Source organism: Tabrizicola fusiformis, from assembly GCF_013328815.1.
Taxonomy (GTDB): domain Bacteria; phylum Pseudomonadota; class Alphaproteobacteria; order Rhodobacterales; family Rhodobacteraceae; genus Fuscibacter.
The window spans coordinates 109,882-321,703 of sequence record NZ_JABUHN010000005.1; the positions used below are offsets into that span (position 1 = coordinate 109,882).

The 211,822-nt window shown below is 65.7% G+C and carries 210 protein-coding genes, 3 tRNA genes, 1 pseudogene and 2 riboswitches (1 of these 216 cut by a window edge); of the genes and pseudogenes, 100 read left to right on the forward strand and 114 right to left on the reverse strand.

Annotated elements, in window-relative coordinates:
- Window positions 1-432 carry the 3' portion of a metal ABC transporter permease gene (locus tag HS053_RS09485; protein ID WP_174211199.1) on the forward strand. It extends 360 nt beyond the left edge of the window, so the window shows 432 of its 792 coding nt (coding positions 361-792); the start codon falls outside the window, past its left edge; it ends in the stop codon at window positions 430-432.
- A gap of 18 nt (window positions 433-450) precedes the next feature.
- Here HS053_RS09485 and HS053_RS09490 read toward each other — a convergent pair whose 3' ends face one another.
- Both HS053_RS09490 and HS053_RS09495 read right to left on the reverse strand, forming a co-directional pair.
- Complete coding sequence (locus HS053_RS09490; protein ID WP_174210999.1) at window positions 451-1,839, reverse strand: PepSY-associated TM helix domain-containing protein; 1,389 nt, start codon at window positions 1,837-1,839, stop codon at window positions 451-453.
- Window positions 1,840-1,879: 40 nt separating this feature from the next.
- Entirely contained in the window at window positions 1,880-2,311 is a 432-nt protein-coding gene (locus HS053_RS09495; protein ID WP_174211000.1) for a DUF2946 family protein, read from the reverse strand.
- 136 nt (window positions 2,312-2,447) lie between these two features.
- Here HS053_RS09495 and HS053_RS09500 point away from each other — a divergent pair, with 136 nt between their 5' ends.
- Window positions 2,448-4,943 carry a GcvT family protein gene (locus HS053_RS09500; protein ID WP_174211001.1) on the forward strand — a complete coding sequence of 832 codons (2,496 nt, stop codon included), beginning with the start codon at window positions 2,448-2,450 and terminating at the stop codon, window positions 4,941-4,943.
- Between the two features lie 53 nt (window positions 4,944-4,996).
- Here the strand turns inward: HS053_RS09500 and HS053_RS09505 are convergent, their stop codons facing one another.
- The 13 genes from HS053_RS09505 to xdhA form a co-directional block, all read right to left on the reverse strand.
- Complete coding sequence (locus HS053_RS09505) at window positions 4,997-5,782, reverse strand: glycoside hydrolase family 25 protein (RefSeq protein ID WP_174211002.1); 786 nt, start codon at window positions 5,780-5,782, stop codon at window positions 4,997-4,999.
- Between the two features lie 96 nt (window positions 5,783-5,878).
- Window positions 5,879-6,361 (reverse strand): EF-hand domain-containing protein, encoded by a 483-nt coding sequence (locus HS053_RS09510; RefSeq protein ID WP_174211003.1) that lies wholly within the window; start codon window positions 6,359-6,361, stop codon window positions 5,879-5,881.
- A 63-nt stretch (window positions 6,362-6,424) separates the two neighbouring features.
- The gene (locus HS053_RS09515; RefSeq protein WP_174211004.1) at window positions 6,425-6,772 is read right to left on the reverse strand and encodes a carboxymuconolactone decarboxylase family protein; all 348 of its coding nucleotides are present in this window, start codon (window positions 6,770-6,772) and stop codon (window positions 6,425-6,427) included.
- Between the two features lie 84 nt (window positions 6,773-6,856).
- Window positions 6,857-7,492 carry a DUF938 domain-containing protein gene (locus HS053_RS09520; RefSeq protein ID WP_174211005.1) on the reverse strand — a complete coding sequence of 212 codons (636 nt, stop codon included), beginning with the start codon at window positions 7,490-7,492 and terminating at the stop codon, window positions 6,857-6,859.
- A complete protein-coding gene (locus HS053_RS09525; protein WP_174211006.1) occupies window positions 7,489-8,562 on the reverse strand; it encodes an NAD(P)/FAD-dependent oxidoreductase in 1,074 nt (357 codons plus the stop codon). Before HS053_RS09525 ends, HS053_RS09520 begins: the two co-directional genes overlap by 4 nt.
- Before the next feature lie 127 nt (window positions 8,563-8,689).
- Complete coding sequence (locus HS053_RS09530) at window positions 8,690-9,976, reverse strand: NAD(P)/FAD-dependent oxidoreductase (protein WP_174211007.1); 1,287 nt, start codon at window positions 9,974-9,976, stop codon at window positions 8,690-8,692.
- A 146-nt stretch (window positions 9,977-10,122) separates the two neighbouring features.
- Complete coding sequence (locus HS053_RS09535) at window positions 10,123-11,211, reverse strand: BMP family ABC transporter substrate-binding protein (protein WP_174211008.1); 1,089 nt, start codon at window positions 11,209-11,211, stop codon at window positions 10,123-10,125.
- Between the two features lie 54 nt (window positions 11,212-11,265).
- Window positions 11,266-12,198 (reverse strand): ABC transporter permease, encoded by a 933-nt coding sequence (locus HS053_RS09540; RefSeq protein WP_174211009.1) that lies wholly within the window; start codon window positions 12,196-12,198, stop codon window positions 11,266-11,268.
- Window positions 12,198-13,292, reverse strand: a complete 1,095-nt coding sequence (locus tag HS053_RS09545; protein WP_174211010.1) for an ABC transporter permease — start codon at window positions 13,290-13,292, stop codon at window positions 12,198-12,200. Before HS053_RS09545 ends, HS053_RS09540 begins: the two co-directional genes overlap by 1 nt.
- 24 nt (window positions 13,293-13,316) lie before the next feature.
- Window positions 13,317-14,843 carry an ABC transporter ATP-binding protein gene (locus HS053_RS09550; RefSeq protein ID WP_174211011.1) on the reverse strand — a complete coding sequence of 509 codons (1,527 nt, stop codon included), beginning with the start codon at window positions 14,841-14,843 and terminating at the stop codon, window positions 13,317-13,319.
- The gene (gene xdhC, locus HS053_RS09555; RefSeq protein WP_174211012.1) at window positions 14,840-15,796 is read right to left on the reverse strand and encodes a xanthine dehydrogenase accessory protein XdhC; all 957 of its coding nucleotides are present in this window, start codon (window positions 15,794-15,796) and stop codon (window positions 14,840-14,842) included. Before xdhC ends, HS053_RS09550 begins: the two co-directional genes overlap by 4 nt.
- On the reverse strand, window positions 15,780-18,167 hold the full coding sequence (gene xdhB, locus HS053_RS09560) for a xanthine dehydrogenase molybdopterin binding subunit (RefSeq protein ID WP_174211013.1): 2,388 nt from the start codon (window positions 18,165-18,167) through the stop codon (window positions 15,780-15,782). The genes xdhC and xdhB overlap by 17 nt, the downstream gene beginning before the upstream one ends.
- Entirely contained in the window at window positions 18,164-19,597 is a 1,434-nt protein-coding gene (gene xdhA / locus HS053_RS09565; RefSeq protein WP_174211014.1) for a xanthine dehydrogenase small subunit, read from the reverse strand. The genes xdhB and xdhA overlap by 4 nt, the downstream gene beginning before the upstream one ends.
- A 229-nt stretch (window positions 19,598-19,826) precedes the next feature.
- Here xdhA and dnaE point away from each other — a divergent pair, with 229 nt between their 5' ends.
- The 3 genes from dnaE (at window position 19,827) to HS053_RS09580 (ending at window position 23,932) form a co-directional block, all read left to right on the forward strand.
- Window positions 19,827-23,258 (forward strand): DNA polymerase III subunit alpha, encoded by a 3,432-nt coding sequence (gene dnaE / locus HS053_RS09570; RefSeq protein WP_174211015.1) that lies wholly within the window; start codon window positions 19,827-19,829, stop codon window positions 23,256-23,258.
- Between the two features lie 63 nt (window positions 23,259-23,321).
- A complete protein-coding gene (locus HS053_RS09575) occupies window positions 23,322-23,690 on the forward strand; it encodes a hypothetical protein (protein WP_174211016.1) in 369 nt (122 codons plus the stop codon).
- 53 nt (window positions 23,691-23,743) lie between these two features.
- Window positions 23,744-23,932: a hypothetical protein gene (locus tag HS053_RS09580; RefSeq protein ID WP_174211017.1), complete on the forward strand. Its 189-nt coding sequence runs from the start codon at window positions 23,744-23,746 to the stop codon at window positions 23,930-23,932.
- 119 nt (window positions 23,933-24,051) lie between these two features.
- Here HS053_RS09580 and HS053_RS09585 read toward each other — a convergent pair whose 3' ends face one another.
- The 3 genes from HS053_RS09585 to HS053_RS09595 are packed head-to-tail and all read right to left on the reverse strand — an operon-like array spanning window position 24,052 to window position 25,639.
- Entirely contained in the window at window positions 24,052-25,104 is a 1,053-nt protein-coding gene (locus HS053_RS09585) for an AbrB family transcriptional regulator (RefSeq protein WP_174211018.1), read from the reverse strand.
- Complete coding sequence (locus HS053_RS09590; RefSeq protein WP_174211019.1) at window positions 25,098-25,442, reverse strand: hypothetical protein; 345 nt, start codon at window positions 25,440-25,442, stop codon at window positions 25,098-25,100. Before HS053_RS09590 ends, HS053_RS09585 begins: the two co-directional genes overlap by 7 nt.
- Window positions 25,439-25,639, reverse strand: coding sequence for a SlyX family protein (locus HS053_RS09595; protein ID WP_174211020.1), 201 nt, complete (start codon window positions 25,637-25,639; stop codon window positions 25,439-25,441). The genes HS053_RS09590 and HS053_RS09595 overlap by 4 nt, the downstream gene beginning before the upstream one ends.
- 135 nt (window positions 25,640-25,774) lie before the next feature.
- Between HS053_RS09595 and hisS the strand changes: the two genes are divergently transcribed.
- From hisS to hisG, 3 genes are read left to right on the forward strand one after another with little or no spacing between them, the layout of a single operon-like run.
- Window positions 25,775-27,247, forward strand: coding sequence for a histidine--tRNA ligase (gene hisS / locus HS053_RS09600; protein WP_174211021.1), 1,473 nt, complete (start codon window positions 25,775-25,777; stop codon window positions 27,245-27,247).
- Complete coding sequence (locus HS053_RS09605) at window positions 27,244-28,344, forward strand: ATP phosphoribosyltransferase regulatory subunit (protein WP_174211022.1); 1,101 nt, start codon at window positions 27,244-27,246, stop codon at window positions 28,342-28,344. Before hisS ends, HS053_RS09605 begins: the two co-directional genes overlap by 4 nt.
- Window positions 28,341-29,051 carry an ATP phosphoribosyltransferase gene (hisG, locus tag HS053_RS09610; RefSeq protein ID WP_174211200.1) on the forward strand — a complete coding sequence of 237 codons (711 nt, stop codon included), beginning with the start codon at window positions 28,341-28,343 and terminating at the stop codon, window positions 29,049-29,051. The genes HS053_RS09605 and hisG overlap by 4 nt, the downstream gene beginning before the upstream one ends.
- 56 nt (window positions 29,052-29,107) lie before the next feature.
- Here hisG and HS053_RS09615 read toward each other — a convergent pair whose 3' ends face one another.
- The 3 genes from HS053_RS09615 to HS053_RS09625 all read right to left on the reverse strand — a co-directional run bounded on the left by HS053_RS09615 (window position 29,108) and on the right by HS053_RS09625 (window position 31,527).
- Window positions 29,108-29,977 (reverse strand): DMT family transporter, encoded by an 870-nt coding sequence (locus HS053_RS09615; protein ID WP_174211023.1) that lies wholly within the window; start codon window positions 29,975-29,977, stop codon window positions 29,108-29,110.
- 74 nt (window positions 29,978-30,051) lie between these two features.
- Window positions 30,052-30,477 (reverse strand): DUF1489 family protein, encoded by a 426-nt coding sequence (locus HS053_RS09620; protein ID WP_174211024.1) that lies wholly within the window; start codon window positions 30,475-30,477, stop codon window positions 30,052-30,054.
- Window positions 30,478-30,546: 69 nt separating this feature from the next.
- Window positions 30,547-31,527: a Hint domain-containing protein gene (locus HS053_RS09625; RefSeq protein WP_174211025.1), complete on the reverse strand. Its 981-nt coding sequence runs from the start codon at window positions 31,525-31,527 to the stop codon at window positions 30,547-30,549.
- Between the two features lie 251 nt (window positions 31,528-31,778).
- On the opposite strand from HS053_RS09625, the gene HS053_RS09630 reads away from it, so the two are divergent.
- Window positions 31,779-34,055, forward strand: a complete 2,277-nt coding sequence (locus HS053_RS09630; protein WP_174211026.1) for an adenosylcobalamin-dependent ribonucleoside-diphosphate reductase — start codon at window positions 31,779-31,781, stop codon at window positions 34,053-34,055.
- Window positions 34,056-34,059: 4 nt separating this feature from the next.
- Window positions 34,060-34,602: an exonuclease domain-containing protein gene (locus HS053_RS09635; protein ID WP_174211027.1), complete on the forward strand. Its 543-nt coding sequence runs from the start codon at window positions 34,060-34,062 to the stop codon at window positions 34,600-34,602.
- On the opposite strand, the gene modC is transcribed toward HS053_RS09635, so the two are convergent.
- The 26 genes from modC to HS053_RS09765 form a co-directional block, all read right to left on the reverse strand.
- Window positions 34,603-35,691 (reverse strand): molybdenum ABC transporter ATP-binding protein, encoded by a 1,089-nt coding sequence (gene modC, locus HS053_RS09640; RefSeq protein WP_174211028.1) that lies wholly within the window; start codon window positions 35,689-35,691, stop codon window positions 34,603-34,605.
- Window positions 35,688-36,386, reverse strand: a complete 699-nt coding sequence (gene modB / locus HS053_RS09645; RefSeq protein WP_174211029.1) for a molybdate ABC transporter permease subunit — start codon at window positions 36,384-36,386, stop codon at window positions 35,688-35,690. The genes modC and modB overlap by 4 nt, the downstream gene beginning before the upstream one ends.
- A gap of 16 nt (window positions 36,387-36,402) precedes the next feature.
- Entirely contained in the window at window positions 36,403-37,158 is a 756-nt protein-coding gene (modA, locus tag HS053_RS09650) for a molybdate ABC transporter substrate-binding protein (RefSeq protein ID WP_174211030.1), read from the reverse strand.
- 101 nt (window positions 37,159-37,259) lie between these two features.
- A complete protein-coding gene (locus HS053_RS09655) occupies window positions 37,260-37,979 on the reverse strand; it encodes a sulfate/molybdate ABC transporter ATP-binding protein (protein WP_174211031.1) in 720 nt (239 codons plus the stop codon).
- A 9-nt stretch (window positions 37,980-37,988) separates the two neighbouring features.
- Window positions 37,989-38,849, reverse strand: coding sequence for a sulfate ABC transporter permease subunit CysW (cysW, locus tag HS053_RS09660; RefSeq protein ID WP_174211032.1), 861 nt, complete (start codon window positions 38,847-38,849; stop codon window positions 37,989-37,991).
- Window positions 38,842-39,678: a sulfate ABC transporter permease subunit CysT gene (gene cysT / locus HS053_RS09665; RefSeq protein WP_174211033.1), complete on the reverse strand. Its 837-nt coding sequence runs from the start codon at window positions 39,676-39,678 to the stop codon at window positions 38,842-38,844. Before cysT ends, cysW begins: the two co-directional genes overlap by 8 nt.
- A 9-nt stretch (window positions 39,679-39,687) precedes the next feature.
- A complete protein-coding gene (locus HS053_RS09670) occupies window positions 39,688-40,806 on the reverse strand; it encodes a sulfate ABC transporter substrate-binding protein (protein WP_241699808.1) in 1,119 nt (372 codons plus the stop codon).
- 29 nt (window positions 40,807-40,835) lie between these two features.
- Window positions 40,836-41,090 carry a hypothetical protein gene (locus tag HS053_RS09675; RefSeq protein ID WP_241699809.1) on the reverse strand — a complete coding sequence of 85 codons (255 nt, stop codon included), beginning with the start codon at window positions 41,088-41,090 and terminating at the stop codon, window positions 40,836-40,838.
- 184 nt (window positions 41,091-41,274) lie between these two features.
- On the reverse strand, window positions 41,275-41,736 hold the full coding sequence (locus HS053_RS09680; RefSeq protein WP_174211034.1) for an RrF2 family transcriptional regulator: 462 nt from the start codon (window positions 41,734-41,736) through the stop codon (window positions 41,275-41,277).
- A gap of 80 nt (window positions 41,737-41,816) precedes the next feature.
- Window positions 41,817-42,938 (reverse strand): TFIIB-type zinc ribbon-containing protein, encoded by a 1,122-nt coding sequence (locus HS053_RS09685; RefSeq protein WP_174211035.1) that lies wholly within the window; start codon window positions 42,936-42,938, stop codon window positions 41,817-41,819.
- A gap of 3 nt (window positions 42,939-42,941) precedes the next feature.
- A complete protein-coding gene (locus HS053_RS09690; RefSeq protein WP_174211036.1) occupies window positions 42,942-44,045 on the reverse strand; it encodes an SPFH domain-containing protein in 1,104 nt (367 codons plus the stop codon).
- Window positions 44,046-44,069: 24 nt separating this feature from the next.
- Window positions 44,070-45,002, reverse strand: coding sequence for a DUF2927 domain-containing protein (locus HS053_RS09695; protein ID WP_174211037.1), 933 nt, complete (start codon window positions 45,000-45,002; stop codon window positions 44,070-44,072).
- Complete coding sequence (locus HS053_RS09700) at window positions 44,999-46,189, reverse strand: toxic anion resistance protein (RefSeq protein ID WP_174211038.1); 1,191 nt, start codon at window positions 46,187-46,189, stop codon at window positions 44,999-45,001. The genes HS053_RS09695 and HS053_RS09700 overlap by 4 nt, the downstream gene beginning before the upstream one ends.
- A 35-nt stretch (window positions 46,190-46,224) precedes the next feature.
- The gene (locus HS053_RS09705) at window positions 46,225-47,103 is read right to left on the reverse strand and encodes a 5-bromo-4-chloroindolyl phosphate hydrolysis family protein (RefSeq protein WP_174211039.1); all 879 of its coding nucleotides are present in this window, start codon (window positions 47,101-47,103) and stop codon (window positions 46,225-46,227) included.
- Between the two features lie 281 nt (window positions 47,104-47,384).
- Complete coding sequence (locus HS053_RS09710; RefSeq protein ID WP_174211040.1) at window positions 47,385-48,164, reverse strand: heme ABC transporter ATP-binding protein; 780 nt, start codon at window positions 48,162-48,164, stop codon at window positions 47,385-47,387.
- Window positions 48,165-48,167: 3 nt separating this feature from the next.
- A complete protein-coding gene (locus HS053_RS09715; protein WP_174211041.1) occupies window positions 48,168-49,229 on the reverse strand; it encodes a FecCD family ABC transporter permease in 1,062 nt (353 codons plus the stop codon).
- 2 nt (window positions 49,230-49,231) lie between these two features.
- A complete protein-coding gene (locus HS053_RS09720) occupies window positions 49,232-50,074 on the reverse strand; it encodes an ABC transporter substrate-binding protein (protein ID WP_174211042.1) in 843 nt (280 codons plus the stop codon).
- The gene (locus HS053_RS09725; RefSeq protein ID WP_174211043.1) at window positions 50,071-51,117 is read right to left on the reverse strand and encodes a hemin-degrading factor; all 1,047 of its coding nucleotides are present in this window, start codon (window positions 51,115-51,117) and stop codon (window positions 50,071-50,073) included. Before HS053_RS09725 ends, HS053_RS09720 begins: the two co-directional genes overlap by 4 nt.
- Window positions 51,118-51,176: 59 nt before the next feature.
- The gene (locus HS053_RS09730; protein ID WP_174211044.1) at window positions 51,177-53,204 is read right to left on the reverse strand and encodes a TonB-dependent receptor domain-containing protein; all 2,028 of its coding nucleotides are present in this window, start codon (window positions 53,202-53,204) and stop codon (window positions 51,177-51,179) included.
- Between the two features lie 122 nt (window positions 53,205-53,326).
- A complete protein-coding gene (locus HS053_RS09735) occupies window positions 53,327-55,114 on the reverse strand; it encodes a S9 family peptidase (protein ID WP_174211045.1) in 1,788 nt (595 codons plus the stop codon).
- A 3-nt stretch (window positions 55,115-55,117) separates the two neighbouring features.
- The gene (locus HS053_RS09740; RefSeq protein ID WP_174211046.1) at window positions 55,118-56,092 is read right to left on the reverse strand and encodes an ABC transporter ATP-binding protein; all 975 of its coding nucleotides are present in this window, start codon (window positions 56,090-56,092) and stop codon (window positions 55,118-55,120) included.
- Window positions 56,089-57,060 carry an ABC transporter ATP-binding protein gene (locus HS053_RS09745; RefSeq protein WP_174211047.1) on the reverse strand — a complete coding sequence of 324 codons (972 nt, stop codon included), beginning with the start codon at window positions 57,058-57,060 and terminating at the stop codon, window positions 56,089-56,091. Before HS053_RS09745 ends, HS053_RS09740 begins: the two co-directional genes overlap by 4 nt.
- A complete protein-coding gene (locus HS053_RS09750) occupies window positions 57,050-57,910 on the reverse strand; it encodes an ABC transporter permease (RefSeq protein ID WP_174211048.1) in 861 nt (286 codons plus the stop codon). Before HS053_RS09750 ends, HS053_RS09745 begins: the two co-directional genes overlap by 11 nt.
- Complete coding sequence (locus HS053_RS09755) at window positions 57,900-58,823, reverse strand: ABC transporter permease (RefSeq protein ID WP_174211049.1); 924 nt, start codon at window positions 58,821-58,823, stop codon at window positions 57,900-57,902. Before HS053_RS09755 ends, HS053_RS09750 begins: the two co-directional genes overlap by 11 nt.
- Before the next feature lie 13 nt (window positions 58,824-58,836).
- Complete coding sequence (locus HS053_RS09760; RefSeq protein ID WP_174211050.1) at window positions 58,837-60,444, reverse strand: peptide ABC transporter substrate-binding protein; 1,608 nt, start codon at window positions 60,442-60,444, stop codon at window positions 58,837-58,839.
- Between the two features lie 31 nt (window positions 60,445-60,475).
- Window positions 60,476-61,675, reverse strand: a complete 1,200-nt coding sequence (locus tag HS053_RS09765) for a succinylglutamate desuccinylase/aspartoacylase family protein (protein WP_174211051.1) — start codon at window positions 61,673-61,675, stop codon at window positions 60,476-60,478.
- Between the two features lie 191 nt (window positions 61,676-61,866).
- Here HS053_RS09765 and HS053_RS09770 point away from each other — a divergent pair, with 191 nt between their 5' ends.
- From HS053_RS09770 to HS053_RS09790, 5 genes are all read left to right on the forward strand, one after another.
- Window positions 61,867-62,790, forward strand: a complete 924-nt coding sequence (locus HS053_RS09770) for a lipid A-modifier LpxR family protein (protein ID WP_174211052.1) — start codon at window positions 61,867-61,869, stop codon at window positions 62,788-62,790.
- Between the two features lie 206 nt (window positions 62,791-62,996).
- Window positions 62,997-63,989 carry a Hint domain-containing protein gene (locus HS053_RS09775; RefSeq protein WP_347233315.1) on the forward strand — a complete coding sequence of 331 codons (993 nt, stop codon included), beginning with the start codon at window positions 62,997-62,999 and terminating at the stop codon, window positions 63,987-63,989.
- A 167-nt stretch (window positions 63,990-64,156) separates the two neighbouring features.
- Window positions 64,157-64,777 (forward strand): 30S ribosomal protein S4, encoded by a 621-nt coding sequence (rpsD, locus tag HS053_RS09780; RefSeq protein WP_174211054.1) that lies wholly within the window; start codon window positions 64,157-64,159, stop codon window positions 64,775-64,777.
- Window positions 64,778-64,850: 73 nt separating this feature from the next.
- Complete coding sequence (locus HS053_RS09785) at window positions 64,851-65,387, forward strand: TIGR00645 family protein (protein WP_174211055.1); 537 nt, start codon at window positions 64,851-64,853, stop codon at window positions 65,385-65,387.
- 10 nt (window positions 65,388-65,397) lie between these two features.
- Window positions 65,398-66,813, forward strand: coding sequence for a homospermidine synthase (locus HS053_RS09790; RefSeq protein WP_174211056.1), 1,416 nt, complete (start codon window positions 65,398-65,400; stop codon window positions 66,811-66,813).
- Window positions 66,814-67,005: 192 nt separating this feature from the next.
- Here the strand turns inward: HS053_RS09790 and HS053_RS09795 are convergent, their stop codons facing one another.
- The 3 genes from HS053_RS09795 to HS053_RS09805 form a co-directional block, all read right to left on the reverse strand.
- A complete protein-coding gene (locus HS053_RS09795; RefSeq protein WP_174211057.1) occupies window positions 67,006-67,794 on the reverse strand; it encodes an inositol monophosphatase family protein in 789 nt (262 codons plus the stop codon).
- Between the two features lie 67 nt (window positions 67,795-67,861).
- Window positions 67,862-69,367, reverse strand: coding sequence for an ATP-binding cassette domain-containing protein (locus tag HS053_RS09800; protein ID WP_174211058.1), 1,506 nt, complete (start codon window positions 69,365-69,367; stop codon window positions 67,862-67,864).
- Window positions 69,368-69,559: 192 nt separating this feature from the next.
- Window positions 69,560-70,471, reverse strand: a complete 912-nt coding sequence (locus tag HS053_RS09805) for a LysR family transcriptional regulator (RefSeq protein WP_174211059.1) — start codon at window positions 70,469-70,471, stop codon at window positions 69,560-69,562.
- Between the two features lie 88 nt (window positions 70,472-70,559).
- On the opposite strand from HS053_RS09805, the gene metF reads away from it, so the two are divergent.
- From metF to HS053_RS09825, 4 genes are all read left to right on the forward strand, one after another.
- Complete coding sequence (gene metF, locus HS053_RS09810) at window positions 70,560-71,429, forward strand: methylenetetrahydrofolate reductase [NAD(P)H] (protein WP_174211060.1); 870 nt, start codon at window positions 70,560-70,562, stop codon at window positions 71,427-71,429.
- A gap of 173 nt (window positions 71,430-71,602) precedes the next feature.
- Window positions 71,603-72,046 carry a type II 3-dehydroquinate dehydratase gene (gene aroQ, locus HS053_RS09815; RefSeq protein WP_174211061.1) on the forward strand — a complete coding sequence of 148 codons (444 nt, stop codon included), beginning with the start codon at window positions 71,603-71,605 and terminating at the stop codon, window positions 72,044-72,046.
- 58 nt (window positions 72,047-72,104) lie between these two features.
- The gene (locus HS053_RS09820) at window positions 72,105-73,277 is read left to right on the forward strand and encodes an AMP-binding protein (RefSeq protein ID WP_174211062.1); all 1,173 of its coding nucleotides are present in this window, start codon (window positions 72,105-72,107) and stop codon (window positions 73,275-73,277) included.
- Entirely contained in the window at window positions 73,268-74,350 is a 1,083-nt protein-coding gene (locus HS053_RS09825) for a thiolase family protein (protein WP_174211063.1), read from the forward strand. Before HS053_RS09820 ends, HS053_RS09825 begins: the two co-directional genes overlap by 10 nt.
- Before the next feature lie 26 nt (window positions 74,351-74,376).
- On the opposite strand, the gene HS053_RS09830 is transcribed toward HS053_RS09825, so the two are convergent.
- The 4 genes from HS053_RS09830 to dprA form a co-directional block, all read right to left on the reverse strand.
- Entirely contained in the window at window positions 74,377-74,961 is a 585-nt protein-coding gene (locus HS053_RS09830) for a biotin transporter BioY (RefSeq protein WP_174211064.1), read from the reverse strand.
- 28 nt (window positions 74,962-74,989) lie between these two features.
- Window positions 74,990-75,586 (reverse strand): energy-coupling factor transporter transmembrane component T family protein, encoded by a 597-nt coding sequence (locus tag HS053_RS09835; protein ID WP_174211065.1) that lies wholly within the window; start codon window positions 75,584-75,586, stop codon window positions 74,990-74,992.
- Window positions 75,561-76,292, reverse strand: coding sequence for an energy-coupling factor ABC transporter ATP-binding protein (locus HS053_RS09840; protein ID WP_174211066.1), 732 nt, complete (start codon window positions 76,290-76,292; stop codon window positions 75,561-75,563). Before HS053_RS09840 ends, HS053_RS09835 begins: the two co-directional genes overlap by 26 nt.
- A 97-nt stretch (window positions 76,293-76,389) precedes the next feature.
- Window positions 76,390-77,526 (reverse strand): DNA-processing protein DprA, encoded by a 1,137-nt coding sequence (dprA, locus tag HS053_RS09845; RefSeq protein ID WP_174211067.1) that lies wholly within the window; start codon window positions 77,524-77,526, stop codon window positions 76,390-76,392.
- Between the two features lie 243 nt (window positions 77,527-77,769).
- Between dprA and HS053_RS09850 the strand changes: the two genes are divergently transcribed.
- Window positions 77,770-79,047, forward strand: a complete 1,278-nt coding sequence (locus HS053_RS09850) for a 4-aminobutyrate--2-oxoglutarate transaminase (RefSeq protein WP_174211068.1) — start codon at window positions 77,770-77,772, stop codon at window positions 79,045-79,047.
- 17 nt (window positions 79,048-79,064) lie between these two features.
- On the opposite strand, the gene HS053_RS09855 is transcribed toward HS053_RS09850, so the two are convergent.
- Window positions 79,065-79,538, reverse strand: a complete 474-nt coding sequence (locus tag HS053_RS09855; RefSeq protein WP_174211069.1) for a GNAT family N-acetyltransferase — start codon at window positions 79,536-79,538, stop codon at window positions 79,065-79,067.
- Window positions 79,539-79,695: 157 nt separating this feature from the next.
- Between HS053_RS09855 and HS053_RS09860 the strand changes: the two genes are divergently transcribed.
- The 4 genes from HS053_RS09860 (at window position 79,696) to HS053_RS09875 (ending at window position 85,598) form a co-directional block, all read left to right on the forward strand.
- Window positions 79,696-81,084, forward strand: coding sequence for an amidase (locus HS053_RS09860; RefSeq protein WP_174211070.1), 1,389 nt, complete (start codon window positions 79,696-79,698; stop codon window positions 81,082-81,084).
- Between the two features lie 19 nt (window positions 81,085-81,103).
- Complete coding sequence (locus HS053_RS09865; RefSeq protein ID WP_174211071.1) at window positions 81,104-82,252, forward strand: sugar-transfer associated ATP-grasp domain-containing protein; 1,149 nt, start codon at window positions 81,104-81,106, stop codon at window positions 82,250-82,252.
- Between the two features lie 75 nt (window positions 82,253-82,327).
- Window positions 82,328-84,964, forward strand: coding sequence for a type I DNA topoisomerase (gene topA / locus HS053_RS09870; RefSeq protein ID WP_174211072.1), 2,637 nt, complete (start codon window positions 82,328-82,330; stop codon window positions 84,962-84,964).
- 4 nt (window positions 84,965-84,968) lie between these two features.
- Window positions 84,969-85,598: a hypothetical protein gene (locus HS053_RS09875; protein ID WP_174211073.1), complete on the forward strand. Its 630-nt coding sequence runs from the start codon at window positions 84,969-84,971 to the stop codon at window positions 85,596-85,598.
- Window positions 85,599-85,651: 53 nt separating this feature from the next.
- Here HS053_RS09875 and choV read toward each other — a convergent pair whose 3' ends face one another.
- The 3 genes from choV to choX form a co-directional block, all read right to left on the reverse strand.
- Window positions 85,652-86,689 (reverse strand): choline ABC transporter ATP-binding protein, encoded by a 1,038-nt coding sequence (gene choV, locus HS053_RS09880; RefSeq protein WP_174211074.1) that lies wholly within the window; start codon window positions 86,687-86,689, stop codon window positions 85,652-85,654.
- A complete protein-coding gene (gene choW, locus HS053_RS09885) occupies window positions 86,686-87,519 on the reverse strand; it encodes a choline ABC transporter permease subunit (protein WP_174211075.1) in 834 nt (277 codons plus the stop codon). Before choW ends, choV begins: the two co-directional genes overlap by 4 nt.
- A gap of 86 nt (window positions 87,520-87,605) precedes the next feature.
- Entirely contained in the window at window positions 87,606-88,535 is a 930-nt protein-coding gene (gene choX / locus HS053_RS09890) for a choline ABC transporter substrate-binding protein (RefSeq protein ID WP_174211076.1), read from the reverse strand.
- Between the two features lie 88 nt (window positions 88,536-88,623).
- Here choX and betI point away from each other — a divergent pair, with 88 nt between their 5' ends.
- The 3 genes from betI (at window position 88,624) to betA (ending at window position 92,395) form a co-directional block, all read left to right on the forward strand.
- Window positions 88,624-89,208: a transcriptional regulator BetI gene (gene betI, locus HS053_RS09895; RefSeq protein WP_174211077.1), complete on the forward strand. Its 585-nt coding sequence runs from the start codon at window positions 88,624-88,626 to the stop codon at window positions 89,206-89,208.
- Window positions 89,205-90,659 carry a betaine-aldehyde dehydrogenase gene (betB, locus tag HS053_RS09900; RefSeq protein WP_174211078.1) on the forward strand — a complete coding sequence of 485 codons (1,455 nt, stop codon included), beginning with the start codon at window positions 89,205-89,207 and terminating at the stop codon, window positions 90,657-90,659. The genes betI and betB overlap by 4 nt, the downstream gene beginning before the upstream one ends.
- Window positions 90,660-90,733: 74 nt before the next feature.
- Window positions 90,734-92,395, forward strand: coding sequence for a choline dehydrogenase (gene betA, locus HS053_RS09905; RefSeq protein ID WP_174211079.1), 1,662 nt, complete (start codon window positions 90,734-90,736; stop codon window positions 92,393-92,395).
- A 54-nt stretch (window positions 92,396-92,449) separates the two neighbouring features.
- Here the strand turns inward: betA and HS053_RS09910 are convergent, their stop codons facing one another.
- Window positions 92,450-93,043, reverse strand: coding sequence for an NAD(P)H-dependent oxidoreductase (locus tag HS053_RS09910; RefSeq protein ID WP_174211080.1), 594 nt, complete (start codon window positions 93,041-93,043; stop codon window positions 92,450-92,452).
- A gap of 128 nt (window positions 93,044-93,171) precedes the next feature.
- Between HS053_RS09910 and HS053_RS09915 the strand changes: the two genes are divergently transcribed.
- Window positions 93,172-93,408, forward strand: coding sequence for a YdcH family protein (locus HS053_RS09915; protein ID WP_174211081.1), 237 nt, complete (start codon window positions 93,172-93,174; stop codon window positions 93,406-93,408).
- Window positions 93,409-93,444: 36 nt separating this feature from the next.
- Here the strand turns inward: HS053_RS09915 and HS053_RS09920 are convergent, their stop codons facing one another.
- From HS053_RS09920 to HS053_RS09930, 3 genes are read right to left on the reverse strand one after another with little or no spacing between them, the layout of a single operon-like run.
- Complete coding sequence (locus HS053_RS09920; protein ID WP_174211082.1) at window positions 93,445-94,842, reverse strand: helix-turn-helix domain-containing protein; 1,398 nt, start codon at window positions 94,840-94,842, stop codon at window positions 93,445-93,447.
- A 49-nt stretch (window positions 94,843-94,891) separates the two neighbouring features.
- Complete coding sequence (locus HS053_RS09925) at window positions 94,892-96,112, reverse strand: Bcr/CflA family efflux MFS transporter (protein WP_174211083.1); 1,221 nt, start codon at window positions 96,110-96,112, stop codon at window positions 94,892-94,894.
- 40 nt (window positions 96,113-96,152) lie between these two features.
- Window positions 96,153-96,503, reverse strand: coding sequence for a DMT family protein (locus tag HS053_RS09930; protein ID WP_174211084.1), 351 nt, complete (start codon window positions 96,501-96,503; stop codon window positions 96,153-96,155).
- 177 nt (window positions 96,504-96,680) lie between these two features.
- On the opposite strand from HS053_RS09930, the gene HS053_RS09935 reads away from it, so the two are divergent.
- From HS053_RS09935 to HS053_RS09965, 8 genes are all read left to right on the forward strand, one after another.
- Window positions 96,681-98,213 (forward strand): acyl-CoA carboxylase subunit beta, encoded by a 1,533-nt coding sequence (locus HS053_RS09935; RefSeq protein WP_174211085.1) that lies wholly within the window; start codon window positions 96,681-96,683, stop codon window positions 98,211-98,213.
- A gap of 53 nt (window positions 98,214-98,266) precedes the next feature.
- Complete coding sequence (locus HS053_RS09940) at window positions 98,267-98,662, forward strand: DUF6497 family protein (protein ID WP_194245539.1); 396 nt, start codon at window positions 98,267-98,269, stop codon at window positions 98,660-98,662.
- 196 nt (window positions 98,663-98,858) lie between these two features.
- Complete coding sequence (locus HS053_RS09945) at window positions 98,859-98,996, forward strand: hypothetical protein (protein WP_174211086.1); 138 nt, start codon at window positions 98,859-98,861, stop codon at window positions 98,994-98,996.
- Between the two features lie 174 nt (window positions 98,997-99,170).
- Window positions 99,171-99,296: a hypothetical protein gene (locus tag HS053_RS22510; protein ID WP_277817055.1), complete on the forward strand. Its 126-nt coding sequence runs from the start codon at window positions 99,171-99,173 to the stop codon at window positions 99,294-99,296.
- A gap of 72 nt (window positions 99,297-99,368) precedes the next feature.
- On the forward strand, window positions 99,369-99,767 hold the full coding sequence (locus tag HS053_RS09950; RefSeq protein WP_174211087.1) for a hypothetical protein: 399 nt from the start codon (window positions 99,369-99,371) through the stop codon (window positions 99,765-99,767).
- Between the two features lie 373 nt (window positions 99,768-100,140).
- On the forward strand, window positions 100,141-100,302 hold the full coding sequence (locus HS053_RS09955) for a complement resistance protein TraT (RefSeq protein WP_241699810.1): 162 nt from the start codon (window positions 100,141-100,143) through the stop codon (window positions 100,300-100,302).
- 119 nt (window positions 100,303-100,421) lie between these two features.
- The gene (locus HS053_RS09960; protein ID WP_174211089.1) at window positions 100,422-102,425 is read left to right on the forward strand and encodes an acetyl-CoA carboxylase biotin carboxylase subunit; all 2,004 of its coding nucleotides are present in this window, start codon (window positions 100,422-100,424) and stop codon (window positions 102,423-102,425) included.
- A 30-nt stretch (window positions 102,426-102,455) separates the two neighbouring features.
- A complete protein-coding gene (locus HS053_RS09965; RefSeq protein ID WP_174211090.1) occupies window positions 102,456-103,007 on the forward strand; it encodes a hypothetical protein in 552 nt (183 codons plus the stop codon).
- Between the two features lie 43 nt (window positions 103,008-103,050).
- Here the strand turns inward: HS053_RS09965 and HS053_RS09970 are convergent, their stop codons facing one another.
- Window positions 103,051-103,494, reverse strand: coding sequence for a DUF4174 domain-containing protein (locus HS053_RS09970; RefSeq protein ID WP_174211091.1), 444 nt, complete (start codon window positions 103,492-103,494; stop codon window positions 103,051-103,053).
- Window positions 103,495-103,565: 71 nt separating this feature from the next.
- Here HS053_RS09970 and scpA point away from each other — a divergent pair, with 71 nt between their 5' ends.
- Window positions 103,566-105,692, forward strand: a complete 2,127-nt coding sequence (scpA, locus tag HS053_RS09975) for a methylmalonyl-CoA mutase (protein WP_174211092.1) — start codon at window positions 103,566-103,568, stop codon at window positions 105,690-105,692.
- A gap of 61 nt (window positions 105,693-105,753) precedes the next feature.
- Here scpA and HS053_RS09980 read toward each other — a convergent pair whose 3' ends face one another.
- From HS053_RS09980 to HS053_RS10025, 10 genes are all read right to left on the reverse strand, one after another.
- Complete coding sequence (locus tag HS053_RS09980; RefSeq protein ID WP_174211093.1) at window positions 105,754-106,119, reverse strand: hypothetical protein; 366 nt, start codon at window positions 106,117-106,119, stop codon at window positions 105,754-105,756.
- Between the two features lie 31 nt (window positions 106,120-106,150).
- Window positions 106,151-107,221: an endonuclease/exonuclease/phosphatase family protein gene (locus HS053_RS09985; protein WP_174211094.1), complete on the reverse strand. Its 1,071-nt coding sequence runs from the start codon at window positions 107,219-107,221 to the stop codon at window positions 106,151-106,153.
- Complete coding sequence (locus HS053_RS09990) at window positions 107,218-107,922, reverse strand: TerB family tellurite resistance protein (protein ID WP_174211095.1); 705 nt, start codon at window positions 107,920-107,922, stop codon at window positions 107,218-107,220. Before HS053_RS09990 ends, HS053_RS09985 begins: the two co-directional genes overlap by 4 nt.
- Before the next feature lie 32 nt (window positions 107,923-107,954).
- Window positions 107,955-108,431, reverse strand: coding sequence for a GNAT family N-acetyltransferase (locus tag HS053_RS09995; RefSeq protein ID WP_174211096.1), 477 nt, complete (start codon window positions 108,429-108,431; stop codon window positions 107,955-107,957).
- A complete protein-coding gene (locus tag HS053_RS10000) occupies window positions 108,428-109,042 on the reverse strand; it encodes a VOC family protein (protein ID WP_174211097.1) in 615 nt (204 codons plus the stop codon). Before HS053_RS10000 ends, HS053_RS09995 begins: the two co-directional genes overlap by 4 nt.
- The gene (locus tag HS053_RS10005; protein ID WP_174211098.1) at window positions 109,042-110,580 is read right to left on the reverse strand and encodes a Ppx/GppA family phosphatase; all 1,539 of its coding nucleotides are present in this window, start codon (window positions 110,578-110,580) and stop codon (window positions 109,042-109,044) included. Before HS053_RS10005 ends, HS053_RS10000 begins: the two co-directional genes overlap by 1 nt.
- A 22-nt stretch (window positions 110,581-110,602) precedes the next feature.
- On the reverse strand, window positions 110,603-112,765 hold the full coding sequence (locus HS053_RS10010; protein ID WP_174211099.1) for an RNA degradosome polyphosphate kinase: 2,163 nt from the start codon (window positions 112,763-112,765) through the stop codon (window positions 110,603-110,605).
- Between the two features lie 56 nt (window positions 112,766-112,821).
- Complete coding sequence (locus HS053_RS10015; RefSeq protein ID WP_174211100.1) at window positions 112,822-113,496, reverse strand: P-loop NTPase family protein; 675 nt, start codon at window positions 113,494-113,496, stop codon at window positions 112,822-112,824.
- A complete protein-coding gene (locus HS053_RS10020; RefSeq protein ID WP_174211101.1) occupies window positions 113,493-114,575 on the reverse strand; it encodes an AI-2E family transporter in 1,083 nt (360 codons plus the stop codon). Before HS053_RS10020 ends, HS053_RS10015 begins: the two co-directional genes overlap by 4 nt.
- Window positions 114,576-114,653: 78 nt before the next feature.
- Complete coding sequence (locus HS053_RS10025; protein WP_174211102.1) at window positions 114,654-115,568, reverse strand: hypothetical protein; 915 nt, start codon at window positions 115,566-115,568, stop codon at window positions 114,654-114,656.
- A 123-nt stretch (window positions 115,569-115,691) separates the two neighbouring features.
- On the opposite strand from HS053_RS10025, the gene proS reads away from it, so the two are divergent.
- Window positions 115,692-117,029, forward strand: a complete 1,338-nt coding sequence (proS, locus tag HS053_RS10030; RefSeq protein WP_174211103.1) for a proline--tRNA ligase — start codon at window positions 115,692-115,694, stop codon at window positions 117,027-117,029.
- Window positions 117,030-117,068: 39 nt separating this feature from the next.
- Here the strand turns inward: proS and HS053_RS10035 are convergent, their stop codons facing one another.
- Together HS053_RS10035 and HS053_RS10040 are read right to left on the reverse strand one after the other, a co-directional pair.
- Window positions 117,069-117,995, reverse strand: coding sequence for a quinone oxidoreductase family protein (locus HS053_RS10035; protein WP_174211104.1), 927 nt, complete (start codon window positions 117,993-117,995; stop codon window positions 117,069-117,071).
- 76 nt (window positions 117,996-118,071) lie between these two features.
- Window positions 118,072-118,830, reverse strand: a complete 759-nt coding sequence (locus tag HS053_RS10040) for a hypothetical protein (protein WP_174211105.1) — start codon at window positions 118,828-118,830, stop codon at window positions 118,072-118,074.
- 139 nt (window positions 118,831-118,969) lie between these two features.
- Here HS053_RS10040 and HS053_RS10045 point away from each other — a divergent pair, with 139 nt between their 5' ends.
- The 4 genes from HS053_RS10045 (at window position 118,970) to HS053_RS10060 (ending at window position 121,978) form a co-directional block, all read left to right on the forward strand.
- The gene (locus HS053_RS10045) at window positions 118,970-119,461 is read left to right on the forward strand and encodes a DUF2937 family protein (RefSeq protein WP_174211106.1); all 492 of its coding nucleotides are present in this window, start codon (window positions 118,970-118,972) and stop codon (window positions 119,459-119,461) included.
- Between the two features lie 131 nt (window positions 119,462-119,592).
- Complete coding sequence (locus tag HS053_RS10050; protein ID WP_174211107.1) at window positions 119,593-120,876, forward strand: lipoprotein-releasing ABC transporter permease subunit; 1,284 nt, start codon at window positions 119,593-119,595, stop codon at window positions 120,874-120,876.
- Window positions 120,869-121,546 (forward strand): ABC transporter ATP-binding protein, encoded by a 678-nt coding sequence (locus HS053_RS10055; protein ID WP_174211108.1) that lies wholly within the window; start codon window positions 120,869-120,871, stop codon window positions 121,544-121,546. The genes HS053_RS10050 and HS053_RS10055 overlap by 8 nt, the downstream gene beginning before the upstream one ends.
- Window positions 121,547-121,585: 39 nt before the next feature.
- The gene (locus HS053_RS10060; RefSeq protein WP_174211109.1) at window positions 121,586-121,978 is read left to right on the forward strand and encodes a c-type cytochrome; all 393 of its coding nucleotides are present in this window, start codon (window positions 121,586-121,588) and stop codon (window positions 121,976-121,978) included.
- On the opposite strand, the gene HS053_RS10065 is transcribed toward HS053_RS10060, so the two are convergent.
- The 5 genes from HS053_RS10065 to HS053_RS10085 form a co-directional block, all read right to left on the reverse strand.
- Entirely contained in the window at window positions 121,979-122,590 is a 612-nt protein-coding gene (locus tag HS053_RS10065) for a hypothetical protein (RefSeq protein WP_174211110.1), read from the reverse strand.
- Window positions 122,591-122,659: 69 nt separating this feature from the next.
- Window positions 122,660-123,058, reverse strand: a complete 399-nt coding sequence (locus tag HS053_RS10070; protein ID WP_174211111.1) for a hypothetical protein — start codon at window positions 123,056-123,058, stop codon at window positions 122,660-122,662.
- A complete protein-coding gene (gene parE / locus HS053_RS10075) occupies window positions 123,051-125,006 on the reverse strand; it encodes a DNA topoisomerase IV subunit B (RefSeq protein ID WP_174211112.1) in 1,956 nt (651 codons plus the stop codon). The genes HS053_RS10070 and parE overlap by 8 nt, the downstream gene beginning before the upstream one ends.
- A 100-nt stretch (window positions 125,007-125,106) precedes the next feature.
- Window positions 125,107-125,457 (reverse strand): DUF1127 domain-containing protein, encoded by a 351-nt coding sequence (locus HS053_RS10080; RefSeq protein ID WP_174211113.1) that lies wholly within the window; start codon window positions 125,455-125,457, stop codon window positions 125,107-125,109.
- Window positions 125,458-125,525: 68 nt separating this feature from the next.
- The gene (locus tag HS053_RS10085; RefSeq protein WP_174211114.1) at window positions 125,526-127,490 is read right to left on the reverse strand and encodes a protein meaA; all 1,965 of its coding nucleotides are present in this window, start codon (window positions 127,488-127,490) and stop codon (window positions 125,526-125,528) included.
- A 165-nt stretch (window positions 127,491-127,655) separates the two neighbouring features.
- On the opposite strand from HS053_RS10085, the gene HS053_RS10090 reads away from it, so the two are divergent.
- From HS053_RS10090 to HS053_RS10120, 7 genes are all read left to right on the forward strand, one after another.
- Complete coding sequence (locus tag HS053_RS10090; RefSeq protein ID WP_174211115.1) at window positions 127,656-129,032, forward strand: 1-acyl-sn-glycerol-3-phosphate acyltransferase; 1,377 nt, start codon at window positions 127,656-127,658, stop codon at window positions 129,030-129,032.
- A 107-nt stretch (window positions 129,033-129,139) separates the two neighbouring features.
- On the forward strand, window positions 129,140-130,432 hold the full coding sequence (gene ccrA / locus HS053_RS10095; RefSeq protein WP_174211116.1) for a crotonyl-CoA carboxylase/reductase: 1,293 nt from the start codon (window positions 129,140-129,142) through the stop codon (window positions 130,430-130,432).
- Between the two features lie 120 nt (window positions 130,433-130,552).
- Entirely contained in the window at window positions 130,553-130,771 is a 219-nt protein-coding gene (locus HS053_RS10100) for a hypothetical protein (protein WP_241699811.1), read from the forward strand.
- Window positions 130,772-130,812: 41 nt separating this feature from the next.
- Window positions 130,813-132,348 (forward strand): ATP-dependent DNA helicase, encoded by a 1,536-nt coding sequence (locus HS053_RS10105; RefSeq protein WP_174211117.1) that lies wholly within the window; start codon window positions 130,813-130,815, stop codon window positions 132,346-132,348.
- A gap of 62 nt (window positions 132,349-132,410) precedes the next feature.
- Window positions 132,411-132,749: an ArsR/SmtB family transcription factor gene (locus tag HS053_RS10110; protein WP_174211118.1), complete on the forward strand. Its 339-nt coding sequence runs from the start codon at window positions 132,411-132,413 to the stop codon at window positions 132,747-132,749.
- Complete coding sequence (locus HS053_RS10115; RefSeq protein ID WP_174211119.1) at window positions 132,746-133,207, forward strand: SRPBCC domain-containing protein; 462 nt, start codon at window positions 132,746-132,748, stop codon at window positions 133,205-133,207. Before HS053_RS10110 ends, HS053_RS10115 begins: the two co-directional genes overlap by 4 nt.
- Before the next feature lie 65 nt (window positions 133,208-133,272).
- Complete coding sequence (locus HS053_RS10120; RefSeq protein ID WP_174211120.1) at window positions 133,273-133,509, forward strand: Lrp/AsnC family transcriptional regulator; 237 nt, start codon at window positions 133,273-133,275, stop codon at window positions 133,507-133,509.
- A gap of 28 nt (window positions 133,510-133,537) precedes the next feature.
- On the opposite strand, the gene HS053_RS10125 is transcribed toward HS053_RS10120, so the two are convergent.
- From HS053_RS10125 to HS053_RS10145, 5 genes and pseudogenes are all read right to left on the reverse strand, one after another.
- Window positions 133,538-134,200, reverse strand: a complete 663-nt coding sequence (locus HS053_RS10125) for a phosphoribosylanthranilate isomerase (RefSeq protein WP_174211121.1) — start codon at window positions 134,198-134,200, stop codon at window positions 133,538-133,540.
- A 1-nt stretch (window position 134,201) separates the two neighbouring features.
- Window positions 134,202-134,564, reverse strand: coding sequence for a lipopolysaccharide assembly protein LapA domain-containing protein (locus HS053_RS10130; protein ID WP_174211122.1), 363 nt, complete (start codon window positions 134,562-134,564; stop codon window positions 134,202-134,204).
- A gap of 67 nt (window positions 134,565-134,631) precedes the next feature.
- Window positions 134,632-134,913, reverse strand: coding sequence for an integration host factor subunit beta (gene ihfB, locus HS053_RS10135; protein WP_174211123.1), 282 nt, complete (start codon window positions 134,911-134,913; stop codon window positions 134,632-134,634).
- A 188-nt stretch (window positions 134,914-135,101) separates the two neighbouring features.
- Entirely contained in the window at window positions 135,102-136,784 is a 1,683-nt protein-coding gene (rpsA, locus tag HS053_RS10140) for a 30S ribosomal protein S1 (RefSeq protein WP_174211124.1), read from the reverse strand.
- Window positions 136,785-137,945: 1,161 nt separating this feature from the next.
- Window positions 137,946-138,512 (reverse strand): annotated as a pseudogene (locus HS053_RS10145) ((d)CMP kinase); the annotation flags it as partial.
- 125 nt (window positions 138,513-138,637) lie between these two features.
- Between HS053_RS10145 and bchE the strand changes: the two are divergent.
- Window positions 138,638-140,152, forward strand: coding sequence for a magnesium-protoporphyrin IX monomethyl ester anaerobic oxidative cyclase (bchE, locus tag HS053_RS10150; protein WP_174211125.1), 1,515 nt, complete (start codon window positions 138,638-138,640; stop codon window positions 140,150-140,152).
- On the opposite strand, the gene HS053_RS10155 is transcribed toward bchE, so the two are convergent.
- The 3 genes from HS053_RS10155 to irrA form a co-directional block, all read right to left on the reverse strand.
- A complete protein-coding gene (locus HS053_RS10155; protein WP_174211126.1) occupies window positions 140,118-140,630 on the reverse strand; it encodes a hypothetical protein in 513 nt (170 codons plus the stop codon). The genes bchE and HS053_RS10155 overlap by 35 nt on opposite strands.
- A gap of 2 nt (window positions 140,631-140,632) precedes the next feature.
- Complete coding sequence (gene aroA, locus HS053_RS10160; protein ID WP_174211127.1) at window positions 140,633-141,979, reverse strand: 3-phosphoshikimate 1-carboxyvinyltransferase; 1,347 nt, start codon at window positions 141,977-141,979, stop codon at window positions 140,633-140,635.
- Window positions 141,980-142,272: 293 nt separating this feature from the next.
- A complete protein-coding gene (irrA, locus tag HS053_RS10165) occupies window positions 142,273-142,701 on the reverse strand; it encodes an iron response transcriptional regulator IrrA (RefSeq protein WP_174211128.1) in 429 nt (142 codons plus the stop codon).
- Window positions 142,702-142,861: 160 nt separating this feature from the next.
- Here irrA and fabA point away from each other — a divergent pair, with 160 nt between their 5' ends.
- The 4 genes from fabA (at window position 142,862) to HS053_RS10185 (ending at window position 146,056) form a co-directional block, all read left to right on the forward strand.
- Window positions 142,862-143,371 carry a bifunctional 3-hydroxydecanoyl-ACP dehydratase/trans-2-decenoyl-ACP isomerase gene (fabA, locus tag HS053_RS10170; RefSeq protein ID WP_174211129.1) on the forward strand — a complete coding sequence of 170 codons (510 nt, stop codon included), beginning with the start codon at window positions 142,862-142,864 and terminating at the stop codon, window positions 143,369-143,371.
- A 19-nt stretch (window positions 143,372-143,390) separates the two neighbouring features.
- Window positions 143,391-144,620 carry a beta-ketoacyl-ACP synthase I gene (gene fabB / locus HS053_RS10175; RefSeq protein ID WP_174211130.1) on the forward strand — a complete coding sequence of 410 codons (1,230 nt, stop codon included), beginning with the start codon at window positions 143,391-143,393 and terminating at the stop codon, window positions 144,618-144,620.
- A gap of 30 nt (window positions 144,621-144,650) precedes the next feature.
- Complete coding sequence (locus HS053_RS10180; protein WP_174211131.1) at window positions 144,651-145,439, forward strand: enoyl-ACP reductase FabI; 789 nt, start codon at window positions 144,651-144,653, stop codon at window positions 145,437-145,439.
- Between the two features lie 212 nt (window positions 145,440-145,651).
- Window positions 145,652-146,056 carry a VOC family protein gene (locus HS053_RS10185; protein WP_174211132.1) on the forward strand — a complete coding sequence of 135 codons (405 nt, stop codon included), beginning with the start codon at window positions 145,652-145,654 and terminating at the stop codon, window positions 146,054-146,056.
- A 5-nt stretch (window positions 146,057-146,061) separates the two neighbouring features.
- Here HS053_RS10185 and HS053_RS10190 read toward each other — a convergent pair.
- Window positions 146,062-146,135: transfer RNA gene (locus HS053_RS10190), tRNA-Gly, on the reverse strand.
- 64 nt (window positions 146,136-146,199) lie between these two features.
- Window positions 146,200-147,705, reverse strand: coding sequence for a bifunctional metallophosphatase/5'-nucleotidase (locus HS053_RS10195; protein WP_174211133.1), 1,506 nt, complete (start codon window positions 147,703-147,705; stop codon window positions 146,200-146,202).
- A gap of 169 nt (window positions 147,706-147,874) precedes the next feature.
- Between HS053_RS10195 and HS053_RS10200 the strand changes: the two genes are divergently transcribed.
- From HS053_RS10200 to trmB, 9 genes are all read left to right on the forward strand, one after another.
- Window positions 147,875-148,213, forward strand: a complete 339-nt coding sequence (locus tag HS053_RS10200; protein WP_174211134.1) for a DUF952 domain-containing protein — start codon at window positions 147,875-147,877, stop codon at window positions 148,211-148,213.
- Window positions 148,210-149,271, forward strand: a complete 1,062-nt coding sequence (locus HS053_RS10205) for a quinone-dependent dihydroorotate dehydrogenase (RefSeq protein ID WP_174211135.1) — start codon at window positions 148,210-148,212, stop codon at window positions 149,269-149,271. The genes HS053_RS10200 and HS053_RS10205 overlap by 4 nt, the downstream gene beginning before the upstream one ends.
- Window positions 149,262-149,708, forward strand: coding sequence for a GNAT family N-acetyltransferase (locus HS053_RS10210; RefSeq protein WP_174211136.1), 447 nt, complete (start codon window positions 149,262-149,264; stop codon window positions 149,706-149,708). Before HS053_RS10205 ends, HS053_RS10210 begins: the two co-directional genes overlap by 10 nt.
- Window positions 149,709-149,767: 59 nt before the next feature.
- The gene (gene ybeY, locus HS053_RS10215; RefSeq protein WP_174211137.1) at window positions 149,768-150,274 is read left to right on the forward strand and encodes an rRNA maturation RNase YbeY; all 507 of its coding nucleotides are present in this window, start codon (window positions 149,768-149,770) and stop codon (window positions 150,272-150,274) included.
- A 37-nt stretch (window positions 150,275-150,311) separates the two neighbouring features.
- A complete protein-coding gene (locus HS053_RS10220) occupies window positions 150,312-151,217 on the forward strand; it encodes a hemolysin family protein (protein ID WP_174211138.1) in 906 nt (301 codons plus the stop codon).
- Between the two features lies 1 nt (window position 151,218).
- Window positions 151,219-152,700, forward strand: coding sequence for an apolipoprotein N-acyltransferase (gene lnt / locus HS053_RS10225; protein WP_174211139.1), 1,482 nt, complete (start codon window positions 151,219-151,221; stop codon window positions 152,698-152,700).
- A 31-nt stretch (window positions 152,701-152,731) separates the two neighbouring features.
- Window positions 152,732-152,780: riboswitch (SAM-SAH riboswitch) on the forward strand.
- Between the two features lie 6 nt (window positions 152,781-152,786).
- Window positions 152,787-153,953, forward strand: coding sequence for a methionine adenosyltransferase (gene metK / locus HS053_RS10230; protein ID WP_174211140.1), 1,167 nt, complete (start codon window positions 152,787-152,789; stop codon window positions 153,951-153,953).
- A gap of 87 nt (window positions 153,954-154,040) precedes the next feature.
- Complete coding sequence (locus HS053_RS10235; protein ID WP_174211141.1) at window positions 154,041-154,841, forward strand: DUF1353 domain-containing protein; 801 nt, start codon at window positions 154,041-154,043, stop codon at window positions 154,839-154,841.
- Window positions 154,842-154,909: 68 nt separating this feature from the next.
- Entirely contained in the window at window positions 154,910-155,611 is a 702-nt protein-coding gene (trmB, locus tag HS053_RS10240; RefSeq protein ID WP_174211142.1) for a tRNA (guanine(46)-N(7))-methyltransferase TrmB, read from the forward strand.
- 22 nt (window positions 155,612-155,633) lie between these two features.
- On the opposite strand, the gene HS053_RS10245 is transcribed toward trmB, so the two are convergent.
- Window positions 155,634-156,503 (reverse strand): glycosyltransferase family protein, encoded by an 870-nt coding sequence (locus HS053_RS10245; protein ID WP_174211143.1) that lies wholly within the window; start codon window positions 156,501-156,503, stop codon window positions 155,634-155,636.
- Window positions 156,504-156,627: 124 nt separating this feature from the next.
- Here HS053_RS10245 and miaB point away from each other — a divergent pair, with 124 nt between their 5' ends.
- From miaB to HS053_RS10285, 8 genes are all read left to right on the forward strand, one after another.
- On the forward strand, window positions 156,628-157,938 hold the full coding sequence (gene miaB, locus HS053_RS10250; protein ID WP_174211144.1) for a tRNA (N6-isopentenyl adenosine(37)-C2)-methylthiotransferase MiaB: 1,311 nt from the start codon (window positions 156,628-156,630) through the stop codon (window positions 157,936-157,938).
- A 213-nt stretch (window positions 157,939-158,151) separates the two neighbouring features.
- Window positions 158,152-158,676: an OmpA family protein gene (locus tag HS053_RS10255; protein WP_347233316.1), complete on the forward strand. Its 525-nt coding sequence runs from the start codon at window positions 158,152-158,154 to the stop codon at window positions 158,674-158,676.
- Between the two features lie 5 nt (window positions 158,677-158,681).
- A complete protein-coding gene (locus tag HS053_RS10260; RefSeq protein WP_174211146.1) occupies window positions 158,682-159,035 on the forward strand; it encodes a hypothetical protein in 354 nt (117 codons plus the stop codon).
- A gap of 205 nt (window positions 159,036-159,240) precedes the next feature.
- Window positions 159,241-160,260, forward strand: a complete 1,020-nt coding sequence (locus HS053_RS10265; protein ID WP_174211147.1) for a PhoH family protein — start codon at window positions 159,241-159,243, stop codon at window positions 160,258-160,260.
- A gap of 252 nt (window positions 160,261-160,512) precedes the next feature.
- On the forward strand, window positions 160,513-161,745 hold the full coding sequence (trpB, locus tag HS053_RS10270) for a tryptophan synthase subunit beta (protein WP_174211148.1): 1,233 nt from the start codon (window positions 160,513-160,515) through the stop codon (window positions 161,743-161,745).
- Window positions 161,746-161,952: 207 nt separating this feature from the next.
- Window positions 161,953-162,426: a PepSY domain-containing protein gene (locus HS053_RS10275; protein ID WP_174211149.1), complete on the forward strand. Its 474-nt coding sequence runs from the start codon at window positions 161,953-161,955 to the stop codon at window positions 162,424-162,426.
- A 104-nt stretch (window positions 162,427-162,530) separates the two neighbouring features.
- Entirely contained in the window at window positions 162,531-162,929 is a 399-nt protein-coding gene (locus HS053_RS10280; protein ID WP_174211150.1) for a hypothetical protein, read from the forward strand.
- Between the two features lie 12 nt (window positions 162,930-162,941).
- Window positions 162,942-163,463, forward strand: coding sequence for a helix-turn-helix transcriptional regulator (locus HS053_RS10285; RefSeq protein WP_174211151.1), 522 nt, complete (start codon window positions 162,942-162,944; stop codon window positions 163,461-163,463).
- A gap of 1 nt (window position 163,464) precedes the next feature.
- Here HS053_RS10285 and HS053_RS10290 read toward each other — a convergent pair whose 3' ends face one another.
- Both HS053_RS10290 and HS053_RS10295 read right to left on the reverse strand, forming a co-directional pair.
- A complete protein-coding gene (locus HS053_RS10290; RefSeq protein WP_174211152.1) occupies window positions 163,465-163,833 on the reverse strand; it encodes a DUF2237 family protein in 369 nt (122 codons plus the stop codon).
- Between the two features lie 52 nt (window positions 163,834-163,885).
- The gene (locus HS053_RS10295; protein WP_174211153.1) at window positions 163,886-165,058 is read right to left on the reverse strand and encodes an FAD-dependent oxidoreductase; all 1,173 of its coding nucleotides are present in this window, start codon (window positions 165,056-165,058) and stop codon (window positions 163,886-163,888) included.
- 126 nt (window positions 165,059-165,184) lie between these two features.
- Here HS053_RS10295 and HS053_RS10300 point away from each other — a divergent pair, with 126 nt between their 5' ends.
- A complete protein-coding gene (locus HS053_RS10300) occupies window positions 165,185-167,944 on the forward strand; it encodes a DUF2339 domain-containing protein (protein ID WP_174211154.1) in 2,760 nt (919 codons plus the stop codon).
- Between the two features lie 90 nt (window positions 167,945-168,034).
- Here the strand turns inward: HS053_RS10300 and HS053_RS10305 are convergent, their stop codons facing one another.
- Window positions 168,035-168,817 (reverse strand): crotonase/enoyl-CoA hydratase family protein, encoded by a 783-nt coding sequence (locus HS053_RS10305; protein WP_174211155.1) that lies wholly within the window; start codon window positions 168,815-168,817, stop codon window positions 168,035-168,037.
- 70 nt (window positions 168,818-168,887) lie between these two features.
- Between HS053_RS10305 and HS053_RS10310 the strand changes: the two genes are divergently transcribed.
- Window positions 168,888-169,514 (forward strand): TetR/AcrR family transcriptional regulator, encoded by a 627-nt coding sequence (locus HS053_RS10310; RefSeq protein WP_174211156.1) that lies wholly within the window; start codon window positions 168,888-168,890, stop codon window positions 169,512-169,514.
- On the opposite strand, the gene HS053_RS10315 is transcribed toward HS053_RS10310, so the two are convergent.
- On the reverse strand, window positions 169,460-169,870 hold the full coding sequence (locus HS053_RS10315; RefSeq protein ID WP_174211157.1) for a group III truncated hemoglobin: 411 nt from the start codon (window positions 169,868-169,870) through the stop codon (window positions 169,460-169,462). The genes HS053_RS10310 and HS053_RS10315 overlap by 55 nt on opposite strands.
- A 217-nt stretch (window positions 169,871-170,087) precedes the next feature.
- Here HS053_RS10315 and ileS point away from each other — a divergent pair, with 217 nt between their 5' ends.
- Window positions 170,088-172,976: an isoleucine--tRNA ligase gene (gene ileS, locus HS053_RS10320; protein WP_174211158.1), complete on the forward strand. Its 2,889-nt coding sequence runs from the start codon at window positions 170,088-170,090 to the stop codon at window positions 172,974-172,976.
- Between the two features lie 49 nt (window positions 172,977-173,025).
- Window positions 173,026-174,003, forward strand: a complete 978-nt coding sequence (locus tag HS053_RS10325; protein WP_174211159.1) for a P1 family peptidase — start codon at window positions 173,026-173,028, stop codon at window positions 174,001-174,003.
- Between the two features lie 42 nt (window positions 174,004-174,045).
- Here the strand turns inward: HS053_RS10325 and HS053_RS10330 are convergent, their stop codons facing one another.
- A complete protein-coding gene (locus tag HS053_RS10330; RefSeq protein WP_174211160.1) occupies window positions 174,046-174,252 on the reverse strand; it encodes a hypothetical protein in 207 nt (68 codons plus the stop codon).
- A gap of 67 nt (window positions 174,253-174,319) precedes the next feature.
- On the opposite strand from HS053_RS10330, the gene HS053_RS10335 reads away from it, so the two are divergent.
- From HS053_RS10335 to HS053_RS10350, 4 genes are all read left to right on the forward strand, one after another.
- A complete protein-coding gene (locus HS053_RS10335) occupies window positions 174,320-175,228 on the forward strand; it encodes a LysR family transcriptional regulator (protein WP_241699812.1) in 909 nt (302 codons plus the stop codon).
- 40 nt (window positions 175,229-175,268) lie between these two features.
- Window positions 175,269-175,856 carry a DUF1176 domain-containing protein gene (locus HS053_RS10340; protein ID WP_174211161.1) on the forward strand — a complete coding sequence of 196 codons (588 nt, stop codon included), beginning with the start codon at window positions 175,269-175,271 and terminating at the stop codon, window positions 175,854-175,856.
- A 2-nt stretch (window positions 175,857-175,858) separates the two neighbouring features.
- Window positions 175,859-176,302 carry a methylated-DNA--[protein]-cysteine S-methyltransferase gene (locus HS053_RS10345; RefSeq protein ID WP_174211206.1) on the forward strand — a complete coding sequence of 148 codons (444 nt, stop codon included), beginning with the start codon at window positions 175,859-175,861 and terminating at the stop codon, window positions 176,300-176,302.
- A 133-nt stretch (window positions 176,303-176,435) separates the two neighbouring features.
- Complete coding sequence (locus HS053_RS10350; RefSeq protein ID WP_174211162.1) at window positions 176,436-177,272, forward strand: EamA family transporter; 837 nt, start codon at window positions 176,436-176,438, stop codon at window positions 177,270-177,272.
- A gap of 9 nt (window positions 177,273-177,281) precedes the next feature.
- On the opposite strand, the gene HS053_RS10355 is transcribed toward HS053_RS10350, so the two are convergent.
- The 4 genes from HS053_RS10355 to fsa form a co-directional block, all read right to left on the reverse strand.
- A complete protein-coding gene (locus tag HS053_RS10355) occupies window positions 177,282-177,986 on the reverse strand; it encodes a CDP-alcohol phosphatidyltransferase family protein (RefSeq protein ID WP_174211163.1) in 705 nt (234 codons plus the stop codon).
- Between the two features lie 50 nt (window positions 177,987-178,036).
- A complete protein-coding gene (locus HS053_RS10360; RefSeq protein ID WP_174211164.1) occupies window positions 178,037-178,969 on the reverse strand; it encodes a tyrosine-type recombinase/integrase in 933 nt (310 codons plus the stop codon).
- A complete protein-coding gene (locus HS053_RS10365; RefSeq protein WP_174211165.1) occupies window positions 178,966-179,658 on the reverse strand; it encodes a DUF484 family protein in 693 nt (230 codons plus the stop codon). Before HS053_RS10365 ends, HS053_RS10360 begins: the two co-directional genes overlap by 4 nt.
- Window positions 179,659-179,855: 197 nt before the next feature.
- Window positions 179,856-180,509 carry a fructose-6-phosphate aldolase gene (gene fsa, locus HS053_RS10370; RefSeq protein ID WP_174211166.1) on the reverse strand — a complete coding sequence of 218 codons (654 nt, stop codon included), beginning with the start codon at window positions 180,507-180,509 and terminating at the stop codon, window positions 179,856-179,858.
- A 140-nt stretch (window positions 180,510-180,649) separates the two neighbouring features.
- On the opposite strand from fsa, the gene HS053_RS10375 reads away from it, so the two are divergent.
- A complete protein-coding gene (locus HS053_RS10375; protein ID WP_174211207.1) occupies window positions 180,650-182,806 on the forward strand; it encodes a primosomal protein N' in 2,157 nt (718 codons plus the stop codon).
- Between the two features lie 96 nt (window positions 182,807-182,902).
- Here HS053_RS10375 and HS053_RS10380 read toward each other — a convergent pair whose 3' ends face one another.
- Window positions 182,903-183,199 carry a DUF6958 family protein gene (locus HS053_RS10380; protein ID WP_174211167.1) on the reverse strand — a complete coding sequence of 99 codons (297 nt, stop codon included), beginning with the start codon at window positions 183,197-183,199 and terminating at the stop codon, window positions 182,903-182,905.
- Between the two features lie 96 nt (window positions 183,200-183,295).
- Here HS053_RS10380 and msrA point away from each other — a divergent pair, with 96 nt between their 5' ends.
- From msrA to HS053_RS10395, 3 genes are all read left to right on the forward strand, one after another.
- Window positions 183,296-183,955, forward strand: a complete 660-nt coding sequence (msrA, locus tag HS053_RS10385; RefSeq protein ID WP_174211168.1) for a peptide-methionine (S)-S-oxide reductase MsrA — start codon at window positions 183,296-183,298, stop codon at window positions 183,953-183,955.
- Between the two features lie 253 nt (window positions 183,956-184,208).
- Window positions 184,209-185,138 (forward strand): 50S ribosomal protein L11 methyltransferase, encoded by a 930-nt coding sequence (locus HS053_RS10390; protein WP_458358890.1) that lies wholly within the window; start codon window positions 184,209-184,211, stop codon window positions 185,136-185,138.
- A gap of 106 nt (window positions 185,139-185,244) precedes the next feature.
- Window positions 185,245-185,595 carry a hypothetical protein gene (locus HS053_RS10395; RefSeq protein ID WP_174211169.1) on the forward strand — a complete coding sequence of 117 codons (351 nt, stop codon included), beginning with the start codon at window positions 185,245-185,247 and terminating at the stop codon, window positions 185,593-185,595.
- A gap of 81 nt (window positions 185,596-185,676) precedes the next feature.
- Here HS053_RS10395 and HS053_RS10400 read toward each other — a convergent pair whose 3' ends face one another.
- Window positions 185,677-185,880 (reverse strand): DUF1127 domain-containing protein, encoded by a 204-nt coding sequence (locus tag HS053_RS10400; RefSeq protein WP_174211170.1) that lies wholly within the window; start codon window positions 185,878-185,880, stop codon window positions 185,677-185,679.
- Between the two features lie 322 nt (window positions 185,881-186,202).
- On the opposite strand from HS053_RS10400, the gene ruvC reads away from it, so the two are divergent.
- From ruvC to ruvB, 3 genes are read left to right on the forward strand one after another with little or no spacing between them, the layout of a single operon-like run.
- Window positions 186,203-186,715 (forward strand): crossover junction endodeoxyribonuclease RuvC, encoded by a 513-nt coding sequence (ruvC, locus tag HS053_RS10405; protein ID WP_174211171.1) that lies wholly within the window; start codon window positions 186,203-186,205, stop codon window positions 186,713-186,715.
- Window positions 186,712-187,383: a Holliday junction branch migration protein RuvA gene (gene ruvA, locus HS053_RS10410; protein WP_174211172.1), complete on the forward strand. Its 672-nt coding sequence runs from the start codon at window positions 186,712-186,714 to the stop codon at window positions 187,381-187,383. The genes ruvC and ruvA overlap by 4 nt, the downstream gene beginning before the upstream one ends.
- Window positions 187,384-187,386: 3 nt before the next feature.
- On the forward strand, window positions 187,387-188,412 hold the full coding sequence (gene ruvB, locus HS053_RS10415) for a Holliday junction branch migration DNA helicase RuvB (RefSeq protein WP_174211173.1): 1,026 nt from the start codon (window positions 187,387-187,389) through the stop codon (window positions 188,410-188,412).
- A gap of 40 nt (window positions 188,413-188,452) precedes the next feature.
- Here the strand turns inward: ruvB and HS053_RS10420 are convergent, their stop codons facing one another.
- Window positions 188,453-188,884: an Lrp/AsnC family transcriptional regulator gene (locus HS053_RS10420; RefSeq protein WP_174211174.1), complete on the reverse strand. Its 432-nt coding sequence runs from the start codon at window positions 188,882-188,884 to the stop codon at window positions 188,453-188,455.
- Window positions 188,885-189,098: 214 nt separating this feature from the next.
- Between HS053_RS10420 and HS053_RS10425 the strand changes: the two genes are divergently transcribed.
- The 3 genes from HS053_RS10425 to aguB all read left to right on the forward strand — a co-directional run bounded on the left by HS053_RS10425 (window position 189,099) and on the right by aguB (window position 192,432).
- Complete coding sequence (locus HS053_RS10425) at window positions 189,099-190,244, forward strand: type III PLP-dependent enzyme (protein WP_174211175.1); 1,146 nt, start codon at window positions 189,099-189,101, stop codon at window positions 190,242-190,244.
- Between the two features lie 94 nt (window positions 190,245-190,338).
- Window positions 190,339-191,418 carry a DUF2235 domain-containing protein gene (locus HS053_RS10430; RefSeq protein WP_174211176.1) on the forward strand — a complete coding sequence of 360 codons (1,080 nt, stop codon included), beginning with the start codon at window positions 190,339-190,341 and terminating at the stop codon, window positions 191,416-191,418.
- A 141-nt stretch (window positions 191,419-191,559) separates the two neighbouring features.
- On the forward strand, window positions 191,560-192,432 hold the full coding sequence (gene aguB, locus HS053_RS10435; protein WP_174211177.1) for an N-carbamoylputrescine amidase: 873 nt from the start codon (window positions 191,560-191,562) through the stop codon (window positions 192,430-192,432).
- Here aguB and HS053_RS10440 read toward each other — a convergent pair.
- The 3 genes from HS053_RS10440 to HS053_RS22595 form a co-directional block, all read right to left on the reverse strand.
- Window positions 192,429-194,741, reverse strand: a complete 2,313-nt coding sequence (locus HS053_RS10440; RefSeq protein WP_174211178.1) for a Tex family protein — start codon at window positions 194,739-194,741, stop codon at window positions 192,429-192,431. The two genes, aguB and HS053_RS10440, sit on opposite strands and share 4 nt — an antisense overlap.
- Window positions 194,742-194,827: 86 nt before the next feature.
- Window positions 194,828-194,904, reverse strand: a tRNA-His gene (locus HS053_RS10445).
- A gap of 55 nt (window positions 194,905-194,959) precedes the next feature.
- A complete protein-coding gene (locus tag HS053_RS22595; RefSeq protein WP_174211179.1) occupies window positions 194,960-195,874 on the reverse strand; it encodes a GNAT family N-acetyltransferase in 915 nt (304 codons plus the stop codon).
- A gap of 100 nt (window positions 195,875-195,974) precedes the next feature.
- Here HS053_RS22595 and HS053_RS10455 point away from each other — a divergent pair, with 100 nt between their 5' ends.
- Window positions 195,975-196,199: a DUF6324 family protein gene (locus HS053_RS10455; RefSeq protein WP_174211180.1), complete on the forward strand. Its 225-nt coding sequence runs from the start codon at window positions 195,975-195,977 to the stop codon at window positions 196,197-196,199.
- Between the two features lie 13 nt (window positions 196,200-196,212).
- Here the strand turns inward: HS053_RS10455 and HS053_RS10460 are convergent, their stop codons facing one another.
- The 8 genes from HS053_RS10460 to HS053_RS10495 all read right to left on the reverse strand — a co-directional run bounded on the left by HS053_RS10460 (window position 196,213) and on the right by HS053_RS10495 (window position 201,540).
- On the reverse strand, window positions 196,213-196,692 hold the full coding sequence (locus tag HS053_RS10460) for an MmcB family DNA repair protein (RefSeq protein WP_174211181.1): 480 nt from the start codon (window positions 196,690-196,692) through the stop codon (window positions 196,213-196,215).
- A gap of 280 nt (window positions 196,693-196,972) precedes the next feature.
- Window positions 196,973-197,809 carry a DUF481 domain-containing protein gene (locus HS053_RS10465; RefSeq protein ID WP_174211182.1) on the reverse strand — a complete coding sequence of 279 codons (837 nt, stop codon included), beginning with the start codon at window positions 197,807-197,809 and terminating at the stop codon, window positions 196,973-196,975.
- A 244-nt stretch (window positions 197,810-198,053) separates the two neighbouring features.
- Window positions 198,054-198,359 carry a hypothetical protein gene (locus HS053_RS10470; RefSeq protein ID WP_174211183.1) on the reverse strand — a complete coding sequence of 102 codons (306 nt, stop codon included), beginning with the start codon at window positions 198,357-198,359 and terminating at the stop codon, window positions 198,054-198,056.
- Between the two features lie 66 nt (window positions 198,360-198,425).
- On the reverse strand, window positions 198,426-198,815 hold the full coding sequence (locus tag HS053_RS10475) for an META domain-containing protein (RefSeq protein ID WP_174211184.1): 390 nt from the start codon (window positions 198,813-198,815) through the stop codon (window positions 198,426-198,428).
- A gap of 75 nt (window positions 198,816-198,890) precedes the next feature.
- Window positions 198,891-199,370 (reverse strand): transcription antitermination factor NusB, encoded by a 480-nt coding sequence (gene nusB / locus HS053_RS10480; protein ID WP_241699813.1) that lies wholly within the window; start codon window positions 199,368-199,370, stop codon window positions 198,891-198,893.
- Window positions 199,367-199,867, reverse strand: coding sequence for a 6,7-dimethyl-8-ribityllumazine synthase (locus HS053_RS10485; protein WP_174211185.1), 501 nt, complete (start codon window positions 199,865-199,867; stop codon window positions 199,367-199,369). Before HS053_RS10485 ends, nusB begins: the two co-directional genes overlap by 4 nt.
- 4 nt (window positions 199,868-199,871) lie before the next feature.
- On the reverse strand, window positions 199,872-200,972 hold the full coding sequence (gene ribB / locus HS053_RS10490) for a 3,4-dihydroxy-2-butanone-4-phosphate synthase (protein WP_174211186.1): 1,101 nt from the start codon (window positions 200,970-200,972) through the stop codon (window positions 199,872-199,874).
- A 157-nt stretch (window positions 200,973-201,129) separates the two neighbouring features.
- Window positions 201,130-201,540: a metallopeptidase family protein gene (locus HS053_RS10495; protein WP_174211187.1), complete on the reverse strand. Its 411-nt coding sequence runs from the start codon at window positions 201,538-201,540 to the stop codon at window positions 201,130-201,132.
- A gap of 263 nt (window positions 201,541-201,803) precedes the next feature.
- Here HS053_RS10495 and gltX point away from each other — a divergent pair, with 263 nt between their 5' ends.
- From gltX to HS053_RS10545, 10 genes are all read left to right on the forward strand, one after another.
- A complete protein-coding gene (gene gltX / locus HS053_RS10500; protein WP_174211210.1) occupies window positions 201,804-203,129 on the forward strand; it encodes a glutamate--tRNA ligase in 1,326 nt (441 codons plus the stop codon).
- An 85-nt stretch (window positions 203,130-203,214) separates the two neighbouring features.
- A complete protein-coding gene (locus tag HS053_RS10505; protein ID WP_174211188.1) occupies window positions 203,215-204,555 on the forward strand; it encodes an MATE family efflux transporter in 1,341 nt (446 codons plus the stop codon).
- A 59-nt stretch (window positions 204,556-204,614) separates the two neighbouring features.
- Window positions 204,615-204,704: riboswitch (glycine riboswitch) on the forward strand.
- A gap of 150 nt (window positions 204,705-204,854) precedes the next feature.
- Window positions 204,855-205,973, forward strand: coding sequence for a glycine cleavage system aminomethyltransferase GcvT (gene gcvT / locus HS053_RS10510; RefSeq protein WP_174211189.1), 1,119 nt, complete (start codon window positions 204,855-204,857; stop codon window positions 205,971-205,973).
- 10 nt (window positions 205,974-205,983) lie between these two features.
- Window positions 205,984-206,343 carry a glycine cleavage system protein GcvH gene (gene gcvH / locus HS053_RS10515; protein ID WP_174211190.1) on the forward strand — a complete coding sequence of 120 codons (360 nt, stop codon included), beginning with the start codon at window positions 205,984-205,986 and terminating at the stop codon, window positions 206,341-206,343.
- A gap of 124 nt (window positions 206,344-206,467) precedes the next feature.
- The gene (gcvP, locus tag HS053_RS10520) at window positions 206,468-209,308 is read left to right on the forward strand and encodes an aminomethyl-transferring glycine dehydrogenase (protein WP_174211191.1); all 2,841 of its coding nucleotides are present in this window, start codon (window positions 206,468-206,470) and stop codon (window positions 209,306-209,308) included.
- 123 nt (window positions 209,309-209,431) lie between these two features.
- Window positions 209,432-210,142: an AzlC family ABC transporter permease gene (locus HS053_RS10525; RefSeq protein WP_174211192.1), complete on the forward strand. Its 711-nt coding sequence runs from the start codon at window positions 209,432-209,434 to the stop codon at window positions 210,140-210,142.
- On the forward strand, window positions 210,132-210,458 hold the full coding sequence (locus HS053_RS10530; protein WP_174211193.1) for an AzlD domain-containing protein: 327 nt from the start codon (window positions 210,132-210,134) through the stop codon (window positions 210,456-210,458). The genes HS053_RS10525 and HS053_RS10530 overlap by 11 nt, the downstream gene beginning before the upstream one ends.
- A gap of 34 nt (window positions 210,459-210,492) precedes the next feature.
- The gene (locus tag HS053_RS10535; protein WP_174211194.1) at window positions 210,493-210,810 is read left to right on the forward strand and encodes a DUF3775 domain-containing protein; all 318 of its coding nucleotides are present in this window, start codon (window positions 210,493-210,495) and stop codon (window positions 210,808-210,810) included.
- A 59-nt stretch (window positions 210,811-210,869) separates the two neighbouring features.
- Entirely contained in the window at window positions 210,870-211,313 is a 444-nt protein-coding gene (trxC, locus tag HS053_RS10540; protein ID WP_174211195.1) for a thioredoxin TrxC, read from the forward strand.
- Between the two features lie 85 nt (window positions 211,314-211,398).
- Window positions 211,399-211,474: transfer RNA gene (locus HS053_RS10545), tRNA-Ala, on the forward strand.
- The last annotated feature ends 348 nt before the right edge of the window (window positions 211,475-211,822 follow it).

Genomic DNA, 211,822 nt, shown 5'->3' on the forward strand with positions numbered 1-211,822 from the left:
GCGGTGACGCGGGGCGATCTGGCCTTCATCTGGGGGGGCGCGGCACTGGTTCTGGCGCTGCTTGCGTGGCGCTGGCAGGCGCTGGTGACGGCGACGGTGAACGAGGAACTGGCCTGGGCCAGCGGCCTGAACCCGGATCGGGAGCGGCTGGTTCTGACGCTGGCCTTGGCGGTGGTGGTGGCGGTCGCGCTCAAGGTGGTGGGGGCGCTGCTGATTGCGGCCATGCTGATCATTCCGGCGGCGGCGGCGCGGGCCCTGTCGCGCACGCCCGAGGCGATGGCAGCGGCGGCGGCGGCCATCGGTGCGGTGGCGGCGCTGGGGGGGCTGGCGCTGTCGCTGTGGCAGGATACGCCAGCGGGGCCGTCGATCGTGACCGCCGCCGCGGTTCTGTTCGCGGCGGCGGCCCTGTTCGGGCGGGCGCGGCGGGGCTGAACCCGCCGCGCCCCGGCTTCACGACACCAGCCGTTTCAGCGGCGGGATGTTCGACAGGATCAGCACATCCAGCGCCAGCACCGCCAGAATCGTCAGCCCCAGCACGGGGAAGGCCAGCGACATAAGCCCGGCGATCAGCACCACGCCCTTGAGCTGCGGCAGATCGGCTGGCGCAGGCGGCGCTGCCAGACGCGGCGCGCCTGCCGGGCGGCGCTTCCACCACAGCACCACGCCCGAGACCGGCAGGAAGATCATCGACAGGCAGAACAGCGTGTTCAGCGCGATGTTCCAAAGCCCCATGTCGCCTTCATGAAAGGCGATGCCCCAGGCCATGAATTTCGCATAGGGCGAATAGTCGGAATATTGCACATCGGCCAGAACATTGCCGGTATACTGGTCGATATGCAGCGTGCGGTCCGCAGCCGGGTTCGGCCCGTCATTCGACATGCTGTCATGGCTGATGGTCCAGACGCCTTCGGCCCCGTCCGGCAGGTTCACCTGATAGCGGCGGTCAAAGCCCAGCCCGTCGGCAAAGGCCGCCACGCTGTCGATGGTCACCGGCCCCTGAATGGCCGTCGCCCCGGCCAGCGAACCGGATTCCGGCATCGGCACCTTTTCAAGGTTCCATGGCACCTCTTTGGAGCCATTGTGGTTCATGCTGGCATGGGTCTTGTCCGACAAGGGAACGTTGTTCCACTTCTCGGCTGGGAAAGAGTTCCAGCCCTGAATCATCTTGTCGCCCCAGATGCCGGTCCAACTCAGCCCGGACACGAGGAAGGCCACCATCACCAGCGACATCCAGAAACCCAGAACGCCATGCAGCGATTTCCACAAGGCGCGGCCGCGCTTGGCCAGATCGGGAACCAGCGTGGATTTCAGCGTTCCGCCACTCCGCGGCCAATGCAGGTAAACCCCCGTCACCACCAGCAAGAGCGCAAGGCTCGCCGCAATCTCGATCAGCCGGTCGCCGGTATCGCCCAGCATCAGCGTGCCGTGGATCGTGTTGGCGAAATCATACCAGCCATCCCGCCATGGGAAGCTGTGCAGCACTTCGCCGGTGTAGGGGTTCAGGGTGACCCCCGCCTTGCCGGCATCGGTGGTAATGGCGAAGACCGCAACATGGTCGGGGCCGAGCGGGGCAACATATTGCGTCGCCCAGCCCCCCGGAACCGCCTGTTCCGCTGCCGCCTGCAGCGCGCTGACGGGCAGGGGGCTGCCTTGGGGGGGGACGGTCATCTTCTCATCCCCGAGGCCCGCCAGAACGCTGATCCACAGCATGATCAGCCCGGTCACCGCCAGCATGAGAAGGAAGGGAACCACATAGAATCCGGCATAGAAATGCCAGCGCCATGCGGCGAAATACAGCTTTTGCCCACGCGCGGGGGCATTGGTCTCGATGCTTGCCATCGAAAGACTCCTTGATTGATTTCGAAAAAGGGTTCGGAAATCAGGTCAGGGACGGCGGACCGCGGGCATAAAGCCCGCGCGGGTCATGCGCGGGCCACCAGACCACCGAGGCGGTGGCAGGTGTCACCGCGCGGGCCAGCTGGGTGGGGGCCGAGAGGGTGAAGGGCTGCACCAGATCGGGCACAGCCTGCGCCATGGCCCAGCCGCAGGCGGCGCGTTCGGCATCGGGGGCCTTGGGCCGCATCTCGCCGGTTTCAGGGTCCAGCACCATCTGCACCGTGCCCTGGCCCGCGCAGATCACCATGACCAGCCCGCCGTCATCGTTCTGGCGCGGCATGACCCCCGGCGGCAACACTGCCAGAACCACCAGCGCCAGAAGCACCGGCAGCCGCCACATGGCCGCGCGCAGGCGGCAAAGGGTTGGCCCTTGGGTCATGGCGCCGTTCTGCGCCCGGGCACCGCTGCCGGTCAAGTCCCCGTGATCGCCGCCGATGCCGCTTTCGGACAGCCATGTCGTTTTTCGCCGTCAGATGTCGGCCAGCCTTGCCCGTTTCCGCTGGCATCGGGCATGTATGATGGCAAATTTGCCCCTTGCGGAGTCGTCCCCCATGAAAACCCACGTCAAAGCTCTGGTCGTCGGCGGCGGTGCCGTTGGCAACGGCATTGCCTATCATCTGGCCAAGGCGGGTTGGGAGACCATGCTGGTCGAGCGGGATGAGCTGACTTCCGGCTCGACCTGGCACGCGGCGGGTCTGCTGCCCCTGTTCAACATGAGCTTTGCAACCACCCATATCCACAAATACTCGGTCGATTTCTACAAATCGCTGGAGGCTGAAACCGGCCTGAACGCCGGTTTTGCGGTGGTCGGCAACCTGCGGATGGCGCAGCGGCAAGAGCGCATGGATGAATACATGCTCTATTCCTCGGTGGCCGAAACCGCCGGGGTTTACCATGAGTTTCTGACGCCGAAAGAGATGAAGGACCGTTGGCCGCTTCTGCGCACCGATGATCTGGTCGGCGCGCTTTATCACCCGCAGGATGGTTACATCAATCCGGCCGACGTGACCCAAGCCATGGCCAAGGGCGCCCGGCAGCGTGGCGTGACGATCGAGCGCAAGGTGCAGGTTGACGGCTATAAGTGGACCGGCAGCGAGTGGATCGTGTCCTGCACCCGGATGGTCGAGCAGGGCGGCAATCTGGTGCCTTCGGACGAAAAGTTCGAGATTCGTGCCGAGCATGTGGTGACGGCCACCGGCAACCACGCGCAGCGCACCGCGCGTCTGCTGGGGGTGAAGATTCCGGCCATTCCGGTGGAACATCAGTTCATCGTGACCGAGCCCGATCCGATGCTGGTGGAATACCGCAAGAACAACCCGGAACATCCGGTGCTGCGTGATGCCGACGCGAAATGGTATGTCCGCGAAGAGCGCGGCGGCTGGATCCTTGGGCCGTATGAAAAGGGCGCCCCGGCGCGGTTCGAATATTCGGTGCCCGACAGCTTCCGCGCCGACCTGTTCCCGCTGGATCTGGAGCGGATCGAGGCGGAATACATGTCGATGATCCACCGCCTGCCCTCTTCGGAAGTAGTTGGTCTGAAAGACGATTTCAACGGCCCGATCTGCTATACCCCCGATGGCAACCCGCTGGTCGGCCCGGTGCCGGGCCTGCGCAACATGTGGATCGCGGAAGGCTTCTCGTTCGGGATCACCGCGGCGGGCGGCACGGGCTATTATCTGGCGCAGATGATGGTGAACGGCGAAGCCGAGATCGACATGGCCAGCCTTGACCCGCGCCGTTACGGCAACTGGATGACCACCGAATATGCCGCGCGCAAGAACGAGGAGTGCTATGACCACGTCTTCATCCTGCACCACCCGGATGAAGAGCGTGAAGCCGCCCGCCCGCTGCGCACCGCCCCGGTCTATGACCGCCAGAAGGCGCTGGGCGCGCAGTTTGGCCAAGTGAACGGCTGGGAACGTCCGATCTACTACGGCCCGCTGAACGCACCGGAAGATTTCGACCATCACACCCGCAGTTTCCGCCGCGGCGGCTGGTGGCAATATGCGGTGGAAGAGGCCAAGGCGATCCGCGAGACGGCTGGCCTGATCGACGCCACCGCCTTCACCAAACACGTTGTCAAAGGCCCCGGTGCGACCGCGTTCCTCGACTGGTTCACCTGCAACGCGCTGCCGAAAGTGGGCCGGATCAACCTGACCTATGCGCTGACCCCCGCTGGCACCACGCGCACCGAATATACCATCGTCCGCAATGGCGAGAATGATTACTACCTTGTCTCGGCAGGCGCCTGGACGGCTTACGATGCCGATTATCTGCGCAAATGCGCGGAAGATAAGGCGCCGGAGTTCGGCTATATCGAAATCCATGATGTGACCACGCAGTGGGGTGTGTTTGCCCTTGCCGGGCCGAATGCCCGCAAGATTCTGGCCGAGGTGATCAAGGACGAATTCCCGGAAACGGCGCTGTCGAACAAGCGCTTCCCCTGGCTGTCGGCGCGGCGGATTGAACTGGGTATGTGCCCGGTCAATGCGATCCGTGTGGCCTATACCGGCGAATTGGGCTGGGAATTGCACCATCCGATCGAGATGCAGCGCTATCTTTGGGACTTGCTGTTGAAGGCGGGCGAAAAGCACGGGCTGAAGCTGGTCGGCGCGCGGGCGCAGAACTGGCTGCGGCAAGAGAAGTCATATCGGGCGTTCGGCAACGAACTCGGCCGCGATGCGACGCCGTTGGAGGCTGCGCTGGATCGCTTCGTTGATCTGAAGAAGGATTTTCAGGGCAAAGAGGCGATGCTGGCCACCGGAATACGCTCGAAATGCTGCACGCTGCTGATCGACGGGCCGGCAGACACCGATCCGTGGGGCAAGGAAGCGCTGCTGCTGGATGGCGTCAAGATCGGACGCCTGACCTCGGGCGGTTATTCGGTGGCCTTCGGCAAGCAGATCGGCATGGGCTATGTGCGGCCCGATCTGGCGGAAGTTGGCACCAAGCTGAAGGTGCGCATGAACCGCGAGCTTTGGGACGCCGTGGTGGTGGAAGACAGCCCGTTCGACCCGTCCAACGCGCGCATCCGCGTGGATGGTTGAGCGGTAGATCTTTCGCCGAAAAATCCAGGGCGGCCCCGCAGGGGGCCGCCTTTTCAATTCTGCGCCGCCAGCCAGGCGGCAAAGGCGCGGCGGTCGCCGGCAAAGGCGTTCAGATCGACCTTGCCCTTGATCCCCGGCACCAGCCCGGTGCCGGAATATTGCCAGATCAGCCAATGCTGCCCCGGATAGCGGTCTGACGGGTGGGCGGCGGTGGAGCGCAGCCAGAAATCGACGCCCTCCATCTCCCACAGCCGGTTTTCCTCATAGAAATCGACCGTGGTGTAGAGGATCGGGCGCTGGCCATAATGCGCCTCTACCGCGTTCAGAAAAATCCGCGCCTCGGCATGAACCTCGGCCACGGGGCGTTTGCCGGAACAGGTGGGGGAATGCGGGTTCCATTCCATATCCAGCACCGGGGGCAGGGCGCCCGAGCGGCGCGGCACATGGGCGATGAACCAGCGCGCCTGCTCGATCGCGGGGCGGCAATGGTAGAAGAAATGATAGGCGCCGCGCGGGACGCCCGCCGCCGCCGCTTCGGCCCAGTTGCGGGCAAAGGCAGGGTCCACCCGGTCGCCGCCCTCGGTCGCCTTGAGGAAGGCGAAGTTTACGCCATGGGCGCGGGCGGTGGGCCAGTCGATCTCGCCCTGCCAGACCGAGGTGTCGATGCCGTGAACGCTGTGGCTGCGCGGGCTTTCGGCGCCCCAATCCACCGGGTGGGCATCGCCGAAATCCGGCGCGGTGACGTGAAAGGCGGGTGCGGCGCCTTTTGGCGCAGGCGGCCTAGGGGCACATGCGGCAAGGGTAAGCGCCAGAGACAGAAGGAGAATCGTACGGATCATGCCCCATGGTGGCAGGCGACGCCGGGCCTGTCAGCCCTGCGCCGCCGTGCCGGGGGGCTTTCCGCCGAAGGGGGCGGTTCGGCGGTGCCGCTGCCCTCAGCGGCCAAAGTCCGCGGCGGTCACCTGACCGTCACCGTCGCGGTCCATGATCGCCAGCCAGTCCGCCGTGCGGCTGGTGAACTCCTCGCGGCTGACCATGCCGTCGCCATCGGCATCGTTGAAGCCGCGCATCATGCCTCCTTCTTCGGGCATTCCCTTGCCGTGACCCATGCCCATACCGTGGCCCTTGCCCCCGCCCTGACCCATGCCGGCACCCATCTCTTCGCGCATCATCTCCTGATCGGCGCTGCGCATCTCGTCAAAGGCGCTGTATTCCTCGGCAGACAGTTTGCCATCCTCGTCGGCATCAAAGGCGGTGAACAGGTCGTTGCGTTTGGTCATCGCCTCGTCCAGTGTCACGATCCCGTCGCCATCCTGATCCCAGTTTTGCAGGAAATGCGCACCGGGCGTCATGGTTTGGGCCGACGCGGCAGTTCCCAGCAGCAGGGTCAGCGCGAGAAGCGGAACAGTGGTTTTCATGGTTTCCTCACATTCTTTAATTTGCATGTGAGTTAAACGCAGCCCCCGACCGCTTCCGTCGCGTCATCCTGCCGCAGCCGTGAATTCGTCCCAGGCGGCCAGCGCATGGGCGGCATACATCAGCGCGGGCCCGCCCCCCATCTGCACGCACATCGCCAGAACCGAGCCCAGTTCGGCGCGGCTGGCGCCGGCCTTCATGAGCGCCTCGACATGCAGGTTCACGCAGGGCTCGCAGCGCTGGGTCACGGCGATGGCAAGGGCGACATATTCGCGCTGCTTCTTGTCCAGCGGACCATCGGCCATGGCCCCCGCAGACAATGCGCCAAAACCCTTGGCGGTTTCGGGGTTCAGCTTGTGCAGGCTGCGCAGTTCATTGCGGATTTCCCGGGTCTTTTCCTGATAGCTGGTCATGGCACACTCCTTCTGCGCCGCCGGAATGGCAGGCGCGGGGCGCAGGGGCGTTGACGCAGATCAAATATATTCAGTTATTTGAATTTATTTGCGGCAGACCAACATCAGATTGTTGGCCGGCATCTCGCGCGGCTGCATCGACAGACCTGCCGCCTGCAATTGCGCGGTCACCCAGCCCAGATCCTTGTAGCCGATGGTGCTGTCCTGCGCGCGCAGGCTGGCATCGAAAGCGGCATCGCCCGGGCTGGTGGCCTGCCCATCGCGCAGGAAAGGGCCGTAGAGAAAGGCAACGCCTTGCGGGGCAAGGGCGCGGGAAATCTCGTGCAGCACAACGGCCGCAGCGGCCTGCGGGATCAGGTGCAGCAGATTGACCAGTAGCACCGCCGCACAGCCGGGCCAGTCCGCCGCCCAACCCGGCGATGTGGCGTCAAGCGGCCTTGGCGCAGCGATCCGGCCGGTCGAGGTTGCGGCCCAGGCCCGGATCGAGGCGAAGGTGCCGGGGTCGGCATCGGTCGGCTGCCAGTCCAATCCGGGCAGCGCCGCCGCAAACAGCGCGGCATGCAGCCCCGAACCCGAAGCGATTTCCAGCATAACACCGCGGGCGGGCGCTTCTTCCTGCAAGACTTGCAAGATCGGCGCGGCATTGCGGGCCGCCGAGGGCACCATGCGCCGCCCGTCTGACAGCACCTCGGCGCCGGTATCGGGCAGCCGCAAGCTCATCCAAAACGCGCGGGCGAGAGGGCGGCGATCAGATCAGCCGAGAGCGCCGGGGCCCGCCCGCCGATCAGGTCCGCGGCCAACTGGCTGGCCGCGGGCGAGGATTGGAAGCCGTAGCCACCTTGCCCTGCCAGCCAGAAGAACGACGGCACCTGCGGGTCCGGCCCGATCACCAGCACGCGGTCGGGCGAGAAGGTGCGCAGGCCGGCCCAGTTCGACAAAAGCTTGGTCACCGGCTCGGTCACCATTTCCTCATACCGCGCCAGACCTTCGGCCAGCACCATGTCATCGGCCCATGCATCTTGCGGCGGCATCGGATGTTCTTCGGCGGGCGAGACGATCAGCGCCCCGGCATCCGGCTTGGCATACCAGGTTTCGCCCACGCCAAAGAGCATGGGCCAGCCCGAAACGTCATGCCCGCCCGGTGCGGGTATCCGCGCCATGGAACGGCGGTTGGGCGTGAACCCCTTGGGCGCCACCCCGGCCAGCGCCGCAATCTCATCCACCCAAGCCCCGGCAGCATTGACGATCTGGCGGGCGGCAAACTCCCCCGCCGCCGAAGTCACCCGCCAACCGGCCCCATCACGGGCAATCGCGCTGACACGGGCGCTGGTCAGGATCTGCGCGCCATTGGCCTTGGCTTCACGCGCAAATCCCTGGATAAGCAGATCGGTGTCGATGTCCCATGCGTGCATCGCCATGGCGGCATGGGCGACCTGATCGTTCAGGATCGGCACGATGGACCGCGCCTCATCCACCGAAATCACATCCAGCGCCATCAGGCGGCTTTCGGCGGCATGGGCCTCGGCCTCATCCGCCTTGCCAAGGATCATCATGCCCCGCGGCGCAAGCAGGTCGGGGATTGCGCGAAAGTAGTCACCCGAGGCCAGCGACAGTTCCACCACGGGTTTCAGCCCGTAATGCGGTTCATAAAGCGCGGCAGAGCGGCCCGAGGCGTGATAGGCCAGATGCGGCTCGGCTTCGAGCAGCACCACGCTGCCCAGATGCGACAGCCGTGCCGCCGCCGAAACCCCGGCGATCCCGCCGCCGATGATCAGAAAATCCGCCGTCATATGCCGTCCAACCCCGTGCCATTCCGGGCGTCAAGCTGCCACGGCGCGCGGCGAATGGAAACCCCGGCAGCGACGCGGGCGGTCGCCTTCGGCCCCCCACAACGGGAAACCGAAGGCGCCGGATGGGTCAGCCCTGTTTGGTTGCCTTCAGTTTGTCGATGCCAAGGGTCTTGAGCGCCAGCGTTTCATAGAAGGGTTCCGAAGTGCCCTTGCGCAGCTTGCGGATGAAGTATTTCTCGAAGCCGATCTTGGCCAGATGCACCCATTTGCCCGAGGACGACCAGTTGACGTTGCGCGGTGGAATCTGCGGCTGGGCGACAAAGGCCACACCCCCGTCGCCGAAATCGGCAAGGCAGACCGCGTTCCAGCTTCCGACCTGATCGGGCGCCTTGCCGCGCACGATGTTGCCGATGTTATGGGCGGTGGCCGTCACCATGCTTTCGATCATGAAGCCGGTTTTCGGCACGCCGCAGGGCACCGGGGTCGGCCCCATCGGCGGGATGGCGACGCAAACGCCGACGGCGAAGATGTTGGGATACTTCGGGTTCTGCTGGTGGTTGTCCACGATGGTAAAGCCGCGCGGGTTCGACAGCCCCTCGATGCCCGACACCGCTTTGATGCCACGGAAGGCGGGCAGCATCATGGAAAAGGCGAAGGGCAGCTCGCGCGTGGCCTTGAGGCTGCCATCCTCGGCCATTTCTTCGACCGTCATCTTGCCGTCTTCGACCTTCTTCACCCGGGCCGAGGTGATCCATTTGATATGCTTGGCGCGCATTTCGCTTTCCAGAAGGCCCTTGGTGTCGCCCACACCGTCAAGGCCGAGATGGCCGATATAGGGTTCGGGGGTGACGAAGATCATCGGCACCTTGTCGCGGATCTTTGCCCGGCGCAGCGCGGTTTCAAGAATGAAGAGGAATTCATAGGCCGGGCCAAAGCAGCTTGCGCCCTGTGCCGCGCCGATGATCACCGGGCCGGGGTTCTTCAGTAACTGCTCGAACACCTCGCGGGCTTTCAGCGCGTGGTCGATATGGCAGACCGACTGGGTAAAACCGCCATGCGGGCCGAACCCCTCGATCTCGTCAAAGGCCAGTTCCGGCCCGGTGGCGATGACCAGATGGTCATAGGTCAGCGTGCTGCCATCGACCAGCGTGATGCGGTTCTCCTCCGGGTGCAGTTTTTCGGCCGCCACCGCTTTGAAAGCGATGCCCTTCTTCGCCATAACCGGAGCCAGATCGACGGTGATATCCTCGCGCTCGCGCCAGCCGACGGCGATCCACGGGTTCGAGGGGACAAAGTGATAGGTCGGTTCTTTCGTGACCACGGTTATCGTGTCTTCCGCCCGCAACTGATCCCGCAATTCATAGGCCATGATCGACCCACCCAGACCTGCCCCCATCACGACCACATGTGCCATCACTGTTCCTCCCTCGGATGCCGATGGGGAATATACATTCGTATATGTGAATTTGAAATCACCCATTGCCCCTGCGACATGCTGCCGCAGGGGCAATGAAAAAGGCCCGCCGAAGCGGGCCTTTGACCGGATGCCTTGTGGTCAGGTCACTTCGGAATCTCGGCGGTGATGCCTTCGACGTAGAAGCCCATGCCCAACAGATCGCCGTCCGGCGCGGTGGCGCCTTCGGCCAGCCAGGGCGAACCGTCCTGCTTGTTGATCGGGCCGGTGAACGGATGCAGCGTGCCGGCGGCGATGTCGTCGCGCACCTTTTCGGCCGCGGCCTTCACTTCGGCCGGAACCGCTTCGGTGATGTCGCCGATCAGCACTTCGCCATCGGCGATACCGGCCCAAGTGTCCGACTGCGCATAGGTGCCGTCCAGCAATTCGCCGACACGCTTGACATAGTAGGGCGCCCAGTTGTCGATGATCGACGAAACGCGCGGGCTGGGCTTGTAGGCTTCCATGTCAGATGCCTGACCAAAGCCGATCACGCCGGGGGTCTTGGCCGCCTCGGCCAGGGGCGCGGTCGAATCGGTATGCGCCGCGATCACGTCAACACCCTGGTCAATCAGGGCCTTGGCCGAGTCGGCCTCTTTCGCCGGATCGAACCAGGTAAAGGCCCAGACCACCGACAACTCGACATTCGGGTTCACCTTCTTGGCGGCAAGGTAATAGGCGTTGATGCCGTTCATCACCTCGGGGATCGGGAACGAGCCGATGTAACCGATCTTGTTCGATTTGGTCATCATCCCCGCGATGGTGCCCTGCACCGCACGGCCTTCATAGAAGCGCGCGTTATAGGTGCTGACATTGGCCGAGTCGCGCTTGAAGCCGGTGGCATGCTCGAACTTCACATCCGGGAATTTGGCGGCGACCGCATTGGTCTGGTCCATATACCCGAACGAGGTGGTGAAGATGATGTTGCAGCCGCCCAGTGCCATCTGGGTCAGCACCCGCTCGGCGTCGGCGCCTTCGGGCACGCTTTCCTGCCATTGCAGTTCGACCTTGTCGCCATAGGCTTCCTGCACGGCCAGCGCACCCTGATGGTGCTGATAGGTCCAGCCGCCATCGCCGATCGGGCCGACATAGACGAAGCAGGCCTTGACCTTGTCCATGCCCGCCGCCAGTGCGCCGCCCGTCGTCATCAGGCCCAGTCCCAGAGCCGCAGTGGCCAGAAGGGTTCTTCTCAGCATCGGTAGTCTCCCGTTGGTGGGGCATGATCTGCCCCGGTTGGTGTTGGCCGCGCCTCAGCGCGCGGCGTGGAAGTTCTGCCCAAGGGCGGCGGGCGCGTTCAGCGCCGCCCGGCCCCGGCCCGAGGACATGATGACCAGCACAAGAATGGTTATCAGATACGGCGACATCGACAAGTATTCCACCGGGATGGCGCTTCCGGCTGCCTGCAGATTAAGCTGAAGCACCGAAATGCCGCCGAAAAGATAGGCGCCGATCAGCGCCCGCCACGGCTTCCAACTGGCAAAGACCACGATGGCCAGCGCGATCCAGCCCGCCCCCGCGGTGATCCCGTCCACCCATTGCGGCACGCGCACAAGGCTCACATAGGCGCCGCCCATCCCGGCCATCGCCCCGCCAAAGGCGATGGCGCCCAGCCGGATGCGGTTGACCTTGTAACCCAGCGCATGGGCCGCCTCATGGCTTTCGCCCACCGCGCGGATGATCAGGCCCAGCCGCGTCGCCTTCAGCACCCACCACAGCAGCACGACCATGGCGACCGAGAAATAAACCACCCAGTCATGGCTGAACACGATCCGGCCCAGCACCGGAATGTCGCGCAAGGGGCCAAAGGGCACGGCCCCCGTCAGCGGCGGCTTGATGCCGTTGTAGTTCTGCCCCATCAGCGACGACAGCCCCAGCCCGAACAGCGTCAGCGCCAGTCCCGTTGCCACCTGATTGGCCAGAAGAACCTGCGTCAGGAAGGCAAAGACCAGACTAAGCACCATCCCCCCCAGCGCCCCGCCCAGAAAACCGAGGAGCGGGCTGCCGGTGCCCACTGCGGTGATAAAGCCGCAGATGGCGCCCATGATCATCATGCCCTCGACGCCGAGGTTCAGCACGCCCGCCTTTTCCACCACCAGCTCGCCCAGCGCCGCCAGCAGGATCGGCACCGCCGCCACCATGAGCGAGGCGACCAGAACCACCAGATTGATACCGCCGATGTCCATTAACGGGCCCCCGTGGTGCTGCGCCCGATCAGGCTGCGAATGCGGAAGTTGGTCAGCACATCCACCCCCAGAAGGAAGAACAGAAGCATCCCCTGAAAGGCCTGAATGGCCGATGACGGCAGGCCCAGATTGGTCGAAGCCATCTCGCCCCCGATATAGGTCAGCGCCATCAGAAGGCCCCCCAGCAGAATGCCGACCGGGTTCAGCCGGCCCAGAAAGGCCACGATGATGGCGGTAAAGCCATAGCCCGAGTTGAAGTCGATGCTGATCTGCCCGGCCGGACCCGTCACCTCGAACATGCCCGCCAGCCCCGCCAGCGCGCCGGAAATCCCCATGCACAGCACCACCAGCGTCGCCGGGTTCACCCCATGGAACCGCGCGGCACGCGGCGCCTGTCCTGCCAGTTTGATCTGAAAGCCAAGGATGTGTTTTTGCAGCAGGACATAGGCCAGCACCACCACCGCCAGCGCCGCCACCCCGCCCCAATGCAGCCCGCTGCCCGCGATGAGTTCGGGGTTCTGCGCCGCAGGATAGCTGGAAAAGTTGCGGCTGCCGGGAAAGCCCGCCCCCTCGGGGTTGCGCAGGAACCCGGTCGAGGCCATGGCAAGGATGGTCTGCGCCACATAGACCAGCATCAGCGAGACCAGAATTTCATTGGTGTTGAACCGGGTCTTCAGGATTGCCGGGATCATCGCCCAGACCCAGCCGCCGAAAGCTCCGGCAAGGATCATCAGCGGAAAGATCAGCCGGCTTTCCGTCGGGTAGAAGGCCAGCCCCACCCCGGCGCCGCAAATGGCGCCCATGATGTATTGCCCTTCGGCCCCGATGTTCCAGATGCCCGCACGAAAGCCCAGCGACAGCCCCACCGCGATCAGCACCAGCGGCCCCGCCTTCACCAGCAACTGTCCCCGCAGATACCAAGCGAATTCTCCGAACAGCGGATCCCAGAAGATGGTGCGGATCACCTCGAACGGGTTCTTGCCAAGGGCCGCGAACATCAGCCCGCCCGCGATCATGGTCAACGCCACCGCCACGACCGGCGTGGCATAAAGCCAGAAGCGCGAGGGGTTGGGCCGTTTCTCAAGCCGGATCATGTGCTTGCCCCCATGGTTGCCAGATCAGACATGATGCGCCACCTCCATCCCGTGGGCGCCGCCCATCATCAGCCCGATCTCGTCCACCGTCAGCCCCTGCACCGGGCGCGGGGGCGTCAGCCGCCCGCCGTTCAGCACCGCAAAACGGTCCGAGATTTCCAGCAATTCATCGAGATCTTGCGAAATCACCACCACCGCCGCGCCTTCGGCGGCGCGGTCCAGAATTGCCTGCCGGATCGCGGCGGCGGCGGCGGCATCGACGCCCCAGGTCGGCTGGTTGATCACGATGACCAGCGGTTCCTGGCTCAATTCCCGCCCGATGACGAATTTCTGCAGATTGCCCCCCGACAGCGCCCGCGCCGCCACATGAGAGCCCGGCGTGCGCACGTCATAGGCTTTGATCACCCGCTCGGCATAGTCGCGGGTCGCGGCCCAGTCGATGAAGCCGTTCTTGGTCAGTCCCTTGCGGATTGCCCCGGTCAGAAAGGCATTCTCGACAAGGCTCATGTCCGGGGCTGCCGCATGGCCCAGCCGGTCTTCGGGCGCGGCGACCAGCCCGGCACGGCGCCGCTCGCCCGGCCCCTTGTCGCCCATCGGCGCGGAATCGATCCGCACCCGGTCTGATGGCGCCGCAATCTCACCCGAGAGTGCCAGCAAAAGCTCGTCCTGCCCGTTGCCGGCCACCCCGGCGATGCCCAGAACCTCGCCCGCCGAAACGGTAAAGCTGACCTCTTTGAGCGAGGTGCCGAACGGAATGGGCGAAGCCACCGACAGATCCGATACGCCCAAGAGGACGCGCCCCTTTTCCCGCCCATGACGTTCGGGCGGGGTCAGGGTGGCGCCCACCATCGCCTCGGCCAGTTCGCGCGCGGATGAGGTCTTGGGGTCGGCGGTGCCCACCACCTTGCCCCGCCGCAGGATCGTGGCCGCATCGCACAGGCTGCGGATTTCTTCGAGCTTGTGGCTGATATAGAGGATCGCGGTGCCTTCGGCCGACAATTGCCGCAGGGTGCGGAACAGAATCTCCACCTCTTGCGGCGTCAGAACCGAGGTCGGCTCGTCCATGATCAAAAGCTTGGGGTCTTGCAGCAGGCAGCGGATGATCTCGACCCGCTGACGCTCCCCGGCAGAAAGGTCGCCCACCATCCGCGACGGGTCCAGCGGCAGGCCATATTCCTCGCTGACGGCGCGAATCTTGGCGGCCAGTTCCTTCATCGGCGGCGGGTTTTCCATGCCGAGGGCGACGTTTTCGGCCACGTTCAGCGCCTCGAACAGGCTGAAATGCTGAAACACCATCGCCACGCCGGTTGCCCGGGCCGCACGCGGCGCCGCCGGGGCATAATCCGCACCCTTCCAGACCATGCGCCCCTGATCCGGCTTGACCAGCCCGTAGATCATCTTGACCAGAGTCGATTTGCCCGCGCCGTTTTCGCCCAGAAGCGCGTGAACCTCGCCCTCGCCGATGGAAAAGGACACATCCGCATTGGCCACCACGCCCGGATAGGCTTTGGTGATACCTTCGACCGCCAGAAGAACAGGCCGTTCGCTCATCCGATGCGCTCCTTCAGGGTTCGGGCCGGGCTGCGGCCCAGGATTTCGGCGGCGACCGATATTGCGATGGCCTGCGGATGCTTGCCTAGCGCGGGATTGCCGATCGGGCAAAGGATGGTTGCGATAATTTCGGGCGAATGCCCCAAAGCGTGCAACCGGCTGCGAAACCGTGCCCATTTCGTGGCCGAACCGATCAAGCCGCAGGCAGCAAAGCCATGGGCCAGCAGCCGGTGGCACAGCTCAAGGTCCAGCGCATGGCTGAAGGTCAGAACCAGATGCTCCGCGTCCTGCGGCGCAAGGGCTACCGCCGCCGCCATATCGGGCGCGGGCAGGGCGCGCACCCCGGGCGGGACGCTGTCGGGAAACCGCTCTGGCGCCACGTCAACCCAGGTGATTGCGAGATCGGGCAGGGGCGCCAGCACCGAAACCAGCGCCCGCCCGACATGGCCCGCCCCCCAGATCCACAGCGCGCGGGCAGGCTGTGCCACAGGCTCGACCAGCCAGCCCTGAACCAGCGTGGTTGCAGGCCGCGCACCCTGCGCCCGTGCCCGGTCCAGAAGCCGTGCCACGGCGAGCGGGGGAGGTGAGCCGTCCAGCGCCCGCGCCACCAGCCCCGATTTCGCTTCGGGCAGGGTGGTGGCATCGTAAACCTCGCTCACCAGCGTCACCGCGCCGCCGCAGCATTGGCCGATGTTCGGACCCAGCGCGACGCGCTCAACCACCGTTCCGCCGGTGGCCAGCATCGCCCGCGCCCGCGTTGCCGCCTGATGTTCCAGCGCGCCGCCGCCGATCGTGCCCGATTGCCCCCCGTTCTGGCCCCCGGCCCAGACCAGCATCGCTGCCCCCGCCTCGCGCGGTGAGGAACCTTCGTGCGCCGCAATCACCACGCGGGCCACGCGGCCGTGCAGGGCAATCGCCGCACGCAGGGCCTCAAGATCAAACATCGGGGCCACCCGCCGAAGAATTTTCGTCCGAAAATTCTTCGCGCCCCTCCTGACGCCGCACGGCCATCAGCACCCGTTCCGCCGTGGCCGGGGCGTCCAGCGCGACATAGCGCGAGCCGTCGCCACAGGCCGCCACCGCGTTCGACAGCGCATAAAGCGCCGAAATGCCCAGCATGAAGGGCGGCTCACCCACCGCCTTGGACTTGCCCACACTATCCTCGCGGTTGGGGCGGTCCCAGAGGGCGACATTGAACACCCGCGGCCGGTCCGAGCAGGCCGGAATCTTGTAGGTGCTGGGGGCGTGGGTGGTCAGCCGCCCCTTGCCGTCCCAGACCAGCTCTTCGGTGGTCAGCCAGCCCGCGCCCTGCACATAGGCGCCTTCGATCTGCCCGATGTCGATGGCGGGGTTCAGCGAGGTGCCGGTGTCATGCAGGATATCGGTGCGCAGGATGCGGTTCTCGCCGGTCAGCCGGTCAATCACCACCTCGGTCACCGCCGCGCCATAGGCGAAGTAGAAGAACGGACGCCCCCGGCCCTTGACCCGGTCCCAGGTGATCTTGGGGGTGGCATAAAAGCCGGTGGAGGACAGCGACACCCGCGCCTGATAGGCCCAGGCAGCAACGCGGGCAAAGTCATGCGCCTCACCCGCCACATGCACCAGCCCGCCCTCGAACCGCACCGAGGCGGCGGGCACGCCATGCTTGTCGGCGATGAAATCCGCCAGCCGCCCGCGCAGCGTCTCGCAGGCCGTCCTGACCGCCATGCCGTTCAGGTCCGACCCGGAAGAGGCGGCGGTGGCGCTGGTATTGGGCACTTTCGCGGTATCGGTGGCGGTGATCTTGACCGCGCCGGTATCGACCCCGAACACCCCCGCCGCGACTTGGGCGACCTTCTGGAACAGGCCCTGTCCCATCTCGGTCCCGCCATGGTTCACGATGATCGAGCCATCCTGATAGACATGCACCAAGGCGCCCGCCTGATTGAGCCAGGTGAGCGTGAAGGAAATCCCGAACTTCACCGGGGTCAGGGCGATGCCGCGCTTCAGGATCGGGTTTTTAGTATTCCACGCCGCGATCTCGGCCCGACGGGCCTGATAATTGCTGGATTTCTCCAACTCGGCGACCAGTTCATGGCCGATGAAGTCCTCGACCTCCATATGGTAGGGCGTGGTTTGCGGTGCCGAATTGACCGGCGAATGCGCCCCGCCAAAGCGGTGCCCGGTGCCCGGGCCGGTCGGTCCGGCGGCGCGGTAGAAGTTGGCCCGGCGCACCTCAAGCGGGTCGCGGCCCACGGCAAAGGCCACATGGTCCAGCACCCGCTCGATCCCGACCATGCCCTGCGGGCCGCCGAAACCGCGATAGGCGGTGGCGCTTTGGGTATTGGTCTTGAGCCGGTGGCTTTCGATACGGATATCGGGCAGGTGATAGCAGTTGTCGGCATGCAGCATGGCCCGGTCGGCCACCGGCAGCGACAGATCCTGGCTCCAGCCGCAGCGGAAAAGGTGGGTGAACTCCACCCCCAGAATCTTGCCGGTGGCATCATGGCCCACCCGGTAGCGGATGCGCAGGTCATGCCGCTTGCCGGTGATCATCATGTCGTCGTCGCGGTCATAGCGCATCTTGGCGGCGCGGCCCGTGCGGCTGGCCACCACCGCACAGGCGATGGCCAGCGCATTGCCCTGACTTTCCTTGCCGCCAAAGCCGCCGCCCATCCGCCGCACCTCGACGCGCACCGCGCTCATCGGCAGGTGCAGCGCATGGGCGACCTTGTGCTGAATCTCGCTGGGGTGCTGGGTGGAGGAATAGACATGCACCCCGTCTTCCAGCGGCAGGGCGGCGGCGACCTGACCTTCCAGATAGAAATGCTCCTGCCCGCCGACCTCGAACGTGCCTTCGACCAGATGGGGGGCTGCGGCAATCGCCGCGGCGGCATCGCCCTTGGTCCAGATCACCGGCCCCTGTTCAAAGCGGCTGTTCGCCGCAAGGGCGTCGTCCACTGTCAGGAGTGCAGGCAGGGGGGCGATGTCGAATTTCGCCAGCCGGGCGGCCTTGCGGGCGGCCAGATGGCTTTCGGCGGCCACCAGAAACACCGGCTGGCCAAGGTAATGCACCCGGCCCACCGCCAGCAGCGGCTCGTCATGGATCGAGGGGGAGCAATCGGGCATCTCGGCGAAATCTTCGGCCGACAGCACGGCGACCACACCCGGCGCCGCGCGCACCGCCGACAGGTCCAGCCCCCGGATATCGCCATGGGCGACGGGCGAAGTGCCAAAGGCCAGATGCAGCGCGCCCGCCGGCAGCGGGATATCGTCGGTGTAACGGGCGGCGCCGCTGACCTGCAACGGCGCCGAGTCATGGGGCAGGGGAAGGCCGGCGCTCATGCCTCCACCTCCAGAACGCTGACAGTTTCGCCTGCCAGATCATGCAGATAGCGGCGCAGCATGTTCTGCGCCGTCTGCATCCGGTAGCCGGCAGAGGCGCGCATGTCGCTGAGGGGGGAAAAGTCGCCTGCCATCGCCGCCGCTGCCGCTTCGATTGTGGCCGCGCTCCAGCTTTGGCCCAGCAGCGCCGCCTCGGTGGCTGCCGCACGTTTGGGAATGCCCGCCATACCGCCAAAGGCGATGCGGGCGCCGGTCACAAGGCCGCCCTCAACCGTCACGTTGAAGGCGCCGCAGACGGCTGAGATATCCTGATCGAAGCGTTTGGACAGCTTGTAGACCCGCAGCGCCGGGGCGGTGGCGGGGATCGTCAGCGCCTCGACAAACTCGCCCGGGCGGCGGTCCTGCTTGCGGTAGTCGAGGAAGAATGCCTCCATCGGCATCTCGCGGCGGCTGTCGCCCTGCCGCAGATGCAACGTTGCCCCTAGGGCGATCAGCGGCGGCGGCCCGTCGCCGATGGGCGAACCATTGGCGATATTGCCGCCGATGGTGGCGGCATTGCGGATTTGCAGGCTGGCATAGCGGCGCAGCATGGCCGCGAAAGAGGGGTGCAGCGGTGCAATCGCCTGCCGCAGCGCCTCGACCGTGACGCCAGCGCCGATGCGCAGGCTGTCACCCTGACGGGTGATTACCTGCATCTCGGCAATGCCGTTCAGGAAGGCGACCGGGGCAAGGTCGCGCAACTGCTTGGTCACCCAGAGGCCGACATCGGTGGCCCCGGCAATCAGCGTGGCATCGGGGTTGGCCTGATACCATGCCGCCAGTTCGTCGGCGGTGGTGGGGCGGAAAGCGCCGGGGGCGCTGCCCCCCGCGCCGATCGGTGCTTGAACCGATGGCGCACCAATCGGCGCGCCCTGGGGTAATTGGGCCAAGATGAAATTGCGGTCGGCTTTCAGGGCTTCGGGCACCGGCGCGCTTTCGGCGGCCTCGGCCGCGCGGATGATCGGGGCATAGCCGGTGCAGCGGCAGAGGTTGCCCGCCAGCACATCGTCATGGTCGCGCCGCCCGTTCAGATGGCCGACGGCCATCGAGACCACGAAACCGGGTGTGCAAAAGCCGCATTGGCTGCCGTGATGGGCGACCATGGCTGCCTGCACCGGATGCGGCGTGCCATCGGGGGCAGCCAGCCCTTCGACCGTGCGGACAGCCTTGCCGTGAAGTTGCGGCAGAAACAGGATGCAGGCGTTCAGCGCCCGCGCGCCCGCCTCATCGGTGACCATGGCGGTGCAGGCCCCGCAATCGCCCTCGTTGCAGCCTTCCTTGGTGCCGGTCAGCCCGCGGCTTTCGCGCAGCCAGTCGAGAAGCGTGCGCGTCGCAGGTTCCCCCGCGATGCGCACCGGCGTTCCGTTCAGAAGAAACGCGACCTCGGTCATGCCTTTTCCTGCCGCGGTCTCCCCGTTCCCGGCCTTTTGCGTGCCCGCCCGATGCGGCGTAAAGCGGGCGCGCGGCCTGCCCGGCTTTTGCCGGGTCTTTATCCGATCAAGCCTGCCGCATCGGATTCTGGCAAGCATTACCTTTCGGGAAAAGCGGGAAGCAGTTTCGCGCGATGCCGAACAATCATGCGCCCTTTCGTCCGGGCTGCCGCTTGGCTAGGCTGGGACCATGCCGAATCCGCCCCGTTTCATCCATCTGCGCACCCATACCGAGCATTCCCTGTTGGAGGGTGCGATCCCGGTCAAGAAGCTGGTCAAGCTGTGCGCTGCCGCCGAGATGCCCGCCGTTGCGGTCACCGACAGCAACAACATGTTCTGCGCGCTGGAATTTTCCAGCCATGCCAAGGATGCCGGGCTGCAACCGATCATCGGGTGCCAGATCACGCTGGCCTATGACCCGGCCCAGCCGGGCGAAAAGCCGCGGCTTCCGGCGCCGCTGGTCCTGCTCGCACAGTCCGAAGCGGGTTACATGAACCTGATGAAGCTGAACTCCTGCCTTTACATCGACAAGGGCGGGCAGTTGCCGCAGGTCACGGTTGAGGAACTGGCGGCCCATTCCGCCGGGCTGATCTGTCTTTCGGGCGGGCCGGACGGGCCTTTGGGGCGGCTGCTGGCGGCGGGGCAGGCGGCCAAGGCCCGTGCGCTGGTGGAACGGCTGGCGGCGATCTATCCCGACCGGCTTTATGTCGAGTTGCAGCGCCACCCCGGTGAGGGCGGCAAGCTGTCTGAACCCGAAGCCAATTCCGAACGCGGCCATCTGGACCTGGCCTATGAGCTGGGCTTGCCGATCGTCGCCACCAATGACGTCTATTTCCCCAAGCCGGACATGTATGAGGCGCATGACGCGCTGATCTGCATTGCCGAAGGCGCCTATGTCGATCAGCAGGAGCCGCGGCGCCGCCTGACGCCGCAGCACTACCTGAAATCCGAAGCCGAGATGGTGGCACTGTTCGCCGATCTGCCCGAGGCGATTGAAAACACCGTCGAAATTGCCCGCCGCTGTGCCTTCATGGCCTACAAGCGCAAGCCGATCCTGCCGGTCTTTGCCGAGGATGAGGTGGAGGAGTTGCGCCGACAGGCGTGGGAAGGCCTTGAAAAGCGGCTGGCCGTTATTCCCCTTGCCGCCGAGCGCGCGGTTTATGAGGAACGCCTGCGGTTCGAACTGGGCATCATCGAAAAGATGGGGTTTCCCGGCTATTTCCTGATCGTGTCCGATTTCATCAAATGGGCCAAGGATCACGATATTCCGGTCGGTCCGGGCCGGGGGTCGGGCGCGGGCAGCCTTGTGGCCTATGTCCTTTTGATCACCGATCTTGACCCTTTGCGCTATGCCTTGCTGTTCGAGCGGTTCCTGAACCCCGAACGGGTCTCGATGCCCGACTTCGACATCGACTTCTGCATGGACCGCCGCGAAGAAGTGATCCGCTATGTGCAGGGCAAATATGGCCGCGAGAAGGTGGCGCAGATCATCACCTTCGGCGCGCTGCTGTCCAAGGCGGCGGTGCGCGACGTGGGCCGGGTGTTGCAGATGTCCTATGGGCAGGTGGACCGGCTCTCCAAGATGATCCCGGTCGAAGGGGTCAAGCCGGTGTCGATCACCAAGGCGCTGGCCGACGAACCCCGCCTGCGCGAAGCGGCCAAGGAAGAGGTGGTGGGCCGCCTTCTGACCTATGCCGAACAGATTGAGGGGCTTTACCGCAACGCCAGCACCCACGCCGCCGGTGTGGTGATCGGCGACCGGCCGCTGGACGAGCTGGTGCCGCTCTATCAGGATCCCCGCTCGGACATGCCGGCGACTCAGTTCAACATGAAATGGGTCGAGGCGGCGGGGCTGGTGAAGTTCGACTTTCTGGGTCTGAAAACCCTGACGGTGATCCAGAACGCGCTGGACCTTCTGAAGCTGCGGGGCGTGACGCTGGATATCAGCCTGATCCCCTTGGACGACAAGCCGACCTATGAGCTTTACGCGGCGGCGAAAACCGTTGCGGTGTTTCAGGTGGAAAGCTCGGGCATGATGGATGCGCTGCGGCGGATGAAGCCCACCTGCATCGAGGATATCGTGGCGCTGGTGGCCCTCTACCGCCCCGGCCCGATGGAGAACATCCCGACCTATTGCGAGGTGAAGAACGGGCTGCGCGACCTTGAGTCGATCCACCCGACCATCGACCATATCCTGAAGGAAACCCAAGGCATCATCGTCTATCAGGAACAGGTGATGCAGATTGCGCAGGTCATGGCGGGCTATAGCCTTGGCGGCGCCGACCTCTTGCGCCGCGCGATGGGCAAGAAGATTGCCGAGGAAATGGCCAAGGAACGGCCGAAATTCATCGAAGGCTGCAAGGCAACCCACGGTATCGACGCGAAAAAGTCGGGTGAAGTCTTTGACCTGCTGGAGAAGTTCGCCAACTACGGCTTCAACAAGTCGCACGCCGCCGCCTATGCCGTGGTCAGCTATCAGACCGGCTATCTGAAAGCGAATTACCCGGTAGAGTTCATGGCTGCGGTGATGAACTGCGATATCCACCTGACCGACAAGCTTGCCGTCTACAAGCGCGAGGTGGACAAGCTGGGCATCACCACGGTTGCGCCTTGCGTTAACGCCAGCCTTGCCACCTTTACGGTGCGCGATGGGCAGGTGGTTTATGCGCTGGGCGCGCTGAAGAATGTCGGTGTCGATGCGATGGGTCTGATCGTGTCGGCGCGGGGGCAAAAACCCTTTGCCACGCTTTTCGATTTTGCCCGGCGGGTGGACCTGAAACGGGTGGGCAAGCGCCCCTTGGAAATGCTGGCGCGCGCCGGGGCCTTTGATCAGCTTGACCCCAACCGCGCCCGGGTGTTCGAGGCGCTGGATGCGCTGGTGGCCTATTCGGCGGCGATCCATGAGGCGAAAACCTCAAGCCAGGTCAGCCTGTTCGGTGAGGCGGGGGCCGATCTGCCGGAGCCCAGGCTTCCCTACCGCGACGACTGGCTGCCGGTTGAGCGGCTGGCGCAGGAACATCAGGCGGTGGGCTTCTATCTGTCGGGCCATCCGCTGGACGATTATATGGGGCCACTGAAACGCAAGGATGTGAAAACCCTGGCCGAGATCATCCGCCTGTCCGAACGCGGCCCGCTGATTGCCAAGATCGCTGGTTCCGTCTCGGTCAAGCAGGAGCGGAAATCGGCCAAGGGCAACCGTTTTGCCTTTGTGTCGCTGTCGGACCCGACCGGGCTTTATGAGGTGACGGTGTTTTCGGACGTGCTGGAGGCAGCGCGCGACCATCTGGAGCCGGGCAAGAATGTGGTGCTGACGGTCAAGGTCGATCCCGACGGCGAGAATGTGAAGATGCTGGCCAATGCGGTGCAGCCGATTGATCAGGTCGCGGCAGAGGCCGGGGCAAGCGCCTTGCGCATCCACCTGAACCGGGCCGAAGCCATCCCCTCGCTGGCCGGTCTGTTTGCCAAGGTCGAAGGGCGCAACCGGGCGCAGATCACCCTCTGCCTGCCCGACGATCAGGGACGCGAAATCGACGTGACCTTGCCGCAGCCCTATCCGGTAACACCGCAGATCAAGGGCGCGATCAAGGCAATGCAGGGCGTGGTGCTGGTCGAGGAGATGTAGCGCACCGCCTTGTGACGCTGGGGTGGTTGTCTGGCGCTGCTGCTGTGGCTAGATTGCGCCGTGATGTCCGCGCTCCGTTGCCATTTGCCTGCCCTGTCCCGCTTTGGCGGGGTGTGTCTGGCCATGCTCGTGGCGCTGGCGCTGCTTATTCTGCCGCCGCCCGCGCTGCGGCTGGGCGAGGCTGAACAGGCGGCGGTTCTGGTGCAGAGTGCCGCTGCCGCCGCGCCGACCCGGCTCGCCGCCGTCAAAGCCCCCAAGGCAGAGCCCGAGGCCCTGCCGCCCCTGACCCCGGCCGAAGCGGCAGCGGGGCCGATGCGGCCTTGGGCGTTCAGCCGTCTTGTCAGCCTTCCCCCTCTGTCCAACGCGCCGCAGCGCCGTGCGCCGGGGCAGGGTGCCCGCGCACCGCCCGCGTTTTCTGACCGCTCAGTCTGATCTGCCGCGGGCCTTTGCCTTGCGGCATTCCTCTGATATCGCAAGGAAAACCCATGTCCAATCCTGATCTGATCCGGGGCGCCGAAGGCGTGCCCGTCCGCAAACGCAGCACCGCCCCGCGCCCGACGCATGACATGTCGCGCGGCCAGCTTCTGCTCAACTGGTTCATCTTTGTGGGCGGCGGAGGGTTGATCCTCCTCGGTGGCGCCCTGTTGCCCAGCCTGCTGGGAGGGGCGCCATGAAAAGCCCCGCTGTGAAACTGGCCATCGGGCTGCTCCTGGCCGGGGCGATCCTTGGTGGGGATCTGATTGCCCTGATGGGGCATTAAAGCGGCGGGACGCGCGCTCAGGGCCATCAAATTTCAGGCCAGCCAGCGCGCCCCGATCCGCGCCACGGTCACCGACAGGATGATCCGGGCGACGTGATGCAAGGTGACGAAGATCACGCTCATCTTCAGGCTGAGGGCGATCAGCCCCATTTCGGCCAGCCCGCCCGGCGCGAAGGCCAGAAAGACCGCTGCCACCGGCTCTCCCACCGCCCAATGCAGGGCGGTGGCAAAGCCAAGGGCCAGACCCAGCGCCACCACGCCGTTGAGCGCGGCCAGACGCCCGGCGCGGATCAGCATGGCATGGTCGATCCCGGCAAAGCGCGCGCCCAGACCGCAGCCCAAGACCACCTGCGTTGCCGCCACGAGCCAACCTGGCGTTCCCCCCTCGACAAACCCTAAGCCATGCAGCGCCGCCGAGGCCGCCAGCGGCCCCGTCATGATCCACGCCGGAAAGCGCAGCGCACGGCCGATGCCCACCCCGGCCAACCCGGCCGCAATCAGGATCACCGCCTCGCCCGGCGTCAGCGCCACCCGCGACAGCGTGGCACCCGAGGCAGAGCCGACAGCATGGCCGGTCAGCCCCCAGAACAGCATCGGGATGGCCACGATGGTGCCGATCAGCCGCAGGAAATGCAGCACGGTCAGCAGCCGCACATCTGCCCCCGCCTCTTCGCCCAACTGGATGCTTTCCAGCAAGCCGCCCGGCACCGAGCCGAAAAACGCCTCGGTCTTCGGCAGGCCGCCCCAGCGGAACAGGGCGTAACCCGCCAGATGCGCCAGCGGCACGAAAACGCAAAGTGCCGCCAGCGTCGGCCCCCAGCCCAGTGCCGCCTGCGCCACCTCGGGCGTGAAGGCGCCGCCGATCGACACACCGATCACCGGCACGAAAGAAAAACGCAGCCGGGGCGGCAGGGTCACCGGCTTGCCAAAGGGCCGCGCCCCCGACACCGCCAGCACTGCCGTCATCACCAGCGCGCCCAGCAGAAACCCCAGCGGCAGATGCAGCGCCCACGCCACCGCCCCACCCGCCGCCGCAATGGCCAGCGTCAGCGCCAGCGCCAACGGATCAACACCCCGGATCAGCATAGCGCCAGCCCGGCAAAGACCGCCGACACACCCAAAAGCAGCGGCACCGTGCCCGCAGCGTCCCCCGGGTCGGCCCATCCGGCCCATAGCGCCAGCCCCGCCCCCAAAGCGGCTAGACCCGCGGCAACCCGGCGCGGCCCCCGTCCGCCGCCACGCCAAAGCCGCCACACCACCCAGCCCATTGCCAACGCGCCCGCCAGTATCGCGGCGGAGCCGGGCAGCAGGCTTGCCACCGGCTGGTCATAGCCGCGTCCGAAGGCAAAAATCCCGACCGCCAGCCAAGCCAGCCCCAGCGCGCAAAGCGCCCCGGCCAGCAGCAGTATGGCACGCAGGATCACCAATGCGGCGGCCTGACATTGGCAGCAGGGGCCTCACCCTCGCTCGCCTCGCGCTCGGCTTCGCGCTGCATCAGCATGGCCACGCGGCGGGTCAGCAGGTCAATCTCGCGGCCCTGCCGGGCGACCATTTCTGACAGGTCGTCATTGGCGCGGATCAGGTGGCTGAGGCGTTCTTCAAGGGCGTCGATCCGGTCCATCGCGGGCGGTCCTTTAGAAAGGGGGCCTGCCCCCGTCCTAAAGCCAAGCGGCGGCGAACGGAAGGCCCCCCGCCCGCTTGCCGCCCGTGCCCCCATCCGCTAAGGCAGGCACGAATGCTCAAAGGGGTGCCGCCGATGTCCGAAGGCAAGATCCGCCGTCCGAAAGCCGAAACCCCCAAAGGGTTCCGCGATTACTTTGGCGCCGAAGTGACCGAGCGCAAGGCGATGCTGGACAAGATCGCCGAGGTTTATCACCGCTACGGCTTTGACCCCTTGGAAACCAGCGCCGTGGAAACGGTTGAGGCGCTGGGCAAGTTCCTGCCCGACGTGGACCGCCCGAACGAAGGCGTCTTTGCCTGGCAGGATGAGGACAAGGACTGGCTCGCACTGCGCTATGACCTGACCGCACCCTTGGCCCGGGTGGCGGCGCAGTATCGCAACGATCTGCCCACGCCCTACCGGCGCTATGCCATGGGTCCGGTCTGGCGCAACGAAAAGCCCGGCCCGGGCCGCTTCCGCCAGTTCTATCAATGCGATGCCGACACCGTGGGGTCGGGGTCCGTTGCGGCGGATGCCGAGATTTGCGCCATGCTGTCGGATGCCTTGGAAACCGTCGGCATCCCGCGCGGCGACTATGTGGTGAAGGTGAACAACCGCAAGGTGCTGAACGGGGTGATGGAGGTCGCGGGCCTGTCGGGTGACGACAAGGAAGCCGAACGCGGCATCGTCCTGCGCGCCATCGACAAGATTGACCGTCTGGGCGAGGACGGCGTGCGCGCCCTGCTGGGCGCGGGCCGCAAGGACGAAAGCGGCGACTTCACCAAGGGCGCGGGGCTGTCGGATGCGCAGGCCGAGGTGGTGATGGGCTTCACCAGTGCCAAGCGTGACACAGGCGCCGAAACGATTGCGCGGCTGCGCGAACTGGTCGGGGCCTCTGTCATTGGCGCCGAAGGGGTGGATGAGTTGGAATCCATCGCCGCGCTGCTGGATGCGCAAGGCTATGGCGCGGACCGGATCGTTCTGGACCCCGGCGTGGTCCGGGGCCTTGGCTATTACACCGGCCCGGTCTACGAAGCCGAACTGACCTTTGAAATCCTTGACGAAAAGGGCCGTAAACGGTCGTTCGGCTCGGTCGCCGGCGGGGGGCGCTATGACGGGCTGGTAAAACGCTTCACCGGGCAGGATGTGCCGGCGACGGGCGTTTCCATCGGGGTGGACCGGCTTTTGGCCGCCTTGCGGGCCAAGGGCCGCAGCACGGGCGACACGGCGGGGCCGGTGGTGGTGACCGTGATGGACCGCGACCGGATGGCGGATTACATGGCCATGGTGGGCGAGTTGCGCAGCGCGGGCATCCGGGCCGAGGTTTATCTGGGCAACCCCAAGAACTTCGGCAACCAATTGAAATATGCCGACAAACGCCAGTCGCCGATTGCCGTGATTCAGGGCGGGAACGAGGCGGCCGCCGGAACCGTGATCCTCAAAGACCTGATCCTTGGCGCGCAGATCGCGCAGAATGCCACGCTGGAGGAATGGAAAGACCGCCCGGCGCAGGTCGAGGTGCCGCGCGAGGGTCTCGTCGCCGCCGTGCGCAAGATGCTGGCGCCATGATCGCCAAACCCGCCATCCGCGCCGAGGCCGAGCGGCTGTTCGCAGCCTTCAAGGCGGCGGGCGCGCTGCCGGTGGATGCCGATATCCTGCAACCGGCGGGCACCCTTCTGGACCTTTACGGCGAGGATATCCGCGCCCGCGCCTATGTGACGGCTGACCCGCTGGTGGGCGAGATGATGCTGCGTCCCGATTTCACCGTGCCGGTGGTGCAGGCGCATATGGCCAGCCTTGCCGAGGAACCGGCGCGCTATTGCTATATGGGCGAGGTGTTCCGCAAACAGGAACACCTTGACGCCCGGGCCCGCGAATACCTTCAGGTCGGGTTCGAGATTTTCGACGGTGCCGCGCCGCCGCAGGCGGATGCCGAAGTTTTCGCGCTGTTTTCCGATCTGTTGCAAGGGCTTGGCCTGCGGGCGGTGACCGGCGACATCGGCATTCTGATGGCCGCCGTGCGCGGGCTTGACACCACGCCGCGCCGCAAGGCCGCCCTCTTGCGCCACATCTGGCGCCCGGCGCGGTTCCGCGCGCTGCTGGACCGCTTTGCAGGTCGCGCCCCGGTGCCGCCTGCGCGGGCGCAACTGCTGGAGACGCTGGCCGGGGGGGCGCCGCAGGCGCTGATCGCCGCCGCCGGGCCGCTGATCGGGCTGCGCAGCGAAGAGGATATCGCCGCCCGCGCCGCCGCTTTGCTGGAGGACGCTGCGGCAAAGCCCATCGCGGCGCCGGAAGCCGCGATGCTTTATGACCTTCTGGGCTTGCAGGCCCCGGCGCGGGCCGCGCTGGACCATCTGCGCGGCATCACGCCGCTTCTGCCCGCCATCGCCCCGGCGGTGGACCGCTTTGCCGCGCGGCTGGACGCGCTGGCCGCCCACGGGATTGACCCGGTGACGCTGCCCTTCGAGGCGAGCCTTGGACGCACCTCGATGGAATATTACGACGGCTTCACCTTTGCCTTCCTGACCGACGGCAACCGGCCCGCCGTTGCTTCGGGCGGGCGCTATGATGCGCTGACGGCGGTCCTGGGGCAGGGGCGGCAGATTCCGGCGATGGGCGGCGTGATCCGGCCCGCGATGGTGGCGGCTTTGCGGGGGGCGGTCTGATGCTCAAGATCGGGGTGCCCTCGAAAGGGCGGCTGATGGAGAAGACCTTCGACTGGTTCGGCGCGCGTGGCGTAACCATGCGCCAGACCGGCAACGAACGCGAATATTCCGGCGCGGTCGAAGGCGTGGCAGGGGTGGAACTGGTCCTGCTCTCGGCCGGAGAAATCCCGCGTGAGTTGTCGGCGGGGCGCATCCACCTTGGCGTCACCGGCAGCGACCTTGTGCGCGACAAGCTGGCCGACTGGGCCGCACAGGTGGCCGAAGTGGCGCCGCTGGGCTTTGGCCATGCCGATCTGATCCTTGCGGTGCCCGCCTGCTGGATCGACGTGGATACGTTGGACGATCTGGACGCGGCGGCGGCGGCCTTTCGCGCGGCGCATGGCTTTCGGCTGCGCATCGCCACCAAATATCACCGCCTTGTGCGCGAATTCCTGACGGCGCAGGGCGTGGCGGATTATCAGTTGGTGGACAGTCAGGGCGCCACCGAAGGCACGGTCAAGAACCTGACCGCCGAGGCGATTGCCGACATCACCTCGACCGGCGAAACGCTGCGGGCCAACCACCTGAAAATCCTGTCGGACGGGCTGATCCACCAAAGTCAGGCCACGCTCTATGCGGCGCGGGGGGCGGATTGGGCGCAGGCGGCTGCGCCCTTGGCGGCGCTGGCGGCGCGGCTGGGCGTTGCGGTGCCGCAGGGCATCGGCTGATCGCGGGGCGCCAAGTTCCTTCCAAGGAACTTGCAAATTTCTTCGAAGAAATTTGGTCAGCGCCGGCTGGCCAGCGCCACGCCCAGACCCGCCAGCGCCATCCCGCCCCATGCCAGCGGTGGCATCGCCTCGCCCAGAAGCGGCCATGCGAAGAGGGCCGAAAGTGCCGGAACCAGATAGAACAGCGCCGAGACCCGGGCCACCTCGCCCATGCGGATCATGGCGAAGAGCAGGCTCATCGCCAGCAGCGAATTGGCGGCGACCAGATAGACCAGCACCCAGATCAGCTCGCCATCCCAGTTGACCGACGTCACATCCTCGGTGATGAGCGCCAGCGGGATCGTGAAAACCGCCCCCACCGCATATTGGATCAGGTTGGCGGCAACGGGATGGTGGCTCACCCCATGGCGTTTTTCCCATAAAGTGCCGCCGGAGATGCCGAAGAGCGCGCCAAAGGCCAGCGCCACGCCCAGCCCGCTTTCCGCCGCCACCGCCGAGCGCCCGAAGATCACCAGTGCCGCCCCGGCAAGGCCGAGGGCAAGTCCGGCCCAGACCCGCGGCCCGACCTCTTCGCCGACAAAGCGCGGTGCGGCCAGTGCCACGAGGATCGGTTGCAGGCAGACGATGATCGCCACGCCCCCCGCCGAAACCCCCAGTTTGAACGCCTGATAGCAGAGCGCGAAATAGACCACCTGCACCAGAAACCCCACCAGCGCGACATGGCCCCAGGCCCGAAGGCCCTGCGGCATCGGCACCCGCAAGATCAGCGCCAGAGGCAGCAACACCAGCACCAGAATGCCATAGCGCAGCGCCAGAAGCGTCATCGGCGGGGCATGGTCCAGCCCCAGCTTTGCCACGCCGAACCCGGCAGACCACAGGACCAGAAAGACGACGGGGGCAGCGCGCAGCCAGAACGGAGGTGTCATGCCGTCCTTGTCGCGCGCGAAGGCCGCCGGTGACCGCCCGGGCGCGACGCCCGGAGTCGCAATCAGCGTCGCAATCAGCGCAGGCCGATCTCGGCCAGCGCCTGCGCCAGCGCGGGCGGAAGGGCATCATCCAGCGCCCGGCCCTTCGGCAAGTCCCGCGGGCTTTCCTCGGGCGCCAGATAGCGCCAGCCCTGAAACGGGCGGCGCGGGGCGGCTTCGGTGCGGATCACTTCGGCATCCATCACCAGCGCACAGCGCGCAATGCCGTCGCTGCCGCGCCGCTCTTCCAGCGCCAGAATGCGCTGGCGGCACAGGATCGCGCCCTTCACAACCCAGTAAAGCGAACCGCCGTCCAGCACCTCATCGGCGCGCTTGGGCCACATGCGGGTGACATGTTCTGCGGTGCCGGGCGCCCAGCGGTCGCGGTTCTGCGACTGCCAGTCCAGCAGATCCTCGACGCTTTCGGCACCGACGCACAGCTTGATGATGTTCAGCGCCACCGGCTTCCCCCACAGGGCAAGGCCGCCCTGCGCCGGAAATTAACCCTTGCAGCGGCGACGGCAAGCCCGTCAGGCCAGACTTTGTGCCAGAAGCCGCCCTTCGCGTGGCCGCAGCATGGGATAATCCGCCCGCATCCGCTTCATCCGGCGATGCAGCTCGGGGAAGGCCTGCATCGCCTGCGTGACCGAGGAATGCTCTGGCGAACTGGGGGTGATGTCGCCCAGAAACAGGCTTTCGGCGGGCAGGCCATTGGCCAGAAGGATCACATGGCTGCGGCAGAGAACGTGGTAATATTGCACCCGGCGCAGGTGCCGTTCAAATGTCACGGTCATGCCCACCATGGCCCGGGCCGGCACCAGCACGTCATGCGCGCCGAAAAGCGTTTCGGCCCAATGCGAGGCCATCAGAAGCCGGTGCTGCTGTGAGAGGAGCAGATCGCGGCTTGGCAGGCCCTTGCCGAAAGCATCCTTCACCACCCGCACCGGCAGCCATTTGCTGAACCCTGAAATCAGCCCGATGGGCAGGTCCGTCTTGCCACCGCCGACCCAGAGAATCTCATGCTCGATGCCTTTCCAGTCGATCACGGTATCGCCGGGCAGCAGGCTTTCGACCGGGCGTTCGCCGATCGGAGTGGCGATGCGGGTGCCGGCGTGAAAGCAGACCGGGTCGGCCACCCGATAGGCCGCCGGGGTCAGGTTCAGGACCAGCGCCGTCGCGGACGTGGTTTTGGGCGGACCTTCGGGGAAATGGAAATAGATCGTGCCGCCAGCGCGAAAGACGGCGGTCGGCACCGCAGCCCCGACCGGCGTCACGCCCCCGGTCAGCTTGCTGGCCGGCCGCACCGTGCCGCTGCCGATATGGCTGATGGGCAGGCAGCGAAAGCTGCTGCTTGCGATGTCATCCGAACCGAACAGCCCGTCGCTGTCGTTCAGAATGCCGCTGACCGGCGCGCCGAACAGGTCGCAAGGCAGGCTGAGATGCCGCGTCAGCAATTCTGCGGCCGACAGCGTGCCAAGGTAAGGTGTGGCCGCGATTGTCGATTCTGCCATTGTGTCACTCCGGCCTTTGGGGTCTGGGATCGTTCACGCAGGGCGAAACACCCAGAGGTTGTTTTTCAAATGCGGCGAAAGCGTGCAATTTGAGTGAAACTTTCCGGGCGCCCGGTTTGGCGCAGTTTGCGGCCTACTACAGCCAGACCTTGCCGCCCGGGCCGTGCGGACATATTGTGTTCGCCTGCCCGCACCGAAGACAGCGACTTTGTGGCGATTTCGCGCGGGCCTTTGCAATGACAGGACGCGCCATGACCCGATTCTCCGCCCCCATCGCCGAACAGATCTGGGACATGAAATACCGCTTCAAGCACGCCGATGGCACGCCTATCGACGGCACGATCGAGGATACCTGGCGCCGGATCGCCCGCGCGCTGGCCGAGGTCGAGGCGGACCCGGCACTGTGGGAAGAGCGATTCTATGCCGCGCTGGAGGGGTTCAAATATCTGCCCGCCGGGCGCATCACGGCGGGGGCGGGCACCGGGCGGGCGGTCACGCTGTTCAACTGCTTTGTCATGGGCACGATTCCCGACAGCATGGGCGGCATCTTCGAGGCGCTGAAAGAGGCGGCGCTGACCATGCAGCAGGGCGGCGGCATCGGCTATGATTTCAGCCCGATCCGCCCGCGCGGCGCCGAGGTGAAGGGGGTCGCGGCCGATGCCAGCGGTCCCCTCAGTTTCATGGACGTGTGGGATGCGATGTGCCGCACGATCATGTCTGCGGGCAGCCGCCGCGGCGCGATGATGGCCACCATGCGCTGCGACCATCCCGATGTGGAAGCATTCATCGAGGCCAAGAAAGACCCGGCCCGGTTGCGCATGTTCAACCTGTCGGTGCTGATCACCGATGCCTTCATGGAGGCGGTCAAGGCCGATGGCATGTGGGAACTGGTCCACGGTGGCAAGGTCTATAAAACCCTTCCGGCACGCGATCTGTGGAACCGGATCATGCGCAACACCTATGATTTCGCCGAGCCGGGGGTGATCTTCATCGACCGGATCAACAAGGCCAACAACCTTAACTATGTCGAGACGATTGCCGCCACCAACCCCTGTGGGGAGCAGCCGCTGCCGCCCTATGGTGCCTGCCTGCTGGGTTCGGTCAATCTTGCGGTGCTGGTGAAGGATGCCTTCACGCCGCAGGCGGTACTGGACCCGGCGGCGCTGGATGATCTGGTGCGCCTGTCGGTGCGGATGATGGACAATGTGGTGGATGCCAGCCGCTTCCCGCTGCCCGAACAGGCCGCCGAGGCGCAGGCCAAGCGGCGGATCGGGCTGGGCGTGACCGGGCTGGCCGATGCGCTGCTGATGCTGGGTCTGCGCTATGGCAGCGCCGAGGCGGCGGCCCAGACCGAAATCTGGATGAAGGCCATCGCGCGGGCGGCCTATCTCGCCTCGGTCGATCTGGCGAAAGAGAAGGGGCCGTTCCCGCTGTTTGACGCCGAGGGCTATCTGGCCTCGGGCAACATGCGGGCGATGGACGCCGATGTCCGCGAGGCGGTCCGCAAACATGGCATCCGCAACGCGCTCCTCACCTCGATTGCGCCGACCGGCACCATCAGCCTGTTTGCGGGCAACGTCAGTTCCGGGATCGAGCCGGTCTTTGCCTATGCCTATACCCGCAAGGTGCTGCAAAAGGACGGCTCCCGCACCGAGGAAGAGGTGGTGGATTACGCCGTGCGCCTGTGGCGGGAGACCCACGGCGATACCCCGCTGCCCGATTACTTCGTGAATGCCCAGACCCTGCCGCCGCTGGACCATGTGCGGATGCAGGCGGCGGCGCAGAAATGGATCGACAGCAGCATTTCCAAGACCATCAACTGCCCCGAAGACATCAGCTTTGACGATTTCGCGGGCGTCTACATGGCGGCCTGGGATCAGGGCTGCAAAGGCTGCACCACCTACCGGCCGAATGACGTGACAGGCTCTGTCCTGACCGTCAGCGAGGGGGCCGCCAGCCCGCCTTCGGAGGCGCCCGCGCAGATGCAGGGCGGCGAGGTGATTTACCTTTCTGAACCGCTGGACCGTCCGGCGGCGCTGGAAGGCCAGACCTACAAGGTCAAATGGCCGGGCAGCGAACATGCACTTTACATCACCGTCAATGACATCGTGATCGCGGGCCATCGTCGCCCGTTCGAGGTCTTCATCAACTCCAAGAACATGGAGCATTTCGCCTGGACCGTGGCGCTGACCCGGATGATCTCGGCGGTGTTCCGGCGCGGCGGCGATATTTCCTTTGTAGTGGAGGAACTTAAGGCCGTGTTCGATCCGCGCGGCGGCGCATGGATGGAAGGGCGCTATATCCCCTCGATCCTCGCCGCCATCGGCGGGGTGATCGAGCGCCACCTTATCGCCATCGGCTTCATCGAGGGTGAGGGGCTGGGCCTGAAATCCGACCCCAAGGCCGAGGTGATGGTGGTGGGCGACAAGCCGCGTGGCAAATCCTGCCCCTCTTGCGGCAGTTTCGATCTGCGGATGGTCGAAGGCTGCATGACCTGCGCCTCCTGCGGCCATTCGAAATGCGGCTGAGGGGATGAACGTTCCGCCCTTTCCGCGCGGGCCGTTCCGCTTTTTCGCGCTGGACGTGGAAACGGCGAACGGCCAACGCGGCAGCATCTGCCAGATTGGCGTCGCCTGCGTTGCGCCGGACAATGCGGTGACGACCTGGGCCACCCATGTCGATCCGCAGACCGGCGACTGGTCCTGTTCCTGGGTGCATGGCATCACGGCGCAGGATGTGCGGGGCGCGCCGGTCTTTGCGCAGGTGATGCCCGTTCTGGCGCGGGCGCTGGCGGGGCGGCTGGTTTATCAGCATTCCGGCTTTGATCAGCGGGCCATGGCGGCGGCCTGCGCCCTTGCCGGGCTTGAGGCGCCGGATTGGCAATGGTCCAACAGCGTGATCGTCGCGCGCAAGGCTTGGCCCGAGCTGAAGGGCAAGGGCGGCCATGGGCTGGCCTCGCTGAAATCGCATCTGGGTCTGCAATTCCGGCACCATGACGCGGGCGAAGATGCCCGGGCGGCGGCAGAGGTTGTGCTGCACGCGGAACGGGCGGCGCTGGCCGCTTCGGCGGGCTGATCAGGCCCCGCTTCCCACATTCTCCTGCGCGACCGACACCGCCTTCAGCACGGCAAAGACCGGGCTGCCGGGCGCAAGGTTCAGCGCGGCGGCAGAGCGGCGGGTGATGCGGGCCAGTATCCTTTCGCCCCCGGCATCCAGTTGCACCAAGGCGCCGGGGCCATCGCCCAGCCGCAACTCCTGCACGACGGCGGGCAGGATGTTCAGGGCCGAAATCCCCTCGGGCCGGGTGGTGGCCAGCATCACATCCTGCGCCAGAATGCGCAGCCGCAGCGTGGTTCCCGGTGCCGCTGCGACACGGGGCAGCCAGAGCGGCCCCGCCGCCGTTTCAAGCCGGGTCAGGCCGTCCGGCTCTTGCGCGGCGACCCGCGCCGTCAGGATCGCCCCCGCCTCGCGCAGACCCAGTGCCGGGGCGGCGGCCGGATCGGCCAACAGGGTGGCTGCGGGGCCGGCGGCGGTCACTTGGCCCGCCTCGATCAGCACCAGCGTCGTCGCCAGCCGCGCCACTTCGGCCATCGAATGGCTGACATACAGGATCGGCAGCGCCACCTCGTCGCGCAGCCGTTCCAGATAGGGCAGGATTTCGGCCTTGCGCGCCTCGTCCAGCGCGGCAAGGGGCTCATCCATCAGCAAAATCCGCGGGTTCGACAGGATCGCGCGGCCCAGTGCCACGCGGCTGCGCTCTCCGCCCGACAATGCCCCGGGCTGGCGTGACAGAAGCGCGCCCAGCCCCAGAAGGTCAACGATCCGCTCCAGCGCCGGGCCGGGGCCGCGCGGGGCGAACCACCGGCCGTAAAGCAGGTTCTGCCCCACCGTCAGATGCGGGAAAAGCCGTGCGTCCTGAAAGACATAACCAACCCGGCGCCGATGCGGCGGCAGGTTGATCCGCGCCGCGGTGTCCAGAAGGACCACATCCCCCGCCACGATCCGCCCCGCTTCGGGCCGCAACAGTCCGGCCACCGCATTGACCACCGTTGTCTTGCCTGCGCCCGACCGGCCAAACAGCGCCGTCACCCCCGGCGGCGCCTGAAACGCCACATCCAGCGTCAGCCCGGCAAAGCGGTGCCGCAGGGTGACCGAAAGCGTCATGGCCCGGCGATCCGGCGGGCCACGGCGCGGCTGATCCACTCCGACAGCAAGAGCGCCGCCATGGCGATGGCGATGGCCACGGCCACCAGCCGCGCCGCCTGCGCCTCCCCTCCCGGCACCTGCATGAAGCTGTAGATGGCCGAAGGCAGCGTTTGCGTCTGGCCGGGGATGTTGGAGACAAAGGTGATGGTTGCCCCGAACTCTCCCATCGCCTTGGCGAAGGCGAGGATCACCCCAGCGATGATCCCCGGCAGGATCAGCGGCAACGTTACCGTTGCCAGAACCCACAGACGCGGTGCGCCCAAGGTGCCCGCCGCCTCTTCCAGCCTTGGGTCCACCGCCTCGATCGCCAGCCGGATTGCCCGCACCATCAGCGGAAAGGCCATCACCGCCGCCGCCAGCGCCGCCCCGGTCCAGCGGAAGGCAAAGACGATGCCGAACCATTCATCCAGCACCTGCCCGGCCCACCCCCGGCGCCCGAAGGTCAAGAGCAGCAGATACCCCGTCACCACCGGCGGCAGGATCAGCGGCAGATGCACCAGCCCGTTCAGCACTTGCTTGCCCGGAAACCGCCATCGGGCCAGTGCATAGGCCACGAATATCCCGAACGGCAGGCTGGCCAGCACCGCCCAGAACGACACGCGCAGCGACAGGGCCACTGCGCGCCATTCTTCGGGGGAAAGCCAGTCTGTCATGCCCTGCGGTTGCGCCCTATTTCAGGATGGCAAAGCCCTGTCCGGTGAACTTCGCATCCGCCGCGTCCGAGGACAATGCCTCATAAAACGCGGTGTCGGCAGCATCCGCCGCCCCGGTCAGCAGGGCCGCAGGATAGATGATCGGCTTGTGGCTGTCGGCGGGGAAGGTGGCAACCACCGTCACATTGTCATCGGCCACCGCATCCGAGGCATAGACGATGCCATAGGGCGCCTCGCCCGAGGAGACCAGTGCCAGCGCGGCGCGGACGTTTTCCGCCTGTGCCACATGGGCCTCGACGCCGGCCCAGAGGCCAAGGCTTTCCAGCGACGCCTTGCCATATTGCCCGGCAGGCACGGAATCGACCAGCGCCATCGACAGTTTGCCATCGCCCAAAAGACCCGCAAGATCGGTGCCCGGTCCGATTTCCACCGGCGCGGCGCCTTTGCCATGGGCGATCAGAACCAGCGTATTGCCCAAAAGGTCTTCGCGGCTGCCCGGCACCACCAGCCCGGCCTTTTCCACCTCGTCCATCCAGTTGACGGCGGCGGAAACGAAGATGTCGGCAGGCGCGCCTTCGATGATCTGCTTGGCCAGCGCGTTTGAACCGGCATAGCTGATGGTCACGGTATGGCCGGTTGCCGCCTGAAAATCCGCCGCCACCGCATCCAGCGCGGTTTTCAGCGAGGCGGCGGCAAAAACCACCACCTCGTCGGCATGGGCCGCAGGGGCCGCGAGGGCAAGGGCAAGGCCAAGGAAAAGCGGGCGCGACATGGAACCTCCATTATGTTTTGAGGAACATATCGCCCAGCAAGAATAGCAAGGCAAGCAATATTTTCCGCAGGAAATATCGCTTGCCTTGCCCCCGGCCGCGCTTAGGCCGAGATGAAGGACTGCACAAAGGCGCTGGCGGGCCGGGCGCGGATGTCCTGCGGCTTGCCGATCTGCTCGATCCGGCCCATCGACATCACCACCACCAGATCGGCCAGTTCCATTGCCTCTTCCTGATCATGGGTCACGAAAACCGTGGTCAGGCCGGTTTCGTCATGGATGTCGCGCAGGCCCTGCCGCAACTCCTTGCGGACCTTGGCATCCAGCGCGCCAAAGGGTTCGTCCAGCAAGAGCATCCGCGGCTCGATCGCCAGCGCCCGGGCCAGTGCCACGCGCTGCCGCTGGCCGCCCGAAAGCTGGCTGGGAAAGCGGCTGCCGATGTCGGGCAACTGGATCAGCTCCAGCAGCTTGGTCACCCGGCGGGTGATTTCGGCCTTGGGCGGGCGGCTGGCGCGGGGGCGGGCGGCAAGGCCATAGGCGATGTTGTCGAACACCGTCATATGGCGGAACAGGGCATAGCTCTGGAACACAAACCCCGCCCGGCGGTCCTGCACCGTCAGCCCCGTCGCATCCTGTCCGTCGAACAGCACCCGGCCCGAGGTCGGAAACTCAAGGCCCCCCAGAATGCGCAAAAGCGTGGTCTTGCCCGAACCCGAAGGCCCCAGCAGCGCCACCAGCGCGCCCGAGGGGATGGCCAGCGATACCGGATGCAGCGCCGCGGTGACGCCAAACTGCTTGGAAATCTCGTCGATCTCGATTCTCATGGCTTTCTCCTAGTGGCGGTGGTTGGCGGCAAGTGCGTCGGCGTGGCGGACTTCCAGCGCGGTCTTCAGCAACAGGGTAACGAGGGCCAGCAGGGTCAGAACCGCCGCCATGCTGAAGGCCGCAACCGACAGGTATTCGTTATACAGCATCTCGATGGTGATCGGCATGGTCGCGGTCTGGCCCCGGATCTTGCCGGAAACCACGGCTACTGCGCCGAACTCGCCCATAGCGCGGGCGTTGCAGAGCAGCACGCCATAAAGCAGCGCCCAGCGGATGTTGGGCAGGGTCACGGTCCAGAACACCCGCCAGCCGCTGGCGCCCAGCGTCAGTGCCGCCTCTTCCTCGGCCCGGCCCTGTTCGATCATCACCGGGATCAGCTCGCGCGCAACGAAGGGGAAGGTTACGAACATCGTGGCAATCACGATGCCGGGCAGGGCAAAGACGATGGGATAGCCCTGCGCCACCAGCCAGCCGCCGGCCAGCGAATTGGCCCCGAACATCAGCACGATGCAGAGCCCCGCCACCACCGGCGAGACCGAGAAGGGCAGGTCGATCAGCGTGATCAGGAAGGCTTTGCCGCGAAAGTCGAACTTGGTGATGAACCATGCGGCGGCAATGCCGAAGGCGGCATTCAGCGGCACCGAAATTGCCGCAATCAGCAGCGTCAGCTTGATCGCCGACAGCGCATCGCGGTTGCCAAGGCTTGCCACGGCGGCGCCGATGCCCTTGGCCAGCGCCTCGGCAAAGACGGCAATCAGCGGGGCGGCCACCAGAACGGCGATGCCCGCCACCGCAAGCCCCGTCAGCACCCAGCGGGCGACGGGGGTTTCGGTGGTGACGGGGCGGAAGGTGGGGGCGATGTCAAACATATCCGATCCTCCGGCGGCTCCAGACCTGAATGAGGTTGATGGCCAGCAACATGCCAAAGCTGATCAGAAGCATGGCAATGCCGATGGCGGCGGCGCCGTCATAGTTGAACTCTTCCAACTGGATCACGATCAGCAGCGGGGCGATTTCGGTCTTGAGCGGGATATTCCCGGCAATGAAGATGACCGAACCGTATTCCCCAACCGCCCGCGCCAGCGCCAGCGCAAAGCCGGTCAGCGCGGCAGGCATCAGCATCGGCAGAACCACCCGCCGCAGCGTGTAAAGGCGGCTGGCGCCCAGGGTGGCCGAAGCCTCTTCCACCTCGCGCTCGATCTCTTCCACTACGGGCTGCACGGTGCGGGTGACGAAGGGCAGGCCGACAAAGATCAGCGCAATGAAGATGCCCCATTGGGTATAGGCGATCTTCAGGCCCAACTCTTTGGCGATGGCGCCAAAGGCGCCGTTCGGCGCGTAAAGGGCTGTCAGCGCGATCCCGGCCACCGCCGTCGGCAGGGCGAAGGGCAGGTCAACGGCGGCATCCAGCAGCCTGCGGCCCGGAAAGCGGTAGCGCACCAGAACCCAGGCCAGGATCACCCCGAACACCAGATTGAACAGCGCCGCAAAGAACGACAGCCGGAACGACAGGAAAAGCGCCGCCCAGACGCGCTCGCGGTTCACGGTGTCCCAGATGTTGCCAATGCCAAAAGTGGCGCCCTTCAAGAGAAGGGCGCCGATGGGCAGAAGCACGACAAGGGAAAGCATCGTGAGGGTGATCCCCATGGACAAGCCAAGGCCGGGCATGGGGGATCGGTGGATCAGGGGTCTGCCCATCAGGTCACCTTATTTGGGAACGTAGATCTGGTCGAAGATGCCGCCGTCGCCGAAGTGTTCGGGTTGAACCTTGGCCCAGCCGCCGAAGTGGGCGATGTCCACCAGTTCGATCTGCGGGAAGCGGGCCACATCCTCGGGGTTGGCCGCCGAAGCATCCCAGGCGCGGTAGAAGTTCTTGAAGGCGATGGCCTGACCTTCGGGGCTGTAGAGATAGTCCAGATAAGCGGTCGCAAGGGCGCGCTGCTCATCCGACTTGATGTTGCTTTCCACCAGAGCGACCGGCGGTTCGGCCAGAACCGAGACCGAGGGCACCACGATGTCGAACTGATCTTCGCCCAGTTCGGCCAGCGCCAGATAGGCTTCGTTTTCCCAGGCCAGCAGCACATCGCCGATGCCACGCTGGGCAAAGGTGGTGGTCGAACCGCGGGCACCGCTGTCCAGCACCGGCACATGCTTGAAGAGGTCGCCGACGAAGGTCTTGGGGTCTTGACCATTCTTTTCGGCCCAGGCCCAGGCGCCCAGATAGTTCCAGCGCGCCCCGCCCGAGGTTTTGGGGTTCGGCGTGATCACCTCAACCCCGTCGCCGATCAGGTCGCCCCAATCCTTGATGCCCTTCGGATTGCCCTCCCGCACCAGAAACACGATGGTCGAGGTGTAGGGCGACGAGTTGTGCGGCAGCTTGCTCTGCCAGTCGGCGGGCAGTTTGCCCTCTTTGGCAATCTTGTCGATGTCCGAGGCAAGGGCCAGCGTGACCACCTGCGCCTCAAGCCCGTCGATCACCGCCCGCGCCTGGGCGCCGGAACCGCCGTGGCTGGCTTCGATGGTGGGGGCGGCATTTCCGAGCGATTCCCAATGTTTGGCGAAGGCTTCGTTGAATTCACGATAGAGTTCGCGGGTCGGGTCATAGCTGACATTCAGCAGGGTTTCGGCATGGGCCACCGGGGCCGCGCCGAAGGTGACCGCCGCCAGCGCCGAGAAGAGCCCGCGCAGGCTGCGGCGGCGCTGTTGCACGGGCCAGCCGGTCAGGTTGTGGCGGCCCGAGGCGATGGTGACGCGGCCATCGGGCAGTTGGTTCAGCTCAATGCCGATTTCGGTGCTGCCGTTCGGAAGGGTGATGGTGCGGATCATGGGTGTCTCCGTTTGCAATGGGGCGTGGGTCAGGCGGCCTGCGGGCCAAGACGTTCGATGCGGGCCTCCCAGACCAGAGGGTCGCGGCCGTTGAGCAGATCGGCGGCGGCCTCTTCGGGGCGACGGGTGAAGATGACCAGCGGCGTGCCGTTGATGCGGTGGGCCGAACCCGTCCGCCGGTCGATCAGATGCACGGCACAGGTGCCCTGCAGACCCGTCTCGGTGCCGGCCATCCGGTTTGCGGCGCGGGCCTGTTGGATTTCGAAACCAGTTGCTGCGATCATCGTGATCTCCTTCGTCTTCATATCCTTAATAACGACAGGGATTGTCGAGTATTTCAACGGAATAATCTCGGCGATTTTTGTCGCCATTGGAGGAGATTATTCTACCGACTGGCGCAGCAGGCCGGCACGGCAGCACCGCCCGGTGGGGCCGGGGGAGCCAGAAGTCCGTTGATTTTATTGAATTTTACGCCTGCGCCGTTCCGAGCACCTGCTCTGCGACGGCGCCGGAGCGGAGCATGTCTTCGAGCGTGAGCGAGTCGATGATGACGAGGTAGGACCAGAACACCTCGGCAAAGACCTTGCGGATGCGGCAGCTTGCCTCGTCCACGCAGTCCTCGCAGCGTTGGTAGGCGCGGCGCGACAGGCAGGGCAGCGGCGCAATCGGCCCGTCGATGGTGCGCAGGAGTTCGGAAATTGACACTTCGCCGGGCGCCTTGATCAGGCTGTAACCGCCCGAGCGGCCGCGGATCGAGGCGATGATCCCGGCATTGCGCACTTCCAGCAGGATATGCTCGAGAAACCGCTTCGGCGTGCCGGAGCGCCGGGCGATCTCTTCGATCGTCAGCGGCTCGGGCCGCGGCTTGGCGGCCTCGTCGGCAAGGGTCAGCAGCGCCTTCAGCGCATATTTCATCTTCTGCGTGATCATTCCCGAACGCTAGGCGGTTAACAGCGCGGAATCAACGGAGGGAATAGAAAAAACCGCGCCCCCACGGTGGTTTGACCGCGTTACCGGCCGTCGAACACGCCTTGCTCATTCAGGTAGAACGCAACCCCGGCAACGACCAGCACCGCCAGCACCGCGAAGGTGATCTTCCACACGCTCCACGGGCGTTCGCCGCGGACCTCGCCCGTCTGGCCGTTGACCAGAAACTGATAGCTTTTGCCGCCATATTTATAGGCCGCCATCCAGACCGGCAGCAGGATATGCTTGAAGGTTTCGTCCTGCCAATCGGTGTCGATGCTGTCCACCCGCTGCTCGTCGCCGCCGATGTCCTGGCGCACATCCCCGTCGATCACCCGTTCCATGTGGTCGCGGGCGCGGTCATGGCCATCGGCCAGCGCCAGCGTATAGCCCTCGGCCTGAAACCCGGCGAGGTAATCGGGGGAGTAGGGGGCAAGCCCCGCCAGATCCCAGTTCGACAGCGCATTGCCCAGATGCTGCGGCACCCCGGTCGAGGCCATGACCAGCACATCGTCGAACCGCCGCGACACCCGGCCCGAGGCGCTGGACCAACGGGTATGGCGGACCTGTTCCTGCCTTTGCTGGCGCTTGCCGTTGACCGTCACGGTGACGGTGCGGGTTTCGTAATAGTAATCGCCGCGCTGGCCGCGATAGCGGCTGTCGGTATCGGCATCGAAGGTCCAGTAGGGCACATAAATGCCGTTCAGCGCCCGGCCCTTGCGGGTGAACTCCAGCAGGCGGTTGGGCGCGAACCACAGGCTGCCCAGCCATGCCGTCAGCCGGTCGCGCGCCTCTTCCTCTTTCAGCACGAAAGGCACCAGCGCTTGCGGTTTCAGCCGGCGGTGGCTGCCGGTGTCGATCACCACCGGCGTGGCGCAGAACGGGCATTCCGTGGCATGGGCGGCGCCCTTGAACTCTACCACCGCGCCGCAAGACGGGCAGGAGGTGGAGCGCACATCCTCTTGCGCCGCTTCGGGCAGATCGTCGTCCAGCCCGCGCTCCAGCGGGATTTCCCCCAGCGCACGGGTCTTTTTCGGGGCCGAAGCCGCCGGAATGGCCTGAACAAAGCCGCAATGATCACAGGTCAACTCGGTCTGACCGGGCGTAAAGCGCAGGTCGGCACCGCACTGGGCACAGGGCCAGCGGTGTTCCTCGGTGACCGGCATCTGTCAGACTCCTGGCGGCGGGGGCGGCGGCACCATGGCGAAAAGCCGCGCCAGTTCGGTTTCCCCGGCGGGTTTCCAGCCATCCTGCCCGGCGGCCCAGACCATGCTGGCCCGGGTCAGCGCGCCCGAAGCGGCCTGCGCGGCAAGATCGGCCTCGGTGAAGGGGCCCTTGGTGGCGCCATTCTCGGCCAGATGCCACGCTTTGGCGGCGGCGGGCGGCGGCGGGGGTGGAGGCGCCGCGGCGGCGGCTGCCGGTGCGGCCCCCCATGGGCCGATGTTCTGCGCCATGCCCGCGCCGATGCCCGCCGCCATGCCCGCACCCATCATGCCACCCGCGCCCGTGGCGGGATTGCCCAGCGCCTCGGCCGCATTGAACTGCATGTATTTGCCCAGATCGCCCGCCACGCCCATCGAGGTGCGCTTGTCGAGAACCTTTTCGACCTCTTCGGGCAGGCTGATGTTTTCAATATAGAATTCCGGGATTCCCAGACCATATTCGGCCACTTTGGGCGCAATCGCCTGCACGATGATGCGGCCCAGATCGGCGGTGTTGCCCGCCATGTCCAGCACCGGAATGCCCGATTTGGCAAGAACCTGCGACGCTTCCTGCACGATCACGTTGCGGATCTGGTTCGACACTTCATCCGAGGTGAACTCGCCATCGGTGCCGACGATTTCCTTGAGGAATTTGCCCGGATCGGCGACGCGCATGGAATAGTTGCCAAAGGCCCGCAGCCGCACTGGCCCGAATTCCGGGTCGCGGCACATGATCGGGTTCTTGGTGCCCCATTTCTGATCGTTGAAGCGGGTGGTATTGACGAAATAGATCTCGGACTGGAAGGGCGACTGAAAGCCGTGGTCCCAGTGCTGCAAGGTGGTCAGGATCGGCATGTTGTTGGTTTCAAGCATGTAAAGCCCGGGGCCGAACACATCGGCCAACTGCCCCTCATGCACGAAAACCGCCGCCTGCCCTTCGCGCACGGTCAGCTTGGCGCCGTATTTGATGGCATTCCCACGCCGCTCGAACCGCCAGACCATCGTGTCGCGCGTGTCATCCAGCCACGAGATGACGTCGATGAATTCGCCTTTGAGAAAATCGAAGACCATGGGTTGCTCCTTCCCCGGATGGGGTCATGTTTCGCCGTCAACCAGCCGCGTTGCAAGCTCGGTGACGATGGGGCGGGCCTCTGCCTCGGTCATGCCGGGGCGCAGGGCGGGGTTGTAGAGGATGCGCAGCATCAGCTCGTCCATGCGGGTGAGCAGGGCAAACTCTTCGTCGTCGTTGAAGATCGAGGGGCGGGCCGAGGGGCTGTCATTCGGCAGGCCCAGACCTTGGGCGATTTCCTCATGCAGGCAGGACAGGCGCAAAAGGTCGGGATGTTCGGCCCGGATCACCGCAAAGGCGCGCTGATAGATGCCGGAGGTGCCCCGCGACTGCGCCAGCACGATGCAATAGGTCGAGCGGGGCAGATCGGTGATGCCCGCCACATCCTGCGGCGCAAGATCGGGCATCGCCGCGCGCAGCACCGGGCCAAGCGCGCGCCGCTCATCTTCGGACACGACATGGATCAGGAAATTCGGATTGGCATCGTCCAGCCGGATCGGATGGCCGCTGGCTCGCGCCAGCCGCGCCAGATAGGAGGAGATGCGCGCGGTATCGGTCGCCCGCCGTTCCGCCGGAACCGAGGCGCCAAAGCGCAGGCCCACCCGCACCGGCCCGTCCCAGCGGCGCAACTCGCCACTGGCAGACCCGGCGCCGCCGCGGTCGTATTCATCATAAAGCGCGATCCGCAGGAAATTCTCGGTCAGCATCCGCGCGGTGAACGGCGTGTCCGGCCCGCCGCCATCGGTGCGCAACAGCCCCTGCGACAGCAGCGCCTGTTGCACCTGCGCGTAATAGCCCCGGGCTGCGGCGCTGGCGGGGGTGTCTTCCGTCACCGGCGCCGGGGCTTCGGGCCGTGGCGGCGGTGTGGGGCTGCGCCCGGGCGTGGTCGCCACGCAGGCCGAAAGGGCCAGCGCGGCAACCGGCAGGGCAGAAAACAGGCGCAGCACGGCGGAAATCATGCCTCGGTCGCGCCTCCGACGGCCTCGCCAAAGCCGGTCTTGCGGGCGCGGGCGGCCGACAGCGTGTCGCGCAGCTCATGCTCCATCTTGATCAGGCTTTCCTCGGCGGCGGCGCGGCGGGCCTTGCCCTCATCCGCGATGGCAAGGCTTTCCTCGATCGTGTCGATCAGGCTGCTGTTGGCTTTCTGCACCGCCTCGATGTCGAACACGCCGCGCTCCATTTCCGTGCGCACGATGCGGTTGGCCTCTTGCAGGTTTTCCGCATTGGCCGTCAGCAATTCGTTGGTCAGATCGTTGGCATCCTTGATCGCCTCTGCCGCTTCCTTGCTGCGTTGGATGGTCACCGCCTGCGCAAGCTGGGTTTCCCACAGCGGCACCGTGTTCACGAGGGTCGAGTTGATCTTGCCGACCAGCGACTTGTCATTTTCCTGCACCAGCCGGATCGAGGGCAGCGACTGCATCGTCACCTGCCGCGTCAGCTTGAGGTCATGCACCCGGCGTTCCAGATCGTCACGCGCCGAACGCAGGTCGCGCAGTTCCTGCGCCTTCTTCACCTGATCGGCCTCGGGGGCGGCCTGCACCTCGGCCTCTTTGGCCGGGATCACCGTGGCGTCGAGGTCTTTCAGCTTGGCCTCGCCCGCCGCGATGTAAAGCGCCAGCTCGTCATAGAAGCGCAGGGTCTTTTCATAGAGCAGGTCCAGCGACTTGATGTCTTTCAAGAGCGTATGTTCGTGCGTCAGCAGGTTTTCGGTGATCTTGTCGATCTGGCCCTGCACCTCTTCATACCGCGCCATGAACTGCGCCAGCGGGGCTGCGGCGCCCGTCAGACGCTCCCACCAGCTCCGCTCGCGGTTCACGTCCAGCTCTTCGCCGGAAAAGCCCCGGATGGTGGAAACGATGTCGCGCAGACTGTCGCCCGCCGGGCCGACATCCTTGTTCTTCACGCCCGACAGCATTTCCTGGCTGATCACCTGCAATTCGGCCTGCGCACCGGCACCGAAAGAGATGATCGACTGGGTGTTGGTCATGTCGATCTCGGCCATCCGCTTGCGGATTTCCTCGGCCTGCGGGGCGCTGGCCTCTTCCAGCGGAACAAGGGCGGTGCCGGGTTCGGGCAGGATGACGGCGGTCACCTTTTCCACTTCGGCAAGGGCGGTGGCGGCTTGGTCGCGGATGGTATCGGTCATGGTCACTCTCACTATGGGTTTGCCCGCAGAGGGGATCAGGCTTCCAGTTTAAGGCGGTCGCGCAACACCTGAATTTCAACATCCAGATCACTGTGGCTGTTGGCCAGAAGCGCTGTCGAGCGTTCGGCGAAGGTGGTTTCAAGATCGGTCAGCAGCGCCTCGTAATCGGCGCGCACCTTGGCATCGCGGGTCTGGGCGTAATGGTCGGCGAATTTCACCGTCGCGTCACGGGCGCCCATCAGATAGACCGACAGATACTTGCGGGCCGCCGTCAGATCGCCCGGATCGCCCTCGATCGTGCGGAACAACTGGCGGGCGGCCGTGGCAAAGCGGTCAACCCGGGCGTCGAGTGCGCGGTCACCCGCACGCAGGATGGCGTCCTTCATGGCCGACAGATATTTCTCGGCCTCGTCCACCGCACGCGCAACGCGGTCGGTCTGGAACTGGTCCACTCCTTCCAGCCCCTTGTCGCGCAGGGGATCGGGTCCGAAGGCCAAGAGATGCAGCCCGATGCCCAAAATTGCGAAGAGCAGCGGGTAAAGCGGCCCGTTCTGCGACACCAGCCCCCCCAGCGCCAGCGCCACGCCGATCAGCACGGCGCCGAACAGCTTGCGCGGGATCGCCGGGCGGCGGGCGACGCGGCGGGCGTCATAGGCGTCATGGGCCTTGACCCCCTCTTGCGTCAGCCATGCCGCCAGCAGGATCAGCCCGCCCGCGACAAGCGACAGCACCATCTCGCGCGGGGTGCCGCGAAAGGCCGGGATCAGAAAGGCGAAGGCCGGAAAGAACAGGATGCGCGCCCGGCGTGCCGCACGGCTGGCAGGCACCGGGGGCGGTGCCGGGTGCGTCGCCGCCGAACCCGCAGGGGTATCCGGGGCGCCGGGGCTGTATTTGCCGCCAAAACGTTGTGCCATCATGCGCCTCCGCTGGCCGCGACATAAAGGATCAGCGCCAGCAGCAGAAAGAACGAGACCGTGCGAAACCCGTTGGACGACATGGCACCTCCGCGCAAGACCGGCCGGACGGTTTGACTATAGGCAAGGGGCCACGGCCTTGCCAGAGCCACGGGGGGGAAATCGGCGGGAATATTCCCCCTGCCGGTTTCGATGCCCGGACCGGGGCGCCCTTGGCCGATGGTGCTGCCTCCGGCGGGAGTATTTGGAAAGGTGCAAATGCGGGGAGTGCAGGGGGCCTGTCAGGCCAGCGCGGCCGCCTGCGGCAAGAGCCAGATGCCCTTGGGCGGCGCGGTGTTCACGCAAAGCCGGCAGCGGTAGGCCGACGACAGCAGGGGGTCTGTCATCACCTCGGTCGGGCGGCCCGCCGCCACGATCCGCCCGCCGTCCATCAGCACCATGCGGTCGGCGTGCATCGCCGTCAGGTTCAGGTCATGCATCACCGCCACCACGCCGCCCCCCGCATCGGCAAAGCGGCGCAGCAGTGTCATCACCTGCAACTGATGGCCGATGTCCAGCGCCGCCACCGGCTCGTCCACGAAGAGCCACGAGGGGCGACCGTCGCGCATCGGCTCCCAGACCTGTGCGCGGACGCGGGCGAGGTGGCCGCGCGCCTGCTCGCCGCCCGACATGTCGTGAAAGAAGCCGTCGATCTTGCGCGAAAGACCCACTTCGGCCACGGCCTCGTCCACGATGCCGGGGCGGTGGGCGGCATGGCCTGCCTCATGCCCCATCCGCACGATCTCGCGTAGCGTGAAGGGAAAGCCCACCGCCGTCGCCTGCGGCAGCACCGCCCGGCGCTGTGCCAAGGCGCGGGGCGCCATGGTGGCGGGCGTGTCGCCGTCAAGGCTGATCGCGCCTTGCCCCGCCAGATCGCCGGTCAGCATCCGCAAGAGCGTGGTCTTGCCAGAGCCATTCGGTCCGACGATGGCGGTGATCTGGCCGGGCTGCGCCTCGAAAGCGACATCCGACAGCACCGGACGGCGGCCCAGCGATACGCTCAATCCGCTTGCCAGAAGCATGGCCTAAATCTCCATCGTTGCGCGGCGCGCCAGCAGAATCCACAGGAAGACCGGCGCCCCGATCAGCGCCATGATGATGCCGATGGGCAGTTCGGCGGGCGAGACCACCAGCCGCGACACCGTATCGGCGGCAATCAGCAGGGCCGCGCCGAACAGGGCGGCGGTGGGCAACAGGCTGCGGTGGTCCGGCCCGATCGCCAGCCGCAGGATATGCGGCACCACGATGCCGACAAAGCCGATGCCGCCCGAGACCGCGACCGAAGCCCCGGTCATCGCCGCCACGATCAGGATGGCGCCGCGTTTCACCCCTTCGACCGGCACGCCCAGATGACGGGCCACGCCTTCGCCCAATGCCATCGCATTCAGCCCCCGCGCCAAGAGCGGCGACAGCGCCAGCCCGGCGATCAGGATGGGCGCCGCCGCTGCCAGTTTGGTCCAGTTCGCCCCGGCAAGCGAGCCGAGGCCCCAGAAGGTCAGGTCGCGCAACTGGTTGTCATCGGCCAGATAGACCAGCACCCCGGTCGCGGCCCCGGCCAGCGCGCCCAGCACGATCCCGGCCAAGAGCATGGTGGCAATTGAGGTCTGGCCCCGCAGGCTGGCGACGCGGTAGAGGATCAGCGTTGTCGCCCAGCCGCCGAAAAAGGCGAAAAGCGGCACCAGATACATGCCCGTTGCGGCATGGATCGCGGCGGGCATAAGGCCACCCAGCACGATGGCCACCACCGCGCCCAGACCGGCGCCGGCACCCACCCCCACCAGCCCCGGATCGGCCAGCGGGTTGCGGAACAGCCCCTGCATCAGCGCCCCCGACACCGCAAGGCTTGCCCCCACCAGCGCGCCCAAAAGCAGCCGGGGCAGGCGGATGTCCAAGAGGATCGCGCGTTCCGCGGGCGAAAGGTCGCGGCTGAACAGCTCCCACGGCAAAAGGCCCGAGGCGCCAAGGCTCAGGCTGGCCGCCGCCGTTGTCAGCAGGATCAGCGCAAGACCCGCCGTCACCGCACCCACCTTGAGGCGTGGGGCGGTGACAGCGGTTGCCGGGGCCGCGGCGATTGCTGCGGTGGCCATGCTCAGTTGCCCTTGGCGTAAAGGGCGGCGTTCAGGGCAAGGATCGCTTCGGGCGTGCGCGGGCCAAAGCCCAAAAGGAACATCCCCGGCATCCGCACCACCCGTTTCGCCTGTCCGGCGGGCGTGGCCGCCAGCGCGGCATGGGCATAAAGCGGGTCGTCGCCCGGCATACCCGGGCCTTCGCTGCTTTCCATGGCCAGAATGATATCGGGGGCGGCGGCGGCCACCGCCTCATCCGTCAGGGCCTTGTAGCCGGCAAAGCCTTCGATGGCATTCACGCCCCCCGCAAGGGCGATCATCGCGGCGGCAGAGGTATCGCTGCCCGCGCCGGTCAGCCGCCCGCCCGAATTGCCAAGGACGAAAAGGACGCGCGGCTTCGGCCCCGGCTGCGCAGCAACCGTGGCCAGCGCCGCAGCGGTTTCGGCCTCGATCCGGGCGGCCAGTTCGGCGCCTCTGGCCTCTTGGCCCAGCGCCGCAGCCACCGCCTGCACCTTGGCCTCCACGCCTTCGGGGCTGTCGGCGCCCGGGATGGTGACGATCTTCACACCGGCGCCTTCCAGCGTGGCCAGCGTTTCGGCAGGCCCTGCGCCCGCCTCCATCAGGATCAGGTCGGGCGAGACCGACAGAACCCCTTCGGGAGAAAGGGCGCGCATATAGCCCACATCCGGCAGCGCCTCGACCGCGGCGGGATAGGTCGAGGTGGTGTCGCGCCCGACAAGCCGCCCCTCCTGTCCCAGCGCATAGACGATCTCGCTGACCGAACCGCCGATCGACAGCACCCGGTCCTGCGCGGCGGCGGTCAGCGGCAAGAGGGCCAGCGCCGTGGCAAGGAGCAGGCGGCTCACAATGCCACCTCTTCTTCCAGCGCGGGCAGGTCGGCCACCAGCGCGTTCCACGCCGCAGCCGCCTTTTCCCCGGCGCGCAAAACGCCGAAAATCTGCGCGATCAGCGCGCCGCGCCCGTCAAAGAACTCGACGGAATGGGCCGGGCCGCGCTGGGTGTTCTTCACCACATGGTAGATTTCGGCGATGTGGTCCATCCGCAGATGCAGGTCAAAGCCGGGGTCCAGCACGTTGATCCAAGGGCCCATCTCCACCACCCGCACAATCGGGCCGGTGTGAATTTCAATCGTGCCGGAATTGCCGACAAAGAACATGGTGGGCACGGCGGTTTCCGCCGCCCGCTTCATCAGCGTTTCCACCGAACCCGGCACCAGACGGCGCACGAAAGGCGCCCCGGCGATGCGATAGGCGCCCAGCCGGTTCATCTTGAGCCGGGCGGTCACGCGCATGAACTGATGGGTGTCGGTCATCTCTTGCCAGTCATGGCGCAGCTCTTCGGCCCGGTCAGGGTTGCCCTTGGCGGCCTCGGGTGCGCGGCGCTGCTCGGTGATCAGGGTTTGCGACTGATCCTCCAGCGACAGCTCGGCCACCAGCGGCGCCCACGGGGCCACGTCGCTGTCGGCCCGCAGATAGACCTTGTGAACCGCATCGCCCGCCGCGTCGAAGATCTGGAACGAGCGTTTCGGGCCGTTCGAACCCTCTTCCTCGACCGCGAAACCATGCTGCCAATGGCCGGGGAAAATCCGCAGGTCGATGGTTTCATTGACCACCAGCGCGGCATGGGGGCCGGGGCGATACTGGTCATAGACCCCGACCTTTTCGATCACGCAGCTTTCGTTGCGGGTCAGTGCCATCACCGGGCCAAAGGCGGTCAGCCGCGGCAAAAGCCCGTCGGGATGGGCGGCGATGCGGGTCGCGCCATGGCCGACATGGGCGGCAACAAGAGCAGCCTCGGAAATGCCCAAGGTTTGGGCCAGATCGCGCGCACGCGCCTTGGGGTTTTCGGCGCGGGCGGCGCGGATGGCCTCGGGGAAGGTCTGGGTCATGGGGCTGCTCCTTGATGAGGGGGAAGGGGGGCGGGGGGCGATTTGCCCCCCGCCGCGTGTCAGAACTTCAGCGCGCCGCCGATGGTGATGGTGCGGCCACGCCCACCCAGATTGCCGGTCGTCTCGGTAAAGGCGGCATTGGCGGTCTGATAGAAGCTGTCGGTGACATTCTCGACATTGGCGTAAAGGTCGAAATTCTCACGCACTTTCCAGCTTGCATAAAGATCGACCACGGTGCTGGCGTCGATGCCGACCGGGGTTGCCGTGCCGGTCCAGACCTCGCCCGCGCCGGTGTGGCGAACGCGCAGGCCGGTCGTCACCGTCTCATCCCGCCAGCGCATCCCGACATCCAGCGTCGCATAATCGTCCGGCAGCGTGCCCATGTCCGAGATCATCCCCGGATAGGTCGTCAGCGGCTTGTCGGTATTGGCCAGCGTCAGCGACAGGCTGGTGTAGAACCGCCCGGTGTCATAGCGGCCTTCCAGTTCCAGACCCGACAGCACCGTTTCGCCCGGCAGGTTCACCCAGCGCAGGTTGCCATCGGTCGGATCGGTGCTGTAGCCGATGTAATTCTCGATCTGGTTGCGGAACAAAGCCGCCGAACCCGAGAACGGGCCGGATTCATAGGTAAGGCCCAATTCGGCATTCAGCGCCTCTTCCGGCACCAGATCGGGGTTGTTGTTGATCGCGGTCGAAGTCACGTCGCTATGGGCAAAGACGGCGCCCGGATAGAACATCTCCGAGGCGGTCGGCGGCCGCATCGTGGTGGACAGCGCGCCATAAAGGCTGGTCGTTTCGCTGGCCTGCCAATCCGCCCGCAGGCTGGGATTGAACTTGCCGCCCGACTTGCTGTCGATTGCAACCGGGGTGCCGTCGGCCAGGTAATCGGTCACGCCCTCGGTCCGCCAATGGTCATAGCGCAGGCCGCCGGTCACCATGACCTGACCCAGCCCATAGCGGGCCTCGACGAAGACTCCCGATTTGGTCAGCGCGCCATCGGCATTGGCCCCTGACTTGGCGTTGCCGTCATAATCGTCCTTCGACCAGCCCAGACCATAGCTGAGGTCCAGCGGATTGCCGCCCAGATCCAGCCGCGACACGTTGGAAACATCGAAGCCGGTGCCCAGATTGACCCCCTCGCGCCCCGCATAGACGCCGCCGGTGCCTGCCGAGTTGATCGGGAAGCGAATCTTGTTCTCGCTGACCCATGCGTTCAGCTTCAGCTCGTCGCGGCTGTAATTCAGCACAAGGTTGCGGGTGTCCACCTCCCAGACATAGCCCGAAGAGATCGGCGCGCTAAATTCATTGCCATATTGCATGGCGCTGATCTTGAGCTTGCCGAAACCGGCAGCTTCATATTCCGCCTTCAGCAGGAAGGATTGCGGCTCTTGCCCCTTGGTCGCGGTGGTTTCCACCCCGTTGCCGTCCTTGTAGGGCGTTTCCTTGAAGCCAGAGATGGCCCCGACCAGCCCCAGCGTGCCCTCGCCAAAGCGATAGCGCTGGGCAAAGGCGGCGGTGGCGTTCCAGTCCTTGCCATTGGTGCCCGCGCCAAAGCGCAAGAGGGCGCCGCTGTCGCGCCCCTCGATCAGCACATCCGAAACGTCCAGCGTGCGGAAATTGGCCGAACCGCCCAGCGTGCCGATCCCTTCGGCGCCCGAAACCGTGCCGCGCGTCACCTCGACCCCGGCCAGCAGACCCGGATCGACAAAGACCAGCGTGTTCAGCGTGCCTGCATGGCCCGACATGTTGCGCGTGTTCTGCGGAATGCCGTCGATCATCGAATTGACCCGGCCAAAGCTTTGCAGGCCACGGATGTTCACGGTGATGCCGGGGTTGTCGGGCGTCGAACGGGTATAGGTGCCCGCAAGATTGCGCAGCGCCGTGTCCAGATCGCCGGCATTGACCTCGATCACGGCCGAGCCGCTGACGCTGCCGCGCCCGGGCTGCGTCGTGCTGCCCGCGCCCTGCACCAGAATCGGGTCAAGCACGGTGGTCGTCTGTTGCGCGGCCAATTCTGCGGCGGGCAGCAGGGACAGCGCGGTGGAACAAAAGAGAAGCGCGCCAAGGCGGCGGTCGGAACCGGACATGCGTAACCTCCAGAGGTGAAGCGGTTAGGGGCTTCGCTGGCGGGAGGCTGGCGGATGATCGCCGTCTGATGGATTAGATGAGTGTTATTGTCAAGATTGCCCCGGCGCTCTGGCCGGAAATTTCAGCGATTGGCGAAAGCCGCCTCGAAAAACGCTGCCGAACGGCGCAGATAGGTGGCCACATTGCTGCGGCGAAAGACACCGTGGCCTTCGTTTTCAAACAGCAGCACCTCATGCGGAATGCCTGCGGCCGTCAGTTCCCGCACTGCGGTATGGGTGTTTTCCGGGCCGACATTGCTGTCGGCCAGCCCATGCACGATCATCAGCCGCCCCTTGATCTGCTGAATGAAATTCCCGGGTGAGGCATTGGCGTATTTCTCGGGGAACTCTTCGGGCGTGCCGCCCATCATCTCTTCGCTATAGGCGCGGCCATGGGGCATTTCGGTTTCATGATAGTCGATGTCCAGCCGATACATGCCGCACATCGGAATGGCGGCATCCACAAGGTCGGCGTGGCGGGTGATTCCGGTCCAGCTTGAAAAGCCGCCATAGGAATTGCCCGCCATGCCGATGCGCCCGCGCCGGGCATGGCCTGCGGCAATGGCGGCTTCGATCCCGGCGCGGATGTCGGTCTGTTCGCGCCCGCCCCAGCCGTCGTCCTTGACCGCCTCGCGGAAGGCCGCGCCAAAGCCGGTGGAGCCGCGATAGTTTGGGTCCAGCACGGCATAGCCCGATTGCACCCAGAAGCCGATCTTGGGGTTCACCCAATCCTCGGAATGCCATGTCGGGCCGCCATGGACATAGGTGATAAAGCCGCGCGGCGGGCCTTCGGGCAGGTAAAGCCAGCCCTGCAAGGGCGTGCCGTCGGCGGCGGTCCAGCGGAAATCCTGCGGCGCGATATGGGCCCTTGCGGTTTCGGGCGGGGTGAAAAGCCGGGTGCAGGTGCCATCGGCGGCCACGGCCACCACCTCATGCGGGGCATCGCCGTCATAAGCCTCGGCCAGCCAGCCGCCGCCCGGCAATGCGTCATGCGGCAAGAGGCTGCGGCGGCCCGAAAGGTTGGGCAAGCGCGTGCCGCCGGGGAAGATCACCGCCTCGGTATGGGACTGGCGATGCGCGATACAGGCAAAGCCTTCGCTGCCGGGGACAACGGCATGGGGGTAAAGCTCCGGCTCGCCGCCCAGCCAATCAAGCGCGCCGGTGGACAGGGTCAGCACCCCCAGCCGGTCGCGCCCGTCATGGTCGGTGACCACGGCGATACGGTCATCGTCCAGCCATTCGCCCCGGCTGTTGGCGGTTTCGCTGATCCGCAGCACCTCGCGCAGAGCGCTGCCATCGGCATTCAGCACCCACAACTGCGTGGCGCCCGGCTTTGCCTCATGCCGGTGCCACAGGATGCGGGCGCCGTCGGGCGACAGTTTCGGCCCGGTCTCGAACGGGCTGTCCGAGCGGGCAAGGCAGGCCCGCGCGCCGCTGATCAGATCCTGCCGCCAGAGCCAGCCGCCCGCCGTGACCGTGCCGCTGTCATAGTCGAAATCCGCCAGAAACAGCACGGCATCCCCCGCCGCCGTGAAGACCCCGCCATACAGGTAATGGCTGTCCTGCACCGGGGTCAGCCGGGTCAGGACGCCACCGGCGCGTTCAAACAGCAAGAGGTGGTCGTGTTCATTGGCATGAACCGATTGCGCCAGAATGACCCGCCCGCCATCAGGTGACACATCGCGGAGGCTCAGATGATCCTCGGTAAAGGTCAGCCGCGCGGCAGGGGCCGACCCATCGGTCGGCGCGCCCCAAAGCTCGTCGGTTTCGCTCAACCCGCCGCAGGTCCAGAAGGCCCATCTGCCATCCCCCGACGCGCGCATTGTGGTGATTGCAGGCAGTTCGGCCCAAAGCGTGGCAAGGTCGGTCATGGCTTATTCTTCGATGAAATGGCAGGCGGCGCAGCGACCGCCGGGCAGGGCCTGCAGCGCCGGACGCTCGGCGTGGCAGAGCGGCTGCACAAGGGGGCAGCGGCTGGCAAAGACACAGCCCGGCGGAGGGCGGGCGATCGAGGGCAATTCACCCTGCAAGGACTGGCCGCGCCGCAGCCGTTCCGCCACCGGATCCGGCTCTGGCACGGCGGCTTTCAGGGCCTGGGCGTAAGGATGCAGCGGGCGGACGTAAAAGGCGTCGCGCGGCGCCTCTTCCACCACCCGGCCAAGGCACATCACCATGATGCGGTGGCTGATCTGCCGCACCACGGCCAGATTGTGCGAGATGAAGACCAGCGCCAGCCCCAGCTCGGCCTGAATATCCATCAAGAGGTTCACCACCTGCGCCTGAATGGAAACGTCCAGCGCCGAAACCGGCTCGTCACAGATGATCACCTTCGGCTTGCCGATCAGCGCGCGGGCGATGCCCACCCGCTGCGCCTGACCGCCGGACAATTCATGCGGATAGCGGCGGGCGAAATCTTCGGACAGGCCCACCAGCCGCAGCGCCTCGGCCACGCGGGCGCTGCGGTCGGCGGGGCTCAACCCCGGTTCGAAAGTGGCCAAGGGGCGCGAAACGATCTGGCCCAGCGTCATGCGAGGGTCCAGCGCGGCAATCGGGTCTTGAAAGATGATCTGCATCTCCGCCCGCCTGCGCCGCAGGGCGTCGCGGGGCAGGCTGGCCGGATCGTCACCGTTCCACAGCACCTGCCCACCGTCGCGCGGGATCAGATGCAAGAGGGCGCGGCCAAGGGTGGACTTGCCGCAACCGGATTCGCCCACGATGCCAAGGGTCTGCCCCGCCTCCAGCCGCAGGTTGATGTCATGCAGGATCGGCAACACCCGGCTGCGCGCCAGAAGGCCGCCGCTGATCCGGTAGCCCACCGAAAGGCCCTGCGCCTCAAGCACCGGGGTCATGGCTGCACCCCGTAAAGATGGCAGGCCAGCCGCCCCGCGCCCTGCGGCACAAGCGGCGGCTGCACCCGGTCGCATTCGGCAATCCGCTCGGTGCAGCGGGGCGCAAACGGGCAGCCCGGCAGCATCGCCCCGCCCGAGCGCGGCGTGCCCGGGATCGTCACCAGACGCGGCGGCATTTCGGCCTCCATCCGTGGCGTGGCCTGCAACAGGCCACGGCTATAGGGGTGGCTCGGCTGCGACAGCATGGTTTCGGCCGAACCCTCTTCCATGATCCGGCCGCCATAGAGGACCACCACCCGGTCACACAGCCGCGCCACCACTCCCAGGTCGTGCGTCACAAGGATGATCGCCGTTCCCGTTTCCCGCGCAATCTCTGACATCAGGTCCAGCACCTGCGCCTGAATGGTCACGTCCAGCGCGGTTGTCGGTTCATCCGCCAACAGGAGTTTCGGTTTCACCAGCAGGGCCATCGCAATCATCACCCGCTGCCGCATTCCGCCCGAAAACTCATGCGGATAGCGCAGGGCGGCGCGGGCGGCATCGGGGATGCGCACCCGGTCCAGCATGGCCACTGCCGCTGCATGGGCCGCCCGCCGTCCCATGCCCTGATGCACCACCAGCCCCTCGGCCAGTTGGTCGCCCACCCGCTGATAGGGGTTGAGCGAGGTCATCGGATCTTGAAAAATCATCGAGACCGAGACACCCCGCACCCGGTCCAGCGCGCGGGGTGACAGGGCCAGCAGGTTCTGCCCGCCGAACAGCGCCACCCCCTCGACCCGGGCATTTGCCGCCAGAAGCCCCATCAGCGAAAACAAGAGCTGGCTTTTGCCCGAGCCGCTCTCGCCCACAATCCCCAGAACCTCGCCCGGGGCAAGATCCAGCGACACGCGGTCAAGCGCCGTCATCTCGCCGTCCGGCAGGCGGAAATGGACCGAGAGGTCCGTTATGGACAAAAGGCTATCTGTCATTTGGATCAAGGGCGTCCCGCAGCCCGTCGGCGATGAAGTTGAGGCAGAACAGCACCACGGCCAGAAGCGAGGCCGGCAGCAGCAACAGCCGCAGGTCGGTCTGCATCTGCCCGGTTCCGGCGGCGATCAGGTTGCCCCAGCTTGCCTGCGGCTCTTTGATGCCGATGCCAAGGAAGGACAGGAAGCTTTCCGACAGGATCACCTCGGGCACCAGAAGGCTGCCGTAGACGATCACAAGGCTGATGGTGTTGGGCACGATATGCTGCGTCACGATCTGCCAGCCGGTCATGCCGCCCGCCCGCGCCGCCTCGATAAACGGGCGGCGGGCCAGCGATTGCGCCTGTGCCCGCACGATCACCGCAGGCGTCAGCCAGAGGGTGAAGACGATGGCGACAAAGAGCGCAATGTTGCCGCCGCCGAACAGCAGACTGAGCAGGATCACAAGGATCACATAGGGAAAGCCATAAAGAATCTCGACCGCGCGCATCATCAGCCCGTCGGTGCGCCCGCCGACAAAACCCGAAACCGCGCCGTAAAGCACCCCGATCACCCCGGCGACAAAGGCCCCGGCAAAGCCGATCAGCAGCGAGACCCGCCCCCCCTCCATCACCCGCACCAGAAGGTCGCGGCCATAATCATCGGTGCCAAAGGGATGGGCCGAGAAGAGATCAATCCCGGCGCCGATATTGTCGAAATCGGCGTCCTCGCCGTTGAAGGGAAATGCCAGCGGGCCAAGAAAGCACAGGGCCACCACGGCCAACAGCACAAGGACCGACAGCATCGCCAGCCGGTTCTGGCGAAAGCGGCGGAATTGCAGGGCGGTGGTGCTCCGCGGGCTGTCAACCGTCATGGCGCACCCGTGGATCAAGCCAGCCGCGCAGAAGGTCGGTCAGAATGTTGAACACGATCAGAAAGGCGCCGTAGGTGATGGTGATGCCCATGACCAAGGGATAATCCCGGTTCAGCGCGGCATCGACGAAATGCCGCCCCACGCCGGGCACGGCAAACATCGTCTCGATCAGGATTGACCCGGTGATCAGCGCCGCCGCCGCCGGGCCAAGATAGGCCACCACCGGCAACAAGGCCCCCGTCAGCGCATGGCGCCACAGCACCCGCCAGCCGCCGATGCCCTTGGCGCGGGCGGTGCGGACGTGGTTTTCCCGCAAGCTCTCGATCAGCGATGATCGTGTCAGCCGCGAGATATAGGCGATGTTCGGCAGCGCCAGCACCACCACCGGCAGCACGACCGACCGCCAGCCGTTGTTCCAGCCGCCGACCGGAAACCAGCCCAGATGCAGCGAGAAATAAAGCTGCATCAGCGGCCCGATGATGAAGATCGGAATGGCAATGCCAATCACCCCCACGGTGCCCGCGACATAATCCGTCACCCCGTTGCGCCGCAGCGCCCCCGCCAGCCCCAGCGCAATCCCCACCAGCGCGGCAATCAGGATGGCCCAGAAGCCGATGGTCAGGGAATAGGGCAGGCCCGAGGCGATCAGGTCATTCACCGAATAATCGCGGTGCCGCGTCGATGGCCCAAGGTCCAGCCGCAGGATGCCCCAGAGATAGCGCCCGAACTGCTGCCAGACCGGCTCGTCCAGATGGAAGGCGGCCTCGATATTGGCCTGCACTTCGGGGCTGATCTTGCGATTGCGCGAGAACGGACCCCCCGGCGTCAGCCGCATGACAAAGAAGGTCAGCGTTGCCAGTGCGGCCAGCGTGAGGAACCCGTTCCAGAGGCGTCTTGCGATAAAGGGAATCATGGCGCGGGGCGCATCACTCCAGCGTCATGTATTGCGAGTTGTGATAGCCTGCGGCCGAAGCCTCGAACCCTTTCACATTGGGTTTGACCAGATGGCGATAGGGTTCAATCGCAAGGGGCGCAAAGATGTAGTCGTCCAGCAGGATCTTTTCTGCCGCCGCCAGCGCCTCATACCGACTGGCCTTGTCGGGTTTGGTCGCGGCCACGTCCATAGCGGCGTCATATTCCGGTTTCACCCAGTCATAGCCCGGCTCGGCCGAAGGGCGCATATAGGACAGGAAGGTTTCCGGCCCGGCGAAATCGCCCACGAGGTTGTCGGCAAACACGTCCCAGTCATCGGTATAGAACAGGTCCAGCCAAGCCTTGCGTTCCTGCGCATTGACCACCGCATCGACGCCCAGCACCTTTTTCCACATCAGGGCAATGCCCTGCGCGCGGCGGGTGTTGATTTCGGCCACCGTGCTGGCGATCGACAGTTTGAGCGGATTGTCCGGCCCATAGCCCGCCTTGGCATAAAGCTCTTTCGCCAGCGCCTCACGCTCGGCCTGGGTCATGGCGGCTTCGGCAATGTCGGGGCCATGATATTCGGGGTCGAACCCGCCGGCATAGTTCAGCTTCGGCACCGCCTCGCCCTTGACGATCTTGCCTTCCAGCACCTCGCGGTCGATGGCCAGCGACAGCGCGCGGCGCAGGTCGATATTGGCCAATTCCGGCTTGGACAGGTTGAAGCTGTAATAGATCAGATAGGTCGAGGCGAAGGTCTTCACCTCATCCGGGATTTCGGCCTTGAGCTGTTCAAGCTGGCCAAGCGGAATGTCATAGGTCACGTCCAGCTCGCCCGCCTGATAGCGTTTCAGCTCAGTCGAGACATCTTCGGTGACGTGATATTTGACGAAGGGGATATTCACATTGGCCGCGTCCCAGTAGTTCGGGTTCCGCTCCAAGAGGACATGGCTTTGCGGCACCACCTCCTTGATCACATAGGCGCCGTTTGACACCACCTTGCCCGGGTCGATGAAGCCCGCCGCGCCATTGGCGGCAAAGCTGGCGCCGTGCAGCGGCGTCACCTGAAAACTGCCCATCAGGTCAAGGATATGCGGCGCGGGGGTGTCCATGGCGATGACAACGGTGCGCGCATCGGGCGCCGTGACGCCAAGGGTGGCGATGTTGGTCGTCTCGCCATTGGCAATCGCCTCGGCCCCGGTGACCTTGATCGTCGAATAGAAGTAGTAGCCCTTTTCCGAAGCTGTCGCCGGGTTCAGCGTGCGAAAGATGCCATCGACGAATTCCTGCGCCACCAGCGGGTCGCCGTTGGACCATTTCAGCCCCTCGCGCAGATGGAAGGTATAGGTCTTGCCGTCGGCACTCGCCTCCCAGCTTTCGGCGGCGCCCGGGATGATCTTGCCCATGGGATCGAAGGTCACCAGCCCCTCATAGACATCGGATTGAATCCAGCCCGCCGCCGCGTCGAAATTCACATGCGGATCAAGTGAGGACCATTCGGACCCGATGCCACGGTCCAGCGTGTCATCGGCGCGGGCCGGGGCGGCCAGCAGGGTGGCGGCCATCAGGCCCGCAGCCAAGAGAAGGCCGCGAAAGGTAAAGGGTGTCTTCAGTCGCATCGCAATCTCCCGGTTGGTTTGTTTTTATATGTCAGGCGGACAGAAGGTCTCCGCTTCGGCGGGGCTCCGCCCCCGCCACATGCGCCAGCCCCTGCCCACGCAGGCAGGATGGCCAGAGTTCGATACGAAACAACAGGCCCGCACAGGGCGCGGTAACGGGCAGGCGCAGACGCATCATCGGGTCGGTCACATGGCCCAGAACCTGACCTTCGGTCACGGTATCGCCGGGGCGGGCAGCCCATGTCACCACGCCACCCTGCGGTGCAAAGACCTCAAGCGCGCCGGAGAGCGGCAGATGCCGGGCGTCGGGATGGGACAGGATTGCCTGCCCGGCCAGAACGCCGACGGCGGTCAGGTAATCCATCAGCCCCGCCGCATCGCGCGCCGCGGTGGCATCGTCCACATCCATCTGGCCGCGCAGTTCCAGGGTTGTGGCAAAACAGGCGGCAGGAATCGGAAAGCGGTCGCCAAAGCAGCGGCGCAGCAGCACCCATGACGCTGAATGCGCCTCGTCAAAGGCATGCCCGCCCGAGATTTCCTCGATCAGGGCCAGTTCCGCCCCCATCGCCCGGCACAGCGCGGCAGTATCGCCGGGCCGCGCGGGTGAGGCGTAAAGATGCAGCACCGCATGATGGTCACAGTGGATGTCCAGCACATGGTCGGCGTCATGTGACCAGCCCATCAGCGCCAGCCGCAGCGCCGCGCCCTGATCGGGCGCCGGGGCCGCCGCCAGCGCCCGGCCAAAGGCGGCGCGGATCGCCTGAACGTTCTGCGCCGGATCGTCGCCCAACCGCTCTTCAAGATCGTCGCCGGCAAGCGCCGCCAGATCGGGAAAGCCGCGGTTGAAATTCTGCATCGTGCCAAGGTCTTGCCGCCCCTGCGGCTTGCCCTGCACCCATTGCGCAAAGCCGATGGGATTGGCCAGCGGCACCACCAGAACCTCCCCGGCGATCCGGCCTTCGGCCTCGGCGGTTTCAAGCAACGGGATAAGATGTTGCAAGGTCAGAACGCCCGGCATCTCATCGGCATGAAGCCCGGCCTGCAGATAGGCTTTGGGCCGCGCCCCCGGGGCGCCAAAGCGCAGACAGGTCAGCGCAAGGCTGCTTCCGGGGCTGTCGGCGGCTAGGGGGCGGGTCTTGGTGATCACGGGGCGCGGATTGTCCTTGTTGAAGCGGTATTCAAAACCATTGGTGCGCGCCGCTGTGGGGTTCGTCTTGTCGGTTTCCGACATTGGCGGCGGCGCGAAACACCGTTGCACCGGCAGGGCGCCCTGTCACCCGATTTCGCGCTTTGCCACCTTGTTGCCACAATTGCGGTCTTTCTGCCGCCATACTGCGGTTGCAGTCTTGCGGCGGACACGCCAGAAGGCGATCACAACAGCATTGGACAATCGGAGCGCGAAGCTTCGGGCCGGAGGCAGGCATGAGTGGGTATCGGGCGCTGAAAGCGGGCCTTGTGGGTCTGGCTTGTCTGGCGGGGCTTTGTGCGCCCGCGCGGGCCGAAGAGCGGGTGACCCTCGGCTGGGGCCGGATGTTCCACAATGACGCCATCGGCGACGGCAATGACCGCTGGCAAAGCGGCGGCTACAGCGTGAGCATGGTGCGCGGTGTGTCTTATGGCGGCACCTTGCCAGCCAGCCCGGGCGAGATTCTTGAATTCCGGCTGGCGGCCGACATCATGGCGCCCGCGAACCTGAGCAGCCCCGCTGCTGATGACCGCCGCTATGCCGGTGCCCTCAGCTTCGGGGTGCATACGCATTTCGACTGGAAGGGCACCGAAATCAGCCTTGGCGGCGATCTGGTGGCCACCGGGCCGCAAACCGGCATTGGCCGCTTCCAGAGCTGGGTTCATGAACGGCTGGACATGCCGGTGCCCGGCGCGCTGGACGATCAGATCGAAAATGGCATCCACCCCACGCTTCTGGCCGAGGCCGGGCGCAGCTATGCCCTTGGCAGCGGCGCGGCGCGGCCCTTCGTGCAGGTGCAGGCGGGCGCGGAAACGCTGGTGCGGCTGGGGGCCGACCTGACCTTCGGCGGCTTTGGCCAAGGTGACCTGATGCTGCGCGACGGCGCGACGGGCCTGCGCTATCGCGCGGTTGAAGGCGACCGCAAGGGCGGCATTTCTTTCGTGCTGGGCGGCGATGTGGCCCATGTCTTTGACAGCATCTATCTGCCCGAAGGTGGCGCGGTCACGCTGACGCCCGACCGGCTGCGGCTGCGCGCCGGCGTGCATTGGCAGGGTGTGCGCAATTCGGTCTTCTATGGCGTCAGCTATCTGTCGCCCGAGTTTGAAGAACAATCCTCGGGGCAGCTTGTGGGCGGACTTAGCGTCAACCTGAAGTTCTGATTGAAGTTCGGGCGCCAGCCGGCTGCAATGGAACAGAAATTCTGTTTCGTTGCACAAATGCAATAGCATCTTTCTGCCGCTATTGTTAACGTCTGCTCACAAACAAAAACAAAACGAGCAGGCAAACAGGCATGAAAACGGGCTCTCCGGGCACGTTCGTCATATCCTGGTCACAAACGGAAGTAGACGGCCTCAAGGCCGCGTCCTTGGATGTTCTTGCGGTCGGCACCACCTGGCGGTGGAGCGGGGCGGCGGTAAGGGTGGACGGACCGCAGGGGGTTCTGCTTCTGGAAGGGGCCGAGGGGGCAGCGGATATCCGCAAACGCGCGGCGCGCATGGTGCGTCGGCTGGTCGGAACGGCGGTGGGGACCGCCGTCACCGAAACGACCGAGGATGAGGCGCCGGAACTGCCGGACCAAAGTTTCATCGTCACCGACGGGCATCAGAGCTTTACCGTGACCATCATACCCGTTCCCGATACCGGGGCGCGTCTTTTGATGCTGGTGGGCGATTTGCCGCCGCCGGATCAGGATTTGTGGGTGGTGCGCACGGCGATCGACCGCTCGCAGACGGCGGGCGGCGCGCGGGTGGCGGCCGGGGTGATCTGCTTTGCCCCCGACACGCGGCTGACCACGCCCTGGGGCGCCCGGGCCATTCAGGATCTGCGCCCCGGCGATCTGATCCAGACCCGCGACAATGGTGCCCAACCAATCCTGTGGACCGGCCATCGCCGGATGTCGGGCGCACGGCTTTACGCCATGCCGCACCTGCGCCCGATCCGCTTCAAGGCGGGTGCGCTGGGCATCGGGCGCCCGGACGACGACCTGCTGGTTTCGCCGCAGCACCGGATGCTGCTCCGCGGACCCGCGGCGCAGGCGCTGTTCAGCACGCCCGAGGTTCTGGTGGCCGCCGAAGACCTGATCAACGACAGCACGATCTGCGTCGATCATGCGCTGCGCGAAGTGACCTATATCCATGTCATGCTCGAAGCGCATAACGTGGTCTGGGCCAACGGGCTGGAAACCGAGAGCTTCCATCCGTCGAACACCGCGCTGGATATGCTCGACCCGGCGCAGCGCGATGTGCTGCTGGGCCTTCTGCCCGGCATTGCCGAGAATCCGCATTCCTATGGCGATTATGCCCGCCGCAACCTTTCTGCCTCCGAAGCGGCGATCCTGCGGCACGAATTGGCGGCATAAACTGCCGGGCGGCGGTTGACTCTGCTTTGACCGACTGTATAAGCCCTCCAAGTCCCGGATGAGAGTCCGGGGCTTTTCATTGGTGTTGGTGGACTTCGCAAGAAGAACCCTGTCAGGCCGCAAGGCCAAAGGACAACGCCCTTCGTAACGTCAGAAGGAGATCAGAGATGACCAAGCGCACCTCTGCCAAGTATAAGATTGACCGCCGTATGGGCGAAAACATCTGGGGCCGTCCGAAGTCCCCGGTGAACAAGCGCGAATACGGCCCCGGTCAGCACGGCCAGCGCCGCAAGAACAAGCTGTCGGATTTCGGCACCCAGCTGCGCGCCAAGCAGAAGCTGAAGGGTTACTACGGCGACCTGACCGAAAAGCAGTTCCGCAAGATCTACGGCGAAGCCGAGCGGGTCAAGGGCGACACCGGCGAAATGCTGATCGGTCTGCTGGAGCGCCGTCTGGATGCGGTCGTCTACCGTGCCAAATTCGTCCCGACCATCTTCGCCGCCCGTCAGTTCGTGAACCACGGCCACGTCACCGTGAACGGCAAGCGCGTGAACATCGCTTCCTACAAGGTTTCGGAAGGCGACATCATCGAGGTTCGCACCAAGTCGAAGCAACTGGCCCTCGTGCTGGAAGCCGTGGCGCTGACCGAGCGGGATGTGCCCGACTATCTGGAAGTTGACCACAACAAGATGACCGCCAAATTCGTCCGCACCCCGGGCTTGGGCGACGTGCCCTATCCGGTCAAGATGGAACCGAACCTGGTCGTCGAATACTACGCCAAGAACTAAGCTCTGCCCCCGTTGGCAGAAGGGGGCCCGTCGCCATGCGGCGGGCCCTTTCATTTTACCAGACGAGGTTTCCATGTCCGACAAACCCGGGATCGAGGCGCGGTTCGAGCGCGGTCTTTTCGCCAGCCGCTGGCTGATGGCGCCGATGTATCTGGGGCTGGTGATCAGCCTGGCGATGCTTCTGGTGATCTTCCTCAAGGAACTGGCCTATTACGCGCCGCAGGCCCTGACCCTGACCGCCGATCAGGGGATTCTGGCAATCCTGACGCTGATCGACCTCAGCCTTGCCGCCAATCTGCTGTTGATCGTGCTGTTCTCGGGCTATGAGAATTTCGTCTCCAAACTGGAAATCGGCGATACCGCCGACCGGCCCGACTGGATGGGCAAGGTCGATTTCTCGGGGCTGAAGATGAAGCTGATCGCCTCGATCGTGGCGATTTCGGGGATCCATCTGCTCAAGGTCTTCATGGCGCTGGGCAAGGGGGATCCGGCCCATTCGCCGACCGCCGAGACGCTGCGCTGGATGGTGATCATTCACCTGACCTTCGTGATCTCGGGGGTGCTACTGGCGCTGATGGACTGGCTGGCGGCCAAGACCGACAAGCACTGAGGGACCAATCATGACCCATCCCGTCCATGCCCGTATCGAGGGGCCGCTGGTGATGATCGGCTTCGGCTCGATCGGGCGCGGCACGCTGCCGCTGATCGAGCGCCACATCGCGTTCGACCGCGACCAGTTCACCGTGATCGAACCCTCGGGCGAATTTGCCCATATCCTGAAGGAGCATGGCATCCGCCACCTGCAACTGGCCCTGACCGAAGCGAATTTTGCCGAGGTGCTGCGCGGGCTGTTCCCGAACGGCAAGGGGTTCGTGGTGAACCTTTCGGTCGATGTGGATTCGGTGGAGCTGATGACGCTCTGCCAGGAACTGGGCGTGCAATATATCGACACCGTGGTCGAACCTTGGCCCGGTTTCTACTTCGGCTCGCCCCTGCCCAATGCCGAGCGGACGAATTACCCGCTGCGCGAACGGGTGCGCGAGCTGGGCAAATCCTATGTCGGCGGGCCGACGGCGGTCTCGTGCTGCGGCGCCAATCCGGGGATGGTGTCGTGGCTCTTCAAAGAGGCGCTGCTGCGTCTGGCAGCCGATACCGGCGTGACGGCGACCCCGCAAAGCCGCGCGGATTGGGCCCTGCTGGCGATGACGCTGGGCGTCAAGGGCGTGCATGTCGCCGAACGTGACACCCAGATTTCGGCGCGGCCCAAACCGGCGGGGGTTTTCGTCAACACCTGGTCGGTGGACGGGCTTTTGTCCGAGGGCTATCAGCCCGCCGAGCTGGGCTGGGGCACCCATGAGAAGAAACTGCCGCCCGAAGGCCACCGCTTTGACCATGGCCCGGGCTATGCCATCTGGATCGACCGGCCCGGCGCCGATACCCGCGTGCGGTCATGGTGCCCCGGGGTGGGGCCGCAATTCGGCTATGTGGTGACCCATAACGAGGCGCTGTCGATTCCCGATTACTATACCGTCTGGGATGGGCCGCAGGCGCTGTATCGCCCGACCTGCCATTACGCCTATCACCCCTGCAACGATGCGATCCTGTCCTTGCATGAAATCAACGGCGCGGGCCTGCTGCCGGAAGAAAAGCACATCCTGACCGCGGACGAGATTGTGGCGGGTGGCGACGATCTGGGCGTTTTCCTTTATGGCCATGCCAAGGGGGCGATGTGGTATGGCTCGCGGCTGACGATGGATCAGGCACGCGCTCTGGCGCCCTATCAGAATGCCACCGGGATGCAGGTGACCTCTGCGGTGCTGGCGGCGATGGTCTGGGTTGCCGAAAATCCGCGGGCCGGCTTCGTCGAAGCCGACGAGATGGACCACGCCCGTTGCCTTGAGGTGCAGCGCCCCTATCTGGGCAGCGTCGAATGCCACTACACCGACTGGACGCCCTTGCAGAACCGCATCAACCGCTTTGCCGGCGACCGGGACGAGGATGACCCCTGGCAATTCACCAATTTCCTTGCGGTCTGAGACAGCCCCAAAATGAATAGCGCCGCCGTTTCTTGCGAAACGGCGGCATTTTTCTTTTCTCGCCTCTGGCGTGCCGCCAACCGGCTCGGGCAGATGCCTCCGGCGGGGATATTTGCGCCAAGATGAATGGGGTGGATTTCATCTTGGCCTAAATATCCCGGGGGCCCGGGGGCTGGCCCCCGGTCCGGGGTCTCAGCCGCGCAGCGTCTTGCAGAAGGGCTCGAACAGGGCCTCATTGGCGGCGATCACGGCGCCTTTGCCAAGGATGTCTTCGCCCTCGCGCACCGGGCCGACCATGCCGCCCGCTTCCTTGACGAGGAGCAGGCCCGCCGCGATGTCCCAGGGCTGCAGCTCGCGTTCCCAATAGCCTTCGTAGCGGCCCGCGGCGACATAGGCGAGGTCGAGCGAGGCGGCGCCCCAGCGGCGCACGCCGGCGCAGGTGGGCATCAGCCGGGCAAGGTCTTGCAATGTGGCGGGCAGGGTCTTTTTCGCGGCGAAGGGAACGCCGGTGGCGAAGACCGCCTCGATCATCTGGCGGCGGCCCGAGACACGAATGCGGCGGCTGTCGTTCAGCCAGGCGCCGGCGCCCTTCTCGGCCCAGAACATCTCGTCCTTTGCCGGGTCATAGACCACGGCCGAGACGATTTCGCCCTTGTGTTCCAGCGCGATCGAAATGGCCCAATGCGGCATCCCGTGCAGGAAGTTGGTGGTGCCGTCAAGCGGATCGACGATCCAGCGGCGGGTGGGGTCTTGCCCCTCTTCGCCGCCGGTTTCCTCGCCCAGCCAGCCATAGGTGGGGCGGCCGCCCATCAGCTCTTCCTTGATCAGGCGTTCGGCCTCACGGTCGGCTTTCGACACGAAATCGCCCGGTCCTTTGGAAGAGACCTGAAGGTTTTCGACTTCACGGAAGTCTTTGACCAGCGATTTGGCAGCCTTGCGGGCGGCCTTGATCATCAGGTTGAGGTTGGCGCTGCCTTGCATCGGGGACTCCTGCCGTTCAAGCGCCTTCCCCTACACGCGCAGGGGGCAGAAGGGAAGGGGGCGCGCATCAGCCGCCCCCCAGTTCGGCGGCCAGGAAGGGTTCCGGGCTGTCCACTTCGGTCAGTTGGCCGCGGCTGATCTGCCAGAACCGGGTGGCTGTGGCGCGCAGGAAGGCGCGGTCATGGCTGACCAGAAGGCAGGCGGCCTCTTGCCGGCACAGCTCGGCTTCGAGCATCTCCTGCCCTTCCAGATCAAGATGGTTGGTCGGTTCGTCCAGCAGGTAGAGGTTCGGCCGCTGCAACCGCAGCATCAGCAGGGCCAGTCTGGCCCGCTGCCCGCCGGAAAGCTGACCTGCCGGGCGGGTCTGGGCCTCGGGGCGGAGACCGGCGGCGGCCAGCGCGCTGCGGGTCTGGGCGTCGCCGGGGCCAAGGCGGCTGACCAGATCAAAGGGGGTAACCTCTGTCGGCACCTGCCGCAGAAGCTGGTCGGAATGGCCGATTGCCGCGCTGGGGGCGACGCGCAGCGACGCCTCTCCGGTGCGGGCCGCCGCCAGAACCGCCTTGATCAGCCGGGTCTTGCCGCTGCCATTGGCGCCAAGCAGAACCACCCGGTCGCCCGGCACGATCCATTTGCGTCCGGTGCGGAACAGCAGGCGCCCGTCGGGTGTCGCGATCGCGGCATCCTCAAGCGTCAGGAGGGCGCGGGCATGGCTGGCCGTGCCTTCCAGACGGATCGTCCCGGCGCCGGTCTCACGGTGGGCGGGGCGGGCGGCGGCCTCGATCCTTGCGGCGCGGTCGCCCAATTGGCGGGTCTTCAGCGTCAGCAGGTCCGAGCCGGAGTTGATGCCGATGTTCTTCAGCTTGGCCGCCTGCCGCCGCAACTGATCGGCCTTGGCCAGATCGTTGCGAAAGCGGCGGTCGTCGGCGGCATCGGCTTCGTGCAGCGCGGCGCGTGCCGCAGTGAAGGGCAGGGCGAAGAGGCGGCTGGCGGTTTCGCGCAGGAAAAGGCTGCGGCTTGTGACGTTATCAAGGAAGGCACGGTCATGGCTGGTGACGATCACCGCGGTCTGGCGTGGCAGGGTTTCGAGCCAGCGTTGCAGATGGCCGATCCGGGCAAGGTCGAGGTGGTTCGTCGGTTCGTCCAGCAGGTAGAGATCGGGGTCGCCCACCGCCGCGCGGGCCAGAAGCACGCTGCGCTGCCAGCCGCCCGAGAGTGTGGCAAGCGGCTGATCGCGCAGCGCCTGCGGGATGGCCAGATCGTCCAGCGCGATATCGACGCGCCATTCCTCGCTGGGGTCGGCAAGTCCGGTGGCCACGGCCTGCCGCAAGGGCAGCGGGGCAAGATCGGGCGGCAGATTCTGCGGCACGAAGGCCGTCTGCAGGCCGCGGGCACGGGTGATGTCGCCTGCGGTCGGGTCGATGCTGCCTGCAAGGCAGCGCAGCAGCGCGGTCTTGCCGCGCCCGTTGGCGGCAACAAGGCCAAGGCGGTCACCGGCGGCAAGGGTGAAGGAAAGGTCAGAGAAAAGCGGCTGGCCAAGGGTCAGCGCAAGGGCGCGGGCGGAAAGAAGGGTCATGGGACAGGTCCGGTCGATCAGGGCAGACGGGCGCTATTGCGCCGGGGGATCGGGCGGACCTTGGGAATGTGCCTTCGGTCAGCCCTGCGGGTTGCGCAGGGCCGAAACAGGGCCGGGTCGCCGGGCCTTGTAGCAATGGGCTTTGGGTTGCAGCATCGACATGCGGCAATGATGCCGGATTGCCGTCCGCCGTCAAGCCTGACTGCGCTGCATCTTCACCGGCTCGGACCGGCAGAGGCGCAGGAAATGTGCCATGAAGGGTTTGCTGACATCTTCTTCGCGGGTGGCGGCGTAGAGGCGTTTGGTGATCTCGCCCGGGCCGAGGGGGCGGGTGAGGTAATCGTCACTGCCCTTCACCTCGCGCAGCACCCAGTCGGGCAGCACCGCCACCCCCCGCCCCGAGGCGACCAGCATCAGGATCACCGCCGTCAGTTCCGCCGTGCGCTGGGCGCGGGGTTCCACCTTGGCCGGCGTCAGAAGTTCAGTGAAAACGTCCAGTTTGTCGCGGCCCACCGGATAAGTGATCAGCACCTGCTCGCGGAAATCCTCGGCCTCGATGAAGGGTTTGGCGCAGTTGGGCGTGTTGGCGGCAGCAACGAAGGTGGGGTGGTAATCGAACAGCGGGTTGAAGGTGATGCCGGGCAGGGTGACCGGATCGGAGGAAATCACAAGATCGACCTCTTCGCGGTTCAGCGCGGGCATCGCATCAAAGGCCAGACCGGCGCGGATATCGACATCAACCTCGGGCCAGGCGTGACGGAAGAGTTCCAGCACCGGGAACAGCCAATCAAAGCAGGCATGGCATTCGATGGCGATGTGCAGCCGCCCGGTCTTGCCCGAGCGCAGCGCGCGGAACTCTTCCTCCATCGCGTCGATTTCAGGCAGGATGCGTTCGGCGGCGCGCAGCATTCGGTGCCCCGCCGCCGAGAGCCGCATGGGTTTGGACCGGCGGACGAAAAGCTCCATCCCGGCCTGATCCTCAAGCCCGGCCACCTGATGCGACAGGGCGGATTGCGTCATGTTCAGCATCTCGGCGGCACGGGCAAGGCCGCCGGCCTGATGGATGGCGCGGATGGTGCGCAGGTGGCGGAGTTCGATATACATGCGGACAACCTCATAATGATCGTGAGGATTATGAATTGGCCTCACAATGCCGAATCTGCGACAAAGGGGCAAGTCCAAGGAGCAGACCATGACCCAGACCCCGCGCATCTCGTTCGAGTTTTTCCCGCCGCAATCGCTGGACGCTTCGTTCCGGCTTTGGGAAACGGTGCAGGCTCTGGCGCCGATGGGGCCGGATTTCGTCTCGGTCACCTATGGGGCGGGCGGCACCACCCGCAAGCTGACCCATGACGCGGTGGGCACGATCCACCGCAACTATGGGCTGAACGTGGCGGCGCATCTGACCTGCGTCGATGCGTCGAAGGCCGAAACGCTTGAGATTGCCGAAGCCTATCATGCCGCCGGTGTGCGCGAGATCGTGGCGCTGCGCGGCGATGCCCCGGCCGGTGCGGCGCGCTTCACGCCGCATCCCGAAGGCTTTGCCAATTCGGCCGAGCTGGTCGAGGCGCTGGCCAAGACCGGCAAGTTCAAGGTCCGCGTCGGCGCCTATCCCGAGCCGCACCCGGATGCCGCCGATACGGCGCAGGATGTCACCTGGCTGAAACGCAAGATCGACGCCGGGGCCTCGTCGGCCATCACCCAGTTCTTCTTTGATGCCGATACCTTCTTCCGCTTCCGCGATGCCTGCGCGAAGGCCGGGATCACGGCGCCGGTCATCCCGGGGATCCTGCCGATTCAGGGCTGGGCGGGTGTCAAGAAATTCGCCGCCCGCTGTGGCGCCAAGGTTCCGGCCCGGCTGGACGAGGCGTTCACCACCGCCGCCCGCGATGGCCGCGAAGACCTGCTTGCGCTGGCGCAATGCACCGCGCTCTGCGACCGGCTGATCGAAGGCGGCGTGGACGCCTTGCATTTCTACACGCTGAACCGTCCGGGTCTGACCCGCGAAGTGGTGCGCGCCCTTGGGCTGGTGCCCGAGGTCGCCCTGGAAAAGGTTGCCTGAGCCAGTCGTTCCCTGTCGGCTCGTCCCCATGAAGGCAACCTTTCGCGCGCGCCCTGCCGGGCGCGCGCCTTTTCATTCGCGTTGCGGCGGCTTTGCAGCCCGGCGGCGGATCGGCTAGTCTGACGCCGGATGTAAGGGCCAGATGCAGGGGCCAGATGCAGGGGAATGCCGCCGTGACCAAGCCGATCTTCGTTCTGAACGGACCGAACCTGAACCTTCTGGGCCAGCGCCAGCCGGAAATCTATGGCCGCGAGACGCTGGAAGACGTGGCGCAGGCGCTGTCGGAACTGTCCGAGGAGCTGGGCCTGTCGGTGCGCTGCCTGCAATCCAACCATGAAGGCCAGTTGATCGACTGGATTCAGCAGGCCCGGCGTGATGCCGCGGGCATCATCATCAACCCGGGCGCCTACAGCCACACATCGGTGGCCATTCTGGATGCGCTGAACGCCTTTGACGGGCCGGTGCTGGAGGTTCACATCTCGAACATCCACAAACGTGAGGCGTTCCGGCACCATTCCTTCGTCTCGGCCCGGGCCGAAGGGGTGATCGCGGGCTTCGGCACCGAAGGCTATCTTCTGGCGCTGCGCCGGATGGCGACGCTTGTCGCCGGGCGCTGACCTGACGCGCGGCGCGGGCGGCGATGTGGAAGCCTCCGGCGGGGATATTTTGGCCAAGATGAATGCAGGATTTCGCAGCCATCCTGCCGCCCGGCTGTTCGATGCCGGGGGCGAGGTGGCCTTGACCCCTGTCGCGCGGCCTGCGGTGCTGGAGGACCGGCCCGGGGCGGCGGCGCTTCTTGCGGCTTTGGGCCGCGGGGCGGGGTTCCGCATCGGCGGCGCGGGGCCGGCGCCCGAGGGGGAGGGGGTGTTTGAAACGCTCACCTCCGGTTCATCGGGCGAACCGCGCCGTATCAGGCGCAGCGTTGCTTCGTGGCAGGCGAGTTTTGCTGTGAATGCGGGGCTTTTTGGCATCGGGCCGGGGCAGGCGGTGGCGGTTCTGGGGCGGCTTTCACATTCGCTGGCGCTTTACGGCGCGCTGGAGGGGCTGGCGCTGGGGGCGGCGGTGCATCTGCTGGACGGGTTGCGTCCCGACCGGCAGCGGGCGGCACTGGCGGCGCGGGGCGTGACGGTCATCCATGCCACGCCGGCGCAACTGCGCCTGTTGGTCGAGGCGGGCGGGCCGCTGCTGCCCGAGTTGCGGCTGGTGCTGGTGGGGGGATCGAAGCTGGACCCGGGCCTGAGGTCCGCGATGGCCGCGATGGCCCCGGGGGCGGCGCTGCGCGAGTTTTATGGCGCGGCGGAGGCGAGTTTCATCACCCTTGCCGATGCGGATACGCCTGCGGATTCGGTCGGTGCCCCCTATCCGGGGGTGGAGGTGCAGTTGCGCGGCGGGGAGCTGGGCGAAATCTGGGTGCGCAGCCCCTATTTGTTTCAGGGTTATGGCGGCGACGATCCGGGCAGCGCGCGCTGGGATGCGGGCTGGCTTTCGGTGGGGGAGATGGGCTGGCTGCGGCAGGGCCATCTTTATCTGGCCGGGCGGGCCGGGCGCATGGTGACGGTGGCCGATCAGAACGTCTTTCCCGAAGAGATCGAGGCGTTGATGCAGGGCCTGTCGGGCGTGGCCCGGGTGGCGGTGCTGCCGCGGCCCGACGGTTTGCGCGGGCAGGTTCTGATCGCGGTCTGTCAGGGCGATCCGGCGGCAGAGGCAGAGATTTTGCGGGCGGCGCGGCAGGTGCTTGGCCCGCTCAAGGCGCCGCGGGCGCTGATCTGGCGGCAGGATTGGCCGGTCCTCGCCTCGGGCAAGAGCGATCTGGAGCGGATCGACCGGGAGGCCGGGCCATGGCCGTGATCCTTGCCGCAAGGCGGACGGCGGTGGTGCCGCGCGGCGGGGCCTTTGCCCGGCTGTTGCTGGAAGAGCTGGCGGCGCCGGTGATTGCCGCAGTTCTGGCCGATGCCGGATTGCCCGCCGCGATGGTGGATGAGGTGATTGCCGCCAATGCCTTGGGGGCTGGGGGCAATCCGGCGCGGCGGCTGGCGCTGGCGGCGGGGTTGCCAGAACGGGTGGCGGGGCTGACGATCGACCGGCAATGCGTGGGCGGGCTGGATGCGATCCTGCTGGCGCGGGCGCTGGTGGACAGTGGGGCGGCGCGGATCGTGCTGGCCGGGGGTGTCGAAAGCTATTCCCGCCGGCCGCTGCGCCTTGCGACCGACCCGGACGGGGGGCCGCCGATGCCCTATGACCAGCCGCCCTTTACGCCATGGCCCGGGCGCGACCCTGACATGACTGCGGCGGCGGCGGCACTGGCCGACCGGCTGGACCTGAGCCGCGCCGCGCAAGAGGATTGGGCCGCGGCAAGTCACGCCCGGGCGCTGCGCGCCGCGCCGCAGGGCATCGTGGCGCTGAACGGGCAGGAGCGTGACCCCTTTGCCCGGGCTTTGCGCCCCGGTCTTCTGGCGCGTGCGCCGGTTCTGGCGGGCAGCATCACGGCGGCAACGGCGGCGGTTGCGGCGGATGCGGCGGCCTTCGCTCTGGTCGCGGGCGATGATCTGGCCCGCCCCGGGGCGTTGCGGCTTGGCCCCGGGCGCACGCTGGGCGCTGCGCCGGAAGAGCCGGGGCTGGCCCCGGTTCCGGCAATCCGCGCCGTGCTGGCCGAGGCGGGGCTGATGCCCGCCGATCTGACGCAGGTCGCGTTGATGGAGGCTTATGCGGCGCAGGCGATGGCTTGTGCGCGGCTGGCGCTGGCGGGTCTCGACCCGGAGCGGATCAACCCGGACGGCGGTGCGCTGGCCCGCGGGCATCCGATTGGCGCCTCGGGCGCCGTTCTGGCGGTGGAGTTGTTCCACGGCTTGCGCGCCGGGCCCGGCCTTGCCGCCATTGCGGCGGCGGGGGGGCTGGGCAGCGCGCTGATCGTCAGGCGATAGGGCGGGGGTTCCCCCGCCCCGGCCGGTCAGGCCCGCGACAACAGCGAGGCGGGCCGCATCCTGGCCACGGTTGCCGTCACCGCCGCGGCGATCACCGCCTTGATGATATCGCCCGGCAGGAACAGCGCGCAAAGCGCCACCGGCAGCGGCAATTCGCGGTAGGCGGGCAGGTCGGCGAACATCTTGGCAAGGCTCTCCTCGCTCAGATGCGCGGCCATGACCGGCACGCCGATGGCATAAAGCACGACGATCCCGCCCAGAACCGCGCCGGCAAAGGCAGCAATCCCGACCCGCGCCCGCAGGTTCTGCACGACCAGCCCGGCAACAAAGGCCGCCACCGGAAAGCCGATCAGGAACCCGCCGCGCGGGCCAAAGAACATGCCTAGGCCACCAACCCCGCCCGCCAAGAGCGGCAGACCCGCCGCGACCAGCGCGATGAACAAAAGTGCGGCAAGCCCGCCCCGTTTCGCCCCCAGCACCGTGCCGCAGAGCATGATGCCCAGCGACTGGCCGGAAATCGGCACTCCGGTTGCCAGCATCATCGACGGCATCAGCCCCAGCGCCGCGATCAGCGCGGAAAAAAGGGCGATATGGGTCAGGCTCTTTTCCATGGTAAAACTCCTGTTGCGCCAAGGGGCATTACCCTGCACCACCCCTTGCGCGCAAGGCTTCGGCAACGCGGTCTGCATCGTCCAGCGCCGCCATCGTCGCCGGCAGGATCACCCGCCAGCCCGGGCGCCGGGCCGAACGTGCCCGCCAGCTTTCGGCAATCTGGGCGCTGCGAAGCTGCATCACCGGCAGAAAGCGGATCACCAGCGCCACCGCAAGGCCGATCATCCGGGGCGAAAGACCAAGCCGGGCAAGGGGCCGCAGCAGCCATTCGAACACTGCCAGCATATCGCTCAGTCGGGTGGTCATCGTCACGAAATTCGCGGCGGCAACGGCGGTGGCCATCCGCAACAGAATGACCAGCCCACCCGGGTCGCGCAGCCACAGATGCCAGAGTGCCACCAGCGCGACAAAGGGCCACAGCGGCCGCAGCATCCGCAGGCTCGCACCGGCAAAGCGGCGCCCACCGCTTGCGATCAGTGCCAGCACCGCCACAAGGGCGACCGTCAGGGGCAGGATGCCGTGCAGGCTGAACAACAGCAGCGTTCCGGCGCAAAGCAGCGCCAGCTTCACCCCGGCGGGCCAGCGATGCGCCCAGATCTCAACCGGAGAGGTGAGTGTCAGCATCCTGCTCTCCCAGACGGGCCATTTCGGCGCGGAAGGCGGGCAGCACTTCGCCCGGGGGGCCGTCGGCGCGCAACCGGCCCGCGTCAAGCCAGATCACCCGCTCGGCCGTGGCGACGGCGGCGGGATCATGCGAGATGGTGATCAGCCGTTGCGGCAATGCGGCAAAGCGCCGGATCAGGCGGGCCTGCGTCGGCAGGTCCAGCCCGGCAAAGGGTTCGTCAAGAAGGATCGTCGCGGGCTGCATCATCAGCACCGCCATCAGGCAAAGATATTGCTTCTGCCCCTGGCTGAGGGTGTGGCAATGCGCGTCATGCCAATGGCTGCGCCCTTCGCCGGCAAGGGCGGCGCGCACGCGCTCGGCGGCTTCGGCGGCGGGCAGGCCCTGCTGGCGCAGGCCAAAGGCCAGTTCCTCGGCCACGGTGGGAAACAGGATCTGATGGTCGGGGTTCTGGAACAGGATGCCCAAGTGCCGCAGCATCGCCTTGCGGTCGCGGCAAGGGTCGATGCCGCCGACGCGCACCTGACCGCCGTCCGGCGCGATCAGCCCCGCCATCAGCCGCAGAAGCGTGGTCTTGCCCGAACCGTTGCGCCCGATGATGCCGATGCGCCCTTCGTCCAGATGCAGCGAGAGGTCCGACAGCACCGCACGCCCCGCAAGGCGGACCTGCACATCGGTCAGCACGATGCCAGAGGCGGAATGGGGCATGGCGGTCCTTCGGCTCTTTGCGGCGGGTTGTAGCCGCTGCGCCGCCGCGGGAAAAGCGGCAATCCTTGCCGCCTTGCGCCCCCGGTTCGGTCCGCGTTCAGTCCAGCCGGGACAAGAGCCCGCCCGCCTGCCGCAGGATGCGCCCCTCAAGCTCCAGCGTGACAAGGGCCGGGGCCAGCGTCGCGGGGGGCAGCGCAAGGTCGCGCAGCAACTGATCCTCGGCCAGCGGGCTAGGCCCCAGTCGGGCAAGGATCAGGCTGTGGACCGCCGCAATCTCGTGCAGCGGGCGGGCGGCGGGTTGCGGGCCGGGCAGCGGCGGGGCTGGTTTGGCTGTCATGGCGGGGGCGGGCAATGCCGCTTCGATCCCCAGCGCCTCAAGCACGTCTTGCGGGCCGCGCACCAGAACCGCCCCTTCGCGCAGAAGCTGGTTGCAGCCCGCCGCCCTTGCGTCAAACGGATGGCCTGGCACTGCCATCACCTCACGCCCCTGATCCAGCGCGTTTTTCGCGGTGATCAGACTGCCCGAGCGGGTGGCCGCCTCGACCACCACAACGGCGCGGGCAAGGCCCGAGATGATCCGGTTGCGCTGCGGAAAATGCCGGGTCTGCGGTTGCAGCCCCATCGGATGTTCGGACACAAGGCAGCCGTTGCGGGCGATATCGGCGGCAAGACCGGCATGTTCTTCGGGGTAGGGCACATCCAGCCCGCCCGCCATCACGGCAACCGTGCCGGTCGCCAGCGCGGCGCGATGCGCCTCGGCGTCGATCCCGCGGGCGAGGCCCGAAACCACGACCTGCCCCGCCGCGCCCAACCCCTCGGCCAGCCGCCCCGCCATGCGCAGGCCAAGCGATGAGGCGTTGCGCGCCCCCACCATGGCCACCATGGGCCGGGCCAGCAGGCCCGGATCGCCCTTGGCCCAAAGGATCGGCGGCGCATCGGGCAGGTCCATCAGCGCCGCCGGATAGCCGGGCTGGCCGTGGATCAAGAGCCGGGCGCCCGCCAGCCGCCCCCCGGCCATTTCATGACGGGCCACCTCGGCGGGGCAGACATGATATTCCGTCAGTCCCGCTGCGCGGGCGATGCCGGGCAGGGCGGCAAGGGCCGCCCCGGCGCTGCCATGTTCGGCCAGCAGGCGATGATAGGTCACCGCCCCCACCCGGCGCGAGCGGATCAGTTGCAGGCAGGCCAGCGCCGCCTCTGCCCGCGCCGTGGCGCGGCCCGCGTCTAGGTCCATCGCAATCCCCCTCTGGTGCATCTGTGGTTCGGTGGCAGCCGTAGCAGATGTCGGCAGAGTGACTCGCCAAGGTTAACAACTGATGAATCCCGCCTTGGACCTAAAATCCTGCCAGACTGGACCTATGGAACGGTGCCATCGCGGTTGAAGCGGCGGCCAAAACTTGATCAAATGCGCGCAGCCGGGCGCGGTGTGACAAACCCGCCCCCAACCGCTTTTCCGCATATCCCGGAGGATACCGCCATGTTGAACGCCGATGTCGCCAAGCGCCGCACAGATGCCATTTCGCGCGGGGTGGGCATGCAGACCCAGATATATGTCGATCGGGCGCTGAACTCGGAAGTCTGGGATATCGAGGGCAACCGCTATATCGACTTTGCCGCCGGCATCGCCGTGGTCAACACCGGCCATTGCCACCCCAAGGTGATGGACGCGGTGAGCAAGCAACTGTCGAAATTCACCCATACCTGCCATCAGGTGCTGCCTTATGAGCATTACATCCGTCTGGCCGAGCGTCTGAACGCGCTGGTTCCGGGGGAGGGGCCGAAGAAGACCGTTTTCGTCACCACCGGTGCCGAAGCGGTAGAGAATGCGATCAAGGTGGCACGCATCGCCACCGGCCGCAGCGCGATCATCGCCTTTGGCGGCGCGTTCCACGGCCGCACCTTCCTGGGCATGTCGCTGACGGGCAAGGTTGACCCCTACAAGAAGGGCTTCGGCGCGATGATGCCCGATGTCTGGCATGTGCCCTTCCCGCAGGAAGTTCACAACATCACCACCGAAGACGCGATGGCGGGGCTGACCAAGCTCTTCAAGGCCGATCTGGACCCGGCCCGCGTGGCGGCCATCATCTTTGAACCCGTGCAGGGCGAGGGCGGTTTCTATCCGGCGCCGAAGGATCTGGTGAAGGCCATCCGCAAGCTGTGTGACGATCATGGCATCGTGATGATCGCCGATGAGGTGCAGACCGGCTTTGCCCGCACCGGCACCGTCTTCTGCATGGAGCAATATGGCGTGGCCGCCGACATCACCACCATGGCCAAGGGTCTGGCGGGCGGGCTGCCGTTGGCGGCGCTGACCGGCAAGGCCAGCCTGATGGACGCGGCCCATCCCGGCGGTCTGGGCGGCACCTATGGCGGCAACCCGCTGGGCATCGCTGCTGCGAATGCCGTGCTGGACGTGATCGAGGAAGAGCAGCTTTGCGCCCGCGCCAATGAGTTGGGCAGCCGTCTGAAACAGCGGCTTGAGGCGATCCGCTCGGTCACGCCGGAAATCGTCGATATCCGGGGTCCGGGCTTTATGGTGGCGGTCGAATTCGCCAATCCGTCGAACCACGCGCCGGATGCCGATTTCACCAACCGCGTGAAGAATGAGGCGCAGAAGCGCGGGCTGATCCTGCTGACCTGCGGGGTTTACGGCAACGTGGTCCGCTTCCTGGCGCCGATCACCATTCAGGACGAGATCTTCAACGAAGCCATGGGCATTCTTGAGGAAGCGGTCGCGGCAGCCCGTCAGGGCTGATCCCCTCCGTCAGCCAGTCATGCGGGGCCCTCCGGGGCCCCGTTTGCATTCGGCATCCAGTGATAATGGGTGTCCAGCGCCTCGGCCTGTCCCGCCTGAAAGCCGCAGGACAGGTAAAAGCCGTTGGCGGGACTGCCGTTCAACGCCATCAGCCGCAGGGGAAGGGCCAGCGCGCGGGCCTCGTCCTGCACCTGCGCGACGATCTGCCGCCCGATGCCCTGCCCCTGAAACGCCTCCAACAGGTAGAGGTGATCCAGATAGAGATGATCGGGGCGCTGGCGCAGCACCAGCCCCCCGGCCAGCGTGCCGCCCACCCGCACCAGCCGCGTATCGGCTGCCAGATAGCCCGACAGGAAGCGGTCCCGTGCCCGTGTGGCATCGAACCGGCCCGCTGCCATCAGGCTGGGGCGCATTGCCTGCACCCGCAGTTCGGCAAGGGCAGGGGCGTCGCTGTCGGTGGCGGGATCAAGCCGCCAGATCGGGTCGGTCATGCGGGGCCTTTGGCTGGTTCGGGGCATCCTAGGCGGCACGGCGCGGAATGTCCCGTCTGCCGTAGGGTGCGTGCTTGCACGCACCCTACCTGGTGGCCGTCGTGGGCCTTGCCCTGCGCCCGGCTTCCTGCCCATTCTGCGGCAAACGGGGGATGGCATGACGGAGTTGAACTGGTTTTCGGCGGAAGAGATGGCGGCGGGGTTCCGCACAGGGGCGTTTTCGCCGGTCGAGGTGCTGCAGGACTGTCTGGCGCAGGCCGCCCGCTGGGAGGGGCGGCTGAATGCGCTGACCCTGACCGATGCCGAAGGGGCGCTGGCGCAGGCGACGGCGAGTGCGGCGCGCTGGGCGGCGGGGGTGCCACTTTCGCCGCTGGACGGGGTGCCGGTGCTGATTAAGGATCTGCTGCTGACGGCGGGGCAGCCCTGCCTGCGCGGCTCGTGGACGGTGGATGCCCGTGGCCCGTGGGAGCAGGATGCCCCCGCGGTCGCCCGGCTGCGTGCGGCGGGGGCGGTGCTGATGGCGCGCACCGCCACGCCGGAAATCGGCTGGAAAGGTGTCACCGACAGCCCGCGTCAGGGCATCACCCGCAATCCATGGGACATCACAAAGACCCCGGGCGGATCGTCCGGTGGCGCCTCGGCGGCGCAGGCGGCGGGCTATGCGCCGCTTGCGCTGGGCACTGATGGCGGCGGATCAATCCGCATTCCGGCGGGGTTTACCGGGACTTATGGGCTGAAACCTTCGTTCGGGCGGGTGCCGGCCTGGCCGCTGTCGCCTTTTGGCACGGTGGCCCATGTCGGCCCGATGACACGCACTGCCCGCGATGCGGCGCTGCTGCTGGATGTGATCAGCCGCCCCGATGCGCGGGACTGGCACGCGCTGCCGTATGACAGCGCCAGCCACCTGCCGGAACATCCCAGCCTGAAGGGCCTGCGCATTGCCTTCTCCCCCCGCCTTGGCCATGCCACGGTTGACCCGGAGGTGGCGGCGCTGGTGCGGGCCGCCGTGGGCGTGATGGAGGCGGCAGGCGCCATCGTGACCGAAACCGATCCGGGGTTCGCCGATCCGGTGGAATGTTTCCGCACGCTCTGGTGGGCGGGGGCGGGGGCCGCGCTGGCCCATGTGACCGACCGCAGCCGCCTTGACGCCGGCCTTGCCCGCGCGCTGGACGAGGCCGAGGAGATCACGCTGGAGACCTATCTTGCCGCCACGCGCGAGCGCGGCGCGCTGGGGGCACAGATGCGGGGCTTCATGCTGGATTATGACCTTCTGGTCACGCCCAGCCTGCCGATTGCCGCCTTTGCGGCGGGCGAACTTGCCCCGCCCGGCAGCGACCCGCGTCTTGCCTGGCTGCCCTGGACGCCGTTTTCCTATCCGTTCAACCTGACGCAGCAACCGGCCGCCTCGGTGCCTTGCGGATTCACCGCCGCCGGGCTGCCGGTGGGGGTGCAACTGGTGGGGCCGATGTTCGCCGACCGCGCGGTTCTGGCCGCCTCGGCAGCGCTGGAAACCGTGCTTGCCCTGCCGCTGCGGCGTCCGGCATAACAGCCAAAACGGGGGCAAGATGAGCTATCTGAGCGAGGCCAAGGACGCGGCCGGGGTGAATGTGATGGAACTGGGCGCCCAGGTGATGGCGCAGGGCGGTCCGGGGAGCTGGACGCAACTGCGCCAGATCCTGGGGCTCTGGCTGCGGCTGCGCGGCTTCAAGGCCGAGGAATACTATACTTATGGCCTTTGGCGGCGCGATCTGCCCGCGAATTTCCTGCGCGAGTTTCAAACGGCGGGTGTCCGCAAAGCCTTCAACGACGCCTTGGTGATGCCCGAGCGCGGTCACCCCAAGGAGGTGCTGAAAGACAAGGTGGCGACCGAGACCATCCTGCGCGCGCGTGGCCTGCCGGTGACGCGCACGCTGGCGGCCTATGGCCCGGCCACGGATGATCCGGGCATCCGCCACCTGTCGGATGCCGCCGATATTGCCCGCTGGCTGAGTGATCCGGCCCATCTGCCCGCCTTCGGCAAACCCCGGTTTGACAGCTTTGCCCGGGGCGCCGCCGCCATAACGGGCAGCGACAGTGCGGGTAACCTGCATTTTCTGAACGGGCGCGAGGTGCCGGCACTGGCCTTGGGTGCCGAGATCGAGGCGGATTGGGCGCGCGGCTATCTGTTCCAGCCGTTCTACCGCTGCGACGCCGCGCTGCGGGCGCATGTCGGCGCGGCAATGGCCTCAATCCGCATCTGCACGCTGCGCACCGATCGCGGGATTGAACCCTGGTATGCGGTGATCCGCATTCCGGCGCAAAAGGCGATGCATGACGGCGATGCCAAGGGGCCGCGCATCTGGGGCCTGATCGACTGTGACAGCGGCCGCGTGCTGCGGCTGGCCGAGCTGCGCGACCCGATGGCGGGGCCGATCACCCATGTCTTCAACCCCGACACGCCCTTTCTTGGCACCACCCTGCCGCATTGGCCGCAGGCGATGGCAGCCTGTCTTGCCGGGCATGAGGCGTTCGAGGGGCATGGCATCATCGGCTGGGATGTGTTCCTGACCGAGGAGGGCGCGCTGCTGAATGAGGCGAATGACAATCCGGGCCATGTCTATCAGGTCGCGGCGGGACGGGGCCTGCGCAACCCCGATCTGGAACCGGCCTATCAGCGCGCGCTGGCCCATGCCCGGGCGATCAACGCGGCGGACGGGGTGTCGCAGCCGCGATGAGCGGCGGTTGACAAGCGCGCGCTCTGCCCCACATGGTGCCTCGCCATCGTTTCAGCCCTGCGAGAGAAGTTTTCCATGCCTGTCGTCGTTGTCGAATCTCCCGCCAAGGCCAAGACAATCAACAAATATCTTGGTTCGGACTATACGGTTCTGGCCTCATACGGCCATGTCCGCGACCTGCCCGCCAAGGATGGTTCGGTCGATACCGAGCATGATTTCGCCATGCTGTGGGAGGTTGCGCCCGAAAGCCGCAAGCATGTGAAGGCGATTGCCGAGGCGCTGAAAACCGATGATCAGCTTATCCTTGCCACCGACCCCGACCGCGAGGGGGAGGCGATTTCCTGGCACCTGCAAGAGGCGCTGGCGAGCAGCCTGAAGAAGGGCAAGACGGTCAGCCGCGTCACCTTCAACGCCATCACCAAAGAGGCGGTGACCGAGGCGATGAAGAAACCGCGTCAGGTGGATACACCCTTGGTCGAGGCTTATCTTGCCCGCCGCGCGCTGGACTATCTTGTGGGGTTCACCCTGTCGCCGGTCCTCTGGCGCAAGCTGCCGGGGGCCAAGTCGGCGGGCCGGGTGCAATCGGTCTGCCTGCGCCTGATCGTCGAGCGCGAAATGGAGATCGAAGCCTTCCGTCCGCGCGAATTCTGGACGGTGACGGCCACGCTGGAAACCCCGCGCGGCCAGCAATTCGATGCCCGGCTGATCAGCCTTGCCGGCAAGAAGCTGGACAAATTCGACATTCCCACCGCCGAAGCTGCCGAAATTGCGGTTCACGCTGTCAATTCCCGAACCTTGACGGTGCAAAGCGTTGAAGCGAAGCCGGCGGCGCGCAACCCCTATGCGCCCTTCATGACCTCAACCCTGCAACAAGAGGCCAGCCGCAAGTTCGGTATGGGCGCCAAGGTCTGCATGAATGCAGCACAACGCCTGTATGAGGCGGGGCACATCACCTATATGCGGACCGACGGCATCGACATGGCGCCCGAGGCGGTGACTGCCGCCCGCGCCGAGATTGCCGAACGGTTCGGCGCGGCCTATGTCCCCGACGCGCCGCGCATCTACAAGAACAAGGCCAAGAACGCGCAGGAAGCGCATGAATGCATCCGCCCCACCGTGATGTCGGACGGGCCGGAAAAGCTGCGGCTGACCGATGCCGACCAGCGCCGGCTTTATGATCTGATCTGGAAGCGCACGTTGGCCAGCCAGATGGCGGCGGCCCGGCTGGAACGCACCACGGTCGATGTGGCCAGCCCCGACGCGCAGGTGATCCTGCGCGCGACTGGGCAGGTCGTGCTGTTTGACGGCTTCCTCAAGGTATATGACGAGGGCCGCGATGATGACGAAGGCGATGACGCCCGCCTGCCGCAGATCATGGCGAACGAAGCGGTGGACAAGCGCAAGGTCGCGCCGGAACAGCATTTCACCCAAGCCCCGCCGCGCTATACCGAAGCGACACTGGTCAAGCGGATGGAAGAACTCGGCATCGGGCGGCCTTCGACCTATGCCAGCGTCCTGACCACGATTCAGGACCGCGAATATGTCCGCAAGGACAAGAACCGCCTGTTCCCCGAGGACAAGGGCCGTCTGGTGACGGCCTTCCTGACCAACTATTTCCGCAAATATGTGGAATACGATTTCACCGCCGACCTTGAGACCGAACTGGACGATGTTTCGGCGGGTGAGCGGGAATACAAGGATGTTCTGGCCCGCTTCTGGCGCGATTTTTCGGCGGCGGTGGCCGAGACTGCCGATTTGCGCATTTCCGAAGTGCTGGAAAAGATTGATGAGTTTCTGGCGCCGCATCTTTACCCGCTGCGCGCCGATGGGTCGGACCCGCGCATCTGCCCGACCTGCGGCACCGGGCGGCTGCATCTGAAAACCGCGCGCTCGGGCGGGGCCTTCATCGGCTGCGGCAATTATCCCGAATGCCGCTATACCCGTCCGATCTCTGTCGCCGAAGACAGCGGCGCGCTGTCGGCGGATGGCAAGATTCTGGGGCAGGACGAAGAGGGCAACCCGATTTCGGTGCGCGCGGGCCGGTTCGGCCCCTATGTGCAGCGCGGCGAGGCGACGGCGGAACAGCCCAAGCCCCCCCGCGCCAGCCTGCCCAAGGGCTGGGCGCCGGATGCCGTGACGCTGGAACGCGCGCTGGACCTGCTGAACCTGCCGCGCCGGATCGGCCCGCATCCCGAAACCGGCGAGATGGTCGAGGCGTCGATCGGCCGCTTTGGCCCCTATGTCAAACACGGCGCGACCTATGCCAACATCCCCGATGTCGAAGAGGTCTTCACCATCGGCATGAACCGCGCGGTTGAAGTTCTGGCGCAGAAGGCGGCGCGCGGGCCGGGGCGCTCCACAGCGCCCGCCGGGCCGCTCAAGGTGCTGGGCGAACATCCCGATGGCGGCGAGGTGCAGGTGATGCCGGGCCGCTATGGGCCTTATGTCAAATGGGGCAAGGTCAACGCCACGCTGCCGAAGGATATGGACCCCGAGGCGGTGACGCTGGACGAAGCCCTGGCGCTGGTGGCCGAAAAGGCCGGCAAGGGCGGCAAGGCGGCCAAGAAGGCCCCGGCCAAAAAGGCGGCCAAGCCCAAGGCGGAAACCGCAGCCAAACCGGCGAGCAAAGCCAAGGCCGCCGCCAAACCTGCGGAAAAGACCGCCACTAAGGCAAAGGCGGCGGCCAAGCCCAAAGCCGCGGTTGAAGGGTAAGATCATGAACCGGAGGGCGGCAGGTCTGATCATTGCAGGTCTGATGGCCGCGGGCGCCGCAGGGGCTGACCCGATTGCCGAAGACGGCTGGCTGACAGCCTGCGATCTGGACGCGGCTCCCGCCGGCTGCCTGATTGAAGCGGGCGGTTTTGCCCTTCTGGTGCAAGAGGGGCAGGGCACCCCGGATGCGCTGATCACCTATCTTGCCGGGCTGCCGCCGGTTTCGGCGATCCATTTCGAAGGCGAGATTGTGAACATGGGCGACAGCACCGCCGAACTGGTGCTGACCGCGGCGGCGCAGGTGGACAACATCCACGAAGGCAATCTGCAGGCGCTGCAAGGCGACTGGACCACGGTGGGCGAGGCGACTCCGTTCCAGATCCGCATCTTCGGGCTGGAATGGCAGGAATGGCAGGGCGACGAACAGCAAGGCGCCTTTGCCATGGTTGTGGGCGATGCCTGCGGCGATGGCACGGTGCCCGGCGCGGGCACGGTGATCAGCCTTTACCGGCTGGGCGACGACCCTGCGGATGATGGCTGCTGGCAGCTCGAATATATTGACGACAGCCGCATGACCCTGCGCGATTTCAAAGGCGACCGGGGGCAGGTCGCCTTCACCCGGGTCGCGCCCTGATGCAATCGGGCGGGGATACCCCCGCCCGACCCCGTGCCCTTTCGGCTGGGGGTTCAGCCAGCCCGGCCGCGCGGGTCGATCAGCTTGGACATCAGGCTTGCGGTGCGGATCAGGCCAAGGTTGCGGCCGCTGTCGGTGACGACCATCTCTGTCACGCCTTCTGACATCATCGCCATGATGTCGCGCACCGGGGTTTCGGCCGACAGGCTGCGCGCCCCGGCCCCGGCCTCGCCCTGTTCCATCACGTCCCGGGCGGTCAGCACCCCCAAGGGGTTCATATGCGCCACGAAATCGGCGACATATTCATTCACCGGATTGGCGATGATCTCGCGCGCGGTGCCGCATTGCACGATGCGGCCCCCCTCCATCAGCACGATGCGGTTGCCGATCTTGAACGCCTCATCCAGATCGTGGCTGACAAAGATGATCGTGCGTTTGAGCTTGGCCTGAAGGTCCAGCAATTCATCCTGAAGTTTCGAGCGGATCAGCGGGTCAAGCGCCGAGAACGGCTCGTCCATCAGCAGGATCGGCGCCTGGGTGACGAAGGCGCGGGCAAGACCGACGCGCTGCTGCATCCCGCCCGAAAGCTCGCCCACCTTGCGGTCTGCCCATTGCGACAGGTTCACCAGCGCCAGTTGTTCATCCACCAGGGGACGGCGGTCCTCGGGCGTCATGCCTGCCAGTTCCAGCCCGAGGCCGACGTTGTCGCGGACCGAACGCCATGGCAGAAGGCCGAATTGCTGGAACACCATGGCGATGCGCGACAGGCGCAGTTTGCGCAGCGTCTCGGCGTCGGCCTTGGTGACCGACACCATCTTGTTGCCGTCATGGACGCGGACCTCGCCCCGCACCACGGGGTTCAGCGCATTCACCCCGCGCAACAGGGTGGATTTGCCCGACCCGCTGAGGCCCATCAGCACAAGGATCTCGCCCTCGGCCACACTCAGGCTGCAATCATGCACACCCAGAACCTGCCCGGTCTGGCTCTGCACATCGGCCCGGCTCAACCCGCGGTCCATCAAGGGCAGGGCGCGGTCGGGGTGGTCGCCGAAGACGATGGAAACGCGATCAAATTCAACGGCGGTGGTCATTTGCGCGTCACCCTCAGCGAGCGGTCAAGCAGGATGGCCACCACCACGATGATGAAGCCCGATTCGAAACCCAGCGCGGTGTTCACGCTGTTCAGCGCCCGCACCACCGGCACGCCAAGGCCGTTGGCGCCGACCAGCGCCGCGATCACCACCATCGACAGCGACAGCATGATGGTCTGGTTCAGCCCGGCCATGATCTGCGGGAAAGCATAGGGCAGTTCCACCTTCCACAGCCGCTGGCGCGGCGTGGCACCAAAGGCGGTTGCCGCCTCCAAGAGTGCGGTGGGGGTCGAGGCCACACCCAGATGGGTCAGCCGGATTGGCGCAGGAAGAACAAAGATCACCGTGGCGATCAGCCCGGGCACCATGCCAAGACCGAAAAAGACGATGGCCGGGATCAGATAGACAAAGGTCGGCAGCGTCTGCATCAGGTCCAGAACCGGCACCATGGCGGTGTAAAGCCGGGGCCGGTGGGCGGCGGCAATGCCGATCGGCACCCCCACCCCCATGCAGACCACGCAGGACGACAGGATCAGCGTCAGGCTCTCGGTGGTTTCCTCCCAATAGCCCTGATTGAGGATGAACAGGAAGCCAAGGAAGACCCCAAGGCAAACCTTCCAGTTGCGCTGCAAACCCCATGTCAGCGCCAGGAACAGCGCGATGATCACGAAGGGGTTGGGCGTCTGCAACAGCCACAGGATGCCGCCGATCAGCCACTCCATCACCGCCGAGATGGCATCGAACAGCCATCCCAGATTGTCCTTCATCCAGGTGAAGGCCACTTTCGAGACCTTGCCCACCGGAATCTTGTAGTCCGTCAGCCACTCCATGCTGCGCCCGCCCCTTCATCTGTCCCCAAATATCCCGCGGGGGTCCGGGGGCGCGAAGCCCCCGGGGGTTCCGCAGGTGCGGCGGCTTATTGCAGCGCGGCGGTCACGGCGGCCTTGGCGTCGCCGCCGTCCTTGGTGGTCACGCCGTCCAGCCAGGGCTCCCAGACGCCGGGATTGGCGGCAAGCCAGGTCTTGGCGGCATCGGCGGGGTCGGCGCCGTCATTCAGGATGGCGCCCATGATCTCATTCTCCATCGGCAGCGAGAAGACGAGATTCGACAGCAGCTTGCCGGTGTTGGGGCATTCCGCTGACAGGCCCTTGCGGGTGTTGGTGTCCACCACGGCACCGCCGAAGTTGGGGCCGAAATAGTCATCGCCGCCGGAAAGATAGGTCATCTTGAAATTGGCGTTCATCGGGTGGGGTTCCCAGCCAAGGAAGACGATCGGCTTGGCGTCACCATCATGCTTGGCCACTTCGGCAAGCATCCCCTGCTCCGAGCTTTCCACCACTTCAAACCCGTCCAGTCCGAACGGCCCCGACGCGATCATGTCGATGATCAGGCGGTTGCCGTCATTGCCCGGCTCGATCCCGTAGATCTTGCCTTCCAGCGCGTCCTTGGCGGCGGCGATGTCCTTGAAATCCTTGATGCCGGCGGCAACGCCTGCTTCGTTGGTGGCAAGGGTGTATTTGGCGCCTTCAAGGTTGGTGCGGATCACCTCGACGGTGCCCGCATCGCGGTAGGCGGCCAGATCGGCCTCCATCGTGGGCATCCAGTTGCCAAGGAAAACGTCGATGTCGCCGCCGGCAAGGCCGGCATAGGTCACCGGCACCGACAGCACCTTGATTTCGGTTTCATAGCCCAGCGCCTGCAGCACCAGCGTGGTGGCGGCGGTGGTGGCGGTGATGTCGGTCCAGCCGACATCCGAGAAGATCACCTTGTCGCAGCCTTCGGCAAAGGCGGACCCGGCGAGGGCGAAGGTTACGGCGCTGCCCAGAAGGGCGGTGCGGAGGGTCATGGCGGGCTCCCTGTTTTTTGTTGATTGACGAGTCAATAAACTTCGGACAGGCTACAAAAAGCAAGAAGTTTTTTGCAGGTTTTCCCGAATGCCGAAGCTTGGAATGGAGCCTATCCGAAAGGCTGCCCTGGTCAAAGCCACGATCGTCGAGATCGGGCGGGTCGGGTCTCTGGATGTGACCGTCAGTCAGATCGCCAAGCGGGCCGGGATGTCTTCGGCGCTGGCGCATCATTATTTCGGCTCGAAAGAGGACATGTTTCTGGCCGCCATGCGCCATGTCCTGACGCTTTACGGCGCCGAAGTGCGCGGCGCGCTGGCGACGGCCGAGGGGGATGAGGCGCGGCTGCGTGCCATCCTGCGCGCCAGCTTCAGCCCCGGCAACTTCCGCCGCGAGGCGGTGGGGGCCTGGCTGAACTTCTGGGTGCTGGCCCAGACCGTGCCCGAAGCCAAGCGCCTGCTGGCGGTCTATCAGCGCCGGCTGCGTTCGAATCTGCTGGCCTGTCTGCGGCCACTTGCCGGGCCGCGGGCCGAAAGCGTGGCCGATGGTTTGGGCGCGATGATCGACGGGCTCTATCTGCGCGAGGTGCTGAAATCGGGGTCTCCCGATGGGGCTGCGGCGGTGCAGATGGCGCTCAACTACCTGAATTCGCAATTGAAAGGGGTTGAGCCATGAAGGCACAGCCAAAGGCCAGCCATTTTGTCGATGGGGCCTATCTGGAAGACACCGCAGGTGCCGTGATCGAGGTGATCTATCCCGCCACGGGTGAGGTGATTGCCCGCCTGCACGAAGCCACCCCGGCGGTGGTCGAGGCTGCGCTGGCCAGTGCCGCCCGTGCGCAGGGCGCATGGGCCGCCACCCGCCCGGTGGAGCGTGCCCGCATCCTGCGCCGCGCCGCCGATCTGATCCGCGAGCGGAACCCCGATCTCGCCCGGCTGGAGACGCTGGACACCGGCAAGCCCCTGCAGGAAACGCTGGTGGCCGACTGGCCCTCGGGCGCCGATGCGCTGGAATATTTCGCGGGGCTGGCGCCGACCATCACCGGCGAAACCATCCCGCTGGGCCGCGACTTCGTCTATACCATCCGCGAGGCGCTGGGCGTCTGTGTCGGCATCGGGGCGTGGAACTATCCCAGCCAGATCGCCTGCTGGAAATCGGCACCCGCGCTGGCGCTTGGCAATGCGATGGTGTTCAAACCGTCCGAAGTTACCCCGCTGGGCGCGCTGCAACTTGCCGAGATTTTCGTTGAAGCCGGTCTGCCTGCGGGCCTTTTCAACGTGGTGCAGGGGCGTGGCGCGGTGGGCGGCAGCCTTGTGACCGATCCGCGCGTGGCCAAGGTCTCGCTGACCGGCTCGGTGCCGACGGGGCAAAAGGTTTACGCGGCGGCGGCGGCGGGGGTGCGGCATGTCACGATGGAACTGGGCGGCAAGTCGCCGCTGATCGTGTTCGATGATGCCAGCCTTGAGGATGCCGTGGGCGCAGCGATGCTGGGGAATTTCTACTCCGCCGGGCAGGTGTGCAGCAACGGCACCCGGGTTTTCGTGCAAAAGGGGCTGAAAGAGCGGTTCCTGTCGCGGCTGGCGGAGCGGACCGAAAAGATCGTGCTGGGCGATCCCTTGGATGAGGCAACGCAGATGGGTCCGCTGGTCTCGGCCAGCCAGCTCGACAAGGTGCTGGGCTATATCGAAACCGCCAAGGCCGAGGGCGCGCGGCTGATCACCGGCGGCGCCCGGGCCAGCCTGAACACGGGCTATTATGTGCAGCCCACGGTCTTTGCCGATGTGACCGATGCCATGACGCTGGCGCGCGAAGAGGTGTTCGGCCCGGTGATGGCCGTCCTCGATTTTGACAGCGAAGACGAGGCGATTGCCCGCGCCAATGCCACCGAGTTCGGCCTTGCCGCAGGCGTCTTCACCGCCGATCTGACCCGGGCGCACCGCGTCATCGCGCAGCTTCAGGCCGGCACCACATGGATCAACGCCTATAACCTGACCCCGGTCGAGGCGCCGTTCGGCGGTTCCAAATCCTCGGGCGTCGGGCGCGAGAACGGTCATGCGGCGGTGGAGCATTATTCACAGGTGAAAAGCGTCTACGTCGGCCTTGGGCCCGTGGATGCACCTTACTGAGACGCGCCCCGGCACGCCCTGAATGGGGATGCGTGCCGGGCAAGAAGGGCCGCCCCATGCGGCAGGAGAGCAGAATGACGGCGGATTATGTGATCATCGGATCGGGTTCGGCAGGGTCGGCAATGGCCGCCCGGCTGGCCGAGGCAGGCAAATCGGTGGTGGTGATCGAAGAGGGCGGCAGCGATGCCGGCCCCTTCATCCAGATGCCGGCGGCGCTGTCTTATCCGATGAACATGAAGATCTACGACTGGGGCTTTCAGTCGGAACCCGAACCGCATCTGGGCGGCCGCCGTCTTGCCACGCCGCGGGGGCGGGTGATCGGCGGATCGTCTTCGATCAACGGCATGGTCTATGTGCGCGGCCATGCCCGCGACTATGACACCTGGGACGAGATGGGCGCGCAAGGCTGGTCCTATGCCGATGTGCTGCCCTATTTCCAGCGGATGGAGAACTGGCATGGCGGCGCGGATGCCACTGGCGCCGACAGCGCCTTTCGCGGCCATTCCGGCCCGCTGCACATCACCCGCGGCCCGCGTCACAACCCGCTGTTCAACGCTTTCATCGAGGCGGGACGGCAGGCGGGCTATCCGGTGACGCCCGATTACAACGGGCAGGCCCAGGAAGGTTTCGGCGCCATGGAGGCGACGATCTGGAAAGGGCAGCGCTGGTCGGCGGCCAATGCCTATCTCAAACCGGCGATCAAGGCGGGCAAGGTGCGGCTCTTGCGCGCCTATGCCCGCCGCGTGGTGATCGAGAATGGCCGCGCCATCGGGGTCGAGGTGGAGCGCGGTGGCAAGATCGAGGTGATCCCGGCAGCGGCCGAGGTGATCGTCGCGGCCTCCTCGATCAACTCGCCCAAAATCCTGATGCTCTCGGGCATCGGGCCTGCCGCGCATCTGGCGGAACACGGGATTGCGCTGGTGGCCGACCGGCCCGGGGTGGGGGCCAATCTGCAGGACCATCTGGAAATCTACATGCAGTTTCAGGCCGCCCGGCCGATCACGCTTTACAAATACTGGAACCTTTGGGGCAAGGCGATGATCGGGGCGCAGTGGCTTTTCACCGGCAAGGGTCTGGGCGCGAGCAATCAGTTCGAAGCCTGCGGCTTCATCCGCTCAAAGGCCGGGGTGGAATATCCCGATATCCAGTATCACTTCCTGCCCATCGCTGTGCGCTATGACGGGCAGGCGGCGGCGGGCGGCCATGGTTTTCAAGTGCATACCGGCCCGATGCGGTCGAAATCGCGCGGCTCGGTCACCCTGCGCAGCGCCGACCCGCGCGAGGCCCCGGCGATCCGCTTCAACTATATGTCCGAGCCGTCGGACTGGGAGGATTTCCGCGCCGCGATCCGCCTGACCCGCGAGATTTTCGCACAGCCCGCCATGGCCGGCCATGTGAAGGCGGAAATCCAGCCTGGGCTCAACCTGCAATCGGATGACGAGCTGGACAGTTTCCTGCGCGAGCATGTCGAAAGCGCCTATCACCCCTGCGGCACCTGCCGGATGGGCGCGGCGAGCGATCCGATGGCGGTGGTTGACCCGGAATGCCGGGTGATCGGGGTCGAAGGGCTGCGGGTGGCCGATTCGTCGATCTTCCCGCAGGTGACCAATGGTAACCTCAACGGCCCCTCAATCATGACCGGCGAGAAGGCCGCCGATCATATCCTTGGCCGCAAACTGCCGAAGTCGAACCTGCAACCGATGCTGAACCCCAACTGGCGCACGGCGCAACGCTAAACCGGGCTGCTGCGCCCGGCTTTCATCTTGGCCCAAATATCCCGGAGGCCGCCTCTAGGACCACGCCTGCAAGGCTTGTTCTACCCGCGCTTCAAACCGTGCCAGCCGCCCGGCCTCCATCGCTTCGGCCTGATAGAGCGACAGCATTGCGAACCGGGCCTGCGGCGCGCAGGGGCGCAGGATGCCGGTGCGCAGCACCCGTGCCACCGGCTGGCGCATCACCAGCCGGTCCACCCACCAGGGCGAGCCGAGCGTGGTCACCGCCAGCACATGGCGCAACCCGGTCAGCCGGGGCCGGATCAGCCCGCCACCCTCGGCATGGTCATAGGCAACGCCGGGCGCCCAGACCCGGTCGAACCAGCCCTTCATCTGCGCCGGAAAGCCGAACCACCAGGTGGGAAAGCACAGCACCAGCGTCTCGGCCGCGCGCAGCCGGGCGATCTGGGCGGCCGTCGCGCTGTCATCATAGGCGGGGGCGGAATAACTTTGCCGCTCTGCCGCCGTAAGACCCGCCGAAAAGCCGCCGCTGTAGAGGTCTTCGCGGATCACTTGATGGCCTGCGCCGGTCAGCACCCTGTCGGCCAGACCGGCCAGCCGGGTGTTCAGGCTGTTTTTCAGCGGATGGGCGGTGACCAGCAGGCAGTTCATCGGTGGCGCTCCTTTCCCGTCAGGATCGGCCAGAGCAGGGGCATCGGCAAGATGTGTTTGATCCGTATCAATGTCTTGGCGGGAGAACGGCCTTAAACTTTGCAGTGTGAACAGAGAAGGAGAGACGGATGTCCAACACCCCGCACACATTGCAGGACGAATTCCCCGGCGAGATGGAGAAGATTCACGCGCTCAAGACCAGCGATGCCCATTTCGCCCGGCTGCTGCAGGAGTATGATGTGGCCAATGACGCGGTTCACCGCGCCGAAACCCGGGTCGATGCCGTCTCGTCCGAGCATGAATCGGACCTGCGCAAGACGCGTTCGCGCCTCAAGGACGAAATCGCCCGCGCGCTGCGCGCCTGAGGGGGTTACGGGCCGTCCGCCTTGCGGGCGGCCATTTCATTCCGCGATATCATAGGGCAGCAGGCCCCGCCGGTCGGGGTCCACCCGCAGCCGCCGCTCCAGCGGTGGGACCGAGCGTTGGTGGCAGTCCTTGCGCTCGCAAATCCGGCAGGAAATGCCGATCGGCTCGAACCGGCCCTTGAGGTCAAGCCCGTCGGCATAGACCAGGCTGGCGGCATGGGTCACCTCGCAGCCAAGGCCGATGGCATAGCGCCGCACCGGCGCCAGAAACGCCCCTCCGGGTTTCGAGACATCGCGTGACAGGCAGAAATAGCGCACCCCGTCCGGCGTTTCGGCCAGTTGCCTCAGGAAACGGCCCGGTGTTTCAAAAGCGCGGTGGACATTCCACAGCGGGCAGGCGCCGCCAAAGCGGGCAAATTGCAACCGGGTCGCCGAATGCCGTTTGGTGATGGTGCCCGCCTGATCGACGCGGACAAAGAAGAAGGGAATGCCCTTGGCCCCCGGGCGTTGCAGGGTGGAGAGGCGATGCGCCACCTGTTCGATGCTGGCGCCGAAGATATCGGAAAGCCGCTCAAGATCATGGCGGGTCTTCTGCGCCGCCTCCAGAAAGGCGCGGTAGGGCATCAGCGCAGCCCCGGCAAAGTAATTGGCCAGTCCGATCTTGGCTATGTCGCGGGCTTCGGGCGTGGTGAAGCGGGCCAGATCCAGCGTTGCCTCAAGCAGTTCGTTCTGGGTCTGCAAGGCCACCTGATACAGCAACTGGAACCGCTGTGTGGGGGCGGCCGCCCGAGCCGACAGGTCCAGCCGCCGCTCTTGCAGGTTGAAGGCGCGCAGCGGGCCATTGTCGGAAAACTGCACCTCGATCCCGCGCTTGCGCAGGGCCTCGGTCGCGGTGATCAGCGGGTCTTTTCCGATACCTGTAGAGGTTATGAAATGTTCCGCAGCCCGGTCGATGGCATCGACGTAATTGTCGCAATAGTGAAAGAAGTCGCGTACCTCTTCCCAAGGGCTGGCGCGCAATCCGGCATCTTCGCGGCCCAGCGCCTCGTCCAGCGAGGCCAGCCTTTCGTGGCTTTGCCGATAGGCGCGGTGCAGGTCGAGAAAGGCCCGTGCCAGTGCCGGCGCGTTTGAGGCCGCCAGCCGCAGATCGGCCAGGGGCGGGGCGGTCTTGGCAAAGACCGGATCGGCCAGCGCCTCGCGCATGTCGGAAACCAGCCGTTCGCCTTCGCCCACCGTCAGCTCGGTCACATCCAGCCCGAACTCTTGCGCCAGCGCCAGCACAACGGCGGCCGAAACCGGGCGATGGTTGTTCTCCATCTGGTTCAGATAGGGCAGGGACACGCCCAGCTTGTCGGCAAAGACGCGCTGGGTCAGGCCAAGGCGCCCGCGCAATTCGCGCAGCTTGGCTCCGGCATAGAGTTTCTGGGTGGCCATCGGCGTCCTCGGTTTGCAAATCCAGTATTGGCTTTGCAAAGAGGTGGGGTCAAGCCTGCAAACCCAGCTCCCGGGCGCGGCGGATCACCCAGAGCGACGAGATCACCGAGGCCAACGAAGAGACCAGCATCAACAGCACCAGCGGCATCTCGCTTGACCCCGGGCCAAGAAGATGGCCGCTGAGTGCGGCCAGTGCCGCGCCGCCGCCGATGGTCAGCGCCCCGCCAAGGCCCGAGGCGCTGCCGGCAAGATTGGGCCGGGCCGAGATGATGCCGGCATTGGCATTGGGCAGGCTGACGCCATTGCCCATGCCAAGGGCCAGAGTGAAGGCAAAGAAGGTCACCGGCCCCGACAGCCCCGCCATGGTCAAAAGCGCAAGACCGCCAAGCCCCAGCGTGGTGGTCACGCTGCCCCACAGCATCATCCGGTTCATCCCCATCCGCACCGACAGCCGCCCGGCAAGGAAGTTGCCGGCGGCATAGCCCACCGCCGTCAGGGCAAACAGCATCCCCACGCGCGACGAACTCAGCCCGAAAACCTCGGTCCCGACATAGGGCGCGCCTCCCAAATAGGCAAAGAACGCGCCCGACCCGAAAGCCGCGGTCAGAGAATAGCCCCAGAAGCGTTGCGAGCGCAGCAGCGAGGGATATTGCCCCAAGGTGGCCAGCAGGCTGGTGTCGCTGGGCTTCGCCGTCTCGCCCAGATCGGCCCAGACCAGTGCGGCAACCGCCAGACCCAGCACCAGCAGCAGGCCGAAATTGGCGTGCCAGCCGATGTATTCGTCAAGGAACCCGCCCAGAACCGGGCCGATCATCGGCACCAACGTCATGCCCATGGTGACATAACCGATCATAGAGGCCGCCTGATTGGCGTCTGACACCATGTCGCGCACGATGGCGCGTGACAGCACCATTCCGGCGGCAATCACCGCCTGCGCCATGCGGAAGACCAGAAACACCCCGGCATTGGGCGCCAGAAGCGTGCCCACCGTCGCCAAAAGGAACAGCGCCAGCGCGCCCAATACGACGGGCCTGCGGCCAAAACGGTCGGAAATCGGGCCGATGACGATTTGCAGCGCCGCCGAAAGCGCAAGATAGAGCGCGACCGAAAGCTGCATCAGCGCATAGGGCACCCCGAACCACGCGGCCATTCCGGGCAGCGAGGGCAGGAAAATGTTCATCGTCAGCGCCGACAGCCCCGCCAGCAGCGTCAGCGTCAGGATGGTCGGCGGCGTGGCGCGATTCAGGAAAATGGGGGCAGCGCGGGTCATGCCCAAGGGCTATGCCTGCCTGCGCCCAGAGTCCAGCCTGCTACCATTTGTGAAAGATGAAGAAGCCCCCCGCCGCAATGAAGGCAAAACCGACGGCATGGTTCCACGACAGCGGCTCTTTCAGGTAAAACACCGAAAAGATGGCGAAAACCGCAAGCGTGATGATTTCTTGCATCGTCTTCAGCTCGGCGGCTGAAAAATGCGTGTGGCCGATCCGGTTGGCGGGCACCTGCAGGATATATTCAAACAGCGCGATGCCCCAACTGATGGCGATCACGGTGACCAGCGGCGCGGTCTTGAATTTCAGGTGGCCATACCATGCGAAGGTCATGAAGATGTTTGAGGCGATGAGCAGGCCGATGGTGACGACGGGCACGGGCAGGCTGGGCATTTGCGGACTCCGGTTGCGCTAACGCCGTCTTAGCCTGGAGTGACGACGAGCGCCATGTTTTGCAAATTTGCAATTTGCAAAATGACTTCCGCCAATCCTATGCAAATTTACGGGATTCCGCTTTGTGACAGCCCGCCCCACCGCTATGTTGCGCGCAATTTCGGGGGAGAAAGTGCCATGAAGGACATCCTGCAACAGCTTGAAGATCGTCGTGAGGTGGCCCGTCAGGGCGGCGGGCAGCGCCGCATCGACGCCCAGCATTCCAAGGGCAAACTGACCGCGCGTGAGCGGATCGAGCTTTTGCTGGACGAAGGCTCGTTCGAAGAGTTCGACATGTTCGTCGCCCACCGCTGCACCGATTTCGGCATGGAGGCCGAGCGGCCCTCCGGCGACGGGGTGGTCACCGGCTGGGGCACGGTGAACGGCCGGATGGTTTATGTCTTTTCGCAGGATTTCACCGTCTTCGGCGGGTCGCTGTCGGAAACCCATGCCCAGAAGATCTGCAAGATCATGGATATGGCGTTGCAGAACGGCGCCCCGGTGATCGGGCTGAACGATTCCGGCGGCGCGCGGATTCAGGAAGGCGTCGCCTCGCTGGCCGGTTATGCCGAAGTGTTCCAGCGCAACATCATGGCCTCGGGCGTGGTGCCGCAGATTTCCGTGATTATGGGGCCCTGTGCGGGCGGGGCGGTCTATTCGCCCGCGATGACCGACTTCATCTTCATGGTGAAGGACAGCTCCTACATGTTCGTCACCGGCCCCGATGTGGTCAAGACCGTGACGAATGAGGTGGTGACGGCCGAAGAGCTTGGCGGCGCCTCCACCCATACCAAGAAATCCTCGGTCGCCGACGGCGCCTTTGAAAACGATGTCGAGGCGCTGGCCGAAGTGCGGCGTCTGGTGGATTTCCTGCCGCTGAACAATCTGCAAAAGGCGCCGGTGCGGCCCTTCTTCGACGATCCGGCGCGGATCGAGGCCAGCCTTGATACGCTGATCCCCGATAACCCGAACCAGCCCTATGACATGAAAGAGCTGATCCAGAAGCTCGCCGACGAGGGGGATTTCTTCGAGATTCAAAAGGATTTCGCCGGCAATATCGTGATCGGCTTCATCCGCATCGAAGGTCAGTCGGTCGGCGTCGTGGCGAACCAGCCGATGGTGTTGGCGGGCTGTCTGGACATCGACAGCAGCCGCAAGGCGGCGCGCTTTGTCCGTTTCTGCGATGCCTTTGAAATTCCGATCCTGACGCTGGTCGATGTGCCCGGCTTCCTGCCCGGCACCTCTCAGGAATATGGTGGTGTGATCAAGCATGGTGCCAAACTGCTCTTCGCCTATGGCGAGGCGACGGTGCCGAAGGTCACGGTCATCACCCGCAAAGCCTATGGCGGCGCCTATGACGTGATGGCGTCCAAACACCTGCGCGGCGATTTCAACTATGCTTGGCCCACCGCCGAAATCGCGGTGATGGGGGCCAAGGGCGCGGTGGAAATCCTGTATCGCAGCGAATTGGCCGACAAGGACAAGATCGCGGCGCGCACCAAGGATTACGAGGCGCGCTTTGCCAATCCCTTCGTTGCTGCCGAAAAGGGCTTTATCGACGAAGTGATCATGCCGCATTCGACCCGGCGTCGCATCGCGCGGGCCTTTGCATCCTTGCGCGGCAAGAAGCTGGCAAACCCCTGGAAGAAGCACGATAACATCCCGCTCTGAACCAAGCACGAGGAGGCGGGAATGCGCGCGGGTGTCACCAGGGGGAATTGGCCATGACGGGGCCGACCCAGATCGAGGCCGAAGGGGCAACTATCCTGCCCGGCGATCCGGCCGCCGTCAGCCTGCCCTCGGGGCAGGAGGTGACGCTGATCGACGTGGTGTGGAATGCCCCCGGCCCTGAAGGGCTGGCGGCGCGGTTCCGCTTCCTTGCGCCTGCCATTGCCCGCGAGGGCGGCACGGTGGGGTTCGAGGATGCCAGCGCCGATATGGCCTGGCTCTGCGAAAACTACGCGCTGTCGCGGATCGCCACGCTGGGGCCCGCCCCGGCGCAGATCATCATCTCGCTTTCGGACAGGCCCGTGCCCTTTGGCGAGGCCGACCCCGAAGCGACACAGTTCTTTGAAGCCTATCGCCTGGAAAACGGCGCCTGCATCTGGGAGGTGTTCTGATGCGTCCACAACATATAGCGCCTGCCACCCTGCCGCTGCGCGGCCATGATGCCCTGATGCCACAGGGCAGGGGATTGGGCGGAAATGCGTGTCAATTCCGTCTCTTGTCGGCTATTCTTCACGCAGGTCGAACCAATGCGGCCTTGCACAGTGAACGGGGGTGGTCCGCCGCCCCCCAAGAAAATAGGAGTCGAGGATGTCGAGCATCAAAGTTCTTGTCGCTCTTTGCCTGGTGGCTTTCGTTGCCGCCTGCGCCAAGAAGGCAGAAGAAGTCGTCTATGTGGATGAGCCGACCGTCACGGTCGAGCCGACCTACACCGGCAAATACAAGTAATTCGACAGGGCGGGCCAATGGGGCGTCTTCGCCCCGGTCCGCCCTTGTTTTTATTGAGAAAACTGGGGAATGGGCGCAGGCGGAACTTTGCTGCGCCGCGACATACCCGTTTGCTCTTCCCGCTGCCTCCTCCTATGGTGCGCGCAGTCGCACCTATTCGAACTGGAGGTTCTCATGCGGACTACTGCCCTCATTGCCATGCTGGCCCTTGCCACCGTCGCCGCCTGCGCCAAGCCCGCGCCCGAGCCGGAGCCCGCTCCGATCAGCGTTGAGCCGACCCAGACCGGCAAATACAAGTGATCTGACGGCGCGGGGCGCGCGTCAGGCACGCCCCGCCGCCTTTGGCTGCCTTCCGACCGGGGAGGTGCGGCCATGCTGAAGCACCGCGGTTTCCCCGGCCGCCTTCCCGGCACCGATTTCCAGTTCACCATCCGCCGCGCCAACGTCAAAGAGGGCGCGACCAAGCTTGTGAAGCGCGAGCGGTTCAAGGACCGCAAGCAGGTTGACCGCAAGGCCGACGAAGGCTTCATGGCCGCCCTCTGGGCGCAGTTCGGCGAAGACCCGTTCGAGCGCGGCAACCTGGATGCCGGGCGCCTGTCCTGGCTGTTCGGACGCGAAGTGGTGCCCGCCGAAGACCCGTTCGACCCCGCATCCTATGAGGCGCTGCTGCGCATCGACCTCAAACGTGCGCAGGCGGCCTTCCCGGCGGTCTTTGCGCCCGATGCTGCGCCCTTGGCGTTCGACGACTGGGACGATGAGGACGAGGACTAGGCATGTTTCCGCGCAAGCCCTTGTCTTTCCGGCAGCAATTCGCCCAAGCCTCTGGTCTGGGCAAAGCCGCGTTTGCACCGACTCGGGCCTTGTCGCAGGATGCCCGCATGGCGTGTGAGACCTGTTCCTCGGTTCTTGCCCACCTTGACTGTTACCCTTTCCCTTCCCCCTGGCCTGGCCCCTTGCGGGTCAGGCCATTTTTCACGGCACGTCGGCAAAGCGATGCCGATGCCGTGAATGACGGGATTTTTCAGTGTTCTTTTCCGGCGGATTCGCTAGACTCGGTCGCAATAAAAACCAGCGACCGAGGCAGTCAAACATGCGTAAATCCATCCTTCTACTTGCCCTTTTCACCCTGCCGCTTGCCGGCTGCATGCAAGACCCGGCTTCGCGCGGGCTTGCCGGTGCGGCGACTGGCGCGCTTGTCGCCGATGCGACCGGCGGCAGCGCCATCAATGGCGCGGTCATCGGCGGTCTGGCCGGTGTTGCCACCTGTGGCGTCAATCTGGGCCTGCCGCCCTGCTACAACCAATAACCTGACCGCCGCTTCGGCGGCGTCACCCGTTCGACAGGGGCCAACCGGGCAAACCGCCCGGTTGGCCCTTTTGCATTCCGCTATCCGGCCCCGGCCCGGCCACCACGAGGGAGAGAGCCATGTTCAAGAAAATCCTGATCGCTAACCGGGGCGAAATCGCCTGCCGCGTCATCAAATCGGCGCGCAAGATGGGTATTAAGACCGTTGCCGTCTATTCCGACGCCGACCGCAACGCGCTGCACGTCAAGATGGCGGATGAGGCGGTGCATATCGGCCCGCCGCCCGCGAACCAGTCTTACATCGTGATCGACAAGATCATGGAGGCCATCCGCCAGACCGGCGCCGAGGCGGTGCATCCGGGCTATGGCTTCCTGTCGGAAAACATGAACTTTGCCGCGGCGCTCGAAGCGGCGGGTGTGGTTTTCGTCGGCCCGCCGTCCCCCGCGATTGAGGCGATGGGCGACAAGATCACCTCGAAAAAGCTGGCGATGGAAGCCGGGGTTTCCACGGTTCCGGGCTATATGGGCCTGATCGCCGACGCCGATGAGGCGGTGAAAATCTCGGGCCAGATCGGCTATCCTGTGATGATCAAGGCCTCTGCCGGCGGTGGCGGCAAGGGGATGCGGATTGCCTGGAACGATCAGGAGGCCCGCGAAGGCTTTGAATCCTCCAAGAACGAGGCGGCCAACAGCTTTGGCGACGACCGGATCTTCATCGAGAAGTTCGTGACGCAGCCCCGCCACATCGAAATTCAGGTGCTGGCCGACAAGCACGGCAATTGCGTCTACCTGCACGAACGCGAATGCTCGATCCAGCGGCGGAACCAGAAGGTCATCGAAGAGGCACCCTCGCCCTTCCTTGACGCGGCGACCCGCAAGGCGATGGGCGAACAAGCCTGCGCGCTGGCCAAGGCGGTGGGCTATACCAGCGCGGGAACGGTGGAATTCATCGTCGATGGCAACCGCAACTTCTATTTCCTTGAAATGAACACCCGGTTGCAGGTGGAACATCCGGTGACCGAACTGATCACCGGCGTTGACCTTGTGGAGCAGATGATCCGTGTCGCCAATGGTGAGCCGCTGCCCTTCAAACAGGAAGACCTGAAAATCAACGGCTGGGCGATGGAAAGCCGCCTTTACGCCGAAGACCCCTATCGCAACTTCCTGCCCTCGATCGGCCGGCTGACCCGTTATCGCCCGCCGGTGGAAGGGGCGACCCCGCGCGGCGGCATCGTGCGCAACGATACCGGCGTGTTCGAGGGCGGCGAGATCAGCATGTTCTACGACCCGATGATCGCCAAGCTCTGCACATGGGGCGAAACCCGCGACAAAGCCATCGAAGAGATGCGGCTGGCGCTGGACACGTTCGAGGTTGAGGGCATCGGTCACAACCTGCCCTTCGTCGGCGCGGTGATGGACCATCCGCGCTTTGTCTCGGGCAATATCACCACCGCCTTCATTGCCGAGGAATATCCCGAAGGGTTCCAGGGTGCCGTTCTGGACGAGGCGACGCTGCGCAAGGTTGCCGCCTCTGCCGCCGCGATGAACCGGGTTGCCGAGATTCGCCGCACCCGGATTTCCGGCACGATGGACAACCATACGCGGCGTGTGGGCGATGACTGGGTGGTCGCGGTGCAGGGGCAGGCTTTTGCCGTGCGGATCGTGGCCGATGCGCAGGGTTCGACCGTGGTGTTCGAGGATGGCGCCAAGCTGCGGGTGGAAAGCGACTGGACCCCCGGTCAGCCGCTTGCCCGGCTGGGCGTGAATGGTGAGCCGGTGGTGATCAAGACCGCCAAGATCCCGATGGGCTTCCGCATGCGGCTGCGCGGCGCTGACCTCAAGGTTTTCGTCCGCACCCCCCGCGCCCATCAGCTTGCCGGTCTGATGCTGGAGAAGCTGCCGCCGGACACCTCGAAATACCTGCTTTGCCCGATGCCCGGTCTGGTGGTGAAGATCGCCGTCGAAGAGGGACAAGAGGTGCAGGAAGGTCAGGCGCTGGCCACGGTCGAGGCGATGAAGATGGAAAACATCCTCAAGGCCGAGCGCCGCGGCGTGGTCAAGGCCATCAAAGCCAGCCCCGGCGCCAGCCTGCGGGTGGACGATGTGATCATGGAGTTTGAATAACGCGGCGGAAGGAAGGAGCGAGGCGTATCGATGGGCTACTCCTTGTCAATCCTTGTCTGGGATATGGCCGATTTTCCGCGGGTCGCTTCCAACTTCGGCTGGGCGATCGGAGGGGAGTTCGACCCGAATGCTGGAATGCTTCGGCATGTCCCTCCATTGGCGACCGCAGGGGTGAATCGCCGGCAGCTTGTATTCGTCAACCACAAATCCCTACGGGCGGCGACCCTGCTGGATGTTCGGAGGATTTCCGAAGTGGCACCTACCTTGCATTTCTGGGTCAATGACACCTCCGGCGCGACCAACTTTTCCGGGCACGCAAATGGGTCAGACCTGTGGGCGGTCTGGGCCGTGGATGACGAATACCATGTTGAGGGCGAGCCACCGTTTGATGTCCAAAGCTTCGTCGAGATGGTCACGGACGAGGCGGAACATGCTCGCCTTGAATATGGCGATGACGAAGGCGAGGTCGATTGGTACCGGCTGCCCGTTCGCGCGTTTGAAGCGGTAGTCGGCATGACACATTCCGGCAATTGGCCAAGGCCCTGCTTTTTTATGTCGGGAGAAAATCCTCTTGTTGGTTAACCCCGCAACCGATGTCGGAAACTTGGGTCAGTCGCTGTCGCGCCTACCGCCCCGAAGGATGCTGCTCCAGCGCCTCGGCGCGGGCCAGCGGCATCTTGTCGATGGCGCGGGTGATCTCGCGGGCGTCCCAGGGCAGCGGCTTGCGCAGCGTCGGCTTCCAGTCCTTGTCCATCAGGATCAGCGCGAACCCCCGGGGACGCAAGGTGTGGCGCAATTCGGTCGGGTTCGAGGGATCAGTGTCGATGACCACGATCACGTCGCGCTCGGCCAGATCGGCGGCACCGCGCGCCAGAAGCGCCATCTGGCGTTGAAACGCCGGATCGTCCGGGCTGTCGGCAAAGACGACAACCGGCCGGTGGACGAACAGATGATCGGCCACCGCCACATCGGTGGCGGCCACGGGGGCGAATACCTCATCGGCTGGGGCAGGGCCTGCGAGGGTCAGCGCCAGAAACAGAAATGTAAGCGGTTTGAAGCGGTGGATCATGCTCTTGATATAGGGCGCCTTCGCCAGAACCCCAAGCGCCGGGCGGCCCTCCCGGCATGTCGGAGGAAGTCATGACGGATGTGAAGGCATGGGAGGCGCTGGCCTCGAAGGAGCTGAAGGGTAAAGACCCGGCAAGCCTGAACTGGCAGACGCTGGAAGGCATCACGGTCAAGCCGCTTTATACGGCGGCGGATACCGCTGGTCTGGCGCAGACCGCCGAGCTGCCCGGCATCGCTCCCTTTACCCGCGGCGTGCGGGCGACGATGTATGCCGGGCGGCCCTGGACGATCCGGCAATATGCGGGCTTTTCCACCGCCGAGGAATCAAATGCCTTCTACCGCAAGGCGCTGGCGGCGGGGCAGCAGGGCGTCTCGGTCGCCTTCGACCTTGCCACCCACCGCGGCTATGACTCGGATCATCCCCGCGTGGTGGGCGATGTCGGCAAGGCGGGTGTCGCCATCGACTCGGTCGAGGACATGAAGATCCTGTTCGACGGCATCCCGTTGGAAAAGATCAGCGTTTCCATGACGATGAACGGCGCGGTGATTCCGATCCTGGCAAATTTCATCGTCACCGGCGAAGAGCAGGGCGTGTCGCGGGCGGATCTGTCCGGCACCATCCAGAATGATATCCTCAAAGAGTTCATGGTGCGGAACACCTATGTCTATCCGCCCGAACCCTCGATGCGGATCATTGCCGACATCATCGAATACACCTCCAAAGAGATGGCCAAGTTCAACAGCATTTCGATCTCCGGCTATCACATGCAGGAGGCGGGGGCGAACCTTGTGCAGGAGCTGGCCTATACGCTGGCTGACGGGCGCGAATATGTCCGCGCCGCCATCGCGCGGGGGATGAATGTTGATGATTTCGCAGGAAGGCTGTCGTTCTTCTTCGCCATCGGCATGAATTTCTTCATGGAGGCGGCCAAGCTGCGCGCGGCGCGGCAGCTTTGGACGCGCATCATGCAGGAATTCAACCCCAAGAAATCGGGCAGCCTGATGCTGCGCACCCATTGCCAGACCTCGGGTGTGTCGCTGCAAGAGGCCGATCCCTATAACAACGTCATCCGCACCGCCTATGAGGCGATGGCGGCGGCGCTGGGCGGCACGCAGTCGCTGCACACCAATGCGCTGGATGAGGCGATTGCCCTGCCGACCGAGTTTTCGGCGCGGATCGCGCGGAACACTCAGCTTATCCTGCAAGAGGAAACCGGCATCACCCATGTCGTCGATCCGCTGGCTGGGTCGTATTACGTCGAAAGCCTGACGGCGGAACTGGCCGAAAAGGCATGGGCGCTGATCGAAGAGGTCGAGGCGATGGGCGGCATGACCAAGGCGGTCGCCACCGGAATGCCCAAACTGCGGATCGAGGAATCGGCGGCGCGGCGGCAGGCGCTGATCGACCGGGGCGAAGAAGTGATCGTTGGCGTCAACAAATACCGCAAGGCCAAGGAAGATCCGATCGACATTCTGGACATCGACAACGTCAAGGTGCGCGATGCGCAGATCGCGCGGCTGAACGCCACCCGCGCCGCCCGCGATGAGGCGGCCTGTCAGGCCGCCTTGGCGGAACTGTCGCGCCGTGCTGCCGAGGGCGGCAACCTGCTTGAGGGCGCGGTCGCCGCGGCCCGGGCCCGCGCCACTGTCGGAGAGATTTCGGACGCCATGGAAAAGGTCTTTGGCCGCCACCGTGCGGAAGTCAAAACCCTCGCCGGGGTTTACGGCGCCGCTTATGAGGGCGATGCCGGCTTTGAAGCCATCCAGAAGGATGTCGAAGCCTTTGCCGAGGAGGAAGGCCGCCGCCCCCGGATGCTGGTCGTCAAGATGGGGCAGGACGGGCATGACCGCGGTGCCAAGGTGATCGCCACCGCCTTTGCCGATATCGGCTTTGACGTGGACGTGGGGCCCTTGTTCCAGACACCCGAGGAAGCCGCGCAGGATGCCATCGACAATGACGTGCATGTCGTCGGCATCTCTTCGCAGGCGGCAGGACACAAGACGCTGGCGCCCAAGCTGATCGAGGCGCTGCGCGAACGGGGGGCCGGGGATATTCTGGTGATCTGCGGCGGCGTCATTCCGCAGCAGGATTACGATTTCCTGACGGCGGCGGGTGTGAAAGCAATCTTCGGGCCGGGCACCAACATTCCCGACGCGGCCAAGAACATCCTGACGCTGATCCGTCAGGCGCGCGGCTGATCCAAGGCCCCGGAGTTTTCAAAAACTCCGGGGCGATTTCTTTGAAGAAATCGCTTTCTGGTCAGAGTTCGGTTTCCGCAGGCGGCCCTTCCGGGGCCGCCTTTTCTGCCTCAAGCTCTTGGGCCGTCTTGCGGCGGATCAGGATATCGCCATTCGGCAGCTTTTCCGGGGCATGGTAGTTCTGGAAATCGTCGATCATGCCGATCAACTCCAGAATCTGCGGCTTCAACTCTTCAAGCTTCGGTCCCAGCGCCTCAAGCGCGCCCTGCATGTCGTTCAGGGTCGGTTCCATCTCGGACATCAGCCCGCGCAGAAACATCTTCGCCCCCTCTTCCATAAGCGAGGGGGCCTCGGCCTCGGGCGCCGGGGGCTCTTGCGCGGCAAGCGGGGTGGCGGCCAGCGCCACAAGAAGGGCGATGCGTTTCATTCCCCCAATATGGGGCAGTCCGGGCCTATTTTCAAAGGGCAAGGTCCAGCGTGACCGGAAAGTGATCCGAGGCGGTCAGGAGCGCGTCGCGCAATTCCGGCACCGCCATGGCGCCCGGATCGTTGAACGGATGCCAGATCCGCCAATCGGCCCGGTCATTGGCCAGATCGGGCGAGACCATGATGAAATCCAGCAGCGCCTCGAAATAGCGTTTCTGCGGGGCCAGCCAGAAGCGCGCGGTGGTCGGCGCGATGCCGATACGGCTTTGCAGCGCCATTTCGGCATGGGGGTCATGCAGCCGCATCGCGGGGGGCTGGTCCAGCCCCAGCGCGATTTCCACCCCGGAATGGCCGAACAGCTTTTCATATTCGTCGATGCCGGGGCCGTCGTTAAAATCCCCCATCACGATCAGGCTTTCGCCGGCGGCCAGATGCCCCTCGATCCGGCGGCGCAGCCAGAGGCATTCGGCCAGTTGCTTGCGCCGGTTCTCGATGGAAATGCGGGTGAATTCGGCGGGTGTGACCGCGCCATGCGGGGCCTTGGATTTGGCGTGAACCCCGATCAGCCGCAGCGCCCTTCCATCGGCGCGCAAGGCAATCTCAAGCGGCGGCTTGGAAAAGCGGATCAATTCCTCGACCCCGTCCTGATCCAGATCGGCGCGCAGCCCGGTGTCAAAGCGTGGCGCCCCGGCGGCCCCTTGCGAGGGGGCGGGGGCGCCCTGCGGGTCGTGGCGGGCCTCGATCCGGTCAGGGTCGTAAAGAAAGGCGATTTCCTGTTCGGTTTCCGAGGTGAAGCCGTGCAGCGCCTTGCGGCAGCGCAGCCCGTAATGCCGCGCGAAATTCTCCAGCGCTGTCACGGTTGACCGCTTTGTGCCCTGATCGGGGGCTTCGATGATCATGACCCCATCGGCATCCAGCGCGGTGAAGACGATTCCCAGCGCCGTCAGTTGCTCGGCGCGGCTGATCTTGTAGCGGGCTGAAAGCTGCAAATCCTCCAGCAGCCGCCCGCGATCGTCAAACAGGGCGTTGAACCATTCGACATTGAAACTGGCCAGCCGCAGCGGCCGCGGCCCGGGGGCGGCGGGCGGTGCGGGGGCGGTCATGCCGCCCGCCGCTGCTGCAATTCCTCCCAGGCGGCATTGATGGCGATGAGCCTGCGCTCGGCCAGCTTGGCCGCCTCGGGCGGCACGCCGCGGGCGATCATCGCATCGGGGTGGTTTTCCTTGACCGCCTGCCGCCATGCAATGCGGATCTGGTCCAGCGGCGCGTCATGGGCCACGCCCAGCAGATCATAGGGGTCGCGCTGGGTGCCTTCAACCAGCCTTGCACGGATGGCCAGATAGCAGCGCCGGTCCAGCCCGAAAATCTCGGCGACATGGGCGAGGAAAGCCTCTTCATTCTCGTGCAGGATGTCATCGGCCAGCGCGATGTGAAACAACCCCTCGATCAGGTCGATGAAAAGGGCACGATTGTCGGGGTGGTCCTTGTCGCGGAACATCGCGGCAATCTTGCGGGCATAGGCATCAAATCCTGCCACATCCTGCCGGGCGAGATTGAAGACGCGGGCGGCATTCGCCTCTTCCTCGGGCGCCAGCGTGAAGACACGGCGGAAGGCCATCACCTCATCCCGCGTCACCGCGCCATCAGCCTTGGCCATCTTGGCCCCCAGTGCAATCACCGCGATGGTGAACCCGACCGAGCGTTCCGGTTCGGGCCGGCTGCGCAGAAGGTCAAAGACATGCGCCAAAGGCTCGCCCTGGGCGAGGGCGGCAAGCGCTTCGGTGATGCGGGTCCAGATCGACATGGGCGGCAGCATAGCGACCTTGCCGGGGGCTGTCAGGAGAGGATTTTCTGCATCAGCACAAGGTCGAGCCAGCGACCCCATTTGAACCCCGCCTCGCGCACGCGACCGCATTCTTTATAGCCGATTGCCGCGTGAAAGCTTTGCCCCGGCAGGTTTTCGCCCGACACTCCGGCGATCATCGTATGGGCGCCGGCGGCGCGGGCATGATCCTCAAGCGCGGTCATCAGGCCGCGGCCCAGCCCCTTGCCCCATGCGGGTGCGGCCAGATGCACCGAATGCTCCATCGCGCGGGCATAGCCGGGGCCGCCGCGAAACTGGCCATAGGTCGCATGGCCCGCGACGGCACCCGCCACCTCGGCCACCCACCAAGGGGTGCGCCGGGCGATCTGCGTGGCAATGTCGGCGGGGTCTTTCTCGACCGTGGTGAAGGTATGCGTCGTCTCGCGGATCAGGGCATTCCAGATTGCGGCGATGGCTTCGGCATCAGCGGGGGTTGCCGGGCGGATCATTCCAGAACCCGGGTGCCATGTGGGGTGGAAAAGCTGGCGCGCATCGCCTTTTCCGGCCCATCGACAAAGATCACCCGCGGGTCGTCGAACAACGGTGCCAGAACCGCGCGCAGGGCCGCCGCGCCCGGATGCGCCACCTCAAGCCGGATCAGGCGCAGACCGGCATCGGGCAGGGTCTGGGCCGGGTGCAGCGTGCCTTGCCAATGGATCAGCGCCGGAAAGCAACTGTCGAAGGGCAGGGTGCCATCGGCAGGCACCGCCATCTGCCAGCGGTAATCGCCGCGCTGCAACGAGACCGGCGTGCCGCAGCCGGGCGGCGCGGCGGCCAGCACGGCATCCAGATCATCGCAGCGGGCAATCCAGTTGGTCAGGCGCGGGCGGCCGGTGAAATTGTCCATGTCGAACCAGCGCGGCCATGTCGGGCGGGTTGCGTCCGGGTCGGCGGCAATCACCTCAAGGTAAAGGTCGCCAAGACCCAGAAGGCGGTTGTGCGTGGCCATATGCGGATGCTTGCCGCCGCCCGCCAACGCCACGCCAAGCGCGGCCTCGACCGCCGCAACCCCTGCGTCCAGCGTTTCGGCCGTCACCGCCAGATGATCGAAAGTCAGCATCATACCAGTTCCTCAAGCCGCGTCGTGGCCTTGAGCGCCAGTGCCAGCGCGGTAAAGCGCGCCTGCGCCACCTCGCCGAACAATCCGCGGCCGTCTTCGGTCAGGTGCAGTTCCAGCACCCGCTTTTTCGGCTGCCAGACCAGCCGCCCGGCCCGCGCCGGATCGCCGACCGAGAACATCGCGCCAAAGCGCAGCGCCTTGCCCAGCACCTCTGCCTCTTGCAGCTCATCCTCGGTCAAAAGGGTGAACAGCCGCTCCATCCGGCTACCGGCGCGGCTGTTCTTGTAGCGGTGCAGCAGCGCCAGCCCAAGGAAGACGCGCCCCGGATGGTCCAGACCGCCAAGGTTGGCGCGGGTGGCATTGTCAAAACAGGCTTCGGCCCGATAATCGGGGTGCGCGCGCCATGTGGTGTCATGCAACAGGCAGGCGGCCTTGATCAGCCGCAGCCGTTCATCGCTGACGCCCTTGAACAGGGGTTCGAGAAACTCGAACAGCTTCTTGCCAAAGCCGGGCATCCGCGACGACAGTTGTTCTGCCATGCGGGCGGCCTCGATCAGCGGGTCGCGCTGGCGCAGGCGGTCGGGCATCTGTTCGTAAAGCAGGCCCTCGCGGATGCCATAGGCGGAAACGTCGATCTCGCTGGGCTTGAACATGGCGATCAGTTCGCGCAGCACTTCGCAGGCTTGCGGCACCAGTTCCATCCGTTCGGGGCTGGTGCCGGTGCGGGCACGCAGCACGGCAAGGTCGCTGGTGGCGATCCAGTCCAGCGTGTCGATCAGGCCCTTGGGCGTCATGCGATATTCGTGCAGCACGGTCAGCGGATAATTCCGCCGCTCCATGTCCAGCCGGGCGATCACCCGCCAGGAACCGCCGACCAGATAGATCCGCTCGCCCTCGGATTTCAGTTCGGCCTGACATTCCTTCAGGATGCGGTCGATATGGGTGGCGCGTTTCTTGGGCGTGTCGGCGACCTGTTGCAGGCGGAACGGCCCCAGAGGCGTGGACACCCGGCGCCCGACCTTGCCATCGCCGATCCGCGCCAGTTCCATCGAGTTGCCGCCCATGTCGCAGACGATGCCGCGCGCTTCGGGCCAGCCCAGCAGCACGCCCTGCGCCGAAAGCCGCGCTTCTTCGCCGCCGTCGATCACCCACAGCTTCAGCCCGGTTTCGCGCAGCACCTGCAACTGAAACTCGGGGCCGTCCTCGGCCTCGCGCGTGGCGGCGGTGGCTACCACGGTCAGCGTCTCGATCCCCATGCCCTTGGCCAGAAGCGAGAAGCGTTTCAGCGCCGCCAGCGCCCGCCGCCGCCCATCGGGGTTGAGGCGCCCGGTTTCGGCCAGCCCCTTGCCCAGGCCGCACATGATCTTTTCGTTGTAGAAGTAGGCCGGGCTGCGGGCGGCGCCATCAAACACCACCATCCGCACCGAGTTGGACCCGACATCGACCACCCCCACCCGGCTCAGGGCGCGGGCCGAAGGATCATCGAACAGCGGCCTGCCAAAGGGGCCGTGGTCGTCGTCAGATGGGGTGGCAGCCATGGCGGCAGTCCTTTCAGGCAGGTCAGGCGATGCGGGCAACGTCCTTGTCCCCGGCCGTGCCACGGCCCGAGAGTGAGGGGTTTTCCATGAAGAAACGATGGCAGTTGAAGCCTTTGCCCTGCATCGCGGCAAGGTCGCGCTGATAGCTGCCATCGGGGCGCAGGATCCAGCTCTGCTCGGTATCGGCAAGGTTGGCGGCCATGATCTGGCCGACGATCTGCGCCTTGACGGTGGGGTTCAGGATATCCACCATCGTCTCGACCCGCCGCGTCAGGTTGCGGCCCATCCAGTCGGCGGACGAGATGAAGACCCGCGCCGTCTTGCCCGGCAGACCGCCGCCATTGCCGAAACAGACGATCCGGCTGTGTTCCAGAAACCGCCCGACGATCGACTTGACGCGGATGTTCTCGGACAGGCCGCGGACCCCGGGGCGCAGGCCGCAGATGCCGCGCACGATGAGGTTGATCTTCACCCCGGCATTGCTGGCGGCATAAAGCGCGTCGATCACATCCGGGTCGATCAGGCTGTTGATCTTGGCCCAGATTTCCGCCGGGCGCCCCTCGCGGGCATGATCGGCCTCGGCTGCGATCATCTGCAACAGCCGGGGTTTCAGCGTGATCGGCGAAATCGCCAGATTCTCCAGCCCCTGCGGCTGCACATAGCCCGACAGGTAGTTGAAGACCTTGGTCGCATCGCGCCCCAGCGCGGCATCGCAGGTAAAGAACGACAGGTCGGTGTAAATTCGCGCGGTGATCGGGTGATAGTTGCCGGTGCCATAATGGGTATAGGTCACCAGATTGTCGCCCTCACGTCGGACGACGGTGCTGATCTTGGCATGGGTCTTGTAGTTGATGAAGCCGTAAACCACATGGGCGCCGGCCCGTTCCAGCCGCCGGCTTTGCCGGATGTTCGCCGCCTCGTCGAACCGCGCCTTCAGCTCCACCAACGCGGTGACAGACTTGCCCGCCTCGGCCGCCTCACAGAGGGCGCCGACGATGGGGCTGTCCCAGCTTGTGCGGTAAAGCGTCTGTTTGATGGCCAGAACGTTCGGATCGCGCGCCGCCTGTTCCAGAAAGCGGATCACCAGATCGAAGGTTTCGTAAGGATGATGCAGCAGCATATCCTTTTGCTTGATTGCCGCGAACATGTCGCCGCCGTGGTCCTGCACCCGTTCCGGCACGCGGGGGGTGAAGGGCGGCCACAGCAGATCGCCGCGCGACGACAGCACCAGTTCCTTGAGGTCGGCGATGCCCAGCATCCCGCGCACCTCGACCACCTCGTCCTCGGTGACGCCCAGTTCCTCCATGATCAGCGCGCGCAGTTCCGGCGGGGCGCCCGCCGACATCTTCATGCGGATCACTTCGCCCCGGCGGCGGCGTTTCAGCGCGGTTTCAAATTCGCGCACCAGATCTTCGGCTTCGTCCTCGACTTCCAGATCGCTGTCGCGCAGCACGCGGAACAGGCAATGGCCCCGGCTGGAATAGCCAGGAAACAGCATGTCCAGATGCAGGAGAAGCAGTTCCTCCAGCGGAAGGAAACGATTCTCGCCCGGCTTGGAGGGCAGGGCGACGAAACGGGCAATCTGCTGCGGGATCGGCAACAGCGCCTTGAGGGTGCGCAGATCCGTCTCGCGCTCCAGTTCCAGCGCCAGCGAAAAGCCGGTGTTGGGAATGAAGGGGAAGGGATGCGCCGGGTCGATGGCCAGCGGCGACAGAACCGGAAAGACCTTGTTCAGGAAGTGGTCCTCAAGGAATTTCAGGTCGCGCGCCGTCAGCTTGGACCGGGTCAGAAGCTCGATCCCCGCGGCTTCCATCAGCCGTTTCAGCTTCTTGAACACGATCTGCTGCATCTGCATCAGCCGCCGGGCATCGGCATGTATCAGCGCCAGTTGCTGCGCCGGGGTGCAGCCGTCTTCCGATGGCATCGGATTGCCCGCCCGGGTCAGCGCCCGGATACCCGCGACGCGCACGGTATAGAATTCGTCCAGATTGGTGGCCGAGATCGACAGAAAGCGCAGCCGTTCCAGCAAGGGCACGGCGGGATTCGACGCTTCGTCCAGCACGCGCCAGTTGAAGGCCAGCCAACTGAGTTCGCGGTTGAAGAAGCGGCCCGGTCCGGTGACCTCGGCCTGCGGCAGGGTGACGGGGGCGGGATAGGCGGCTCTGAGGAAATCGGTGGGGATCATGGCGCGCTTGATAAGGGGCGGTTGTGACGGTTCGGTGACGGTCTTGCGACAGTGTTTCACTCGGGGTCGGGGCTGTCCAGCATCTCGGCGGCAAGGGCGCGGGTGACCGCCCGCCCGCCGGCCAGCGCACGGGCGTCCAGCGCCGCGACAAGCGCGCGGGCGGCGGCGATGGAACGCTCCATCCGCAGGACCAGATAGGGGATCAGGTTGGGCGGCACCACGATCTGGCGGTCGGAAAACAGCTTGACCAGCACCGCCGACAACAGGGCGTCGTCGGGCGCCTCAAGCCGGGCCAGCGGTGCCGCCTGCATCCGGCTGAGAAGGTCGGGCAGCGCCAAGCCCCAGTCGCGCGGCGGGGTGGCGGCGGTGACCAGAAGGCGACCCGTTGGCAGGATCAGGTTGTGCAGGTGGAACAGCGCCTCTTCGCAGGCGGGCAGGCCCGATGCGCTCTCGGCATCCTCGACGACCACGCGGGGGCCAAGATCGCGCAAGGAGGCGGTCTCAAGATCGCGGGCGGCAATTCGGGTCGCGCCGGCCTCTTCGGCCCAGATATGCGCCAGATGGGTCTTGCCCGCCCCCGGCGGCCCCGCCAGCACCAGCTTGCCCCCCGGCCAGTTCGCCCAATCCCCGACCGCGGCCAGCGCCGTGGCATTGGCAGGCGACACGAAGAACCCTTCGCGCCCATAGCGTTCCGCATGGGCGAGGTCGAAGGCCAGTTGCCGGGGTGTCACGCCTGATCCTCGTCCTCGGGGATGCGCCCCTCGATGCCGCGATAAAGCAGGCTGTCGTGATATTGCGACAGGGCAAAGCGTGTCAGCACCCCCAGCGAGGCCGCGACAGGCACCGCCACCAGCATTCCGGCAAAGCCGAAGACCGAACCGAAAGCCGAAAGCGCGAACAACAGCCAGACCGGATGTAGCCCGACCGAATTGCCCACCAGCTTGGGCGTCAGCACATTGCCTTCCAGAAACTGGCCCACGGCAAAGATCACCGCGACCGCGCCGATGGAAAACCAGTCGCCCCAGAACTGGAACAGTGCAAGGCCGATAGCCAGCCCGCCGCCCACCAGCGCACCGACATAGGGAATGAAGGTGATGGTCCCGGCAATCGCCCCCACCACAAGGCCGAATTGCAGCCCGGCGATCATCAGCGCGACCGAGTAATAGATGCCCAGCACCAGACAGACCGACAATTGCCCGCGCACGAAGGCCGACAGCACCGCGTCAATCTCGCCCGCAAGGCGGCGGATCACCGGGGCATGGTCGCGCGGCAACAGGGTGTCGATGCGGGCAATCATATGGTCCCAGTCCATCAGCAGATAGAAGGCCACCACCGGCACCACCAGCAGGAAGACCGCCGCCGAAATCACCCCCATGACCGAGGCAAGCAGCCCTTCGGCCAGCTCGGCCCCCTTGGATTGCACTGTGGTCGCCAGTTTTGCCAGCGTCTGGCGTACGACCGAGGTGCTGTCGTTCAGCTCGGGGAACCGCTCTGTCAGGAAAGCCTGAAGCTTGCGCGCGATTTCGGGGGCGGCGTTGACCAATGCCGTCAACTGGTTCACCAGCGTCGGGATCACCGCCAGCACCAGCAGCACCACGATCAGCACGCCGACCACGGTGATCAGCGTGGTTGCGGCAATCCGGCCCAGTCCCGCCCGCTCCAGCCGGTCGGCAACCGGATCAAGGAAATAGGCCAGCGCGCCCCCCACCAGAAACGGCAGCAGGACCGAACCCAGAAACCACAGCATGACGAAGAACACCGCCAACGCGATGCTCCAGTATCTGACCTGATCGCGGATCGGTAATGCCATGCTCTGCCTTTGCCTTTCGTCAGAGATTGCCCATGCAGGCCGCAGTTTCAAGAGGCAGTCCAGCGGCGGTGCCTGCGCCTACCGCCGCTTGAGAAAGCCGGAATCGGGGCGCAGAAGCGTGATCGTGCCCGCCGGAAAGTTCCACAGGCTGGGTTGGGTCGCAAAGAACCCCGCACCCAGCCGCAGGAAATCCGACCCGGGATAGGGGCGCAGGTCCGCAGGTCCGCCCGCCTCGACCAGCCGCAAGGACAGATCGGCAAAGGGCGCCCCGCCAAGGTTCAGCGATTTCAGCACCACCCCGTCGCCGCTGGTTTGCAGCAGTCCCGCCGCCAGAAGGCGGGTGCGGGTTTCGGGGCGCAGATAGATCGTGCCATCGTCGCCGGTGTCCAGATCAATGGCGATGGGCATTTGCCCGATGAAACCCGCCGTGGTGGGCTGCTCCCCCGGCGCCATGGCAAAGCTCATCTCGGCCAGCACATCGGTCGCCGCAGGCGGGACAATGGCAAGCGCTCCGGCAGGGTCGGTGCGCAGGATGGTCAGCATCGTCCGGTTGTAGTCCAGCAGGAAGGCCCATGGCTCGACTATGGGGGCGCCGATGAAGCCCATGAAATCGCTGCCGAATGCGACCTCGGCAAATCCGAAATCGCCGCTGGTGACCTTGGCCGGGGCGGCAAAGGGCAGGCCGGCGATTTCCACCTGCGGCGCGTCGTGCAGATGCACGGTGATCTTCTGCCCCGAAGCGGCAAAGCCCTGCGCGGCATAATTGCCTGCGCCAAGTGCTGCCGCGTCGCGGTTGAAGAACAGCACCTCGGGCGTGCCGTTGTCGAACATCATCCGGCCCTTGGCACCGTTGACGGCCACCGTCAGCAGCGGCTTGCCCGCCACCACCTCGAAGGGCAGTTCGCGCCAGTTCTGGCCCTCGGGCAGGATCTGGGCGCCGGCGGGCAGCGCCAACAGGGCCACAAGGCCGGTCAGGACGGTCAGTTTCAGCATTGGCTCTCCGCAGGTTGCGCCCTGCCTAACAGGCATCGCCCCGCGCGGCAACGCCCGGCCCCGCTTGCGGGACCGCCCCCTTCCCGCTAGGAACGGCAAAACCCGTTCCCGATGAGGCCAAAAATGCGTCTGTCCCGCTATTTCCTGCCCGTGCTGAAGGAAAACCCCGCCGAGGCCCAGATCGTCTCGCACCGCTACATGCTGCGGGCGGGGATGATCAAGCAACAGGCGGCGGGCATCTATTCCTGGCTGCCGCTGGGCCTGCGGGTGCTGCGCCGGATCGAAGAGATCGTGAACCAGGAACAGATCCGCGCCGGGCATATCCCCTTGCTGATGCCCACGCTGCAACCGGCCGACCTCTGGCGCGAAAGCGGCCGCTATGACGATTACGGTCAGGAAATGCTGCGCATCACCGACCGGCAAAAGCGCGAAATGCTGTATGGGCCGACCAATGAAGAGATGATCACCGACATCTTCCGCGCCCATGTGAACAGCTACAAAGACCTGCCGCTGACGCTCTACCATATCCAGTGGAAGTTCCGGGACGAGATGCGGCCCCGCTTTGGCGTGATGCGCGGACGCGAGTTCCTGATGAAGGACGGCTACAACTTCGACGTGGACAAAGAGGCGGCCCTGCATGCCTATAACCGCCACATGGTCAGCTATCTGCGCACCTATGAACGCATGGGCCTGACCGCGATCCCGATGCGGGCGGCCTCTGGCCCGATCGGCGGCGACAACACCCACGAATTCCTTGTCCTGGCCAATACGGGCGAGTCCGAAGTCTTCTATGACGACCGGGTGACCCAGTTGAAACTGGGCAACCGCGAGGTGGATTATGACGACCGCGCCGAGGTTGAAGGTGTGTGCCGCGAGTTCACCACGCTTTATGCCCGCACCGACGAAACCCATGACGCGGCGCTGTTCGACCAGATCCCGGAAGAACACCGCAAGGTAGGCCGTGGCATCGAGGTGGGGCAGATCTTCTACTTCGGCACCAAATATTCCGAAGCGATGGGGGCGACGGTGGTGACCAAGGACGGCGCCAAGGTGCCGGTCGAAATGGGCAGCCACGGCATCGGCGTGTCGCGTCTTCTGGGCGCGATCATCGAGGCCAGCCATGACGACAAGGGCATCATCTGGCCCGAGGGGGTCACGCCCTTCCCGGTGGGCATCGTGAACCTGAAACAGGGTGATGCGGCGGCGGATGCCGCCTGTGCCAGCCTTGAAAAGGCGCTGCTGGCCAAGGGGCTGGAGCCGCTTTACGACGACCGCGACGAACGGGCCGGGGCGAAATTCGCCACGATGGACCTGATCGGCCTGCCGTGGCGCATCACGGTCGGGCCGCGCGGGCTGGCGGCGGGCGTGGTCGAGCTGACCTCGCGCCGCACGGGGGAAAGCGAAGAGCTGTCGCCGGAGGCGGCGGTGGACCGCATCGCGCAAATCTACGCCGGGCGCTGAGGCGCGGGCGGCGGGATCGGGGGGCCGCAGCCCCCCGTTTCACATCACCACCACCAGATTGCCGGGTTTGTGAAAGGTCTCGGCAATCGCATGGGCTTGGGCCAGTTCGGCAAAGGGCAGGCATTGGCCCAATACCGGGCGATAGGCGCCCGCCGTGTAAAGCGCGATCAGCCGCTCCATCTTGGCACGGCCCTCACCGGATGGCCCGGCAAAGACCCGGGGGCGCAGCAGCGCGCCCAGCGTGGCGGCCATATCCCCGCTGATCAGCCCCAAACGTCCGCCCGGCGCAAGATGGGACTGCGGCGCGCGCAGGGTGCCGATCACGTCCAGAACCACATCGAACCTGCCGCCGATCTTCTGGCTGCGATAGTCGATCACCTCTGCCGCCCCCAGCCGCTGCGCCAGCGCGTGATTGCTCGCCGAGGCTACGGCGGTGACCGTGGCGCCCAGATGCCGCGCGATCTGCAGCGCGGCAGAGCCGACGGCCCCCGTCGCGCCGTTGATCAACAGCCGCTCTCCGGCTTGCAGCCTGCATTTGTCGATCAGATATTCCGCCGCCGTCAGCCCGCCAAAGAAAAAGGCCGCACCCTCTTCGAAACTCAGCCCGTCGGGCAGGGGCATCACCTGTTCGGCCCTGACGGCCAGATATTCGGCATGGGCGCCGCCCCTGATGCCCGCAATCCCGAACACCCGCTGCCCGCTGGCCGGGTCAACCCCGGCAAAGGCCCAGCCGGGCGGGTTGCGGGGGCGGCTCCACCCCAAGGCCAGCCGCATCAGCAGCCCGAAGCCGCGCGGCACCTTGCCCGAGCGCATCCGCGCATCGCCCGCCGTGACCGGCGCCGCGCGCACCTGCACCAGCACTTCGCCGGGGCCGGGCTGCGGCAGGGGCCGCTCCGCGATCACCACGGCATCCGGCCCGCCGTAATGGGTGACGCGGGCGGCTTTCATCGTCTGGGGCAGGGGCATTCGGGCGGCTTTCCTTGGCAAAGCGCTCAGCTTGCCAGCCGGAAGGAGGGCTGGCGAGGCAGGAATTCCAGACTTTTCAAGCGGATTTTGCCCACTCACCGCGGGCGGCGGCCAGCAGCCAGTCCGGGGCCGTTTTGCGATAGGCGTTGCACAGCACCACCACCGCAAGAGTGGTGGAAAAGAGCCCGAAGAGGCTGAAGAACCCCTGCAACAGCCAGACGACAGGCAGCAGCGGCCAGCTTGACCAATCCGCGCCCGGCAAAAGGGCAAGACCTGCGATGACAGCGACGCCAACGGCGATGCCGGCAATCGAGAACAGGACCGGCCCGATCAGCAACCCGCCCAGAACCGGCAGAGCGGTGGCCCTGATCCGCCCGAAGGTCGCGCCAATGCCGAAACGGCCGCCCGCCACATAGGCGGGCATCGCGGTGCCGAACAGCACCAGAAGCAGGCCGTAGGTGAGCAAGGTAATCGGCACAAACAGCGACAAGAAGCTGGTCCGGCTGAATTGCTCCGGGCCGAGCGCAGAATATCCGACCACGCCCGCTGCCAAACGCAGGCCGAAGAAGACCTGCAACAGCAAGAAGAACTTGACGCCTCCCCGCGTCGTGCCCGCAAGCCGGGTTTCAAAGCCGTCGATCACCGAACGGCCGAGAAGGATGTGGCGATGCAGGCCGAAAACGAATGTGGAGTGCAAGGCGAGGAGCAGAAACAGACGAGCTGCCCTTGAAGAGAGGGGCAGTTGGTCACGCAGGACCAACTGCACAGCAAACAAAAGATAGAACCACAGATTGCCGCGCAGGCAGGTCCAGGATTGGCGGTAAAGGGAAATCATCAGGGCCTCGGGGTTGTGCCGCGCAACGGTGCAACGGCGGGGGGGGGGGGCGTCAAGGCTTTGCCGATGGCGGGGTGGCGGTCTCGACACCGGGCGGGGGGCGTGCGACTCTGGTGTCGAAGCGGAGGCGGAGGCGCGCATGTTGCGGATACTGGCACTGGCGGGCGGTGTGGCGGGGGCGGCCTCGCTGTCGCAATTCCCGGAATTCTCGCAGCAATACCTTCAGCGGCTGGCGGGGCAAGTCGATGCGCTGACGCTGGTGGTGGCCGAGTTTGACGCGACCGCCGCCGCCAATGGCCTGACGCGGGACGCCGCGCTGCAAGAGGTCAAGGGCTCGGCCTTTCTCGACGACCGGCGCGACGACCTGACCCGCGCCTTTGCCCGACAGAGCCGCCTTGCCGACAACCTGACGGCCCTGCGTGCCGCCACCCCGTTGCAGCGGCTGACCATGCCGCAGCGTCTGGCCGATCCCGAGACGCTGCAGGCGACCTGGGCCGATTTCCGTCCGGCGGTGCCAGTCACGCTGGACGGCGGGATTTGCGCGCTGGCGGGATATCTGGGCGGCTGGTTGACCACGGCGGGGCTGTTGGCACTGCTCGCGGCGCCGTTCCGGCGACGGCGCCCCGCCTGAGCCGCGGAGCCGGTCGCGCTACAGCCGAAATCCCGGTAACATCGGCGTGCCCCGGGGCATAGTCCCGCCCCGCGACTTGACCCGGCCCCGTCCTGCGGCCACTCTGCGCCGCAAAACGAAAGAGCAGCACCGTGGCAACGACCGCACCCTTCTCCCGATTCGAATTTCTCATCGCCTGGCGCTATCTGCGCGCCAGACGGGCCGAGGGGGGCGTCTCGGTCATGACATGGATCAGCCTTGTCGGCATCACGCTGGCGGTCTTCGCTCTGATCGCCACGCTGGCGGTGCGGGCGGGGTTCCGGGCGGAACTGGTGGACACGATATTGGGCGCCAATGCCCATGTGACGGTCTATTCCGTGGGCCACCCCAGCAGCAGCGGCGCGATGATCAAGGGGTTCGAGGATTATGATGCGATTGCCGGGCGGCTTCTGGCCATCCCGGGCGTGACGCGGGCCGCCCCGCTGATCAAGGGGCAGATCATGGTCACGGCGGGCGAGGGCGCCGTGGGGGCCGAGGTCTTTGGCATCTCGCAGGCCAATCTCGAGACGATCCCCCGCGTGGGCCTTGGCGCCGATGCCTATGGTGACATCACGCGGTTCGATCAGGGCATCGCCATCGGTTCGGGCATCGCGCGCGAGCTGGGGGTGACGGTGGGCGACAAGCTGCGGCTGATCGCGCCTTCGGGGGTGAAAACCGCCTTCGGGTCAAGCCCGCGCGTCAATGCCTATGAGGTGGTCTATGTCTTTACCGCCGGGCGCTATGACATCGACAAGACCCGCATTTACATGCCCTTTGCCGAGGCACAGGTGTTTTTCAACCGCGAGGGGCTGGCGGATGAATTCGAGGTGATGGTCAAAGACCCCGAGAATATCGACGCCTACACCCTGCCGGTGATGCAGGCGGGCGGGGCGCAGGCGCTGCTCTGGACCTGGCGCGACAGTTCGGGCAGCTATCTGCGGGCGCTGACGATCGAGGACAATGTGATGTTCATCATCATGTCCATTCTGGTGCTGATCGCGGCGCTGAACATCATTTCCGGGCTGATCATGCTGGTCAAGAACAAGGGCCGCGACATCGGCATCCTGCGGACCATGGGGTTGACCGAAGGGTCGGTGCTGCGGATCTTCTTCATCTGCGGCGCCTTCACCGGGCTGGTGGGCACGGTGATGGGGGTGGTGCTGGGCTGTCTTTTCGCCATCTACATCGACCCGATCTTTTCCTTCGTGAACTATGTGGCGGGCGGCGGGGTCTGGGACCCGTCGATCCGCGGCATCTACAGTCTGCCGGCGCGGTTGCAGGTGGGGGATGTGGTGTCGGCGGTGGCGCTGTCGCTGGGGCTGTCGTTCTTCGTGACGCTGTTTCCTGCGCGGCGCGCGGCGCGGATGAACCCGGTGGAGGCGCTGCGCTATGAGTGATTTCGCGCTGGAACTGGCGGGGCTGGAAAAGGTCTATAACCGGGGCCGCCCGGGTGAGGTGGCCGTGCTGCGCGGTGCCACGCTTGAGGTGAAGCGGGGCGAGGTTGTGGCGCTGGTCGCCCCCTCCGGCGCGGGCAAATCGACGCTTCTGCATATCGCAGGGCTGCTGGACACGCCCGACGAAGGTTCGGTCGCCTTGGGCGGGCGCAATATGGAGGGGCTGTCCGACAAGGCCCGCACCGAGGCGCGGCGCGGCGAGGTCGGCTTCATCTACCAGTTTCACCATCTGTTGCCCGAGTTTACCGCACTGGAAAACGTGGTCATCCCGCAACTGGCCAATGGCGTTGCCCCGGCGCAGGCCGGGGCGCGGGCGATGGACCTTCTGGCGCGGGTCGGCGTGGCCGAACGCGCCAGCCACCGCCCTGCGGCCCTGTCGGGCGGTGAGCAGCAGCGCGTGGCCTTTTGCCGGGCGCTGGCCAACCAGCCGCGGCTTTTGCTGGCCGATGAGCCGACCGGCAACCTTGACCCGGCCACCTCGGAGCAGGTGTTTTCGGCGCTGATGGGGCTGGTGCGCGACACCGGGCTTGCGGCGCTGATCGCCACCCATAACATGGAACTGGCCGCGCGGATGGACCGCGTGGTGCGGCTGGATCAGGGCCGGGTCGTCTGACCCCCACCGCCCGGACAACGACGGATTATGGAGAACCCGATGCGCAAGCCTTTGATCGCCCTTCTGTTTCTGGCGGCCTGCGTGCCGGGCGCCAAAGACGGCCCCGATGCGGCCCAAGACTATGCCGATTATTGCTCTGCCTGCCATGGCGCCACGGGCAGGGGCGACGGCATCGCGGCGGCGGGGCTGTCGAAAAAGCCCGCCGACCTGACCCGGCTTGCCGCCCGCAATGGCGGTGCATTTCCGACAACGCGGGTGATGGCGCAGATCTGGGGCTATGCCAAGGCCAAGGGCCGCGGCGTGATGCCCGATTTCGCCCCGATGATGACGGGCGATCTGGTGCCCTATGACGGCGGCGACGGCATCGAAACGCCCACGCCCGAGCGTCTTGTGGCCTTGGCCGAATACCTCAAGACCCTGCAGGCAGAGTGATCATTTCACGCCGATATAGCGGCGATCCTTGTCGGTAAGCGCGCGTGCGCAGAGGCCGCCCCGGTCCAGCGCATAGCGGCTGCCGTCCATCCCCTGATATTCGACGCAGAGCATCAGCCCGGCCAGCGCCGCATCGGCGGCCTTGGCATTGGCCGTCTTCCACGCCTCGGGCAGCACATCGCCCGCCGGGAAGCGGATCAGGTCGGCGCCTTCGCCCACCGGAAAGACGGCACCGGGCTGCGGCGGGGCGGCAAGGGCCGCAACCCCGGCAGGCAGGCCCTGATTGACATTCGGCAGGCCCAGAAAATCCCAGAGGTTCAGCGTGGCGCTGTTGGCCGCATCGGGATAGCCCATCCATGTGACCGTGCCGTCCGGCGCCGCCAGCGCCATCCGCACCGCGATGATGACCGCAGGCCCCACCCCCTGATTGGATAGCCGCAACCCCGCACCGGGCCGCGCATCGGCCTGAAACACCAGCGCAGGCCGCACCGAAAGCGCGGCGGCTGCCCGCACCTCATCCCGCGTCTTCAGCGCCAGCCACCCGGCCCCCACCGCAGCGATCAGGGCCAGAAGCGAGAACAGGGCGGCAAGGCGCGAGGACAGGTTGGTCATGGAAAACTCCGCTTGAATGCCAAAGGTTTGGCAGAGCCAGGGACGCCCGGCAAGAGGAAGCAACGAGCTTCATCCCGGCGTCAGTAGTCGAAGTCCGAAGTCTCTAATGTCGCCGGATGCAACAAGCTCCCAGCGTCCCGATTGAAGCAACCAATAAGCTGAAGACTTGTCCATGCGCCAAGCAGAGCCCGACTGATCACGGAAGCGATATGGGGCGATCAATCCGTCATAGGACAGTCGTATGAAGTGGGCACATGCTTCGAAAAGGTGCTGGCGCGCGGTGTCGGGGCCGCCGATATCAGGGGACGGGCTAACATCCAGCCGGGTCGAGGCAAAAGGCAACGAACCCGCAGAATCCAATACAAGTGCGCTACAGTTTGGCAGATCGCGCACCGTGAAGCGGCCAGAGAGGTTCCCATCCTTCTCTATCAGAATATTTGGTAATTGCGGAATAGTGCCCTCAAACATCCAGCTCCTCCACAAACCGGGCGTTTTCCTGAATATACTGGAACCGCAGTTCCGGTTTCTTGCCCATCAGCCGTTCCACCAGATCGCCGGTTTCGCCCGGCGCGTCCTCGTCGATCGACACGCGGATCAGCTTGCGGGTTTCGGGGTTCATCGTGGTGTCTTTCAGGTCTTTGGCATCCATCTCGCCCAGACCTTTGAAGCGCTGCACGTCGATCTTGCCGCGCCCGCCCAGCCCCTTGGCCACCCAAGCCTCTTTCTCGGCATCATCTGCCACATACAGCCGCTGTGCCCCCTGCGTCAGCCGGTAAAGCGGCGGGCAGGCGAGGTAGAGGTGGCCCTTGTCGATCAGGGGCCGCATCTGGGAAAAGAAGAACGTCATCAGCAGGCTGGCAATATGGGCGCCGTCCACGTCAGCGTCGGTCATGATGATGATCTTGTCATAGCGCAGGTCATCGACCTTGAACTTGGTCCCCATCTGCACGCCCAAAGCCTCGCAGATGTCGCGGATTTCCGAATTGTCGTTCAGCTTGTTCGAGGCCGCGCCCAGCACGTTCAGGATCTTGCCCTTGAGCGGCAACAGCGCCTGCGTTTCCCGGTTGCGGGCGGCCTTGGCGGAACCACCGGCCGAGTCGCCTTCGACGATGAAAAGCTCGGTCCCTTCGCGGTTCTTGGCTGAACAATCGGTCAGCTTGCCGGGCAGGCGCAGCTTTTTGGTCGCCGTCTTGCGGGCGGTTTCCTTTTCCTGCCGCCGCCGCAGCCGTTCTTCGGCGCGCAGCACGAGGAAATCGAGGATCGCCCCCGCCGATTTCGGGTCGGCGGCCAGCCAGTTGTCGAAATGGTCGCGCACCGCGCCTTCGACATAGCGGGCAGCCTCTTCTGTCGCCAAGCGGTCCTTGGTCTGGCCTACGAATTGTGGCTCGCGGATGAAGCAACTGACCAAGGCGCAGCCGCCCGAGGTCAGGTCGTCGCGGGTGATCTGGTCCACCTTGCGGTTCTTGGCCAACTCGCCATAGGCGCGGATGCCCTTCAGGATCGCGGTCCAGAAGCCTGCCTCATGCGTGCCGCCTTCGGGTGTGGGCACCGTGTTGCAATAGGAATGGATGAACCCGTCGCGCACCGGCGTCCAGTTGATCGCCCATTCGACCGAGCCGGGGACGTTGTATTTCTCGGGGAAGCTGACCTTGCCCGCAAAGGGGCGGTCGGCATAGGTCGTGGTCTTCTCAAGCTGGTCCGACAGGTAATCGGCCAGCCCGCCCGGAAAGTGAAAGACCGCCTCCATCGGCGTGTCGCCATCGGGGATCGCGGTTTTCCAACGAATTTCAACGCCCGAGAACAGATAGGCTTTCGAGCGGACCATCCGCATGATCCGGCTTGGCTTGAAGGTCTGGCTGCCGAAAATCTCATGGTCGGGGTGAAAGGTCGTCGCGGTGCCGCGCCGGTTGGGGGCCGCACCCACCTTTTGCACCGGGCCCTTGGGGATGCCGCGCGAAAACTCCTGAACGAAAAGCTCCTTGTTGCGGGCCACTTCGACCCGCATCAGATCGGAGAGCGCATTGACAACCGAGGCGCCCACCCCGTGCAAGCCGCCCGAGGTGGCATAGGCATCGCCACCGAACTTGCCGCCCGCGTGCAGGGTGCAAAGGATCACCTCCAGCGCCGATTTGCCGGGGAATTTCGGATGGGGGTCAATCGGAATGCCGCGCCCGTTGTCGCGCACCGTCACCGAATTGTCGGCGTGCAACTCCACCTCGATCCGCGTGGCATGGCCTGCCACCGCCTCGTCCATCGAGTTGTCGAGGATCTCGGCCACCAGATGGTGCAGCGCCCGTTCATCGGTGCCGCCGATATACATGCCCGGCCGCTTGCGCACCGGCTCCAACCCTTCCAGCACCTCGATCGAGGAGGCGTCATAGGTCTGGCCGTTGCCGGAAAGAAGGTCGGAGGACATGGCTGCTCGATTCTTGTTATGGTCGGAATGCGCAGGCATTAGACCATCCCTGAGGGCAGGGGCGCAAGATGTGGGGGCAACTCAGGCCGGGCGGTGCAGCTCAGGACGCGGCAGCGGTGAAAGCCGCGGCATTCAGGCAGAAACCACAATCCTGCGGGCGCGACAGTTCCCCCCGCTCCAGCACAAGGGCGCAGGCGCCCCGGTCGCGGCAGGTGCCGCAGGTTTCCAGAAGTTCGACCCATGCGTTATGGTCGCGCTTCAACTCTTCGGCGCTGATGCCGAAAATTTCGCCCATGGCGACAACCCGGTCCGGCACGTCGGCGGGCATCCGCACAAAGCGTTCCACCTGATCGCGGGTCATGCCCAGATCGTCGAGTTCGCGGTCGCTGAGTGCCGAAACCTCGGCCAGATCGTGCCAGCGGTGCAGCAGGGTCTTGATACGTTGGAACATGGCAACCTCCCCTTGTCCTGCGGCTTTATGCCGGCAGGGCAGGGAAGGCGCCTTGATCTGGGTCAGGTTCAGGCGGCCTTTTCGCCACCTTCGGCCACGATCCGCGTGATGTCGAGCATGATGCGGTTCAGCTCGAAATCCTTGGGCGTATAGACGGCGGCCACCCCCATCGCGCGCAGGGCGCGGGCGTCTTCCTCGGGGATGATGCCGCCGACGATCACCGGCACCTCGGCCAGACCGGCGGCGCGCATCCGCTCCATCACCTCGCGGATCAGCGGCAGGTGGCTGCCCGACAGGATCGAGAGGCCCACGACATGGGCCTTTTCCTCACCCGCGCGGGCCACGATCTCGGCCGGGGTCAGGCGGATGCCCTCATAGGTGATGTCCATGCCGCAGTCGCGGGCGCGGGCGGCTATCTGTTCGGCGCCGTTGGAATGGCCGTCCAGCCCTGGCTTGCCGACAAGGAACTTGAGCCTGCGGCCAAGTTTGGTCGAGACCGCATCCACCGCCTCGCGGATCGGTTCCAGACCTTCGGTGCGGTTGGAGGGGCTGCGGCTGACGCCGGTGGGCCCGCGATACTGGCCGAATGCGGCGCGCACGGTGTCGCCCCATTCGCCGGTGGTGACGCCCGCCTTGGCGCAGGCGATGGAGGGGGGCATCAGGTTTTCGCCCGAGGTGCAGGCGTTGCGCAGCGCCTGCAGCGCCGCTGTCACCGCCGCCCCGTCACGGGCGCGGCGCCAGTCCTGCAGCCGGGCGATCTGATCCGCCTCGGCCTCGGGATCGGCCTGCATGATCGAGCCATCCCCGGCGGTCAGCGGCGAGGGCGCCGCCTCGGTCCAGCGGTTGACGCCGACCACGGTGGTCTCTTTCCCCTCGATCTTGCCGATCCGCTCGGCATTGGCCTCGACCAGACGGGATTTCATATAGTCGATGGCCGCAACCGCGCCGCCCATCGCATCAATCTGCGCCAGTTCGGCCCGGGCACCTTCCTTCAGTGCGGCCACCTTGCGGTCAACGGCGGGGTTGCCGTCAAAGAGGTCGTCATATTCCAGAAGGTCGGTTTCATAGGCCACGATCTGCTGCATCCGCAGCGACCATTGCTGATCCCAGGGGCGGGGCAGACCCAGCGCCTCATTCCACGCGGGCAATTGCACCGCCCGCGCCCGCGCTTTCTTCGACAGGGTAACCGCGAGCATCTCAAGCAGAATACGGTAGACGTTATTCTCGGGCTGCTGCTCGGTCAGGCCCAGCGAGTTCACCTGCACGCCATAGCGGAAGCGGCGATACTTCGCCTCGGTGATGCCATAGCGGGTTTCGCAGAGCTCATCCCAGAGGTCGACAAAGGCGCGCATCTTGCACATCTCGGTCACGAAGCGGATGCCGGCATTCACGAAAAAGCTGATCCGGCCCACCATATTGGGGAAATCGGCCGGGGAAACCTTGCCCTTCAGATCGTCCAGCACGGCGCAGGCGGTGGCCAGCGCAAAGGCCAGCTCCTGTTCCGGCGTCGCCCCCGCCTCTTGCAGGTGATAGGAGCAGACGTTCATCGGATTCCACTTGGGCAGAGCGGCCTGAGTATAGGCGGCAACGTCGGTGATCATCCGCAGGCTGGGTTTCGGCGGGCAGATATAGGTGCCGCGCGACAGATATTCCTTGATGATGTCATTCTGCACGGTGCCTTGCAGTTTCGTCACATCGGCGCCCTGTTCCTCGGCCACCGCGATATAAAGCGACAAGAGCCAGGGTGCCGTGGCGTTGATCGTCATCGAGGTGTTCATCTGTTCCAGCGGGATGTCCTTGAACAGCGCCCGCATGTCGCCCAGATGCGCTACCGGCACACCGACCTTGCCGACCTCACCCCGCGCAAGTTCATGGTCGCTGTCATAGCCGGTCTGGGTGGGCAGGTCGAAGGCCACCGAAAGCCCGGTCTGCCCGCGCGACAGGTTGTTGCGGTAAAGCGCGTTCGAGGCGGCAGCGGTGGAATGGCCCGCATAGGTGCGGAACAGCCACGGGGTTTCCTTCTGCGTCTGCATCGTCGGCACTCCTGAATCGCGTCGGCAATATTATTTCGCCGGATGCCAGATAGACGACATTTTCCGCGCCTGTCAATCGCTGCGCTGCGGCGTTGGCGGGAGATGGGCAGATTGCCCATCCTACGGGACGTTTGACGCGGTGACGGTTTTCGGCAAGCTTGCCTCATGTTCCGTGCCGTCGAGGTTCCTCTCTGGCTGCTTGTGCTGATCCTTGGCTTTGCCGGGGTGACCTTTGCCTCGCATTTCCTGTTCCCGTCGGTGCGCTGGTTCTTTCGCAAGCGCGCGGAACGGGCCTTGGCGCGGCTGAACGCCCGGCTGGACCGCCCGATCGAGCTGTTCAAGCTGGCCCGCCGTCAGGACATGATCGTGCGGCTGACCTATGACCCGAAGGTGCTTGAGGCGGTGACAGACCATGCTGCCGAGCAGGGCATTCCGGGCGCCGTCGCCTTTGAAGAGGCCCGCCGCTATGCGCGTGAGATCGTGCCCGGCTTTTCTGCCACGCTTTATTTCGGGGTGGCGATCCGGCTGGCGCGCTGGCTGTCGCGCGGGCTTTACCGGGTGCGGATCGGCAAGGTGGACAAGGCGCTTGAGCAGATTGACCCCAAGGCGACGGTGGTTTTCGTGATGAACCACCGGTCCAACATGGATTATGTGCTGATCACCTGGCTGGTGGCCAATCGTTCCGCCATTTCCTATGCGGTGGGCGAATGGGCGCGGGTCTGGCCCTTGTCGCGGCTGATCCGGGCGATGGGCGCCTATTTCATCCGCCGCCGGTCGCGCAACACGCTCTATCGGCGGGTTCTGGCCCGATACGTCCAGATGGCCACCGCCGAGGGCACTACGCAGGCGATCTTTCCTGAAGGCGGCCTGTCGCTGGATGGCCGCGTGGGCGAGGCGCGGATGGGCCTTCTGAGCTATATGGTGACCGGATGGGAGCCTGCGGGCCGCGATGTGGTCTTTGTGCCGGTGGGGCTGGGGTATGACCGGGTGCTGGAGGACCGTATCCTGTTGCAGGCGGCGGCCGAGGGCAGCCGGCAATTCCGTTCCCGCCCGATTGCCAGCAGTCTTTTTGCCTTGAAGGTGCTGTGGAAAATGCTGCGCGGGGTGTTCCCGGGCTTTGGCACGGCGGCGGCGGGCTTTGGCGCCCCGGTCTCGCTGGCCGCCTTTACGGCAGATCATCCGGGGGCCCCGGTCGAGGCGCTTGCGGCCCGGCTGATGGCCGACATTGCCCGCGTGGTGCCGGTGACGCCGGTGCCGCTGACCGCCGCAGCCCTTGCTGTGGGTCCGGCAGACCGCGCCGCCCTTCTGGCCGAGATGGAGCGTCTGGCCGAGGAATTGCGCCTGGCCGGGGCCGTTTTGCGCCTGCCGCCGCAGGGCATGGCGGCGGCGCTGGACGAAGGGCTGACCCCGTTCTTGCGCAGGGAACTGGTGACGGGGGATTTGCGGCCCACGGCACAGGGGGCCGCTTTGCTGGACTTCTACTCGGCTCCGGTTCAGCAGCGGCTTGAGTTGGGCGATAACGCCGCAACGCAGCGGACATAAAATTACAAAATAGACTTTAAGACTATTGCAAAGTTGCGCGGCGCTTTCTATCCATTCTGCATCTGCACGCCGATTCTGCGGCGCGGCACAACGAACAGGAGGCCCAGATGGCTTTGGACACCGCCAGCCCGATCGCGCCCTATGAGGCGCCCGTGAAAGACCTCTATGAAGTCGGCGAGATGCCGCCCCTCGGCCATGTGCCCAAGCAGATGTATGCTTGGGCCATCCGCCGCGAACGCCATGGCGAACCGGCGACCGCGATGCAGGTCGAGGTGGTCGATACCTGGAAGATCGACAGCCACGAAGTGCTGGTTCTGGTGATGGCGGCGGGTGTGAACTACAACGGCGTCTGGGCCGCGCTGGGCGTGCCGATCAGCCCGTTCGACGGCCACAAACAGCCGTTCCATGTGGCCGGTTCCGATGCCTCGGGCATCATCTGGGCGGTGGGCGACAAGGTGAAGCGCTGGAAGGTCGGCGATGAGGTGGTGATCCACTGCAATCAGGACGACGGCGATGATGAAGAGTGCAACGGCGGCGACCCGATGTTCTCGCCCTCGCAGCGGATCTGGGGGTATGAAACCCCTGATGGTTCCTTTGCACAGTTCACCCGGGTTCAGGCGCAGCAACTGATGCCGCGCCCCCGCCATCTGAGCTGGGAAGAATCCGCCTGCTATACGCTGACGCTGGCCACCGCCTACCGGATGCTGTTCGGCCACCCGCCGCATGACCTGCAACCGGGCCAGAACGTGCTGGTCTGGGGGGCCTCGGGGGGCTTGGGGTCTTTTGCCATCCAGTTGATCAATACCGCGGGCGCCAATGCCATCGGGGTGATCAGCGACGAGAGCAAGCGCGATTTCGTGATGGGGCTGGGCGCCAAGGGCGTGATCAACCGCAATGATTTCAAATGCTGGGGCCAACTGCCCACCGTCAATTCGGAAGAATACAACACCTGGCTGAAAGAGGCCCGCAAGTTCGGCAAGGCGATCTGGGACATCACCGGCAAGGGGGTGAACGTCGATATGGTCTTTGAACACCCGGGCGAGGCGACCTTCCCCGTCTCGTCGCTGGTGTGCAAGAAGGGCGGCATGGTGGTGATCTGCGCCGGGACCAGCGGCTTCAACTGCACCTTTGACGTGCGCTATATGTGGATGCACCAGAAGCGCCTTCAGGGTTCGCACTTCGCCCATCTCAAGCAGGCGTCGGCCGCCAACAAGCTGATGTGCGAGCGTCGGCTTGACCCCTCGATGTCCGAGGTCTTCCCTTGGGCCGAGATTCCGGCGGCCCACACGCTGATGCGCTCGAACAAGCACAAGCCGGGCAACATGGCCGTGCTGGTGCAGGCGCCGCACACCGGGCTGCGCACCTTCGACGACACGCTGGAAGCCAGCCGTAACCGCTGATCTTTTCACCAGTAAAGCCGCCGCATCTTAGGGTTGCGGCGGCTTTTTGCTGCCCTGTCTCTTTGGTGGATACGGTCTGTTGCCGATCGGGGCTATACTCTCTCCCTCGGGAAGAGTGGTATGGTTAAACGGTTGGTAATCGTGATCACCGGGGATTCCATGCGCCACGACTGGATCTTCGAAGTGTTGAGCGACCTCAGGGCCTATGCTCTGGCCAACAACCTGCCTGCCCTTGCCGCCAAGACCGAAGAGGCGTTGCGCACCGCCCGGATCGAGATTGCCGCCTCGGGCGAGGGTGGACCCGAAGGCAGCGTGCCGCCAAGCGGCCGGGCGCATTAGCCCCTCTGGCCCTTGGCCGGGGCTTGGCCTATGGTCGCCCCATGCTTCCCATCCTTACCTTCTCTGACGATCAGGCCGAAGCCTATGACCGGGTTGCCGCCGAACTCCTCTCCATGGGAATTGATCTGGAGGATGGCGGTCTGACGCCGCGCGCCGAGGGCCGCGCCTCGGTGCTGGCGGTGGTGGGCAAGGCGGGGTCGGGCAAGACCATGCTTTTGGGCGCGCTCTACAAGGCGATGCAGGCGGCAGGGGTCGATCTGGTTTCCGGCGATTACGAGGGGCGGCGACGCAAGGAGCGGCGGACGCTGGCCATTCTGGCGCCGACCAACAAGGCGGCTTCGGTCCTGCGGATGCGGGGCGTGCCTGCCACCACGATCCACCGCATCCTTTATACCCCGGTCTATGACCCGCAATATGAAAAGATCGCCGAATGGCTGACCGGGCAGGGGCCCCGGCCGGTGGTCGAAGGGCTGACCGAACAGGCGCTGGACCGTGCCCATGCCTTCTATCAGACGGTCGCCTCGATCCCGGGCGCGCTGGCGGCGGCGGGCCTGCGCGGCAGCGATTTCATCAAGGGCTGGAAGCGCCGGGAAGAGCCGCTGGACGTGGGCTTTGTCGATGAAAGCTCGATGCTGGATGAACGTCAGTTCGATGATCTGCGCGAGATTTTCCCGACGCTGGTGCTGTTCGGCGATCCGGCACAGCTTGCCCCGGTTGGACAAAGCGGACAAATGGTGTTTGACCGGCTGGCCGAAGGGCGCACGTTAAACCTGCACCGCATCCATAGGCAAACGCAGGACAATCCCATCCTGGATCTTGCCCACGCGCTGTCGGACGACCGACTTGGCTTTGACGATTTCGAACGGATGGTCGAAGAGACCGCCAAACGCGATGACCGCGTGGTCTGGGGCGAACGGGTGGATGCCGATCTGATGGCGCGCAGCCCGGTTCTGGTTTGGCGCAACGCCACCCGCATCCGCCTGATCACCGCCTTCCGCGCCGCCCATGGCGCCCCGCCCGATGACCTTCTGCCCGGAGAGCCGCTGATCTGCGACGGCATTGAACTGCCGCTGAAACACCGCAAGAAGCGCATCGACCTTGAGGCGCGGGGCCTGATCAAGGGCGCGCAGGTGATCTACCTTGGTGCAGGCAACCGCCCCGGCTTTGCCAAACTGCATGTGATCGGCGCCGAAGAGCCGCAGCTTTCCGCCGCTTCGATCGTCAAGATCGAAAAGCCGGATGAGGAAGAGCCCTTCATCCCCCATGCCGCCACCATGGGCGCCGCCTTTCTGCACGGTGCCGCGGTGACGATCCACAAGGCGCAGGGCAGCCAGTGGGAAACCGTGCAGGTCTTCGCCCCTGACCTTTACGCCGCCGCCGCCGCAGGCCGCACCGAAGCGGGCATCCCGCTGTGGAAGCGCCTTGCCTATGTCGCCATCACCCGCGCCGAAAAACGGCTGATGTGGGTGGTGCGCAACCGGCTGGCGCGGCCACTGACGCCGCTGGGCATCGACGACCTGCGGGCCACTCCCGCGCCGGCGCTGATTCTGGAGTCCTCGCCCCAAGACGAGGTCTGAGCGGCTGTTGCACTCAATACTTAATGATTGACTTAAGTGATTCCCTCTGATTACTTAAGGGAATGATTAACAATACCTCCCCCCTCGACCGCATGTTTCAGGCGCTGGCAGATGGGCACCGCCGCCAGATGATCGACCGGCTGGCGGCGGGGCCGCTTACGGTCAGCGATCTGGCGCTGCCCATGGGCATCTCGCTGCCCGCTGTCATGCAGCACCTTTCGGTGCTGGAGGCGTGCGGCCTTGTGCAAAGCCACAAACAGGGCCGGGTGCGGACCTGTGCCCTGACAGCGGACGCTCTGGCGCAGGCTGAAGCCTGGATCAGCGCACGCCGGATGATGGTGGAGGCAAGATTGACCCGGCTGGAGCAGTTTCTGGCCACAGACAAGGAGGATGGCGCGTGACCGGCATATTGATTTCCCATGGAACATTTACCGTCAAGCGGCGGTTTGCCGTGACGGCAGAGCGGCTCTGGCGGGCCTGGACCCAGCCCGAGCAGATGCGCGAATGGGCTGCGCCTGCCGCCGATTGGAGCTTTGAGGTCGCCACGTTCGATTTCCGGCCGGGCGGCGTTGCCATCTGCCGCTTTGGCCCACCGGGTGAGGTGCCCTATCAGGATGTCTCGCGGTTTGATGATATCCTGCCGCAACGCCGGATCGTCTCGGCCTATGCCATTTCCAAGGGCGATGTGCGGATATCCTCTTCGGTTTCCAGTGTTGAGTTCCTGCCGGACGGCGATGGCACCCTGCTGCGGATCACCGAACTGGGGGCCTATCTGGACGGGCGGGACTCGGCTTCGGGTCGGGAAGGCGGGGTGCGCCAGCAACTGGAACATCTGGCACAGTTTCTGGTGCCGGCCTGAGCATGGGCGGGCTTTCCTTGCGCGGTGAGGGACGTTAGCCTTGGCCACGACCCAGGAGACACCCCATGATCTGCGTATTCGTCCAGTTCCGCTGCACCCCCGGCAAGACCTATGAGGTCGCCGACGCGATTTATGACCGCGAGGTGGTCAGCGAGCTGTATTCCACCAGCGGTGAATATGACCTGATTGCGAAGGTCTATATTCCGGAAGGCGAGGATGTCGGCCATTACCTGTCGCAGCGGCTGTTCGACATTCCGCATATCGTGCGCACCCTGACGACGATGACCTTCAAGGCGTTCTGACCCCGCAGGATGGGCAATATTGCCCATCCTACCGAAGGATCGGCGGGCCATCCATCCGGGCGGCCCGGGTGAAGGCGGCGATCTTTGCCGCGTCCTTGACCCCGGGCGCGCTTTCGACGCCGCTGGCCACGTCCACCTGCCGGGCATTGGTCAGCCGGACGGCCTCGGCGACATTCTCTGCCGTCAGCCCCCCGGCAAGCATCCATGGGCGCAGCCAGCGGCGCTGCGCCACCAGCCGCCAGTCGAAGGTCAGCCCGTTGCCGCCGGGCAGAACGGCATTCTTCGGCGGTTTGGCATCGACCAGAATCTGGTCCGCCACCAGCGAGTAATCGAACACCGCCGCCAGATCGCCCTCATCCGCAACCCCCACCGCCTTCATCACCGGCAGGCCATAGCGGGCGCGGATTTCGGCCACCCGGTCCGGGCTTTCCTTGCCGTGAAGCTGCAACATGTCCAGCGGCAGCGCCTCGGTGAGTGCGTCCAGCATCGCATCATCGGCATCGACCACCAGCGCCACCTTGGCCAGCCCCGGCGGGGCCGCCAGCACCAGCGGCAGCGCTTCGGCCATGGTCACGCTGCGCGGGCTTTTGGGGAAAAAGTTGAACCCGGCATAGGCCGCCCCCGCCGCCGTCACCGCCGCGACATCGGCAAGGGTCCGCAGACCGCAAATCTTGACGCGGATATCTGGCATCTCAGCGCGCCTTGGGCCGGTCGAGCAGGGCCAGAACCTCGTCCTTGGGGGGCAGTGAGCTGGCGTCTTTCAGCACGGCCAGCTCCCGTTGCAGCCGCGTCACTTCGCGCGACTTGGTGCTGGCGGCCGAGCGGTGCTTCATCTCGCGGAACCACTCCCAGACGAAGCCCAGCAGAAGGCCAGCCACAATGCCGCCGAAGATGCCCAGAAAGAGCGGCAATTCCATCTGCCAGTCGATCCCGAGCAGCGCCGCAAGATCGGGCGGCAGCAGTTTCACCACCACCGGCGCACGGTTGGCCAGCGCCACTGTAAGCAACAGCACCGCAAGGGCGCCAAGGAAGAGATAACGCAGATACCGGATCATGCCGCCCGCCTTGCCAGTGCCTCTGGCCCCTATATCGGCCAGCAGGGGGCAGGGCGCAAGGCCGGGCTTACTTGCCGTTCAGCCGGTCGCGCAAAAGCTTGCCGGTCTTGAAGAAGGGAACCTTCTTGTCCTCGACCTGAACCGCCTCGCCGGTGCGGGGGTTGCGGCCGACACGGGCGTCGCGCGCCTTGACCGAGAAGGCGCCGAAGCCGCGCAATTCAACGCGGTCGCCCTTCGCCAATGCTTCGATGATCTCTTCGAAGACCGTGTTGACGATACGCTCGACATGGCGCTGCGTCAGATGCGGGTTCTCGTCCGCAATCTTCTGGATCAGTTCCGACCGGATCATCCGTTTCATCCCCTCGTGGCACTGCGGGCCTGTTCCGGCCCTTCGAGTGACATGCTGTTGTTGGCACGGGAACTATAGACAAATTTCCCGGTCACACAAACGATTTCGGTGGCTTGCGGGGCGGATGGCAAAGGGCCCCGCCTTACGGCGGAGCCCTTTCGTCATTTTCCCTGACCAATCCCGAAGGATCAGTTGCGGTCGCCCTTCAGAGCGGCGCCGAGGATATCGCCCAGCGAGGCGCCCGAATCGGACGAACCATACTGTTCCACGGCTTCTTTCTCTTCGGCGATCTCGCGGGCCTTGATCGACAGACCCAGACGGCGGGTCTTGGGGTCGATGTTGGTCACGCGGACGTCCAGCTTGTCACCAACCTGGAAGCGCTCGGGGCGCTGGTCGGCACGGTCGCGCGACAGGTCCGAGCGGCGGATGAACGACTTGGCGCCGTTGTATTCCACTTCGATCCCGCCTTCCTCGATCGCGGTCACGGCAACCGTGACGATCGAGCCGCGCTTCACGCCGTCCACCGCATCGGTGAAGGTGTCGTCGCCCAGAGCCTTGATCGAGAGCGAAATCCGCTCTTTCTCGATATCCACTTCGGTGACGGCGGCCTTGACCGTGTCGCCCTTGCGGTAGTTCTGGATGGCGTCTTCGCCGCGCTGGTCCCAGGACAGGTCCGAAAGGTGAACCATGCCGTCGATGTCGTTGTCGAGGCCGACGAACAGACCGAATTCGGTGATGTTCTTGACTTCGCCTTCGATGGCCGAGCCCACGGGATGGGTTTCAGCAAAGACTTCCCACGGGTTGCGTTGGGTCTGCTTGAGGCCCAGCGACACGCGGCGCTTGGCGCTGTCGATTTCCAGCACCATCACGTCAACCTCTTGCGAAGTGGACACGATCTTGCCGGGGTGAACGTTCTTCTTGGTCCAGCTCATTTCCGAGACGTGGACCAGACCTTCGACACCGGCTTCCAGCTCCACGAAGGCGCCGTAATCGGTGATGTTGGTCACGCGGCCTTTGTGGACGGTGCCGATGGCATAGGCACGCTCGACGGCATCCCACGGGTCCGACTGCAACTGCTTCATGCCGAGGCTGATGCGGTGGGTTTCCTTGTTGATCTTGATGACCTGAACCTTGACGGTCTCGCCGATCGACAGGATTTCCGACGGGTGGTTGACGCGGCGCCAGGCCATGTCGGTGACGTGCAGCAGGCCGTCCACGCCGCCCAGATCAACAAACGCACCGTATTCGGTGATGTTCTTGACCACGCCGTCCACAACTTGACCTTCGGTCAGGTTGCCGATGACTTCGGCGCGCTGTTCGGCACGCGATTCTTCCAGAATGGCGCGGCGCGACACGACGATATTGCCGCGGCGACGGTCCATCTTCAGGATCTGGAAGGGCTGCTTCATGCCCATCAGGGGGCCGGCGTCGCGCACGGGGCGCACGTCAACCTGCGAACCCGGAAGGAACGCAACAGCGCCGCCCAGATCGACGGTGAAGCCACCCTTGACGCGGCCGAAGATCGCGCCATCGACGCGGGTTTCGGCGGCATAGGCTTTTTCCAGACGGTCCCAGGCTTCTTCGCGGCGGGCTTTCTCGCGCGAAATGACAGCTTCGCCACGGGCGTTTTCAACGCGGTCAAGGTAAACCTCGACTTCATCGCCAACCTTGATCGTGGGGGTCTCGCCCGGATTGGCGAATTCTTTCAGATCGACACGGCCTTCCATCTTGTAGCCGACGTCGATGATGGCCTGGCCGGATTCGATCGAGATAACCCGACCTTTGACGACGGTGCCTTCTTCGGGGGTGTCGATTTCGAAGCTTTCCTTCAGCAGGGCTTCAAAGTCTTCCATGGTAGCTTTGGCGCACATGTGCAGTTCAGTCCTTTTCATGGGTTTTCGGGCCTTGCGGTTGGCTCCGCCGGTCTTTGATGGTCCTAAATACGAAAGTGACCTGCCCGAAGTGCGGGCAGGGCGGTTCCGTGCAGGATGGGCGGCCTATAGCGGGCGCGGCGCGATTAGGCAAGCAAAAGGCAGCTACAGGCCCAGCCGTTGCGGCGGAAAGCCGAACCGCGACAGATGATCGAGCAGTCGGGCCTCAAACCCCGGGCTTTCGATGTCGAGCGTGTGCCGTGTGAAATACCACCGCAGGCCCGCGTCCATGTCTTGTGGCCGGGTCAGGGCACGACTCAGGGCGGCGGGGAAATCTTCCGGGCGAGTCACGGTTTCAACCAGATCGGCATGGTCGGACTGGCCGAACAGGATCGCGGGCTTGCCATGCAGCATCCCCTCCAGCGCCGCCGCGGAATTGATCGAGACGGTGGCGGCGCAGGCCGCCAGAAGATCATGCACATTGGCATCTGTCTGGATCAGCGGAAGCCCCGCAAGAATCAGCTCGCGGATCAGCGCCGCCCCCATATCGGCCTTCAGCGGATGCGGCTTGACCAGCACCGGACGGCCTTCGGCGCCGTCGGCGACGGCGCGCAGCATCGCCTCGTTGCTCATATAGGCATGGCCGCGTCGATGCGGGGCAGGGCCTTGCAGAAAGATGGCAAGGGCGCCCGGGGGCAGCGTTTCGACCCGTTTCTTCTGGTGATAGCGCGAGTGGCGCGGGGTGACGAACCGCGCGCGCAGATCATCGGCAAAGGCGCGGGCCGCCGCCGCCGGCACCTTGGCCGGATCGAAACGGTCGCCCCGGGCCGAACTTTCGGCCAGCACGCCCTGCGGGTCGAGGTGCCAGAAGCCGGGCAGATAGGCCAGCGCCGCGTTCAGCCAGCCCGGCCCCTGCACTCGCCCGCCTTCGGTCAGATGCAGATTACCGTCACCCGGCTTTGTGCCCTGCCCATGGTTGCCCTGTCCGGTGTCCCCCTTGCCGCGCGCCACGATGCGCGGCACCCGGCCATGGCTGGCCAGAACCTGCGCAATGCGGGGATAAAGCGCCAGATGGGCCGGTTTCTGCCAGTCATCGACATAGCGTTCCGGCAGATGGAAAATCACCTCTGCCGGGCCGAAGCGGCGGGCCAGGGCCGTGCCGATCAGTGCGGTTGCCTCGGCAATCGCCTGTTCGACGCTGAGGCTCGACGTGTCGAGGATCGTGGCATCCCCGGCCGGGCGCAGGGGGGCATCGGCGCGGCCCATGTCGCGGGCATCACGCTCTTGCACCTCGGCCAGCACCTGCGCCGGATCGCCGCCCACCTCAAGCCAGCGGCGATGGGCGCGGACCTCGGCGCTGGCGGTGACGTAAAGCTTCACCTCGGCCTCGGGGCAGATCACCGTGCCGATGTCGCGCCCGTCCAGCACGGCGCCACCTTCGGCCCGCGCAAAACGGCGCTGAAACTCCAAGAGCGCTGCGCGCACCTCGGGGATCACGGCAACGCGGCTGGCAGCCTGACCGGCGGCGAGCGTGCGCAGGTCGTCGCGGGCAAGGTCGGCCTCGGTCAGCCCCCGTGCCGCCGCAACCGGATCGCCGCCCTTGGCGCCGACCGCCCGGTAAAGCAGCCCGGTATCCAGATGGCGAAAGCCGAAACGCGCCGCGATGGCCCGGCTGATCGTGCCCTTGCCCGCCGCCGCAGGCCCGTCGATTGCCACCGTGAAGATCATCTGGCCCGCCTTGGTCCGCCTTTGGATGCCGCTGGTTTAGCGCGGGGGGAGGGGCAAGGAAACCCTGCGGTTGACCCCGCGGGCGCGGCTTGGCAGGCTTGTGGGGTGCTGCGCGTGGTGCCCCTTTGAAGATTGCCCTTCTGAACCCGCCCCACCGTGCCATCGGGTCGCGCGTGCCGGGGGAGTTGCTGCCGCCCTTCGGCCTTCTGGCCATTGGCGGGCCGCTGATCGACGCGGGCCACGCGGTGCGGCTGGTGAATGCCGACATCGCGCCGATGACGCCGGCGCAGATCGTCGCGGCCCTGCTGGCGGACCCGCCCGATGCGGTGCTGATCGGGCATTCCGGCTCAACCTCGGCCCATCCGGTGGTGGCGCGGCTGGTGCCGGCGATCCGCGCCGCGCTGCCCGGGGTGCGGATCGTCTATGGCGGGGTCTTTCCCAGCTATCACTGGGAAACCGTGCTGCGCGACTGCCCCGAGATCGACGTGATCGTGCGGGGCGAGGGCGAGGAAACCGCGCCGCGCCTGATGGTCGCGCTTGCGACCGGGGCGGCGCTGGATACGGTGCCGGGCATCGCCTTTCGCCGGGATGGCCAGCCCCATGCCACCGCGCCCGCGCCGATGCTGCGCGACTTCGCGGTGGCGCGGATCGGGTGGGAGCTGATCAACTTCGCCGATCACAGCTACTGGGGCGGGCGGCGGGCGGTGATCCACCAGTTCTCGCGCGGCTGCCCGCATCCCTGCACCTATTGCGGCCAGCGCGGCTTCTGGACCCGCTGGCGCCACCGCGACCCGGTGGCGTTTGCCCGCGAAATCGCCTGGCTGGTGCGGGAAAAGGGGGTGGAACTGATCAATCTGGCCGATGAAAACCCCACGTCGTCCCGCAAGGCGTGGGAGGCGTTTCTGCGCGCGCTGATCGCCGAGGATGTGAAGGTGACGATCATCGGATCAACCCGCGCCGATGATATCGTGCGCGATGCCGATATTCTGCATCTTTACAAACAGGCGGGTTGTCTGCGCTTTCTTCTGGGGCTTGAGGGCACCGATGAGGCCACGCTGACCGCCGTGCGCAAGGGCGGCTCGCGCCCCAAGGACCGCGAGGCGATCCGGCTGTTGCGGGCGCATGGCATGATCGGGCTTTGCACCTTTGCCGTGGGCTTTGCCGAGGAAACCGATGCCGATTACTGGCGGCTCTTGCGCCAGCTTCTGGCCTATGACCCCGATCAGGTGATGTCGGTCTATGCCACGCCGCACCGCTGGACGCCGTTCTTTGGTCAGTCGGCGGGGCGGAGGGTGGTGCAGCAGGATCTGGAGCTTTGGGATTACAAGCATCAGGTGCTTGAGGTGCCGGGCGTTCCGGCCTGGCGGGTGTTCCTGTGGGTCAAGCTGATCGAAGCCTGCCTGCAACTGCGCCCGCGCGCGCTGTGGCGCGCCTTTGCGCAGCCGGATGCCGAGCTGCGTCATGCGCAGCGCTGGTATACACGGATGGGGCGCGGCGTCTGGCTGCGCGAGATCGCCGATGCCTTCCGCTTTCGCCCGGTTCCGGGGCCGACGGTGGCCGAGTTCTGGGGCGGCGCGGATCAAATGGACGAGGCGGCGCTTGCCGTTACCCCGCGCCGCGCAGCCGCCGCAGGGCGCTGACCGCTACGGCCAGCGCGAAAGCCGTCAGCGCCAGCCCGTCCAGTGCCCATTTTGCCACCGTCGCCTGCGAGGCCGCGGCGGCCATCTCTGCCGTCACCTCGGGCGCGCGCAGCATTGCGGCGACACGGGCGTTTTCCAGCAGGTCCGCCCCGGCCCCTGCCATGGCGATGATGGCAAGACCAATGGCCGGAAGCCGCGGGTAAAGCACCACGAAGGACCATGTGAGAAACAGGCCCAGCAGCACCGGGAACAGCGTATCCAGCCGCATCTGCGCCTCAAGATACAGATCCCGCCCCGGGGCGCTGATCCGGCCCAGAAAGGTCTGCACCTCTGCCAGATCATAGCCGGTGATCCGCAGATCGAAGGGTGCCAACCCGCCAGCCGCCTTGCGGATGGCCGGGCCGGTGACCGTGACCATCAGCGCCCAAAGCGCCAGAACCACCGCCGCCAGCGCCAGATAGGTCAGGCGGCCCAGCATGGTCAGCCCCGCCGCAGGCTGGCGCCGAGGCCGGTCATCAGTCCCTCGAAGATCGGGAAAGAGGTCAGGATGGGCGAGGCATCATCCACCGCGATGTCCGCCTTGGCCGCCATGCCGGCGACAAGGAAGCTCATGGCGATGCGGTGGTCGAGATGGGTGGCGCAGGTGGCGCCCCCGGGCATCCCGCCCGCGCCCATGCCGTGGACGATCAGCGTATCCTCATCCTCTTCCACCCGCACGCCGCAGGCTTCCAGCCCGCGGGCCATGGCGTCGATCCGGTCGCTTTCCTTGACGCGGAGTTCCTTGACACCGCGCATCACCGTCTTGCCAACGGCAAAAGAGGCGACGACTGACAGGATGGGATATTCGTCGATCATCGACGGCGCACGTTCCGGCGGCACCTCGATGCCCTTCATGTTGCCGCTGAAGCGGACGCGCAGATCGGCGACCGGCTCCCCCCCCTCTTCGCGTGGGTTGAGGAAGGCGATATCGGCGCCCATCTCGACCAGGGTGAGGTAAAGCCCGTTGCGCGTCAGGTTCTGGCTGACGCCCGGCACCAGAATATCCGAGCCTTCGACGATCAGCGCGGCACAGACCGGGAAGGCGGCAGAGGACGGATCACGCGGCACGGCCACGGTTTGCGGGCGCAGTTCGGGGCGGCCCAGAAGGGTGATGACATGGCCCTCGGCGGTCTTTTCCACATTCAGCGTGGCGCCGAAGCCCAGAAGCATCCGCTCGGAATGGTCGCGGGTGGGTTCCTTTTCGATCACCACCGTCTCGCCCGGGGCATTCAGCCCGGCCAGCAGCACGGCAGATTTCACCTGCGCCGAGGCGACCGGTAGGGCATAGCGCACCGGCACGGGGGCAGCGGCGCCCACCACGGTCATCGGCAGGCGACCGCCCTTGCGGCCATAGGCGCGGGTGCCGAAGAGCGACAGGGGATCGGTCACGCGGCCCATCGGCCGCTTGCGGAGCGAGGCATCGCCGGTGAAGGTCGCGGTGATCGGCGTGGTCGCCATGGTGCCCATGATCAGCCGCACCCCGGTTCCCGAATTGCCGCAGTCGATCACATCCGCCGGTTCCTGAAACCCGCCGACGCCGACCCCGTTCACCGTCCAGTCGCCCAGGCCGTGGCGGGTGACCGTGGCGCCGAAAGCCTGCATCGCCTTGGCGGTGTCCAGCACGTCCTGCCCTTCCAGCAGGCCGGAAATCCGCGTCTCGCCCACGGCCATCGCCCCGAAGATCAGCGCGCGATGGCTGATCGACTTGTCACCCGGCACCGATGCGGTGCCACTGAGCGGCCCCGACTTCGATGCGATCATCGGTTGTGCTTGGCCATGGCCGGACATGCGCATCTCCTCGTTTCGCCGCCCGCTGATAGCGCAAGCGCCCGGAGGGGTCCATCCCGCGATGGTGGTAGCGGTGATGGTGAAGCGGAGTCGGGGTGAACCCCGACCTACGGTTTGCGAGTGGGTCGGGGTTTGCCGCGGCATGTGGTTTGCGAGTGGGGCGGGGCAAACCCCGGCATGCGGGTTGCGGGTAGGTCGGGAGTTGCCGCGGCATGCGGGTTGCTGGTGGGTCGGGGTGAACCCCGACCTATGGTTTGCGGGGTAGGTAGGGGTTTACCCCGACTCTCCGGCGCCTACGCCCGCCGCAGGCGGATCACCACATCTACGCGGGCAATCTCGGTGCCCGGGGGCGCCTCCGGCAGGGTGGCGATGCGCAGTTCCGAGGCCGGGGCATCGGTCAGGCTGGCGCTGTCTTCCCAGTAGAAATGCGGATGGTCGTCCAGCCGCGTGTCGAAATAGCTGCGCGAGCCGTCCACCACCACCTCGTTCACCAGGCCCGCCTCACAAAAGGCGCGCAGGGTGTTGTAGACGGTGGCAAGGCTGACCTTTTCTCCGGCATCCGCCGCGGCGGCATAAAGCCCTTCGGCAGTAACATGCCGGTCCTGCCCGTCGCCCACAAGCAGCGCCGCCAGCGCCAGACGCTGCCGCGTCGGGCGCAGGCCCCCCCGCTGCAGCCATGCAGATGTGCGGGTTTCGGCTTGAAGAGGGTCTGGCAGGCTCATGTCTTCATATAAAGGACATATCCGGTGCATTTCAATTGAAAAGCCGTCCGGCCCCCGCGACCCGCGCCTGCCCCCCGCCCTTGCTTCCCCTTCGCTGCCTCTGTTACACGGGGGGAAGCGGGCCGGGGCACGGGGTCAGGCCGGGGGGATCAGAGCAGGCATGGGCGGCTATCCGACGAGTTTCGACAAGGACGACCTTCTGAAATGCGCACGCGGCGAGCTGTTCGGGCCGGGCAATGCGCAGCTTCCGGCGCCGCCGATGCTGATGATGGACCGCATCACCGACATTTCCGAAGATCGCGGCGAGCATGGCAAGGGCCATGTCGTGGCCGAGTTCGACATCACGCCGGACCTGTGGTTCTTTGACTGCCATTTTCCGGGTAACCCGATCATGCCGGGCTGCCTTGGCCTTGACGGTCTCTGGCAATTGACCGGCTTCAACCTGGGCTGGCGCGGCTGGCAGGGGCGGGGCTATGCGCTGGGCGTCGGTGAAGTGAAGCTGACCGGCATGGTGCGGCCCGACCGCAAGAAGCTGACCTACTACGTCGATTTCACCAAGGCCATTCAGACCCGCCGCCTGACCATGGGCGTGGCCGATGGCCGCGTCGAGGCGGACGGCGAAACGATCTATCTCGTCAAGGACATGAAGGTCGCCCTGTCGGCAACCTGACACCCAAGGAGGAACGCCCATGCGTCGCGTCGTCATCACCGGGATCGGTATCGTCTCGTCCATCGGCAACGATGTGGCCGAGGTTGAGGCCAGCCTTCGCGCCGGGAAGTCCGGTATCGTCTTTGCGCCCGACTATGCCGAACGCGGGTTCCGCTGCCAGGTTCACGGCACGCCGAAGGTGGTGATCGAGGATCTGATCGACAAGCGCGACCTGCGGTTCATGGGGGACGGCGCGGCCTATACCTATATCTCGATGCGGCAGGCGATTGCCGATGCCGGCCTGACCGATGCCGAAGTGTCGAACGACCGCACGGGGATCATCGTCGGTTCGGGCGGGCCCTCGACCAAGGCATTCTTCAAGGCGCATAACATCGTCCGCGAGACCGGCGCGCCGAAGCGGATCGGTCCGTTCTCTGTGACCAAGGGGATGTCCTCGACCGTTTCGGCCTGTCTTGCCACGCCGTTCAAGATCAAGGGCGTGAACTATTCGATCACATCGGCCTGCTCGACATCCGCCCATTGCATCGGCAACGGAACGGAACTGATCCAGATGGGCAAGCAGGACATCGTCTTTGCCGGCGGGGGCGAAGAGCTGGACTGGACCCTGTCCTGCCTGTTCGACGCGATGGGGGCCATGTCGTCGAAATACAATGACGCGCCCGCCACGGCCAGCCGCACCTATGACGCGACCCGCGACGGGTTTGTCATCGCGGGCGGCGGCGGTGTTGTGGTTCTGGAAGAGCTGAACCACGCCCTTGCGCGCGGCGCCAAGATCTATGGCGAAGTCACCGGCTACGGCGCCACCTCCGACGGTCAGGACATGGTGGCCCCCAGCGGCGAGGGCGGCGAGCGCGCAATGCGGCTTGCGCTGTCCACCCTGCCTGCGGGGCGGCAGATCGACTATATCAACAGCCACGGAACCAGCACGCCGGTCGGCGATGTGGTCGAGGTCGAGGCGATCCGCCGCGTCTTTGGCAAGGGTGCCACGCCCCCCATCGCATCGACCAAATCGCTGACCGGGCATTGCCTTGGCGGCGCGGGCGTGTGGGAGGCGATCTATTCGCTGATCATGATGAACGGTGATTTCATCGCGGCTTCGGCCAATGTCACCACGCTGGACCCCGCGCTGGACCCCTCGGAAATCGTGACCGAACTGCGCGAGGGGGTGAAGCTGGATTCGGTTCTGTCCAACAGCTTCGGCTTTGGCGGCACCAATGCGACGCTGGTGATGAGCAAATACCTCGGCTGAGATTTCACAAAGTCATAGGGGAGACGCCGGATGGCCGATCTGATGAAGGGCAAGCGCGGCCTCGTGATGGGCGTCGCCAATGAACGCTCGATTGCCTGGGGCATTGCCCGCGCGCTGGCTGCCGAGGGTGCCGAACTGGCCTTTTCCTATCAGGGAGAGGCGTTCGGCAAGCGGGTGGAGCCGTTGGCGGCCTCGGTCGGGTCGGATTTTCTGGTCGATGTCGATGTGACCGACGACGCCAGTCTGGACGCCTGTTTCGGCGCGCTGAAGGACCGTTGGGGGACGATGGACTTTCTGGTCCATGCCATCGCCTTTTCCGACAAGAACGAGCTGACCGGGCGGTTCATCAATACGACCCGCGGCAATTTCAGCAATTCGCTGGCGATTTCCTGTTTTTCGTTCATCGACGTGTCGCGCCGCGCGGCCGAGATGATGCCGAATGGCGGCAGCCTGATCACCCTGACCTATGCCGGGTCGAACCGGGTGACGCCGAATTACAACGTGATGGGCGTGGCAAAGGCGGCGCTGGAATCGGCCACCCGCTATCTGGCCAATGACCTCGGGCCGCAGCAGGTGCGGGTCAATGCGATCTCGCCCGGCCCGATGAAGACGCTGGCCGGGGCGGCCATCGGCGGGGCGCGGGCCACCTTCCGCCACACCGAGGCGAATGCCCCGATGCGGTCAAACGCCACGCTGGAGGCGATCGGCGGCACGGCGGTCTGGCTCTGTTCCGATTACGGTGCCTGCACCACGGGCGAGGTGGTGCATGTGGACAGCGGCTATCATGTGCTGGGGATGCCGCAGCAGGAAAACCTCTGATCCTTTGCGAAGGTGATCTGACTGCGCCGCCGTTTCTTGCGAAACGGCGGCATTTCTTTTGCGTCGGCCGCGCGGCGGGGCCGCTTGCCTCCGGTGCCTCCGGCGGGGATATTTGGGCCAAGATGAAGGTATATAGTTAGCGCTTGTGCTAAGTTTCTGTTGCCCGGTGTCGCCGGTTGCGACAGGATCGGGGGGCAACAGGAGGTGGTGCCATGTCCCGCATGATCTTTGTCAATCTGCCCGTCAGCGACATTCCCCGGGCGCGGCGGTTTTATGAAAGCCTTGGCTTTGCCATCAACGAGCAGTTTTCCGGCCCGGATACCGCCTGTGTGGTGGTCTCGGAAACGATTTACCTGATGGTGCTGGCGCGTGACCGTTTCGCCGGCTTCTGCGCCCTGCCGGTGGGCGATCCGGCGCGCGAGACGGCGGTTCTGCTGGCGCTGAGTTGCGAGGGCCGGCCGGCGGTGGATGTGATGGCGGCGGCGGCGCTGGCCCATGGCGGGCGCGAGGTGCGTCCGGCCGAGGATCACGGGTTCATGTATCAGCGCTGCTTTGCCGATCCCGACGGCAATGTGTTCGAGCCGTTCTGGATGGACCCGGCGGCGGTTGCTGGCTGAGGGATTGGAGCGGGTGACGGGAATCGAACCCGTGTCTTTAGCTTGGAAGGCTAAGGTCTTACCATTACACAACACCCGCGCTGTGCCGACAGATAGCACCCCGCAGCGGCAGGCTCAAGCCATCCGCTGCGGGGCAGGGGCGATCAGTTGCCCAGCTTCTTGATCCGGCCTTCGGGGGCCAGGTTCACGGTGCCGAGTTTCTCGACATAGGCCATCACGTCATTGGCCACGAAGGCGCCGCCGCCGGTATCGGTCACCAGCCGCCCGCCGCCGAGGGCTGCATAGCCATCGCCGCCGCCGAGGATGTAATCGTTGACCGCGACGGTATAAAGCTTGTCGGCTTCAAGCGGCGCACCCGCCACCATGACCTCGCTGACCCGGCTGCCCGCCGGGGCGGAAGCGTCAAACGCATAGCTCAGGCCCGAGACCTGTGCAAACCGGCCGGCACCCTTTTCGACCTGACTCACGCCGTTTTCCAGCGCCAGCAGCACCTGCGAACCCGGCAGTTCGGTGACCACGGTGACATTGCCGAAGGGCAGTTCGGTCAGGATGTCGCGGCGGGTCAGCTTGGTGCCTGCGTCATAGGTGCGGTCGCCCCGGATGCCGCCGCCGTTCATGATGGCGATATCGGCGCCGGTCTGGGCCCGCATCGCATCGGCGATCAGGTTGCCCATGGTCGTCTCTTCGCCGCGCACCATGTTGCGCCGCGAATCAAGCGGCGCCTCAAGCGTGCCGATCTCGACATTCAGCGCCGCATCCAGATCGGCGGTCAGCTTGTCGGCCAATGCCTGGCTTTCGGGGTCAGGCTCGACCGTGGCGGTGTCGATGAAGCGGAAGGCGGGGGTCCATTTGACCGTGCGCTTGCCGTCCTTTTCGGTGACCTCGACCGTCAGGTCGATGGGCGACAGAAGCTGTGCATCCACCGAGGTTTCGACATAGGCCGTCACCCCGTCATAGGCGGTGGCATAGGAGTGGTCGTCACCCGACAGGATCACGTCGAAGGCGTGGCTGGCGATCAGGGCGCGGTCATTGTCCATATTGGTCTGCACCACGCCTACCACCAGATCGGCGCCCTGATCACGGGCGTCCTTGGCGGCGGCAATGGCGCTGTCCACCGTGGGCAGGAATTTCAGGCTGCCGGTCGAAGAGACCTCGGGCGAGGTATCCTGCGCCACCGGGATCAGCGCGATCTTCAGCCCGGCCAGTTCCTTGACCATGACACCGCCCAAACCTTCGATCGGGCTGCCGTCATCCTTGGTGATGTTGATGGCGGCCCAAGGGTATTTCGAGCCCTTCATCCGTTCCATGAACAGGTCGGGGCCGAAGTCGAATTCATGGTTGCCGGGCACCGCAAGGTCGAACGGCACCAGATTGGTGAAATCGACGGTGTTCTGCCCCTTGTCGAACCCCGAGGCGAGCGAGGGCGACAGCATGTCGCCGTTGAAAAGATAAAGCGTGTTGGGATTGGCGGCACGTTCGGCCTTGGCAACGGCATTCAGGCGGGCAAAGCCGCCGCGGCCATCCTCGTCCTGAAAATTATAGACATCGCCGACACCCAGCAGGGTGATCTTGATCGTTTCGGCGGCAAGCGGAGCGGCGCCGAGCGTGGCGAGAAGCGAAAGCGTGGAAAGACGGGTAAAACGACTCATCTGCGTAACCTCTTGGCTGCGTGGAGTGGGGCGATGGTCGGCCTTTGCCGTGCCACCTGTCAAAAGCTTTCGTCTGAAGGGGTGACAGGCCCGTGACGGGGCGGCGATGCCTTGCCCCCAGACGCCCTTGCCCATTGACCCGCAGGGCACAACGGGGCATCACCGCGCCATGCTGATCTACAAGATTTTCCGCCGCCCCGAATGGGATGCTTTCCGCGCCGCGGGCGAGACCGCCGGGGCGCCCGTCGATCTGGCCGACGGGTTCATCCATTTTTCCGCAGCGCCGCAACTGGCCGAGACGGCAGCCCGCCATTTTGCCACCGAAAGCGACCTTGTGCTGGTGGCCTGCGATGCTGCCCGTCTGGGGGCGGCCCTGAAATGGGAGCCGTCACGGGGTGGGGCGCTTTTCCCGCATCTCTTCCGCGTGTTGACCCTTGCCGATGTGGTCTGGGACAAGTCGCTGCCCCTTGGCGCCAGCGGTCATATTTTTCCCGAAGGTGTGTTTTGAGCCTGACCGAACGTCTGGGCCTTGCCCTGTTGCACCGGATCGACCCCGAGCGGGGGCATGGTCTGTCGCTGACGGCGCTGCGGTCGGGGTTGGTGCCCTTGCCGGGGGTGGTGACTTCGGCGCGGCTGGCCTGCACGCTGGCGGGGATGTCGCTGCCCAATCCGGTGGGGCTGGCGGCGGGATATGACAAGAACGCCACCGCGATTGCGCCGCTGACGCGGGCGGGCTTTGGTTTTGTCGAGGTGGGGGCCGCGACGCCGCGCCCGCAACCGGGCAATCCGCAGCCGCGTCTGTTCCGCCTGACCGAGGATCGGGCGGTGATCAACCGTTTCGGTTTCAACAACGAGGGCGCCGAGGCGATTGCGGCCCGGCTGGCCGCCCGTCCGCAGGGGCCGGTTCCGGTGGGGCTGAACCTTGGCGCCAACAAGGACAGTGCCGACCGTGCCGCCGATTTCGCCCGGGTGCTGGCCATCTGCGGCCCGCATGTCGATTTCGCCACCGTCAACGTCAGTTCCCCCAACACCGAACGGCTGCGCGACCTGCAGGGGCGGGCGGCGCTGTCGGCGCTCTTGGCGGGGGTGATGGAGGTGCGCAGCGGGTTGGCGCGGCGCATTCCGGTCTTTCTCAAAATCGCGCCCGATCTGGGCGGCGATGAGCTGGCCGAGATTGCCGAAGTGGCTTTGGCCTCCGGTCTGGATGCGATCATTGCCACCAACACCACGCTGTCGCGCGAAGGTTTGAAAAGTGTAAGCAAGGCCGAGGCTGGCGGCCTTTCCGGCGTGCCGTTGTTCGAAAAGTCTACCCGGGTTCTGGCGCAGCTTTCGCAACTGACCGAAGGAAAGTTGCCTTTGGTGGGCGTGGGCGGCATTTCTTCGGCCGAAGACGCCTATCAGAAGATCCGCGCCGGCGCCTCGGTGGTGCAGTTTTATTCGGCGATGGTCTATCAGGGCATGTCGCTGGTGCCGCGGGTGGCGCGGGGGCTGGATGCGGCGCTGGCGCGCGGCGGTTTCGCCACGGTTGCGGCGGCGGTGGGCACGGGGCGCGGCGCATGGCTGTGACCTTTCGCCTTGCCCGGCGCGGCGATGTGCCGGCTTTGGTGGCGATGCTGGCCGATGATCCACTGGGTGCGGCCCGCGAAACGGCTGACATGGCGCCCTATCTTGCCGCCTTTGACGCGATTGTCACCAGCCCGGCGCAGCATCTGATCGTGGGGGAGCAGGCGGGCCGGATCGTGGCCACCTGTCAATTGACCCTGCTGCCCGGCCTGTCGCGGCAGGGCGCCACCCGCGCGCTGGTCGAGGCGGTGCGCGTCGCGGCAGACCTGCGGTCTTCTGGCGTCGGGGCGCTGTTGATGGCCGAGGCCGAGGCGCGCGCCCGCGCCGCCGGGGCGGTGCTGATCCAGTTGACCACCGACAAGAGCCGCCACCGCGCCCATGCCTTTTATGACCGGCTGGGCTATGAGCAAAGCCATCTGGGCTACAAGAAGGCGCTGTGATCCGCCCATGCGGCGGCCTGCCGCTTGCCGTGGCGCAGCACAAAGGATAGGGCGCGGCCATGGAACCGCTGGTTGATATCGTCATCGAGGATGACCGCTGGGAGGCGCTGGGGCTTGAGCCGCTGGCAACCCGCGCTGTTGTGGCGGCGCTTGAGGAACTGGGCCTTGGGCAGGCGGGCTTCACCCTCTGCCTGATGGGCTGCGACGATGCCCGCATTGCCGAACTCAACGCCGATTTTCGCGGCAAGCCGCAGCCGACCAATGTGCTGTCCTGGCCCAGCGAGGAGCGTGCGGCAGAAACCCCCGGCACCGCGCCCGATCTGCCCGAGCCGGGCGACCCCGATGACCCCGAGGAGTTGGGCGATATCGCGCTGGCCTATGAAACCTGCGCGGCAGAGGCCGCTGCGGCGGGCAAGCCGATGGCGGATCATGCCACCCATCTGGTGGTGCATGGGTTTCTGCATCTGCTGGGCTATGACCATGTTGAGCCCGACGACGGCGATCTGATGGAAGCAACCGAGGTGGCGATACTTGCGCGCCTTGGCCTTTCTGACCCATATTCATAACTGCGCCCCCGGACGGGCGCCTTCGGACCAAGGACCAATGGGCAGTACGAACGAAGACTCTTCTGTAGCGCCGCGCGTGGCAGACAGAAGCGAGGGCGAAGAGCCTCCGACACGCGGATTTTTCGGGCGTCTGCTTGACGCGCTTTCTCCACAGGATGCAGAGCGGTCGGGGCAAGGGGCCGCGGCGGGCGGCGGCGGAACCGCGTTGCACCCGGGTCTGGGCAATCTGCGCCGGATGCGGGTGGATGATGTGGCCATCCCCAAGGTGGAAATCGTCGCGGTGCCGCTGGACATCGGCAAGGATGAGCTGGTCGAGGTGTTCCGCAAACATGGCTTCAGCCGCCTGCCGGTTTACAAGGGCACGCTGGACCATCCGCAAGGGCTGGTTCTGCTCAAGGATCTGGCGTTGCAGCACGGCTTTGGCGCCTCGGCGCGGTTCAGCCTCAAGCGGCTGTTGCGCCCGGTGTTGTTCGCGCCGCCGTCGATGCCTGCGGGCACGCTCTTGCAGAAGATGCAGCGCGACCGGGTGCATATGGCGCTGGTGATCGACGAATATGGCGGGGTGGACGGTCTGGTCACCATCGAAGACCTGATCGAAACCGTGATCGGCGAGATCGAGGACGAACATGACGAGGCCGAGGGCGCCCTCTGGAAAGAGGAAAAGCCGGGGGTCTATGTCGCGCAGGCGCTGACCCCGCTGGAAGAGTTCGAGGCGGCCATCGGCCTGCGCCTGCGTCAGGACGAGGATGACAGCGAGATCGACACTTTGGGCGGGCTGGTCTTTCTGCGCACTGGCCGGGTGCCCGCGCGGGGCGAGATCGTGACCCATGAAAGCGGCGTGGAGTTCGAGGTGATCGACGCCGACGCCCGCCGGATCAAGCGGCTGCGGGTGCGCCTGCCCGGGGTTGCCCCTGCCGAAACCCCGGCTGCCGTGGCTGAATGAGATGAAGGCGCTGCGCGCAGGCTGGCCGGGGCTGCGGCCCGTGGCCCTTGCCGCAGCGGCGGGCGCTGTCGCTGCGCTGGGGCAAGAGCCGCTGGGCTGGTGGCCTGCCGCGCTTGCCGGCTTTGCGGCGCTGATCCGGCTGGTGCTGCGGGCGCCGCGGGGCGCGGGTTGGCTCGCGCTGTTCGGCGGGGCGGGGCATTTTGCCGTCGCGCTGAACTGGATTGTCGAGCCTTTCATGGTCGAGCCGGAGACCTATGGCTGGATGGCCCCCTTTGCCTTGGTCGGGCTGGCCTTCGGGTTGGCGTTGTTCTGGGCCGGGGTGGCGGTGCTGGCGCGGCGGTTCGTGCCGGGCGCGTTGGGGCTGGTTGCCGCGCTGACCCTTGCCGAGATGCTGCGCGGCCATGTGCTGACCGGGTTTCCATGGGCCTTGCCGGGCCATGTCTGGTTTCACACGCCGGTTTTGCAGGGGGCGGCGCTGTTTGGCGGCTATGGGCTGACACTGCTGACGCTTTTGGCGGCGGCGGGGCTGGCCAGCCCGCGCTGGCCCGGGGCGCTGATGGCGGCGGCGCAGGTGGCGGCGGGCTGGGGCTGGGGGCTGATTGCCCTGTCGCAGCCTGATCCGGCGGCGCCGGGTGTAACCCTGCGGTTGGTGCAGCCCAATGCGGAACAGCGGCTGAAATGGGATCCCGACCTTGCCGCGACGCATTTCGACCGGCTTTTGCGGCTGTCGGCGCCGCAAGGGGCCGTGCCAGATCTGGTGGTCTGGCCGGAAACCGCGCTGCCCTATCTTCTGGACCGCCACCCCGAGATTGCCGGCATGATCGCGGCTGCTGCGGGTGGCGCGCCGGTGGCGCTGGGGTTGCAGCGGGTTGCGGGTGAGCAGGCGTGGAACAGCCTGACGGTCATCGCCCCGGACGGCACCGAAATCGCGCGCTATGACAAGGCGCATCTGGTGCCCTTTGGCGAGTATATTCCTGCGGGCGATCTGGCCTATCGGCTGTTCGGGCTGCGCGCCTTCGCCTCGCAGGCGGGGGCGAGCTATACGGCTGGTCCCGGCCCCCAAATTATGGATCTGGGGGGCAAACTGGGCGAGATTTTGCCGCTGATCTGCTATGAGGCGGTCTTTCCGCAGGACATCCGCGCCGCCGCCAGCCGCCCCGGCTGGCTGTTGCAGGTGACCAATGACGCCTGGTTCGGCACCCTGACCGGCCCGTTTCAACACGCGGCCCTTGCCCGGCTGCGCGCGGTGGAGTTCGGGCTGCCATTGGCACGGGCGGCCAATACCGGGGTCACCGCCGTTTATGACGCACGCGGGCGGCAGGTTGCCGCCTTGCCCTTCGGCACCGAAGGCGCGCTGGATGTGGCGCTTCCGGGTGCGCTGTCGGCCACGCCCTATGCCCGTTTTGGCGAAATTCCGGTGCTTTTGTTGCTGGCGGGTCTGCTGGGGCTGGCCATCTGGCGCCGCCGCCACAGCCTTGCTTGACCCTGCGCCGCAAAGCGCCTAGGCAGCTTGCGATCCGCCTCAACGGCTTCCTGGCGAGGCGGAATGATCCCAATGGAGCGCTTCCCATGAGCCGTCAGAACTATGTTTTCACCTCGGAATCGGTTTCCGAGGGCCATCCCGACAAGGTTTGCGACCGTATTTCCGATGCGGTGCTGGATGCTTTCCTGACCGAAGAGCCGAACGCCCGCGTCGCCTGCGAGACCTTTGCCACCACAAACCGGGTGGTTGTCGGCGGCGAGGTGGGGCTGTCCACCAAGGAAAAGACCCGCGAGATGGTGGGCCGGGTCGAGGCCATCGTGCGCGATGCCGTGCGCGACATCGGTTATGAACAGAAGAAGTTCCACTGGGAAAAGATCAAGGTTCACAACTATCTGCACGAACAATCGGCCCATATCGCCCAAGGCGTGGACCGCGACGGCGCCGGCGATCAGGGCATCATGTTCGGCTATGCCACCCGTGAGACGCCCGAGTTCATGCCGGCGCCGATCCAATATGCCCATGCCATCCTGCGCCGCTTGGCCGAGGTGCGCAAATCGGGTGCCGAGCCGACACTGGGCCCGGATGCCAAAAGCCAGCTCACCCTGCGCTATGAAGGTGGCAGGCCGGTCGAGGTGACTTCAATCGTGCTGTCCACCCAGCACACGTCGAAGCGGCAGACCTCCAAGGTGATCCGCGGCATCGTGGAGCCCTATATCCGCGAGATTCTGCCCGAAGGCTGGCTGACCAAGAAGACCGAATGGCACGTCAACCCGACCGGAACCTTTGTCATCGGCGGGCCGGATGGCGATGCGGGCCTGACGGGCCGCAAGATCATCGTTGATACCTATGGCGGCGCGGCGCCCCATGGTGGCGGCGCCTTCAGCGGCAAAGACCCGACCAAGGTTGACCGTTCGGCGGCCTATGCCGCGCGCTATCTGGCCAAGAACGTGGTGGCCGCCGGGCTGGCGGACCGCTGCACGCTGCAAGTGTCTTATGCCATCGGTGTGGCCAAGCCGCTGTCGATCTATGTCGATACCCATGGCACCGGGCAGGTGGATGCCGCCCAGATCGAAAAGGCTGTGGCCGAGGTCATGGACCTGACCCCGCGCGGCATCCGCGAGCATCTGCAACTGAACCGTCCGATCTATGCCCGCACCAGCGCCTATGGCCATTTCGGCCGCGCACCCGAGGCGGATGGTGGCTTCTCCTGGGAGAAGACCGATCTGGTCGAGGCGCTGAAAAAAGCGGTCTGACCGCTTTTGGCGCTGCAAACCGGGCGCGCCCTTGCCAGAGGGCGCGCCTTTGCATTAGCCATGGGCAGCACTTCAAACGGTTGTCCCATGATCTTTTCGCGCCTTCTGCCCGCCTTTGGCACCTTTGCCCTTCTGACCGCCTGCGTTCCCGCCGATCTGCCCACCGCTGCGCGCACGCTGCCCGCCAACAGCCGGGAATGCCCGGTGGGTGCGGGGGCAGGGTGTTACTTCCGCAACTCGCCAGTGAAATTGCAGCCGGAAAAGGTCGAGATTGCAGGCCGGCCCTATGTGTTCCACCCCACGGCGCGCAGCCTTGAATTTGTCGATGGCGAAGGCCGGGGCTGGACGGCACCCACCGGCACGCTGACCGATGGCGCCTCGATCCCGCAGATCTTCGTGCCCATCGTCGGCAATCCGCGCAGCCGGGAATTCGCCAATGCCGCCGCGATGCATGACGCCTGGTGCGGCATCGGCAACGAGGATGGCCCGGTTTTTCACAAGGCGACATGGCAGGAAGTCCACCGTATGTTCTATGACAGCCTGATCGTCGGCGGCACCGATGATGTCCGGGCCAAGGTCATGTTCGCCGCCGTCTGGCTGGGTGGCCCGCGCTGGTCGCCGATCAGCCGGGCGCCAGATACAAGACTGGACCGGCTGCCTGCCGAACTGCGGCGTGACGCGATGCGCCGCGCCAAGACCTATATCGAGCGGGAAAATCCGCCGATCCTCCTGCTGATCCCCTATCTGCACGAGGTGGAGCGCGGGATGTTTCAGGCCGTGGCGCGCGAAGGGGCTGACGGGCAGGACGGCACCGATCCCAACGAAGGCTATGAAGGTTATCCGCCTGTGGCGGGGGCGCCCGGTCCGGTTGGCGCCGTGCAGCAATAGCCGCGGCGCCCCGCCCTTGACCCGCGCCCCCGCGCCTGCGAAGAGGCCGCCGCGACCCGGAGGGACAGATGGACAGCACGGCAGGGCAGGGTGAACGGCGGAACTTCTATGGCCGCGTGCATGGCAAGACCCTGCGCGCCAGCCAGAAGGACTATCTGGAAACCGATCTTGAGCCCTTGCGCCTCAAGGGCGTGACCCCGGCTGAAAACCCCGGGCGCGATGCCGTGTCGCTGGATTTCACCGGCGGGCGTCCGTTGTGGCTTGAGGTCGGCTTTGGCGGCGGCGAGCATCTGGTGCATATGGCCGCGGCCAATCCGCAGGTCTTCCTGATCGGGGCCGAGCCTTTCGTGAACGGCATTGCCATGCTTTTGGGCAAGATCCGCAAGGCCGGGGTACAGAACCTTGCGCTGCATCCGGGCGATGTGCGCGACCTCTTCGATGTGCTGCCCGAAGCCAGTGTCAGCAAGGTTTTCCTGAATTACCCCGACCCCTGGCCCAAGGCCCGCCACCACCGCCGCCGTTTTGTGACGCCCGGCTATCTGGCGCTTTTGGCGCGGGTGATGGCGCCGGGGGCCGAATTCCGGGTGGCCACCGACATTCCCGATTACGTCCGCCAGACGCTGGAAGAGGTGCCGCAGGCCGGCTTCGACCTGATTGCAGAGGCGGGGTTGGGTGGGGCATGGGCCGACTGGTATTCCACTCGCTATGAACAAAAGGCGCTGCGCGAGGGGCGCGAACCGCATTACCTGACTTTCCGGCGGCAGGGCTAGACGGGGGCGGGCAAGGCGGGCGTCAGAACCACTGACCCGGTTCCATCAGGCCAAGGTCCATCAGTTGCTGGCTGTGCCACTGGAACGGCACCGAATTGTGCCAACTGAAATCATGGATGTCGAACATCGACCCGGCGTTGCTGCGCAGGGCCTTGGCGGTGCGGAAGCTGGCAATGGCGGTGGTGATGTTGTGGTGCCACGCGCATGCGTAGGTATTATATTCCTCGTCCGAAAAGGTGTAATCGCCGCGCAGCACCAGTCCGGGCGCGGTCTTGAACAGCGCGATCCGGTCGATCTTGCGGCGGATCACCGGCACATGCTCTTCAAACCGCCAGCGCAACCCGCCAAAGAAATCCAGTTGCCGCTCTTTGGGGTAATTGTGGTTGGCCGGATCGGGCCGGGCCAGCGCGTAATAACCCGACCTGTCCAGATGCGCCCGTTCAAGCGAGACGGCATTGGGATGTTGCCCCAGATCGTCGGCATAAAGATCAATGACATAGGACAGCATCGCCGTCCGCCGCTCTTCGACGTGAAAGGCGATCAGTTCGCGGACATTGCGCGTTTCGCAAAAGGGGTGGAACAGGTATTCGGCGTTGTAGCAGTAATAGAGCCAAATCTCTGGCGCGGCGGCGATCACCGCATTGATGGCATCGAACACCGCATTCTCGCGGTGAACATCCAGCATCACGCGATGCACCAGCGCCTCAAGCGCGGGCGGAACCTCGATCCCTTCAGGGGCCAACAGGGCGACATGGGGAAAGCCCGCGGCCAGATGGTGGCGCAGGGTGGTGTCCACCTCGACCGGGTCTTCGGCGAAGATCAGGGCGAGCGGGCCCTTGGCAAAGGCCGCCTTGCCCTGTTCGAGGAAGGCGGAAAGGGATGCGTATCTCATGCGGTGTCCTGAGCCGGTCTTTGGCCATCGGGCACAGAATCGGTGAAGGCAGCGTGCATTGCAAGCCTGCCGCGTTGCGAAACGCGCGATCTTGGCTTATGCCGTCCGCTTGCCGGAGGATGCCATGACCGAACCCAGAAAGCTCTTCATCAAGACCTATGGCTGTCAGATGAATGTCTATGACAGCGAGCGTATGGCCGAAGCCATGGGCGGCGAGGGCTATGTTCTGACCGATCAGGCCGAGGGCGCCGACATGGTGCTGCTGAACACCTGCCATATCCGCGAAAAGGCGTCGGAAAAGCTTTACTCCGACCTTGGCCGCCTGCGGCCGCTGAAGGCGGCCAATCCGAACCTCAAGATCGGGGTGGCGGGTTGTGTGGCGCAGGCCGAAGGCGACGAGATTCTGCGGCGGATGCCGCTGGTTGATCTGGTGGTGGGACCGCAAGCCTATCACCGGCTGCCGGAAATGGCGTGGGCCGGGCGCCAGCAGGTCGATACCGAATTCCCGGTCGAGGACAAGTTCGACCTGCTTCCCGCCCGCAAGGCGCCGCGCGGCCCGACCGCCTTCCTGACCGTGCAGGAGGGGTGTGACAAGTTCTGTGCCTTTTGCGTGGTGCCCTATACCCGCGGCGCCGAAGTCAGCCGCCCCGGCGCCCGCATTCTGGATGAGGCGGCAAAGCTGGTGGAACGCGGCGTGCGTGAGATCACCCTTCTGGGGCAGAACGTGAATGCCTATCACGGCGCGGGCGAGGGCGGCGACTGGACCCTTGCCCGGCTGATCCGGGCACTGGCGGCCATCCCGGGGCTGGAGCGGCTGCGCTATACCACCAGCCATCCCAATGACATGGAGGATGACCTGATTGCCGCCCATGGCGATCTGCCGGCGCTGATGCCCTATCTGCATCTGCCGGTGCAATCGGGCAGCGACCGCATCCTCAAGGCGATGAACCGCAAACATACCGCCGAGCAATATCTGCGGCTGGTCGAGCGTATCCGCGCCGCGCGCCCGGATATCCTGCTGTCGTCCGATTTCATCGTGGGTTTCCCGGGCGAGACCGACCGTGATTTTGAAGACACGATGGAGCTGATCCGCGCCGTGGGCTTCGGTTCGGCCTTCAGTTTCAAATATTCCGCCCGCCCGGGCACCCCCGCCGCCGAGAAACCGCCGGTCGAAGAGGCATTGGCCGATGACCGGCTGCAGACCTTGCAGGCGCTGATCACGGCGCAGCAGCGCGCCGCGCAAGAGGCAATGGTGGGCCGCGAGGTGGGGGTGCTTTATGAAAAGCCGGGCCGCCTTGCCGGGCAGATGGTGGGCAAGTCCGATCACCTGCACGCCGTCCATGTCGAAGACCCGCAAGGTCGGGTCGGAGAGCTGGTCCGCGTGCGCGTCTCAGCTTCGGCGTCCAACTCTTTGGCGGCTGTAAGAATTCCCTGACGGCCTTTGCTGACTCCGCCACCACCTTGGGCCGAACCGCCGCCGGTGACGCAACAATTAGATGTTAAGCCCCGAGATTGTCTATATTTTGCTTGCGTTCGCCGGGGCAGGTCGGCAAGGCTAATCCTCAGTTTGGCGTAAAGATCGCAATATCGGGGGACTGCGGCGATGGCATTTCTGTCCATAGCGTTCCGTTTGGCAATGGGGGGGGCCGTGCTTGCGGCCGGTCTTGCGGGGGCGTCCGCCACGCTTGCGCAGGGCGCCCCGGATGTCTACGGCAAGATCGAATGGGGCGTCTGGCTGGACGACGACGGCTGTATGCATTGGTGGGCGGATGGCGGTGTCGAAGGCTATATGCTGGACCGCGTCAATCCCAAGACCGGCAAGCCGGTTTGCCTCAAGCGCAATACCTGCCTTGTCGAGAATACCGATACGCTCTTTGCCACCGACAGCCACAAGTTGACTGCCTCGGGCCGCAAGCGGCTTGAGGGTTTCTTCCGCAAGTCCGGCGCTTTTGGTTATGCCATCTACGGCCACACCGACAGCCGCGCCTCGGATGCCCATAACGACCGCTTGTCACAGCGCCGCGCGGCGGCGGTGGCGGCGGTGGCCCGGTCGGTCGGCGCCGTGGTCGAACGCGAAATCGGTTATGGCGAACGCCGCCCTGTCGCCAGCAACGCCACGGCTGCCGGGATGCAGAAGAACCGTCGCGTTGAAGTTGTCTGCTACCGCTGGTGATGAAAATGGCAAAAACCTCGTTTCTTGTTCTGGGGCTTGCGGGCCTGACACTGGTCGCGGGCTGCACCGATGGCCTGACGCCCTATACCAAAAGCGCCGATACGGTGATCGCCACGGCATCGGATTCGGGCGGTGACAAGATCGGCCTGCGTGAAGGCGAGGCCGCCATCGCCTATGACCCCGATGGCTGTCAGGGCTGGATCATCGACGATGGCGCCGAAGGCTATTCCGGCCGCCGCTATGACCCGGTTTCGGGGCTGCCGGTCTGCAACAATCTCTATCCGCCGGGAACGGTGGTTGGCAATTACCAGACGGATTCCGCGCCGGTCAAAGACTATGTTCCGGGGCGCCGGAACTGATTTCCGGGCAATTCTGCCACCAGATCGGGGGCCGCAGCGGTGCTGCGGCCCTTTCTCTTGTGGCGTGCCGACGGTGTTGCCTGAAAAAACGTCACCCGGATGTCACGAAACGGGCAGAGGCTGGCCCGGCGTCGAAACGGGGCTTGCCTGATCGGCGCTGCGGACGCAGACTTGACCTACGGCCCTTTTACAGAAGGAGACCCCTTTGGGCATCAGCGCGCTGACCCCCCCGACCCGTGCCGAAGACCTCGTGGAAACCGTTCTCGAATTCCCCGACAACCGGCTGCTTATCGACCTCTGCGGCGAGTATGACCGGAACCTCGCCCAGATCGAACACCAGATGGGGGTGCATGTCCTGCGACGCGGCAATCGCCTGTCGGTGATCGGCGACAAGGGGGCGCGCGAACAGGCTGCGGCGGTGCTGCGCGCGCTTTATGCCCGGCTTGAGGCCGGGCGCGGCCTTGCCGCGGGCGATATCGACGGCGCGATCCGCATGGGCCGCCCGATGCCCGCCACGCCCCGCGCCGAAGGCGAGCAGATCGAGATGTTCAATGCCTCTGGCATCGAGATCCGCACCCGCAAGAAACCGATCGAGCCGCGGACCGAAGCGCAGAAGACCTATGTGGCCAACCTTTTCGCCAATGAGCTGGGCTTTGGCATCGGGCCTGCGGGCACCGGCAAGACCTATCTGGCGGTGGCGGTGGGGGTGACGATGTTCATCTCTGGCGCGGTGGAAAAGATCATCCTGTCGCGTCCCGCGGTCGAGGCCGGTGAGCGGCTGGGTTTTCTTCCCGGCGACATGAAGGAAAAAGTCGATCCCTACATGCAGCCGCTTTATGATGCGCTGAACGATTTCCTGCCCGCCAAGCAGGTGCAGAAGCTGATGGAGGAAAAGCGGATCGAGATTGCGCCGCTGGCCTTCATGCGCGGCCGCACCCTGTCGAATGCCTTCGTGGTGCTGGACGAGGCGCAGAACGCCACGACCATGCAGATGAAGATGTTCCTCACCCGTCTGGGCGAGGGCAGCCGCATGGTCATCACCGGCGACCGCACCCAGATTGACCTGCCGCGCGGCGTGCCCTCGGGGCTTCAGGATGCCGAGCGCATTCTGAAAGGGGTGAAGGGCGTCAGCTTCAACTACTTCACCTCGAAGGATGTGGTGCGCCACCCGCTGGTCGCCCGCGTGATCGAAGCCTATGAGGCGGATGAGGCCAAGGGCGCCTGACCCCTTGCATTGAAGACTATTGCGCCGCCGTTTCTTGCGAAACGGCGGCATTTCTTTTTCTCGCCTCTGGCCTGCGACCAACCGGCTCGGGCGTGCCTCCGGCGGGATATTTGGGCCAAGATGAACGGGCGGGCTTTCATCTTGGTCCAAATATCCCGGGGGAGAGCCCGGAACGGGCGAGGGGGCAGCGCCCCCCTTTTCCCCGGGCGTCAAGGGCGCTACACCCTGATCAGCAGCATCGGGGAGTGGGCCATGGCCGAGGACGGGTTGAACAGTTTCATGACGGGGCCGGACGAAGCCGGGCGTTTCGGCATCTTCGGCGGGCGGTTCGTGTCGGAAACGCTGATGCCGCTGATCCTCGATCTGGAAGAGCGCTATGAATATGCCAAGACCGACCCGAGTTTCTGGGCGGAAATGGACGATCTGTGGAAGCATTATGTCGGCCGCCCCAGCCCCTTGTATTTCGCGCCGCGGCTGACCGCGCATCTGGGCGGTGCCAAGGTCTATATGAAGCGCGACGAGTTGAACCACACCGGCGCGCACAAGATCAACAATGTGCTGGGGCAGATCATCCTTGCCCGCCGCATGGGCAAGACCCGGATCATCGCCGAAACCGGCGCGGGGCAGCATGGGGTGGCGACGGCAACGGTCTGCGCCAAGTTCGGGCTGAAATGCGTGGTCTATATGGGCGCGCATGATGTCGAGCGGCAGGCGCCGAACGTGTTCCGCATGAAGTTGCTGGGGGCCGAGGTGATTCCGGTGACCTCGGGTCGCGGCACGCTGAAGGATGCGATGAACGATGCCTTGCGCGATTGGGTGACCAATGTGCGGGACACCTTCTATTGCATCGGCACGGTGGCGGGGCCGCATCCCTATCCGGCGATGGTGCGCGATTTCCAGTCGATCATCGGCAAGGAAGTGCGCTGGCAATTGGCCGAGCAGGAAGGCGAGGGGCGGCTGCCCGATACTGTGGTGGCGGCGATCGGCGGCGGCTCGAATGCGATGGGGCTGTTCTTCCCCTTCCTTGACGATCCTTCGGTGAACATCATCGGGGTCGAGGCGGGCGGCAAGGGCGTGGACGACCGGATGCAGCATTGTGCCAGCCTGACCGGCGGGCGGCCGGGCGTGCTGCATGGCAACCGCACCTATCTGTTGCAGGACGGCGACGGGCAGATTCTGGAAGGGTTTTCGATTTCGGCGGGGCTCGACTATCCGGGGATTGGGCCGGAGCATAGCTGGCTGCATGACATCGGCCGGGCGAGCTATGTCTCGATCACCGATGCCGAGGCGCTGGAGGCGTTCCAGCTTTGCGGCAAGCTGGAGGGAATCATCCCGGCGCTAGAGCCTTCCCATGCGCTGGCGCATGTGATGAAGATCGCGCCGGCCCTGCCCAAGGACCATATCATCGTGATGAACATGTGTGGCCGGGGCGACAAGGACATCTTCACGGTTGCCAAGCATCTGGGCGTGCAGATGGCTGTCTGAGGTCAGCGCAATCCGAAGGTCGGGCCGCCCTTGGGGCGGCCCATTTCGTTTTCGCGGCATAAACTGCGGTTTATGGCCCTATTTCTTGGGGATCAGGGGGCCGAAGCTAAACCCCCGGTCAATAGCCGGCGCCTGATCTGCCGTGTTTCCTGCTGTCATGCCGGGGGGATGTTCCGTCCGGTGCCATAGACAGGAAAAGGACAGGACATGAAAACGAAGTTCCTCCATGCCGCGGCCATGCTGATGATGAGCGCCACGCTCTCGAATGCGGCAATCACCAGCGATGATCTGGTCGCGCAGTATCAGGCCCAGGGCTATACGCGCATCGAGATCAAGGTGGGGCCAACCCTGGCCAAGGTCGAGGCGATCAAGGACGGCCAGAAGGTGGAAGTGCTGTATGATCTGGTCACCGGCGCCATTCTGAAAACCGAAACCGAACAGGTTCAGGCCGGCGACGACGTGAGTCCGGGTGTCGAAGTGCGCACTGTCAGCGATGAGAAGCTGGATGACGACAAGGGGCGTGGCCGCAGTGACGGCGAGGACGACGACGACAGCAACGATGACAATGACGACGACAGCGGTGATGATGACAGCGGTGACGACGATGGCGGCGACGACGACAGCGGTGATGACGACAGCGGCGATGATGACGGCGGTGACGATGACGGCGATGATGATTGAGCTTGCGTGCTGAGATGCTGCTCGATTGACTGCAACGGGCGGTTCGGCCTTGCCGGACCGCCTCATCTGGTTGAGAAGGGGGCCGAAATCATCGGTCTGAAGCTATGAAACGTCGCCAGTTCCTGTTTGTCGGGGCAGCCGCCGCGCTTTTGCCAAGCGTCGCTTTTGCGGCCGATTTCGCCGACAAGATCATCCGTCGCCTGCGCAAGCAGGGCTATACCGATATCACCACTTCGCGGACCTTGCTGGGCCGGGTGCGCATCCTTGCGTGGCGCGGTGGCGAATCGCGCGAGATCATCCTCAATCCCCATACCGGAGAGATTTTGCGCGATGTCTGGACGGCGGCGGATGGCCGGCTGGTTCCGGGCACGCTGGAGGGCGATGACAGCGACGACGACAAGGATGATGACAAAGACGACGACGAGGAAGACGACGACGAGGAAGACGATGGGGGGGACGACGACAACAGCGGATCAGGCGGCGGCGATGACGACGAAGACTGACCGGGCGCGTCCATGAAGCGCCCGTGGGCCATCCTTGCCATTCTGATCGTGCAGGCGTTGAGCGCCTTCTTCTTCATTGCCGATATCCTGTCGTCCTATATTCCGCTGTGGTCGCGGCCTCTTGCCTGGCAATACCGCGAGTTGCTGGAAATTCTGTCGGCGCTGGGGCTGTTTCTGGGCGTGGTTCTGGGGGCGCTGTCGCTTTGGCGGGCGCAGCGCGAACGGCATCTGGCCGAAGAGCGGCTGCGCCGTGCCTCGGGTGCCTTCATGGATCTGTTGCAGGAACGGTTCGGCGAATGGGCCCTGACCAAGGCCGAGGCGGATGTGGCGCTTTTCGCCATCAAGGGGCTGTCCACCGCCGAAATCGCGGTGCTGCGGCAAACCTCGGAAGGCACCGTCAAGGCGCAGACCAATGCGATCTATCGCAAGGCGGGCGTCTCGGGGCGGTCACAGCTTTTGTCGGTGTTCATCGAGGATCTGATGCGCGATGAGGGCACCCTGCGCCCGGGTGCCGCGCGGGCGGCGGCGGAATAGGTCAATCCGCCGCGTATTGCTCCAGCACCTCCAGCGGCACGACATGCAGGGTGTTGGCGTGGGTGGCGTTCAGGCGGACCAGCGGCGCCGCCCCTTCGTCATGCGCCTGCAGGAACCGCCCGGCGCAGAGGCACCAGCGATCCCCCGGTTTCAGCCCGGCAAAGCCATATTCCGGGCGGGGCGTGGACAGATCATTGCCAAGGTATTTCGACAGGGCCAGAAACTCGGCCGTCATCAGGGCGCAGACCGTGTGCAGCCCCCGGTCCTGCGGGCCGGTATTGCAGCAGCCGTCACGGAAAAATCCGGTGAGCGGTGCGGTCGAGCAGGGTTCGAGCGTGCCGCCCCGGACGTTGATCGACGGTTCTTTCATCGGCGCCTCCTGACACTTGTGATGGTAGCCTCTGGCAGCCGCTTGTCCAGCCTCAGCGCCCGAGCGGCGGCATGAGATCGCCCGAGACCAGCGCCGTCAGCAGATGCCGCACCCCCGGCAGGCGCGACAGCGGCGCCAGAAGATGGTCGCGGATCAGCGGCAGGACACGGCTGTCGGATTGATACATCGGGGTGAAGGCGGCACTCATCGCCTGATAGGCGGCAACGTGTGTGCGGCGCATCCGGGCCTGCCGTTCCGCCGCGGTATCGGCGGGGCCTTGCCGCAGCGCCTGTGCCAGTGCCATGGCATCAAGCAGCGCCATATTCGCCCCTTGGCCAAGTTGCGGGCTGGCGCGGTGGGCGGCATCGCCCAGATGCAGCAGCCGGCGCGCAAAGGGACGGCGCAGCGTGCCATGGGAATAGCGCGCCGGAGTCATGTCGGCGGTGCCGGTCAGGGGCACAAGGAAGGGCGCCATCTCGGGCCAGAAGGCCGCGACCTCGGCCTTCCATGCGGCAAGGTCGGTCTCGGCCCAACGGTCAAGTGCCGGGCGGGGCAGCGACCAGAAGACGGCGGCCCTTGGGCCGGGATCATCCGGCAGGCGCCCGATGGGCAGCACGCCGGCCATCCGGTGTGCGCCCAGATAGCGCTGCGTCAGCCGGTCCTGCGGCAGCGCCGCATCGCGGGGCCAGGGCACATGGCCCCAGATCGCGCCAAAGGGCAGGGCACGCGCGTGCAGGGGCGACAGCGCCGATCCGGCCCCGCCCGCATCGACCACCAGATCGAAAGGGCCAAGCGGCGGCGCCCCTTCGCGCAGGATCAGGCGCCCGGCGCCCCCGGGCCGCAGCGGGGAATCCGTAACCGCCGCCCCGGTTTTCACCGTGACACCGGCCCGTGCGGCGGCCTGCCAAAGCAGGTGAAACAGCGCCGCGCGGTGCATCGCCAGCCCCGGCGCGGCGGGGCGATAGCGCACATCCAGCACCACCCGCTTTCCGGCATGGCCCAGCATTCGCGCAATGGGCTGGCCAAGGGCGCGGGCCGCGTCGCCCGCCCCAAGCGCATCCAGCACCGCCAGCCCCACCGGCTGCACAACCAGACCCGAACCCAGCGGGCGGGGGGTGGCAAAACGCTCGGCAATGGTCACGCGGTGGCCATCCTGCGCCAGCAGGGCCGCTGCCGCCAGACCGCCGATTCCCGCCCCCACGATTCCGATGTTCAGGCTTGCCATGGCGCGACAGTGGCGCGGCACGGCTGTGGGCACAATGGCGCGCGCAAAGGGGGCGGGAATTCCGCACTGGCCACGCGCCGGGTGGCAGCTTAGGCTGCCGCCTCAGGTTTGATCGGGGGCATTGCGATGGATGGTATTCTGGCGCTGCTGGTTTTGGCCGTTTTGGCAATCCCGGTGTCGATCATCGTGCTTTTCGCCGGGCAATCTGGGCTGAAACGCCGGATCGCCGCGCTGGAGGCCCAGCTTGCCGCCCGCCCGATTCCGGTGCCCGCGCAGGCTGCGCCCGCGACGGCCCCGGCGGCGGCTGAACCCGCCGCCGATGCGCCGCCCGCGCCGGATGAGGTGGCGGCTGACACCCCGGCGCCCGCCGAACCCCCCACCGAAACCCGCGCCGAAACGCCATGGGACCGCGCCGCGCGGGCGGTGCGCCCGGACCTGCGGCGCACCCCGACGGGCGAGCCCGCTTCCGCAGCCCCGCCTCCACCCAAAGGCCCGGGCCCGGCGGACCGGCTGATGGTATGGCTGCGCGACAACTGGGTCTATGCGGTGTCGGCGGCCTCTCTGGCGCTGGCCGGGGTGTTCTTCGTGCAATATGGCATCGAGAACGGGCTTCTGCCGCCCGCCGCCCGGGTTGCGGCGGCGCTGCTGTTCGGTCTCGTGCTGATCGGCGCCGGGGAGTGGCTGCGGCGGCGCCATGGCGATGGCGAGCAGAGTTCGACGGCCCATCTGCCTTCGGTCTTCAGCGGCGCCGGGATAGTCTCGGTCTTTGCCGGCATCGTGGCGGCGCGGCAGCTTTACGGGCTGATCGGCCCCGAGACCGCGTTTGGCGGTCTGATGGTCACTGCGGCGGGCGCGGTGGCGCTGGGCTGGTTTTCCGGGCCGCTTCTGGTGGTGGTGGGGCTGGTCGGTGCCGCCTTGACGCCGTTTGTTGCGGGCGATGGCAGCGGGGCCGCGCCCTGGCTTTACGGCCATTACGGGCTGATCGCCGCGGCGGGGCTGGCGGTGGACAAGGTGCGCGGCTGGCGCTGGCTGTCGGTTCTGGCGCTGGTTTTGGGTTTTGGCGGCGGCTGGCTCATGCTTCTGGCCGGGGCAGGGGTGCCGGGGATGGTGGCCCTTTTGCTGCTGCTGCCGCTGGCCACGCTGGTTCTGGCGGGCTTTGCCCTGATCCCGCAGTTGGATGGCCCGCCGCTCTGGCGTCTGGCGATGGGGACCGTCGGTCGGCCCGCTTTTGCGGTGACGCTGGCCCATGGCGCCACGCTCGCGGCCAGTCTGGCGCTGGTGGCGGTGCCGGGAGCCGAAGGGGAGGCGATGCTGGCCTTTGCCGCGCTGGCGGTGTTGGCGGTGCTGCTGCTGCTCTGGGCCGACCGGGGCGAGGGGGCAGAGGATCTGGCGCTTTGGCCCGCGCTGGGCTTCCTGATGCGGCTGGTGGCCGAGCCGATGTCCTGGGGCGGCGCCTATGCCGCCTTCCGCGGGCAGGAGATTGCGCTGCGGGCGCCGGAAACTGCAGCTCCGCTGACGGTGAGCCTGCTTCTGGGGCTGGGCCTGGCGATTTCGGCGGCGGCGGCGTTCCGCGCGCTGCGTCCGCAGATCGGGCCTTTGTCCGGTCTTGGCTTTGGCCTTGCGGCGGTGTTGGTGGCGCCGCTGACGGCGGCGGGGCTGGAGCTGCTCTGGAACCCTTCGCCGGTGCTGGGCGCCTACCCTTGGGCGTTGCAGGTGATCGCGCTGGCCGCTGTCATGGTGGCGCTGGCCCTGCGCTTTGCCAAGGCCGATGGCGAGGATCGCCGCCGCGCCGCCCATGCCACGCTGTCGGCGCTGGTGCTGATCGCGTTGGCGCTGTTCCTGATCACCACCAAGACGGCGCTGACCCTTGCGCTGGCTGTGCTGGCGCTGGTGGCAGCGGCGCTTGACCGCCGCTTCCGCCTGCCCGAGATGGGGGCCTTCGTGCAGTTGGCGGTGGCGGTGCTGTCCTGGCGGCTGTTGGTGGACCCGGGGCTGGATTGGGCGATGTGGGCGCCACCGGGGCAGGTTCTCTTGGCCTTTGGCGGCACCATCGCCGGGCTGACGGCGGCCTGGGTCGTGCTGCGCCCGATGGCGCGGACGCTTACGCTGGGTGTGCTGGAAAGCGCGGTTGCGGGCCATGCGGCGGTGCTGGTGAACCTGTTGCTCACCCGCTGGCTGACCGGGATGGCGCAGCCAGGCATGACCGAAGCCTATTGGTCGTTGACGTTGCAAGCGCTGCCTTGGGCGGTGCTGGCGGCGGTGCAGGTCTATCGCGCGGGGTTTGGCGGCTGGCTGCGCCGGTTGCGGCTGGCCTTGGCCGGGCTGGCAGGCGTGATCGCGGCGGGGCTGATCCTTGTGTCGTTGACCTATGCCAATCCCCTGATCGACAGCTATGGCCCCCATGCGGCAAGTCTGGTTCTGGGGCCGCAGCCTTTTGACACGTTGCTCTTGGCCTATGGTCTGCCGGGCGCGCTCATGCTGGCCTTGGCCTTGCGGTTGCGGCCACTTGCGGTCTGGCCCCGGCTGCGGTTGGGGGTGTTGTGTGCCGGGGCCGGGCTTCTGGCCTTCTGGATCGCGCTGGAAATCCGGCGCTTCTGGCAGGGCGACTGGCTGGCGGTGCCGGGGGTGCGGCAGGAAGAGCTTTACAGCTATACTGTCGCGCTGATCCTGCTGGGCGCCGGGCTGCTCTATCAGGCCATCGCCAGCCGCTCGGTCGGATTGCGGCGGGTGGCGATGGCGGTGATCGGGCTGACGGCGGCCAAGGTGTTTCTGATCGACGCGGCGGGGCTGAGTGGCCTGACGCGGGTGTTGAGCTTCCTTGGTCTTGGCCTGTCGCTGGCGGGGCTGGCTTGGCTGAACCGCTGGGCCGCCGGGCGCCAGCCCTAGACGGGGGTGCCCCGGCCCGGCCCCGGAGGGGTCTTGCACCCCTCCGGACCACCCCGCAGGATATTTGCGGAGAGAGGATGGGGGCAGGGGTCAGCCCCAGTCCGGTTCGCGGCGCTCCAGCCAGGCCGCCAGCCCCTCGGCGGTATCGGCGCTGCCAGCGACGCGGGCGAACTGGTCACCCTCCAGCGCCAGCCCCTCGGCGATGGGCAGGTTCAGCCCGCGCGTGACCGCCGCAATGATGCGTGCCACCACGGGCGGGGCGTTGCGGGTAATGGCGGCGGCCAGCGTCAGGGCGGCGGGCATCAGATCGCCGGGGGAAACCACCCGGCTTATCAGACCCATCGCCAGCGCCTGTTCGGCGCCAAAGCTGTCGCCGGTGAGCAAATGCTCCAGCGCCCGTTTGCGCCCGGCCAGCCGCGGCAGGCGCTGGGTGCCGCCAAAGGTGGGCGGGATGCCGATGCGCACCTCGGGCTTGGCAAAGCGGGCGGTGGTGACGGCGACGGCCAGATGCGCCGCCTCGGTGATCTCGCAACCGCCGCCATAGGCCAGCCCGTTGACCGCCACGATCACCGGCTTGGGGAAAGCTTCCAGCCTTGCGGTAAGGCGTTGGCCCCGCGCTACAAATTCCCGACTGGCCAAATCTCCGCCCGCGCGAATCGAGGCGGCGAATTCGGGAATGTCACCCCCTGCCGAAAAGGCCCGCCCGGCGCCGGTCAGCACCACCGCCCGCAAGGCGGGATCGCCCTCGATCCGGTCCAGCAGTGCCAGCAGCCGGTCGTTCAGCGCATAGTTCAGCGCATTCAGCTTTTCGGGGCGGTTCAGGGTCAGGACCGCCACGTTTCCTTTGGTTTCCATCAGCACAAGTTCGGGCATCAGAGCCTCCTTTCGATTGACGGCAGAATGCCCGGATGGCAGGCTGATATAAACTCACTGGTCGGTATAGATGAACACCGAAACACCCCCCGATACCCGCAGTCAGATTCTGCTTCGCGCGGCCGAACTTTTCTATGGCGAGGGCATCCGCGCCATTAGCATGGACCGCATCGCCGAGGCGGTGGGGGTGACGAAGAAGACGCTTTATTACCACTTCCGGTCCAAGGATGACCTGATCGAAGCCTATCTGGTGGCGCGCGATGGGCCGAACCTCGCGGCCTTTGCCCGCTGGTATGACAGGGCGCAGGGTCCGGTGCCCGACCGTATCGCGGCGCTGTTTCACGGGCTGGCGCGGCAGGCGCGCAGCCCGCGCTGGCGGGGTTGCGGCTTTCTGCGGACGGCGGCGGAACTGGCCAACATGCCCGGTCACCCGGCCGTCAAGGCCGGGGCCGCCCATAAGAAGAAGCTGGAAAGCTGGCTCGCCCGCACTTTGGCCGGGGAAGGTGCGGCCGAGCCGGAGCTTGTGGCGCGGCAGGTTGCCCTGCTGATCGAGGGGCTGTTCAGCACCCTGCTGTTCCACCGCGACCCGGCCTATGCCGAAGCCGCCGCCAGTGCCGCCCGGGCGCTGACGGCGGCCGCGCTTCAGCGCAACATCGGCACACCATCGGCGGATTTGCCCGGCTCGACCAGCCCATAGCGCAGGCCCTGTCCGATCCGGTGCGCCAAGGCCGACCAGGATGCTGCCTGATCGGGCCGCAATTCGCGCCTCAGGACCGCGTCGAAAAGGCCAAGCCAGACCTCGAACATGCCGGGGCGCACATTGCCCGCCGCTTTGTGGACCGCCATCGGATTGCCGTCATAGCCGCGCTCCAGAAGGATCGCATTGCGCCAGAAGGCGGCAATCTTGGCCTCATGCGCGGGCCAGTCGGTGACATGGGCGGCAAAGACCGGGCCAAGGCCGGGATGGCTGCGGATCGCGGCATAGAATTCGGCCACGACACGGGCGATTTCCTCGGCAGTGATCGGGAAGCGGGGGGGCAGGGCGCTGGACATGGGCCATTCTTGCCCCGGTGACGGCGCTCTGCAAGGCGGTGCGCCGCCGCACCCCTTTACCACCGCCTGCCCCAACCCTATAAGGCCCCGCATGAGCCGTCACTTCGCGCCCTCGCGTCGAATTATCGGCCCGGCGTCCTGAAGGGGCGCCGGGACATTGGCGCTGCGTTTCGCCGCCAGACCTGCCTGATATCCTCCTTCGATAGGACCGCATCCGATGTGCGCCGACACGCCCGACTACCGCGACACCGTTTTCCTGCCCGAAACCGAATTTCCCATGCGCGCAGGCCTGCCGCAGCGCGAGCCTGACTGGCTGGCCCGTTGGGAAAAGATCGGCGTCTATGACCGCCTGCGCGAGAAATCCGGCCGTCCGGCCTTTACCCTGCATGACGGCCCGCCCTACGCCAACGGCCACCTGCACATCGGCCATGCGCTGAACAAGGTGCTGAAGGATATGGTTGTCCGCTCGCAGCAGATGATGGGCAAGGATGCCCGTTATGTGCCGGGATGGGACTGCCACGGTCTGCCGATCGAATGGAAGATCGAAGAGCAATACCGGGCCAAGGGGCTGAACAAGGACGACGTGGATGTGGTGGCCTTCCGTCAGGAATGCCGCAAGTTCGCCGAAGGCTGGATCGACGTGCAGCGCGAAGAGTTCAAGCGTCTGGGCGTGACGGGCAACTGGCCGAACCCCTACCTGACGATGGATTTCCACGCCGAAGCGGTGATCGCCGACGAATTCATGAAGTTCCTGATGAACGGCTCGCTGTATCAGGGGTCCAAGCCCGTGATGTGGTCGCCGGTCGAAAAGACCGCGCTGGCCGAGGCGGAGGTGGAGTATCACGACCATACCTCGCACACGATCTGGGTGCGGTTCCGGCCCCTTGACGGTAAGCTGGAGGGTGCTTCGGTGGTGATCTGGACCACCACGCCCTGGACCATCCCGCAGAACCGCGCTGTGGCGTTCAATCCTGCCATCGCCTATGGCGCCTACCGCGTTGATAACTTGGGTGAAAACGCGCAGGCGCAGGTGGGTGAGGTTCTGGTGCTGGCCGATGCGCTGGCCGAAGCGGTGCTGAAATCGGCGCGGGTCGAGGGCTTTACCCGCCTGCGGGACGTGACTGCTGCGGACATGCAGGATGTATTCCTCTCCCACCCCTACCGGCGCATTGAGGGCGGTAACGGCGAGTGGGATTTCGATGTCCCCCTCCTTCCCGGCGATCATGTGACCGATGATGCGGGCACGGGCTTTGTCCATACCGCGCCTTCTCATGGCGATGACGACTATCAGATGGGGCTGAAGTTCCGGCTTCCGATGACCTACAATGTCGAGCCGGATGGGGCTTATCGCGCCGATCTGCCGCTGTTCGGCGGGCAGACCATCATCACGCCTGAGGGCAAGGAAGGCCCGGCGAACGTCAGCAATATCAAGGCGCTGGCGGCCCAAGGCGCGCTCCTCGCCAAGGGCAAGCTGAAGCACTCCTATCCGCATAGCTGGCGGTCCAAGGCGCCGCTGATCTACCGCAACACGCCGCAGTGGTTCGTTGCCATCGACCGCAAGCTGGACGATGGCATGTCGACCTATGGCGACACGATCCGCGCCCGCGCGCTGAACTCGATCAACCAACTGGTCGAATGGACGCCGCAAACCGGCCGCAACCGCCTGCATTCGATGATCGAGGCGCGGCCGGACTGGGTGCTGTCGCGGCAGCGCGCCTGGGGTGTGCCGCTGACCTGCTTTACCAAGAAGGGCGCCAAGCCGACCGATTCCGATTTCCTGCTGCGCGATCCGCGCGTGAATGCCCGCATCACCGCCGCCTTTGAGGCCGAGGGCGCGGATGTCTGGTATGTGCAAGGATTCAAGGAAAAGATGCTGGATGGCATCGTTGATCCGTCGGATTATCAACAGGTGTTCGACGTGCTGGATGTGTGGTTCGACTCCGGTTCGACCCATGCCTTCGTGCTGCGCGACCGCGCGGACGGGTCGGAAGACGGCATCGCCGACCTCTACCTTGAAGGCACCGACCAGCACCGCGGCTGGTTCCATTCCTCTATGCTACAAGCCTGCGGCACCAAGGGGCGGGCCCCTTACCGGGGCGTGCTGACCCACGGCTTCACGCTGGACGAGAAGGGCATGAAGATGTCCAAATCGCTCGGCAACACCGTGGCGCCGCAGCAGGTGATTGGCGAATACGGCGCCGATATCCTGCGGCTCTGGGTGGCGCAGTCGGATTACACGACCGACCTGCGAATCGGGAAGGAAATCCTGAAAGGCGTGGCTGACAGCTATCGCCGCCTGCGCAACACGTTGCGCTTCCTTCTGGGCAACCTTGCGGGCTTTACCGAGACTGAAAAGGTGGCCCCGGCGGATATGCCGGAACTGGAACGCTGGGTGCTGCACCGGGTTGCCGAACTGGATGCAGAGGTGCGCCAGGGCTATGCCAAATATGATTTCCAGGGCGTGTTCCAGAAGCTGTTCACCTTTGCGACGACCGATCTGTCGGCAGTCTACTTCGACATTCGTAAAGACAGTCTTTACTGCGATGCGCCGGGCAGCACCCGGCGGCGGTCGGCGCGGACGGTGCTGGATATCCTCTTCCACCGGCTGACCACCTGGCTTGCACCGATTCTGGTCTTTACCATGGAAGAGGTCTGGCTGTGCCGTTTCCCGGGCGAAACCTCGTCGGTGCATCTGGTGGATATGCCGGAAACCCCCGCCGACTGGCTGAACCCGGCGCTGGCCGCGAAGTGGGAGGGCATCCGCGCCGCCCGTCGCGTAGTGACCGGGGCCTTGGAGGTGCAGCGCACGGCCAAGGTGATCGGCGCCAGTCTTGAGGCGGCGCCGGTGGTGCATGTGGCCGATACGGCGATTCTGGCGGCGCTGAAATCGGTCAACTTCGCCGATCTCTGCATCACCAGCGGCATCCAGCTTACCGCCGACCCCGAGCCGCAAGAGGCGTTCCGCCTGCCCGAAGTGCCGGGCATCGGCGTGGTGTTTGAGGGCGCGATGGGCGAGAAATGCCAGCGTTGCTGGCAGATCCTGCCCGATGTCGGCAGCCACAAGCACCCCGGCACCTGCAAGCGTTGCAACGACGCGCTGGGGTAGGATGGGCAATATTGCCCATCCTGCGAACGGGCGGGCCTGAGGAGGGAACATGCCGCGGCTGCGGGATCTGGGTTATGGCATCGGCCAGTATCCGACTGGCCCGCTGAATGCGATTACCGATGTGGCGGGGGTGACCGTGGGCCATGTCACCCTGATTGAAGGGGACCGCACCCGCACGGGGGCCACGGCCATCCTCGCCCATCCCGGCAATCTCTTTCAGGACAAGCGCCCGGCGGCGCTTGCCGTTCTGAACGGCTTTGGCAAGTTCGCGGGGGCCACGCAACTGGCCGAGCTGGGCCAGTTGGAAACGCCGATCCTCTTGACCAATACGCTGGCCGTGGGCCGGGCGGTTGAGGCGATCAACCGCCATGTGCTGGACCAGCCGGGCAATGAGCGGGTGACTTCGCTGAATGCGGTGGTGGGCGAAACCAATGACAGCCGGCTGAACGATATCCGTGCCGCACGCCCGACGGTGGCCGAATTGCGGGCGGCGATAGATGCCGCACGGGGCGGGCCGGTGGCCGAGGGCGCCGTGGGGGCGGGCACCGGGACGGTGGCTTTCGGGCTGAAGGGCGGCATCGGCACCGCCTCGCGGCTGGTCGGGGGCCATGTGCTGGGTGTGCTGGTGCAGGCCAATTTCGGCGGCCATCTGCGGGTGGACGGGGTGCCGGTGCAGAACCTTGCGGCGCATGATGCCGATGGCTCCATCGTGATCGTGCTGGCGACCGATGCGGCGCTGGACGCCGCCGGTCTGCGGCGGCTGGCCACCCGCGCCTTTGGCGGGCTGGCGCGCACCGGGGCGGCGCTGTCGCATGGCTCGGGCGATTATGCGCTGGCGTTTTCGACGCAGGCCCGGCCCGAGACGCAGGCGCCCGCGCAGCTTTCCGCCCTGTTCGAAGCCGCCATCGAGGCAAGTGAAGAGGCGATCCTGAATGCGCTGACCATGGCCGAGGATATGGCGGGCTATGACGCGGGGACCGGGCAGGCCAGCCGCTTTGCCGCGCTGCGGCTGCCGCGCAAAACTTGAACAAGCTTCGCGGAGGGAAAAAGCCCCTCCGCGAAGAGTTCCTCAGGCGCGGACAGGGTGTACGCGCTGGGGGAGTGAGTGGAAGCGGGCCGCATCCGACAGCATCCGGCCGCGATCCAGCCCCAGATGCATCGCCGCCAGATCGTCGCGGTTCATCCCGATGTCGGCCAGCAGGTGGTCATCCTGTCGCGCCAGCAGGAACGCGGTCGAATGGCGCAACTGCAGAAGAGAAAGGATATGGCGGAACATGACGGGTCTCCTGTGTCAGACCCCGGTTTTGCCATGGGCGTTGACATTTCACAAACGAATAGGTTTCATGGGTGACATCAGGAATATTCATGGCAAACCGATGATCGCGCCGCCCGACAGCGACCTTTTGCGCAGCTTTCTTGCGGTGGCCGATACCGGATCGGTGACGGCCGCCGCCGACCGGCTGGGGCGCACGCAATCTGCCGTCAGCCTGCAGATCAAGCGGCTGGAAGACAGCCTTGGCCAGCCCCTGTTCGAGCGGTTGCCGCGCGGCGTCGCACTGACACCCCGGGGGGCGCAACTGATGCCCTATGCGCGGCGGATCACGGCCCTTCTGGAGGAGGCGGCTCTGGCCCTGCGGGTCAAGCCGCTGGTGGGGCCGGTGCGGGTGGGCATTCCCGATGAATATTCCGGCACCGTCCTGCCCCGGGCCCTGTCGGCCTTTGCCGAGCGCCACCCCGAGGTGGAGGTTTCGGTGCGCTGCGACCATTCCGAGCCGCAGTTGCAGGCGATGGATTCCGACGACATCGATCTCGCCGTGATCTATGACTGGAGCTATGTCGGCGAGGGCGAGGTTCTGTGCATCGACCCGACGGTCTGGGCCACCTCGGTCACCCATCAGCAGCATCTGCGGCGGCCACTGCCGGCGGCGGTCTTCATGCGGTCGGACTGGTGCCGCGATTTCGCTGAACGCTCGCTGGATCAGCAGGGGCTGCCGTGGCGGGTGGCTTTTGAATGCGACGATGCGGGCGCGATGCGGATGGCAGTGCAGAACGGGCTGGCGATTGCGCCGATTTCCCGCTCGACCATCCCGGTCGGATGCCGCGAGCTGACGGCGGCGGATGGGTTTCCCATCATCGATAGTTCGCGCGTTTTGCTGCGGCGCAATCCGCGCGGCACCTCCGAGGCGATCGAGGGCATGGCGACCATGCTGCGCGAGGCATTCCGCCCGCTGGCGGAACGGGTGGCGGTGTGACAGTCCGGGGCAAATCCAGCCAGATCAGCCGGAGTGCCCGATGCGCCTGACCGCCCCCCTTGCCCTGATTGCCCTGACCTGCGGCACCGCCGCCCGCGCCGATCAGGCGGCGGCGGTTGCGGCCTTTACCGGCGCGTTTTCCAGCTATTGCAGCGCCGCTTTCCTTGAGGATGGCAGTCTGGTCGATCCGCCGCTTCGCCATGACATGACCTCGCCCGTGACATGGGGCGGCGATCCGGTGCCGGTGACCCTGTGGGAGTTTCGCTGCAACATCGGCGCCTATAATGTGCAGACCGTGTTCTTCAGCGACAGCGAGAGCAGCGGTCTGATGCCGCTGTCCTTTGCGCGGCCCGATCTGGACGTGGTGCTGGAAGACCCCGAGAATTACGAAGGCCCGGTGAAAGAGGTCCGCATCGCGGGGTATTCGGCCAGTTCCTATGTGGTGAATGCCAGTGTCGATGCCGCTGCGGGCACGATCAGCGAATATTCGGCTTGGCGCGGTATTGGCGATGCCTCTTCCGCCGCGGTCTGGACGCTGGTGGATGAGGCGTTCCGCCTGACCCGTTTTGATGTTGACCCAAGCTATGACGGCGAGGTGACGCCGAAAACGCTGGTCAGTTTCCCGTGACGCTGCGCGCGGCCCTGCTGACGCCCCTTGGCCGGCTGGTCGTGGGCGAGACGGAGGGGGTGATCACCTCGCTGCGCTGGTCCGATGAGGGGGCTGCGGATGATAGCCCGCTGTTGCGGCAGGCTCTGGCGCAACTTGCCGGGTATTTCGCCGCAGAACGCCAGACCTTCGATCTGCCACTGGATTGGGGGGAGGGGCTTCATGCAAGGGTGCGGCGGGCGATGGCCGCTATCCCCTTCGGCCAGACCCGCAGCTATGGCGAGATTGCCCGCGCGGTCGGTGCCCCGGCGCAGGCGGTGGGGCAGGCGTGCGGGGCCAATCCGGTGCCGGTGATCATTCCCTGCCACCGGGTGCTGGGTGCCGCCGGTCTGGGCGGTTTTTCGGCGCGGGGCGGGGTTGAGACCAAGGCGGCCCTCTTGCGGCACGAAGGCACGCTGCTGCTCTAGCCTCTCAGGGTGATTCCAGAGGGCGGGCACCGGCCAGTCCAGAACCGCGCGGCCTTGCCCTGCCGCGCAAGGCTTTGTAACGGTTCCATGACGGGCAAGGGCCAGCGGGGCCGACGGGCAGGCGGGGTATCGGGTGAGCTTCTGGGTCATGGCGGCGGTCCTTGGATCGGCCTTCCTGCATGCGCTGTGGAATTCTCTGATCAAGGTCGGAACCTCGCGCCTTGGCGCCATGGTGATCCTGTCCATCGGCGAGGTGCCGATCGGGCTGGCTGTGCTGGCGACGCGCCCGGCGCTGGAATGGAACGTGGCGCCTTGGGTTCTGGCGGCGGGTTGCGCGCATTTCTTCTACAAGTTCTTCCTGACCTACGCCTATGAACGGGGAGACCTCAGCCGGGTCTATCCCATTGCGCGCGGCACGGCGCCCTTGGTGGTGGGGCTGGTGTCGGGGGTGTTCCTGAAAGATGTGATCACGCCGATGGAATATGCCGGGATCGCCATTTTGGGCGCCGGTATCCTGTTGATGGCGCAGGGGGTTTTTGCCAGCGGCGAGAACCGCAAGCTCTTGCCCTATGCGCTGGGCTCTGCCTGTGCCACGGCAACCTACACGCTGATCGACGGTTCGGGCGCGCGGGTGGCGGGCGATGCGGTGGCCTATGTCGCCTGGGTCTTTGTGGTGGACGGGCTGTTCTTCGCGCTGGGGATGCTGGCATGGAAGGGCATCGACGTGCTGCCGCGCCAGCGCAAGGCATGGGGCGTGGGCTTCATCGCTTCGGCGGCCAGCTATGGCGCCTATGGCGTTTCGGTCTGGGCCATGACCATCGCGCCCATCGCCCTAGTTGCGGCGCTGCGCGAAACCTCGATCCTTTTTGCCGTGCTGATCGGCTGGCTGGCCTTTGGCGAGCGGATGACGCGGGGCAAGGCGCTGGCGGCGCTGGTGATCGTCGGTGGCGTGATGGTGACGCGGCTTTAGGGCGCGGGGTCAGCTTATGCGGCGGACCTTGGCCGGAAAGACCTGCTGCGCGATCCCGGCGAGGCAGAGGTAAAGCGAGCTTGCCACCAGCCCCCAATGCGCGACCGAGCCTTCGGCGAAATCCACCCAAGCCGCCCAGGCGGCAAAAACCACCCAAGCCAGCGACACTGGCAGCGTGACCTCGCGCCAGCGTTTGGTGCGGGTGGGGTGGACGAATTTCAGGTTCAGGAACATCGCCACCGTCAGGAAGCTGACCACGACAAGGATCGTCGTCGGATTGGGGTCCAGCGCGAACAGCACCAGAACCACCATGTTCCAGCAGGCCGGAAAGCCGGAAAAGCTCTTGTCCTTGGTCTTCATCCGCGTATCGGCGAAATAGATGACCGAGCCGTAGCAGATCACAATGATGGCAAACCAGCCGGTCCAGCCATCCAGCATCCCCGATTTGAACAGCGCATAGGCGGGGATGAAGACATAGGTCAGGTAATCGACGATCAGGTCCATCAGCACGCCGTCATAGGTCGGCCAGTTGCGCGGCGTGTCCCAGCGCCGGGCCAGCGGCCCGTCGATCCCGTCCACCAGAAGCGCCACCACCAGCCAGAGGAACATCAGGCTCCACTTCTCTTCGACGGCGGCCAGCATGGCAAACATCGACAGAACTGCGCCCGAAGCGGTCAGCAGGTGGACGGAGAGGGCTTTGAGACGGATATCCATGGCATTTCTTCGCGCAAAATCGGGTGTCCCGCAAGGAGTCAGGCAAGGTTTCACGCCCGGGGGTGGGCCTTTTCATAGACCTCCATCAGCCGCGCCGCATCCACAGCGGTATAGGCTTGAGTGGTGGAGAGCGAGGCATGGCCGAGCAATTCCTGAATGGCGCGCAGATCGCCGCCCGCCGACAGAAGGTGCGTGGCAAAGCTGTGGCGCATGGCATGGGGCGTGGCACTGGCCGGCAAGCCCAGTTGCATCCGCGCCTTCTCCATCACCAGTTGCACCAGCCGCGGGTTCAGCGCCCCGCCCCGCGCGCCGCGAAACAGCGGCCCGTCGCGGTCCAGCGCATAGGGGCAGAGCGCAGCATAGCGGGCAATCGCCGCCTGCGCCGCGGGCAGGGTGGGCACCAACCGCTCCTTGCCGCCCTTGCCGATGATGCGCAGCACCTCGGGCAGCGGATGGGCCGCGCCGGTCAGCCCCAGCGCCTCGGAGATCCGCAGGCCCGAACCGTAAAGCAGGGTGACCACCGCCGCGTCGCGCGCCGCGATCCAGTCCACGCGCGCCTGATCGGCCACGGCGCCGATCAGATCGACGGCGGCCTCTTCCGACACCGGGCGGGGCAGGCGGCGGCGATACTTCGGGCCGCGCGCCGCCAGAAGGGCAGAGACATCGCCGCCGTCATGGTCATTCACCCAGGCAAGGAAACCCTTCACCGCCGAAAGCCCCCGCGCCCGCGAACGGGCAGACAGGCCGCGCTTGGTCTCGGCCGCCATCCAGCTCCGCAGATCGGTCGCAGGCAGGGCACAAAGTGCGCCGCGTCCGGCAGCCCCGCCGTGATGCCGCGCCAGAAAGCCCAGAAACCCGCCGACATCCCGGGCATAGGCATCAAGCGTATTCTTCGCCGCCCCGTCCAGCGCGCGCAGATGGTCCAGCCAGTCCGACAACGCCTGTCGCCAGGCGGGTGACAGCGCAAGGCTGTCCGCGGTCACGACAGCCAGCGGCGCATGGTCCGCTCGAAAATGCCCGCGAAAAAGCCCAGAAGGTCGGTGCCATGGGTCGGTTTGAACTGATGCGGGTCTTCGGCCCCCAGCGCCAGCATCCCGGGCAACCGGCCCTTGCCGAAATCCAGCTTCATCAGCGCCTCGGAGCGGACCCAGCCCGCCCGCTCGCCATAAAGCGCATCCGATTGCGGCAAGACCTGCCGCAGCACGACGGGGCGCAGCGGCACGTTGCGCCCGCCCGAGACATAATCCTGCACAAAGCCCGGCTCGGCGACATACAACACGTCGCCCAGACGGCGCAGCGCCGGGTCTTCGGCATCCTGCACCGATTCCAGCACCAGCCGCACGCAATCCACCCGCAGCGTCTGCGCCACATCCCCCGCCAGCGCCTTGAGGAAATCCTCGAAACTCAAAGGGTCCAGCAGTTGCAGAATGGCGCGATGCACCTGATTGGTGCCGGCAAGGTTTTCATAAGCCGCCGCGATCACCGTGCGGTGGGTATCCTCCAGCCGGTCCAGCCGCGATTCCAGCCGTTCCATTGCAATGCCGCGCAGATCGACGATGTTCGACCCCATCAGCCGCTCGTTCGCGCCGATCAGGGCGTTCATCACATCGCGGTCTTCGAGTAAAGCATCGGGCTCCGCAAGAATGCGGTCCCGCAAATCCTGGTCGATCATGCTGCCCCTGACGGTTCTTGCTGTTGGGCGCATGATAGCAGGGCCGCGCCCGCTGCGCCTCATTTTTCTGCATGTGCCCCGCCCCGGCTTCGGATGCCTCCGGCGGGGATATTTGGGCCAAGATGAATGCACGGCGATTTCATCTTGGCGATAAATATCCCCCGCGGAGCGTCCGGCGGCCGGGGCGGGTGCTGTCTTTACAGGATCTTCTGGCCGGTCTTGGCCCAATCCTTCATGAACTGCTCCAGCCCCTTGTCGGTCAGGGGATGGCTGGCCAGCGCCTTGATCACCGAAGGCGGCGCGGTCATCACATCTGCGCCGACCAGCGCGCATTGCGTGACATGGTTGGCCGAGCGGACAGAGGCGGCGAGGATCTGGGTTTCAAAGCCATAATTGTCATAGACCTGACGGATGTCCGAGATCAGCTCCATCCCGTCGAGGTTGATGTCATCCAGCCGCCCGATGAAGGGCGAGATGAAGGTGGCGCCGGCCTTGGCCGCGATCAGCGCCTGATTGGCCGAGAAGCACAGGGTCACGTTGACCATCTTGCCTTCGCCCGACAGCACCTTGCAGGTTTTCAGCCCGTCCCAGGTCAGCGGCACCTTGACCGCGATGTTCGGCGCGATTCCGGCCAGCTTGCGGCCTTCGGCGATCATCTCGTCTGCGGTCAGCGCCACGACTTCGGCCGAGACGGGGCCGGAGACGAAGCTGCAGATTTCCTTGGTGACTTCGAGAATGTCGCGGCCCGATTTCAGGATCAGCGAGGGGTTGGTGGTCACGCCGTCCACCATGCCCAGATCGTGCAGTTCGCGGATGGCATCGACGTCGGCGGTATCGACAAAGAACTTCATGGGGCGGTCTCCGGCAGGTTGGGAATGGGGGTTGGAATGCGGTTGCGGGGGGTTTACCTGAAACCACGCGGGGGCGAAAGCCTTGTGGTAACGCTAACGGAGGTGCCGTGGTCGAGCGGGTCTATGAGGCGGGCGAACTGGTGGGCGTTCTCACCACCGAACCGCTGGGCCGGGTGCTGGATTACAAGGCGCCCGAGGGCGGTTGTGGCGACGGCGATTTCGTCGAGGTGCCCTTGGGGCCGCGCCGGGTGCTGGGCGTGGTCTGGGGTCCAGGCGAGGGTAAGTTCGATCCTGCCCGCATCCGTCCGGTGCATCGGGTGCTGGAGGCGGCACCGATGCGGGCCGAGCTGCGCAGCTTTCTGGCCCGGGCTGCCGATTACACGCTGACGCCGTTGCCCGCCATGCTGCGGCTGGCCACGCGGGCGCCGGGGTTGGGCGATCCGGCTTCGACCAAGCGGGTCTACCGGCTGGGCGGCACGGTGCCCAACCAGATGACCGAGGCGCGGTTTCGTGTGGTCGAGGCGCTGCGGTCGTTCCGCGAGGCGCCGGTGACGTTGGGCGAGTTGGCCGAGGCGGCGGGCTGCGGCGCCTCGGTGGTCAAGGGACTGGTCAAGCTGGGCGTGGTGCTGGAGGAAGATGCGCCGCGCGATCTGCCCTATCCGCCGATGGCACCCAAGGGGGCTGCGCGGCTGGTGGGCGACCAGGTCACGGCGGGCGATGCGCTGGTGGCGGCGGTCGCGGCGGGGGCGTTTTCGGCGACGCTGCTCAAAGGGGTCACCGGCTCGGGTAAGACCGAGGTTTACCTTGAGGCGGTGGCGGAATGTCTGCGTGCCGGGCGGCAGGCACTGGTCCTGCTACCGGAAATCGCACTGACGGCGGATTTTCTGGCCCGGGTCGAGGCGCGCTTTGGCGCAAGGCCGGCCGAATGGCATTCCGGTGTCACCCAGACCGAGCGGCGGCGGCTGTGGCGGATGGTGGGGCAGGGGGGGGCGCAATTCGTCGTTGGTGCGCGGTCGGCGCTGTTCCTGCCGTTCCGCGATCTGGGGCTGATCGTGGTCGATGAAGAGCATGACACCAGCTACAAGCAGGAAGAGGGCGTGATGTATAACGCCCGCGATATGGCCGTGTTGCGGGCAAGCATCGTCGGGGCGCCGGTGGTTCTGGCCTCGGCCACGCCCTGCCTTGAGACCTGGGCCAATGTCGAGGCGGGCAAATATGGCCGCATCGACCTTGGCGCGCGGTTCGGAACGGCGGAATTGCCCGAGATGCGCGCCATCGACATGCGGGGCGAAAGCCTGTCGGCGGATCAGTGGATTTCGGCCCGGCTGGCCGGGGAGGTTCAGGCGCGGATTGCGAAGGGGGAACAGTCGCTCCTGTTCCTGAACCGCCGCGGCTATGCGCCGGTCACGCTTTGCCGGGCCTGCGGGGCGCAGGTGGGATGCGAGCATTGCGACGCCCGGATGGTCGAGCATCGTTTTCTCAAACGGCTGGTCTGCCATCAATGCGGCGCCACCAAGCCGGTGCCCGAGGCCTGCCCGTCCTGTGGGGTTGAGGGCAAGATGGCGGCGGTCGGCCCGGGGGTGGAGCGGCTGGCCGAAGAGGTGACGGCGCGCTTTCCGCAGGCGCGGCTGGCGGTGCTGTCCTCGGACCTCTTCGGATCGGCCCGGGCGCTGAAAGAGGCGATTGTGGGGATTGCCGAGGGGGCGGCGGATATTATCATCGGCACGCAGATCGTGGCCAAGGGGCACAACTTTCCCCTGCTGACGCTGGTGGGGGTAATCGACGCTGACCTTGGCCTGCAAGGGTCCGACCTGCGGGCGGCCGAGCGGACGTTTCAACTGATACGACAGGTGACGGGCCGGGCGGGGCGGGCGGAAAAGCGCGGGGTGGCCTATCTGCAAACCCACCAGCCCGAGCATCCGGTGATCCGCGCCATCCTTGGCGGCGATGAAGAGGCGTTCCTGCGGGCCGAGGCCGAGGAACGGCGGGCGGCGGGTGTGCCGCCCTATGGCCGGATGGTGGGGATTATCCTGTCTTCGCCCGATGTGGCACAGGCGTTTGACGTGGGCGCCGAACTCGCCCGCCGGGACGATCCGCTGCGCCGGGTGGGTGCGCAGGTCTATGGCCCGGCCCCGGCGCCGGTCGCCCGGGTGCGCGGGCGCCACCGGGTGCGCCTGTTGGTCAAGGCGGCCAAGGGCGTGCCCATTCAGGCGGCGGTTGCCGAATGGATCGGCCAGATCAGATTGCCCAGCCAGTTGCGGCTGGTGGTGGATATCGACCCGCAGAGTTTTTACTAGATCGTCGCGCAAAGCCGAGGCGTGCATCGCCGGGACCGACATTTCCCCCAAAGGGTGTCGCGGCCCGCTTGGCGGAGGGGTCGGGGGCTTTGCCAGCTATGCCTGCCGCCAGAGCTGCACCGGGGCCTTGTCATGGCGGACGATCACCCCCTTGGCCTCAAGGTCAAGCTGGACGCATTTCACCCACCAGCCTGCCGTCGCGCCCCCCGGAAACAGTCCGGGGTCCAGCCGGGGGCGGACGGTTTCGATCAGGTCGGCCACCTTCAGGCCCGGCGCCTTGTCGGGCAGCGCCTCCAGCACTCTGGCCCGCATCTCCGTATATTTGGCGGCATCGACCTGATAGGTCTTGCCGGGCTGGCCGACGTTCTGAACGGTGATCTTCTCGGCTGCCATGGCGCTCTCCCTTTCGTGTCAGTCTGCCTTGGCGGCATGGCTGGTCGCAACCGTCTTGCCGCTCTATATTGCAGGCTCAGGCGAAAGGAGGCCCCCATGTTCTTCGTTGACCGCCGCAAGATGCAGATGGTGGACCCAGCCGACGCGCTGCCGGGTCGCCCCGACCCGCTGCCCACCGCCGAGGTGCATTTCCTCTCGGGTCTGCCGCTGAAATCGCCGGTGCCTGCGGGCATGGAAGAGGCGATGTTCGGCATGGGCTGTTTCTGGGGTGTGGAGCGCAAGTTCTGGGCGGTGCCGGGGGTCTGGCTGACCATGGTCGGCTATGCCGGGGGCTATACGCCGAACCCGACCTACAAAGAGACCTGCACCCAGTTGACCGGCCATAACGAGGTGCTGCGGGTGATCTTCGATCCCGCGGTCGTCAGCTATGAAGCCTTGCTCAAATTGTTCTGGGAGGGGCACAACCCCACGCAGGGGATGCGGCAGGGCAATGACATCGGCTCCACCTATCGCTCGGGCATCTATACCTATTCCGAAGCGCAGGCCGCGGCGGCCCATGCCTCGAAAGCGGTGTATCAGGCGGCGCTGAATGCGCAGGGGCTGGGGGAAATCACCACCGAAATCCTGCCGGCGCCGGTGTTCTATTTTGCCGAGGATTATCACCAGCAATATCTGGCCAAGAACCCCGACGGCTATTGCGGCATCGGCGGAACCGGCGTGACCTGCCCGATCGGCACGGGGGTTGCGGCCCGCTGAGGCCCCCTGCGCTTGACCCGGAAGGGCCAAGCGCCTAAGCCGCGGGGCAGGACAGCAACCGGGGGTTCCGATGCCGCTTTATCTCGCAAGTTCGCTGGTCGAAGGCGATGATGCCGCTTTCGCGCTTGCCGAGGCGCTGGAACGGATGAGCCCGGCCCCGCTGGATGCCGAATGCTATGATGCCGAGGGGATGCCCGGCATGGTCGAGGTGCTGGCCACCTTCCAGTTCGCCCCCGATGCGACGCTGCTGGATGTGGTTGCCGCGGCCTTTGGTGCCACCCCCTTCACGGTAAGCGAGCAGCATCAGAACACCTTCTCCGCCCTGACCACCCTGCCCGGGGAGGCTGCCGCCCGCGCGCTGGCCGAGGCGCTTGAGGCGCTGGACCCCGCCCCCTATGGCGTGGGCGCCTTCGAGATCGAGGATGGCTCGGGTCTGTGGGAGGTGGGCAGCTATTTCCACGACGCGCCGGATGCGGCGGTGCTGAACGGTCTGGGTGCCAAACATGGTGCGCGGCCCTTTGCCATTTCCGAAGTGCCCGATGTCGATTGGGTCGCCAAGGTGCGCCGCGAGTTGAGCCCGGTCGAGGCGGGGCGCTTCTTTGTCTATGGCAGCCACGATGCCGACAAGGTGCCGACGGCCCCGGGGCGCGTGGCCTTGCAGATCGAGGCGACCGTGGCCTTTGGCACCGGCCACCACGGCACCACGCTGGGTTGCCTGCGCGCCTTCGACCGGCTGTTCGACGCCGGGCTTCGCCCGCGCAAGGTGGCCGATATCGGCTGCGGCACGGCGGTTCTGGCCATGGCGGCGGCGGCGGTGTTGCCCGATGCGCTGGTCATTGCCAGCGACATTGATCAGGTCGCGGTGGATGTGGCCGAGGCGAATGTGGCGATCAACGGGCTGGACGGGCGGGTGGAATGCCTTGAGGCGGCGGGCTTTGCCCATCCCCGCCTGCATCAGGCCGGTCCCTATGATCTGGTCTTCGCCAATATCCTGAAAGGCCCGCTGATCGAGCTGGCACCCGATATGGCCCGCCATACCGCGCCGGGCGGACTTGTCATCCTGTCCGGCCTTCTGGTGGTGCAGGCCGAGGCGGTGACGGCGGCCTATGTGGCGGCCGGTTTCACCCCCGAAGCGCGTGAGGATCTGGGGGAGTGGTCGGCATTGGTGCTGAAACGGAACTAGACCGTTTCGGGCTTTCCCGGGGCAGGACCGGGCCATCTGCCCCAATCTCGCCACATTCCCGACCTAGTTTTACCTTGGGTGGGCGAGTGTATGTGGGATTTCAGGTATGGCCGATCCGAATCTTGTCGATTTCTATGACCGCGTGTCGCGCTTTGAACGGGCCCGGGCGCATGGTTGGGCGCATCAGACCGGCGGTATGCCGGAACCGCGCCGCATCCGGGGCACACGCCGCCGCCGTTCCTTCCTGATGCCGCTGCTGCTGGTCGCCTTTGCCATCTTTGCGATGAAGGGGGCGATCCTGTATTCCGTCGGCGCCTCGGCCTATCAGGACCGTGTGGCGCGGCTTGAGGCGGGCGAGGGGTTTGACCGGCTGGGTGCATGGATGATGCAGGCCGATCCGCTGACCCAGTTCATGGCGGGGCAGATTGCCCATGCCATGCTGCAAATCCAGAAATGACCCCGGAAATGCAAAAGGCCGGCGTTCTTGCGAACGACGGCCCAGCATCTTGAAGCCCTGATTGCGGGCTCGGCTTCGGCCTCAGCGGCCGATCAGCTCGATGTCGCCCCGGCACAGGCCGATGTCTTCCAGCTCACGGTCTGACAGCTTGGTGAGCGCCTTGCGCGTCACACGGGCGTCGTTCCAGGCAGAGAAGCGGGCGGTCACTTCGGTCAGCGACTGAACGAAGCGGAAGATCGAGATGGCGCCGAACGGCGCCGTGCGGGTCGTTTCATAGGCGGCCATGGCGGTATCCTTTCACAAACTGCTCACGGGGGAGGCAGCTTCCCGCCTCCGATGACGGCTAAATAGTCATGCTGCGTATGCAAAGCAATGAGAGTGCGGACATGCCTGCAATGCGTGTCCTGCATGGCTTGTCGCCACATTTTCGCCATGTTTTTCAGGGTGGGTGCCCCGAACTGGCGGCCAATGTCGGGTTTCGGACCGCGATTGTCGCCTTTGCTGCATGTGCATAATGCCCGACCCGCACGGCGACAAGTCTGCAATTGATCTTGGCGGATGTTCTCTTTTCGTGCTAACCCTTGGAAAAGACCGAAAAGGGGCAGGCATGCGCGTTCTGGGGATTGACCCGGGCTTGCGGAATCTGGGTTGGGGGGTGATCGACGTGGCCGGCGCCCGCATCACCCATGTCGCCAATGGCATCTGCCATTCGGACGGCGCCGAGGGCAGCCTTGCCCAGCGGTTGCGCAGCCTGCACGCCCAACTGACCGAGGTTCTGCGGGCCTATGCGCCCGATGCCGCGGCGGTGGAGCATACCTTCGTCAACAAGGACGCAGTGGCCACGCTGAAATTGGGGCAGGCGCGCGGGATTGCCCTGCTGGTTCCGGCGCAGGCCGGGATCGAGGTGGGCGAATACGCCCCCAATGCGGTAAAGAAGACCGTGGTTGGCGTCGGCCATGCCGCCAAGGTGCAGGTGGACCATATGGTGCGGCTGCACCTGCCGGGGGTGGCCATTACCGGGCCGGACGCGGCAGATGCGCTGGCCGTGGCGATCTGCCATGCACATCATCTGCAAAGCTCGACCCGGTTGCAGGATGCGCTGCGGAGGGCGGCAGGATGATCGGCAAGATTTCCGGGCGGCTGGACTGGCGCGGCAGCGATCAGGTGCTGATCGACGTGCGCGGGGTGGGCTATATCGTGCATGTGTCCGAGCGCACGCTGGCTGGCCTGCCCGGCGTAGGCGAGGCGGTGTCGCTTTATACCGAACTGATGGTGCGCGAAGACCTGCTGCAACTCTTCGGCTTTCCCACCATGCTGGAGAAAGAGTGGCACAAACTCCTGACCACCGTGCAGGGCGTGGGCGCCAAGGCGGCCATGGCGATTCTTGGCACGCTGGGCGCCGAGGGCACCGCGCGCGCAATCACGCTGGGCGATGCCCGCGCCGTGCAGGCCGCGCCGGGGGTGGGGCCGAAACTGGCGCAACGGGTGATCCTTGAGCTGAAATCCAAGGCGCCGGGCGTCATGGCGATGGGCGTCAGCCTTGCCGCCACCGCCAGCGCCGAAGATGTGGTGATCGAGCCTGCGACGGCGGCGCCAAAGCGCGCCAAGGCGCCGCCTCCGCCGCCCCGCGCTGCCTTTACCGCCGACGCGCTCTCGGCGCTGATCAACCTTGGTTATTCGCAGGGTGACGCGGCGCAGGCCGTGGCCACCGTCGCCGGCGAAACGCCCGAGGCCGACACCGCCGCCCTGATCCGCGCCAGCCTGAAACTGCTGGCACCCCGGGGATAAGCCATGCAATCCGACCCGGCCCTGCGCCCCGACCGCCAGCCCGAAGACAATGACCGTGCGCTCCGCCCGCAGGGGCTGGACGAGTTCATCGGCCAGCACGAGGCGCGTGCCAATCTGCGCGTCTTCATCGAAAGCGCCAAGATGCGGGGCGAGGCGATGGACCACACGCTGTTCCACGGCCCGCCCGGTCTGGGCAAGACCACTCTGGCGCAGATCATGGCGCGCGAATTGGGGGTCGGCTTTCGCATGACCTCGGGGCCGGTTCTGGCCAAGCCGGGCGACCTTGCGGCGATCCTGACCAATCTCGAACCCCGCGATGTGCTGTTCATCGACGAGATTCACCGTCTGTCGCCGGTGGTGGAAGAGGTGTTGTATCCTGCGCTGGAAGATTTCGCGCTGGATCTGGTGATCGGCGAAGGCCCGGCGGCGCGGACCGTGCGGATTGACCTGCAACCCTTCACGCTGGTCGGTGCCACGACGCGGCTGGGCCTGCTGACCACGCCGCTGCGCGACCGTTTCGGCATTCCGACCCGGCTGCAATTCTATACCGAAGACGAACTGGACCTGATCGTGACCCGTGGCGCGCGGCTGCTGGGCATTGCCAGCGATCCCGACGGCACGCGCGAGATTGCCCGCCGCGCCCGGGGCACGCCGCGCATTGCCGGGCGTCTTCTGCGCCGGGTGGTCGATTTCGTCACGGTCGAGGGGGATGGCCGCCTGACGCGCGACATCGCCGACCGTGCGCTGACCCGGCTGGGGGTGGATCACCTTGGCCTCGATGGTGCGGACCGGCGCTATATGTTGCTCCTCGCCGAAAACTATGGCGGTGGGCCGGTGGGGGTGGAAACCCTCTCGGCCGCGCTGTCGGAAAGCCGCGATGCCATCGAAGAGGTGATCGAGCCTTACCTCTTGCAACAGGGTCTGATCCAGCGCACCCCGCGTGGCCGGATGCTCGCCGCGAAGGCATGGCGCCACCTTGGTCTCGATGCCCCACGCGCACCGGGGCAGAGCGATCTCTTCGACGGCTGATGTCTCGCGGTGGCGGGGCCGGGTGCCCGGCCCGCAAGGATCAGACGGCGCGGTCCAGCCGGGTGGAGAGGTGGATCAGGCTTTCCGAGCTTTTCACGCCGGTCATCGCGCCGATCTGATCCAGCACCGAATCAAGCACCTGGGTGTTCGGCGCCGCGATTTGCAGCAAAAGGTCGAAACGGCCTGAGGTGGTGAAGACCCGCTCAACCTCGGGCACCGATTTCAGCCGGGTCAGGATGGCGGCCTGGCTGCGCGGCTCGATTGTCAGCAGGACCGAGGCGCGCAACCGCCCCTGCCGTGCCGCCTCGCCCAGTTTCAGCGTGTATCCGGCGATGATGCCGCCGGTCTCCAGCCGCTCCAGCCGGGCCTGAATCGTCGAGCGGGCGACCTTCAAGCGGCGGGCCAGCGTGGCCACCGACATCCGTGCGTCGGCCCCCAGAAGGGTCAGAATGTTACGATCGAGGTCATCCATGCAATTTGTCCGGCGGTTTCGTCATTCTGACGGTGATTCACGCCAGATATATAGTTTTGTCCGGTGGGAATGTCACCCATATGCGGCATCCTCAGTTGCAGGAAAAGGGCGGCTCATACGCACCTGGCCTGGTTGGAAAAACCTCGCAGGTGCCCGGGCCCGTATCAGGCAACGGAAGGGGACTTGCATCTTGTTGGCAGAAAGGATCACGCCGATGGGACTGTCCAAAACGATCTGGACCAATCCGACCGAATTCCTCCGCAACCAGCAGCCGGAGAACCCGGTGCTGTTCTTTGCGCCTTCGGTCGTTCAGGCCATGGCGCGCCGTTTTCTTGACGGATTTCCGGGGCTGGTGACCTATGCGGTCAAGTCTAACCCGGGCGAAGAGATGGTGGAAAACCTCATCGCGGCAGGCGTGAAAGGGTTTGACTGCGCCTCGCCGTTCGAGATTGACCTGATCCGCCGTTTGGCCCCCGATGCGGCCATTCACTATAACAACCCGGTGCGTTCGCGGGCCGAGATCGCCCATGCCGTGGCGCGGGGCATCAAAAGCTATTCGGTTGATTCGGCTTCGGAACTGGCCAAGCTGATCGAGATGGTTCCGGCGGCGGGCACCGAGATTTCGGTGCGCTTCAAGCTGCCGGTGGCAGGGGCGGCCTATAACTTTGGCGCCAAGTTCGGTGCGACCGAGGAACTGGCGGTCGAACTCCTCAAGACCGTGGCGGCGGCGGGCTTTGTGCCGTCGATCACCTTCCATCCGGGCACGCAATGCACCGACCCGAACGCTTGGGCCAGCTATATCCGCGAGGCGGCGGTGATCGCGCGCCGCGCCGGGGTGAAGATTCGCCGGCTGAATGTTGGCGGCGGTTTCCCGAACCACCGGGCGACCGGCGTGGTGCCGCAGCTTGACGCCACGTTCGAGACCATCGGCCGTGTCGCGCGTGAGGCGTTCGGCGCCGATCTGCCGGAACTGGTCTGCGAGCCGGGCCGCGCACTTTGCGGCGACGCCTTCACTTTGGCGGCGCGGATCAAGGCGGTGCGCGACGATCTGCATGTCTTCCTGAACGACGGCCTTTACGGCAGCCTGTTCGAGCTGGGCCAGATCGGCATCATCGACCGGATCGAAGTGCTGGATCCGCAGGGCACGCGCCGCAGCGGCGCCGTGCATGGCCGCATCTGTTTTGGCCCGACCTGCGATTCGGTGGATCGGCTGCCGGGCGATGTGCCCTTCCCCGACGATATCGCCGAGGGCGATTTCGTGGTGGTCCACGGCATGGGCGCCTATTCGACGGTGACCAACAGCCGTTTCAACGGTTTTGGCGAGTTGCAACTGGTGACGGTGCTGTCGCTCAAGCTCTGAGCGCAGGGAATTAACCTTGCGTTCGGGCAAATTCGGCTAAACTCGGGGCAGGGCCCGCCGGTTGCGGCGGGCCTTTTGCCTGAACGGGGGCCGGATGACCATTCTGCAACGCCTGACGCGCTGGTGGCGCGGTGCGCCGGTTGTGGCGAGCGAGCCTGCCGCGCCGCCCGCGCCGGGGCGGGTGCGGGGTGTTGTCGATCATGTGATCATTCTGGACGGCACGCTGTCGTCGCTGGAGCCGGGGCAGGAAAGCAACGCCGGGCTGTTGTTCAAGCTGTTGCAGGAGAACCGCCCCGGCCAGCACCGCCGCCTGTATTACGAGCCGGGCCTGCAATGGGAGGGGTGGCGCCATGCCTCGGGCTTCCTGCAGGGGCGGGGGATCAGCCGGCAGATCAGCCGCGCCTATGGCTGGCTTGCCAGCCAGTATCGGGAGGGGGACCGGATTTTCCTTTTCGGCTATTCGCGGGGCGCCTATGCGGTGCGCTCGCTGGCGGGGGTGATCGACCGGATCGGCCTTTTGCGGCGCGAAGAGGCGACAGAGCGGGCGGTGCGGCAGGTCTGGCGGCATTACCGGCAGGCCCCGGCCTCGCCCGCCGCCCGCGCCTTTGCGACACGCTATTGCCACCGCCACGCGCCGATCGAGGTGGTGGGAGTCTGGGATACGGTCAAGGCGCTGGGCCTGCGGCTGCCGCTCCTCTGGATGCTGACCGAAAAGCGCACGGCCTTTCACAGCCCCTATCTCGGCCGCTCGATCCGTCATGGTTTTCACGCGCTGGCCCTGAACGAAACCCGTGCCGTGTTTGAACCCGTGATGTGGGTCAGCCCGCCGGACTGGACCGGCAACGTCGAACAGGTCTGGTTTCGCGGCGGCCATGCCGATGTGGGCGGGCAGGTGGGGCATTTTCCCGTCGCCCGACCGCTGGCCAATATCCCGCTGGTCTGGATGGTCGAGCGGGCCGAGGCGGCGGGGCTGGCGATGCCGCTCGATTGGGCAGCCCGGTTTCCCTGCGATGCTTCGGTGCCCATGGTGGGCACCACGCGGGGCTGGTCCAAGGTCTTCCTCTTGCGCCGCCCGCGGGCTGTGGGGCGCGATCCGTCTGAGGCGATCCATCCCAGCGCCATTGGCGTGCGGCCTTTCAGTTGGACGCCCTGGCCACTGACCAAATTGTTCTGAACATGCGCCGTTTGCGACAGCGGAAATGTCGGAGCGGGGGTTTCACACCCCCCGAGCCATTGGTTACTTGAACCAATGGCGTTACCAATGGCTCACCCCGTGGGATATTGGGGCCAAGATGAAAGCAGGGGGAGTCTTTCTATGCGTTCCGTCACAGTTGCGGCCACCCAGTTCGCCTGTTCCTGGGATTTGCCCAGCAATGCCGACCGGGCCGAGGCATTGGTGCGGCAGGCTGCGGGGCAGGGCGCCAATGTGGTGCTGGTGCAGGAGCTGTTCGCGGCGCCCTATTTCTGCATCGAGGAGCGGGCGGAGTATTTCGCCTTGGCCCAACCGATGGCAGGCCACCCCCTGATCGCGCGGTTTTCGGCACTGGCAAAGGAATTGGGCGTGGTGCTGCCCTGTTCCTATTTCGAGAGGGCCGGGCAGGCGCATTTCAACTCGGTTGCGATGATTGATGCCGACGGGCGGGTCTTGGGCAATTACCGCAAAAGCCATATTCCGCAGGGGCCGGGCTATGAGGAGAAATACTATTTCTCGCCCGGCGATACCGGCTATCGGGTCTGGGATACTGCCTTTGGCCGGATCGGGGTGGGTATCTGCTGGGATCAGTGGTTCCCCGAATGCGCGCGGTCGATGGCGCTGATGGGGGCAGAGATGCTGCTTTACCCCACCGCCATCGGATCGGAACCGCCCAGCCCCGGCTATGACAGCCAGCCACATTGGGAAATGACGATGCGGGGACATGCGGCGGCCAATATAATGCCGGTGGTGGCCGCGAACCGGGTGGGAACCGAGGTGGCGCCGGGCGGGACAGAGGTGACTTTCTACGGGTCAAGCTTCATCGCCGACCAGACCGGCGCGCTGATGGCCAAGGCCCCGCGCGGGGGGGAGGCGGTGTTGCTGCACCGCTTTGACCTTGCGGCGATTGCCGCCCTGCGCGCCAGTTGGGGCCTGTTCCGCGACCGCCGCCCCGAAACCTATGGGGCGGTGGCCACGCTGGATGGCGGGCTTTAGCGCCCGAACTTGCCTTTCAGCGCATCGCTGAAGGCATTGCCGCCCGATCCGCCCTGCGGTGCCGCGCTGGAGGGGCCGGGGCGGCCCTTGGCGGGCGGGCGGGGTGTGTCGCGTTCGCGGCTGGTCTCGCGCGCTTCGGCGGAAGAGGATTTCATCGTCAGCCCGATGCGCTTGCGCGGCACATCCACCTCGACCACCCGGACCTTGACCACATCGCCGGCCTTGACCACCTCATGCGGGTCACGGACGAATTTGTCGGCCAACTGGCTGACATGGACCAGCCCGTCCTGATGCACCCCGATATCGACGAAGGCGCCAAAGGCGGCCACGTTGGTAACCGTGCCTTCCAGCAGCATCCCCGGCTTCAGGTCTTTGATATCGTTCACGCCCTCGGTAAAGGTCGCCGTGCGGAAACTGGGGCGTGGGTCGCGGCCCGGCTTTTCCAGTTCGGCCAGAATGTCGCGCACCGTGGGCAGACCAAAGCGGTCATCGACAAAGGCGCGCGGGTCCACCTGTTTCAGCGCAGCACTGTCGCCCATCAGCGCGCGGATGTCGCGGCCACAGGCGGCCACGATCTTGCGCGCCACGTCATAAGCTTCCGGGTGGACCGAGGAGGCATCCAGCGGCTCTTTCCCGCCGCTGATCCGCAGGAAACCCGCCGCCTGCTCAAACGCTTTCGGCCCCAGCCGCGCCACTTTCAGCAGGTCGCGCCGGGTGGCGAAGGGGCCGTTGGCATCGCGGTGCGAAACGATGGCCTGCGCCAGCCCCGGACCCACGCCCGAAACCCGTGCCAGCAAGGGCGCCGAGGCGGTGTTGAGGTCCACCCCCACCGCGTTCACCGCATCCTCGACGACCGCTTCCAGACTGCGGCCAAGACGGGATTGGTCCACGTCATGCTGATACTGGCCGACACCGATCGACTTCGGCTCAATCTTGACCAGTTCGGCCAGCGGATCTTGCAGCCGGCGGGCAATCGACACCGCGCCGCGCAGCGACACGTCCAGATCGGGAAATTCCCGTGCGCCCAGCTCCGAAGCAGAATAGACCGAGGCGCCCGCCTCGCTGACGATCACCTTCACCGGCTTTTCGCTGCCGGGCAGCACGGCCAGCAGATCGGCCACCATCTTTTCGGTTTCCCGGCTGGCGGTGCCGTTGCCAATGGCAATCAGCTTGACGCCGTGGCGCGCGATCAGTTGTGCGATGGCCACCTGCGCGCCGCGCAGGTCGTTCTTGGGCTGGAACGGATAGACGGTTTCGGTGGCCAGCACCTTGCCCGTGGCATCCACCACCGCCACCTTGCAGCCGGTGCGAATGCCCGGGTCCAGCCCCATGGTGGCCTTGCCGCCGGCAGGTGCCGCCAGCAACAAATCCTTGAGGTTGCGGGCAAAGACGTTGATCGCTTCGGTCTCGGCCCGCTCGCGCAGCTCGCCCATCAGGTCCAGCGTCAGCGAGGTCTTTAGCTTGACCCGCCAGGCCCAGGCAGCCGCCTCGCGCAGCCAGGCATCGCCCGGCCCGCGCCCCGTGGCCGACATCATGGCACCGCAGGCCCGCTCGGCCGGGCTTTCGCCCTTGGCTGCATCCGGGTCCACCGCAAGGTCAAGCGTCAGGAAACCCTCATTCTGACCGCGCAGCATGGCCAGAACCCGGTGGCCGGGGGCGCTGGCCCAAGGCTCATTATGGTCGAAGTAATCCGAGAATTTGGCGCCTTCGGTCTCTTTGCCCGTCACGACCTTGGCCGCCAGCCGCCCGGCCTGTTTCATATGGCTGCGCAGGCGGCCCAACAGTTCGGCGCTTTCCGACAGGCTTTCGGCAATGATGTCGCGGGCGCCTTCCAGCGCGGCCTTGGTGTCGGGCACCGCCTCGGTCACATAGGCAGCGGCCAGCGCCTGCGGATCGGCGGCGCGGTCGGCGAGAATGGCCTCGGCCAAGGGGCCAAGGCCATTCTCGCGGGCGATCATCGCACGGGTGCGGCGCTTGGGCTTGTAGGGCAGATAGATGTCCTCGATCTCGGCCTTGGTGGCGGCCTGCATCAGCGACAGCGCGAGCGCATCCGTCATCTTGCCCTGCTCGGTGATCGAGGCGAGCACGGCGGCCCGCCGCGTCTCCATCTCGCGCAGATAGACCAGCCGTTCGGCCAGCGTGCGCAGTTGCGAATCGTCCAGTCCGCCGGTGACCTCTTTGCGATAACGGGCGATGAAGGGCACCGTGGCGCCGCCGTCCAAAAGCTCTATCGCGGCGGCAACCTGCCGGGCTTCGGCATTGATTTCGCGGGCGATCACAAGGGGAATGCGGCGGATGGCGTCGGTCATGCGAATCCTCGGGTCAAGGGGAGGGCGACCATAGCCGGATGTGCCCGGGTGGCAAGACCCGGCAGGAACGGCAGGTTTCGGGGGGATGGTACCGCCTCCCCGGCTCGAACGGGGGACCCCCAGATCCACAATCTGGTGCTCTAACCAACTGAGCTAAGGCGGCACTTGGGGGCCGTTTACCGTCGCGCGCCGGCGATTGCAAGCGCCAGTTTCGCGGCTCAGGGCAGGTCGCGCTGCCATGTCTGGTCGATCACCTCGCGGCCAAAGGCGCGCGCCGGAGACGAGGCGACAAGGGCGAATCCGTTGCGGGCGTAAAGCCTGCCTGCGGCCTGATGGCTTTCATGGGTCCAGAGCAGCATCTGGCGATAGCCGGCCGCCGTGGCAAAGCCAAGGCAGGCTTCGATCATGCGTTGGGCAAGGCCGGTGCCGCGTGCCTCCGGCTCGATCAGGAACAGCCGCAGCCGGGCAATCTGTGGGGCTTCTGGCCCCTCGGCCATGCAAAAGATGCTGCCCAGCATCCGCCCGCCGGGGCTTTGCGCGATCCAGCCACGCTCGCGGGTGGTGTCGTTGCGGGTCAGGAAGGCGGCAAGGATTTCGGCCACCAGCGCCTCGAAGCTTTGGTCATAGCCTTCATCGCGGGCATAAAGCGCGGCATGGCGGGCAATGACCTGTCCGGCATCGCCGGGCAGAAGACCGCGCAGCAGGGGCGGTTGTGGCGGCCTCAGCAGGTCTGACGCCTGATCCAGCACCCGGGCCAGCGCGGCAAGCCCGGCAGCGCCAAGCGGAGCCGTCGCCTCGGCAATGGCCGTGCGCGACGCAAGGCGCAGCACCTCAAGCTGCGCGCGGCCCGCTTCGGTCAGGTGCAGCGGACGTTGGCGCGAGTCGGCCTCATCCCGCGCACGCCGGATCCAGCCGCGCCGGGCAAAACCGGCGAGAATGCGGCTGGTCTGTCCCTCGTCCAGCCCAAGCCCCTGCGCCAATTCCCGCGCCTTGACCGGCCCCGCCCTGTCGAGGTCATGCAGCAGCCGTGCCTCGCTCAGGGCCAGACCGCTGCCCAGATAGCTCTTCGACAACAGGCCGAGCCGATGGGTGTAGGTTCGGCTGAAATTGCGGATCAGGTCGATGTCGTCCATGGCGGGGTGGTTCCGTCTGCAATACTTGATTTTGTCAAGTATTGCAGACTTGCAGGCAAAAGCGCAATCCACTACGCCAGTTGAGGCAAAGGAGACCGCCATGGGCATCGACAAGCAAAGCGACATCGCCGCCAATATCCAGATCGGCCCGACCGATCAGGGCATGGTGCGAATTTACATCGAGGCCGATGGCGGCATCGAGCTGCCGCTGGATTTCGACCCGGAAGAGGCCGAGGAAATCGCCGAAGAATTGCGCGCCGCCGCCGAGGCCGCCCGTGATATCGGCGCCGGTGGCAAGCCCAAGCCGAAACCCAAGCGCCGCTGACCGCCGCAGCCCGTCAGATATTGACCAGCGCCGCCACGCCGGGATCGCGCCAGCCCTGCAAGCGCAGCGCGGCGTGACGGGCGAATTTCTGCACCATCACCTTGCGCCGCGCCGGGGCCAGCGGCGTTTCGGGCGCCATCCGCACGATTTCGGCATCATAGGCATCGGCAAGGATCAGCCCGCTTTCCTGTGGCAGCAGGCCGGTCGGAAAATCGCCGTCCACCGCCCAGAAGAAGCGGTCGCACCATTCCAGATAGCCCTGCCACTTGCGGTCGGCGCGGAAATCGGCGGTGCCCGACTTGCACTCAATCACCCAGATTTCGCCCTTGGGCCCCAGCGCCATGACATCCACCCGCAATCCGGGGGCGGGCACCAGCTCTTCAACCGTCACGAAACCATGGCTCAACAGATGCCGGCAAACCCCCCGGGCCAGCCGCTGACCGGGCATGGCAGGCAGGGGATCGGGGGCAAGATCGGGCGGGCGCAGCGTCATGGCACAATGGTGAACCAAAAGTGAACATCGCGCAAGCCTTGCGGTGGTGCGGCGGTGCCCCTATCTTGGGCAGTGGCGGGTGCTGCTCTTCGCGTGTGAGGCAACTTTTCCAGTGGCCGATAAGCAAGCGAACGGGGGCTGGCTCTGGCAGGATCCTGGTCCTGCTACCTGGCGCCCACCTGAGACCTCTGGCTCTCGGGAAAACCCAGTCTCCACGGCCGCTGCGGGCCCGCCACCTTTCACCACAGGAAAAAGGGGCGGGTTTCCCCGCCCCCTTCCTTCAGAACCCCATGACCAGCGAAACGCCCAACTTGTTGTCCGAACGGATCGCCCGGCTGTCGTTGTATTCGGTCAGATAGCTGACCCGGGTCGAAAGCGTGTCGGTCATCCTGTAGTTCACGCCGATGTCATTGTTGATCCGCAGCGCCGAATCCGACTTCAGGATATCGGTGTCATTGGTCAGGAACACGGTCGGGCTGATGCCATAGAACAGCCGCGACGAGGCGATGGCGGCTGCCTCGGTGTCGCTGTCGCCGGTGCCGTCCTCAAGATAGCTGACGCCGACGCCGGCCTGCACGCGCCATGTCAGGTCGGGATTGTTGATCACGCGCCAGCCGGGGCCGACGCCGACGAAAGCATCGGTCTTGACCTGACCTGCCGTGCTGGCAAGGCCATCGGTTTCCACCCGGCCCAGCACGAAGGCATAGAACTGGTCGTTGAAGTAGTAATTCGCGTCATAGACCGCGAAAACGTCTTCCTTGGTCGAGGCGCCTGCCGATTCGGCATAGTCCAGCGCGACACCGATCGTCTGCACGAAAGCGCCGCTGGCATAGCGCAGCCGGGCCCCCACGCTCAACTCCTGCGAGTCGTTGTTGCCGGTTTTGCCGGAATAGCCAAGCGAAGCCGAGCCGGACAGGCCGGGGCGGAACTCGGGGTTGCCAAAGCGCGCGGCATCTTCCGAACGGGCCAGATCATCGGCGACCGCCTGATCAACGTCGTCGATCCGGTCGTTCAACGCCTGCGTGCCCGTCAGCGTGGTCTGCGCAAAGGCGGCGCTGCCGCCCGCCAGAGCAAGGGCCAGAGTGGAGGCGCCCAGAAGGCGAAGGGTCTTGGTCATGCCGTTTCCTTTCAAGTCACACACAGGAACATCCCGGCGGTTTTCATGCGCCGTGAGAGGGACTTGGGGGCGGAAAAGGGTCAGACAAGGTTTGCGCAAAAGGGGCGCGGCGCTGCGGCGGCATCTCGCCGGAAACGCCCGCATGGCCAAGCGAGTGCTTGCCGATCAAGGGCTTGGCAGGTGCTTTCGGGCCGGTTCTGACGTGGGGTCAGCCTGCGACTGTGCCCCGGATGCAAGACCGGGGTTAACGGGCGCTGCGGATGCGGACAGGCTGCAATTCACCCGGCCGGGTCACCGGCGCGCGGGTTCCGCCGCGCGGGCCGTCATCCGCCTCGGCCAGTTTCATCACCGCAATGGCGAATTGCACCCCGGCGAAAACCACGCCGTTGAAGACCCACAGCATTGCAGCCGCAACCAGCCCCATCGACGAACCGAAGATCAGCCCGCGCAACCCTGCGATATCAAGCCACAGCACCCCGCCCAGAAACACCGCCGCCAAGGCAAAGCCGATGGCGACAGAGCGGATGTAAAGCGCGACGAGTTTCGGCATGGCAACCTCCGGTTTGCACCAGCCTAGCACGGTGCCGGCGCAAGGAAAGCGCGCTGTTGCCGCAGCCTAGTCCAGCGGGCGGCGGAAGATCAGGCTGTGGCCCGCACCCGACAGATGCAACTCGCGCTCCGAATGGGTCAGCCGGTCCACGCCCTGCAGCAGGGTGAAATAGGCGTCTTCCTCGGCCATCGCATCGCAGGCCATGCGGGTTGATCCCATCGCCTCGGGCCGGAACTCGGGCAGGGTGCCGGTGAAGCCCGCGAAATAGCGATTGCAGGGCGCCCGGCCCGTCAGCCGCCCCTCGGCATCGACCGAAAGCGTCGCGGTGTAGCCAGCCGGCTGGCCGTCCACCTCGGCCAGCGTCCATTCCAGCGCGAGAACCGGCGGAATGGCCTGTTGCGCCTCTGCGGCGGCAGGGAGGCTCAGCAGAAGGGCAAGGGCGATAGGGCGGATCATGGCAGGCACTCCTTCACGGGGATGATGCCTGTTTGACGTGCCCGCGCAACCGATCCTTGGGCAATGGTGCAGAAATCAGCCCTTGAAGGCGTCGGGCCGCGCCTCACGCGCCATGTGGTCCAGCACGGCATTGACGAATTTCGGCTCTTTGCCATCAGGGAAAAAGGCTTTGGCCACATCGACATATTCGTTGATCGCCACTTTCGGCGGGGTGACCATATCCACCATCTCGGCACCCGCCGCGCGGAACAGCGCGCGCAGCACCGGGTCGATCCGGTCGATCGGCCATTTCGCCACCAGCGCGCGGTCGGTCATCTGGTCGATCTTGGCCTGCCAGTTGACCGCCTTTTCGATGATCTCGCGAAAATGGTCCACATCGCCTTCGGCCAGTTCGCCCGTGCCTTCGGCATCCTCATAGGTGGCGCCAAAGCGATGCACTTCAAACTCACGGCTGACGGCCCGGGCCGTCTGGCCCGAGACCTCCATCTGAAACAACGCCTGCACGGCATAGAACCGGGCGGCGGATTTCATCTGTTTCTTGTCAGGCCCGGTCATGCGCGAAACCCGATGCCCTTGGCGTCGCCCGCCCAGTTGCGCGACAGCGCAATCAGATGCAGCGCCGCCGCCGCCGCGCCGCCGCCTTTGTTCTGCCCGGCGGGATCGGCGCGGACCTCGGCCTGTGGGCGGTTTTCTACTGTCAGGATACCATTGCCGATACAGGCACCCTGCAGGCCCAGCAGGCTGATCGCGCGCGAACTGTCGTTGCAGACGGTATCGTAATGCGTCGTCTCGCCGCGGATGACGCAGCCAAGGGCGACATAGCCGTCATATTGCGCCAGCCGCTCGGCCAGCGCGATAGCGGTCGGCACTTCCAGCGCGCCCGGCACCTCGACCAGATCCACCTCGGCACCGCAGGCGGCAGCGGCGGCGCGGGCGCCGGCCACAAGATTGTCGGCGATGTCCTTGTAATAGGGCGCCACGACGATCAAGAGCTTCACCGGCTTGTCAAAGACCGGCAGCGGCAGGGTATAGTGTTGTTCGTGTCCGGCCATAGCCTTAGTCCTTGATCGCACGGGTGCCGCAGATCGACAGCCCATAAGCTTCGAGCCCGACAACGCGGGGGGCGGCGGAATTGGTGACAAGTGTGATCTTCGTCAGGCCCAGCGCCGACAGGATCTGCGCGCCCAGCCCGTATTGCCGCAGTGTCTGCGGCGAAGCTTCGCCTTCCTCTACCATCTTCATCGTCGTGTCGCGCAACAGAACCACCGCGCCGCGCCCTTCGGCGGCGATGATCCGCATGGCGCCCTGCAGGTCGCCGACATGGCCGCCACCGATGCCCAGCACGTCCTCCATCGGGTTCAGCGCATGGACACGCGCCAGAACCGGCGCATCGCCGCCAAGGTCGCCCTTGGTCAGCACAATATGCTCGGCCCCCTGCGTCTCATCGGCGAAGACCCGCATCAGCCAGTCGCCGCCATGGGTGGAATGCACCCGCTTGACCGCCCGTTCACGCACCAGATTGTCGTGACGGCGGCGATAGGCGATCAGGTCGCTGATGGTGCCGATCTTCAGCCCATGCTTCTGGGCAAAGCCGATCAGGTCGGGCAGGCGGGCCATGGTGCCGTCGTCATTCATGATCTCGCAGATCACGCCCGAGGGGTTCAGCCCGGCAAGGCGGCTGACATCCACCGCCGCTTCGGTATGGCCCGCGCGCACAAGAACGCCGCCATCGCGCGCGCGCAGCGGGAAGACGTGACCGGGGGTGGCAATATCGGCAGCGCCCTTGCTGGGGTCGATGGCCACCGAAACGGTGCGGGCGCGGTCAGCCGCCGAGATGCCGGTGGACACGCCTTCGCGCGCCTCGATCGACAGGGTGAAGGCGGTTTCGTGGCGAGACGAGTTTTTCGGGCTCATCAGCGGCAGGCCAAGCTGCTCGATCCGCGCGGCCGGCATCGCAAGGCAGATCAGGCCGCGGCCATGCGTCGCCATGAAGTTGATCGCCTGCGGCGTACACATCTGCGCCGGGATCACAAGGTCGCCCTCGTTCTCGCGGTCCTCGTGATCGACAAGAATGAACATCCGCCCGTTGCGGGCGTCTTCGATGATCTCTTCGACCGAAGAGATGGCATCGGAAAAATCGGTCTTGGTTCCGCTCATGGGTCTGGTCCCCCCGCAACTGGCTTCCCTGCCTCTAGCCTTCCCCGGGGCAAAACGCCAGAGGCGGCGCGGCCCGGAGGGGGCGCAAAGCCGCAGGTTCCCTGTGCGCCGGGTGGGGGCGGGGGCGGGAGGGGTCCGGGGTCTCCCAGAGATCACCTTATTCCCACCACGGATCAACCGCCGCGATGTCATCGTCGGACCAGCCAAAGTGATGCGCCAGTTCGTGGATCATCACATGCGTCACCAGTTCGGCAATTGAGACATCGCCCCGCTCGACCCACTCATCCAGGATCGGCTTGCGGAACAGCCAGATCATGTCGGGCTGGGTCGGCTGGTCGCCCACCGATTTTTCGGTCAGCGGCGTGCCTTCATACAGCCCGGTCAGGTCATAGGGGCTGTCCACCCCCATCGCCTCAAGAATGCCGTCCGGCGCGAAATCCTCGACCCGCAGCGCGACAAGGGTTGCGGCGGCGCGGAACGGCTCGGGCAGGGCGATCACCGCCTCGCGGGCAAGCTGCTCGATCATCAGAAGGTCGGGGGCAATGGCGGCGGGGGAGGGGCGTGTCATGGCGGCAGTCTATCCCTGCAACCGGGCGCTGGAAAGCCGCAAGCGGTTTTCCAGCGCCCGGGCGGCGGAGAGCGCGGATTTTGCGATGCCCTGTCGGGGGTGGTTCCTCGGCGCCGAAGATGGGTTCGCGGCAAGGGGTTCTTCTGCAGGATGGCGCTTGGGATGGGCAATCTGCCCATCCTGCAAGGCGGCCTGCCGTCCAACTGGACAATCCGCCCCCCTTGTGACAGGGAAGGGCGGTTCAAGGAGCCGCTCCCATGTCCCTGCCCACCGTCACCCGTTTCGCCCCCTCGCCGACCGGCTACATCCATGTCGGCAATCTGCGCACCGCGCTGATGAATTTCCTGATCGCCCGCAAGGCGGGGGGAACCTTCATCCTGAGGCTGGACGACACCGATCAGGAGCGGTCCAAACAGGAATATATCGACGGGCTTTTCGCCGATCTGGAATGGCTGGGCCTGCATTACGACCGGGTGGAGCAGCAGTCCAAACGGATGGACCGCTATGCCGAGGCGGCGGGTCAGTTGCGTGCGGCGGGGCGGTTCTATGAGTGCTTTGAAAGCCCGGTGGAACTGGACCTCAAGCGCAAGAAGCTGCTGAACATGGGCCGCCCGCCGGTCTATGACCGTGCTTCGCTGACCCTGACCGAAGATCAGAAGGCCGCCTACCGCGCCGAGGGGCGCGAGGGCTATTGGCGCTTCCGGCTTGACCTTGAGCGGATCGAATGGGCCGATGGCATCATCGGCGACATCTCGATCGACGCGGCTTCGGTGTCGGACCCGGTGCTGATCAAGGCCGACGGACAGGTGCTTTATACCTTCGCCTCGTCGGTGGATGACGTGGATATGGGTGTCACCCATATCGTGCGAGGTGCGGACCATGTGACCAACACCGCCACCCAAATCCAGATCATGAAGGCGCTGGGTGGCACGCCGCCGACCTTTGCCCACCATTCGCTGCTGACGGGGGCCAAGGGCGAGGAACTGTCCAAGCGGCTGGGCGTGCTGTCGCTGCGCGACCTGCGGGCGCGGGGGGTGGAGCCGATGGCGCTTCTGTCGCTGATGGCGCGCCTGGGCTCGTCAAAGCCGGTGGAGCTTGCCAGCTCGATGCAGGAGCTGATCGACGGGTTCGACGTGGGCAGTTTCGGCGCGGCGCCGACCAAGTTCGATGCCGAAGACCTGTTCCCGCTGACGCGAAGCCATGTGCAGGGCCTGCCCTTTGCCACCGTGCAGGCGCGGATTGCGGCGCTGGGCGTGCCCGCCGACAAGGCCGAAGCCTTCTGGGCCGTCGCCAAGGGCAACATCACCGTGCTGGCCGATCTGGAAGGCTGGTGGCATCTCTTCCGCGACGGCGCCGAGCCGCTGGTGGAAGAGTCCGACCGTGATTTCGTGCGGCAGGCTCTGACCCTGCTGCCCGCGCAGCCCTGGACCACGGCGACCTGGGGCGAATGGACCGGGGCCGTCAAGGCCGCGACGGGCCGTAAGGGCAAGGATCTGTTCATGCCGCTGCGCAAGGCGCTGACCGGGCGGGCGAACGGGCCGGAAATGGCCGATGTGCTGCCGCTGTTGCAGAAACTGCCGGTGATCTGACGGGCTGAGGCGCCCGGGGGGCCAGCCCCCCGGACCCCCGGAGTATTTCGAGAAGGGCAAATGCAGGGCGTTTGCGGGGGTTGGCATGGCTGAAGCGGTCCGGCAGGCAAAATTCGTCGAAGGCAATCTGTTGAAACATATCGCGGTGATGTCGCTGACATCCTCCGTGGGGTTGATGGCGATCTTTGCCGTCGATCTGATCAACATGGTCTATATCTCGTGGTTGCAGGATGCGGCCAAGTCGGCGGCGGTGGGCTATGCCGGGGCGGTGATGTTCTTTACCACCGCCTTCGGCATCGGCGTGGCGATTGCCGTTTCGGCGCTGGTGGCGCGCGAGATCGGGATGCGCAACCTTGCCGCCGCCCGGGCGCGGGCGACCAGCGGCATGGTGCTGGGCCTTGGTGTGGGCGTGGTGTTTTCGGCGGTGATCTGGCTTTTCGTGCCGCAGATCGCCGGCCTTCTGGGTGCCACGGGCGAGACACATACCCAGACGGTGATCTTCCTGCGCTGGTATACGCCGTCGCAGCCCCTGCTGATGGCGGGGATCATCGGCGGCGCGATCCTGCGCAGCCACGGCGATGCCCGGCGCTCGATGATGACAACGGTCTGGGGCGCGGTGGCGCTGGCGGCGCTGGACCCGGTCTTCATCCTCTGGGCCGATTGGGGGCTGGAGGGGGCGGCGCTGGCCGGGGGCGTTTCGCGTGTGGTCATCGCGGTTTTCGCCATCCTGCCGATCCTGCGCCACCATGGCGGGTTCGATCCGATCCGGCTTGACGAGTTGCGGGCCGATACGGCGGCACTGGCGGCGATTGCCGGGCCGGCCATCCTGACCCAGCTTGCAACCCCGGTGGGCCAAGCCATCGTCACGCGGATGGTGGCGGGTTATGGCGAGGGCGCGGTGGCCGGAATGGCGGTGGCCGGGCGGCTGACGCCGGTGGCCTTCGGCATCATCTTTGCCATGTCAGGGGCGCTGGGGCCGATCATCGGGCAGAATTATGGGGCGGGCCGGATCGACCGGGTGCGGCGGGCCTTTCTCGATTCGCTGATCTTTTCGGGGGCGGTGATCCTTGGCATGTCGCTGCTGCTGTTCATCTGCCGCGGCTGGATTGCCGATGTCTTCCACGCTCAGGGCATGATGCGCGATCTGATCTATCTGTTCTGTGGGCCACTCAGCCTTTTGTTTTTCTTCAACGGCGCGATCTTTTCGGCCAATGCCCTGTGCAACAATCTGGGCGCGCCGATGCAATCGACCGTGGTGAACTGGGGCCGCCATACCTTGGGCACCGTGCCGCCCGCGCTGTGGCTGGGGGCGATCTGGGGCGCGCAGGGCGTGCTGATCGGGCAGGCGCTGGGCGGGGTGATCTTCGGGCTTGTGGCGGTCTGGCTTGGGCTGCGGGTGGTGGGGCGCGTCGCCCGCGCCGCCTGATCCGTCGCATTCCGGCGTTTTTGCGCTTGCCAGCCGGGGCCATGCCGGGCTAGCTAAAGGCGTCAGGATCGGGAGAATCCGGCTTCGCGCCGGTGCCGAAGGAGCAACCGCCCCGGTAAACTCTCAGGCAAACGGACCGTTCTGGCAAAGAGACTCTGGAGAGTGGCGCCGATGCGCCCGCCGAAGGGATAACGATCTCAGGCGCCCGGAAGGGTAAAGACAGAGGGGGCATCGGGGGCAGGGATGGCCTGCCCGACGGTGCCGGTATGCGACCATTCCGGCGAGTTGGAGGAACGGCCTTGGCCGATGAGCTTCTGCGTCTGGGTCTGCATGACCTGCATGTTTCCCTTGGCGGCAAGATGGTGCCCTTCGCGGGCTATGAAATGCCGGTGCAATATCCTGCCGGGGTGATGAAAGAGCATCTGCACACCCGTGCCGCTGCCGGGCTGTTCGATGTCAGCCACATGGGGCAGGTCATCCTGCGGCCCAAGCCGGGGATGGAGGCGCTGGCCCTGGCACTTGAGGCGCTGATGCCGGTGGATGTGCTGGGTCTGGCGCCGGGGCGGCAGCGCTATGGGCTGCTGCTGACGCCTGCGGGAGGGATCATTGATGATCTGATGTTCGCCAACCGCGGGGATCACTTTCTCTTCGTGGTCAATGCCTCGCGCAAGGCGGTGGATATTGCCCATCTGACCGAAAAGCTGGCCGGCGCGGCCGAGGTGGTGCCGGTGACCGACCGCGCCCTTCTGGCATTGCAGGGGCCGCAGGCCGAGGCGGCGCTGGCGGCGCATGTGCCGGTGGCGGCGATGCGCTTCATGGATGTGGCGGTGCTGCCTTCGGCCTTTGGCGAATTGTGGATCAGCCGCTCGGGCTATACCGGCGAAGACGGGTTTGAGATTTCGGTGCCCGCCGCCAGGGCCGAGGCGCTGGCCCGGGCCCTCTTGGCCGATGAACGGGTGCTGCCCGTGGGGCTGGGCGCGCGTGACAGCCTGCGGCTGGAGGCGGGGCTTTGCCTGTATGGGCACGATATGGATGAAACCGTTGCCCCGGTCGAGGCCGGCCTTGGCTGGGCCATCCCCAAGCTGCGCCGCAGCGGCGGCGCCCGCGCGGCCGGTTTTCCGGGCTGGGAATCGGTTCTTGGGGATTTCGAGGGCCATCTGCACGAAACCATCGTCGGCCTGCGCCCCGAAGGCCGGGCGCCGATGCGCGAAGAGACCCACATCTATGACGGCGACCGTTTCGTCGGCAAGGTTACCTCCGGCGGCTTTGGCCCCTCTGTCGGTGCGCCGATTGCCATGGCGCGTCTCAAGGTCGATGTGACCGCGCCGGGCACGCAACTGACGGGCGAGGTGCGGGGCAAGCGCCTGCCGGTGACCGTGTGCAAGCTTCCCTTCCACCCCACCTCCTACAAACGCTGAGGCAGAGACGATGAAATACACCAAGGAACACGAATGGCTGCGCGTCGAGGGCGATCTGGTTGTCGTCGGCATCACCGAACATGCGGCCACGGCGCTGGGCGATGTGGTCTTTGTCGAACTGCCCGAGCCGGAAACCATGGTTTCGGCCGGCGATGAGGTCTGCGTGATCGAAAGCGTCAAGGCCGCGTCCGACATCCTCGCCCCGGTCGATGGCGAGATCGTCGCGGTGAACGAGGCGCTGGTCGATACCCCTGCACTGGTCAACGAAGACCCGCTGGGGGCCGCGTGGTTCTTCAAGATGAAGCTGGATGATCTGAGCGTCCTCGACGATCTGATGGATGAAGACGAATACAACGAGATGATCGGCTGACGTTGCGCGCCCGGAGTTTTTGAAAACTCCGGGCAATTTTCTTCGAAGAAAATTGCAAATTCCTTCGAAGGAATTTGTCGGGCGCCGGTGGCGCCCGGCTTTCCCGAAACCTGAGGGCAGGGCCATGACCTTTACGCCAACCGACTATAACCCTTACGATTTTGCCAATCGCCGCCACATCGGCCCTTCGCCCGCCGAGATGGACGAGATGCTCAAGGTGGTGGGGGTTGCTTCGCTGGGGGATCTGATCGCCCAGACCGTGCCGCAGTCGATCCGCCAGCCGATCCCGCTGGGCTGGGCGCCCCTGTCAGAGCATGAGCTTCTGGCGCGGATGCGGGCGGTGGCCGCGCGCAACAAGGTGATGACCAGCCTGATCGGGCAGGGCTATTACGGCACCGTGACCCCGCCCGCGATCCAGCGCAACATCCTGGAAAACCCGGCCTGGTATACCGCCTACACCCCCTATCAGCCGGAAATCGCGCAAGGCCGGCTTGAGGCGCTGTTGAACTATCAGACCATGGTGGCCGATCTGACCGGCCTGCCGGTGGCCAATGCCAGCCTGTTGGACGAGGCCACGGCGGCGGCGGAAGCCATGACCATGGCCGAGCGGGTGGCGAAGTCGAAAGCCAAGGCGTTCTTTGTCGATGAAAGCTGCCATCCGCAGACCATTGCCGTGATCAAGACCCGCGCCCTGCCTTTGGGCATCGAGGTGGTGGTGGGTGACCCGGCCAAGCTGAAGCCGGAAACCGTGTTTGCCGCGATCTTCCAGTATCCCGGCACCTGGGGCCATGTGCGCGACCTGACACCGTGGATCGAGGCGCTGCATGGTGCCAAGGCGGTTGCGGTGGTGGCGACCGACCTGCTGGCGCTGACCATGCTGAAAGAACCGGGCGAGATGGGCGCCGATATCGCGGTGGGTTCGGCGCAGCGTTTTGGCGTGCCCTTGGGCTATGGTGGCCCGCACGCGGCCTTCTTCGCCTGCAAGGATGAGCATAAACGCTCGATGCCCGGGCGGATCGTGGGGGTTTCCATCGACGCGAGGGGCAACAAGGCATATCGCCTTGCCCTGCAAACGCGTGAGCAGCATATCCGGCGCGAGAAAGCCACCAGCAACATCTGCACCGCGCAGGCGCTGCTGGCCGTGATGGCCTCGATGTATGCGGTGTTCCACGGGCCGAAGGGGCTGCGCGCGATTGCCGAACGGGTGCATTCCCTGACCGTGCGTCTGGCCAAGGCGTTGCGCGATGCGGGGGCCACCCTGCCGCCCAAGGCGTTCTTCGACACGATCACGGTCGAGGTGGGCGTGGGGCAGGCGGGCATTCTGGCGGCCGCCCGGCTGGAGGGGCTGAACTTCCGCAAGGTTGGCACCGATCATGTCGGCATCTCTCTGGACGAGACCAGCAATGAAGACGTGCTGCGCCGGGTGCTGCGCGCCTTTGGCATTTCCGAGGCGCCGCCGCCCAAGGCCGAAATCGGCTTTCCCGAAGCCATGTTGCGCAAGACCGACTATCTGACCCACCCGGTTTTCCACATGAACCGGGCGGAATCCGAGATGATGCGCTACATGCGCCGTCTGTCGGACCGTGACCTTGCGCTGGACCGGGCGATGATCCCGCTGGGCTCCTGCACGATGAAGCTGAATGCCGCGGCCGAAATGATGCCGATCACCTGGCCCGAGTTTGGCAGCCTGCATCCATTTGCGCCCGCCGATCAGGCGCTGGGTTACCGCGAGGCGATTGAAGACCTGCAGGCCAAGCTGTGTGAGATCACCGGCTATGATGCCTTCTCGATGCAGCCCAATTCGGGCGCGCAGGGGGAATATGCCGGGCTGTTGACGATTCAGGCTTGGCACCGGGGCCGGGGGGATCACAAGCGCACCGTTTGCCTGATCCCGGTTTCGGCCCATGGCACCAACCCGGCTTCGGCCCAGATGGTGGGCATGGAGGTGGTGGTGGTCAAGGCGGCGCCCAATGGCGACGTGGACCTTGACGATTTCCGCGCCAAGGCGGCGGCGGCGGGTGACCGGCTGGCGGCCTGCATGATCACCTATCCCAGCACCCATGGCGTGTTCGAAGAAACCGTGCGCGAGGTCTGCAAGATCACGCATGACCACGGCGGGCAGGTCTATATCGACGGCGCGAACATGAACGCGCTGGTCGGGCTGGTGAAGCCGGGCGAGATCGGCGGCGATGTCAGCCACCTCAACCTGCACAAGACCTTTGCCATTCCGCATGGCGGCGGCGGTCCCGGCATGGGGCCGATCGGCGTCAAGGCGCATCTGGCGCCCTTCCTGCCGGGCCATCCCGAGACGGGCGGCACCGAGGGGCCGGTTTCGGCGGCGCCCTATGGGTCGGCGTCGATCCTGCTCATCTCATGGGCCTATTGTCTGATGATGGGGGGCGAGGGGCTGACGCAGGCGACGCGGGTGGCGATCCTGAACGCCAACTACATCGCCAGCCGGTTGAAGGGGGCCTATCCGATCCTGTTCATGGGCAACAAGGGGCGGGTCGCGCATGAATGCATCCTTGACACCCGGCCCTTTGCCGAGGTGGGCGTGACGGTGGACGACATCGCCAAGCGGCTGATCGACAACGGTTTCCACGCCCCCACCATGAGCTGGCCGGTGGCCGGCACGCTGATGGTGGAACCCACCGAAAGCGAGACCAAGGCCGAGATCGACCGCTTCATCACCGCCCTTCTGGCCATCCGCGCCGAGATTGCGGCGGTTGAGGCCGGGGAGATCTCGGCCGAGGACAGCCCGCTGCGCCACGCGCCCCACACGGTCAACGATCTGGTTGCCGACTGGGACCGCAAATACAGCCGCGAGCAGGGCTGCTTCCCGCCCGGCGCCTTCCGGGTGGACAAATACTGGCCCCCCGTGGGCCGGGTGGACAATGTCTGGGGCGACCGCAACCTGACCTGCATCTGCCCGCCGGTGGAAAGCTATATGCAGGCGGCGGAATAGGGGGCCAAGGGGGCAGGGGGCGCTGCCCCCCTGCGCCTGCGGCGCATTCCCCCGGGGATATTTGAGGAGAGAGGATGGGGCGGGCTTGTTCCTGCCCCTTGCCTCTGGCAGCTTGCCGGTCCGATGAACGAATCCCGACCCTCGACCTTTGGTCATGGCCTTTTGGCTGCGCTGCCCATTGCGCTGGGCTATTTCCCCATCGCCTTCGCCTTTGGCGTTGCCGCCACCGGGCAGGGCCTGACGGCTGTCGAGGCGGTGGCGCTGTCGCTGATCATCTATGCCGGGGCGGCGCAGTTTCTGGCGCTGGCGCTGATCACGGGCGGGGCGCCTCTGGTGGTGGCGGCCTTCACTCTGATTGCGATGAACCTGCGCCACCTGCTTTATGGTCCGGCCCTGATGAAACGGGCCGGTCCCGGTGCCCGCCGCCGCCATGCCTGGGCCTGGGCCTTTGGCCTGACGGATGAGGTGTTCGGTGCCGCGCTGGGCCAACTGGCCCGGGGCCGCAGCTTTTCCGAACCCTTCATGTTCGGCCTTGGTCTGGGCGCCTATGCCGCTTGGGTTTCAGGCACGGCGCTGGGCGCATGGGCCGGGGGCGGGGCGCTGGCGGGCTATCCGGCCATCGAGGCGGGGCTTGGGTTTCTGCTGCCGGCGCTGTTTCTGGCGCTTTTGCTGTCGATCCTGACCCGGCTGCAATTGCCGGTGATCGCGGTGGCCGCGGTGGCGACGGTTGCCGTCACGCTCTTGTGGTCGGGCACGGCGGGCATTCTGGCCGGGATGGTGGCGGGGGCGCTGGCGGGGGTTGCGGGGCTTGGGGGGCGCGGCGATGCGCGCTGACCTCCTGATCCTTGCGCTGGTGGTCGGTGCCTGCACCTGGGCCTTCCGCTTCTTTCCGACCCGCGCCGATCTGTCGGCGCTGCCGGCGGGCGGCTGGCTGTCACGGTTTCTGGCCGCGACCGGCCCGGCGGCGATTGCCACGCTTTTCACCGCTTCGGCGCTGCCCCTGTTGCAAGGCGGGGCACCTCTGCAACTGGCGGCAGGCACGGCGACGGTGGTGGGGCTCTTCCTCGCAACCCGATCGGTCGTGGTGGCGACTTTGGCCGGTGGGCTGGTCTATGGGCTTGTCTTCGCCGCAATAAAGGTGATGGTATGACGCCTGCCAGCGGCCCACGGAACCGGAGGAAACCATGATCGAAATCGCCCCCGCCAGCGTGGTGCATGTCATCTTTCAGGCCCGCGAAGGCGATATGGCCGCGGCCGAACTGCGTGAATTCATCGCGGCGCTGAACGACGATGAAAAGGCGCATCTGACCGCCATTGCATGGGTCGGCCGCGGCGCCTTCGAGCCCGAGGATTATGCCGAGGCCGTCGCCACCGCCTTTGCCGAAGCAACCACCCCGACCGAGGATTACCTGACCGGAATGCCGCATCTGGCCGAGAACCTTGAAGCCGGGCTTGAGGCGCTTGGCATCGACGTGACGGGCGAGGAAGAGGATTTCCTGTAACCTCTTGCGGCAGTGCGTGTCGCCTCCCATCTATTCCATAACGGGAATATGAGGTTGTCATGGCGGACGCCATCAAGCTTTGCTGCACGACCTGCGGCCAGATGAACCGGATCGCGGCCGAACGTTTGCAGGCCGGGCCGAAATGCGGCGCCTGTGGCGAGCCGCTCGTGGGCGGGCGGGTGCTGGAACTGGACGCCCTCACGCATGACAAGGCGGTGCGCGGCGACGGGCTGCCGCTCTTGGTGGATTACTGGGCGCCGTGGTGTGGGCCCTGCCGGATGATGGCGCCGGAATTTGCCAAGGCGGCCAAGGCTCTGAGCCCCGCGGTTCGCCTGGCCAAGCTCAACACCGAGGATCAGCCGGAAATCGCCGCGCGTGCCCGTATTCAGGGCATCCCGGCGCTGATCCTGTATCGCAACGGGCGCGAGCTGGCCCGGCTTGCCGGTGCAAGGCCCGCCCGCGACATCGAAGCCTTCACGCGCGAGGCGCTGCGCGCGGGCTGACCTGCCCCGGACGTAAAGCCGCAGGAAAATCCCGCGGCATCGCTTGACATTCGCCGCCCTTTCGGCGAAATCACGCCTCGGTCGAGGGGCAGTAGCTCAGTTGGGAGAGCGCGTCGTTCGCAATGACGAGGTCAGGGGTTCGATCCCCCTCTGCTCCACCATTGACCAGTAAAGTCAAAGACTTAGAGTGATGATTCAGCAGGTGTGACACATGGGTGTGACACAGACATGCGGATCGAATCCTATCTTTCCAAATCTCGGCACGGCGTGTTCTACTTCCGCTGGCCGTTGCCCGATGTCACGGGCGAAAACCGCAGGGCTTCGTTGCGGCTGTCTTTGGGGGTCCGATGCCCGAAGCGGGCTGGTGAACTTTCCCGCCATCTTGCATCGTGCGGCGCAACGCTAAGGCGAAGTGGAGTTCTGATGCAGATGGGCTCTGTTGCACAAATCCCGTGAGGGATTCATCTCGTGAATCCAGCGTGGTAGCCGGCGTGCATGAGCAGACCCAT

What these genes read in the sequence shown, in the direction of transcription:
- HS053_RS10535 (WP_174211194.1), top strand. Translation starts at nt 210,493, where the DNA reads ATGATCGAAATCGCCCCCGCCAGCGTGGTGCATGTCATCTTTCAGGCC.
- proS (WP_174211103.1), top strand. Translation starts at nt 115,692, where the DNA reads ATGCGTCTGTCCCGCTATTTCCTGCCCGTGCTGAAGGAAAACCCCGCC.
- HS053_RS10330 (WP_174211160.1), bottom strand. Translation starts at nt 174,252, where the DNA reads ATGTTCCGCCATATCCTTTCTCTTCTGCAGTTGCGCCATTCGACCGCG.
- HS053_RS09490 (WP_174210999.1), bottom strand. Translation starts at nt 1,839, where the DNA reads ATGGCAAGCATCGAGACCAATGCCCCCGCGCGTGGGCAAAAGCTGTAT.
- HS053_RS09690 (WP_174211036.1), bottom strand. Translation starts at nt 44,045, where the DNA reads ATGGTCTTCGATTTTCTCAAAGGCGAATTCATCGACGTCATCTCGTGG.
- ybeY (WP_174211137.1), top strand. Translation starts at nt 149,768, where the DNA reads ATGGAACCGCTGGTTGATATCGTCATCGAGGATGACCGCTGGGAGGCG.
- HS053_RS09830 (WP_174211064.1), bottom strand. Translation starts at nt 74,961, where the DNA reads ATGGAAAAGAGCCTGACCCATATCGCCCTTTTTTCCGCGCTGATCGCG.
- HS053_RS09985 (WP_174211094.1), bottom strand. Translation starts at nt 107,221, where the DNA reads ATGACCGCCCCCGCACCGCCCGCCGCCCCCGGGCCGCGGCCGCTGCGG.
- ileS (WP_174211158.1), top strand. Translation starts at nt 170,088, where the DNA reads ATGTGCGCCGACACGCCCGACTACCGCGACACCGTTTTCCTGCCCGAA.
- HS053_RS09730 (WP_174211044.1), bottom strand. Translation starts at nt 53,204, where the DNA reads ATGTCCGGTTCCGACCGCCGCCTTGGCGCGCTTCTCTTTTGTTCCACC.
- HS053_RS10525 (WP_174211192.1), top strand. Translation starts at nt 209,432, where the DNA reads ATGAACGAATCCCGACCCTCGACCTTTGGTCATGGCCTTTTGGCTGCG.
- HS053_RS09760 (WP_174211050.1), bottom strand. Translation starts at nt 60,444, where the DNA reads ATGCGACTGAAGACACCCTTTACCTTTCGCGGCCTTCTCTTGGCTGCG.
- metK (WP_174211140.1), top strand. Translation starts at nt 152,787, where the DNA reads ATGAGCCGTCAGAACTATGTTTTCACCTCGGAATCGGTTTCCGAGGGC.
- HS053_RS09615 (WP_174211023.1), bottom strand. Translation starts at nt 29,977, where the DNA reads ATGACACCTCCGTTCTGGCTGCGCGCTGCCCCCGTCGTCTTTCTGGTC.
- trmB (WP_174211142.1), top strand. Translation starts at nt 154,910, where the DNA reads ATGGACAGCACGGCAGGGCAGGGTGAACGGCGGAACTTCTATGGCCGC.
- HS053_RS10070 (WP_174211111.1), bottom strand. Translation starts at nt 123,058, where the DNA reads ATGTTTGAGGGCACTATTCCGCAATTACCAAATATTCTGATAGAGAAG.
- HS053_RS09940 (WP_194245539.1), top strand. Translation starts at nt 98,267, where the DNA reads ATGACGGGGCCGACCCAGATCGAGGCCGAAGGGGCAACTATCCTGCCC.
- HS053_RS09805 (WP_174211059.1), bottom strand. Translation starts at nt 70,471, where the DNA reads ATGTATATCGAACTCCGCCACCTGCGCACCATCCGCGCCATCCATCAG.
- HS053_RS10235 (WP_174211141.1), top strand. Translation starts at nt 154,041, where the DNA reads ATGATCTTTTCGCGCCTTCTGCCCGCCTTTGGCACCTTTGCCCTTCTG.
- HS053_RS09790 (WP_174211056.1), top strand. Translation starts at nt 65,398, where the DNA reads ATGACCCATCCCGTCCATGCCCGTATCGAGGGGCCGCTGGTGATGATC.
- HS053_RS10465 (WP_174211182.1), bottom strand. Translation starts at nt 197,809, where the DNA reads ATGACCAAGACCCTTCGCCTTCTGGGCGCCTCCACTCTGGCCCTTGCT.
- HS053_RS10090 (WP_174211115.1), top strand. Translation starts at nt 127,656, where the DNA reads ATGTTCCGTGCCGTCGAGGTTCCTCTCTGGCTGCTTGTGCTGATCCTT.
- HS053_RS09860 (WP_174211070.1), top strand. Translation starts at nt 79,696, where the DNA reads ATGACGGAGTTGAACTGGTTTTCGGCGGAAGAGATGGCGGCGGGGTTC.
- HS053_RS10155 (WP_174211126.1), bottom strand. Translation starts at nt 140,630, where the DNA reads ATGCTGGGCCGCCTGACCTATCTGGCGCTGGCGGCGGTGGTTCTGGCG.
- HS053_RS10080 (WP_174211113.1), bottom strand. Translation starts at nt 125,457, where the DNA reads ATGTTCCAACGTATCAAGACCCTGCTGCACCGCTGGCACGATCTGGCC.
- HS053_RS09515 (WP_174211004.1), bottom strand. Translation starts at nt 6,772, where the DNA reads ATGACCAGCTATCAGGAAAAGACCCGGGAAATCCGCAATGAACTGCGC.
- HS053_RS09770 (WP_174211052.1), top strand. Translation starts at nt 61,867, where the DNA reads ATGAGTGGGTATCGGGCGCTGAAAGCGGGCCTTGTGGGTCTGGCTTGT.
- HS053_RS09535 (WP_174211008.1), bottom strand. Translation starts at nt 11,211, where the DNA reads ATGCTGAGAAGAACCCTTCTGGCCACTGCGGCTCTGGGACTGGGCCTG.
- HS053_RS09915 (WP_174211081.1), top strand. Translation starts at nt 93,172, where the DNA reads ATGTCCAACACCCCGCACACATTGCAGGACGAATTCCCCGGCGAGATG.
- HS053_RS10430 (WP_174211176.1), top strand. Translation starts at nt 190,339, where the DNA reads ATGACCATTCTGCAACGCCTGACGCGCTGGTGGCGCGGTGCGCCGGTT.
- HS053_RS09755 (WP_174211049.1), bottom strand. Translation starts at nt 58,823, where the DNA reads ATGATTCCCTTTATCGCAAGACGCCTCTGGAACGGGTTCCTCACGCTG.
- HS053_RS09795 (WP_174211057.1), bottom strand. Translation starts at nt 67,794, where the DNA reads ATGCAAGGCAGCGCCAACCTCAACCTGATGATCAAGGCCGCCCGCAAG.
- msrA (WP_174211168.1), top strand. Translation starts at nt 183,296, where the DNA reads ATGTTCTTCGTTGACCGCCGCAAGATGCAGATGGTGGACCCAGCCGAC.
- HS053_RS10440 (WP_174211178.1), bottom strand. Translation starts at nt 194,741, where the DNA reads ATGACCGACGCCATCCGCCGCATTCCCCTTGTGATCGCCCGCGAAATC.
- fabB (WP_174211130.1), top strand. Translation starts at nt 143,391, where the DNA reads ATGCGTCGCGTCGTCATCACCGGGATCGGTATCGTCTCGTCCATCGGC.
- HS053_RS09505 (WP_174211002.1), bottom strand. Translation starts at nt 5,782, where the DNA reads ATGATCCGTACGATTCTCCTTCTGTCTCTGGCGCTTACCCTTGCCGCA.
- HS053_RS09595 (WP_174211020.1), bottom strand. Translation starts at nt 25,639, where the DNA reads ATGGACCGGATCGACGCCCTTGAAGAACGCCTCAGCCACCTGATCCGC.
- HS053_RS10400 (WP_174211170.1), bottom strand. Translation starts at nt 185,880, where the DNA reads ATGGCCGCCTATGAAACGACCCGCACGGCGCCGTTCGGCGCCATCTCG.
- HS053_RS09630 (WP_174211026.1), top strand. Translation starts at nt 31,779, where the DNA reads ATGACCCGATTCTCCGCCCCCATCGCCGAACAGATCTGGGACATGAAA.
- HS053_RS09525 (WP_174211006.1), bottom strand. Translation starts at nt 8,562, where the DNA reads ATGACGGCGGATTTTCTGATCATCGGCGGCGGGATCGCCGGGGTTTCG.
- HS053_RS09635 (WP_174211027.1), top strand. Translation starts at nt 34,060, where the DNA reads ATGAACGTTCCGCCCTTTCCGCGCGGGCCGTTCCGCTTTTTCGCGCTG.
- HS053_RS10365 (WP_174211165.1), bottom strand. Translation starts at nt 179,658, where the DNA reads ATGATCGACCAGGATTTGCGGGACCGCATTCTTGCGGAGCCCGATGCT.
- HS053_RS10425 (WP_174211175.1), top strand. Translation starts at nt 189,099, where the DNA reads ATGGGACTGTCCAAAACGATCTGGACCAATCCGACCGAATTCCTCCGC.
- gcvH (WP_174211190.1), top strand. Translation starts at nt 205,984, where the DNA reads ATGAAATACACCAAGGAACACGAATGGCTGCGCGTCGAGGGCGATCTG.
- dprA (WP_174211067.1), bottom strand. Translation starts at nt 77,526, where the DNA reads ATGGACCTAGACGCGGGCCGCGCCACGGCGCGGGCAGAGGCGGCGCTG.
- HS053_RS09875 (WP_174211073.1), top strand. Translation starts at nt 84,969, where the DNA reads ATGAACCGGAGGGCGGCAGGTCTGATCATTGCAGGTCTGATGGCCGCG.
- HS053_RS10060 (WP_174211109.1), top strand. Translation starts at nt 121,586, where the DNA reads ATGCGCAAGCCTTTGATCGCCCTTCTGTTTCTGGCGGCCTGCGTGCCG.
- HS053_RS09585 (WP_174211018.1), bottom strand. Translation starts at nt 25,104, where the DNA reads ATGCTGATCCGGGGTGTTGATCCGTTGGCGCTGGCGCTGACGCTGGCC.
- HS053_RS10460 (WP_174211181.1), bottom strand. Translation starts at nt 196,692, where the DNA reads ATGACGCTGCGCCCGCCCGATCTTGCCCCCGATCCCCTGCCTGCCATG.
- HS053_RS09970 (WP_174211091.1), bottom strand. Translation starts at nt 103,494, where the DNA reads ATGATCCACCGCTTCAAACCGCTTACATTTCTGTTTCTGGCGCTGACC.
- HS053_RS09965 (WP_174211090.1), top strand. Translation starts at nt 102,456, where the DNA reads ATGGGCTACTCCTTGTCAATCCTTGTCTGGGATATGGCCGATTTTCCG.
- HS053_RS09955 (WP_241699810.1), top strand. Translation starts at nt 100,141, where the DNA reads ATGCAAGACCCGGCTTCGCGCGGGCTTGCCGGTGCGGCGACTGGCGCG.
- HS053_RS10055 (WP_174211108.1), top strand. Translation starts at nt 120,869, where the DNA reads ATGAGTGATTTCGCGCTGGAACTGGCGGGGCTGGAAAAGGTCTATAAC.
- ruvA (WP_174211172.1), top strand. Translation starts at nt 186,712, where the DNA reads ATGATCGGCAAGATTTCCGGGCGGCTGGACTGGCGCGGCAGCGATCAG.
- HS053_RS09765 (WP_174211051.1), bottom strand. Translation starts at nt 61,675, where the DNA reads ATGTCGGAAACCGACAAGACGAACCCCACAGCGGCGCGCACCAATGGT.
- HS053_RS10290 (WP_174211152.1), bottom strand. Translation starts at nt 163,833, where the DNA reads ATGAAAGAACCGTCGATCAACGTCCGGGGCGGCACGCTCGAACCCTGC.
- HS053_RS09920 (WP_174211082.1), bottom strand. Translation starts at nt 94,842, where the DNA reads ATGGCCACCCAGAAACTCTATGCCGGAGCCAAGCTGCGCGAATTGCGC.
- ccrA (WP_174211116.1), top strand. Translation starts at nt 129,140, where the DNA reads ATGGCTTTGGACACCGCCAGCCCGATCGCGCCCTATGAGGCGCCCGTG.
- HS053_RS09850 (WP_174211068.1), top strand. Translation starts at nt 77,770, where the DNA reads ATGTTGAACGCCGATGTCGCCAAGCGCCGCACAGATGCCATTTCGCGC.
- betI (WP_174211077.1), top strand. Translation starts at nt 88,624, where the DNA reads ATGCCGAAGCTTGGAATGGAGCCTATCCGAAAGGCTGCCCTGGTCAAA.
- HS053_RS09575 (WP_174211016.1), top strand. Translation starts at nt 23,322, where the DNA reads ATGTCCGCGCTCCGTTGCCATTTGCCTGCCCTGTCCCGCTTTGGCGGG.
- lnt (WP_174211139.1), top strand. Translation starts at nt 151,219, where the DNA reads ATGAAGGCGCTGCGCGCAGGCTGGCCGGGGCTGCGGCCCGTGGCCCTT.
- HS053_RS10245 (WP_174211143.1), bottom strand. Translation starts at nt 156,503, where the DNA reads ATGAGATACGCATCCCTTTCCGCCTTCCTCGAACAGGGCAAGGCGGCC.
- HS053_RS09725 (WP_174211043.1), bottom strand. Translation starts at nt 51,117, where the DNA reads ATGACCCAGACCTTCCCCGAGGCCATCCGCGCCGCCCGCGCCGAAAAC.
- rpsA (WP_174211124.1), bottom strand. Translation starts at nt 136,784, where the DNA reads ATGTGCGCCAAAGCTACCATGGAAGACTTTGAAGCCCTGCTGAAGGAA.
- HS053_RS10195 (WP_174211133.1), bottom strand. Translation starts at nt 147,705, where the DNA reads ATGAGTCGTTTTACCCGTCTTTCCACGCTTTCGCTTCTCGCCACGCTC.
- modA (WP_174211030.1), bottom strand. Translation starts at nt 37,158, where the DNA reads ATGTCGCGCCCGCTTTTCCTTGGCCTTGCCCTTGCCCTCGCGGCCCCT.
- ribB (WP_174211186.1), bottom strand. Translation starts at nt 200,972, where the DNA reads ATGAGCGGAACCAAGACCGATTTTTCCGATGCCATCTCTTCGGTCGAA.
- modC (WP_174211028.1), bottom strand. Translation starts at nt 35,691, where the DNA reads ATGACGCTTTCGGTCACCCTGCGGCACCGCTTTGCCGGGCTGACGCTG.
- HS053_RS10125 (WP_174211121.1), bottom strand. Translation starts at nt 134,200, where the DNA reads ATGCCAGATATCCGCGTCAAGATTTGCGGTCTGCGGACCCTTGCCGAT.
- HS053_RS10495 (WP_174211187.1), bottom strand. Translation starts at nt 201,540, where the DNA reads ATGACACGCCCCTCCCCCGCCGCCATTGCCCCCGACCTTCTGATGATC.
- HS053_RS09605 (WP_174211022.1), top strand. Translation starts at nt 27,244, where the DNA reads ATGATCGCCAAACCCGCCATCCGCGCCGAGGCCGAGCGGCTGTTCGCA.
- HS053_RS10325 (WP_174211159.1), top strand. Translation starts at nt 173,026, where the DNA reads ATGCCGCGGCTGCGGGATCTGGGTTATGGCATCGGCCAGTATCCGACT.
- HS053_RS09950 (WP_174211087.1), top strand. Translation starts at nt 99,369, where the DNA reads ATGCTGAAGCACCGCGGTTTCCCCGGCCGCCTTCCCGGCACCGATTTC.
- HS053_RS10045 (WP_174211106.1), top strand. Translation starts at nt 118,970, where the DNA reads ATGTTGCGGATACTGGCACTGGCGGGCGGTGTGGCGGGGGCGGCCTCG.
- HS053_RS09960 (WP_174211089.1), top strand. Translation starts at nt 100,422, where the DNA reads ATGTTCAAGAAAATCCTGATCGCTAACCGGGGCGAAATCGCCTGCCGC.
- HS053_RS09625 (WP_174211025.1), bottom strand. Translation starts at nt 31,527, where the DNA reads ATGGCAGAATCGACAATCGCGGCCACACCTTACCTTGGCACGCTGTCG.
- HS053_RS09520 (WP_174211005.1), bottom strand. Translation starts at nt 7,492, where the DNA reads ATGAGCTTGCGGCTGCCCGATACCGGCGCCGAGGTGCTGTCAGACGGG.
- HS053_RS09655 (WP_174211031.1), bottom strand. Translation starts at nt 37,979, where the DNA reads ATGAGAATCGAGATCGACGAGATTTCCAAGCAGTTTGGCGTCACCGCG.
- cysT (WP_174211033.1), bottom strand. Translation starts at nt 39,678, where the DNA reads ATGGGCAGACCCCTGATCCACCGATCCCCCATGCCCGGCCTTGGCTTG.
- HS053_RS09695 (WP_174211037.1), bottom strand. Translation starts at nt 45,002, where the DNA reads ATGATTTCCGCCGTGCTGCGCCTGTTTTCTGCCCTGCCGGTTGCCGCG.
- HS053_RS09685 (WP_174211035.1), bottom strand. Translation starts at nt 42,938, where the DNA reads ATGCCGGTCACCGAGGAACACCGCTGGCCCTGTGCCCAGTGCGGTGCC.
- trpB (WP_174211148.1), top strand. Translation starts at nt 160,513, where the DNA reads ATGGCCGAGGACGGGTTGAACAGTTTCATGACGGGGCCGGACGAAGCC.
- HS053_RS09705 (WP_174211039.1), bottom strand. Translation starts at nt 47,103, where the DNA reads ATGGCACAACGTTTTGGCGGCAAATACAGCCCCGGCGCCCCGGATACC.
- HS053_RS09910 (WP_174211080.1), bottom strand. Translation starts at nt 93,043, where the DNA reads ATGAACTGCCTGCTGGTCACCGCCCATCCGCTGAAAAACAGCCTGAAC.
- HS053_RS10295 (WP_174211153.1), bottom strand. Translation starts at nt 165,058, where the DNA reads ATGGCAAGCCTGAACATCGGAATCGTGGGGGCGGGAATCGGCGGTCTG.
- cysW (WP_174211032.1), bottom strand. Translation starts at nt 38,849, where the DNA reads ATGTTTGACATCGCCCCCACCTTCCGCCCCGTCACCACCGAAACCCCC.
- choX (WP_174211076.1), bottom strand. Translation starts at nt 88,535, where the DNA reads ATGACCCTCCGCACCGCCCTTCTGGGCAGCGCCGTAACCTTCGCCCTC.
- HS053_RS10065 (WP_174211110.1), bottom strand. Translation starts at nt 122,590, where the DNA reads ATGACCAACCTGTCCTCGCGCCTTGCCGCCCTGTTCTCGCTTCTGGCC.
- choV (WP_174211074.1), bottom strand. Translation starts at nt 86,689, where the DNA reads ATGACCACCGCCGTTGAATTTGATCGCGTTTCCATCGTCTTCGGCGAC.
- HS053_RS09500 (WP_174211001.1), top strand. Translation starts at nt 2,448, where the DNA reads ATGAAAACCCACGTCAAAGCTCTGGTCGTCGGCGGCGGTGCCGTTGGC.
- nusB (WP_241699813.1), bottom strand. Translation starts at nt 199,370, where the DNA reads ATGACCGGGCCTGACAAGAAACAGATGAAATCCGCCGCCCGGTTCTAT.
- HS053_RS10020 (WP_174211101.1), bottom strand. Translation starts at nt 114,575, where the DNA reads ATGGCATTACCGATCCGCGATCAGGTCAGATACTGGAGCATCGCGTTG.
- HS053_RS09840 (WP_174211066.1), bottom strand. Translation starts at nt 76,292, where the DNA reads ATGCCCCATTCCGCCTCTGGCATCGTGCTGACCGATGTGCAGGTCCGC.
- HS053_RS10035 (WP_174211104.1), bottom strand. Translation starts at nt 117,995, where the DNA reads ATGCCCCTGCCCCAGACGATGAAAGCCGCCCGCGTCACCCATTACGGC.
- HS053_RS10300 (WP_174211154.1), top strand. Translation starts at nt 165,185, where the DNA reads ATGGATGGTATTCTGGCGCTGCTGGTTTTGGCCGTTTTGGCAATCCCG.
- ruvC (WP_174211171.1), top strand. Translation starts at nt 186,203, where the DNA reads ATGCGCGTTCTGGGGATTGACCCGGGCTTGCGGAATCTGGGTTGGGGG.
- choW (WP_174211075.1), bottom strand. Translation starts at nt 87,519, where the DNA reads ATGGAGTGGCTGACGGACTACAAGATTCCGGTGGGCAAGGTCTCGAAA.
- HS053_RS09510 (WP_174211003.1), bottom strand. Translation starts at nt 6,361, where the DNA reads ATGAAAACCACTGTTCCGCTTCTCGCGCTGACCCTGCTGCTGGGAACT.
- HS053_RS10100 (WP_241699811.1), top strand. Translation starts at nt 130,553, where the DNA reads ATGGTTAAACGGTTGGTAATCGTGATCACCGGGGATTCCATGCGCCAC.
- fsa (WP_174211166.1), bottom strand. Translation starts at nt 180,509, where the DNA reads ATGAAGTTCTTTGTCGATACCGCCGACGTCGATGCCATCCGCGAACTG.
- metF (WP_174211060.1), top strand. Translation starts at nt 70,560, where the DNA reads ATGACCCAGACCCCGCGCATCTCGTTCGAGTTTTTCCCGCCGCAATCG.
- parE (WP_174211112.1), bottom strand. Translation starts at nt 125,006, where the DNA reads ATGTCCTCCGACCTTCTTTCCGGCAACGGCCAGACCTATGACGCCTCC.
- miaB (WP_174211144.1), top strand. Translation starts at nt 156,628, where the DNA reads ATGACCGAACCCAGAAAGCTCTTCATCAAGACCTATGGCTGTCAGATG.
- HS053_RS10110 (WP_174211118.1), top strand. Translation starts at nt 132,411, where the DNA reads ATGATTAACAATACCTCCCCCCTCGACCGCATGTTTCAGGCGCTGGCA.
- HS053_RS10380 (WP_174211167.1), bottom strand. Translation starts at nt 183,199, where the DNA reads ATGGCAGCCGAGAAGATCACCGTTCAGAACGTCGGCCAGCCCGGCAAG.
- HS053_RS09530 (WP_174211007.1), bottom strand. Translation starts at nt 9,976, where the DNA reads ATGGCACATGTGGTCGTGATGGGGGCAGGTCTGGGTGGGTCGATCATG.
- HS053_RS10395 (WP_174211169.1), top strand. Translation starts at nt 185,245, where the DNA reads ATGGCCGATCCGAATCTTGTCGATTTCTATGACCGCGTGTCGCGCTTT.
- HS053_RS09785 (WP_174211055.1), top strand. Translation starts at nt 64,851, where the DNA reads ATGTCCGACAAACCCGGGATCGAGGCGCGGTTCGAGCGCGGTCTTTTC.
- HS053_RS09825 (WP_174211063.1), top strand. Translation starts at nt 73,268, where the DNA reads ATGGCCGTGATCCTTGCCGCAAGGCGGACGGCGGTGGTGCCGCGCGGC.
- HS053_RS09710 (WP_174211040.1), bottom strand. Translation starts at nt 48,164, where the DNA reads ATGCTTCTGGCAAGCGGATTGAGCGTATCGCTGGGCCGCCGTCCGGTG.
- HS053_RS10010 (WP_174211099.1), bottom strand. Translation starts at nt 112,765, where the DNA reads ATGATCCCCACCGATTTCCTCAGAGCCGCCTATCCCGCCCCCGTCACC.
- ihfB (WP_174211123.1), bottom strand. Translation starts at nt 134,913, where the DNA reads ATGATCCGGTCGGAACTGATCCAGAAGATTGCGGACGAGAACCCGCAT.
- HS053_RS09745 (WP_174211047.1), bottom strand. Translation starts at nt 57,060, where the DNA reads ATGACAGATAGCCTTTTGTCCATAACGGACCTCTCGGTCCATTTCCGC.
- hisS (WP_174211021.1), top strand. Translation starts at nt 25,775, where the DNA reads ATGTCCGAAGGCAAGATCCGCCGTCCGAAAGCCGAAACCCCCAAAGGG.
- HS053_RS09675 (WP_241699809.1), bottom strand. Translation starts at nt 41,090, where the DNA reads ATGATCGCAGCAACTGGTTTCGAAATCCAACAGGCCCGCGCCGCAAAC.
- HS053_RS10260 (WP_174211146.1), top strand. Translation starts at nt 158,682, where the DNA reads ATGGCAAAAACCTCGTTTCTTGTTCTGGGGCTTGCGGGCCTGACACTG.
- rpsD (WP_174211054.1), top strand. Translation starts at nt 64,157, where the DNA reads ATGACCAAGCGCACCTCTGCCAAGTATAAGATTGACCGCCGTATGGGC.
- HS053_RS10220 (WP_174211138.1), top strand. Translation starts at nt 150,312, where the DNA reads ATGGGCAGTACGAACGAAGACTCTTCTGTAGCGCCGCGCGTGGCAGAC.
- scpA (WP_174211092.1), top strand. Translation starts at nt 103,566, where the DNA reads ATGACGGATGTGAAGGCATGGGAGGCGCTGGCCTCGAAGGAGCTGAAG.
- HS053_RS09990 (WP_174211095.1), bottom strand. Translation starts at nt 107,922, where the DNA reads ATGTCGATCTGGACCCGCATCACCGAAGCGCTTGCCGCCCTCGCCCAG.
- HS053_RS09740 (WP_174211046.1), bottom strand. Translation starts at nt 56,092, where the DNA reads ATGACCCCGGTGCTTGAGGCGCAGGGCCTTTCGGTGGGCTACCGGATC.
- HS053_RS09540 (WP_174211009.1), bottom strand. Translation starts at nt 12,198, where the DNA reads ATGGACATCGGCGGTATCAATCTGGTGGTTCTGGTCGCCTCGCTCATG.
- dnaE (WP_174211015.1), top strand. Translation starts at nt 19,827, where the DNA reads ATGCCGAATCCGCCCCGTTTCATCCATCTGCGCACCCATACCGAGCAT.
- HS053_RS10105 (WP_174211117.1), top strand. Translation starts at nt 130,813, where the DNA reads ATGCTTCCCATCCTTACCTTCTCTGACGATCAGGCCGAAGCCTATGAC.
- HS053_RS09680 (WP_174211034.1), bottom strand. Translation starts at nt 41,736, where the DNA reads ATGATCACGCAGAAGATGAAATATGCGCTGAAGGCGCTGCTGACCCTT.
- HS053_RS10000 (WP_174211097.1), bottom strand. Translation starts at nt 109,042, where the DNA reads ATGCTGACTTTCGATCATCTGGCGGTGACGGCCGAAACGCTGGACGCA.
- aguB (WP_174211177.1), top strand. Translation starts at nt 191,560, where the DNA reads ATGCGTTCCGTCACAGTTGCGGCCACCCAGTTCGCCTGTTCCTGGGAT.
- HS053_RS09735 (WP_174211045.1), bottom strand. Translation starts at nt 55,114, where the DNA reads ATGACCGACCTTGCCACGCTTTGGGCCGAACTGCCTGCAATCACCACA.
- HS053_RS10210 (WP_174211136.1), top strand. Translation starts at nt 149,262, where the DNA reads ATGGCTGTGACCTTTCGCCTTGCCCGGCGCGGCGATGTGCCGGCTTTG.
- xdhB (WP_174211013.1), bottom strand. Translation starts at nt 18,167, where the DNA reads ATGAGCGCCGGCCTTCCCCTGCCCCATGACTCGGCGCCGTTGCAGGTC.
- HS053_RS09935 (WP_174211085.1), top strand. Translation starts at nt 96,681, where the DNA reads ATGAAGGACATCCTGCAACAGCTTGAAGATCGTCGTGAGGTGGCCCGT.
- topA (WP_174211072.1), top strand. Translation starts at nt 82,328, where the DNA reads ATGCCTGTCGTCGTTGTCGAATCTCCCGCCAAGGCCAAGACAATCAAC.
- HS053_RS09700 (WP_174211038.1), bottom strand. Translation starts at nt 46,189, where the DNA reads ATGACCGATACCATCCGCGACCAAGCCGCCACCGCCCTTGCCGAAGTG.
- HS053_RS09945 (WP_174211086.1), top strand. Translation starts at nt 98,859, where the DNA reads ATGTCGAGCATCAAAGTTCTTGTCGCTCTTTGCCTGGTGGCTTTCGTT.
- HS053_RS09855 (WP_174211069.1), bottom strand. Translation starts at nt 79,538, where the DNA reads ATGACCGACCCGATCTGGCGGCTTGATCCCGCCACCGACAGCGACGCC.
- HS053_RS09670 (WP_241699808.1), bottom strand. Translation starts at nt 40,806, where the DNA reads ATGATCCGCACCATCACCCTTCCGAACGGCAGCACCGAAATCGGCATT.
- HS053_RS10475 (WP_174211184.1), bottom strand. Translation starts at nt 198,815, where the DNA reads ATGATCCGCCCTATCGCCCTTGCCCTTCTGCTGAGCCTCCCTGCCGCC.
- HS053_RS09995 (WP_174211096.1), bottom strand. Translation starts at nt 108,431, where the DNA reads ATGATCCGCCCGGCAACCCCCGCTGATGCCGAAGCCATCGCCGCAATC.
- HS053_RS10040 (WP_174211105.1), bottom strand. Translation starts at nt 118,830, where the DNA reads ATGATTTCCCTTTACCGCCAATCCTGGACCTGCCTGCGCGGCAATCTG.
- HS053_RS10005 (WP_174211098.1), bottom strand. Translation starts at nt 110,580, where the DNA reads ATGGCTGCCACCCCATCTGACGACGACCACGGCCCCTTTGGCAGGCCG.
- HS053_RS10185 (WP_174211132.1), top strand. Translation starts at nt 145,652, where the DNA reads ATGTCCCGCATGATCTTTGTCAATCTGCCCGTCAGCGACATTCCCCGG.
- modB (WP_174211029.1), bottom strand. Translation starts at nt 36,386, where the DNA reads ATGACAGACTGGCTTTCCCCCGAAGAATGGCGCGCAGTGGCCCTGTCG.
- HS053_RS10420 (WP_174211174.1), bottom strand. Translation starts at nt 188,884, where the DNA reads ATGGATGACCTCGATCGTAACATTCTGACCCTTCTGGGGGCCGACGCA.
- HS053_RS10305 (WP_174211155.1), bottom strand. Translation starts at nt 168,817, where the DNA reads ATGCCCGAACTTGTGCTGATGGAAACCAAAGGAAACGTGGCGGTCCTG.
- HS053_RS09550 (WP_174211011.1), bottom strand. Translation starts at nt 14,843, where the DNA reads ATGAGCGAACGGCCTGTTCTTCTGGCGGTCGAAGGTATCACCAAAGCC.
- betA (WP_174211079.1), top strand. Translation starts at nt 90,734, where the DNA reads ATGACGGCGGATTATGTGATCATCGGATCGGGTTCGGCAGGGTCGGCA.
- HS053_RS22510 (WP_277817055.1), top strand. Translation starts at nt 99,171, where the DNA reads ATGCGGACTACTGCCCTCATTGCCATGCTGGCCCTTGCCACCGTCGCC.
- xdhA (WP_174211014.1), bottom strand. Translation starts at nt 19,597, where the DNA reads ATGACCGAGGTCGCGTTTCTTCTGAACGGAACGCCGGTGCGCATCGCG.
- ruvB (WP_174211173.1), top strand. Translation starts at nt 187,387, where the DNA reads ATGCAATCCGACCCGGCCCTGCGCCCCGACCGCCAGCCCGAAGACAAT.
- HS053_RS09750 (WP_174211048.1), bottom strand. Translation starts at nt 57,910, where the DNA reads ATGACGGTTGACAGCCCGCGGAGCACCACCGCCCTGCAATTCCGCCGC.
- HS053_RS10275 (WP_174211149.1), top strand. Translation starts at nt 161,953, where the DNA reads ATGAAAACGAAGTTCCTCCATGCCGCGGCCATGCTGATGATGAGCGCC.
- HS053_RS10200 (WP_174211134.1), top strand. Translation starts at nt 147,875, where the DNA reads ATGCTGATCTACAAGATTTTCCGCCGCCCCGAATGGGATGCTTTCCGC.
- HS053_RS10285 (WP_174211151.1), top strand. Translation starts at nt 162,942, where the DNA reads ATGAAGCGCCCGTGGGCCATCCTTGCCATTCTGATCGTGCAGGCGTTG.
- HS053_RS10340 (WP_174211161.1), top strand. Translation starts at nt 175,269, where the DNA reads ATGCGCCTGACCGCCCCCCTTGCCCTGATTGCCCTGACCTGCGGCACC.
- HS053_RS10335 (WP_241699812.1), top strand. Translation starts at nt 174,320, where the DNA reads ATGGGTGACATCAGGAATATTCATGGCAAACCGATGATCGCGCCGCCC.
- HS053_RS10315 (WP_174211157.1), bottom strand. Translation starts at nt 169,870, where the DNA reads ATGTCCAGCGCCCTGCCCCCCCGCTTCCCGATCACTGCCGAGGAAATC.
- HS053_RS22595 (WP_174211179.1), bottom strand. Translation starts at nt 195,874, where the DNA reads ATGGACGACATCGACCTGATCCGCAATTTCAGCCGAACCTACACCCAT.
- betB (WP_174211078.1), top strand. Translation starts at nt 89,205, where the DNA reads ATGAAGGCACAGCCAAAGGCCAGCCATTTTGTCGATGGGGCCTATCTG.
- HS053_RS09835 (WP_174211065.1), bottom strand. Translation starts at nt 75,586, where the DNA reads ATGCTGACACTCACCTCTCCGGTTGAGATCTGGGCGCATCGCTGGCCC.
- HS053_RS10355 (WP_174211163.1), bottom strand. Translation starts at nt 177,986, where the DNA reads ATGGATATCCGTCTCAAAGCCCTCTCCGTCCACCTGCTGACCGCTTCG.
- HS053_RS10310 (WP_174211156.1), top strand. Translation starts at nt 168,888, where the DNA reads ATGAACACCGAAACACCCCCCGATACCCGCAGTCAGATTCTGCTTCGC.
- gcvP (WP_174211191.1), top strand. Translation starts at nt 206,468, where the DNA reads ATGACCTTTACGCCAACCGACTATAACCCTTACGATTTTGCCAATCGC.
- aroA (WP_174211127.1), bottom strand. Translation starts at nt 141,979, where the DNA reads ATGTCCGGCCATGGCCAAGCACAACCGATGATCGCATCGAAGTCGGGG.
- HS053_RS10505 (WP_174211188.1), top strand. Translation starts at nt 203,215, where the DNA reads ATGGCTGAAGCGGTCCGGCAGGCAAAATTCGTCGAAGGCAATCTGTTG.
- trxC (WP_174211195.1), top strand. Translation starts at nt 210,870, where the DNA reads ATGGCGGACGCCATCAAGCTTTGCTGCACGACCTGCGGCCAGATGAAC.
- HS053_RS09545 (WP_174211010.1), bottom strand. Translation starts at nt 13,292, where the DNA reads ATGATCCGGCTTGAGAAACGGCCCAACCCCTCGCGCTTCTGGCTTTAT.
- HS053_RS09930 (WP_174211084.1), bottom strand. Translation starts at nt 96,503, where the DNA reads ATGCCCAGCCTGCCCGTGCCCGTCGTCACCATCGGCCTGCTCATCGCC.
- HS053_RS09715 (WP_174211041.1), bottom strand. Translation starts at nt 49,229, where the DNA reads ATGGCCACCGCAGCAATCGCCGCGGCCCCGGCAACCGCTGTCACCGCC.
- HS053_RS10130 (WP_174211122.1), bottom strand. Translation starts at nt 134,564, where the DNA reads ATGATCCGGTATCTGCGTTATCTCTTCCTTGGCGCCCTTGCGGTGCTG.
- HS053_RS09820 (WP_174211062.1), top strand. Translation starts at nt 72,105, where the DNA reads ATGAATGCAGGATTTCGCAGCCATCCTGCCGCCCGGCTGTTCGATGCC.
- HS053_RS10180 (WP_174211131.1), top strand. Translation starts at nt 144,651, where the DNA reads ATGGCCGATCTGATGAAGGGCAAGCGCGGCCTCGTGATGGGCGTCGCC.
- HS053_RS10530 (WP_174211193.1), top strand. Translation starts at nt 210,132, where the DNA reads ATGCGCGCTGACCTCCTGATCCTTGCGCTGGTGGTCGGTGCCTGCACC.
- HS053_RS09925 (WP_174211083.1), bottom strand. Translation starts at nt 96,112, where the DNA reads ATGACCCGCGCTGCCCCCATTTTCCTGAATCGCGCCACGCCGCCGACC.
- irrA (WP_174211128.1), bottom strand. Translation starts at nt 142,701, where the DNA reads ATGAGCCTGCCAGACCCTCTTCAAGCCGAAACCCGCACATCTGCATGG.
- fabA (WP_174211129.1), top strand. Translation starts at nt 142,862, where the DNA reads ATGGGCGGCTATCCGACGAGTTTCGACAAGGACGACCTTCTGAAATGC.
- HS053_RS09980 (WP_174211093.1), bottom strand. Translation starts at nt 106,119, where the DNA reads ATGAAACGCATCGCCCTTCTTGTGGCGCTGGCCGCCACCCCGCTTGCC.
- HS053_RS10085 (WP_174211114.1), bottom strand. Translation starts at nt 127,490, where the DNA reads ATGCAGACGCAGAAGGAAACCCCGTGGCTGTTCCGCACCTATGCGGGC.
- HS053_RS10120 (WP_174211120.1), top strand. Translation starts at nt 133,273, where the DNA reads ATGATCTGCGTATTCGTCCAGTTCCGCTGCACCCCCGGCAAGACCTAT.
- HS053_RS10470 (WP_174211183.1), bottom strand. Translation starts at nt 198,359, where the DNA reads ATGCCGAAACTCGTCGCGCTTTACATCCGCTCTGTCGCCATCGGCTTT.
- HS053_RS09865 (WP_174211071.1), top strand. Translation starts at nt 81,104, where the DNA reads ATGAGCTATCTGAGCGAGGCCAAGGACGCGGCCGGGGTGAATGTGATG.
- HS053_RS10025 (WP_174211102.1), bottom strand. Translation starts at nt 115,568, where the DNA reads ATGCTGAAACTGACCGTCCTGACCGGCCTTGTGGCCCTGTTGGCGCTG.
- HS053_RS10455 (WP_174211180.1), top strand. Translation starts at nt 195,975, where the DNA reads ATGGGCATCGACAAGCAAAGCGACATCGCCGCCAATATCCAGATCGGC.
- HS053_RS10485 (WP_174211185.1), bottom strand. Translation starts at nt 199,867, where the DNA reads ATGGCCGGACACGAACAACACTATACCCTGCCGCTGCCGGTCTTTGAC.
- HS053_RS10280 (WP_174211150.1), top strand. Translation starts at nt 162,531, where the DNA reads ATGAAACGTCGCCAGTTCCTGTTTGTCGGGGCAGCCGCCGCGCTTTTG.
- HS053_RS09580 (WP_174211017.1), top strand. Translation starts at nt 23,744, where the DNA reads ATGTCCAATCCTGATCTGATCCGGGGCGCCGAAGGCGTGCCCGTCCGC.
- HS053_RS09800 (WP_174211058.1), bottom strand. Translation starts at nt 69,367, where the DNA reads ATGACCCTTCTTTCCGCCCGCGCCCTTGCGCTGACCCTTGGCCAGCCG.